The organism is Psychrobacillus sp. AK 1817 (assembly GCF_008807035.1).
Taxonomy (GTDB): domain Bacteria; phylum Bacillota; class Bacilli; order Bacillales_A; family Planococcaceae; genus Psychrobacillus; species Psychrobacillus faecigallinarum.
In genome coordinates, this window is the sequence record NZ_CP031739.1 from 576,713 (window position 1) to 807,398 (window position 230,686).

The 230,686-nt window shown below is 36.2% G+C and carries 244 protein-coding genes, 1 other RNA gene, 3 pseudogenes and 2 riboswitches; of the genes and pseudogenes, 56 read left to right on the forward strand and 192 right to left on the reverse strand.

Annotated elements, in window-relative coordinates; all coding sequences use genetic code 11:
• Nucleotides 1–560: 560 nt before the first annotated feature.
• The gene (locus D0S48_RS02955; protein WP_151109999.1) at nt 561–1,106 is read left to right on the forward strand and encodes a GNAT family N-acetyltransferase; all 546 of its coding nucleotides are present in this window, start codon (nt 561–563) and stop codon (nt 1,104–1,106) included.
• Nucleotides 1,107–1,144: 38 nt separating this feature from the next.
• Here D0S48_RS02955 and D0S48_RS02960 read toward each other — a convergent pair whose 3' ends face one another.
• A complete protein-coding gene (locus tag D0S48_RS02960) occupies nt 1,145–2,221 on the reverse strand; it encodes an undecaprenyldiphospho-muramoylpentapeptide beta-N-acetylglucosaminyltransferase (protein ID WP_151110001.1) in 1,077 nt (358 codons plus the stop codon).
• Between the two features lie 40 nt (nt 2,222–2,261).
• Between D0S48_RS02960 and D0S48_RS02965 the strand changes: the two genes are divergently transcribed.
• Complete coding sequence (locus D0S48_RS02965) at nt 2,262–3,614, forward strand: MATE family efflux transporter (protein ID WP_151110003.1); 1,353 nt, start codon at nt 2,262–2,264, stop codon at nt 3,612–3,614.
• A 66-nt stretch (nt 3,615–3,680) separates the two neighbouring features.
• Here D0S48_RS02965 and D0S48_RS02970 read toward each other — a convergent pair whose 3' ends face one another.
• The 6 genes from D0S48_RS02970 to D0S48_RS02995 all read right to left on the reverse strand — a co-directional run bounded on the left by D0S48_RS02970 (nt 3,681) and on the right by D0S48_RS02995 (nt 8,693).
• Complete coding sequence (locus D0S48_RS02970) at nt 3,681–4,688, reverse strand: CAP domain-containing protein (protein ID WP_225321674.1); 1,008 nt, start codon at nt 4,686–4,688, stop codon at nt 3,681–3,683.
• Nucleotides 4,689–4,848: 160 nt separating this feature from the next.
• Nucleotides 4,849–5,109 carry a hypothetical protein gene (locus D0S48_RS02975; RefSeq protein ID WP_151110004.1) on the reverse strand — a complete coding sequence of 87 codons (261 nt, stop codon included), beginning with the start codon at nt 5,107–5,109 and terminating at the stop codon, nt 4,849–4,851.
• Nucleotides 5,102–6,007 carry a CobW family GTP-binding protein gene (locus D0S48_RS02980; protein ID WP_151110006.1) on the reverse strand — a complete coding sequence of 302 codons (906 nt, stop codon included), beginning with the start codon at nt 6,005–6,007 and terminating at the stop codon, nt 5,102–5,104. Before D0S48_RS02980 ends, D0S48_RS02975 begins: the two co-directional genes overlap by 8 nt.
• Nucleotides 6,008–6,110: 103 nt before the next feature.
• Entirely contained in the window at nt 6,111–7,625 is a 1,515-nt protein-coding gene (locus D0S48_RS02985) for a S41 family peptidase (RefSeq protein WP_151110008.1), read from the reverse strand.
• Between the two features lie 73 nt (nt 7,626–7,698).
• On the reverse strand, nt 7,699–8,400 hold the full coding sequence (deoD, locus tag D0S48_RS02990) for a purine-nucleoside phosphorylase (protein ID WP_144536644.1): 702 nt from the start codon (nt 8,398–8,400) through the stop codon (nt 7,699–7,701).
• A gap of 71 nt (nt 8,401–8,471) precedes the next feature.
• A complete protein-coding gene (locus D0S48_RS02995) occupies nt 8,472–8,693 on the reverse strand; it encodes a YozE family protein (protein WP_144536646.1) in 222 nt (73 codons plus the stop codon).
• 120 nt (nt 8,694–8,813) lie between these two features.
• Here D0S48_RS02995 and D0S48_RS03000 point away from each other — a divergent pair, with 120 nt between their 5' ends.
• A complete protein-coding gene (locus D0S48_RS03000) occupies nt 8,814–10,655 on the forward strand; it encodes a methyl-accepting chemotaxis protein (RefSeq protein ID WP_225321675.1) in 1,842 nt (613 codons plus the stop codon).
• A 120-nt stretch (nt 10,656–10,775) separates the two neighbouring features.
• Here the strand turns inward: D0S48_RS03000 and D0S48_RS21270 are convergent, their stop codons facing one another.
• The 14 genes from D0S48_RS21270 to D0S48_RS03070 all read right to left on the reverse strand — a co-directional run bounded on the left by D0S48_RS21270 (nt 10,776) and on the right by D0S48_RS03070 (nt 21,024).
• A complete protein-coding gene (locus tag D0S48_RS21270) occupies nt 10,776–11,063 on the reverse strand; it encodes a TIGR04104 family putative zinc finger protein (RefSeq protein WP_151110010.1) in 288 nt (95 codons plus the stop codon).
• 174 nt (nt 11,064–11,237) lie between these two features.
• Entirely contained in the window at nt 11,238–11,666 is a 429-nt protein-coding gene (locus D0S48_RS03010; protein WP_151110012.1) for a YhfM domain-containing protein, read from the reverse strand.
• A gap of 358 nt (nt 11,667–12,024) precedes the next feature.
• Nucleotides 12,025–12,681 (reverse strand): Type 1 glutamine amidotransferase-like domain-containing protein, encoded by a 657-nt coding sequence (locus tag D0S48_RS03015; protein WP_151110014.1) that lies wholly within the window; start codon nt 12,679–12,681, stop codon nt 12,025–12,027.
• A gap of 648 nt (nt 12,682–13,329) precedes the next feature.
• Nucleotides 13,330–13,740 (reverse strand): peptide-methionine (R)-S-oxide reductase MsrB, encoded by a 411-nt coding sequence (msrB, locus tag D0S48_RS03020; RefSeq protein WP_144536655.1) that lies wholly within the window; start codon nt 13,738–13,740, stop codon nt 13,330–13,332.
• Complete coding sequence (gene msrA / locus D0S48_RS03025) at nt 13,730–14,260, reverse strand: peptide-methionine (S)-S-oxide reductase MsrA (RefSeq protein ID WP_144536657.1); 531 nt, start codon at nt 14,258–14,260, stop codon at nt 13,730–13,732. Before msrA ends, msrB begins: the two co-directional genes overlap by 11 nt.
• Nucleotides 14,261–14,270: 10 nt before the next feature.
• Complete coding sequence (locus tag D0S48_RS03030; protein WP_151110016.1) at nt 14,271–14,846, reverse strand: YpmS family protein; 576 nt, start codon at nt 14,844–14,846, stop codon at nt 14,271–14,273.
• Nucleotides 14,847–14,858: 12 nt separating this feature from the next.
• Nucleotides 14,859–15,671 carry a GDSL-type esterase/lipase family protein gene (locus D0S48_RS03035; RefSeq protein ID WP_151110018.1) on the reverse strand — a complete coding sequence of 271 codons (813 nt, stop codon included), beginning with the start codon at nt 15,669–15,671 and terminating at the stop codon, nt 14,859–14,861.
• A gap of 167 nt (nt 15,672–15,838) precedes the next feature.
• Nucleotides 15,839–16,678 (reverse strand): DegV family protein, encoded by an 840-nt coding sequence (locus tag D0S48_RS03040; RefSeq protein WP_151110020.1) that lies wholly within the window; start codon nt 16,676–16,678, stop codon nt 15,839–15,841.
• A 59-nt stretch (nt 16,679–16,737) separates the two neighbouring features.
• Nucleotides 16,738–17,511 (reverse strand): lysophospholipid acyltransferase family protein, encoded by a 774-nt coding sequence (locus D0S48_RS03045; protein WP_225321676.1) that lies wholly within the window; start codon nt 17,509–17,511, stop codon nt 16,738–16,740.
• Entirely contained in the window at nt 17,474–17,965 is a 492-nt protein-coding gene (locus D0S48_RS03050; RefSeq protein ID WP_151110022.1) for a dihydrofolate reductase, read from the reverse strand. Before D0S48_RS03050 ends, D0S48_RS03045 begins: the two co-directional genes overlap by 38 nt.
• Before the next feature lie 14 nt (nt 17,966–17,979).
• Complete coding sequence (locus tag D0S48_RS03055; RefSeq protein WP_151110024.1) at nt 17,980–18,924, reverse strand: thymidylate synthase; 945 nt, start codon at nt 18,922–18,924, stop codon at nt 17,980–17,982.
• A 37-nt stretch (nt 18,925–18,961) separates the two neighbouring features.
• On the reverse strand, nt 18,962–19,537 hold the full coding sequence (locus D0S48_RS03060; RefSeq protein ID WP_151110026.1) for a YpjP family protein: 576 nt from the start codon (nt 19,535–19,537) through the stop codon (nt 18,962–18,964).
• 279 nt (nt 19,538–19,816) lie between these two features.
• Nucleotides 19,817–20,596: a class I SAM-dependent methyltransferase gene (locus D0S48_RS03065; protein WP_151110028.1), complete on the reverse strand. Its 780-nt coding sequence runs from the start codon at nt 20,594–20,596 to the stop codon at nt 19,817–19,819.
• Nucleotides 20,596–21,024 (reverse strand): BrxA/BrxB family bacilliredoxin, encoded by a 429-nt coding sequence (locus D0S48_RS03070; protein ID WP_144536676.1) that lies wholly within the window; start codon nt 21,022–21,024, stop codon nt 20,596–20,598. Before D0S48_RS03070 ends, D0S48_RS03065 begins: the two co-directional genes overlap by 1 nt.
• A 211-nt stretch (nt 21,025–21,235) precedes the next feature.
• Here D0S48_RS03070 and D0S48_RS03075 point away from each other — a divergent pair, with 211 nt between their 5' ends.
• From D0S48_RS03075 to D0S48_RS03090, 4 genes are all read left to right on the forward strand, one after another.
• Nucleotides 21,236–21,583 carry an avidin-fold protein gene (locus tag D0S48_RS03075; RefSeq protein ID WP_191963859.1) on the forward strand — a complete coding sequence of 116 codons (348 nt, stop codon included), beginning with the start codon at nt 21,236–21,238 and terminating at the stop codon, nt 21,581–21,583.
• A gap of 47 nt (nt 21,584–21,630) precedes the next feature.
• Nucleotides 21,631–22,035 carry a VOC family protein gene (locus tag D0S48_RS03080; protein WP_151110030.1) on the forward strand — a complete coding sequence of 135 codons (405 nt, stop codon included), beginning with the start codon at nt 21,631–21,633 and terminating at the stop codon, nt 22,033–22,035.
• 441 nt (nt 22,036–22,476) lie between these two features.
• The gene (locus D0S48_RS03085; RefSeq protein WP_151110032.1) at nt 22,477–23,934 is read left to right on the forward strand and encodes a UDP-N-acetylmuramoyl-L-alanyl-D-glutamate--2,6-diaminopimelate ligase; all 1,458 of its coding nucleotides are present in this window, start codon (nt 22,477–22,479) and stop codon (nt 23,932–23,934) included.
• A gap of 114 nt (nt 23,935–24,048) precedes the next feature.
• Nucleotides 24,049–24,906: a manganese catalase family protein gene (locus D0S48_RS03090; RefSeq protein WP_151110034.1), complete on the forward strand. Its 858-nt coding sequence runs from the start codon at nt 24,049–24,051 to the stop codon at nt 24,904–24,906.
• Between the two features lie 68 nt (nt 24,907–24,974).
• Here D0S48_RS03090 and D0S48_RS03095 read toward each other — a convergent pair whose 3' ends face one another.
• From D0S48_RS03095 to D0S48_RS03120, 7 genes are all read right to left on the reverse strand, one after another.
• Nucleotides 24,975–25,280 carry a hypothetical protein gene (locus tag D0S48_RS03095; protein WP_151110036.1) on the reverse strand — a complete coding sequence of 102 codons (306 nt, stop codon included), beginning with the start codon at nt 25,278–25,280 and terminating at the stop codon, nt 24,975–24,977.
• A gap of 118 nt (nt 25,281–25,398) precedes the next feature.
• Nucleotides 25,399–25,482 (reverse strand): lipoprotein, encoded by an 84-nt coding sequence (locus D0S48_RS21275; RefSeq protein WP_191963909.1) that lies wholly within the window; start codon nt 25,480–25,482, stop codon nt 25,399–25,401.
• A 211-nt stretch (nt 25,483–25,693) separates the two neighbouring features.
• Nucleotides 25,694–25,975 (reverse strand): hypothetical protein, encoded by a 282-nt coding sequence (locus D0S48_RS03100; protein WP_144536686.1) that lies wholly within the window; start codon nt 25,973–25,975, stop codon nt 25,694–25,696.
• 242 nt (nt 25,976–26,217) lie between these two features.
• Nucleotides 26,218–27,330, reverse strand: coding sequence for a conserved virulence factor C family protein (locus D0S48_RS03105; RefSeq protein WP_151110038.1), 1,113 nt, complete (start codon nt 27,328–27,330; stop codon nt 26,218–26,220).
• Nucleotides 27,331–27,354: 24 nt separating this feature from the next.
• A complete protein-coding gene (locus D0S48_RS03110; RefSeq protein WP_151110040.1) occupies nt 27,355–29,235 on the reverse strand; it encodes an ABC-F family ATP-binding cassette domain-containing protein in 1,881 nt (626 codons plus the stop codon).
• A complete protein-coding gene (locus tag D0S48_RS03115) occupies nt 29,232–29,867 on the reverse strand; it encodes an HD domain-containing protein (RefSeq protein WP_144536692.1) in 636 nt (211 codons plus the stop codon). The genes D0S48_RS03110 and D0S48_RS03115 overlap by 4 nt, the downstream gene beginning before the upstream one ends.
• A 100-nt stretch (nt 29,868–29,967) precedes the next feature.
• Nucleotides 29,968–31,647, reverse strand: coding sequence for a formate--tetrahydrofolate ligase (locus tag D0S48_RS03120; RefSeq protein WP_225321677.1), 1,680 nt, complete (start codon nt 31,645–31,647; stop codon nt 29,968–29,970).
• A gap of 152 nt (nt 31,648–31,799) precedes the next feature.
• Between D0S48_RS03120 and D0S48_RS03125 the strand changes: the two genes are divergently transcribed.
• Entirely contained in the window at nt 31,800–32,003 is a 204-nt protein-coding gene (locus tag D0S48_RS03125) for a cold-shock protein (RefSeq protein WP_144536694.1), read from the forward strand.
• Nucleotides 32,004–32,041: 38 nt separating this feature from the next.
• Here D0S48_RS03125 and D0S48_RS03130 read toward each other — a convergent pair whose 3' ends face one another.
• The gene (locus D0S48_RS03130) at nt 32,042–32,224 is read right to left on the reverse strand and encodes a zinc-finger domain-containing protein (protein ID WP_144536696.1); all 183 of its coding nucleotides are present in this window, start codon (nt 32,222–32,224) and stop codon (nt 32,042–32,044) included.
• A 249-nt stretch (nt 32,225–32,473) separates the two neighbouring features.
• Here D0S48_RS03130 and D0S48_RS03135 point away from each other — a divergent pair, with 249 nt between their 5' ends.
• On the forward strand, nt 32,474–32,866 hold the full coding sequence (locus D0S48_RS03135; protein ID WP_144536698.1) for a reverse transcriptase-like protein: 393 nt from the start codon (nt 32,474–32,476) through the stop codon (nt 32,864–32,866).
• A gap of 65 nt (nt 32,867–32,931) precedes the next feature.
• On the opposite strand, the gene D0S48_RS03140 is transcribed toward D0S48_RS03135, so the two are convergent.
• The 6 genes from D0S48_RS03140 to D0S48_RS03165 form a co-directional block, all read right to left on the reverse strand.
• Nucleotides 32,932–33,447 carry an SRPBCC family protein gene (locus tag D0S48_RS03140; protein WP_151110042.1) on the reverse strand — a complete coding sequence of 172 codons (516 nt, stop codon included), beginning with the start codon at nt 33,445–33,447 and terminating at the stop codon, nt 32,932–32,934.
• Nucleotides 33,448–33,549: 102 nt separating this feature from the next.
• Nucleotides 33,550–33,750: a cold-shock protein gene (locus D0S48_RS03145; protein ID WP_053589685.1), complete on the reverse strand. Its 201-nt coding sequence runs from the start codon at nt 33,748–33,750 to the stop codon at nt 33,550–33,552.
• A gap of 165 nt (nt 33,751–33,915) precedes the next feature.
• Nucleotides 33,916–34,737: a type II pantothenate kinase gene (gene coaW, locus D0S48_RS03150; RefSeq protein WP_151110044.1), complete on the reverse strand. Its 822-nt coding sequence runs from the start codon at nt 34,735–34,737 to the stop codon at nt 33,916–33,918.
• A 27-nt stretch (nt 34,738–34,764) separates the two neighbouring features.
• Nucleotides 34,765–35,073, reverse strand: coding sequence for a magnetosome magnetite crystal formation protein family (locus D0S48_RS03155; protein ID WP_144536704.1), 309 nt, complete (start codon nt 35,071–35,073; stop codon nt 34,765–34,767).
• Between the two features lie 53 nt (nt 35,074–35,126).
• Complete coding sequence (locus D0S48_RS03160; protein ID WP_151110046.1) at nt 35,127–36,644, reverse strand: amidohydrolase; 1,518 nt, start codon at nt 36,642–36,644, stop codon at nt 35,127–35,129.
• Nucleotides 36,644–37,210 carry a DUF1836 domain-containing protein gene (locus D0S48_RS03165; protein ID WP_144536708.1) on the reverse strand — a complete coding sequence of 189 codons (567 nt, stop codon included), beginning with the start codon at nt 37,208–37,210 and terminating at the stop codon, nt 36,644–36,646. Before D0S48_RS03165 ends, D0S48_RS03160 begins: the two co-directional genes overlap by 1 nt.
• Before the next feature lie 137 nt (nt 37,211–37,347).
• Between D0S48_RS03165 and D0S48_RS03170 the strand changes: the two genes are divergently transcribed.
• On the forward strand, nt 37,348–37,998 hold the full coding sequence (locus tag D0S48_RS03170) for a PAQR family membrane homeostasis protein TrhA (protein WP_144536710.1): 651 nt from the start codon (nt 37,348–37,350) through the stop codon (nt 37,996–37,998).
• A gap of 92 nt (nt 37,999–38,090) precedes the next feature.
• Here the strand turns inward: D0S48_RS03170 and aac(6') are convergent, their stop codons facing one another.
• The 3 genes from aac(6') to D0S48_RS03185 form a co-directional block, all read right to left on the reverse strand.
• Complete coding sequence (aac(6'), locus tag D0S48_RS03175; RefSeq protein ID WP_151110048.1) at nt 38,091–38,531, reverse strand: aminoglycoside 6'-N-acetyltransferase; 441 nt, start codon at nt 38,529–38,531, stop codon at nt 38,091–38,093.
• Between the two features lie 23 nt (nt 38,532–38,554).
• Entirely contained in the window at nt 38,555–38,797 is a 243-nt protein-coding gene (locus D0S48_RS03180; protein WP_191963860.1) for a hypothetical protein, read from the reverse strand.
• Nucleotides 38,798–38,862: 65 nt separating this feature from the next.
• A complete protein-coding gene (locus D0S48_RS03185; RefSeq protein ID WP_151110052.1) occupies nt 38,863–39,303 on the reverse strand; it encodes an OsmC family protein in 441 nt (146 codons plus the stop codon).
• 82 nt (nt 39,304–39,385) lie between these two features.
• Here D0S48_RS03185 and D0S48_RS03190 point away from each other — a divergent pair, with 82 nt between their 5' ends.
• A complete protein-coding gene (locus D0S48_RS03190; protein ID WP_144536716.1) occupies nt 39,386–39,760 on the forward strand; it encodes a hypothetical protein in 375 nt (124 codons plus the stop codon).
• Between the two features lie 249 nt (nt 39,761–40,009).
• On the opposite strand, the gene D0S48_RS03195 is transcribed toward D0S48_RS03190, so the two are convergent.
• From D0S48_RS03195 to D0S48_RS03220, 6 genes are all read right to left on the reverse strand, one after another.
• Nucleotides 40,010–41,545 (reverse strand): sensor domain-containing diguanylate cyclase, encoded by a 1,536-nt coding sequence (locus D0S48_RS03195; protein WP_151110054.1) that lies wholly within the window; start codon nt 41,543–41,545, stop codon nt 40,010–40,012.
• Between the two features lie 256 nt (nt 41,546–41,801).
• Nucleotides 41,802–42,506 carry an ABC transporter ATP-binding protein gene (locus D0S48_RS03200; RefSeq protein ID WP_151110056.1) on the reverse strand — a complete coding sequence of 235 codons (705 nt, stop codon included), beginning with the start codon at nt 42,504–42,506 and terminating at the stop codon, nt 41,802–41,804.
• A complete protein-coding gene (locus tag D0S48_RS03205) occupies nt 42,499–43,287 on the reverse strand; it encodes an ABC transporter ATP-binding protein (protein ID WP_151110058.1) in 789 nt (262 codons plus the stop codon). Before D0S48_RS03205 ends, D0S48_RS03200 begins: the two co-directional genes overlap by 8 nt.
• Nucleotides 43,277–44,230: a branched-chain amino acid ABC transporter permease gene (locus D0S48_RS03210; RefSeq protein WP_151110060.1), complete on the reverse strand. Its 954-nt coding sequence runs from the start codon at nt 44,228–44,230 to the stop codon at nt 43,277–43,279. The genes D0S48_RS03205 and D0S48_RS03210 overlap by 11 nt, the downstream gene beginning before the upstream one ends.
• 9 nt (nt 44,231–44,239) lie before the next feature.
• A complete protein-coding gene (locus D0S48_RS03215) occupies nt 44,240–45,112 on the reverse strand; it encodes a branched-chain amino acid ABC transporter permease (protein WP_144536727.1) in 873 nt (290 codons plus the stop codon).
• A 104-nt stretch (nt 45,113–45,216) separates the two neighbouring features.
• Nucleotides 45,217–46,389, reverse strand: a complete 1,173-nt coding sequence (locus tag D0S48_RS03220) for an ABC transporter substrate-binding protein (protein WP_151110062.1) — start codon at nt 46,387–46,389, stop codon at nt 45,217–45,219.
• A gap of 516 nt (nt 46,390–46,905) precedes the next feature.
• Between D0S48_RS03220 and pepF the strand changes: the two genes are divergently transcribed.
• The 3 genes from pepF to D0S48_RS03235 all read left to right on the forward strand — a co-directional run bounded on the left by pepF (nt 46,906) and on the right by D0S48_RS03235 (nt 50,699).
• Nucleotides 46,906–48,717 carry an oligoendopeptidase F gene (gene pepF / locus D0S48_RS03225; RefSeq protein WP_191963861.1) on the forward strand — a complete coding sequence of 604 codons (1,812 nt, stop codon included), beginning with the start codon at nt 46,906–46,908 and terminating at the stop codon, nt 48,715–48,717.
• Between the two features lie 235 nt (nt 48,718–48,952).
• Entirely contained in the window at nt 48,953–49,228 is a 276-nt protein-coding gene (locus D0S48_RS03230; RefSeq protein WP_151110064.1) for a hypothetical protein, read from the forward strand.
• 193 nt (nt 49,229–49,421) lie between these two features.
• Nucleotides 49,422–50,699 (forward strand): MFS transporter, encoded by a 1,278-nt coding sequence (locus tag D0S48_RS03235; protein WP_144536733.1) that lies wholly within the window; start codon nt 49,422–49,424, stop codon nt 50,697–50,699.
• Nucleotides 50,700–50,943: 244 nt separating this feature from the next.
• Here the strand turns inward: D0S48_RS03235 and D0S48_RS03240 are convergent, their stop codons facing one another.
• The 4 genes from D0S48_RS03240 to D0S48_RS03255 all read right to left on the reverse strand — a co-directional run bounded on the left by D0S48_RS03240 (nt 50,944) and on the right by D0S48_RS03255 (nt 53,793).
• Entirely contained in the window at nt 50,944–51,504 is a 561-nt protein-coding gene (locus D0S48_RS03240; protein WP_144536735.1) for a sugar O-acetyltransferase, read from the reverse strand.
• 184 nt (nt 51,505–51,688) lie between these two features.
• Nucleotides 51,689–52,357 (reverse strand): phospholipid phosphatase, encoded by a 669-nt coding sequence (locus D0S48_RS03245; protein WP_151110066.1) that lies wholly within the window; start codon nt 52,355–52,357, stop codon nt 51,689–51,691.
• A gap of 94 nt (nt 52,358–52,451) precedes the next feature.
• The gene (locus D0S48_RS03250; RefSeq protein WP_144536740.1) at nt 52,452–52,931 is read right to left on the reverse strand and encodes a PaaI family thioesterase; all 480 of its coding nucleotides are present in this window, start codon (nt 52,929–52,931) and stop codon (nt 52,452–52,454) included.
• Nucleotides 52,932–53,013: 82 nt separating this feature from the next.
• Complete coding sequence (locus D0S48_RS03255) at nt 53,014–53,793, reverse strand: carbon-nitrogen family hydrolase (protein ID WP_151110068.1); 780 nt, start codon at nt 53,791–53,793, stop codon at nt 53,014–53,016.
• Nucleotides 53,794–53,878: 85 nt separating this feature from the next.
• On the opposite strand from D0S48_RS03255, the gene D0S48_RS03260 reads away from it, so the two are divergent.
• Nucleotides 53,879–55,042 (forward strand): pyridoxal phosphate-dependent aminotransferase, encoded by a 1,164-nt coding sequence (locus D0S48_RS03260; protein ID WP_151110070.1) that lies wholly within the window; start codon nt 53,879–53,881, stop codon nt 55,040–55,042.
• 416 nt (nt 55,043–55,458) lie between these two features.
• On the opposite strand, the gene D0S48_RS03265 is transcribed toward D0S48_RS03260, so the two are convergent.
• The gene (locus D0S48_RS03265; RefSeq protein ID WP_151110072.1) at nt 55,459–55,962 is read right to left on the reverse strand and encodes a PPC domain-containing DNA-binding protein; all 504 of its coding nucleotides are present in this window, start codon (nt 55,960–55,962) and stop codon (nt 55,459–55,461) included.
• 151 nt (nt 55,963–56,113) lie between these two features.
• Nucleotides 56,114–56,226, forward strand: a riboswitch (SAM riboswitch).
• 94 nt (nt 56,227–56,320) lie between these two features.
• Between D0S48_RS03265 and D0S48_RS03270 the strand changes: the two genes are divergently transcribed.
• From D0S48_RS03270 to D0S48_RS03295, 6 genes are read left to right on the forward strand one after another with little or no spacing between them, the layout of a single operon-like run.
• Nucleotides 56,321–57,139, forward strand: coding sequence for a MetQ/NlpA family ABC transporter substrate-binding protein (locus D0S48_RS03270; RefSeq protein WP_151110074.1), 819 nt, complete (start codon nt 56,321–56,323; stop codon nt 57,137–57,139).
• Nucleotides 57,140–57,196: 57 nt separating this feature from the next.
• Nucleotides 57,197–58,216 (forward strand): methionine ABC transporter ATP-binding protein, encoded by a 1,020-nt coding sequence (locus D0S48_RS03275; RefSeq protein ID WP_144536749.1) that lies wholly within the window; start codon nt 57,197–57,199, stop codon nt 58,214–58,216.
• Nucleotides 58,213–58,884 carry a methionine ABC transporter permease gene (locus tag D0S48_RS03280; protein WP_144536751.1) on the forward strand — a complete coding sequence of 224 codons (672 nt, stop codon included), beginning with the start codon at nt 58,213–58,215 and terminating at the stop codon, nt 58,882–58,884. The genes D0S48_RS03275 and D0S48_RS03280 overlap by 4 nt, the downstream gene beginning before the upstream one ends.
• A gap of 15 nt (nt 58,885–58,899) precedes the next feature.
• A complete protein-coding gene (locus tag D0S48_RS03285) occupies nt 58,900–59,676 on the forward strand; it encodes an enoyl-CoA hydratase/isomerase family protein (protein WP_151110076.1) in 777 nt (258 codons plus the stop codon).
• Between the two features lie 12 nt (nt 59,677–59,688).
• Nucleotides 59,689–60,831 (forward strand): alpha-hydroxy-acid oxidizing protein, encoded by a 1,143-nt coding sequence (locus D0S48_RS03290; protein WP_151110078.1) that lies wholly within the window; start codon nt 59,689–59,691, stop codon nt 60,829–60,831.
• Between the two features lie 17 nt (nt 60,832–60,848).
• Nucleotides 60,849–62,045 carry a CaiB/BaiF CoA transferase family protein gene (locus tag D0S48_RS03295; RefSeq protein WP_225321678.1) on the forward strand — a complete coding sequence of 399 codons (1,197 nt, stop codon included), beginning with the start codon at nt 60,849–60,851 and terminating at the stop codon, nt 62,043–62,045.
• Between the two features lie 204 nt (nt 62,046–62,249).
• On the opposite strand, the gene D0S48_RS03300 is transcribed toward D0S48_RS03295, so the two are convergent.
• Both D0S48_RS03300 and D0S48_RS03305 read right to left on the reverse strand, forming a co-directional pair.
• A complete protein-coding gene (locus D0S48_RS03300) occupies nt 62,250–63,143 on the reverse strand; it encodes a manganese catalase family protein (RefSeq protein ID WP_144536757.1) in 894 nt (297 codons plus the stop codon).
• A 12-nt stretch (nt 63,144–63,155) separates the two neighbouring features.
• The gene (locus tag D0S48_RS03305) at nt 63,156–63,383 is read right to left on the reverse strand and encodes a DUF2642 domain-containing protein (RefSeq protein ID WP_151110080.1); all 228 of its coding nucleotides are present in this window, start codon (nt 63,381–63,383) and stop codon (nt 63,156–63,158) included.
• A gap of 92 nt (nt 63,384–63,475) precedes the next feature.
• Here D0S48_RS03305 and D0S48_RS03310 point away from each other — a divergent pair, with 92 nt between their 5' ends.
• The 4 genes from D0S48_RS03310 (at nt 63,476) to D0S48_RS03325 (ending at nt 66,298) form a co-directional block, all read left to right on the forward strand.
• A complete protein-coding gene (locus D0S48_RS03310; RefSeq protein ID WP_151110082.1) occupies nt 63,476–64,030 on the forward strand; it encodes an SLOG family protein in 555 nt (184 codons plus the stop codon).
• Complete coding sequence (locus tag D0S48_RS03315; protein WP_151110084.1) at nt 64,027–64,611, forward strand: branched-chain amino acid aminotransferase; 585 nt, start codon at nt 64,027–64,029, stop codon at nt 64,609–64,611. The genes D0S48_RS03310 and D0S48_RS03315 overlap by 4 nt, the downstream gene beginning before the upstream one ends.
• 179 nt (nt 64,612–64,790) lie before the next feature.
• Nucleotides 64,791–65,420: a spore coat protein gene (locus D0S48_RS03320; RefSeq protein ID WP_370455722.1), complete on the forward strand. Its 630-nt coding sequence runs from the start codon at nt 64,791–64,793 to the stop codon at nt 65,418–65,420.
• A gap of 215 nt (nt 65,421–65,635) precedes the next feature.
• Entirely contained in the window at nt 65,636–66,298 is a 663-nt protein-coding gene (locus D0S48_RS03325; RefSeq protein WP_151110086.1) for an HAD family hydrolase, read from the forward strand.
• A 213-nt stretch (nt 66,299–66,511) separates the two neighbouring features.
• Here the strand turns inward: D0S48_RS03325 and hisF are convergent, their stop codons facing one another.
• From hisF to gltB, 4 genes are all read right to left on the reverse strand, one after another.
• Nucleotides 66,512–67,285 carry an imidazole glycerol phosphate synthase subunit HisF gene (hisF, locus tag D0S48_RS03330; protein WP_144536769.1) on the reverse strand — a complete coding sequence of 258 codons (774 nt, stop codon included), beginning with the start codon at nt 67,283–67,285 and terminating at the stop codon, nt 66,512–66,514.
• A complete protein-coding gene (gene hisH / locus D0S48_RS03335) occupies nt 67,278–67,898 on the reverse strand; it encodes an imidazole glycerol phosphate synthase subunit HisH (RefSeq protein WP_151110088.1) in 621 nt (206 codons plus the stop codon). Before hisH ends, hisF begins: the two co-directional genes overlap by 8 nt.
• 146 nt (nt 67,899–68,044) lie before the next feature.
• Nucleotides 68,045–69,526 (reverse strand): glutamate synthase small subunit, encoded by a 1,482-nt coding sequence (gltD, locus tag D0S48_RS03340; RefSeq protein WP_151110090.1) that lies wholly within the window; start codon nt 69,524–69,526, stop codon nt 68,045–68,047.
• Between the two features lie 184 nt (nt 69,527–69,710).
• Nucleotides 69,711–74,243 (reverse strand): glutamate synthase large subunit, encoded by a 4,533-nt coding sequence (gene gltB, locus D0S48_RS03345; RefSeq protein WP_151110092.1) that lies wholly within the window; start codon nt 74,241–74,243, stop codon nt 69,711–69,713.
• A 120-nt stretch (nt 74,244–74,363) separates the two neighbouring features.
• Here gltB and D0S48_RS03350 point away from each other — a divergent pair, with 120 nt between their 5' ends.
• Together D0S48_RS03350 and lepB are read left to right on the forward strand one after the other, a co-directional pair.
• Nucleotides 74,364–75,266, forward strand: coding sequence for a glutamate biosynthesis transcriptional regulator GltC (locus D0S48_RS03350; RefSeq protein ID WP_151110094.1), 903 nt, complete (start codon nt 74,364–74,366; stop codon nt 75,264–75,266).
• A gap of 95 nt (nt 75,267–75,361) precedes the next feature.
• Nucleotides 75,362–75,919 (forward strand): signal peptidase I, encoded by a 558-nt coding sequence (gene lepB, locus D0S48_RS03355; RefSeq protein ID WP_151113690.1) that lies wholly within the window; start codon nt 75,362–75,364, stop codon nt 75,917–75,919.
• Nucleotides 75,920–76,104: 185 nt separating this feature from the next.
• Here the strand turns inward: lepB and D0S48_RS03360 are convergent, their stop codons facing one another.
• The 5 genes from D0S48_RS03360 to D0S48_RS03380 form a co-directional block, all read right to left on the reverse strand.
• A complete protein-coding gene (locus tag D0S48_RS03360) occupies nt 76,105–76,653 on the reverse strand; it encodes an NADPH-dependent FMN reductase (protein ID WP_191963862.1) in 549 nt (182 codons plus the stop codon).
• A gap of 379 nt (nt 76,654–77,032) precedes the next feature.
• Nucleotides 77,033–78,409 carry a GntP family permease gene (locus tag D0S48_RS03365; protein ID WP_144536779.1) on the reverse strand — a complete coding sequence of 459 codons (1,377 nt, stop codon included), beginning with the start codon at nt 78,407–78,409 and terminating at the stop codon, nt 77,033–77,035.
• A 70-nt stretch (nt 78,410–78,479) separates the two neighbouring features.
• Complete coding sequence (pdxA, locus tag D0S48_RS03370; RefSeq protein WP_151110096.1) at nt 78,480–79,490, reverse strand: 4-hydroxythreonine-4-phosphate dehydrogenase PdxA; 1,011 nt, start codon at nt 79,488–79,490, stop codon at nt 78,480–78,482.
• A complete protein-coding gene (locus D0S48_RS03375) occupies nt 79,487–80,794 on the reverse strand; it encodes a four-carbon acid sugar kinase family protein (protein ID WP_151110098.1) in 1,308 nt (435 codons plus the stop codon). Before D0S48_RS03375 ends, pdxA begins: the two co-directional genes overlap by 4 nt.
• The gene (locus D0S48_RS03380) at nt 80,791–81,555 is read right to left on the reverse strand and encodes a DeoR/GlpR family DNA-binding transcription regulator (protein ID WP_151110100.1); all 765 of its coding nucleotides are present in this window, start codon (nt 81,553–81,555) and stop codon (nt 80,791–80,793) included. The genes D0S48_RS03375 and D0S48_RS03380 overlap by 4 nt, the downstream gene beginning before the upstream one ends.
• Nucleotides 81,556–81,769: 214 nt before the next feature.
• Here D0S48_RS03380 and ilvA point away from each other — a divergent pair, with 214 nt between their 5' ends.
• The 3 genes from ilvA (at nt 81,770) to ytzI (ending at nt 84,954) form a co-directional block, all read left to right on the forward strand.
• The gene (ilvA, locus tag D0S48_RS03385; protein ID WP_151110102.1) at nt 81,770–83,032 is read left to right on the forward strand and encodes a threonine ammonia-lyase IlvA; all 1,263 of its coding nucleotides are present in this window, start codon (nt 81,770–81,772) and stop codon (nt 83,030–83,032) included.
• Between the two features lie 165 nt (nt 83,033–83,197).
• Entirely contained in the window at nt 83,198–84,688 is a 1,491-nt protein-coding gene (locus D0S48_RS03390) for a catalase (RefSeq protein WP_144536790.1), read from the forward strand.
• A gap of 113 nt (nt 84,689–84,801) precedes the next feature.
• A complete protein-coding gene (gene ytzI, locus D0S48_RS03395; RefSeq protein ID WP_144537223.1) occupies nt 84,802–84,954 on the forward strand; it encodes a YtzI protein in 153 nt (50 codons plus the stop codon).
• 28 nt (nt 84,955–84,982) lie between these two features.
• Here ytzI and rlmN read toward each other — a convergent pair whose 3' ends face one another.
• Complete coding sequence (gene rlmN, locus D0S48_RS03400; RefSeq protein WP_144536791.1) at nt 84,983–86,053, reverse strand: dual-specificity RNA methyltransferase RlmN; 1,071 nt, start codon at nt 86,051–86,053, stop codon at nt 84,983–84,985.
• A gap of 441 nt (nt 86,054–86,494) precedes the next feature.
• Nucleotides 86,495–86,890 carry a YhfM domain-containing protein gene (locus D0S48_RS03405; RefSeq protein WP_151110104.1) on the reverse strand — a complete coding sequence of 132 codons (396 nt, stop codon included), beginning with the start codon at nt 86,888–86,890 and terminating at the stop codon, nt 86,495–86,497.
• 280 nt (nt 86,891–87,170) lie between these two features.
• On the opposite strand from D0S48_RS03405, the gene D0S48_RS03410 reads away from it, so the two are divergent.
• On the forward strand, nt 87,171–87,530 hold the full coding sequence (locus D0S48_RS03410; RefSeq protein WP_144536795.1) for a hypothetical protein: 360 nt from the start codon (nt 87,171–87,173) through the stop codon (nt 87,528–87,530).
• A gap of 117 nt (nt 87,531–87,647) precedes the next feature.
• Here the strand turns inward: D0S48_RS03410 and D0S48_RS03415 are convergent, their stop codons facing one another.
• Nucleotides 87,648–88,463: a sulfurtransferase gene (locus D0S48_RS03415; RefSeq protein ID WP_151110106.1), complete on the reverse strand. Its 816-nt coding sequence runs from the start codon at nt 88,461–88,463 to the stop codon at nt 87,648–87,650.
• Nucleotides 88,460–92,071, reverse strand: coding sequence for a dynamin family protein (locus D0S48_RS03420; protein WP_151110108.1), 3,612 nt, complete (start codon nt 92,069–92,071; stop codon nt 88,460–88,462). Before D0S48_RS03420 ends, D0S48_RS03415 begins: the two co-directional genes overlap by 4 nt.
• A gap of 337 nt (nt 92,072–92,408) precedes the next feature.
• On the opposite strand from D0S48_RS03420, the gene D0S48_RS03425 reads away from it, so the two are divergent.
• The 4 genes from D0S48_RS03425 to D0S48_RS03440 all read left to right on the forward strand — a co-directional run bounded on the left by D0S48_RS03425 (nt 92,409) and on the right by D0S48_RS03440 (nt 95,459).
• Nucleotides 92,409–92,864 carry a chemotaxis protein CheX gene (locus D0S48_RS03425; protein WP_144536801.1) on the forward strand — a complete coding sequence of 152 codons (456 nt, stop codon included), beginning with the start codon at nt 92,409–92,411 and terminating at the stop codon, nt 92,862–92,864.
• A 306-nt stretch (nt 92,865–93,170) separates the two neighbouring features.
• Nucleotides 93,171–93,293, forward strand: coding sequence for a cytochrome c oxidase subunit 2A (locus D0S48_RS03430; protein WP_144536803.1), 123 nt, complete (start codon nt 93,171–93,173; stop codon nt 93,291–93,293).
• A gap of 20 nt (nt 93,294–93,313) precedes the next feature.
• Nucleotides 93,314–93,790 carry a cytochrome c oxidase subunit II gene (locus D0S48_RS03435; protein ID WP_144536805.1) on the forward strand — a complete coding sequence of 159 codons (477 nt, stop codon included), beginning with the start codon at nt 93,314–93,316 and terminating at the stop codon, nt 93,788–93,790.
• A gap of 1 nt (nt 93,791) precedes the next feature.
• The gene (locus tag D0S48_RS03440; RefSeq protein ID WP_151110110.1) at nt 93,792–95,459 is read left to right on the forward strand and encodes a b(o/a)3-type cytochrome-c oxidase subunit 1; all 1,668 of its coding nucleotides are present in this window, start codon (nt 93,792–93,794) and stop codon (nt 95,457–95,459) included.
• A 726-nt stretch (nt 95,460–96,185) separates the two neighbouring features.
• Here D0S48_RS03440 and D0S48_RS03445 read toward each other — a convergent pair.
• The 10 genes from D0S48_RS03445 to D0S48_RS20520 all read right to left on the reverse strand — a co-directional run bounded on the left by D0S48_RS03445 (nt 96,186) and on the right by D0S48_RS20520 (nt 107,057).
• Nucleotides 96,186–96,806 (reverse strand): hypothetical protein, encoded by a 621-nt coding sequence (locus D0S48_RS03445; RefSeq protein ID WP_191963863.1) that lies wholly within the window; start codon nt 96,804–96,806, stop codon nt 96,186–96,188.
• Nucleotides 96,807–96,959: 153 nt separating this feature from the next.
• Nucleotides 96,960–98,858, reverse strand: coding sequence for an ATP-dependent DNA helicase (locus D0S48_RS03450; protein WP_151110114.1), 1,899 nt, complete (start codon nt 98,856–98,858; stop codon nt 96,960–96,962).
• 57 nt (nt 98,859–98,915) lie between these two features.
• The gene (locus D0S48_RS03455) at nt 98,916–100,043 is read right to left on the reverse strand and encodes a THUMP domain-containing class I SAM-dependent RNA methyltransferase (protein WP_151110116.1); all 1,128 of its coding nucleotides are present in this window, start codon (nt 100,041–100,043) and stop codon (nt 98,916–98,918) included.
• The gene (locus D0S48_RS03460) at nt 100,043–101,767 is read right to left on the reverse strand and encodes a putative bifunctional diguanylate cyclase/phosphodiesterase (protein ID WP_225321679.1); all 1,725 of its coding nucleotides are present in this window, start codon (nt 101,765–101,767) and stop codon (nt 100,043–100,045) included. The genes D0S48_RS03455 and D0S48_RS03460 overlap by 1 nt, the downstream gene beginning before the upstream one ends.
• Before the next feature lie 326 nt (nt 101,768–102,093).
• An RNA gene (gene rnpB, locus D0S48_RS03465) (RNase P RNA component class B) lies at nt 102,094–102,477 on the reverse strand.
• Nucleotides 102,478–102,542: 65 nt separating this feature from the next.
• Nucleotides 102,543–102,839, reverse strand: coding sequence for a cell division regulator GpsB (gene gpsB, locus D0S48_RS03470; protein WP_144536817.1), 297 nt, complete (start codon nt 102,837–102,839; stop codon nt 102,543–102,545).
• Between the two features lie 79 nt (nt 102,840–102,918).
• A complete protein-coding gene (locus D0S48_RS03475) occupies nt 102,919–104,196 on the reverse strand; it encodes a ribonuclease H-like domain-containing protein (RefSeq protein ID WP_151110120.1) in 1,278 nt (425 codons plus the stop codon).
• Entirely contained in the window at nt 104,186–106,465 is a 2,280-nt protein-coding gene (locus tag D0S48_RS03480; RefSeq protein ID WP_151110122.1) for a DEAD/DEAH box helicase, read from the reverse strand. Before D0S48_RS03480 ends, D0S48_RS03475 begins: the two co-directional genes overlap by 11 nt.
• A 1-nt stretch (nt 106,466) precedes the next feature.
• Nucleotides 106,467–106,826, reverse strand: coding sequence for a YppE family protein (locus tag D0S48_RS03485; protein ID WP_144536823.1), 360 nt, complete (start codon nt 106,824–106,826; stop codon nt 106,467–106,469).
• A 75-nt stretch (nt 106,827–106,901) separates the two neighbouring features.
• Nucleotides 106,902–107,057: a hypothetical protein gene (locus D0S48_RS20520; RefSeq protein WP_154310921.1), complete on the reverse strand. Its 156-nt coding sequence runs from the start codon at nt 107,055–107,057 to the stop codon at nt 106,902–106,904.
• A gap of 184 nt (nt 107,058–107,241) precedes the next feature.
• Here D0S48_RS20520 and recU point away from each other — a divergent pair, with 184 nt between their 5' ends.
• Nucleotides 107,242–107,841, forward strand: a complete 600-nt coding sequence (gene recU, locus D0S48_RS03490; protein WP_151110126.1) for a Holliday junction resolvase RecU — start codon at nt 107,242–107,244, stop codon at nt 107,839–107,841.
• A 21-nt stretch (nt 107,842–107,862) separates the two neighbouring features.
• Nucleotides 107,863–110,487: a PBP1A family penicillin-binding protein gene (locus tag D0S48_RS03495; RefSeq protein ID WP_151110128.1), complete on the forward strand. Its 2,625-nt coding sequence runs from the start codon at nt 107,863–107,865 to the stop codon at nt 110,485–110,487.
• Between the two features lie 209 nt (nt 110,488–110,696).
• On the opposite strand, the pseudogene D0S48_RS03500 reads toward D0S48_RS03495, so the two are convergent.
• The 18 genes and pseudogenes from D0S48_RS03500 to D0S48_RS03585 all read right to left on the reverse strand — a co-directional run bounded on the left by D0S48_RS03500 (nt 110,697) and on the right by D0S48_RS03585 (nt 126,452).
• Nucleotides 110,697–111,565: pseudogene (locus tag D0S48_RS03500) on the reverse strand (SDR family oxidoreductase).
• Nucleotides 111,566–111,668: 103 nt separating this feature from the next.
• Nucleotides 111,669–112,235, reverse strand: coding sequence for a histidine phosphatase family protein (locus tag D0S48_RS03505; RefSeq protein WP_151110130.1), 567 nt, complete (start codon nt 112,233–112,235; stop codon nt 111,669–111,671).
• Between the two features lie 202 nt (nt 112,236–112,437).
• Nucleotides 112,438–112,746 (reverse strand): YpoC family protein, encoded by a 309-nt coding sequence (locus D0S48_RS03510; protein ID WP_151110132.1) that lies wholly within the window; start codon nt 112,744–112,746, stop codon nt 112,438–112,440.
• Nucleotides 112,733–113,389 carry an endonuclease III gene (gene nth / locus D0S48_RS03515; protein ID WP_144536835.1) on the reverse strand — a complete coding sequence of 219 codons (657 nt, stop codon included), beginning with the start codon at nt 113,387–113,389 and terminating at the stop codon, nt 112,733–112,735. The genes D0S48_RS03510 and nth overlap by 14 nt, the downstream gene beginning before the upstream one ends.
• A 10-nt stretch (nt 113,390–113,399) precedes the next feature.
• A complete protein-coding gene (locus D0S48_RS03520; protein ID WP_151110134.1) occupies nt 113,400–114,110 on the reverse strand; it encodes a DnaD domain-containing protein in 711 nt (236 codons plus the stop codon).
• 62 nt (nt 114,111–114,172) lie between these two features.
• Nucleotides 114,173–115,468: an asparagine--tRNA ligase gene (asnS, locus tag D0S48_RS03525; RefSeq protein ID WP_151110136.1), complete on the reverse strand. Its 1,296-nt coding sequence runs from the start codon at nt 115,466–115,468 to the stop codon at nt 114,173–114,175.
• 28 nt (nt 115,469–115,496) lie between these two features.
• Nucleotides 115,497–115,985, reverse strand: a complete 489-nt coding sequence (locus D0S48_RS03530; protein ID WP_144536841.1) for a cell wall elongation regulator TseB-like domain-containing protein — start codon at nt 115,983–115,985, stop codon at nt 115,497–115,499.
• 3 nt (nt 115,986–115,988) lie between these two features.
• Nucleotides 115,989–116,159 carry a YpmA family protein gene (locus tag D0S48_RS03535; protein WP_144536843.1) on the reverse strand — a complete coding sequence of 57 codons (171 nt, stop codon included), beginning with the start codon at nt 116,157–116,159 and terminating at the stop codon, nt 115,989–115,991.
• A gap of 22 nt (nt 116,160–116,181) precedes the next feature.
• Nucleotides 116,182–118,941: an ATP-dependent DNA helicase DinG gene (gene dinG / locus D0S48_RS03540; protein WP_151110138.1), complete on the reverse strand. Its 2,760-nt coding sequence runs from the start codon at nt 118,939–118,941 to the stop codon at nt 116,182–116,184.
• Nucleotides 118,942–119,289: 348 nt separating this feature from the next.
• On the reverse strand, nt 119,290–119,673 hold the full coding sequence (gene panD / locus D0S48_RS03545; protein WP_144536847.1) for an aspartate 1-decarboxylase: 384 nt from the start codon (nt 119,671–119,673) through the stop codon (nt 119,290–119,292).
• Nucleotides 119,673–120,521 (reverse strand): pantoate--beta-alanine ligase, encoded by an 849-nt coding sequence (gene panC / locus D0S48_RS03550; RefSeq protein ID WP_151110140.1) that lies wholly within the window; start codon nt 120,519–120,521, stop codon nt 119,673–119,675. The genes panD and panC overlap by 1 nt, the downstream gene beginning before the upstream one ends.
• Nucleotides 120,496–121,353, reverse strand: a complete 858-nt coding sequence (panB, locus tag D0S48_RS03555; RefSeq protein WP_151110142.1) for a 3-methyl-2-oxobutanoate hydroxymethyltransferase — start codon at nt 121,351–121,353, stop codon at nt 120,496–120,498. Before panB ends, panC begins: the two co-directional genes overlap by 26 nt.
• 267 nt (nt 121,354–121,620) lie before the next feature.
• A complete protein-coding gene (locus D0S48_RS03560) occupies nt 121,621–122,601 on the reverse strand; it encodes a biotin--[acetyl-CoA-carboxylase] ligase (RefSeq protein WP_370455752.1) in 981 nt (326 codons plus the stop codon).
• On the reverse strand, nt 122,591–123,772 hold the full coding sequence (locus D0S48_RS03565) for a CCA tRNA nucleotidyltransferase (protein WP_151110146.1): 1,182 nt from the start codon (nt 123,770–123,772) through the stop codon (nt 122,591–122,593). The genes D0S48_RS03560 and D0S48_RS03565 overlap by 11 nt, the downstream gene beginning before the upstream one ends.
• Nucleotides 123,772–124,902, reverse strand: coding sequence for an N-acetyl-alpha-D-glucosaminyl L-malate synthase BshA (gene bshA / locus D0S48_RS03570; protein ID WP_144536857.1), 1,131 nt, complete (start codon nt 124,900–124,902; stop codon nt 123,772–123,774). Before bshA ends, D0S48_RS03565 begins: the two co-directional genes overlap by 1 nt.
• Before the next feature lie 19 nt (nt 124,903–124,921).
• A complete protein-coding gene (gene mgsA, locus D0S48_RS03575; protein WP_144536859.1) occupies nt 124,922–125,329 on the reverse strand; it encodes a methylglyoxal synthase in 408 nt (135 codons plus the stop codon).
• Nucleotides 125,330–125,340: 11 nt separating this feature from the next.
• Nucleotides 125,341–126,117 carry a 4-hydroxy-tetrahydrodipicolinate reductase gene (gene dapB, locus D0S48_RS03580; RefSeq protein ID WP_144536861.1) on the reverse strand — a complete coding sequence of 259 codons (777 nt, stop codon included), beginning with the start codon at nt 126,115–126,117 and terminating at the stop codon, nt 125,341–125,343.
• Complete coding sequence (locus D0S48_RS03585; protein WP_151110148.1) at nt 126,117–126,452, reverse strand: nucleotide pyrophosphohydrolase; 336 nt, start codon at nt 126,450–126,452, stop codon at nt 126,117–126,119. The genes dapB and D0S48_RS03585 overlap by 1 nt, the downstream gene beginning before the upstream one ends.
• 101 nt (nt 126,453–126,553) lie before the next feature.
• Between D0S48_RS03585 and D0S48_RS03590 the strand changes: the two genes are divergently transcribed.
• On the forward strand, nt 126,554–127,423 hold the full coding sequence (locus D0S48_RS03590; RefSeq protein WP_151110150.1) for a YitT family protein: 870 nt from the start codon (nt 126,554–126,556) through the stop codon (nt 127,421–127,423).
• A 133-nt stretch (nt 127,424–127,556) separates the two neighbouring features.
• Here the strand turns inward: D0S48_RS03590 and D0S48_RS03595 are convergent, their stop codons facing one another.
• From D0S48_RS03595 to prsW, 34 genes are all read right to left on the reverse strand, one after another.
• A complete protein-coding gene (locus D0S48_RS03595) occupies nt 127,557–128,231 on the reverse strand; it encodes a zinc metallopeptidase (RefSeq protein ID WP_144537226.1) in 675 nt (224 codons plus the stop codon).
• Between the two features lie 63 nt (nt 128,232–128,294).
• The gene (locus tag D0S48_RS03600; RefSeq protein ID WP_151110152.1) at nt 128,295–128,882 is read right to left on the reverse strand and encodes a lipoprotein heptaprenylglyceryl N-acetyltransferase LhaT; all 588 of its coding nucleotides are present in this window, start codon (nt 128,880–128,882) and stop codon (nt 128,295–128,297) included.
• Between the two features lie 118 nt (nt 128,883–129,000).
• Nucleotides 129,001–129,780, reverse strand: coding sequence for a menaquinol-cytochrome c reductase cytochrome b/c subunit (locus D0S48_RS03605; protein ID WP_151110154.1), 780 nt, complete (start codon nt 129,778–129,780; stop codon nt 129,001–129,003).
• A gap of 41 nt (nt 129,781–129,821) precedes the next feature.
• Nucleotides 129,822–130,496, reverse strand: coding sequence for a menaquinol-cytochrome c reductase cytochrome b subunit (gene qcrB / locus D0S48_RS03610; protein WP_144536871.1), 675 nt, complete (start codon nt 130,494–130,496; stop codon nt 129,822–129,824).
• A gap of 20 nt (nt 130,497–130,516) precedes the next feature.
• Complete coding sequence (locus D0S48_RS03615) at nt 130,517–131,020, reverse strand: Rieske (2Fe-2S) protein (RefSeq protein WP_144536873.1); 504 nt, start codon at nt 131,018–131,020, stop codon at nt 130,517–130,519.
• Nucleotides 131,021–131,174: 154 nt separating this feature from the next.
• Complete coding sequence (locus tag D0S48_RS03620) at nt 131,175–131,624, reverse strand: YpiF family protein (RefSeq protein WP_151110156.1); 450 nt, start codon at nt 131,622–131,624, stop codon at nt 131,175–131,177.
• Nucleotides 131,625–131,640: 16 nt separating this feature from the next.
• Nucleotides 131,641–132,192 carry a ReoY family proteolytic degradation factor gene (locus tag D0S48_RS03625; protein WP_144536877.1) on the reverse strand — a complete coding sequence of 184 codons (552 nt, stop codon included), beginning with the start codon at nt 132,190–132,192 and terminating at the stop codon, nt 131,641–131,643.
• Between the two features lie 20 nt (nt 132,193–132,212).
• Nucleotides 132,213–133,457 carry a tetratricopeptide repeat protein gene (locus D0S48_RS03630; RefSeq protein WP_225216082.1) on the reverse strand — a complete coding sequence of 415 codons (1,245 nt, stop codon included), beginning with the start codon at nt 133,455–133,457 and terminating at the stop codon, nt 132,213–132,215.
• Nucleotides 133,458–133,551: 94 nt separating this feature from the next.
• Nucleotides 133,552–134,844 (reverse strand): 3-phosphoshikimate 1-carboxyvinyltransferase, encoded by a 1,293-nt coding sequence (aroA, locus tag D0S48_RS03635; protein ID WP_151110158.1) that lies wholly within the window; start codon nt 134,842–134,844, stop codon nt 133,552–133,554.
• Between the two features lie 13 nt (nt 134,845–134,857).
• The gene (locus D0S48_RS03640; RefSeq protein WP_144536881.1) at nt 134,858–135,955 is read right to left on the reverse strand and encodes a prephenate dehydrogenase; all 1,098 of its coding nucleotides are present in this window, start codon (nt 135,953–135,955) and stop codon (nt 134,858–134,860) included.
• On the reverse strand, nt 135,955–137,055 hold the full coding sequence (hisC, locus tag D0S48_RS03645) for a histidinol-phosphate transaminase (RefSeq protein ID WP_151110160.1): 1,101 nt from the start codon (nt 137,053–137,055) through the stop codon (nt 135,955–135,957). Before hisC ends, D0S48_RS03640 begins: the two co-directional genes overlap by 1 nt.
• 22 nt (nt 137,056–137,077) lie before the next feature.
• Nucleotides 137,078–137,443 carry a chorismate mutase gene (gene aroH, locus D0S48_RS03650; RefSeq protein ID WP_151110162.1) on the reverse strand — a complete coding sequence of 122 codons (366 nt, stop codon included), beginning with the start codon at nt 137,441–137,443 and terminating at the stop codon, nt 137,078–137,080.
• A complete protein-coding gene (gene aroB / locus D0S48_RS03655) occupies nt 137,444–138,532 on the reverse strand; it encodes a 3-dehydroquinate synthase (RefSeq protein ID WP_151110164.1) in 1,089 nt (362 codons plus the stop codon).
• 2 nt (nt 138,533–138,534) lie between these two features.
• Nucleotides 138,535–139,716 (reverse strand): chorismate synthase, encoded by a 1,182-nt coding sequence (gene aroC, locus D0S48_RS03660; RefSeq protein WP_151110166.1) that lies wholly within the window; start codon nt 139,714–139,716, stop codon nt 138,535–138,537.
• 150 nt (nt 139,717–139,866) lie between these two features.
• Nucleotides 139,867–140,637, reverse strand: coding sequence for a CheR family methyltransferase (locus tag D0S48_RS03665; RefSeq protein ID WP_151110167.1), 771 nt, complete (start codon nt 140,635–140,637; stop codon nt 139,867–139,869).
• 613 nt (nt 140,638–141,250) lie between these two features.
• Nucleotides 141,251–141,697 carry a nucleoside-diphosphate kinase gene (gene ndk / locus D0S48_RS03670; RefSeq protein ID WP_151110169.1) on the reverse strand — a complete coding sequence of 149 codons (447 nt, stop codon included), beginning with the start codon at nt 141,695–141,697 and terminating at the stop codon, nt 141,251–141,253.
• A gap of 80 nt (nt 141,698–141,777) precedes the next feature.
• Nucleotides 141,778–142,752 (reverse strand): heptaprenyl diphosphate synthase component II, encoded by a 975-nt coding sequence (gene hepT, locus D0S48_RS03675; RefSeq protein WP_191963864.1) that lies wholly within the window; start codon nt 142,750–142,752, stop codon nt 141,778–141,780.
• A gap of 20 nt (nt 142,753–142,772) precedes the next feature.
• Nucleotides 142,773–143,477, reverse strand: a complete 705-nt coding sequence (locus tag D0S48_RS03680; protein WP_151110171.1) for a demethylmenaquinone methyltransferase — start codon at nt 143,475–143,477, stop codon at nt 142,773–142,775.
• Nucleotides 143,478–143,492: 15 nt separating this feature from the next.
• Nucleotides 143,493–144,242 carry a heptaprenyl diphosphate synthase component 1 gene (locus D0S48_RS03685; protein ID WP_144536899.1) on the reverse strand — a complete coding sequence of 250 codons (750 nt, stop codon included), beginning with the start codon at nt 144,240–144,242 and terminating at the stop codon, nt 143,493–143,495.
• 89 nt (nt 144,243–144,331) lie between these two features.
• A complete protein-coding gene (gene mtrB / locus D0S48_RS03690; RefSeq protein WP_144536901.1) occupies nt 144,332–144,553 on the reverse strand; it encodes a trp RNA-binding attenuation protein MtrB in 222 nt (73 codons plus the stop codon).
• A gap of 67 nt (nt 144,554–144,620) precedes the next feature.
• On the reverse strand, nt 144,621–145,190 hold the full coding sequence (gene folE, locus D0S48_RS03695; RefSeq protein WP_144536903.1) for a GTP cyclohydrolase I FolE: 570 nt from the start codon (nt 145,188–145,190) through the stop codon (nt 144,621–144,623).
• Nucleotides 145,191–145,368: 178 nt separating this feature from the next.
• Nucleotides 145,369–145,641, reverse strand: a complete 273-nt coding sequence (locus D0S48_RS03700; RefSeq protein WP_144536905.1) for an HU family DNA-binding protein — start codon at nt 145,639–145,641, stop codon at nt 145,369–145,371.
• 173 nt (nt 145,642–145,814) lie between these two features.
• Nucleotides 145,815–147,293, reverse strand: a complete 1,479-nt coding sequence (spoIVA, locus tag D0S48_RS03705; RefSeq protein WP_144536907.1) for a stage IV sporulation protein A — start codon at nt 147,291–147,293, stop codon at nt 145,815–145,817.
• A gap of 81 nt (nt 147,294–147,374) precedes the next feature.
• Nucleotides 147,375–148,082, reverse strand: coding sequence for an LptM family lipoprotein (locus D0S48_RS03710; protein WP_151110173.1), 708 nt, complete (start codon nt 148,080–148,082; stop codon nt 147,375–147,377).
• A 13-nt stretch (nt 148,083–148,095) separates the two neighbouring features.
• Nucleotides 148,096–148,302: a DUF2768 domain-containing protein gene (locus D0S48_RS03715; protein WP_225321680.1), complete on the reverse strand. Its 207-nt coding sequence runs from the start codon at nt 148,300–148,302 to the stop codon at nt 148,096–148,098.
• Between the two features lie 82 nt (nt 148,303–148,384).
• Nucleotides 148,385–149,404, reverse strand: coding sequence for an NAD(P)H-dependent glycerol-3-phosphate dehydrogenase (locus D0S48_RS03720; RefSeq protein WP_151110175.1), 1,020 nt, complete (start codon nt 149,402–149,404; stop codon nt 148,385–148,387).
• Nucleotides 149,405–149,427: 23 nt separating this feature from the next.
• On the reverse strand, nt 149,428–150,738 hold the full coding sequence (gene der / locus D0S48_RS03725; RefSeq protein ID WP_144536913.1) for a ribosome biogenesis GTPase Der: 1,311 nt from the start codon (nt 150,736–150,738) through the stop codon (nt 149,428–149,430).
• A gap of 122 nt (nt 150,739–150,860) precedes the next feature.
• Nucleotides 150,861–152,003 (reverse strand): 30S ribosomal protein S1, encoded by a 1,143-nt coding sequence (gene rpsA, locus D0S48_RS03730; RefSeq protein ID WP_151110177.1) that lies wholly within the window; start codon nt 152,001–152,003, stop codon nt 150,861–150,863.
• 93 nt (nt 152,004–152,096) lie between these two features.
• Nucleotides 152,097–152,684, reverse strand: coding sequence for a lysophospholipid acyltransferase family protein (locus tag D0S48_RS03735; protein ID WP_151110179.1), 588 nt, complete (start codon nt 152,682–152,684; stop codon nt 152,097–152,099).
• A complete protein-coding gene (gene cmk, locus D0S48_RS03740; protein WP_144536918.1) occupies nt 152,685–153,356 on the reverse strand; it encodes a (d)CMP kinase in 672 nt (223 codons plus the stop codon).
• 77 nt (nt 153,357–153,433) lie between these two features.
• Nucleotides 153,434–154,081, reverse strand: a complete 648-nt coding sequence (locus D0S48_RS03745) for a flagellar brake protein (protein ID WP_144536920.1) — start codon at nt 154,079–154,081, stop codon at nt 153,434–153,436.
• Between the two features lie 72 nt (nt 154,082–154,153).
• Nucleotides 154,154–155,437 carry a PepSY1/2 domain-containing protein gene (locus D0S48_RS03750; RefSeq protein WP_151110181.1) on the reverse strand — a complete coding sequence of 428 codons (1,284 nt, stop codon included), beginning with the start codon at nt 155,435–155,437 and terminating at the stop codon, nt 154,154–154,156.
• A gap of 9 nt (nt 155,438–155,446) precedes the next feature.
• On the reverse strand, nt 155,447–156,181 hold the full coding sequence (gene sleB / locus D0S48_RS03755; RefSeq protein WP_225216089.1) for a spore cortex-lytic enzyme: 735 nt from the start codon (nt 156,179–156,181) through the stop codon (nt 155,447–155,449).
• 535 nt (nt 156,182–156,716) lie between these two features.
• Nucleotides 156,717–157,412: a glutamic-type intramembrane protease PrsW gene (gene prsW / locus D0S48_RS03760; protein ID WP_144536926.1), complete on the reverse strand. Its 696-nt coding sequence runs from the start codon at nt 157,410–157,412 to the stop codon at nt 156,717–156,719.
• Nucleotides 157,413–157,491: 79 nt separating this feature from the next.
• Between prsW and D0S48_RS03765 the strand changes: the two genes are divergently transcribed.
• Nucleotides 157,492–158,472, forward strand: a complete 981-nt coding sequence (locus D0S48_RS03765; protein WP_144536928.1) for an asparaginase — start codon at nt 157,492–157,494, stop codon at nt 158,470–158,472.
• Nucleotides 158,473–158,542: 70 nt separating this feature from the next.
• Here D0S48_RS03765 and D0S48_RS03770 read toward each other — a convergent pair whose 3' ends face one another.
• The 7 genes from D0S48_RS03770 to D0S48_RS03800 form a co-directional block, all read right to left on the reverse strand.
• A complete protein-coding gene (locus D0S48_RS03770; RefSeq protein ID WP_144536930.1) occupies nt 158,543–158,974 on the reverse strand; it encodes a hypothetical protein in 432 nt (143 codons plus the stop codon).
• A 62-nt stretch (nt 158,975–159,036) separates the two neighbouring features.
• On the reverse strand, nt 159,037–160,005 hold the full coding sequence (locus tag D0S48_RS03775; protein ID WP_144536932.1) for a YpdA family putative bacillithiol disulfide reductase: 969 nt from the start codon (nt 160,003–160,005) through the stop codon (nt 159,037–159,039).
• 31 nt (nt 160,006–160,036) lie between these two features.
• Nucleotides 160,037–160,801 (reverse strand): metallophosphoesterase, encoded by a 765-nt coding sequence (locus tag D0S48_RS03780; protein WP_191963865.1) that lies wholly within the window; start codon nt 160,799–160,801, stop codon nt 160,037–160,039.
• A 171-nt stretch (nt 160,802–160,972) separates the two neighbouring features.
• Nucleotides 160,973–161,605, reverse strand: a complete 633-nt coding sequence (locus tag D0S48_RS03785; RefSeq protein WP_144536936.1) for a CBS domain-containing protein — start codon at nt 161,603–161,605, stop codon at nt 160,973–160,975.
• 73 nt (nt 161,606–161,678) lie between these two features.
• Nucleotides 161,679–162,311, reverse strand: a complete 633-nt coding sequence (locus D0S48_RS03790; RefSeq protein ID WP_151110185.1) for a LysM peptidoglycan-binding domain-containing protein — start codon at nt 162,309–162,311, stop codon at nt 161,679–161,681.
• Nucleotides 162,312–162,388: 77 nt separating this feature from the next.
• Entirely contained in the window at nt 162,389–163,798 is a 1,410-nt protein-coding gene (locus D0S48_RS03795; RefSeq protein ID WP_151110187.1) for a RecQ family ATP-dependent DNA helicase, read from the reverse strand.
• Nucleotides 163,791–164,825: a YpbB family protein gene (locus tag D0S48_RS03800; RefSeq protein WP_151110189.1), complete on the reverse strand. Its 1,035-nt coding sequence runs from the start codon at nt 164,823–164,825 to the stop codon at nt 163,791–163,793. Before D0S48_RS03800 ends, D0S48_RS03795 begins: the two co-directional genes overlap by 8 nt.
• Before the next feature lie 111 nt (nt 164,826–164,936).
• Here D0S48_RS03800 and D0S48_RS03805 point away from each other — a divergent pair, with 111 nt between their 5' ends.
• On the forward strand, nt 164,937–165,185 hold the full coding sequence (locus tag D0S48_RS03805) for a ferredoxin (RefSeq protein ID WP_144536944.1): 249 nt from the start codon (nt 164,937–164,939) through the stop codon (nt 165,183–165,185).
• Nucleotides 165,186–165,336: 151 nt separating this feature from the next.
• Here D0S48_RS03805 and D0S48_RS03810 read toward each other — a convergent pair whose 3' ends face one another.
• From D0S48_RS03810 to D0S48_RS03865, 12 genes and pseudogenes are all read right to left on the reverse strand, one after another.
• A complete protein-coding gene (locus D0S48_RS03810) occupies nt 165,337–165,930 on the reverse strand; it encodes an ECF transporter S component (RefSeq protein WP_144536946.1) in 594 nt (197 codons plus the stop codon).
• Between the two features lie 154 nt (nt 165,931–166,084).
• Nucleotides 166,085–166,219: riboswitch (FMN riboswitch) on the reverse strand.
• Between the two features lie 664 nt (nt 166,220–166,883).
• Nucleotides 166,884–168,137, reverse strand: a complete 1,254-nt coding sequence (locus D0S48_RS03815) for a hypothetical protein (protein ID WP_151110191.1) — start codon at nt 168,135–168,137, stop codon at nt 166,884–166,886.
• Nucleotides 168,130–168,672, reverse strand: a pseudogene (sigX, locus tag D0S48_RS03820) (RNA polymerase sigma factor SigX); the annotation flags it as partial. The gene D0S48_RS03815 and the pseudogene sigX, both read right to left, overlap by 8 nt.
• A gap of 45 nt (nt 168,673–168,717) precedes the next feature.
• Entirely contained in the window at nt 168,718–170,499 is a 1,782-nt protein-coding gene (locus tag D0S48_RS03825; protein ID WP_151110193.1) for an ATP-binding protein, read from the reverse strand.
• Entirely contained in the window at nt 170,492–171,208 is a 717-nt protein-coding gene (locus tag D0S48_RS03830; protein WP_144536954.1) for a response regulator transcription factor, read from the reverse strand. The genes D0S48_RS03825 and D0S48_RS03830 overlap by 8 nt, the downstream gene beginning before the upstream one ends.
• A gap of 120 nt (nt 171,209–171,328) precedes the next feature.
• Complete coding sequence (gene ccsB, locus D0S48_RS03835) at nt 171,329–172,513, reverse strand: c-type cytochrome biogenesis protein CcsB (protein WP_151110195.1); 1,185 nt, start codon at nt 172,511–172,513, stop codon at nt 171,329–171,331.
• Between the two features lies 1 nt (nt 172,514).
• Complete coding sequence (locus tag D0S48_RS03840; RefSeq protein ID WP_151110197.1) at nt 172,515–174,176, reverse strand: cytochrome c biogenesis protein ResB; 1,662 nt, start codon at nt 174,174–174,176, stop codon at nt 172,515–172,517.
• Between the two features lie 13 nt (nt 174,177–174,189).
• On the reverse strand, nt 174,190–174,726 hold the full coding sequence (gene resA, locus D0S48_RS03845; protein ID WP_305076191.1) for a thiol-disulfide oxidoreductase ResA: 537 nt from the start codon (nt 174,724–174,726) through the stop codon (nt 174,190–174,192).
• Nucleotides 174,727–174,823: 97 nt separating this feature from the next.
• Nucleotides 174,824–175,558, reverse strand: a complete 735-nt coding sequence (locus D0S48_RS03850) for a pseudouridine synthase (protein ID WP_144536961.1) — start codon at nt 175,556–175,558, stop codon at nt 174,824–174,826.
• Nucleotides 175,559–175,659: 101 nt separating this feature from the next.
• Nucleotides 175,660–176,622: a D-alanyl-D-alanine carboxypeptidase family protein gene (locus tag D0S48_RS03855; RefSeq protein ID WP_191963866.1), complete on the reverse strand. Its 963-nt coding sequence runs from the start codon at nt 176,620–176,622 to the stop codon at nt 175,660–175,662.
• A gap of 53 nt (nt 176,623–176,675) precedes the next feature.
• Nucleotides 176,676–177,254 carry an SMC-Scp complex subunit ScpB gene (gene scpB / locus D0S48_RS03860; protein WP_144536965.1) on the reverse strand — a complete coding sequence of 193 codons (579 nt, stop codon included), beginning with the start codon at nt 177,252–177,254 and terminating at the stop codon, nt 176,676–176,678.
• On the reverse strand, nt 177,235–178,005 hold the full coding sequence (locus tag D0S48_RS03865; protein ID WP_144536967.1) for a segregation/condensation protein A: 771 nt from the start codon (nt 178,003–178,005) through the stop codon (nt 177,235–177,237). Before D0S48_RS03865 ends, scpB begins: the two co-directional genes overlap by 20 nt.
• A gap of 54 nt (nt 178,006–178,059) precedes the next feature.
• On the opposite strand from D0S48_RS03865, the gene D0S48_RS03870 reads away from it, so the two are divergent.
• Nucleotides 178,060–178,563 (forward strand): DUF309 domain-containing protein, encoded by a 504-nt coding sequence (locus D0S48_RS03870; RefSeq protein ID WP_151110199.1) that lies wholly within the window; start codon nt 178,060–178,062, stop codon nt 178,561–178,563.
• 2 nt (nt 178,564–178,565) lie between these two features.
• On the opposite strand, the gene D0S48_RS03875 is transcribed toward D0S48_RS03870, so the two are convergent.
• From D0S48_RS03875 to D0S48_RS03930, 12 genes are all read right to left on the reverse strand, one after another.
• On the reverse strand, nt 178,566–178,925 hold the full coding sequence (locus tag D0S48_RS03875; RefSeq protein ID WP_144536969.1) for a GNAT family N-acetyltransferase: 360 nt from the start codon (nt 178,923–178,925) through the stop codon (nt 178,566–178,568).
• A gap of 164 nt (nt 178,926–179,089) precedes the next feature.
• Nucleotides 179,090–180,412 carry a diaminopimelate decarboxylase gene (gene lysA / locus D0S48_RS03880; protein WP_144536971.1) on the reverse strand — a complete coding sequence of 441 codons (1,323 nt, stop codon included), beginning with the start codon at nt 180,410–180,412 and terminating at the stop codon, nt 179,090–179,092.
• A gap of 65 nt (nt 180,413–180,477) precedes the next feature.
• Entirely contained in the window at nt 180,478–181,923 is a 1,446-nt protein-coding gene (locus D0S48_RS03885) for a spore germination protein (protein ID WP_151113699.1), read from the reverse strand.
• A 2-nt stretch (nt 181,924–181,925) separates the two neighbouring features.
• Nucleotides 181,926–182,711, reverse strand: coding sequence for a SigF/SigG family RNA polymerase sporulation sigma factor (locus D0S48_RS03890; RefSeq protein ID WP_144536972.1), 786 nt, complete (start codon nt 182,709–182,711; stop codon nt 181,926–181,928).
• Nucleotides 182,711–183,157 (reverse strand): anti-sigma F factor, encoded by a 447-nt coding sequence (gene spoIIAB / locus D0S48_RS03895; RefSeq protein WP_144536974.1) that lies wholly within the window; start codon nt 183,155–183,157, stop codon nt 182,711–182,713. The genes D0S48_RS03890 and spoIIAB overlap by 1 nt, the downstream gene beginning before the upstream one ends.
• A complete protein-coding gene (locus D0S48_RS03900) occupies nt 183,147–183,503 on the reverse strand; it encodes an STAS domain-containing protein (RefSeq protein ID WP_144536977.1) in 357 nt (118 codons plus the stop codon). Before D0S48_RS03900 ends, spoIIAB begins: the two co-directional genes overlap by 11 nt.
• Before the next feature lie 359 nt (nt 183,504–183,862).
• A complete protein-coding gene (locus D0S48_RS03905) occupies nt 183,863–185,167 on the reverse strand; it encodes a pyrimidine-nucleoside phosphorylase (RefSeq protein WP_151110200.1) in 1,305 nt (434 codons plus the stop codon).
• Between the two features lie 15 nt (nt 185,168–185,182).
• The gene (deoB, locus tag D0S48_RS03910) at nt 185,183–186,361 is read right to left on the reverse strand and encodes a phosphopentomutase (RefSeq protein WP_151110201.1); all 1,179 of its coding nucleotides are present in this window, start codon (nt 186,359–186,361) and stop codon (nt 185,183–185,185) included.
• 72 nt (nt 186,362–186,433) lie between these two features.
• Complete coding sequence (gene xerD, locus D0S48_RS03915) at nt 186,434–187,333, reverse strand: site-specific tyrosine recombinase XerD (protein WP_151110202.1); 900 nt, start codon at nt 187,331–187,333, stop codon at nt 186,434–186,436.
• Nucleotides 187,334–187,521: 188 nt separating this feature from the next.
• Nucleotides 187,522–187,962 carry a ferric iron uptake transcriptional regulator gene (locus D0S48_RS03920; RefSeq protein ID WP_144536985.1) on the reverse strand — a complete coding sequence of 147 codons (441 nt, stop codon included), beginning with the start codon at nt 187,960–187,962 and terminating at the stop codon, nt 187,522–187,524.
• Nucleotides 187,963–188,047: 85 nt separating this feature from the next.
• Nucleotides 188,048–188,515: a hypothetical protein gene (locus D0S48_RS03925; RefSeq protein ID WP_151110203.1), complete on the reverse strand. Its 468-nt coding sequence runs from the start codon at nt 188,513–188,515 to the stop codon at nt 188,048–188,050.
• 56 nt (nt 188,516–188,571) lie between these two features.
• Complete coding sequence (locus D0S48_RS03930; protein ID WP_151110205.1) at nt 188,572–189,114, reverse strand: NUDIX hydrolase; 543 nt, start codon at nt 189,112–189,114, stop codon at nt 188,572–188,574.
• A gap of 68 nt (nt 189,115–189,182) precedes the next feature.
• Between D0S48_RS03930 and D0S48_RS03935 the strand changes: the two are divergent.
• Nucleotides 189,183–190,078 (forward strand): annotated as a pseudogene (locus D0S48_RS03935) (aldo/keto reductase).
• A gap of 238 nt (nt 190,079–190,316) precedes the next feature.
• Here D0S48_RS03935 and D0S48_RS03940 read toward each other — a convergent pair.
• Nucleotides 190,317–190,856, reverse strand: coding sequence for a P-loop NTPase family protein (locus D0S48_RS03940; protein ID WP_151110208.1), 540 nt, complete (start codon nt 190,854–190,856; stop codon nt 190,317–190,319).
• Between the two features lie 199 nt (nt 190,857–191,055).
• Here D0S48_RS03940 and D0S48_RS03945 point away from each other — a divergent pair, with 199 nt between their 5' ends.
• Both D0S48_RS03945 and D0S48_RS03950 read left to right on the forward strand, forming a co-directional pair.
• Nucleotides 191,056–191,643: an ArsR/SmtB family transcription factor gene (locus D0S48_RS03945; RefSeq protein WP_151110210.1), complete on the forward strand. Its 588-nt coding sequence runs from the start codon at nt 191,056–191,058 to the stop codon at nt 191,641–191,643.
• A 19-nt stretch (nt 191,644–191,662) separates the two neighbouring features.
• Nucleotides 191,663–192,916, forward strand: a complete 1,254-nt coding sequence (locus D0S48_RS03950) for an MFS transporter (protein WP_151110212.1) — start codon at nt 191,663–191,665, stop codon at nt 192,914–192,916.
• Between the two features lie 90 nt (nt 192,917–193,006).
• Here D0S48_RS03950 and D0S48_RS03955 read toward each other — a convergent pair whose 3' ends face one another.
• From D0S48_RS03955 to D0S48_RS04010, 12 genes are all read right to left on the reverse strand, one after another.
• The gene (locus tag D0S48_RS03955; RefSeq protein ID WP_151110214.1) at nt 193,007–194,632 is read right to left on the reverse strand and encodes an extracellular solute-binding protein; all 1,626 of its coding nucleotides are present in this window, start codon (nt 194,630–194,632) and stop codon (nt 193,007–193,009) included.
• A 67-nt stretch (nt 194,633–194,699) separates the two neighbouring features.
• A complete protein-coding gene (locus D0S48_RS03960; RefSeq protein WP_151110216.1) occupies nt 194,700–195,572 on the reverse strand; it encodes a carbohydrate ABC transporter permease in 873 nt (290 codons plus the stop codon).
• Nucleotides 195,573–195,635: 63 nt separating this feature from the next.
• Nucleotides 195,636–196,568 carry an ABC transporter permease gene (locus D0S48_RS03965; protein WP_225216080.1) on the reverse strand — a complete coding sequence of 311 codons (933 nt, stop codon included), beginning with the start codon at nt 196,566–196,568 and terminating at the stop codon, nt 195,636–195,638.
• A gap of 163 nt (nt 196,569–196,731) precedes the next feature.
• Complete coding sequence (locus D0S48_RS03970) at nt 196,732–197,376, reverse strand: YesL family protein (RefSeq protein ID WP_151110218.1); 645 nt, start codon at nt 197,374–197,376, stop codon at nt 196,732–196,734.
• A gap of 67 nt (nt 197,377–197,443) precedes the next feature.
• The gene (locus D0S48_RS03975) at nt 197,444–197,959 is read right to left on the reverse strand and encodes a hypothetical protein (protein WP_151110219.1); all 516 of its coding nucleotides are present in this window, start codon (nt 197,957–197,959) and stop codon (nt 197,444–197,446) included.
• A 131-nt stretch (nt 197,960–198,090) separates the two neighbouring features.
• Entirely contained in the window at nt 198,091–199,524 is a 1,434-nt protein-coding gene (locus D0S48_RS03980; protein ID WP_151110221.1) for an extracellular solute-binding protein, read from the reverse strand.
• Between the two features lie 75 nt (nt 199,525–199,599).
• A complete protein-coding gene (locus tag D0S48_RS03985) occupies nt 199,600–200,664 on the reverse strand; it encodes an alpha/beta hydrolase family protein (RefSeq protein WP_151110223.1) in 1,065 nt (354 codons plus the stop codon).
• Nucleotides 200,665–200,676: 12 nt separating this feature from the next.
• The gene (locus D0S48_RS03990; protein WP_151110225.1) at nt 200,677–202,350 is read right to left on the reverse strand and encodes a ligand-binding sensor domain-containing protein; all 1,674 of its coding nucleotides are present in this window, start codon (nt 202,348–202,350) and stop codon (nt 200,677–200,679) included.
• 147 nt (nt 202,351–202,497) lie between these two features.
• Nucleotides 202,498–203,733, reverse strand: coding sequence for a DegT/DnrJ/EryC1/StrS family aminotransferase (locus D0S48_RS03995; RefSeq protein ID WP_151110227.1), 1,236 nt, complete (start codon nt 203,731–203,733; stop codon nt 202,498–202,500).
• 17 nt (nt 203,734–203,750) lie between these two features.
• A complete protein-coding gene (locus D0S48_RS04000; protein ID WP_151110229.1) occupies nt 203,751–205,421 on the reverse strand; it encodes a polysaccharide deacetylase family protein in 1,671 nt (556 codons plus the stop codon).
• 485 nt (nt 205,422–205,906) lie between these two features.
• A complete protein-coding gene (locus D0S48_RS04005) occupies nt 205,907–206,170 on the reverse strand; it encodes a DUF3886 domain-containing protein (protein ID WP_144537015.1) in 264 nt (87 codons plus the stop codon).
• A gap of 13 nt (nt 206,171–206,183) precedes the next feature.
• The gene (locus D0S48_RS04010) at nt 206,184–207,368 is read right to left on the reverse strand and encodes an acetyl-CoA C-acetyltransferase (RefSeq protein WP_151110231.1); all 1,185 of its coding nucleotides are present in this window, start codon (nt 207,366–207,368) and stop codon (nt 206,184–206,186) included.
• A 108-nt stretch (nt 207,369–207,476) separates the two neighbouring features.
• Between D0S48_RS04010 and D0S48_RS04015 the strand changes: the two genes are divergently transcribed.
• Nucleotides 207,477–208,373, forward strand: coding sequence for a hydroxymethylglutaryl-CoA lyase (locus D0S48_RS04015; RefSeq protein ID WP_144537019.1), 897 nt, complete (start codon nt 207,477–207,479; stop codon nt 208,371–208,373).
• Nucleotides 208,374–208,384: 11 nt separating this feature from the next.
• The gene (locus D0S48_RS04020) at nt 208,385–209,317 is read left to right on the forward strand and encodes an alpha/beta hydrolase (protein WP_144537021.1); all 933 of its coding nucleotides are present in this window, start codon (nt 208,385–208,387) and stop codon (nt 209,315–209,317) included.
• 356 nt (nt 209,318–209,673) lie between these two features.
• On the opposite strand, the gene D0S48_RS04025 is transcribed toward D0S48_RS04020, so the two are convergent.
• The 5 genes from D0S48_RS04025 to D0S48_RS04045 all read right to left on the reverse strand — a co-directional run bounded on the left by D0S48_RS04025 (nt 209,674) and on the right by D0S48_RS04045 (nt 213,385).
• Complete coding sequence (locus D0S48_RS04025) at nt 209,674–209,895, reverse strand: YneF family protein (protein WP_144537029.1); 222 nt, start codon at nt 209,893–209,895, stop codon at nt 209,674–209,676.
• 148 nt (nt 209,896–210,043) lie between these two features.
• Nucleotides 210,044–212,044, reverse strand: a complete 2,001-nt coding sequence (gene tkt / locus D0S48_RS04030; protein ID WP_151110233.1) for a transketolase — start codon at nt 212,042–212,044, stop codon at nt 210,044–210,046.
• Nucleotides 212,045–212,131: 87 nt separating this feature from the next.
• Nucleotides 212,132–212,365 carry a DUF896 domain-containing protein gene (locus tag D0S48_RS04035; protein WP_144537032.1) on the reverse strand — a complete coding sequence of 78 codons (234 nt, stop codon included), beginning with the start codon at nt 212,363–212,365 and terminating at the stop codon, nt 212,132–212,134.
• Nucleotides 212,366–212,429: 64 nt separating this feature from the next.
• Nucleotides 212,430–213,077, reverse strand: a complete 648-nt coding sequence (locus tag D0S48_RS04040) for a YneB family resolvase-like protein (protein WP_144537034.1) — start codon at nt 213,075–213,077, stop codon at nt 212,430–212,432.
• The gene (locus tag D0S48_RS04045; RefSeq protein ID WP_144537036.1) at nt 213,074–213,385 is read right to left on the reverse strand and encodes a cell division suppressor protein YneA; all 312 of its coding nucleotides are present in this window, start codon (nt 213,383–213,385) and stop codon (nt 213,074–213,076) included. Before D0S48_RS04045 ends, D0S48_RS04040 begins: the two co-directional genes overlap by 4 nt.
• A gap of 175 nt (nt 213,386–213,560) precedes the next feature.
• Here D0S48_RS04045 and lexA point away from each other — a divergent pair, with 175 nt between their 5' ends.
• Complete coding sequence (lexA, locus tag D0S48_RS04050; RefSeq protein WP_151110235.1) at nt 213,561–214,181, forward strand: transcriptional repressor LexA; 621 nt, start codon at nt 213,561–213,563, stop codon at nt 214,179–214,181.
• Nucleotides 214,182–214,311: 130 nt separating this feature from the next.
• Here lexA and D0S48_RS04055 read toward each other — a convergent pair whose 3' ends face one another.
• The gene (locus D0S48_RS04055) at nt 214,312–214,698 is read right to left on the reverse strand and encodes a hypothetical protein (RefSeq protein ID WP_151110238.1); all 387 of its coding nucleotides are present in this window, start codon (nt 214,696–214,698) and stop codon (nt 214,312–214,314) included.
• Between the two features lie 196 nt (nt 214,699–214,894).
• On the opposite strand from D0S48_RS04055, the gene D0S48_RS04060 reads away from it, so the two are divergent.
• The 3 genes from D0S48_RS04060 to D0S48_RS04070 all read left to right on the forward strand — a co-directional run bounded on the left by D0S48_RS04060 (nt 214,895) and on the right by D0S48_RS04070 (nt 217,634).
• Nucleotides 214,895–215,344, forward strand: coding sequence for a DinB family protein (locus D0S48_RS04060; RefSeq protein ID WP_144537042.1), 450 nt, complete (start codon nt 214,895–214,897; stop codon nt 215,342–215,344).
• Between the two features lie 634 nt (nt 215,345–215,978).
• A complete protein-coding gene (locus tag D0S48_RS04065; RefSeq protein ID WP_151110240.1) occupies nt 215,979–216,581 on the forward strand; it encodes a hypothetical protein in 603 nt (200 codons plus the stop codon).
• A gap of 366 nt (nt 216,582–216,947) precedes the next feature.
• Nucleotides 216,948–217,634 (forward strand): Rv1352/Rv1906c domain-containing protein, encoded by a 687-nt coding sequence (locus D0S48_RS04070; protein WP_151110242.1) that lies wholly within the window; start codon nt 216,948–216,950, stop codon nt 217,632–217,634.
• Nucleotides 217,635–217,733: 99 nt separating this feature from the next.
• Here the strand turns inward: D0S48_RS04070 and D0S48_RS04075 are convergent, their stop codons facing one another.
• From D0S48_RS04075 to D0S48_RS04100, 7 genes are all read right to left on the reverse strand, one after another.
• On the reverse strand, nt 217,734–218,423 hold the full coding sequence (locus D0S48_RS04075) for an N-acetylmuramoyl-L-alanine amidase family protein (RefSeq protein WP_144537048.1): 690 nt from the start codon (nt 218,421–218,423) through the stop codon (nt 217,734–217,736).
• Nucleotides 218,424–218,539: 116 nt separating this feature from the next.
• The gene (locus tag D0S48_RS04080; RefSeq protein WP_144537050.1) at nt 218,540–218,809 is read right to left on the reverse strand and encodes a phage holin; all 270 of its coding nucleotides are present in this window, start codon (nt 218,807–218,809) and stop codon (nt 218,540–218,542) included.
• Entirely contained in the window at nt 218,806–219,099 is a 294-nt protein-coding gene (locus D0S48_RS04085) for a hypothetical protein (RefSeq protein ID WP_144537052.1), read from the reverse strand. The genes D0S48_RS04080 and D0S48_RS04085 overlap by 4 nt, the downstream gene beginning before the upstream one ends.
• A 277-nt stretch (nt 219,100–219,376) precedes the next feature.
• Complete coding sequence (locus tag D0S48_RS04090) at nt 219,377–219,856, reverse strand: ArpU family phage packaging/lysis transcriptional regulator (RefSeq protein ID WP_144537054.1); 480 nt, start codon at nt 219,854–219,856, stop codon at nt 219,377–219,379.
• A gap of 166 nt (nt 219,857–220,022) precedes the next feature.
• Nucleotides 220,023–220,184 (reverse strand): DUF3954 domain-containing protein, encoded by a 162-nt coding sequence (locus D0S48_RS04095; RefSeq protein ID WP_144537056.1) that lies wholly within the window; start codon nt 220,182–220,184, stop codon nt 220,023–220,025.
• Nucleotides 220,174–220,299, reverse strand: coding sequence for a hypothetical protein (locus tag D0S48_RS21080; RefSeq protein WP_255475381.1), 126 nt, complete (start codon nt 220,297–220,299; stop codon nt 220,174–220,176). Before D0S48_RS21080 ends, D0S48_RS04095 begins: the two co-directional genes overlap by 11 nt.
• Before the next feature lie 30 nt (nt 220,300–220,329).
• Nucleotides 220,330–220,524, reverse strand: coding sequence for a hypothetical protein (locus D0S48_RS04100; RefSeq protein ID WP_144537058.1), 195 nt, complete (start codon nt 220,522–220,524; stop codon nt 220,330–220,332).
• 222 nt (nt 220,525–220,746) lie between these two features.
• Here D0S48_RS04100 and D0S48_RS04105 point away from each other — a divergent pair, with 222 nt between their 5' ends.
• Both D0S48_RS04105 and D0S48_RS04110 read left to right on the forward strand, forming a co-directional pair.
• On the forward strand, nt 220,747–221,073 hold the full coding sequence (locus tag D0S48_RS04105; protein ID WP_144537060.1) for a helix-turn-helix domain-containing protein: 327 nt from the start codon (nt 220,747–220,749) through the stop codon (nt 221,071–221,073).
• A gap of 31 nt (nt 221,074–221,104) precedes the next feature.
• Complete coding sequence (locus D0S48_RS04110; RefSeq protein ID WP_151110244.1) at nt 221,105–221,551, forward strand: ImmA/IrrE family metallo-endopeptidase; 447 nt, start codon at nt 221,105–221,107, stop codon at nt 221,549–221,551.
• 431 nt (nt 221,552–221,982) lie between these two features.
• On the opposite strand, the gene D0S48_RS04115 is transcribed toward D0S48_RS04110, so the two are convergent.
• From D0S48_RS04115 to D0S48_RS04150, 8 genes are all read right to left on the reverse strand, one after another.
• Nucleotides 221,983–222,375: a group-specific protein gene (locus tag D0S48_RS04115; RefSeq protein WP_144537064.1), complete on the reverse strand. Its 393-nt coding sequence runs from the start codon at nt 222,373–222,375 to the stop codon at nt 221,983–221,985.
• Nucleotides 222,376–222,389: 14 nt separating this feature from the next.
• Nucleotides 222,390–222,674, reverse strand: a complete 285-nt coding sequence (locus D0S48_RS04120) for a hypothetical protein (protein WP_144537066.1) — start codon at nt 222,672–222,674, stop codon at nt 222,390–222,392.
• Nucleotides 222,675–222,732: 58 nt separating this feature from the next.
• Nucleotides 222,733–223,263 carry a D-glycero-alpha-D-manno-heptose-1,7-bisphosphate 7-phosphatase gene (locus tag D0S48_RS04125; protein WP_144537068.1) on the reverse strand — a complete coding sequence of 177 codons (531 nt, stop codon included), beginning with the start codon at nt 223,261–223,263 and terminating at the stop codon, nt 222,733–222,735.
• Nucleotides 223,264–223,456: 193 nt separating this feature from the next.
• Complete coding sequence (locus D0S48_RS04130) at nt 223,457–223,903, reverse strand: DUF2262 domain-containing protein (protein ID WP_144537070.1); 447 nt, start codon at nt 223,901–223,903, stop codon at nt 223,457–223,459.
• Nucleotides 223,904–224,132: 229 nt separating this feature from the next.
• Entirely contained in the window at nt 224,133–224,564 is a 432-nt protein-coding gene (locus D0S48_RS04135) for a hypothetical protein (RefSeq protein WP_225321682.1), read from the reverse strand.
• Between the two features lie 192 nt (nt 224,565–224,756).
• A complete protein-coding gene (locus tag D0S48_RS04140) occupies nt 224,757–225,083 on the reverse strand; it encodes a DUF3139 domain-containing protein (RefSeq protein ID WP_225321683.1) in 327 nt (108 codons plus the stop codon).
• 191 nt (nt 225,084–225,274) lie between these two features.
• Nucleotides 225,275–226,126 (reverse strand): hypothetical protein, encoded by an 852-nt coding sequence (locus tag D0S48_RS04145; protein ID WP_144537072.1) that lies wholly within the window; start codon nt 226,124–226,126, stop codon nt 225,275–225,277.
• The gene (locus D0S48_RS04150) at nt 226,110–227,030 is read right to left on the reverse strand and encodes a WD40/YVTN/BNR-like repeat-containing protein (RefSeq protein WP_151110246.1); all 921 of its coding nucleotides are present in this window, start codon (nt 227,028–227,030) and stop codon (nt 226,110–226,112) included. The genes D0S48_RS04145 and D0S48_RS04150 overlap by 17 nt, the downstream gene beginning before the upstream one ends.
• Nucleotides 227,031–227,232: 202 nt before the next feature.
• Here D0S48_RS04150 and D0S48_RS04155 point away from each other — a divergent pair, with 202 nt between their 5' ends.
• Complete coding sequence (locus tag D0S48_RS04155) at nt 227,233–227,424, forward strand: hypothetical protein (protein ID WP_151110248.1); 192 nt, start codon at nt 227,233–227,235, stop codon at nt 227,422–227,424.
• Between the two features lie 31 nt (nt 227,425–227,455).
• The gene (locus D0S48_RS04160; protein WP_144537078.1) at nt 227,456–227,875 is read left to right on the forward strand and encodes a hypothetical protein; all 420 of its coding nucleotides are present in this window, start codon (nt 227,456–227,458) and stop codon (nt 227,873–227,875) included.
• A 141-nt stretch (nt 227,876–228,016) separates the two neighbouring features.
• Here the strand turns inward: D0S48_RS04160 and D0S48_RS04165 are convergent, their stop codons facing one another.
• Complete coding sequence (locus D0S48_RS04165; protein ID WP_151110250.1) at nt 228,017–228,244, reverse strand: lactate dehydrogenase; 228 nt, start codon at nt 228,242–228,244, stop codon at nt 228,017–228,019.
• Between the two features lie 268 nt (nt 228,245–228,512).
• On the opposite strand from D0S48_RS04165, the gene D0S48_RS04170 reads away from it, so the two are divergent.
• Both D0S48_RS04170 and D0S48_RS20525 read left to right on the forward strand, forming a co-directional pair.
• Nucleotides 228,513–229,427: an iron-hydroxamate ABC transporter substrate-binding protein gene (locus D0S48_RS04170; RefSeq protein ID WP_144537082.1), complete on the forward strand. Its 915-nt coding sequence runs from the start codon at nt 228,513–228,515 to the stop codon at nt 229,425–229,427.
• Between the two features lie 544 nt (nt 229,428–229,971).
• Nucleotides 229,972–230,121: a hypothetical protein gene (locus D0S48_RS20525; RefSeq protein ID WP_154310977.1), complete on the forward strand. Its 150-nt coding sequence runs from the start codon at nt 229,972–229,974 to the stop codon at nt 230,119–230,121.
• Nucleotides 230,122–230,686 lie beyond the last annotated feature (565 nt).

Genomic DNA, 230,686 nt, shown 5'->3' on the forward strand with positions numbered 1-230,686 from the left:
GTATATGATTGTTTTTATTGATGTTATATTAATATACAATATTTGTTCTATAGAAGCGTTAACTGTATAGCAGTTCTATGACATACTTGCTTTCGATACATTCTAATTTTTTTAACATAGTACTCATTAATCAGTGCCTTAATTTGAGAGAAAAGATATATGACAAAGCAGTTGTGAGATTATATAATAGTAAAAACTGCTATTTAGTAATAACAAGGAGACTAAGAATTTTCAAGCGAAAAACATTTTCCTAAATACATATAATTTAATCATATGTATTTATTGTGAAACATACAAGTGTGTAACATTATTATTTTTTAAAAATGTAAAATTTAACACTATGCAAAACGACAAACATCAAGTATATTATTCTATGCAAATAATTTTATAAGGCAAAGATTACTTTGCCGAGGGAAGGCAAATGGTGCGCCACCAGTAATTAAACTGGTTCTAGTAGGTTCGATTCCTACCCCGAAATTTTTTATGCAATTCGAAATGAAAAATTTCAGGGGAACTAGAATGACTATGTTCATTGTTAGTTCTGGAGGAGGCGTTTTTTTGTGTTGAAAAAAAGAGATTTATATGAGTGTACTATTCTATTTGAACTCATGTCTGACCCTACTATTATGCCATTTGTTCGTCATAAAGCTTATTCTGCAGACGAATACTGGTTCCTAACAAAACAATTAATGGAGGAAGAGCTTGCTGGAACAGCAATTTCTCGCACAATTATGAGTGACTATGGGCAACCTATTGGCACAATAAACCTTTTTGATATTAAACACGGGACAGGCTTCTTAGGCACTTGGATTGGATCACAATTTCAAGGTCAAGGCTACAATAAAAAAGCTAAAGAACAGTTTTTAGAAGAATTGTTCTTTGACCTAGATATTCACACCGTATTTTTACGCATAAGAAAAAATAATGTTAAGAGCATTCGCGCAACGGAAAAACTGGGATACGCTCTAAAAGCAAATGAATCCCATACAGTGATTTATGATGAGATCAATCAAGGTACTGACCAATTCGATTTGTACTATATACCAAAGGACCTCTTCCACATGAAAAAGCTACATCAAAACAGAGAAGAAGAACAAGCGATGTAACCAAAAAACTCCCGTCAAATATTTTGACGGGAGTTTCATTAGTTTTTGTAGGTTAGTAATAACTCTGTAAACTGCTCTGGCGTCTTTGAAGAATTAGCCATGCACTGAGCATCTATTATTTTCTCTTTGTTCAAAGCAAGAGCAGAAATTGAGCTCATAAAAGTCTCGGATGTTAGATTCTCCTCTTCTAGTACGATAGCGTATCCTTGCTTCTCAAAGAAATTTGCATTTAAAACTTGATCCCCTCTACTTGCGTTCTTAGAAAGAGGAATTAACAACATAGGTTTTTTTAGCTCTAAAAATTCAAAAATGGAGTTAGAGCCCGCTCTACTAATAACATAGTTAGTGATTTTCAGTAAATGGGGCAATTCGTTTGTTACATATTCAAAAGCTACATAATTAGGGTTATTCTTTAAAGTAGGATCTAAGTTTCCTTTACCGCAAAGATGAATAATTTGAAATCTTTTTGTTAAAGATTCAATATTGTCCTTGATTGCAGTATTAATATTTTTTGAACCTTGGCTCCCTCCCATAATAATAATCGTTTCTTTAAGAGGACTAAAGCCTGTTAGCTCTCTGGCAATTTTTTCGTCTCCTTGAAATAAATCAGGGCGTATTATTGCACCGATAGAAGAGGATTTATCCTTAGGAAGATACTTTAAGGTTTCTTCGAATACAGAAAAAATATGTTCTGCAAAAGGGGTAGCAATTTTATTTGCTAGACCTGGAGTAATATCGGATTCGTGTATAACTACAGGTATATTCGAAAGTTTAGCTGCAACCACGACTGGTACAGAAACAAAACCCCCCTTAGAAAATACAATAGAAGGTTTTACCTTTCTTAAAATTCTAAGAGCTTGCATAGTTCCATACAAAACTTTGAAGGGATCTGAAAAATTTTTTACAGAAAAATATCTCCGAAGCTTTCCATTTGAAATGGAGTAATATGGTAAGGTAGGAAAGCCTTTTTCAATGATAGTTTTTTCAATACCATCGGATGATCCGATATAATGGACCTCGTAGCCCTTTTTTAACAATTCGGGAATAATCGCTTCATTTAAAGATACGTGACCAGCAGTTCCCCCACCAGTCAGCACTATTGTGTTATTATTCATTTTAATCTCCTAACTATTTATCTAAAGGATGTATGCCAAAATGCAAGAAACGAAAACCTTAAAAGAAAAGACTAAGTATATGATTAAAATAGTGCTTCCTATCTTAATCACACAGGTCGCACTCTATTTAATGACTTTTTTTGATATTTTAATGACAAGTAAATATAGTATCGAACATTTAGCAGGCGTTTCTATAGGTTCGTCTTTATGGGTGCCAGTATATACTGGATTAACCGGAATCCTACTAGGCATCACGCCAATTGTAGCACAATTAATCGGTGCAAAAAAGCATGAAGATGTAAGATCCTTTGTCCAGCAGGGTTTCTATATTGCAATTCTACTAGCCTTTTTTATATTCATAGGTATTATAGTACTCATTGATCCCATTTTGAATATTATTCCCCTTGAAGCTAATGTACGCGAAGTGGCGAGAAAATATTTATTGATGATGTGTATAGGTCTGATTCCTTTATTTCTTTATAGTGTACTACGTTCTTTTATTGATGCTTTAGGAAAAACTCGTGTATCGATGTTTGTCACACTTCTTTCCGCACCTATTAATATAGCGTTAAATTACGTACTGATATACGGAAAATTCGGTTTACCAGCCTTAGGTGGCGTGGGGGCGGGATTAGCTTCTTCATTAACCTATTGGCTTATTTTATTTATTACTATTTTGATTGTAAAAAACAATAAACCATTTGCAGACTTACATATATTTCAGGGCTGGACTATGCCTTCTCTTTCAAAATCCAAAGTGTTAACAAAAATAGGTTTGCCTATTGGGCTATCCCTTTTTGCTGAGACTACTATTTTTTCTGCGGTTACTATTATGATGAGTGTGTATTCTACTGCAGTAATTTCAGCTCACCAAGTAGCGATGAATTTTACTTCGTTGTTATATATGATTCCTTTGAGTATTGCAATGGGGGTAACTATATTAGTTGGACACGAGGTAGGAGCAAAAAAATATCAAGATGCCAAGGTATACAGCTGGCTTGGAGTATGTACGGCAGTAGTATTCAGTTTCGTCTCGGTTTCTATTTTAATCATTTTCAGAGAAGCAATAGCAGGTATTTATACAAATGATTCTGAAGTAATTAATTTGGCCGTTCAATTTTTCTTTTTTGCAGCACTCTTCCAATTGTCTGATGCCATACAAGCACCGGTTCAAGGTGCATTGAGAGGATATAAAGATGTGACAATCACTTTTATAATGGCAATTATATCTTATTGGGTTATCGGGCTGCCAACTGGCTACTTACTAGGAACCTACACCTCCTACGGACCATTTGGTTATTGGATTGGATTAATTGTTGGTTTAACAATAGGAGCAATTACGTTAGGAACTCGACTTGTATATTTACAGAAAAAATTTTCGATAGTCAGTTAAGCATATATAGAGCTGTTTATCATTAAAAAAGGTGTAAGTGAAATCAATCACTTACACCTTTTAATATTATTTACTAATAAATTGTTGTGTCCAGTAATATCCGCTATCTGACAAACCTACTCCGATATGAGTGTAGCTTCCGTTCATAATATTAGCTCTGTGTCCAGCAGAATTCATCCATCCTTGGACTACTTCTTCTGCACTTCTTTGACCCATTGCGATATTCTCAGCTGCTGATTTGTAGTTAATTCCTAATGATTTCATTTGATCAAAAGGAGAACCATACGTAGGACTTGTATGTGAAAAATAATTATTATCTTTCATATCCTGTGATTTAAGCTGCGCTGATTTAGTTAAAGCAGAATCGATTTGTAGTGGTGCTAGACCTTCTTTTGCACGCTCTGCATTTGTTAAGTCAACCACTTGTTGAATAACAGAAGAAACCTGAGCTTTTTCTGAATTAGTATTAGTTTCAGTTTTTTCAGTAGCTTGAGCTTGCTGAGTAGGTTGAGGAGTTGTTGCTGCCTCTTCTTTCGCTTCAGCTTTTGGTGCTGTTACTTCTTCTTTTGCTTCAGCCTTTGGTGCTGCTACTTCTTCTTTTGCTTCAGCCTTTGGTGCTGCTACTTCTTCTTTTGCTTCAGCCTTTGGTGCTGCTACTTCTTCTTTTGCTTCAGCTTTTGGTGCTGCTACTTCTTCTTTTGCTTCAGCTTTTGGTGTTGCTACTTCTTCTTTTTTCACATCTTTAGGTTGAGTAACTTCTTTTGTTGTTTCTTTTGAATCTTTCTCTACCTGTTGTGTTGCTTCATGTTTCTTCTCAGCTTCTGCTTTGAAGATTTTTGCTAGGTTAGCAACGATTAAATCTTTATTTATATTAACCTCTTGAAGTAATTTATCACTTGCTTTGTCACTCCAAGCCAATTCTTTAGAGTTTATCTTTAGAGACTTCCATTGGATGGATGTTTTTGCCTCAGAAGTAGTTTTTGAATTGCTAGCATTTGTTTCTGCAGATGCTGTAGTAACAGTAAATAATAATCCTCCTGCTAGGACACCCGCCATGATTTGCTTTTTGTTCATTTTCATTTCCTCCTTCTTTTGTGCTCTCTCATTTTAAACACAAAATCAGTAGAAAAAATTTTATAATATATTCCAATTTGACCAACTCTATATAAAAATACCGAAGTAATAAAGGATTCTCTTTCAATGAAATGGAAACACTATCCAAACAATTAAAATATTAGTTTTTCAAACCTATTGACAGTTTCACATATTCCTCATTTATCACAGATAATATCATCTCTTTTTGTATTTGTGATAGATTACTATTATTCACACGTGCCAATGCCATCGATAGCTTCCTTTCTATAGAAAGCTTTGCACGTGGATGAGTGTATTCATCTAATAGTTCTGACTTTATAATACTTCGCACGTCTTCTTCAGTTATATCTCTTACTAAAGAAATACGATTCTTATATATCATTTTAAATGCCTCAATCATTCCCCGTGTCTCCAACTATCTGTAATTTATCTATTTGCTCACCGATAATTACAATCTGAGGAACCATTTTCATGTATTCTGGCAGCCATTGAATCATTCCGTAAGCATATTGAAAGAGAAAAGGATTCTTATGTCCCTCAAGCGGCACGTATCCTTTCATTCGATAAACTGTATCTGGGAGATTTCTTATCCATTCCTCAAAGGTTTCCTGATTAATAGGTTCCTTGAATGTGTGTAATCTAGATGATAAGAATAGTTGCTTACCTATTGATACTTCTTGAACTTCTTTTTGATGAAATGTAGCTTCAAGATTTTGAATAGCATTTATAGAGATTTTGCTATTAGATGTCTGAATAATGGGCGCACTACTATTAATAGCTTGTAGCTGCATAGAGACATTAAATACCTCTTCCTCAGTTAACAGGTCCACTTTGTTTGCTACTATTAAATGAGCGTGTCTAATTTGCTCAAGGAATAACATGCGCGTCTGAGGACTAAGCTTCTCACGTTCTAGCCATCTTTTGCAATCTGCTACCGTGATAATACCTTTAATGTTTAATTCATTTGCAAACAAAGGTGAAAAAACAGCATCTAAAGCTTCTACTGGATGTGCAGCTCCAGTAGTCTCTATTAGTAACACGTCAAAATCTTCTCCTGCCAACAAGGTTTGGAGCTGTGCTTCCATTTTTTCAGAACCGGTACAGCAAATACATCCCTCTAACATTTCCTTAAGAGGTATATCTTCGTCTACTGCCCTGCTGTCAAATGCTAATTTGCCGAGCTCATTCATAATAACTGCAGGTTTAATCCCTTCTGCCTTAAATTGAGCAATAAGATTAGATAGAAGAGAGGTTTTGCCACTTCCTAAAAAACCACTCAATAAATATACATCCTTCACTTGCTCATACACCTCTTTCTATATATTAGAAGAAAAAGCTGACCATAATAGGTCAGCTCTTTTCCTCACTAAATTAAATATTATAGTTGGTAAAGATAATAATTTACTTTTTGATCAAATCTTTCGCTACTTCTTCAGCTTTTGACAATTGTGGATCTTCGTTTAAAAGCTTCTCGCGAAGTTTATCCATTAATAGATATGCTGTTTCACCAGTAATTTCACCAGTAGTTTCAAGCTTATTATCTGATTGGAATTTTTTAACCGCCGAAACCATTTGATCATTGAAGCTACTGTCTATTTTCCCAACCTCGTAGCCTACAGCCTTCAGCATTTCCTTGGCATTTTGAACTGCTTCTGAAGTCATCCCTGACTTTAAGACCTCAGCACTATTTAAAGGAGAAAGCATAGCATAGGATGGATAAGCTACTTCATAATCTGGTGCGATACCTTTATCATGAATCCAGTTACCTTCAGGTGTTAGCCATTTAGCAGTTGTAATTTTAATATTGGATCCATCAGGTAGGTTATTCACAGATTGAACAGTACCCTTACCAAATGAGTTTACACCCACTATAGGTACATTTGAAGATTCACTTAGCGCTCCAGCTAGTATTTCTGAAGCCGAAGCACTACCCTCATCAATTAAAATTGTTACAGGAATATTTACACGAAGCCCTGGAGAAGCAGCGATTGGTTCTTTTACAAGTTTATTTTTATCTGTTTTAGTTTCAATTTGAACAATATTTTTACCTTCTTCGATGAAGAGGTTAGAAATGTCCACCGCTGATTCGAGCAAGCCACCTGGATTTTGTCTCACATCCAATACAAGTGCCTCCATACCTTCTTTTTCCATTTCTTCTATTGCTGTAACAAGTTCATCATACGTATCATCTGAAAAACTAGAAATAATAATATGGGCAACATTGTCATTTAGCATTTCAGCGTAAACTGTTTCTATAGGAATATCATCGCGAACTATCTTCATTTCCATCAATGCACTATCTCCACGTTGGATAGAAAGAGTAACCTCTGTCCCCTTTTTACCACGTATTAATAATACTGCTTCGGAAACACTGTAGCCTTGAATATCCTTACCGTCGACCTTTAATACTTTGTCATTTGGTAGTAACCCAGCTTTTTCAGCAGGTGAATTTTTTATAGGAGAAACAACTGTAATAGTGCCATCTTGCTCTTGAATCTCTGCACCAATTCCCTGAAAGCTTGAGTGTATACTATCGTCAAACATCGAAGCTTCATCTTGATTCATATATTCTGAATAAGGATCTTCTAGAGCATCTATCATTCCATTGATTGCTCCGTTAATAACATCATCCTGATCAATTTCTTTATAATATTCTTTTACTAATTTATCATAGGCCAAATATAATTTCGTAAATTCAGCTCTTTCACCCACATATTCTGTCTGTGAATTTTCTGTATTGACTTTACTTCCCTCATCCTTGTTATTCAAAAGAAAAAGGGTTGTAATTCCAGATGATACTATAACGAGGGTAAAAATCATTATCCATAACACAAAAGGCTTCATTTTTATATACTTAGAAGCATCAGTTGAAATTTGTTCTTGTTCCTCATTGTTTCGTTGCTCTTGTTCGTCCAAAATCTTCACCCTTTTCACACAGTTCATCTTTTAAAAATAGACTGCCAAGAATGACAGTCTATGTTTAAAGATTTTATTTAAGCGCTGCCTCTAAAGCTACAATAATCATATCATTAAATGTTGTTTGTCTTTCCTCTGATGAAGTAACTTCACCTGTAATGATATGGTCACTCACTGTTAATACAGACAAAGCTTGACGTCCAAATTTAGCAGCTAAAGTGTAAAGTGCTGCTGATTCCATTTCTACTGCAAGAACACCGTAGCTTGCCCATTTTTCATTTTGTGCATTTTCATTGTAGAATAAGTCTGCTGTGAAGACATTACCTACACGAAGATTTAACCCAGCTTCTTTACCAGCGTTATATGCATTATATAATAGGTCAAAATCTGCTGTAGGAGCGAAACTAATATCATCTAAAAGTACTTTGTTCATAGAAGAATCAGAAGATGCTGCCTGAGCTAAAATAACATCTCGAACTTTTACATCTTTTTGAATTGCTCCACAAGTTCCAACACGAATTAACTTTTGTACATCATAATCATTCATTAACTCAGTTGCATAAATAGAGATTGATGGAACACCCATCCCCGTACCTTGTACAGAAACTCTTTTTCCCTTATATGTACCTGTGTAGCCAAACATATTACGTACTTCATTATACTGCACAACATCCTCTAAGAATGTTTCTGCGATATACTTTGCACGAAGTGGATCCCCTGGTAATAAAATTGTGTCTGCAATTTCACCTTTTTTTGCGTTAATATGAATACTCATTATAATAACCTCATTTCTAAACTTATCGAGTTAATAATACCTTTTTTTACTAGGAAATGCAATGCTGAAGCCTATCTAATGTGATCTTCGTATAACCCCCATATTTCATCAAAAACGATTGCCGTCATTTCAGGATGAGCCAGTTCTTCGATGTATTCAGATATTTCCTGAAAAGACGTTTCTGCCTTAGGAAAATCATGCTGTAAAAACATATGTTCCGCAAACTGGGCTTTAGCATCGTTCTTTTGTCCTCCCCGGAACTTTAAAGCAAATAAGTAAAACGATTGATGCATACTTTTCTTCCTCCTTTAGTCATGAAGTAGCACTATAATAAAAAAATTTGTAGATAATTCCAACTAAAACAATTAAACTAAAAATTATGAAGATAAAACCTATAGAAAGGATTGGTTCGTTTGACCTCTTTTATTAAAAAGAAGAAAGCTCCTAAATCACCTAAATTACCAAAACCAAAGAAACAGAAAAAACCATTTGTTTTTTCACTTTCCCGTTTTACAAAAGATACAAACAAGAGAAAGAGCTTTCAAAAGACAAATCTGTTAAATTCAATCCGTGGAAGAGTACTAATTATTTTTTCCGTCCTAATTATTATTCTATTTTCCATGCTTCTTCTTACTTCAGGCAACATGCAGTCGTCTCAGAAGGAATTAGAAACTTTTATGAACGTGGATATTAAAGAGCAGCTTATGGTCAACCAATTGTCAGCAGATATAGCGAAACTTTCAAACGCGGAGCAAAGTTATATCATAACAGGTAAATCAAATTATATGACAAGTTATAGAAGTTATAAAGATGCAATCATTACTCGTTTTAAAGAATTAGAGGCGATCTATAAGAACAGACCAGAAGAACTAAAAAAAGTGACAACAATTAATGAGCATTTTAATACATATCTTCAATACTCGGAACGTGCCCTTAGCTTGAGAGATAAAAATGGCTTCGAAGCTGCGCAAAAGCTAGTTAATGCAGGAAATGGACGTACAGCTATGAGTCATGTTGATGTCCAAATAGAAGCAATGAATGAAGTGTTAGCCAAAAAGAATGCTAATCAAATTACACTACTTGAAGAAAAGAATCAAAACTCCTTGTACTTGTTTATAGGATTAACAATTTTCTCTGTATTGTTAACTTTAATATTTGGAATTTTGTTATTTAATTCGATTAAACGTAGCACTTATTCTATTAACCGTTCTATTTTAGATATTGCTCAAGCAGGTGGCGATCTGACAAGAAGAGTAAAAGTTAGAACAAAGGATGAATTCGCTGAGATTGCTTCTAATACAAATGTTTTAATAGCATCTATTGCAGATTTGGTTAAACGAGTTAGTTTGTTAACTGAAAACGTATCAGCAAGTGGACAGCAGCTCATGGCTTCTTCTGATGATACATCAATCACGATTCAATCCATAGCCGACTCTACAAACGAAATTGCATCCGGAAGTGAACAGACCTTGAAAAGTATGACACTGGCTATTCAAAAAATGAATTCACTAGAGGAAGCAACTAGATATTTGAACGATGACGCTCAAGCTGTAAAATCAGCAACAGATAATATGACCTCTGCTGCTAGATTAGGTGTAAAATCAGTACAGCACTCGTCTAATGTCATGCTAGATATCGAAGAAACGATGGCTAACACATCTCAAACAGTACAAGCTCTAGGGGTAAAGTCATATGAAATCACTTCTATTATTAAAACGATTACCGCTATAGCCGAGCAAACTAATCTGCTTGCATTGAATGCAGCAATTGAGGCTGCTCGTGCGGGTGAGCACGGACGAGGCTTCGCAGTAGTCGCCGATGAGGTAAGAAAACTTGCCGAACAATCTCAAAATGCTGCAAAAGAAGTGACAGGAATTGTAACTTCTATTCAATCTGAGGTCACTTCTATCGTTAAGCAAAATCATGAAGGGGTAGAGAGCGTTATCAAAGGTGTAGAAGTTGCCAATGAGACAAATGCTTCCCTGGAACAAATAATGAAAAATACAGAGGAAACAATCAGTATTATTGATAAAATGGTAAATCAAATCGGACAAACACTTGAATTTAGCCAGGAAGTAGCTGCCTCCTTTATAGAGGTTACTCATATTGCTGAGAATACTGCGTCCAACACAGAAAGCTCTGCTGCAGCTGCTGAGCAAGGCAGCGCAGCGATGCAAGAAATCAATGCATCTGCTGTTGAATTGTCTCATCAAGCGGACGAACTACGAAAAGTAGTCAATGAATTTAAGCTTTAAGATTTGGCTATGTTAAAGGTTGATTTAAGACACAAAAAATGAGCTTAGGTATTTTTCCTAAGCTCATTTTATTTTGATTTCCTTTTTTACTAAAGCACCTGTTAGTTTAAGTACATTATTTCACAAAGACCCTTTATATGTAACAAGAAAAGGTGCCAACAAAGAACCAATTATTAAAATAAAAATAGCTATGCCAAGTGTCAAAAGACCATTGCTAAAAGGAGACAGAAAATAACCGAAGGTGAGCATTGGAAGAATAGTTAAAGAAACAAAAATTAACCTGCTTGGTGTTGTTATCTTATGTGTTGTATCGCATTCGTTACAATTAATAGGTTTATAATTTAGCCAGAAGGATTCATAGATTTTACTCCAACTAAAATGTGTATTGCATTTCTCGCATTTTTGCAAAGCTAATAACCTCCATTATATTTTTTGAATTTTCTGTTGTTTTATTATCCTACCGCGTTAGTCCAATAAGAAAAAAGGCTTTACCCCTTCTTGAAGTAAAGCACGACGTTTATTGAAGAAGGATTAAAGTTTAAAATTTTCTTCAAGTTCTTTTTAAATCTCTGAATTATCCAATCACAAATCAAAAAGTCTTTCTCCTGTTAATATTTCAAATAAAACAGTAGAATTTTCTTCGTTTAGTTGAACATACTCATTATCACCTTTTACAACTTCCACTTTATCTATATTTGGACTTATCCAAATTTCATATAACACTGCTTTTGCCTCTATTTCAGGATTTTTAAATTGAAATCCAAACCTGTAATCAGCAGGACGCACCATATCCACTTTGGCGTTTTCCCAATCAGCTTTATCTAATATACCTTTTACCTTTTGAACTTTCTTATTATCAGTAATTTCTTTGAAGTCTTCATATTTATTTTCATCACCAATACGCTTTTGAACTTCTATACTTTGTCCTTCGTTTTCTATTCCACTAGAACACCCTGTAATAACAAATAAAATCATTGTTAATGAAACAAATAAATTCTTTGTAAATCTCATCTGAACCCCCCTTCATTTAATAAGTCGAATTTCGTGTTAAAAAGTTCCATTTAATGTGTCAACGGTATATGTCTGACAAAAGCGTTGATACGTGAGCTAACAAATTCCTTGTTCAAATAAAATGCACCGTTAGTTTAACGTGTAACATTTCACATTGCATATCTGGGATCAACTTAATGTTTTGGACATAAAAATAGACCATCGAAAAGATGGCCATATTTTGCTAACGCACCTGTTAGTTTAAGTAGAAAAAATAAACGCATATTCAACAATCGCGCCAGTTCTCCTTCACTTAATTTAAATTAGAGACGGTGCATAAAGAAATTCTTTCAATTAAGCCATTAGCGATTCGCTACAACTAGAGCGTCTCATCCAATTTCTGAATCTTTGAGTTGGAAATTAAATAAACATTGCCAAAAACGTCGATTTTGTCTCCTTTTACACGTATAGCGCAATCTTTGTTCGACGCATAAATATTTATTTCTTCCGATAGGGGAGATAGTTCTCTTTGAACCAGTGCCATGTTATTTTCAAGATCAAAATGAGACAGGACGGAAAAATTGTCAAGACCGATTCCGTCGTAAACAGAGCTCATTTCAACTTCATCTCCAAAGTTTTTCGAGCATAACCATTTAGCGGACATGTTGATTGCTCCAGCGCTGGCTCCCATCACAACGGCGCTGCTTTTTTTAATCGAATCCGATAATTCATATTCCATCAAAAAACCATTTTGATTAAGAATATTGCCACCCAACAAGAAAATGACGGAAGCATTTTGAATTATCGTTTGGGCTTCTTCCTTCTGTACGCGGAAATTAATTAAATGATACTCATCAAACATAATGCCAGCCTGATCGAGCCACGAGCGTTCACTAGCACCATCATCTTCATAAATAGATGGATTCGAGCTAATCATAGCTAGCGATTTTCTATCAGTTATATCCTCCTGTAACACCCTACCCAGATTCTCTGGAAAAAAATTGTCAAACCAACCTAAATAATAGTGAATTTTCATAAGTACCCCCTCAGCAAAGTGTAAATAACATTTATTCCTTGCGTCACTCATTCTGTTTTCTTGTCAATCTCAAAATGCCCGATTGTTAAACACAATTTAAACAACACGCTTCAACTATCCTGCCGCTATAGTTTAAGTGTAACATTTCACAATGCATTTCTGGGATCAATTTAATGTTTTGGACATAAAAATAGATCATCGAAATAATGATCAAATTTTACTAAGCACCTGTTAGCCATCCATGCAGACCCAAAAAGCTGCACCACAGAGGATGAAATTGTTGCAGAGTGGGTATAGATTAGTATGGCAGGCGAAGAAGTCGATGAACTATGGGCCATAGAGCCCGTCCGTTAGTCTGACTCCATCGACTACTGTGCATCACAGACTGTCGCACTCTATACGAGTAGCACTCATGGGAGATTAATCCTACTCTGGTTACTGCACCAGCCTTGCCTTCCACTCTAAAGGCTCAGCGTTTTTAATTTTGTGGCCTTTTAATGTACTCCCAAACTTTCATTTGGGAATTCACACTCGTTTCCCCATACTTTACTTAATCTCAGAAACCTATCTACAATTAGTGAATTCAGTATATAATTTCTTAAAGCATAATAAAAAAGCATGGAAAATTAATTCCATGCTTTTGTGTTCTTAAAATAATTTTAAAAATTCTCCATAGCCTTCTTCTTCTAGCTTGGCTTTTGGAACAAAACGCATAGCAGCGGAATTTATACAGTATCGTAAACCTGTTTCTTCCTTAGGACCATCAGGAAAAACATGTCCTAAATGAGAGTTAGCTGTTTTACTTCTTACTTCTACCCTTCTCATGCCATGAGAATCATCAAAGTGCTCTATCACTTCATGTGCTTCTATGGGTCTAGTAAAGCTTGGCCATCCACATCCCGCATCATATTTATCCTTAGAATGGAATAATGGTTTTCCAGAAACAACATCTACATAGATTCCCTCTTCAAAATGCTTATCATATTCTCCTTGAAAGGGTGGCTCTGTTCCATTTTGTTGTGTAACATAATATTGCATTTCAGTTAGTTTATCCTTCATTTTGTAGCCTCCTATTGTTCTCTACGAACGCCGCTCTTCCTGATCCAACAAAGTAACGGTTATAATGTGTCGGATTCTTTTTATAGTAATCCTGATGATATTCCTCTGCTTCATAAAATTCTGAGGCAGGCAAAATTTTTGTAGCTATTTTCTTTGGGAACCTTCCAGAAGCATCAAGTGCTTCTTTCGACTGCTCTGCTTTCTCTCGTTGCTCCTCAGTATGGTAAAAAATAGCCGTTTGATAGGACGACCCTTTATCAAAAAATTGTCCTTCTTCGTCTGTCGGGTCGATATTTAACCAAAATATTTCAAGTAATTGATCATAAGAGAACTTGCTTGGTTCAAATGTTATTTGAATAGCTTCATAGTGTCCTGTAGCATTTGAGCAGACCTGTTCATAAGTTGGATTTGGTACAGTCCCACCCGTGTATCCAGAAACTACTTTTTCAATGCCGTCATACGAATCAAACGGTTTTACCATGCACCAAAAGCATCCTCCTGCAAATGTTGCTTTTTCCATTATATATCCCTCATTTCGATGGAACTATTATTTCTAAAACAATTTTATCTTCCTGAAGATTTAATTCTTTAGCTCGGACATTGACTCCGGAAGCCATTGGAATGCTAGCTAATTGAATTAATACTTCCTCCTCGTCAGGCTTAACTACCATCCAGCGTGGAAGATCAATGGAATCTCTTAATAACTTTAACACAGTTTCTGGTGGTAATTGAAGCTGACCGACTTCTACAGAAGATTGCTCGAGACGAATATTGCCATTCTCCTCTACAAAAGGTTCGAAATACATTTTAACTGGGAGAGTTAGTGAAAATATAGTTAACTCCGAGCTTAAAATAATTTGATCATCTACACTCAATTGAAGGGGTATAGGTTTATTATCCATTGCTTTCGCTATAAATGTGTTTGCAATGCCCTGAAAATCCTCCTTAGAGGCATTTACAGTTAATACATGCCCAGAGGGATTAGCCTCCTCAGCGCTTTTTACCTCTACAGATTCTGCTGGAGCTGTTATCCAATATAATAACGTACCAATACTTCCTACAATAACTAATAACAATAAAAAAAAGGCAATCTTCCACTTATTCATCTAACCAACTCCTCAAAAGAACAATTCCCTACTTTGCTCATCTATCAAACCACAATTTTCTAAAGAATTTACTACATTCTCGACTATTAACTCATATCCCTTGCTATTAGGATGGAAGAAGTCGGTATGATAAACTAAGTTTGCATTAGAATCAAACAAAGTATCAATCGGTGCAAAACATGCATTCGTATTACTATATGAGAGTGATTCAATGGTGTCATTCCAATCAGTGATAATTTGGTCTACCTCACTCGTTTCATCTGTAACAATGGTAATAGGGTTATAAATTCCTATCATAAGTATTGGAGCACTGCTATTAACCTCTCGAATTTCTTCAAGGATATCATCATAATTTCTTTCGAAACGTTGAAGTTCCTTTTCAAAAGCCTCAATTTGAAGATTAAAAAGGTCCTTTTTAAATACCTTCATAACATCGTTACCACCAATGGTAATTGTTATTAAATCTGCTTTTCGAATTTGATGGTCGATTTCACCATCTCTTAACAATTTTAAGAGTTGGTCACTACGTCTTCCTCTTTTAGCAGTATTGGTTAAGACAACATCTTCTATTCCTTTGTATTCTAATATTTGATTTTTTAGCCTTCCTACATAACCATTTCTTTTTAATTCGTCTCCCACCCCTTGAGTTAGAGAATCTCCAAGCCCAACCAACTCTAGAGTTCTTGGAAAGAATTCAGGTGGAATTATATATTCTTCAAATAAGATTGTCTCCTTTTCAGAAAAGCTTACTTCTTGTATTTTTTCTGGAGCACAACTTGATAAAAGAAAAACAAAAACAAGAATTATTAAATACTTATATTTCATATCTAACCCCTTTTTTATACCCATTAATAATCTGGATAAAAAATACCTTTATTATTTTTTGAAGTACGCCCTTGCTATTTAACTGTACGAAAACTTAATGTCCTAGGCAAACTTCACAAAATCTATAAATAAAAGCAGGGAAATATTGAGCCTCCCTGCTTTTAGCATTATTCTGTCATATACATAAAACCAATAGCACCGGGACCAGTATGTGTACTAATCACTGGAGAAGTAAAGGAAACTTGAATATCTTTAAAACCAGAGTCTTTAATTAATTCCATTAAAGGTGTGGCCATAGATAACCCATGGGCATGAGATATTCCAACTGCTTTTACGATTTTACCTTTAGTGTCTTCCAAATACTGTTTAAACAAATAGTTGACTACTTGCTTATGACTTCTAGCTTTTGCTACAGGAGTATAAACCCCGTCTGCAAGGCTAGCAATTGGCTTAATAGAAAGTAATGATCCAATCATTGCTTTCCCTTTGCCAATACGTCCACCTTTAACTAAATTATCCAAAGTATCTACAACCACATATAAATCGGTTTTAGATCGAATATCAAAAACCTTTTCAATAATAGCCTCTTTTGTTGAACCGTTTGCCGCCATCTTTGCTGCTTCTTCTACTTGGAAGTATAGGGCAAAAGAAATAAACTTTGAATCAATAACTGTAACATCAGAATCCGTTAAATCAGCTGCATTCTGTGCCGATTTAACCGTACCACTCATGCCTCCGGTCATATGAATAGAAATAACTTGATCTCCATTTTTACCAAGCCTGTCATAAAGTTCTTTAAAAACACCTACTGCTGGTTGGGAGGACTTTGGAAGATCTTTTGAAGAGCTCATTTTATGTAAAAATTCTTCTGGCTGTAAGTTAACACCGTCAATGTATGACTCTCCATCAATCTGGATTGTTAAAGGTACAACATGTATATTATATTTTTCAATTATCTCTTTTGTTAGGTCTGCTGTCGAGTCTGTAACTATATGAACCTTAGGCACTGTGTATCCCTTCCTTCCTCTATAGTACTATTATAAGAAGAAAGACGCCAATCTGTAAACTATTTGTGTCTACTTTGGAGCTCAATAATTTTATTTGAGATAACTGTATGTAGGTCTTCCATAGTTTGTTTTGAATCATTTTCTTGAATCATCTCTTTACTATATGAAGGAAGTATACTAATTTGAACGTGAGCTGGGCAAATTTTGTTATTATTTTTCTCCATAATATTTGAGGTTCCGTGTATGGCTATTGGAACAATCGGCACGTTTGCCTCTTTGGCAATACGCATGAATCCTGATTTGAATGTACCAATGCCTTGTCCTTTGCTTCGTGTACCCTCTGGAAACATCAAAATAGAATGTCCTTGTTGCAATTGTGACACAGTATCTTGTATCGAACGATAACTGCTTTTTCTATTAGACCGATCCAAAAATACACAATTCATTTCCTCCATCCATTTAGAAATCAAGGGAATTTTTTTTACCTCTATTTTTGAGATAAATCCAAATGGTTTAGGTATATGAGTTAACAGGGTCGGTATATCAAAGTTTCCTTCATGGTTGCTTATAAACAACACAGCTCCCTGGGGGAGGTTTTCTAATCCCTCTACAATAAATTCACTTTTTGTTCTTTTAAGAATACCGCCTGCCCATTTTTGAGGCACCTCATGAATTAATTGATCGTATTCCTCTACTGAAATCTCATTTTTTAGAGATTTAATCTTGTTTAATTTTGGAAGACTAAATGGTAAATAACCAAATAAAAATCCAAATGTCCTTAAAGAAGAAAACAACTTATTCACTAACCTTTCTATCATAAACCAAATATACATAGGTTATTCCATCAGGAGTCGTCATTTCTTCTGACTTTTCCGTAAGAACCCACTCATCATAACTATAAGGCGGAAAAAAAGTATCTCCTGTAAACGTTTGTTGAATAAATGTAATATATAATCTATCTGCTTTTGGCAAGATTGCTCTAAATATTTGTTCTCCCCCGATAACCATTACTTCGTGATGATGAGCTTTCGCTAATTCAACAGCATCAGTCAAATTACCTACTACATCTGCTCCCTCGACTCTGTATGAAGGATTTCTAGTAACAATGATACTCTTTCTCCCTGGTAATACTCTTCCAATCGACTCGTATGTGTTTCTACCCATAACCATTGCTTTATTCATTGTTTTCTCTTTGAAATAAGCCAAATCACCTGGTATATGCCATGGTAAATCTTTGTTATAGCCAATTACACGATTTGGATCATGTGCTACGATAAGTGATATCATTATTCTTCTCTCCTCTAAACAGCAATTGGTGCCTTGATTTTTGGATGTGGGTCATAGCCTTCTATAGTAATATCTTCGATTTCAAAGTCAAAAATAGACGATTTTTCTTCATTTAATAATAATGTCGGTAAAGGACGAGGCGATCTTGCTAACTGAGTTTCAACCTGTTCAAAATGATTCGAATAAATATGAGCATCACCAAGAGTATGAACGAATTCACCTACTTCTAACTTACATTCCCTAGCTATTAGATGAACAAGTAAAGCGTAGGATGCAATATTAAAAGGAACGCCTAGGAAAACGTCCGCGCTTCGCTGATACAACTGACAGGATAGCTTTCCATTAGCTACATAAAATTGCATAAAACTATGGCATGGTGGCAATGCCATATCATCCACCTCTGCAGGGTTCCATGCAGTAATAATATGTCTTCTAGAATCAGGATTGTTTTGAATGCCCTCTATTAGGTTTTCTAATTGGTCAATTGTTTCACCATTTTGAGATGGCCATGAACGCCATTGTCTACCATAAACTGGGCCAAGGTCGCCAAACTCTTTCGCAAAAGATTCGTCTGAGAGAATTTTATCACAGAAGAGTTTCATTTGCTCTTTCAACACTACCTTGAATTCAGGATCCTTTGAAGCCCTTACGCCAAAATTGCTCATGTCTGGACCAGTGTACTTATCACTATTCACCCATTTTTCAAAAGCCCATTCATCCCATATATGATTATTAGCCTCTATCAACGTTTTAACGTTCGTATCTCCTTTTAAGAACCATAAGAGCTCACTAACTATAAGTCGAAAGGCAGTTTTTTTAGTAGTCATTAAAGGGAAACCTTCAGATAAGTCAAAGCGCATTTGATAACCAAAAACGCTCTTCGTGCCTGTTCCAGTTCGATCCCCTTTTTCTACTCCATATTCAAGAATGTGTTTACATAAATCTAAGTATTGCTTCATTTTATTACTTCCTTTCATCCGTAAAAAAAGCTCTCATCTAAGAGAGCCATTTAGGTGGTGTATTCTTGGACCAAAAAATCTCACCTAGAGCATAATGCTTAGTATATTTATCTTCTGCCAGGTGATAATGAAAATTAAAGTAGTAACCATCAAGCGGTTTTTTATCTGTTCTAACGTGGAAACGCATTATGTCTTTTTTAGTAATGTCATCATAAATATTAAATATTTTTTCATGATATTCCCCAGATGGTCTCTCTGATATAGCTAGTTGAGATGCTTTATCACTGTCTAGAGTAATAATTGTAGCATCAATAGCTTCTTGAATCCTCGGGAATATAATGTCATCAAATTCATTTTGTATAACTGGCCCTATTCTTGTCCCAAATTTTATGTATGCTTGCTCTTTAGCTGCTATGGTAATACTTTCACTGTAATCAATAGGTTCTTGAAGACTGACATGGTCATACTCCCGGGTATTGCTTTCAGAAGTGACCGATTTCAACGGAGCTTTATTGTCTAATAATTGCTCCCAAATGACATGGTTTGGCGATATTAATCCAAAGGTAAGCAAAGCAACAGTAATTATAATCGACTTTTGGAACCATTTTTTCATCTTTTTCACCTTCAATTATGTACAAATTTGGTATAACCGGATATTAAGATATACGAAATCGAGAACAAAAGGTTTCATCTTCCTTGTATTCATTGTACAATAAATAGGGTAAACAATCAGTAGGTTTTTTAAACTAAGGAGGAAATTCTTATGAGCACAGATATAATCATTGGAATTGGATTTTTATTTTTATTAGGTTATTTAACTTCATTAAACTTCACGCACTGATTTTTAAACTGTTAAAAAAGAGGGAAGCGACATTAGTCACTTCCCCTCTTTTTATTTTTCAATCACTCCGTAGTGAAATTTAGAGGTGGGTCTGGTTATTTGCTTAAAACCAAAGCTTTCGAACATTGGCGATCGGAAATGAGCTTTTAAAACTACTCGTTTTCGAGCAACTCTTGTTGCTTGTTCCACCCACTCATTACTCAAGCCTCCATGTACCCCTATATCTCTCAACGATTGAAAGTTGGTGGATTCAATAATTTCCTCTTCAAACATTGGATCCATATAAACTACATCATATGAATTATCTTCAGCTCTTTTTAAAAAATTTAAAGCGTCGTCATGACAGATGCTTATTTGACGCATTGTATGTTGTAGAATAGAAAAATCAGTATTATATTTTTTTAAACCTTGTTGCACCATGTAAGCAATAATTTTATCTTTTTCTAATGCATTCACTATTCCAGTATCTCCTATTGCATAAGCTGCAATTAGACTATCTGAACACAATCCCGCAGTAGTATCTAGAAATTTATCTCCTTTAGATAGCTCTGTTGCGAGTAAAAAAGGATCTTTATCTCCCTTGATCAATCTTTTCATTCGGAATGCAGCGGAATTTGGGTGAAAGAAAAAAGGGGTTAAGGAACCATAAGGAAAATACTCTAACCGCTCCTTCCCCACAACCATTACATTTGCCTGATGCTCTTGTTGTATTTTTTTAACAGATTTTTTGTTTCTTTCTACATATGAAATTTTTAAAAGAGATGCTATTTCTTTTGCGGTTTGAATCATACTTATATTTGTTCTACCAGCAGTGGTAATAATACTTTCCATTAGATAATATCTGCAAGAACACCAGCTAAATGATCTTTAATAGTATCCATAGAATTACTTTCAATTTGTTCTCTAGGAATGAAATAAGCCAATTCCCCATCTTTCCAAATAGCAATAGAAGGCGAGCTTGGAGGAACATCGCTAAAATAATCTCGCATAGTTGCAGTTGCCTCTTGATCTTGACCAGCAAAAACAGTTACTAAATGCTCAGGTTTTTTGTCTAGCTCCGCAACGGCTGCTGTTACTGCGGGTCTAGCAAGCCCAGCTGCACATCCACAAACTGAGTTAACTACAATTAAAGAAACCCCAGTCTCCTTCATATGGCTATGTACTTCATCAGGAGTAGTCAATTCTTTAAAACCAGCGTCTGTTAACTCACTTCTCATTGGTTTAACTACTTGCTTCATATATTCATCGTACGCATTCATGGTTTCGCCCACTTTCATTTATGTTCATATTCCCATTATTTAAAGGGTTTTATATTTCCTATTCTACTTCTCTTTTTAAATTTTTTCACTTCATTTAACTTTTAATATTAATTTTTATCCTTATTATTACGAATCATCGAATAATCAATAGTTCCGTTCAATAAAAAATAGTATGATTATTAAGCATCATAAGGCAAAGGGGAAGAGAAAAGTGATAGATTACAATGGTCGTTGCTTTGTTTCAATTGAAAATACAGATAACGGTGAAGTTTCTTCAAAAACTATTTTTGAATACAAACAAGAGGGACATATTATCTCAGCAGCATATAGTGGTGGGGAAATTGTAAAAGGCACATTGATTGGAGTTATAAAGGGCGACGGTTGCTTAGAGTTTCGATATAACCACGTTAACAACAAAAATGAAATTAGAGGTGGCCAATGCACTTCTACTCCTAAAATTTTACCTGATGGGCGAATTAGATTATATGAAAAATGGAAATGGCTTGATTCTGAAGCTACTGAGGGAAATTCAATCATTGAGGAAGTTAGAAACTTTTAAATAGAAATAATAATTAGGATATCAATTTACTGAAATGAGGTAATTATGTGGGAGAAAGCTTTGTACATCATTTATGCATTCAAACAAATACATATTATGAATCGTTAAATTTTTACACCGAAGGGCTAGGTTTTAAATTAGTAAAAGAATCATCCGGTTTTCATGACAGAAATTTTAACACATGGATACAATTAAATAACTTTTATATCGAATTACAAACCGGAAAACTAAATGAAATACTTAGTAATGGAGACTCAAATTCACAAGGGTTAGTTCATTTCTGTATATGGGTTGATGATTTAAATTCAGAAGTGGCTCGTCTACGTGAAATAGGAGTTAAATTTCTGATGAAAAACAATGAATTCATTTATCAAGTTGAGAACGGTAACTTATGCAAATTACAAGCTCCTGAAGGAACAATTATAGAACTTCGAGACAATAAAGGAATTTAGTTAAAGAAAATACTGAATAACGCAAAATAAGTCCTTCTGAAAATCAGAAGGACTTATTTTGTTATTTCTAAAGTATTAATCTCCAGCTAATTTCTCACTGATAACTTGCCAATTGAACTATATTTTTTCTCATTAGAAACAACAATTGTCAAATTGACCCCTTTCTATTAAAAATTTAAGGGAAAATGGTATCATTTTTGCATTAAACTACTCTTATTTTTAGAGATAGAAATTTAACTATGATAATATTAGAAATATCATAAAAATCGACTTTTTCAGACAAATTTCAACAAAAATAAAACAAGGTAACAAAAAGCATAAACGTCTAATATCTGTTAAAGCTATTTACAAAAAGATACCTTCATGTATTGAAACTAAATCTTACGATGGATTAGCTCCCTCGTAATACACACAAGTTAATTTGATGGGGAGCGAAATAAAATGATGATGTTAAATGAATTGTTAACAGCAATAAACGTAAAAGCTACTCAAATGACACAAAATATTTTGGTAAGTGGTCTCGCCTTCAACTCTAAGAAAGTTGAAAAGGGTTTTTTGTTTGTGGCTATTTCTGGCAACCATATGGACGGTCATTCATTTATTGAAGATGCCATCCAAAATGGTGCAGTCGCAATCATCGGGGAAAAGTGTTTGGAAGTAAGAAATGTTCCTTACTTTCAAGTAAATGATTCTAGGACAGCCTTGGCATATTTGGCTAAAAAATATTTTCAAAACCCTACTAAAGATAAAATCCTTATTGGCATAACTGGAACTAATGGTAAAACGACTACCTCTTACATGATTAAGCATATTTTAGAAAACCAAGGCTTTTCTTGTGCCCTGTTTGGAAGTATTTCCGTTATCCTAAACAATGAAGAACAAGCTTCCACTCACACTACATTGGATCCTTTAACATTTCATGAACTCGTTGCAACTAGTAATGATCAGGTCATTATAATGGAAGTGTCCTCACACGGGCTTATTCAACAAAGAGTCGAAGGTCTTGAATTTGATTTTTGTATTTTCACAAATATAGAACAAGAGCACTTAGATTATCATAAGAATATGGAGTCTTACTATTTAGCAAAACAATCATTGTTTGCGCTTTTAAAAAATAGCGGTACTGCAATTATTTACTCAGGCAATGACTGGAGCGAAAGATTAAATACATACGTAGAGTCTATTGGTAGAAAGGTAATTAAAATTAATGGCCTGTTCCCCACCTATTCAGTACTGGATTCAAGTCTTATAGATGAAACCACTCAAGTTAAAGAGACATTTTCTCTTGCGACTACAATGCAAGGTAAACATAATATTGAGAATGCCTCTGTCGCTTTCGCAACTTCTGTACAACTAGGTATTGATGCAAGAGCTGTCGAGGAAGCACTGAATGACTTCAAAGGTCTACCTGGTCGATTTCAATTATTTTCCCATCCTACAGGAGCAACAATTGTTATTGATTACGCCCATACTGCAAACGCGTTTCAACATATTTTGGAAACAGTCAAATCTCAAAATGCTAAAAATATATATCATGTTTTTGGTTTCCGGGGGAATCGAGACGTAAATAAAAGAGCAAAAATGATTGAGATTTCTTTAAGGCACTCTAATCAATGCATTTTGACATTTGATGACTTGAATAATGTATCACCAGAGCAAATGATTAATGAGCTCCAACTTTTAGGAACACATGAAAAGTGTATTATTATCCCTGATCGTACGGAGGCAATCAAGCATGCATGGAAAATGGCTCAAGCAAATGACTGGATTGTGATAACAGGGAAAGGGTGTGAAAGTTATAAACAAAGTTATACGCTCTCCACTACCTCTGATATGCAAACCTTAGATTATCTATTAAAACAATCATCACAATTCAAGCAAGAGGCAGAAAGTTGTTGACTAGACTTAGTTTTAAAGCTAAGTCTTTTTATGTAGAAATAATTAAATGCATAATTCCACTATTAAGGCTCACGCTATCTATAGCATTAGAATTTAGAGAAGTGAGGGAAATAGATGTATTACTATAAAGAAGAGTTAATAAATATTATTAAACCAGACAAGCCAGACCCAGCGGCTGCTCGTGTCCTACAAGAAATATTAGGCGGTCACTACGGGGAAATGAGAACAATGATGCAGTACTTTTTTCAAAGCTCCAATTTTAGAGGTAATGAAAAACAGTACCGTGATTTATTAAGAGGTGTATTTTTAGAAGAAATCGCACATGTCGAGCTTGTACAAAACACCATAAATGCACTTCTCGATGGCTCTGGAGATACTAATTTGGCTGGAAACAGCGGACCTGATCATGCACCATTACATGACCCTGTACAACATGGGAACCCACATCATTATATTATTGGTGCTCAGGCATCGCTACCAGTAGACGCTTCAGGTAACCCTTGGAATGGTTCTTGGGTATATTCCCATGGAAATCTGATTGCTGACTTGCTTAATAATGTGGTACTAGAGTCTACTGGTGTACTTCAAAAAACACGTATTTATGAGATGAGTTCAAACCAAACTTTCCGTGAAACGCTGGCATTTTTAATCGTTCGAGATAATGCACACCAAAATGCTTTTGCAAAAGCATTAGAAACTTTAGGAGTAGAATGGGGAAAAATCTTCCCAATTCCGAATTATGATATTAATAAATATCCTGAGTGTAAAAAGTTTGTGGATTTGGGCTATCATAATGCTCAATTTAACTTTAGACTGGACCCAACAAGAATAGGAGAAATATTTAAAGGTGCAAGTCCAAGTAGAAACAAAGGTGATTTAAAAGTAACCCCACCACCAACAGGTTTCCCAGTACCTGTACTACCACCAATGCCAAACGAACATAGTCCAGGCTTGAATGACATGAACATGTAGAACTGTATAACAACTAAGAAAGGAGACTGTGGTAAATTCACAGCTCCTTTTTATTGATATTGTTCTGTTTAATTTGTTAGGGGAAATGCTAATCTACTCTTTCCAACAGATTTCTCATTCTCCTCCCAAATAAAAATTAGCTCATATATTTTATTGTAAGAAGTGTCCGTAACTTCTATGTAAAAACCATTCTGCTCATCGGCAATAATTTGTGTATCGACAATTTGATGAAACTCGTTCGTATATTCTTTAATTTCCACCTTGTTCGGAGCCGGATTCATATTATCCCATTTAACTCTTATTACATCCCCAATTTGTGCTTGTCCTTGGTTATTAAACTGATGATTTAATCTATCTTCTGCAGAACAATCCAACCAACAAATTTCTTCATAAATAGAATCAAACCCTATTTGATTATTTAGCGAAAGAATTGGCTTTTCAATTGAATCAAATGAAGGTAACTGTATTTTTTCTTCTACTAAAACAATCTCTTTAGGTTTTTTCTTTGATTTCTATTTCATTAGAACATCCTGCCAAAACAATTATTAAAAATAATGGTACAAATATTTTCTGCATATTATACTCCCCCCTTAGTAGGACAACTACTGATTATCTTAAAAAGTCCCTCTACCCTCGTCTTCATACTTCTCCAATAGATATATGTATAAAGAACTTTTATCACAAGTTCGGGTGCATCTTTATTTTATTATACATTTTTATTTCTACAAATATTTCCAAAACCCTTATTGTGTTCTCGAAATCGATAAAAGCAGATCCACATTAATAATTAATGTTCAGGTCTGCTTTCTTTTACTGTTGAATTACGCTTGTATTTAACTTTTGTTAGCGAGAGTTTGTAATCGATAAAGGCTCCTATAAATCCCATTGGTAGTCCACCAGCTAAAATAGATAAAACTACAATGAAAAGGTTAATGTCTTCTACTTTAAATGTCAGTAAATATAAGGTTATAAGAGTACCTACGATTAGAAAAATAATAGTAAAATAATACGTAACATGACTATTTCCCTTAGAGTTGGCTCCTTTTTGCTTAACTTGATCCTTACTCATTTTGATCCCTCTCTTCGGCTTTAAATTATATTTATATTATTCACCCATTTTCCTGAATTTACACATCTCATAGTGGAATATTTTTTTTATTTTTACAGGACGAGGCTATTATATTGATTACTTAAAAATTACCCGAATCTGTACAAATAAAACATTTCTATACAGCAGGTATCAAACTTTTCAGTTTATTATCACAAAAAAGGAAGCACAGGATATCTCCAATGCTCCCTAAAATTGTCCGATTATTTTCTTGCTTCACTCATTTGTTTCCAGACGGAACCTTTCGCCTCTTCCCCACCTTCAATTCGGGCAATCGCCATACGAATTTGAAGCTTGACCTCGTACTCTTTATCGTCTTTTGCTTCTTTCAGAGCTGGTAACGCATCCACATCTCCTACTTCATAAAAATACATTGCTGCTCTCCAACGAACTAATTTGTTTTTGTCAAAAAGAGCTTCCTTCATAGCGCCAGCAAATTGTTCAAAACCTAAATCACTCATTGCATCCCCAGCAGTACGCCGCACTGAGGAACTTTTATCCTTTAACGCCATCTCTAGATAAGGTACAACGGATTCATCTTCTATAAGGCCAAGGTAAACTGTTGCAAGTCGTCTAATGGAAACTTGCTCATCCTGAATAGCTCGTGCAAGCACAGGGATATCTTCAAGTTCCGGGTTGATAAGATTATTAAGAAGCTGGAATCTCTTTTCCCAATCACTTACCTCGAACTCTTCTATAGTAAAAGGAACCCGAATTGGTTTTTTATCTTCTTCAGCTTTATCCTTATCAGCTATTAATTGCTGCAGTTTACTTTCTGGAAAGCTGGCTTCCAGTTCTTTTACTAACTGTTCCCCAATTTCCTTTTGTTCTCCATAGCGAACACCATAATCTACCCATTTACGAAGCATGATATAGTTTTCTTTGTCACCTTCCATTGCTTCATCTAATGCTTTAGTAAAACGTTCAGATAAACCAAATCTAGATTCTGATTCACCATCAAATACCTTTACCTGCAGAGGAATTCCCTTGAAGGATTGTACATGGACATACACTTCACCGTAATGATCTAATGGTTTATCTCCTGTTTCTGCTTCGTTTTCTCCACCAAATACATTTTCAACTGATGCTAAAATGGATTCCCAGCTAAATTTAGCGATTCGTTCAATCGCTAAAAAGTCGGCAACATGATATACCCCTTTTACTCCTTCAATTTCAAAGAGACTTTGAATCTCTTTTGGGGCATCTGTTATGTTGTCCTTCTTATAGTTATGACTTTTACCAAAGGGTAACTCCTGGTCGATGACTATCTTCATTGTATTCGGGCTTGGTGTTGGTTCAATCGTTAATATTTTCAAAGTTCATACCTCCAGTATTATAAATCATGAAGAAGCAATTTCTTCTAAATAGGACCATCTTTCAATTAGCTTCTCATAAGCTACGTTCGCTTGGTCTAATTGTTCAGTTAGTTGCTGTAACAATGTAAAATCAGAACCAGTAGTTAAAAGTTTTTGCTCGAGCTCTTCTATTAACTGCTCGGTTTTTTCAATCTCGCCACCTATCCCTTCCCATTCTCGTTGTTCTTTATAGGATAGCTTTTTCTTTTCCTTTATACTTTTTACTGGTGTTTCTTCCTTTTTTATTTCCACCGCTACTTTAGATACATCTTTAAGATCATCCAAATAATCTGAATAAATCCCTAACCACTCTTGAACTAAACCATCTCCATTAAGGATCCAAAGCTTTTTGGCAATCCGATCTAAGAAGAAACGATCATGAGAAATCGTAATAATAACGCCTGGGAAGGATTCCATAAAATCCTCTAATACAGATAATGTTTGAATATCCAGGTCATTTGTAGGCTCATCCAGGAATAGAACATTTGGCTGCTCCATTAACATTTTTAAAAGGACAAGTCGCTTTTTCTCTCCTCCAGACAGTTTGCCTATCTGAGTACCGTGTGTATTTAGTGGAAATAGAAACCGTTCAAGCATTTGAGCTGCCGAAAATTTCTCTCCAGAACCTGTTTCTATCAGGTTGGAAGATTCACGTACATATTCAATCATTCTCGTTTGTTCATTTAGTTTTGGAAGCTGTTGCGAAAAATGCATTAATTTTACGGTAGACCCAACGACAATTTCTCCAGAGTCCATTGGAACCTCTCCTGCAAGCATTTTTAGCAATGTACTTTTCCCGACCCCATTAGGGCCTACAATACCAACTCGATCTCCTGCCTGTAGGATAAAAGAAAAATCGTCTACAATTACTTTAGAATCAAAGCGTTTAGAAATATTTTTGCCTTCTAACACTTGTTTACCTAACCTTGTAGTAGCCATTTCAAGCTCAAGATTAAGTGCAGAATTGTCGCGATCCAGCTTTGCATCGATTTCTTCAAAGCGATCCTTTCTCGCCTTTTGCTTTGTGGATCTAGCCTTTGCCCCCCTGCGAATCCATTTTAGCTCGTTTCGATATAAATTTTGTAGCTTTTGCTGAGAAGCAGCATTCATTTCTTCACGAATCGCTTTGGATTCAAGGTAATTAGCATAGTTTCCAGTATGAGTATAAAGAGTTTTATCAGCAAGCTCATAAATATGAGTCGCTACTGCATCTAAAAAGTAACGATCATGTGTAACAAAGATAATGGCTCCCTCAACTCTTTGCAGCATATCCTGCAACCAGTCTGTGGATTCTTTATCCAAATGGTTAGTAGGCTCATCTAATAACAATAAATCTGCTGGTTCTATTAATACTTTTGCTAGTGCCACTCTTTTTTGTTGGCCACCAGACAAATGTAAAATTGAATCTTCAAACTGAGTAATACCGAGTTTAGTTAATGCTGTCTTAGCCAAAGCATTGACATCCCAAGCCTGAAGTTCATCCATTTTCTGTTGCAAATCCATCAATCTATTTTGTAAATCAGTTGAATCGGAGTTAGCCATTAATGCTAGCAGTGCTTCCTCATATTCTCTGTTAATCTTAAGAATAGGCGAGTCTCCGCTAAATACAGTTTGAAGAACTGTTTCATCTTTTTCAAATACTGGTTGCTGCTCCAAATAGGCGATTCTAAATTTGTTTGGATGATCTCGATCAATTGCATCTGCCTCTAGCTCTCCTGCAATAATCGATAAAAAAGTAGATTTTCCCGTTCCATTGATGCCGATTAACCCTGCTCGATTTTGATTGTTAATCGTAAATGAAATATTTTCAAACAGCGTCTTCTCTCCCACTGTTTTCGTTAGATTGGAAATGATTAAATGGCTCATATAGATTCCCCTGTTTCTTGTCTTAAGTTTTCTAGAAATAATTCCATAAAGGCATGTCTTTCTTTGGCAAGTTCTTTACCTGTTCTAGTTTGCATACCGTCCGCCAATTTAAGTAGCTTTTCATAGAAATGAGTAACGGAGGCTGTTTGTTTAGAGCGATAATCTTCTGCAGACATATTGTCTCTTGGCGTTTCAGTCACATCGTATAATTTTCTGCCCTTTGCTCCACCGTAAGCAAACGTTCTTGCAATTCCGACTGCTCCTATGGCATCTAGACGATCTGCATCACGAACAATTTTAGCTTCGATAGTATCTGCAGTTATTTCATGCCCACCGTTGAAAGAGACAGCTTGTATAATGTTTTTGACTTGTTCTGTTGTTTCTTTTGAAAGGTCAAGCTGCTGAATGATATGTTCCTCCATATATTTTCCTTCTGTCGTAACATATTTTGGATCGCTCACATCATGTAGCAACACTGCTAACTCTATAATTTCATTGTCTACATCAACCTCAGTAGATGCTATATATAAAGCATTTTTTCGTACTCTTTCGATATGCAAAAAATCATGACTTGCATCAAACTTGTTATAGACTTCTTTTACTAATTTCTCGCATAGTTGTATTGTTTTCATATATATTTACTCCTTAAACTATTCGTCCACTTCATTATAACGAAAAAAAGAAAAAAAGACTGCTATAGTGCAGTCTTTTCAAAGGAAAGAAGTGAACAGCTTAAAATAACCCAATAGCTTGCCCATCAGTATCCACATCCATATTTAATGCAGCAGGTTTTTTGGGTAATCCGGGCATTGTCATTATATCGCCTGTGAGACAGACAAGAAATCCAGCACCAAGCTTAGGAATTATTTCTCTCACTGTAATAGTAAAGTCAGTAGGCCTACCAATTAGTTTTGGCTGATCAGAAAGTGAGTATTGGGTTTTTGCCATACATATAGGAAGTGAATCCCATCCATAATCCTCTATTTGACGGATTTGTTTCAAAGCATTCTCTGCAAATACTACTTCTTTTCCTCCATAGACCTTCTGAACGATTGTTCTAACCTTTTGTTCAATCGAATCCGCTAATTCATATAGCGGTGAAAAGTTAGAAGGTTTATCTAGCTCGCTCAAAACTAACTTTGCTAAATCTTCTCCTCCAGCGCCTCCCTTCGCCCAAACGTCTGTCAAAGCAATGGAAATGTTATTTTCTTTACACCAATTGAGTAGTGTATGTATTTCCTGCTCAGAATCTGTTATAAACTTGTTCAAGGCAACAACTGGTTCTACTCCAAATGCACGAATAGTCTCTACATGCTTCATAAGATTTTTGGTCCCCTCTAACAGAGCCTCCACATCTTCATCCTTCAAGTCATTTTTATGTTTTCCACCCTGTAACTTTAAAGCTCGAACGGTTGCTACAATAACTACAGAGCTAGGAATAATATTTGCTTGTCTAGATTTAATATGCATAAACTTCTCGGCACCTAAATCAGCCCCAAATCCTGCCTCTGTTACGACAATATCAGCTAAATTCATTGCTGTTTTAGTAGCAATGATTGAATTACAACCATGAGCTATATTCGCAAAGGGACCGCCATGTATAATACTGGGTGTTCCTTCGATTGTTTGCACGAGATTTGGCTTAATCGCTTCTTTTAATAAAAGTGTTAGAGCTCCCTCTACTCCCAAAGAACGAACATTTACTGGTTCGTTTTCATATGTATAACCAATAACTATCCTCGATAGTCTTTCTTTTAAATCTTCTAAGTTCTTTGCCAAGCACAAAACAGCCATTATTTCTGATGCCACTGTGATGTCAAATCCATCTTCTCTTGTTATACCATGAGAAGGTCCACCAAGTCCGACGATTATATTGCGCAAAGATCGGTCGTTCATATCAAGCACACGCTTCCAAGTAATCCTTCTTGGATCTATATTAAGTTCATTGCCTTGGTGAAGATGATTATCAATAAACGCAGAAAGAGCATTATTTGCAGTTGTTATAGCGTGAAGATCACCATTAAAATGTAGATTTATCTCTTCCATCGGGAGTACTTGAGAATAACCTCCACCAGTTGCTCCTCCCTTTACTCCCATGACTGGTCCTAAAGAAGGTTCTCGTAGTGCCACTACAACGGATTGTCCCATTCGCTTTAAAGCATCTGATAGTCCTACCGTTACAGTAGATTTACCTTCACCTGCAGATGTTGGACTAATAGCGGTCACTAAAACTACCTTTCCAGGTGATGTTCTCTCAGGGATTTTAGTAAAATCAATTTTCGCTTTAAATTTACCATACAACTCCAATGCTTCATCCGAAAGACCTAAACTTTCTGCTATCCTGACGATAGGTTGCATTTCCGCATTTTTGGCAATACTCAAGTCAGTTAGTGGTTCTACATGTAGATTCAACTAAATCACAGCCTTTTTATTTTTATTTTACATCATATAATTGATAGAAAGTTAGCTATAATTCGACATTTTATTGACGATAGCAAGCATTTCATGTATAGTTTATTTTATCCATTTAACTGAATTTTTAGTGGATTGAGGGAGGAACAGTTATGCAACAGGGGAAAGTAAAATGGTTTAACAACGAAAAAGGTTATGGTTTTATCGAGTACAATGACGGGGAAGATGTGTTCGTCCATTTTACTGGTATTCAAGGCGAAGGTTTCAAGGCTTTAGAAGAAGGTCAGGAAGTCACTTTTGAAATCGTTGAAGGAAACCGTGGACCTCAGGCTGCAAACGTTATAAAATCGAAGTAAAACGGTTCTTCCCGCGGCAACTGGTCGTGGGACTTTTTTTATTTTCCGTATAACTTATTCCCAGCCTCTTTGATCTCTTCTCCTACCGTACACTCATTTATACAAAACTGGTGGGCCTTCGACTTGCCCTTTTCTTTTCTGAGCTGATTTTTTACAAAACACCCTTCACAATAGTTCTCTAATAGCTGATCAATTTCATTTATAATTTGCGAATTTTTCATACATTTAACTCCTTGCGGTATGTCATATGGAACTGTACAATTATTTTACTCCTATACAAATTAATTATCATAATTAATATACGTAAAAAATGATTTACCGCTTTAGCGACTTTTACAATCACTTAATTACTTGTGTAACATTATATTACATTGCTCTATAAAGTGTTTGTTTTATTAATCAAGCACTATTTATGAATATAGCTCACGTAAAAAAGAAAAGTACTTACAATTATTAAAAGGATGGTAGCAATGATTGAATTATATATCGATGGCTCTACAACTGGCAATCCTGGACCTAGTGGAATTGGAATTTTTATAAAGGGAGAAGGCCATCAAATTAAAATGAGTGAATACATAGGTATCTATTCGAACCATATAACTGAATTTAAAGCTTTGTTGAGAGGGCTGGAAGAAGTTCAGAAGCTTTCACCTACTATCGTATCCATTCGAACAGATTCTCAAATAGTGTATGCTGCGGTTGAAAAACGTTATGCAAAAAATGCAGAATTTGCTGCCTTATTAGAGAAAATACTAGTCATTACAGATACCTTCGATCTATTCTTTATAAAATGGATCCCGGATGATCAAAACAAAGCAGCCCATGCTTTAGCTAGAGAAGCTGTAAGGAAGAACCTACCTTAAAAAATTACACCTCCAGCAGCTAAATCGGTTGGAGGTGTGGTTAACTTAAAACTTTTGTTAGTGCCTTATTCTGTTTTCTCTGCATAGCCCTCAACAGTATCAATCTCGTCTTGTGCTTCCTCTTTATCCAAGTTATAGTCATTTTCAATACTATTTTTAGTACGATCCATGAATCGAACAATAACGTCATCTTTACCAAAAAGTTGAAACAAGCTTAACAAAGGATTTCTTGGGCGATTAACGGATAAATAAGTAAACTTCGTATTCTGTTCATCCACCTGATGTAGTTCATAATCTACCTTCATTTTAAAAAGATTGTTTAAAATAAATGTTTCCTGGACCAGCTTATGATTAGGCTCATTTATATATTTTTTTAAGGTGAGATTATAATATTCGTCAAGTGATCCATTTTTATACGACTGTCTTATTACTGTTCCAACAACTTCCTCAGTTTCTTTTATTATCTCTTCATCAATTATCTTTGGAAAAATTACTTTCTTTTTCTCTAAGTCCCCGTAAAAATAAGGCCATACAAATTCGATTGGTGCATTAATAACTATCTCTTTTTTCCATTTTTTCATCTAAACTACTCCCCTGCATATCAATATGTTAACCTTTCTATATATGATAACACAAAAAAACAGACCCTCGAAATGAGAGCCTGTTAAAGTTTAGGTTTAAAATTAAGCTTTAACTACGTTAGTAGCTTGAAGACCACGTTGGCCTTGCTCGATTTCAAAAGTTACTTCTTGACCTTCGTCAAGAGATTTGAAACCTTCGCTTTGGATAGCTGAGAAATGTACGAATACATCGTCTCCGCCTTCGCGTTCGATAAATCCGAATCCTTTTTCTGAGTTAAACCATTTTACTTTACCTTGTTCCATGTGTGTATCCTCCTCGTATGCAAATTGTGCATACATTGTGTTACTATCCTTGCTCAACACTGTTAAGTAAAAGTGTTGCCACCTACTAACTAACCGAACAAAAATAATCCTCTTTAAATATAACATGGCATTTTTAATAATGCAACAAATATACATAATCTTTTTTTAATTGTTTTCCAATAATGCACCAATTGCTCCACTATAACCATGTTTTTCTAAAAAGATTGGATTTTTATTTTTTAAAATTGTATAAGACTCTATTATTTCTTGAAGTAAACTATTTTCTTCTAATGTTGAGCCTATATATATTATATCTTTCACTCCGTGGGCTTCTGCTGCTTGTATGCATAATGTAGCGACAACTTCGCCAATTATGCCTTGAATACCTGCTAGTAAATCGGCACAAGACCGAGCTTGCTCTGGCTTTAATGTAACGCCACCAAAGTTACTAGCTGTAAGTGAACCAGTTATCGGAAGTTTGTTATCCTTATAAATGTCACTTACTAATACATCTATCGTAGATCTCTTCCCGTCTTTGGAAAGCGCAATCATTTCTTTATAATTTGTTAGGCCTGTTAATGCCATTCCAAGGCCTAATAATGTACCTCCACCAATTCCAGAACCTGCTATACGTGAATGTGTTTTGTCATGCATAATATGTATTGAAGTACCTGTACCAATATTTGCTATGATTGCCGAGCTACTGCTAATAACTTCCTGTTTCATCTGATACATCACGCCATTCATTGTCGCATCAAACTCAACCATATAAGGAAGGTCCTGTTTAGATAATAGGAATTTTTTTAATTGCTCTGCTCGACCACCAGTGAGGCAGATAGCACTTGACGAATGCTTGTTTTCTATCCACTCTCTTACTCCTTGAAAATCTGAAGAAAGAAAGCTTTTAAAGGACATCTTATTTTCTCTATCCCAATAAGCTATTTTCGTTAAAGTTCCACCTGCATCAATACCAATTCTAGTAGTCATACTTAGTCCCCTTTTACATTACAACCCTTATTTAATCCATGATCCCACTATAGGGTAATTAAATGCTTCACCATTGATTGCTTTAATTATACCTATAATTGGGACAACAAAAGCCATTATAGCAAAAATTATTACTAATGGGATACCTATTATGATAAATATTAAAAGAAACGATATAAAAAGCAGAACTGACATCACTAACTGAAAAAGAACTGCCTGCACAGAGAGCTTCTTCACTTCATGGTCATCTACAACTAAATATAATACGAATGGTACTAAAAATGGAGCGAACCAAGTGCTCGCATGCAATAATACCTTAAGTCCTTTATTATCCATTAAATATAACCTCCTTTATCTTATTATATATACGAATACTTAGGGTTTTAGTTTCATCTTTTTCTTTCGTAAACAATCTTTCCATTCACTACTGTTTTGCTAACAAACACCTGTTGGATATTATCTACGTTAAGTGGTTCATTTAGGATAGTAAAATCAGCATCAAACCCTTGAGCAATTTTCCCTCTCTGAAATTCTTTCCCAATCGCTTTTGCACTACCAGTAGTATATAGGGATAAAGCTTGAAATATGGATATTGACTGACTAGGATTCCATCTATTATTAACAGCTGCATCTATCGCCACAAATGGATCTGCACTCTCTACTGGTGAATCTGATCCTCCTGAGCATTCAAAACCAGCTCTCAACAATGACTTCCAAGCGTAGGCCCATTCCATTCTTTCCTCTCCAAGTCGTTCTTTTACCCAAGGAAAATCAGATGGAACAAATATTGGCTGAATATCTAAAACAATAGGTAGCTTGTGCATTCTTTCTATTAAATCAGCTCGAAGAACATTTACGTGAATGAGCCTATCTTTTTTTCCCTTAGGAGCAGGGTATTTTTCAATTTTATCTAATATCAGCTCAGTCGCCTTATCTCCTATTACATGAACAGCAATACATTCATTATGAACTCGCGCCATTTGGACTAACTGTCCAAGTTTTTCTTCTGTATGAACTGCAACTCCACTTGTGCCACTTTTATCCGAGTAATCCTCAGATAATAATGCAGTACGACCACCTAATGAACCATCTACAAAAATTTTCATCGCACCAAATTCTAGAAATTCATTGGACATCTCTTCTTGCATTTGTTCGAATACTAAATGATGTCTTAATAGATGAACTTTAAATTGATCTTCCACTACCTCGCGATATGCTTTTAAGGGTATTTCGTATGGACCGTAATATGCCATATCTTCCGTGTGGACACCTGTAAACCCTTTCTTATGTAAGTCCTTAATACTTAAACGAATTACTTTTGCTAAATATTCTGAGGTGACTGGGGGTATGTGGGACGTTATCAGCTGCTGAGCTTCATCAAAAAAAAGCCCGTTTAATCTACCATCTTCATCCTTCCCTATCCTCCCACCTATTGGACTAGGTGTATCTTCCGTTATTCCTGCTATCTCCATGGCCCTAGAATTCGCCACAAGGACATGGCGGCATATTCTCTTTAAAACGATCGGACTTTCTTGAATTACATCTAAATCATTCTTACTGATGAATCTTCCATCTATTAACTGATTATCGTTCCATCCCTCTGTTATGTACCATTGACCAGGAGTGACTTTTTTACATACTTCAGCCATTATTTTCTCTATAGATGTAAAGGAAGAAAGGTCGAGATAAGACAGCTTCTCCCCATGTCCAATTAAATGAATATGACTATCCACAAAACCAGGATACATGGCTGCACCTTCAAGGGAAATAATCTTGTCCGCATGAGGAAGAAGCTCTTCTTTACTTCCTATTTGAATAATTTTACCTTTCTCGATTAATACCGCTTCTACCATAGAATCTTCTGATTGCATTGTAAAAATACTTCCATTTGTCCAAAGAGTTTTCATTATTTTTTCTCCTTTTCTTTTGGAATAAGCTCATCAACGAGCAATTCTGCTGCCCTTCTATAGAGATTGCTCATGTTCGCTAAAGAGGAGATTAACAATAGCTTTTGCATTTCTTCCTCACCCTCTATTTTTTTTGTTTCCTTATCCAATACTTGAATTTCTTCTTTAAAAACAAGTTTATTATTTTGCTGAAGGGAAATAAAGTTATCATAAAAATCATTTAAAGTGAAGTCCCTTGAGCTCATTATTTCTTTTAAAGGGGATAACGTTTCTTTCACATCATTTATAGATAGGGATCCTTTTAAATGATAAATGAGATTAATCAACATAATATGCTGCTTAGAGTATTTTTTATTTTTAATTGGAACGAAAAGCTTGCCCTTCGCGTAATTGTTTATCATTGTTTTTGTTAATACCTTATCTTCAGCATTTCTAATGGTGGACCCATATTTTGCATCAAAAAGCTGTATAACCTGGTCCATATATAAGTCTATTTCTGGTATGTCATCTTCTTTAATCGCGGTATCCAACGCCAAACGTTCGATCAAGCTATTTATATCATTCATAAATAAACCCCCTCGTAATACTTTAAAAATATAGTAACTTAAAACTCATTAAAGGTAAACCTTGACTACTAATAATTATAGTTATATCATTATATGTAGTTATTAAAACTACTTAATGAGATGGAGGTATTTACTTCGTGCTAAAAAATTATATAAGAGAGCCATTCAATTCATTATCACACCTATTGGGAGCTGTTTTAGGTTTAATAGGGCTCACTCTCATGATTATGAAGGGAATCTCACAAAATACTACTAATCTTACATTAACGGCACTTTCTATTTTTGGTGTTAGTATGATTTTACTGTATATGGCTTCTGCTACTTACCACGCAGTTTTAGCTAAAGATCGTGTTATCCAGTATTTACGTCGGTTAGACCATTCTATGATTTATCTACTGATTGCTGGTACATATGCTCCATTTTGTCTTATAACATTAAAAGGTTCTACAGGTTATGTATTGTTTAGTTTGATAACTCTTTTAGCTATCTCAGGAATATTATTTAAGATGGTTTGGTTTGAATGTCCAAGATGGGTTTCTACGGCACTTTACATAGGAATGGGATGGATAATTATTTTCCTTGCTCCTGCCCTTTCAGAAAGTCTAGGTACTCAGGGTCTACTATATTTAATTGCAGGAGGCATATTCTACACTATAGGTGGTATAATTTATGGGCTAAAGCCTAATCTTCCTTTTATTAAAAAGCTAGGTTTCCACGAAATATTTCACATTTTTATATTGCTAGGCACTTTTTCCCACTTCATATGCGTGTATGTATACGTATTATAAAAAGTTTTAGAATAATAATGAGGGCGTCCAATTACTTAATGGACACCCTTTTATTATTTAATGTAAACTCACTTTGCGTTGGAGCAAGTGTGTTACTTCAGCTTTTTAGCAAAAGCAATAATACGATTAACCTCATTAAACCCTAATTTTAAATGAACTGCTAAGCTTTCTTCATTGTCCAGTTCGCAGTCACTAGCAAATTCTTCACAGCCTTTTGTAATCGACCACTGTTCGCATTTTTCGACCAGCTGCCTTGCAATACCTGTATTCCTGAATTCCTCCAGTACAAAAAGTCCTTCTAAATAGCCTACAGGTGTTGTACTTGTCCCCTCCACATAGTCTTTTCGTATTTGGCACTGTGCAAATCCAATTGGACCTCCTGATGGTTCATAGGCAAGAAAAACAACGGCGTCACCGCTCGTAATTAGTTGTTCCATTTCTTCTAGAAATTCTTCTTTATTATGCCCTGGCCATAATAGTGAAGCTAGAGTTGCCACATCGAGAGCATCTTTTGTTTCAGCTCGTTTAATCATAAAAAAGCACCTTTCCTAGAAAGCTAGAATTCTTTTTTAGTTAAAGTAAAATCTATATTTGATGGTGGAGACTGTAATCTCATTGTTTCAAGTTCGATTCTCATCTTTTCTGTTTCCATAATAAAATTTTCTTGTCTAAGCTTTTCTAACTCTAAGGCATCTTTAACTGCCCCAGCTTTTATGCGTGCTTTTTCTTCTAAATGTTCAGTTACAGACTTAATAACTGGAACTAAAAAAATAAGCGCCGGTATTATAATCCATTCCACTGCATTCACCCTTCCCTAGTATTACCTGATTAGAATATACATTAAAGCAATTAGGAAATAAATAACTAATTAACAATATTTACGGAAAATTCTAATTCTATATCTACATTTCCTCGCAAAGCCTTACTAATCATACAGTTTTCCTCTGCCTTGATGGCTAGCTTTTCTGTCTTAGCTATGTCTTTTGCATTTTTAAGTAAGATACTTGGTCGATGAATAATTTTTTTATATGTGAATACACCTTTCGTAACATCAACAATCGCAGTGGACTGCATTTCTAAACTTTCTTTTTCTATTTTACTCCGTTCCATCATCGCTGCTAGTGTGATGATATAGCAGGTAGCAGCAGCTCCCAGGAGCATTTCATCTGGATTAGTTCCTACACCAGGTCCATCCATCTCTTTTGGTATAGAAATATTAGTTTGTAAATTTCCAGAACTAATATCTCCAACGTCATTTCTATTCCCTGGCCAATTTGCTTTCAAGTGAAAAATGTGTTCAGTCATAATTTTCATCAAACCTTTCAAATGGATGTATTGGAAATTTCATTGATTTCCTATATTATTGAAGAGAAGGTAGGCGTTTAGATTGCTTAAAAATTACGGAAAAATTGCTGGTTTTATCATCGTTGCTTCTCTTTTTCTACTCATTCTTGGAGTAAGATACGTGTTAGGTCAAGATCTAGTTGTTATGAACTTTATTGCATTTGCAGCTTTTTCAATTGTAACTGGAGTCATAGCAGGAGCTATGCTTTTTTACAATCTTCATAAAGCATTTTATTTATTTACGTTTGGGTTAGCAATAGGTTTCATTGATCTTTTCCGCTCTTTTATCATTAATACCGGAGGTAATGGAGACCTACTCGGAATTCTTTCTCTCTTTATCTTCACTGCATTTGGATTAGTATTAGGAATGATTGTTGAGGCAATATTTTACCTCATTAAAAAAACAAACAATCAATAAAAGAGGCTAGAACAAAATCCATCTTAGAATTTAAAAAAACCTAGAAATTTTACCATTCGTAAAATTTTCAGGTTTTTTTATCTACTTTATAGCAGTTGTTCTCCGCTAGCAGTCACAACAGAAGTAGGTACAGGAGTAGCCATCCCTGCATTTTCAAAATAAAATAAAAAAGTGAAATGGAAGTCTCAATTTCACTTTTGTATGGCATGAGACTACTTAAATTCTCATGATTCTTTATTTTTCTATTTATCAGTTTGATTTCATAGTATTATTTCGCCCATTTGACTTCGCTTTATAAAGCGCGCGATCAATTCGTTCTATAAATGAAGTAATTGGCTCATTGAAATCTACGTATTCTCCTACACCTGCAGAAATTGTGATGAGCTTTCTTGTAGGTGGCAAAGTTGTTTCGATGTCTTTTCTCAGTATTTCTGCGAGTCTGTAGGCCTCATCTAAATGAGTATTTGGGAAAACGATTGCAAATTCCTCTCCACCTAAACGGATGCAAAAGTCATTATCACTGGCAACGAGATTCATTCGAGAAGCTAAAAACTGAAGGACTTCATCACCCGAGTTATGCCCAAATTCGTCATTAACTTTTTTAAAGAAATCAATATCTACCATTAACATGGAAAAATATTGTTTTTCCTCTTTTAGATTACCATATAAATATTCAGCGAACCTTCTATTCTTTAGACCTGTCAAGGGATCTGTTAAGGATTGCATTTTAAAGTCTGCTACTGTTTCCTCCTGATGCCTGCGATATTCTTCCACCGTTTCGGTCAGCTGTTTCGCTTCAAAATACCATGTAGGAATTCTTAACTCTTTCTTATTAAATTCCTTATTCATAGTATACATAGCCAGCTTCTGCAAAGGAAATGCGAGCTTATTAGAAATAATAAAAGCTACTACTAAAAACAAAGCAACAAAAGGAAGTGCATATAAAAATATCTTCAAGATAATCCCAATTAGAGGCTCCAAGCTAGACTGATATGGAGTCTGTGAAACAACTCCCCAGTTACTTGCTTCTATAAAAGAGTAACCAGCTAAGTAAAGATCACCTTTCGTGTTCTCAGTTAAGCTAGAACCACTATTACCCTTTATAAGTTTCTCCACTACTTCATTACTTTTTACAACTTCGCCTATTCGTTCTTCATCAGGATGATAAATAAGTGTACCTGAATGGTCTACTACATAAACATAGGATCCATCCTTGGAGTAATGCTCGGCCAATATATTTCTTATAAAATTATCCTCTTCCAAATATATCGTTCCGTTAAGCATGCCTAAGTATTCAGTTTGTTCATTAAAAAGCGGAGTAGATACAAGGATTAATAATCTCCCAGTCGACGCCATATATGGTTTTGTAATAATATTCTCTTTTTTATCTAACGCTTCCCTAACACCTTCTGATTCAATAATATTACCGGCAATCCCAACGTTAGGTGAAGTCGCTATCGCTAGACCATTTTTGTCTATAACAGAAACTGAATTAAAATTTCTGCTTGTGACAATTAGCTGGTCAAGAACTACTGTTAACTCCTCTGGCTGATCCAGTAACTTTATTATATCTGCTTTTCTTCCCTCTAAATTCAATTGCATAGAGGCAAATAGCTCCTCAGACATTTGAGCAAGCTTTTTTGAATAGACTTGATTTTGCTCTAATGAGTTCTCAATTAGGCTGTTTTTAGTCACTAAATAGCTCGAAAAAAGAGAACTAGTAAGTATGCCAATTATAGTAAACGAAATTAATGTTAAAATCCAAAAACGTAACGTTTTTATCATACTTCCTCCAAAATTATACAATATTAATATCACATTTTCTGATTATAGCACTATTAGTATAGTAAAAACTATAGTAAATTGGTAGTTTTGCTAAAAAATTATAATATAAGAGAAAGATTCATTAAAAAAAACAAAAAGAGGACACCAAATGACAATTGTCATTCATATCCTCTTAATCGATTGTAATTATTTCTGTTTAATAAACATTTTGTTTTAATGCAATTCTTAATTTTAATAAATAAAATTCATTACTCAATTATCCACCTAAATATGCAAGCTTAACTTCTTCACTAGATTGAAGCTCAGCTGATGGACCAGAAAGTACTACTTTCCCTGTTTCAATTACATAGCCTCTGTTAGCTACAGAAAGTGCCATATGGGCATTTTGTTCAACTAGCAGGACAGTTGCTCCATCATTATTTATTTCTTCTATAACTTTGAATATTGTTTGCACCATAAGCGGCGCTAAACCCATGGAAGGTTCATCTAATAAGACAAGTTTAGGCTTTGCCATGATTGCTCGACCGATTGCAAGCATTTGCTGCTCACCACCAGACAACGTACCAGAAAGTTGTTTTTTCCTTTCTAATAGCCTAGGGAACGTTTCGTAAACTTTGTTTAAATCCGAAGAAATTCCAGCTTTGTCTTTACGTAGAAATGCTCCTAGCTCTAGATTCTCCTCCACAGTAAGATTGGAAAAAACTCTTCGACCCTCAGGTACATGAGAAATACCAGATTTCACTATAGTTTGAGCTGCTTTCCCGGAAATTGATTTACCTAAAAACTCTATTTTCCCTTTTTTTGGCTTTAACAATCCTGATAAGGTTTTAAGCAAGGTGCTTTTCCCCGCTCCATTTGCCCCTATTAACGTAACTATTTCGCCTTCATTCACTTCAATCGTTACATTATGTAGCGCCTGTATATTTCCATAAAATACATCTATATTTTCTACTTTAAGCATGGATGCCCGGAACCTCCTCTCCTAAATATGCTTCAATAACTTTAGGATGGTTTCTTATTTCCTGTGGAGTTCCTTCTGCTAAAAGCTGTCCATGATCTAACACATATATCCTCTCACAGACACCCATCACCAAATTCATATCATGTTCAATCAATAAAATGGTCAGGTCAAATTTCTCTCGGATAAATCCTATTAAGTCCATTAAATCCTTAGTTTCTTGAGGATTCATACCTGCTGCTGGCTCATCTAATAAAAGCAGCTTTGGACCTGCCGCCAATGCTCTAGCAACCTCAAGTCTTCTCTGTTGACCATAAGGAAGGTTTTTTGCAAGCTCATCTTTATACTTATCTAATTTAAAAATCTCCAGAAATTCGATTGATTTCTCTTCCATCTCTTGCTCACCTTTAAAATGAGAAGGAAGCCTTAAAATTGAGCTAATCATCGAATGTGTTGCTAAAGAATGATATGCAACTTTAACATTTTCTAAGACAGTCAATTCATTAAACAGACGAATATTTTGAAAGGTTCTGCTAATTCCTTTTCTAGTTACCTTGAACGGTGGCAATCCATTGATACGCTCTCCATTAAACACAATATCACCTGTTGTAGGTGCATAAACGCCAGTCAACAGATTAAAGCTCGTTGTCTTACCAGCTCCGTTAGGTCCGATTAATCCTACAAGTTCACCTTGTTTTAAAACTATATTTAAATTTTGGACAGCTTTTAGACCGCCAAACTGTATCCCTACGTTTAGAACCTCTAGTAAAGGCTTATTTACCATATTGACTGCCCCCTTTCGGTGCTCTCCAGCTTTTAAAGTAATCCGTAATTTCCATAGTTCCCATTAAACCTTTAGGTCTATATAACATTACGATTATCAATACAAGACTATATATAATCATTCGCGTTTCAGGATAACCTTGCAAGTAAGTTGATACAACCGTCAAAAGAATAGCTGATAAAACAGCTCCTGATAGGCTGCCCAGCCCTCCTAAAACAACAAGGATTAATATATCAAATGATTTTAAAAATCCAAATTGACTTGGTTGTATAATATAAAAATTATGAGAGTATAGCGCCCCTGCCACCCCCGCAAAAAAGGAGCCAATGGCAAATGCCGCTACCTTGTAATACGTAGTATTAATCCCCATTGCATCAGCTGCAACTTCATTCTCTCTTACAGAGATAGAAGCTATACCATGGCGTGAATTGGTGAAGTTGACTATAACTATAATTGTTATGGCTAAACAAATAAATGTATAGGTCCATGTTGTCATATGCTCAACCTGCATGCCTGAAGCCCCACCGACATAATCGATATTCAAAAAAATTATACGAATGATTTCAGCAAAGCCAAGAGTGGCTATCGCTAAATAATCTCCCTTTAGCCGTAGACTAGGAATACCTACCACTAAACCGGCTAATGCTGCAACAATTCCCCCTACAATAATCGCTAAAAAGAATGGTAGTCCCAACTTCATCGTTACAATAGCAGAAATATAGGCACCAACAGCCAAGAATCCAGCATGACCTATAGAAAACTGCCCTGTAATACCAATAATCAGATGGAGGCTTACAGCTAAAATAATATTAATTGATATGAGAATAATCGTATTGCTATAGTATTGATCTAACATTCCATTCATAATAAGAAACTGTATAACGGCAAATACAACTATTCCCAAAGCAATAAATAGCCAAAATTGTTTAGAAGTTTTCTTCATTTAATACACCTACACTTTCTCTCGTGCATTTTTGCCGAAAATACCTGATGGTCTAAAGATGAGTATTAATATTAGAATGACAAATGCTGCAGCATCTCTCCACAAAGAAAATCCTACTGCACTGACAACAGATTCAATCACTCCTAAAAGAAGTCCCCCTACCATTGCTCCTGGAATGATTCCAATACCTCCTAGAACCGCTGCAATAAATGCTTTTACTCCTGGAATAACTCCCATTAGTGGATCAATCTTTGTATAATACACTCCGAAAATAACTCCAGCAGCACCTGCTAAAGCTGAACCAATAGCAAAAGTTGCAGAGATTGTGTTGTCTACGTTGATGCCCATTAATTTTGCTGCCTCTGTATCATGAGAAACAGCTCTCATTGCCTTCCCTGTTTTAGTTTTATGTACAATAAATTGTAGAATAATCATTAACACAACAGAAACAGAGAGGATTAAAATTGATTGCATGCTTATTTGAACACCATAAAGTTCAAAGGTTTTCTTAAAGAAGTCTGGATACGCTTCAGATTGAGCGCCCCTAATATAAATCACTCCATACTCGATTAATAAGGAAACCCCTATAGCAGTAATAAGCGCAGCTATACGCGTAGCGTTTCTTAGTCGTTTGTAGGCTATTCTTTCTATAATCACACCAAATAGTGCACAAGCTGTCATTGAAATAATAAGTGCTGGGAAAAAACCTAATCCAAATACTGTAATAGAATAAAAACCAATAAAAGAACCTACCATGAACACGTCACCATGCGCAAAATTTATTAACTTGATAATTCCATATACCATCGTATATCCAAGGGCGATTAAGGCATATATACTTCCGAGTGAAATACCATTAATCAACTGCTGAATCCATTCCATGTAGTTCCACTCCCTTATATGTTAGTACTGTACAAGTCTAAACCCACTTTCATAAAGTAACAGAAAAGGAGGGAATGAATCCCTCCATTATTAGTAACAATATTTTAAGGATTTACCTTTGTATTAAAGACTTGTTTTCCATCTACAAACTCAATAATTGTTGCTGATTTCACTGGGTGATGATTTTCATCCATGGAGTATAGTCCCGTTACTAAATCCAGATTATCAGTTGCTTCTAATGCTTCTTTAATTTTTTCACCATCGGTTGAGTCTGCTCTTTCAATTGCATCCTTTAATAAGTAAACAGTGTCATAGCCTAGAGCATGGAACGAGTTAGGAGCTTCACCGTACTTTTCATTAAACTTATCTGAGAATGATTTTGCTTTTCCATCTGGGTCTTCTGAAGAGTAAGCAGTAATGATAAACGTGTTATTTAAAGCATCAGCCCCAGCTAAATCAACGATTGTTGGTGAATCCCATCCGTCAGCACCCATTAACGGAACCGTAATTCCCATTTCACGAGCTTGCTTAACGATTAGACCAACTTCTTCATAATATCCAGGAATAAAAATGAAATCTGGGTTACTAGATTTGATACTGGTTAAGGTAGATCGGTAGTCAGAATCTTTTGCTGCGTAAAATTCCTCCGCTACAATTTTACCGCCAGCCGCTTCAAAATCCTTTTTAAAGGATGCTGCTAAGCCTTTTGCATAATCACTTCCGTTGTCCGCGTAAATTGCAACATTTTTAACCTTTAATTCATTGGCAGCAAAGTTTGCTGCGACAGTTCCTTGGAAAGGATCAATGAATGCTGTTCGGAAAGCATATTCATTAACTTCCCCATCATCATTTACTGTTACAGTAGTGCTAGTTCCTGATGGTGAGATTAGCGGCACCTTGTTTTTCCCGGCAACTTCTACTTGTGCTACAGAGTTACCACTAGTTGCTGCACCTATGATTGCTACTACCTTATCTTTGGTAATTAGCTTAATAGCTCCATTGGTTGCTTCACCTGCATCTGATTTATTGTCGACTTTTACAAGTTCAATTTTCTTACCATCAATTCCACCGTCTTCATTAATTTCATCCACAGCCAAGTCAATAGCCTTGTCTTCTGATTGGCCATAAGATGCTGTGCCACCAGAAAGTTCCAAGTTAATACCAATTTTTACCGTATCCCCACCGTCACCCTGACTACCTTCACTAGAGCATCCTGTCAAAACCCCTATTAAAAGGGATGAGGCAAGGAACAATGAAGCAAATTTTGATTTTTTCATAAAAAATATACCCCCTTATAATGTTTGAAAATTTTGAAATTTTAAAGCGTGCTACCCTCTCTTTTTAATAGCAACTTATTCCAAAATTAACATTTCTTTAATACAATTACATTGTAAAACAAAGTAATGATTCAGTCTATAGAAATTTGACTAATTAGAATTTTTATAATTTTTGATATACTATTGTTATTGCATTAATAATATTATGTATAAAAATTTACCGAATCTAGAGATGATGACAGACATCCCTGCCTGCTTAAACACTGCATGTATAAGAATAACGAAATTATTTCTGTACTGCGTCCGTAAGTTCCAACAAGAGGAGAACAAAGTTACAAACAACTTCTGAACTGAGTTGATGCTTATCGCTCGCCTCCTTAAAAATACAGTCCATTAAACTTGATTGTTATATTAATCAATTAAATTAATTGAAAATAATAAAAATAATTACTTTTCTACCTTTCTCCGCTATAATTATTTATAGTTCGAAAACCGTAATATTAAGGAGAGATGAAAATGGTGCAAAGCTTACCAAAAAGATCAGACGTGAAAGTAGAAGAAACATGGAATTTAAAAGATTTATATGCTACGGAAGAGGATTACAATAATACTTTAGAGGAAATAGAAAAAAGCGTCCCTATGTTTGCCGAGAAATTTAAAGGCAAAATAGATAGCGCTAAAGCAATCGTGGACGCTTTAAGCGAATACAAGACTCTTTTTGAGAAGTTCAATTTATTAGGAAGTTACGCAAGACTAGCTATAACCGTAGATCAAACAAATACTGAATCACAAATGAGAGCTGGTAAATTTGGTTCTTTAGCAGGAAAAGTTGCAAGCCAAACTTCATTTGTTGATAGTGAACTTTTAGAATTACCAAAAGAAATTATAGAAGAAGCTATACAACTAAATTCCGAGTACGAGAATTATTTAGTTAAATTACTTGAAAAGAAAAAATATACTCTACATCCTGAGGTTGAAAAGGTTTTAGCTGCCTACTCCCCTACCTTTGATGCACCTTATAACTTATACGAAACTACTAAGCTATTAGATATTGCCTTTCCAAATTTCGTAGTAAACGGGAAACAATATCCATTAAGCTACGTTTCCTTTGAAAATGATTGGGAAGCTGAAACTGATACGGTTCTTCGTAGAACAGCATTTGAAGCTTTCTCTTCAAAGCTTAAGGAATATCAGCACACAACTGCAAAAACATATGATATTCAACTACAACAAGAAAAAACGACAGCAGACATACGAGGATATGACTCAGTATTTGAATACTTACTTTCTGACCAAGACGTAGATATTTCTCTATATAACCGTCAAATTGATTTGATCACAAAAGAGCTAGCACCACATATGAGAAAATACGCGAAATTGCTTCAAAAGATACATGGACTTGATAAGATGACGTTCGCTGATTTAAAGATTGCTCTTGATCCAAACTATGAACCAACAATTACAATAGAAGAATCAAAAAAATATATCAAAGATTCTCTATCTGTTATGGGTGACGAGTATCTTGAAATGGTTGATCGTTCTTACAAAGAACGCTGGGTAGACTTCGCTCAAAATGAAGGAAAATCAACTGGGGCCTTCTGTTCTAGTCCTTATGGTAGCCATCCATATATTTTAATATCCTGGTCAAGTCGCATGAATGAGGTTTTTGTATTAGCACATGAGCTTGGTCATGCTGGTCATTTCTATTTTGCACACCAAGAACAAAATCTATTTAATTCTCGTCCATCTTTATATTTTATAGAAGCACCTTCTACCATGAACGAAATGTTAGTTGCTAACCACCTTTTAAAAAATTCAGATGACCCTAAATTTAAACGCTGGGTAATTTCATCTATAGTGGCTAGAACTTATTATCATAATTTTGTTACTCATTTATTGGAAGCAGCTTACCAACGTAAAGTTTATGAGCGAGTGGATCAAGGTCAAAATGTAAATGCTGAAATATTAAATGCTTATAAGCGCGAAGTATTAGAAGATTTCTGGGGAGATGCAGTGGAAATAACAGATGGTGCAGAGCTTACATGGATGCGTCAGCCTCATTATTATATGGGCTTATACCCATATACGTATAGTGCAGGATTAACTATCTCTACACAGGTAGCTAAGCGTATATTAAATGAAGGCCAAACAGCCGTAGATGAATGGGTAGAAGTTTTAAAAGCTGGTGGCACTAAAACGCCAGTAGAATTAGCAAAAATGGCTGGTGTTGATATCACTACAGATGAGCCACTTAAAGACACTATTGCATACATTGGTTCACTGATTGATGAACTTGAAATCTTAACAGAGACAATTGAAAACAAATAAAGAAAGAAGCTATCATAATGTATATTATGATAGCTTCTTTTACTTCGAGCTTTTATATTAGACTGAATACAACTTGTGCAAAGAGGGACTAACTCGTGACTTTCTTCAAATCTATAAAGACTCCAATGGGAAAAAGTAATATACTTAGAGTACGACTTAAAACTAGTGAACTAGTTGCTATATAAAGAATATAAAATTAGAATGCGATAAATTGCCTTCTTACAAAGGAGTTAATATGAAAAACAATGTGATAGAGCAGTACGAACAGGATGAAAATATAATGATTCAATTGTATGCCCAATGGTGTATCAATCATGACTTAGACCCTTTTGCATTATATCAAACAGCATATCCAGATCAAAAAACAAACGACGCTTTAGCAAGTGCAATAGAAGAAACGGAAAAAAATGCATTAGAAGTAGATACCGAGACTGTTATTCAAGTATTGCAGCTTTTTGGAAATGACCACCTAGCTTTTGTTGTATCTGAAATTGCTTCAAAACTAAAATAAACCTCCTTCTATAGGGCATCTCAAGCCCCTTCCTCTTTTTTCCCGTAAATATTCACAACTCTTTCTCTAATCTCTTAAGCTTCTTATTACTATCTAATAGAACGTAAAAGATATGTAATATTTCAGTTTTTTTTACATAGTTTGTTATAAATCATGTACAATATTATCAGACAGAAAGGGGGAATCATTATATATGAAAAAGTTTACAAAGGAAGAAAATAGTTGGGCTCTTTATGATTGGGGAAGCTCTGCATATTCTATAATAATTACAACTGCTATTTTTCCTATTTTTTACAAAGGATCGGCAACAGCTGCCGGCGTAGATACGAATGATTCTACAGTTTATCTCAGTTACACTATTGCCATTTTTACATTTATATTAGCAATGATAGGGCCAATCCTTGGAACCATCGCCGATTATAAAGGATATAAAAAGAAATTTTTCTTTTTCTTTTTCTTTTTAGGAGTAGCTGCTACTGCTTTACTAGCTTTCATCCCTTATGATAAATGGTATCTATTTTTGATATGCTATACTTTTGCAGCTCTTGGTGCAACTGGTGCGAATGTTTTCTATGATGGCTTTATTATTGACGTTACAACAAATGAACGAATGTCTCGTGTTTCCTCGAGAGGATACGGACTAGGGTATATTGGTAGTGCGATTCCTTTTTTAATTAGTATGGTTATTATTTTGTTGGCTGGGGCAGAAAAAATCCCTCTATCTGAAATAAACGCAAGCCGCATTGCATTTCTGATTACAGCCGCTTGGTGGATTATTTTTGCTATTCCGATGTTTAGAAATGTAAAACAAATTCATTATATTGAGCGTGAAAAAAATCCTGTCGCTCAAAGCTTTAAAAGACTTGGAAAAACTATAAAAGAAATACGTCAGTATCGAGCTTTATTTCTATTTTTAATAGCCTATTTCTTCTATATTGATGGTGTAGGAACTATTATCGCAATGTCTACTGCCTATGGCACTGACTTGGGCTTACAGGCTACGGATTTAATCATCGTCTTATTTGTTACACAGGTTGTAGCTGCCCCTTTTGCAATTTTATATGGTAAACTAGCTGCAAGATTTTCAGAAAAGAAAATGCTATATGTCGGAATTTTTGTTTATATAATTGTATGTACTTATGCATTTTTCTTAGAAACTATTGCAGATTTCTGGATTTTAGCAATGCTCGTAGCAACTTCTCAGGGTGGAATACAAGCATTAAGTAGATCGTACTTCGGCAAACTTATACCGAAGGAAAATTCAAATGAGTTTTTCGGTTTCTATAATATTTTTGGTAAATTTGCTTCCATAATGGGCCCACTTTTAATTGGTCTAACTACACAAATTACAGGCAATTCATCGTATGGTGTGTTTAGTTTAATCATCTTGTTTATTATTGGAATAATAGTGTTGATTAGAGTACCTGAACCAGATAAAGCACCAAAGCCAGTGCCAGTTGATGCTGTCTAATTTTTAATTAGTGGTGATTATTCGCTAAGGACTATGGAGGGAAAAGGGAACTATCTCTATGACAAAGCTTTCTCAGCAAAAAAAGGCTCGTCTGTGAGGGTAACTATTTAGCTACATGCAAGAAAGTCGATCGGACAACATTCTTGCATGTAGCTATTTTCTTGCCTCAGGATAGTTTATAATTTTTAAACAGTTAAATGTAAGTATCATAAGTGAGATTTAAACTTACACCTGACCTATTCCTCTACACTTCAATTTCTTTAATTATTTTTGCTGGATTTCCACCTACAACCACATTTGCGGGCACATTTTTTATCACGACTGCTCCTGAAGCAATGATAGCATTATCTCCTATACAAACACCTGGATTTATAACTGCGTTACCACCAATCCACACATTGTTCCCAATTATTATAGGCTTTGCGTATTCCTTTCCTGAGTTACGCTCCATGGGGGTAATTGGGTGTGTAGCTGTGTAAATTTGCACGCTAGGTCCAAGCATGCAGTTATCTCCAAAGCGAACTTCACAAACATCTAAAATGGTACAGTCAAAATTTGCAAAAAAGTTTTCACCAACATATGTATTATAGCCATAATCAAACCTGATATTTGGTTCCATATAGACTAATTCTCCAGTTGAACCTAATAAATCTTTTAATAATTCGACGCGTTTTTGTCCCTCACTTTCCAATGTCTGATTGTAAATCCTTACTTTTCGTCTAGCATTTTCTCGTTCCAATACTAATTCAGGGTCAGCGGGATTATACATTTCACCGCACAGCATTTTTTCTTTTTCAGTTTTCATTTTTTATCCTCTTTTCTGCTCTGAGTTAAAACTTATTTTACTTTATTTTACTAATAGATTTATTATTACATGAAAAGTATAACTCCCAAAGGAATACTCACTTATCACTTATTAATATTTAAATTTACACGTAAAAAAGGATGTTAAAGATATCTTATTTCCTTGTTTTATGCTTTAGCATTTTTTAATAAACACGTAGTTTATCTTCGACTAGCCTTCTTTTTGTCCAAACAAGTGTAAATAACAAGAACAATTCAAAAGCATTTGTCACCGCTCCGCTATCTACATTTATTGGTACTGCGCTTCCTATGGTCATCACGATTGCACCTATAAAAAATACTGCCCACTTTGTTTTCTTCCAAAGAATAGCACTAGCCACAATCAATACTAGTGTTACAAGGAGAATCATAACTGGGGGCCCAGAAGCTTCCTTGGTGGAAACATATCTTAGAACCCCATATTCCTCAGCAGCTTTTAATGTAAGTTGAGAGGCTTCCAACCACACTTCTATACCTATTAAAATTACCGTATAAATAATACCTACTATGGACACCCATTTTTTCTGAGCCCATAATACCCCACTTTCCTTCAATGTACCAGTAGCAAATAAAACTAGTAAAGGTGTTAAAAAAGCATGTGTCCAAAACCTTAACAGATTCAATGTCTCTAGCAACTCTCCCTCACCAATCCATTTACCAAAAGCGATAATTCCATTGTCAAAAATGAGAGCTAATATTATAAGATAAATAAAACTAGTCCACTGTGGTAAATCCTGCTTCCTTATTCCGATTAAGCCCCAAATAAGCAATGCTATATAGGAGCCTGTGAAAAATAAATATAGAAAAGTATCCATTCCATTTCCCTCCTTTATTTCTTCTTTCCCATAAAAGAAAGGGTATAATCTTATAAAATAAAAACACAGGAAAAAGTCTCCTGTGTTAAAGTTATTATTTATTTGTAAATGTTGCAGGCATAACTACAGCGATGACTTCCCCTTTAGCGCAAAGCGTATCTCCTGCGTAGACTTCTGAAGTTACCTTCCATTTTTTCGGATGAATCTCTTCCACCGTACCTATCGCTTTTAGTTCGACCTTTTGAGGCGTAGGCTTAAGAAAATCGACATGGAGGGACCCTGTGACAAATCGTGGCGGTGTTTCTCCACTGCCAGGCTCAAAACCATTTTTTCGGTGAAGTGCAAGAGCTGCCGAACCAGTTCCATGACAATCCACTATTGCTCCAATTAATCCACCGTATACAAAGCCAGGAATTGCAATATGCTCTTCTCTTGGATGATAAACAGTTTCTGTTTTGTCTCCATTCCAATAAGTCTTTAAATGATACCCCTCTTCATTTAAACGACCGCATCCATAGCACCAAGCAAAGTCATCTGGATATTCATCCTGTATTGCCAGTTTATGTTCTGTCATTTTTTCTCCCCCTTTACAAAACCATACAAAAAAGCCAATTAAACGTCAACTGAATTAAATAGTTTTCTAGAAAGAAATATTATTATTTATATAATGATTCTCTTCTATCTTGAAATACAGGAATTCTACCTCTTACTTCTTCTACTAGATTTAAATCAATATCTACTAATCCAATAGTTTCTTCCTCGTTTCCTAACCAAACTATATCTCCCCATGGAGCAATTACCATCGAGTTTCCATTGAACTGATTGTTCGGATCTTCTCCTACTCGATTAACTGCAACTATATAGCATTGATTTTCAATAGCTCTTGCCTGTAAAAGTATTTTCCAATGGTCTATACGTGCTGAGGGCCATTGAGCAGGAACAAAAATTATTTTGGCACCATTCAATGAGTGAGCACGAAACCATTCCGGAAAGCGTAAATCATAACAAATAACGCCTCCCATCGTCACTTCATCCAACATAAAAATATTCTTACTGTCTCCAGCTTTTAAATATAAATGCTCATCCATTAGCTTAAATAAATGGGCCTTGTCGTACTCAGCGATTAGCTCTCCCGAATTGTTTACGATATACATGGTATTGTAAAAGGAGTTCTTTTTTTTCGTCGAAACCGAGCCACCCACTATATGTATATGTAATTCTTTCGCAAGTTTAACTAGAAATTCCTTCGTCTTTACCCCTTTATCATCTGCTATATCTTCTAATCTCGTTAAATCATATCCCGTGTTCCACATCTCCGGCAAAACTATAAGATTTGCTCCTTGTATAGCTGCTTCTCTAATTTTCTTTTCTACTCTTTTAAAATTTTCTTTTGGATTACCAAACGCTATATCTAACTGAACACAAGCTATTTTCATTTCACCACCACCTATAGACATAATACTAAAAAGATTATAAGATTTGACTAATATATGCAACTATTTAGAAAAAGAGGTATTGTCCATGGAATTTTCTGATCGTTTAAAAAATCTCCCTCCCCAATTTTTTGCAACATTAGTACAAAAAGTAGCGAAGGCCGTGGCAGAAGGTAGGGATGTTATCAATCTCGGACAAGGAAACCCTGACCAGCCGACACCTGACCATATTGTACAAGCGCTATCGTCAGCAGCACAAAGTCCGCTTTCTCATAAATATTCTCCCTTTAGAGGTATAAACGAGCTAAAGCAAGCGGCCGTAGATTTTTATTCTCGAGAGTATGACGTTAATATAGATCCTAATAAAGAGGTAGCCGTACTTTTTGGTACTAAAATAGGTTTAGTAGAGCTACCTTTAGCTATGATGAATGAGAAGGAATTAATGCTCCTTCCTGACCCTGGTTATCCAGATTATCTCTCTGGAGTAGGACTAGCAAATGTGCAATTTGATACTATGCCACTGTTAGAAGAAAATGCGTTTCTACCCGATTACAAGCAGCTTACCCCGGACCAAAAAGAGGCAGCGAGACTAATGTATTTGAATTATCCTAATAATCCTACGGGAGCCTCTGCTACTTTAGAGTTTTTCCAAGAAACTGTTGAGTTAGCAAAGGAAAATGATATAGCCATTGTCCATGATTTTGCTTACGGAGGCATCGGCTTTGATGGGAAAAAACCTATTAGTTTCTTACAAGCAAAAGGTGCTAAAGAAGTCGGAATTGAAATGTATACGCTATCCAAAACCTATAATATGGCAGGCTGGCGCGTAGGGTTTGCCGTAGGTAATTCTAAAATGATTGAGGCTATCAATATTATACAAGACCATCTTTTTGTCAGCCTCTTTCCTGCTATTCAATCTGCAGCAGCAGAAGCACTAAATGGGTCTCAGGAATGTGTGGAAGAATTAGTGGCACTCTATGAAAAAAGAAGAAATACTTTCATAGAGGCTTGTCGCAAAATTGGTTGGAATGTGAAAGCTCCTGAAGGCTCATTCTTTGCATGGCTTCCTGTACCAAATGGCTATACTAGTGAACAATTTGCTGACATACTTCTAGAAAAAGCAGATGTTGCTGTCGCTGCTGGCAATGGATTTGGTAAACACGGGGAAGGTTATGTACGCATCGGACTTTTAGTTGATGAGGATCGCCTGATTGAGGCTGTTGACCGTATAGAAAAGCTAGAACTTTTTTAAGAATTAGTTACTGTTATCATCTAAAAGATGTTTAAGTGAAGTTAAAAGACACTAATTTCTATGAAAATAATTGATAAATTGTCTTTATAACCGCATAAAAATTTTTATGACCGGATAGCGCGATTTTATGACCGGATAAAAATTTTTATGACCGGATAGCAACGTTTTATGACCGGATAATTTTTTTTATGACCGTTCAATAAAAAACAAGCTTAATCCTCTGGAGGTATCTTACATGAAAAAATTTATAGGACTATTTATACTTGGTATTTTAGTTTATTTTCTCATCACAATATTAATTAGTGTGTTTAAGTGAAATAGCCAACAAAATAAAAAAAGACTACAAAAGTAGTCTTTTTTTATGTCATATTCTATTGTTTATTTGAATTCTTTTATATGTTAACCTACTACACTTTCTATTCCTCTATTGTCCTGGGGAACTTGCTCCCTTGCTCAATCGGATAAAACTGAATTGCACCAGTCTCTTCATCATGTTTCCGATGGAATTCCATCCCTTTTACTTCGGCTAAGACTAGGTCAACCGTAATTACAGGATTCTCACCTTTGATGAAGTGACCTCCAAAAACAGCACCATATTGATCACACATTGATCCGTGAAAATGTGTGGCATATTTTCCTTCTTGCTGACATATAACTCCTGTACCATGTAAAAATTCTATAGGTCCTTCTTTTACGATCATTTCATTATAGGCTACACCTATTTTCGAGGAATCAGCTGGAATTAAATAGACAAAGCCACATTTTTGAAAGCTTCCAAAGCAGCTAACGACAGTGGCAGAAGTAATTTGATTGGCTTCACATATTGCTTCTATCCCTTCTATCAAATCTGTTCCATATTTTAATCTAGCACCAACTATTCTCTCAAAATCACCTACTGCAAAATTTGCTCTTATTGTCATGTCGATTCCTCCAATTGCATAATTATTTATTATCTTATAATTTTAATCTTTTCTAAAAAATTTTACTATTAAAAAATAGCTCTTGACTTTGTTAGTTTAGTATAGTAAATTTTCATTTATAGAATAAACGAAAAACTTAATAGCTTATTATCTCTTATCAAGAGTAGCTGAGGGACTGGCCCGTTGAAGCTCGGCAACCATCTATACCAAAAGTATAGAAAGGTGCTAAATCCTGCAAAACATTTTTGTTTTGGAAGATAAGAGAGGACAATGCATTTTTGTGTGCCTCTCTTTCTTTTTGAAAGAGAGGCTTTTATATTTATTCGAATTCTTTAATAATTATTAAGGAGGAATTTTAATGAAAAAGGTTGGTTTAGTATTATCAGGAGTTCTATTAACGGGGTTGCTTGCGGCTTGTGGTGATGAATCTAAAGGTGACAAAGCCTTAGATGAAAATAAATTAGTCATAGGTGTAACTGCTGGTCCTCACGAACAAATAGCTGAGGTTGCAGCAGAAGTTGCAGCAAAAGATGGACTAGAAATAGAAATTAAAGCTTTTTCTGATTACATACTTCCAAACACAGCACTTTCTGAAGGTAACCTAGACGCAAATAGCTATCAACATGAGCCTTTTCTTGATGCTTTCAACGAAGACCATGGTACTGAGCTAGTACCAGTTGGTAAAACTATTTTAAACCCAATGGGTATTTACTCTGAAAAATTTAAATCGTTCGAAGATTTACCAGAAGGTGCCACATTTGGATTACCAAACGACCCAACTAACGGTTCACGCGCATTATATATACTAGAGGAAAATGGCTTTATTAAAATTAAAGAAGATAAAAAAGAAAATGCTTCTATTTATGATATCGAAGAAAACCCTAAGAATATTGAATTTATCGAATTAGAGGCTGCTCAAATACCGAAACAGCTTAGCGAGGTAGATGCTGCAGCAATCAATACAAATTTTGCTTTGGCTGCTGGCATTAACCCGAAGGAAGACTCAATTCTTTTAGAGTCATCTAACTCTCCATATGTGAACTATATCGTTGTACGCGCGGAAAACGAAGATGATCCAACCGTTCAAAAGTTTGTAAAAGCTTATCAATCAGAGGAAGTCAGAACATTTATCGAAGAAGAGTTTCAAGGTTCTGTGTTAGCAAGCTGGGATGAGTAGAAATAACAAAAACGTTGCCGCAACCGGTAACGTTTTCTTTAGAAAGGAAGATTTAACATGATAGTTTTAGAGAATATTACAAAGGAATTCATCAGCAAAAGCAACACAGTAAAGGCTGTCAGTAACGTAAGTCTTCATGTAAGAAAAGGTGAAATTCACGGAGTTATCGGCTATAGCGGAGCAGGGAAAAGCACACTTATCAGATGTGTTAACCTGCTCGAAAAGCCAACAAAAGGCAAAGTATACATTAATGGCGAAGAAATAACCCCCCTTCCCCTTCCTCAACTTCGAAAAGTCAGAAACAAAATAGGCATGATTTTTCAAGGATTTAACCTTTTAAAAACTGCCACTGTTTACGACAATATCGCTATACCTTTAAAGCTGCTTGGCTACGACAAGAACGAAGTTAAAAAAAGAGTGGAAAAATATTTAGAAATAGTAGGCTTAACCGATAAGCATAAAAGCTATCCAAACCAGCTTTCTGGCGGCCAAAAGCAACGTGTAGCTATTGCAAGAGCTCTCTCCCAGGAACCAGAAGTATTATTAAGTGATGAAGCAACAAGTGCTCTGGATCCAGAAACGACTGACTCAATATTAGAGCTCTTATTAAAGATCAATAAGGAGTTAGGTATAACTATTCTTTTAATAACTCATGAAATGAATGTTATTCAAAAGATTTGTGATCATGTGTATGTGATGGAAAACGGAGAAGTTGTAGAAGAGAACACAGCTATTAATCTTTTCACGAAGCCTAGTCATCCGACAACTAAAAAGTTCTTAAACACAATTAGTCAACGTAACTTATCCCCTTCCCTTATTTCTCAGCTCCATGTGACGGGTGCAGTCACTCGCTTGACTTTCGTTGGGGAAAGTACTGGAAAACCATTATTAGCAGAGGTTAGTCAGAAGTTTGATGTACAACCAAATATCTTAACGGCCAATATTATTGAATTGAAAAACGGAATTGTCGGTAATATCGTGATTCATTTAGTAGGAGAAAAAAATCAAGTACAATCAGCTATTCGCTTCTTAGAAGAACAAGGAGTTGGAACTGAGAGCTTGGAGGTGCACTCATGAGTAGATTCGAACAATTCACTAATCAATGGTTGCCAATCATCGGAGAATCTGTAATTGAAACATTTCAGATGGTAGGCATATCTTTATTCTTTTCCATAATCATTGGTATCCCACTTGGAATACTTATCGTTCTAACTAGACCAGGTCAAGCGTTACAAAATGCGGTTATATACCAAGTTAGTAACCTTCTGATTAATATAATTCGTTCTATTCCATTTATTATTCTACTATTTTTTATCCTTCCTTTTACTAAATTTATTGTTGGAACTACGATCGGTGTTAAGGGTGTTATCGTTCCATTAGTAATTTATACTGCTCCATATATTGCACGATTGATGGAATCCGCACTTTTAGAGGTACAGAATGGTGTCATTGAAGCTTATACAGCGATGGGAATTAAAACTCCTTCTATCATTTGGCATGTGCTACTGCGTGAGGCACGTCCTTCAATTATTTTAGGCTTAACTATTTCGACAGTAGGTTTAATCGGAGCTACGGCAATGGCAGGTATGGTCGGTGCAGGTGGTCTTGGTGACCTAGCATATCGTTTTGGGCATTTACGATATGAAGAGGATATCATGTATGCCACGGTGCTTATATTGATCATTCTAGTTCAAGGTATTCAGTCTATCGGTAACAGATTAGCTGCAAGGATAAAAAAAGATTAAACGGAGGCATTTCTAATGACAAACCAATTGCACATAGAACGTAATGGGCCTATTGCTACACTTGTATTTAATAGAGCTGAAAAGAAAAACTCATTTTCTCTCGCTATGTTTAAACAGCTGGGTCAAATCTTAGAAAAGTTAGAAAAGGATACTTCTATTAAATTGCTTATTTTAAAAGGAGTGGATGAAACCTCCTTTTCTTCTGGAGCAGATATAACCGAGTTTTTAGAAAATCGTTTTTCTGCTGAGAAAGCGAAGGCTTATAATGACTTAACGCTTGAATCGGTTGAAAAACTATACCGCTTTCCTAAGCCGACTATCGCACTTATTAAAACATTAGCTATTGGTGGTGGTTTAGAGCTAGCTAACTCTTGTGACTTTAGATTTGCTTCGGCTGGAAGTAAGCTTGGTATCACTGCAGCAAATATAGGAATTATATATAATCTAACAAGCACTAAGCGATTGGTAAATTTGATTGGTCCTTCTAAAGCTAAAGAGTTACTTTACACAGCTAAGCTTATTTCTGCTGAAGAAGGACAGGAAATTGGTTTAATTGATTATGTTTTTCCAATGGAAGAAGTGGAAGAGGAATGCTTGATTTTTGCTAACAAAATTGTGAGCAAATCCTCCACTGCAAACAATGGAATCAAGCAAGTTATCCAGTCTATTTTAGATGGAGAAAATGAAGAAACGCTTGAGATAGAGCAGTTGATATTAGATTCCTTCAGCTCTAAGGATTATACAGAAGGTATTCAAGCATTTTTAGAAAAAAGAAAGCCCAATTTTACATAAGAGGTGTAGATCATGAGCAATGCTAAAAATAATGACTTACTATTAGGAAATATAGACAATCACACAAAATATCCAATTGACTTTAAGGAATTAGAACAGGAAGCGAGAGAAGCATTAGAACCTGGTCCCTTTGGTTATATCCGTTCATCGGCAGGTGGAGAAGAAACCTACAATAAAAATATAAGTAGCTTTTCCAAATACTCGATAGTTCCAAGATTCTTAACAGATGTCTCTTCTTTGAATACAGAAGTAACAATATTAGGTCATACATATCCGCACCCTCTTTTCATCGCTCCCGTCGGTGTAAATAAAATTGCCCATGAAGATGGAGAAATTGCTGTTGCGAAGGCGGCAGCAAAATTTAATTTTCCTTATATACAAAGTACTGTGTCGAGCTATTCTATTGAAGAGATTGCCGCAGCAACTCCAGGCAGCTCAAAGTGGTTTCAGCTTTACTGGTCCTCCAATAAAGAAATTGCTTTTAGTATGGCAAGAAGAGCGGAAGTTGCTGGCTACGAGGCAATCGTGTTAACAGTGGATACGGTTATGCTTGGATGGCGCGAGGAAGATATTCGCAATCAGTTCTCCCCTCTTAAACGCGGCTATGGTCAAGGTAATTACGCAACAGACCCTGTTTTTATGGCTGATTTAACGGAGCAATCTCAGGAAGCCATTGTGGATAGCATCCTAGAAAACATTTATCATCCTACATTAAACTGGAATGATATTACAGAGTTAAGGAATCACACATCCATTCCTATTTTGATTAAAGGTATACTTCACCCGGATGATGCCAAGCTGGCAATTGAAAAAGGAATTGATGGTATCATCGTATCCAATCACGGAGGTCGTCAGTTGGACGGTGTTATTGCAAGCATAGATGCTCTTTCAGGTATTGTGGAAGCTGTAAATGGAAGCATTCCAGTTCTATTTGATAGCGGAGTGAGAAGAGGATCTGATGCTGTTAAAGCACTTGCTCTTGGTGCAACTGCTGTTTGTATTGGGCGACCATTCGTATGGGGACTTGCTGCCGGTGGCCAGAAAGGTGTAGAAAGAGTATTAGAAAATTTCCTGCAGGAGACTAAGGTTTCAATCTCCTTGGCGGGTGTTCGCAATATGGAAGAACTTAGAAATATGCTGGTCATTAAAGGTTAAAGATAAGGTGGTTTATCATGATAGCACAAGCTTTGACAGGTATGAAAATAGTTGATCTTTCTCAGGTCCTCGCGGGTCCCTATTGCTCTATGGTTCTAGCAGATATGGGAGCTGAAGTTATAAAAGTTGAGAAATACCCAAATGGGGATGATACTCGCCAAATGGGACCTTATGTTAAAGAAGAAAGTTATATGTATATGATGGTGAATCGAAACAAGAGAGGTATATGCCTTAATCTAAAAAAAGAGGAAGGCATTCAGATATTGAAGGAATTAGTCAAGGATGCGGATGTTATTATTGAGAATTACAGACCGGGTGTAACTAACAAGCTTGGAATAGACTATGAAACTTTAAAAGCTATTAATCCATCGCTAATATATTGTTCTATTTCTGGATATGGACAGACCGGACCCTATAAAAACAAGGGCGGCTATGATATTATGGCGCAAGGTCTCTCTGGAATAATGGATATGACTGGAGAACGTGAAGGTAAGCCTGTAAAAGTCGGCATTGCTATACATGATATAGCAGCAGCACAAACAGCCATACAGTCAATTCTCTCTGCTTATATTTATCGGTTAAAATCAGGAGTTGGTCAATACATAGACGTATCCTTAGTAGACGCAGGTCTCGCTTGGACGGTTTGGGAGGCAGCTGCATATTTTGGTAAAGGCGAGATTCCTAAGAGAAATAGTACAGCTCATCGTGTCTCTTCTCCCTACCAAGGGTTTCAAACTAAGGATGGTTCTATTTTAATTGGTGCTGGCAATCAAAAACTTTGGGAAAAGTTTTGTTTATATGTAATAAATAAACCAGAGTGGATTAATGACAAACGATTCCTAACCAATTCTATACGAACACAAAATGTAAACCAACTTGAGTTGGAAATTGAAACTGTCCTTCAAGAGAAATGCTCATCCGAATGGCTATCATTGCTTGATGAACATGGAATTCCATGCAGCCCAATATATTCATACGACCAAGCGCTTGAAGATGAGCATATTCTTTCTCGAGATATGGTGTTAAATTACGAGCATCCGATAGCTGGCCCTATGAAAACACTTGGCTTCCCAGCCAAATTTTCTGAAACCCCAGGGCAGCTGCGTTCCCCTGCCCCCCTGCTTGGCCAACATAATCAGGAGGTATTAGATGAGATTGGATTTTCGGAAGAAAAAATACGTGAACTTGTATCAAAAGGTGTATTAAATAATTGATAATGATATGTAATAGCCCAGTTCAGCTAGAACGGGGCTTTTTTAATGGAAAGATACGAAAGTGTTAAAGAAATGAAATCAGGTTCATTTAATTCTAGAGCCTTATCATTCAAGGTTAAATGAATATTTGGGATAGCTAGAGCGCTGCCTATTCGCTATACTCATATAATTTCAAGACAGATGTAAGATCTAGGTTTTCTTAGTTTAAATTTTTGACATCAGTCTTTTTGCGATTGCTTGGAATTCTTCTGGTCCGATACCAGGAGCAAATTCCTCCGGAAGCGATTCTAATTCAGGAATTTTATAGCCCTTAGGACTGCCTTCTTTCACGAACAACCGGTCTCCACTTGTTGGATTTTGTCCCTTCCAAATTTTATCGATGTCCTTGTAATCGCCAACATTATTCCATGTGAATAGAACATTTCCGTATCCAAGATCCTCGTATTTGCGAGCGTGATCAAACGCACGATTATCCAAGTTAGGGATTGGTAGCATTTTGGTCACATCTACACCTGTCGCCATTTCAAGAGCTTTTGCGTACGCAATAATATGTGTTCCTCCACGTACTAATAAGTATCCAATCATTTCTCTAGCAGTTGGGTGTTCAGTCATTTCATATACTCTCATTTTATGAGTTCTAGCTCCACATTCCAAAAAGAAATTATGCAAAAGATCTAGTACTAGGTTGCCACTCGAGAATACGTAATCTCCTCTCCATGGATTACCCATAGAATCTCCAGCTAAAGAGGTTTGAGCATTGGCAATAAAAGCATAAGTGTTTCGCATATTCTTGGCATCTTGAAGTGGTGCTAAATCTGGATCTCCACTAAAGCTAGTTCCTTTATATAACAGATTAATCGTATTAGATACGAGCTCTACATGACCAAATTCCTCTGCAGTGATACTAGCAACCAAATCATAGAATGGTTTTAGCTTAGTTTTTCCACGAAAGTTAAAGGATTGATACATATAGTTGTTGAGAGTAGACATCTCACCAAATTTCCCTCCTAATAGTTCTTGAACTACTGAAGCGGCATTTGCGTCACCATATTCTAAATTAGGTAATTCAATTAACAACTTATCTACTCTATTAAACAATTAACCATCCTTTCATTCAGATATGTTCGGAGTAATCCACACTATAGCTTGAATACGTACGTAAAAAGGAACTCCACCTACACTCACTACAATATGATCCGGAGCTACCATCGTCAGTTTACCTTGAAGAATATTTTTAGTTGTTTGTACTGCTATGTTTGTACCCATTAAACTTTGTGCCGCTTGGAAAACGTGTCCTTCAAATGGACTTACATACTCTACGCTTACCGTTTCATCCAACTTTCATCATCCCTTCTTTGCATTCATACTAGTTTATGAGAAGATGTAGTATATGGACACATTACTCAAAAAGTTAAAAGAAGGTAGAGAAAATGATTAAAAGACTTTTAATAACTGGGTATAAAGCCCATGAATTAGGTATATTCAATGACAACCATCCTGGTGTGCCTATCATAAAAAAAGCAGTTGAGAATCAGATGCGCGCACTTCTCGACGAGGGTCTTGAATGGGTAATAACAAGTGGACAGCTTGGTGTAGAAACTTGGTCTGCAGAATTGGTAGTGGAGTTAAAAAAGGAATTTCCACATTTAAAATATTCTATTATTACTCCCTTTTTAGAACAGGAAAAAAATTGGAATGATCAAAAGAAGGAAAATTATCAAAGACTTATATCACTAGCTGATTTTCATACTAGTGTGACAAAGAAGCCTTATGAGGCTCCATGGCAATTTATCGAAAAGAATAAATTTCTCATAAGAAATACAGATGCTATGTTAATCATTTATGATGAGGAGAATGAAGGGTCACCAAAATTCATAAAAAAACTAGCGCAAAATTATGCAGAAAAAAATAACTACCCTATAATTAGTATTGACGCATATGACTTACAAGTAATTGCTGATGAAGAAAGGAACGATTATATATGATAAAAAAGAAACTTATACAAAAAATCACCGATGCTACAGGTGTAACCCTTGAGCTAACTAAAGAAGAACAAGATTACGCTTTAGCGAAAGAACTTTTGTCAGAATCTACAAGTATATCCTTGATAGAAAACGACAACCTATTTAATAGCGCAATCATTGAACGGTTTGACAAAGAAACAGAAGAATTAGTTTCAAAAGAATCTAGCGCATTTTTAAAAACGCCAATAACTCATTTTAAAGAAAAAGTAAACGAATTCATGTACTTAGAGACTGCTCACTTCGACGTGATTAGTGTAGATGCTATTGCCTTTGAATATGATGAAGTATTTGATGTGTATACAGCTATGTTTGGTCTTGCCATACAAAAAAAATATGGTGAAGCATTAAAAGCTTACTTGAACAATCACTTCGATGGAAAAGCAATGAATTACAGCGTCATGTTCTCTAACGGCGATGGTCTTTGGGAAGTAAACCTTCCTTTAAATTATATTGACGGTTTTAACGATAACTATACTATAGAAGAAACATACCATTTTTTGTATCGCTTCCTCTTTTCTTTAGGTACATCAATCGAAAACTAAATTGCCCTAGCACAATCGTGAATTTCCCTAAAAAATTCACGATTGTTTTATTTCAAATGTGTTACAGGTGCCTGGCACCTGTAACACATTTTAGCTATAAGTATCTATACATATTTTTGGTTGTTCTGTTCACACTAATTGAGATGTTTTAATACATCTTTATGGAGGAGGAGAATAGATTGGATAACACATACAGTCAAAATCACAGTGAAACGATGAACGGGCAAACAGTTGTACCTCATTTTAATCATGGCGCTCACGAGCTAATGGATGTACATGAGGTATTGTCAGCAGCAATTGGTGCATTAAACTTGAAAACCATTCTTCGTCCTCATGTGAAGGATCAGGAATTACTGAATATCCTGGATCGCCAATATTCATTCGCTTTGGATGAGTATAATATGTTAGTGGAATGCTTTAAAACCGGAAAAGATCCTTCACACCGCACGTCATCTTATAAGATGGCAACGGAAAATGATTTCACTTATGGTTTAAAGCCGTCTTCACAGCCTAAGAAACCTATGCAAAGCATTTCTGAAATTAATGATGAAATGATTTCAGGTTATTTGCTAGGGTCTGCTAAAGCTGGTGCCGCTGGAAAAGTACCTGCTGCGTTAGAGTCTACCAACCCAGTTGTACGAAGAGTACTTCAAGACTCAATCCCGAACTGTATTGAGATGGCGTATGAGCTTTCCATTTATCAAAACAAGCATGGTTATTATCAAGTACCACGCTTCGATGATCAAACAATGGAACAGATCTTCAACAACTACGGTACTGCAGAAGGTCCAATGTACAAAATGCAATAATTCGAAGCAGCATCCTGGCGCTTTCTGTTCAACTTTGGAGCAGAAAGCGCCATATTTTTTTGTAAAAGCTAAGAATAATCTGCAACTTTGTATACATTTTTATAAGTAGAAACTCATATAGATTTCTACAAAATTCACTTAAGGACAAGTATTTTTTCTTTCCTTCGTATTTTCCAGTATAATAAAACAAAGTCCTATAAAGAAAAGGTGAAGACATGCGAGTTGCAATTTTTGACTTTGACGGAACTTTATACGAAGAAGAAACGTTCAAGCTGTTAATGAACCATTTAAAGGAACACCCAACTTATCATCCCCAATATAAACGATTCTATCGATCGATCGTACCTCCTTATATTGCAAATAAGCTTAAGCTTTATCCAACTACAAATATGAAGAAGCGGTCCATGCAACTATATTTGGAAGCTTTTGAAGGTAGATCAAGAGATGAGATGTATCAGTATTTTGATGAATTAAAGGAACAAATGCAAAAAAACTTCAATAAAAAAGTACTGGAAAAGCTAAATGCTCACCAACAAGAAAATGTACATATTTATCTAGTATCGGGTGCATATACTCAATTTTTAGAGCGAGTAACCGAAGGGATTTCATTCAAACAAATAATAGGCACTGAAATAATCTATAAAGAGAATTCAGTATATACGAAATCACCGCTAGAACATGTGAATGGCGCTATGAAGACTCAGAAACTTTTGGAACAGTTAGAAGGCCAAGAAATAGACTGGGAAAACAGCTATGCATACGGTGATAGCTATTCGGATTTACCTGTTCTTGAATTAGTCGGAAATCCAATTGCAGTTAAACCAGAAGAAAAGCTTCGAAATCTTGCCCAAGAACGCGGTTGGGAAATAATTAGATAGATTTAGAATGTCTTAAAAAACCTTTAATAAATCTTTGCTACTCTTACTATTTTTGTGGCTAGCGCAGTGCTAAATAAATGCATAAACTTCCTTTACCCAAGCTATCCATTTGGATGGCTGGATAGCTTTTTTTAATTCCGTCCGATTATCAAATAAATACTGCAAAAAGACCTGCTGTGAACAAGATCGTTCAACAGACAGGTCATTTTAACTTTACATTCTCATATTAATACCCTTCACCTGCAGGTAATCCTTAATCTCTGAAATAGTATAATCTCCGTAATGAATCATTGAAGCTACTAGTGCCGCGTCCGCTTTTCCTGCAGCAAACACTTCTTCTATATGCTCTAATTTACCCGCACCACCAGAAGCAATAATTGGTACATTTACTTTTTCCGAGAGTAACTTGATCAGCTCCACATCATAACCATTTTTCATGCCATCCTTATGAATACTTGTGCAAATAATCTCACCAGCTCCAAGATCGGTTGCTTGTTGCGCCCACTCCACTACATCCATTCCCGTTTTCTCGTGTCCAGAATGTGTATATACTTCCCATCTCACAATTTCCTTATCGTCATTATAAATTGGCATGGCATCAAGTCCCAACACTACACATTGTTTACCAAATATATCCGCTGCTTCTCTTAAAAGCTCTGGTCTTTGTACGGCAGCTGAGTTGACCCCTACCTTATCAGCGCCAGCGCGAAGAAGCCTCTTGAAATCATCTATTGTTCTAACACCGCCTATTACAGAAAAAGGTATATACACCTGCTCTGCAACTCGACGTATCCAATCTATTTTCAAATCTTGGTTTTTTAATGAAGCGGTGGTATCTAAATAGATTAACTCATCCGCGCCGTCTTCTGAATATTTCTTCCCTAGCTCTGCTGGATCACCAATTATTGTAGGGTTTCTAAATTGTACATACTTTACCGCTTTGTCACCTAAAACATCTATTGCAGGAACAATTCTTTTTCTAAGCATGCTGTCTAACTCCTTGCTTGCAGTAATTGTCTAGTAATTGAATGCCATACTTACCGCTTTTTTCTGGATGAAACTGTACACCCATCACTTGCTTATTTCCTATTGCACACGCAAAGTCGGGTCCATAATTAGTCACACCTATGACGTGTTGCTCCATCCTAGGCTCTGCGTAATACGAATGAACAAAATAGAAATCTGTGCTTTCTGGAATATCCTGAAACAAGAAATGATTTTGAACATCCTTCACTTGATTCCATCCCATATGAGGAACCTTTTCAGCCTCTTCACCAAACAATGGAACTGTTCCGGGTAGAAATCCTAAACATGGTACATCTCCCTCTTCACTAGTTTCTAAAAGAAGTTGCATTCCTAAGCAAATTCCCAAAAGCGGTGTCCCCTTGGCAACCTCTGTTCGTAAATAATCACTTAAGCCTGTCTCATTTAAAACATTCATAGCTACCTTTGCATTTCCTACCCCTGGCAGAATTAGCTTATCTATTAGATCGTCATGGTCACTAGGTTTAGTAATAAGCTTAATCTGATAACCAAGCTGAGTAATTGCCTTTACTACACTATGTAAATTTCCTGCTCCATAATCTATAATACCAATCATGCTGTTACTACCCCCAGTTCTAGTATTACTTTATTATGCCATCAGTTGACAGAAAATAAAAGAAAAACTTTAGTATGCTAATATGATAACACGATGAAATGTAGTACAAAAAAATCGAGAGACCCATCCCAAGGTCTCTCACATGATTATCTAACAACTGCTTTATTCGTTACATAGTCATTCACTCTTTTTGCTACCTCTTGACCTTCTTTAATTGCCCAAACGATTAAACTTTGGCCCTTTCTCGCATCACCTGCTGCAAATACACCTTCTACATTTGTAGTATAATCTTTAGCTGAAGCAGCAATCCTTTTGTTCAAAACCTTTACTCCAAATTGTTCAGTTAAAGAAGTCTCTGGTCCTTCAAATCCTATTGCTACAAAAACAAATTGCGCAGGCCAAATCTTTTCCGAACCTGGAACTTCTTTAAAGAAATAAAATCCGTCCTCACCAAGGATTTTTTCCATTTGGATTGTATGAAGCTCCTTTAGCCTACCATCCTTGTCTTTAATCATTTTTTTCGTTTGAATTAAATATTCTCTAGGGTCTTTTCCATATTTTGCATTAGCTTCCTCGTACGCATATTCCAGTTTAAAAATATTCGGATCTGTAGGCCATTGGTTATCCTCTGCACGGGATGCTGGAAGCTGTGGATGTTTTCCAAACTGAACTACACTACGACAGTTTTGACGGATAGCTGTAGCTACACAGTCTGCACCTGTATCTCCTCCACCAATTACAATAACATCCTTCCCCTTCGTGTTAATAAATTGACCGTCAGCGAAATTTGAATCTAACAAGCTCTTTGTTGTAGAAGTTAAATAGTCCATTGCTAAATAAACTCCCTCTGCATTACTACCCTCCATATGAAGTGCACGTTGTTTTTGTGCCCCGATGCAAAGGATAACTGCATCATATTGAAGTTTTAGCTCCTCAGCAGTAATATCCCTTCCAACCTCTGTATTTAAAATGAAATCAATACCTTCCTGCTGAAGCAGGTGGACTCTTCTTTCTACTATTTCTTTTTCTAGTTTCATATTCGGAATACCATACATCAACAGCCCGCCTGCACGGTCCGCACGTTCATAAACCGTAACAGAGTGGCCTACTTGGTTTAAATTGTCTGCACTAGCTAAACCAGCAGGACCAGAACCAATAACGGCTATTTTTTTTCCAGTTCTAATCGTAGGAATTCTTGGAGTAATCCACCCATTTTCAAATCCTTTGTCTATGATCGTTCTTTCGATATTCTTAATAGAAACTGCAGGATCTGTTATAGCTAATGTGCATGAGCCCTCACAAGGTGCCGGGCATACTCGACCTGTAAACTCTGGGAAATTATTTGTCATCATTAATCGATTTAATGCTTCCTGCCATTTCCCTCGGTAAACTAAATCGTTCCATTCTGGTATTAAGTTATTTATTGGACAGCCCGTAGTTGCACCTCTGATCTCGATTCCCATATGGCAAAATGGAGTACCACAATCCATACAACGTGCTCCTTGCTTGCGAAGAGACTCATCAGAAAGTTTATAAGCGTATTCCCCCCAGTTTTTTATACGTTTTAGAGGTGCGACTTCCTTTCCTTTTTCTCGTTGATATTCCATAAAACCAGTTGGTTTACCCATATAAAAATTCCTCCTTTCCTTAGTACCGCACTGTTTGCCTTCTCCACTCGATAATTAGACATCTTTAGATGTCACAGTGAGCATTGTAAAACTATTACTTACTCTGATCAGCTCTACCAAAAGTGCCTTACGTAGTGCTATCCTATTTGAGCCCGAATCTCTTCCATAAAGGAGTCAAATTACTTTATTTTTTGATAAGTGTAGCTTTCTTTTCTACTTGTTTTGTAGAGGTTGAAAGGAAGGCTTTCATCGCTGCATCATCTTCTGTTAATCCATCTTTTTTAAATGCAGCAATTTTTTCTAGCATCATTTTATAATCATTAGGTACAACCTTGACTACTTTTTGCACCATTTCATTCCAATTGTCTAAAATATTCATTGCTTTTGTGCTTCTTGTATAATAGTAATGATCCATGATTAGCTGTCTTACACTATGAGTCTCTTCTTTAGATTGAAGTTTCTCAAATCCAATCATTTCTTTATTACACTTAAATTTGAACTGCTCTATATCTTCAACCAATACATAAGCGATACCACCGGACATACCTGCTCCAAAATTTTTGCCTACGTCCCCAAGGATAACTGCACGACCGCCCGTCATATACTCACAACCATGGTCACCTATCCCTTCAACAACCACGTCTGCACCACTATTCCTTACAGCAAAACGTTCACCAGCTCGGCCGTTAATGAACACTGCTCCATCAGTAGCTCCATATAGCGCCACATTTCCAGCGATAACATTTTGTTCTGAAGTTCCTGATAATGGAGAAGTAACAACTAGCTTTCCTCCAGAAATTCCTTTGCCAAAGTAGTCGTTTACATCTCCCTCTACAAACATTGTCATTCCTTGTGGAATATATGCACCAAAGCTCTGACCGGCAGCACCATTGAATCTTAAAGTAATTGAATCATCTGGCAGACCTCTTGCCCCGTATTTTTTGGAGATTTCACTTCCAATAATGGTACCGACAACTCGATCAGTATTAGCAATCTTATATTGTAGATCAACCTTTGTTCTATTTATAATAGCTTTTTCCACTTGAGGCATAAGCTCCCTCATGTCAAATGACTTTTCGAGCTGATGATCTTGTTTTTGTTTACATGTTCTGTCTCCACTCACTTGGTATAGTAGGACAGAGAGATCTAGTTGCTGAGCTTTCCAATGAGATTTTGCTCGATCACTAACTTCAAGTAGGTCAGTTCTTCCTACCATTTCATCAACTGTTCTAAATCCAAGCAATGCCATATACTCTCTTACTTCCTCTGCCACAAACCTCATAAAGTTAACGACAAAATCAGCAGAACCACTAAATTTGTCTCTTAGCTCAGGATTTTGCGTTGCTATCCCTACTGGACAAGTGTCCATATGACAGGCACGCATCATGACACAGCCTAATACGATTAGAGGCGCTGTAGCAAAGCCAAATTCTTCTGCTCCTAACAAAGCAGCCATTACTACATCCTTTCCAGTCATCAGTTTGCCGTCGGTTTCCAAAACCACTTTATTTCGTAAGCCATTTAGCATTAACGTTTGATGTGCTTCAGCAAGTCCTAGCTCCCAAGGTAATCCTGTATGCTTAATGCTTGTTTTTGGAGAAGCTCCCGTTCCACCGTCGTATCCACTAATTACAATTACGTCTGCAGAGCCTTTTGCAACACCCGCAGCAATTGTTCCTACTCCCGATTTGGCAACGAGCTTCACACTAATTCTCGCAGATCTATTTGCATTTTTTAAATCATGAATGAGTTGGGCCATATCCTCGATGGAATAAATATCATGATGTGGAGGTGGGGATATCAATCCCACTCCAGTTGTGGATCCTCTGACATCTGCTACCCATGGATATACTTTATTGCCTGGAAGTTGACCGCCTTCACCTGGTTTAGCGCCTTGAGCCATTTTTATCTGAAGCTCATCTGCCTCTACTAAATAGTGACTATTTACACCAAAACGACCTGAAGCAATCTGCTTGATAGAACTACGTCGGTTATCCCCATTAGCATCTATTACATAACGATTAGGATGTTCTCCACCCTCTCCGCTGTTACTCTTGCCTCCAAGACGATTCATTGCAATTGCTAAAGTTTCATGCGCTTCCTGACTTAGTGAACCAAAGGACATAGCCCCTGTCTTAAACCTCTTCACAATGGAATCTACAGATTCAACTTCATCTAATGTGATTTTCTTTGTTCCCTTCTTAAATGTCAGTAGGTTTCGTAAAAAGCCTATTCGCTCTTCATTTGCCATTTCTGCATACTGACGATAAAGTCCGTAGTCTCCTCTTCGCGTTGCCCATTGAAGTGTGTGAATTGTCTTTGGATTAAAGGCATGATGCTCGCCAGTGCTTCTCCATTGAAAATCACTCCCTGAATCTAAAGCATCCACAGTAGATTCGACCGCTAGTATATGTCTACGAATTGCCTCTTCTCTAATCGTTTCTATGTCAATCCCACCAAGCTGAGACACAGTGCCTGTGAAATAATTCTCAATTACATCTTTGCTAATACCTACCGCTTCGAATATCTGTGCCCCTCTGTAGCTTTGTACAGTGGAAATACCCATTTTAGACATGACTTTTACGACACCTTCTGCTATCCCCTTACTATACTTAGTTATAGCATCGTGATAGTTGCATTCTAAGTGTCCATTTTGTATAGCTTCTGCAATGGTCGCATATGCAAGATATGGATTAATCGCATCTACCCCATATCCAATAAGTGCAGCAAACTGATGAACCTCTCTTGACTCCCCAGATTCCACTAAAATGCTAACTTTCGTTCGATTACCTGTTCGAAGCAAGTGTTGGTGTAAATGACTAGCTGCCAATAAAATCGGAATAGTTGGTTGAGACTGATTTAGAGATTTATCAGACAAAATGATTAAAGAGATTCGCTGTTCTATCAGTTCGTCTGCTTTTTTAGAGATTCTTCGGAAATCTTTTTCCAAATCTTCAGACATATTAATGTAAATAATACCACTTTGAAAGCTTTCATCCTTCAAATCCTTTATTTCTTGAAGTTGCCCATTAGTTAAAACTGGTGTATCCAAATATATTCGCTTCGCATTAACTTCTCCAGGGGTAAGCAGATCGCCTTCTGCACCAAGCAATGTCATGGTGGATGTAACAATATGCTCCCGTATTGAATCTATTGGTGGATTGGTAACTTGAGCAAACAACTGCTTAAAATAATTGAAAAGGGATTGCGGTCTATCTGACAATACAGCTAACGGGGTATCATTCCCCATAGAACCAATAGGATCTTTTCCCTCTATTGCAATTGGCAGCATATATTTGTGAATGTCTTCATACGTATAGCCAAAAGCCTTTTGACGAAATAACAGGCCATCAAGATTTTCTATGTTTTCTTCATTTACTAATATCTTTTGTTGATAGTCTTCTAACCATTGCTGATAAGGCTGAGCCATCGCCATTTCTGACTTAATTTCTTCATCGGATATAATTCTTCCCTGCTCCAAATCTATTAAAAGCATTCTTCCAGGACTTAGACGCTCCTTATAAAGAATATTATCTTCTTCGATATCTACTACTCCGACTTCTGAAGAAAATATAATGTAGTCATCTTTTGTCACGTAATAACGAGCTGGTCTCAACCCATTACGATCTAGAATAGCACCTATCTGCTTGCCATTTGTAAACGAGATAGCTGTTGGTCCATCCCAAGGCTCCATTAAAGAGCTGTGATAAGCATAAAATGCTTTTTTCTCTTGAGAAATATGAGGATTCTCAGTCCACGGTTCCGGAATAAGCATCATAGCTGTATGTGCCGGAGATCTCCCAGCTAATACAAAAAATTCAAATGCATTATCGAGCATAGATGAATCACTTCCAGAAGGATCAATAATAGGAAGGATTTTTCCTAAATCATCACCAAAGGCATCTGAAACAAACTGTTGCTCACGAGCTTTCATCCAATTGACATTACCGCGTAGTGTGTTTATTTCACCATTGTGAACAATATAGCGATTTGGGTGTGCACGCTCCCAGCTAGGGAATGTATTAGTGCTGTATCGAGAATGCACTAGTGAAAAAGCAGAAGTAAAAAGCTCGTCTTGTAAATCCACATAAAACTGATCTACTTCTTTAGGAGTCAGCATTCCTTTAAAAACTATTGTTTGACTTGAAAGACTTGCACAGTAGAATTTTTTAGCTTCTTGTTGTGCCCAATGCTCTATCTGTTTCCTAATAACATATAACTTCCGTTCAAAGGATAAAGAGTCAGGAAGACTTTTAGCTTTAATAAATACTTGCCGCACTACAGGTGCAGTATTTCTAGCTGAATCACTCAACATACTTTTATCTGTCGGGACTGTCCTCCACCCTATAAGTTCCTGACCTTCGGCGAAAATGGTATCATTTATTCTTTGTTCTATCGCTTGTCTTTCTTCATCCGCCTCTGTAAAAAACAACATACCTACCCCATACTGTCCTTTTTCCGGGATTTCCCATTGGCTACAAACTACCCGAAAAAAAACATCTGGGATTTGTACCATGAGACCTGCTCCATCTCCCGTTTGACCATCACTACCTTTTCCAGCACGATGATCCAAACGACATAACATTTCTAAACCTTTTTTCACTATATCATGTGTTGGTGTTCCTTTTATATTTGCATATAAACCTATCCCACAGGCGTCATGTTCTAATTCTGGATTATACATGCCCTGTGCTTTCGGTAGCTGGTGAAATGTCATGTAATCGACCTCCATTTTCCAAAAAAGTGTGTTAGGAACATTGTATGTTTTCAAAATAATATAAACAATATATAATTTGGATATAAACAATCTACTTTTGAGATAGGTTAGGAGAAAACTATGGAAATAAGGCAATTAAGATACTTTAAAGAAGTCGCAGAACGAGAACATATTTCGGAAGCGGCGATACATTTACATGTTGCTCAGTCTGCGGTTAGCAGACAAATAGCTAATTTAGAGAATGAGTTGGGAGTAGAATTATTTGAGCGAATAGGTCGCAATGTTAAATTGACACCAATAGGGAAGATCTTTTTAGAGCATAGCCTTTCAGCTCTTCAAGCTATAGACTATGCAAAAAAACAAATTGACGAATATTTGGATCCTGAAAAAGGGACTATTAAAATCGGTTTCCCCACTAGTTTAGCCGGCCATTTATTACCGACCGTTATTTCTGCCTTTAAAAAAGAGCATCCGAATGTGGCTTTCCAATTAAGACAAGGCTCTTATGATTATTTAATAGATGCAGTAAAAAATCGAGAAATTAATATAGCATTTTTAGGACCGCTCCCTCCGAAAGATTATTCTATTAATACCACCATATTGTTTACGGAAAACTTTTCCGTGCTAGTTCCTGTAAATCACCCTTTAGCAAAGAAGGAGAAGGTTCCCTTGATTGATTTGCGAAATGAGGACTTTGTTTTATTCCCTAAGGGATTTGTATTACATAAGATTATAATAGACGCATGTAATTCACTTGGATTTACACCTAAAAGTTCCTCAGAGGGTGAGGACATGGATGCTATTAAGGGATTGGTTGCCGCTGGGATCGGTATAACACTTTTGCCTGATAGCACCTTTTATGACTCTATTCCTAGGTTTACGGTTAAAATCCCACTGTATTCTCCTCCCCTTCAAAGAACAGTTGGCATGATTAGCCCGGTCACGAGGGATTTATCCCCATCTGAGAAGGTATTTCATGATTTTACTGTGAAGTTTTTCAAATTGCTTAACCAATATCAATAATGTACTCAAACAGGTTATTTTTTCTATAATTTATATTTTCATGGTAAAATAAAGCTAATAATAATGGAAGAATGTGAGGGAATAATTTGAAAGAGATGAATGGTAAAAGTGAGTTTTGGGAGTGGTTTAGAGCGATTGGAATTGCTGTTATATTTGCTTTTGGAATTCGATATTTTTTGTTTACACCTATCGAAGTAGAAGGTGCCTCTATGCTCCCCACTTTTGAAAGTGGTGACAAAGTCATGGTCAATAAAATAGGGCCGAAATTAAGTGACTACGAGCGATTTGATGTAATTGTTTTTAAAGTGGATGCGGACACTAATTATATTAAGCGAGTTATAGGCATTCCTGGAGACCATATTTCTTATAAAAACGATGAGCTTTTAATAAACGGGACTAAGTTCGATGAGCCATATTTAGATGAATTTAAAAAAGAGTTATTAGATAATGGCACGCTCACGGAGGACTTTACACTTGAAGAATATTTGGGAGAAGTAGTCGTACCAGAGGGTTCCTTGTTCGTCCTAGGGGACAATCGGCGTTTCAGCAACGATAGCAGAAATCCCAGTGTCGGATTTGTACCTATTGATATCGTTTTAGGAAAGGTGAACATGACAATTTATCCTTTAGAAAATTTTAGCTATATTAAATAATAGACCTAGAGCTGAGTATACAAGATTTTTGCATTGCAAGGCTTCCAAAATGAGAAAGACTAAGCTCCTAAGCACCCTGGCAAGCAATTGCGTAAAAAGCTAAATAAAAATTATAACAGAGACCAAAATATGCTTTATATATTAAAAGGGAGAAAATCATTGATGATTTTCTCCCCTTTTTACTCTTATTTAACTTTGTTATAAAATTCGCTGAAATTATTTACTACTTTATCTAGAAAATCGACTGTTGCTTGATCAGTCACTTCATTATCTTCATTCAATTTTGTATGAATTGCCCCTACATACACTTCGTTTCCTGGAAGTAGCTGTGGTTGGAGATTCGGATTAGATAATATCTCACGAAGATGCATTTGAGCTCGAACGCTACCTAGAACACCCATAGAAGAACCGATGATGAAAGTTGGTTTACCAACTAAATCATTTCCACTACGTGATAACCAATCTATTGCATTTTTTAAAGCACCCGGAATAGAGAAATTATATTCTGGTACCGCAAAAAGCACCGCATCCGCATTACGAACGTTCTTTTTGAATTCAATCGCACCTTGCGGAGGATCATTCTCAATATCAGCATTAAACATTTCTATTTCATTAATAGAAACAAGCTCAATAACTAACTTATCTTCATAACGCTTCTTCATATACTCCACTAATTTACGATTGTAAGACTCTTTTCTGTTACTACCAATAATAGCTGCCACCTTGATTGACATATCCATTCCTCCTAAAACTATTAAAAATCATGCAAAAATTTCAAACCCAAATCATTTTGTTAGTATATCACGCACCCACTAAAATATGCTGAAAATTTGCTCATAAAAATAGTGTTACAGGTGCCAGGCACCTGTAACACTATTGAAATAAAAGTTTCTATTTTTTTCTACTCTATTTGCAACTAACTTCCTCTATTAAAGAAAAAATCCTTTTTTAAGCGTATTTATTACGAGAATTGCAACTATATTATATTAGAATATTAGCGTTTGTATATTAAAATAATTTGTTTATATTACAGGTGCCAGGCACCTGTAATATACCAAACACTTGAATTATACCAGACACATAAAATATAAGAAGCGATGTTCTAGTATTCTATTAGCCTACTATGGCATTGGCGATGATTAGCATGATTAAAGAGGTACCCCAAGCAATGGTTGTAGGTACGGACCATACTAGAATTTGTTCTTTTAGTTTAGTGATTCCTAACATACGGTTAACAACCCAGAACAGTGAATCATTGAAGTAAGAAAATAACATTGCACCTAGTGCCGCCGCTTGAGCCGCTAAGGCTAGATTAACGTCAAGATTGGCTAAAATTGGAGCAGAGATTGAAGCTGCTGTAATCATAGCAACAGTCCCACTACCTTGTATTAATCGTACAATAGACGCTATAAAGAAAGGCACTAATATAGCAGGCAAAGGCAATCCAGCAATTATTTCAGCTAAATAGTCCCCTGTGCCACTGTCACGCAATACTGTTCCTAATGCACCACCAGCACCTGTAACTAAAAGGATGATACCCGCCGTAGTCATTCCTTCTTCCATTCTCTCTAAAGCCTCTTCTTTTTTCATTTGATTAGCCAATCCATAAATTGCGGCAACTAACCCAAGTGCTAAAGCGATAATTGGTTGTCCTAAGAATAGTACATAATCCCAGAACCCACCTGTTACTTCTAAAGCTGTTAATGTAGTATTTAAGAATATTAATATGATTGGCAATAATATCGGTAAAAAAGATTTGAAAAACGATGGTAGCTCTTTTTCTCTGTCAGCAGAAGCTGCTAAAAAATCATTGTATACCATTTCAGATGAATCTTTACGAATAAATCCTTCTCCATCTTCTTCTGGAACTTGATATATTCTTTTTCCAATCCATTTTGCATAAAGAACACCTATTATAATTATCGGAATAGCAAATATTAATCCCCAGAAGATCATTTCACCTATATCTACTCCAAAAATACCCGCTACTCCTAAAGGACCTGGAGTAGGTGGAACCGCATGGTGAGTTGCTGCTAACCCTATCGCTAATGCAATCCCCAATGTAACTACAGATTTCCCTGTTTTACGTGATAATGACTTTACTAAAGGATTTAAAATGACGAAGGCCGAATCTACAAAAATAGGAATAGATACGAAATAACCAGCAATGGCCATTGCCCATTCTTCCTTCTTCTTTCCAACTACTCGAATTAACGTGTAAGCTAGCTTTTCAGCGGCTCCCGTTACTTCTAAAATCCTCCCCATCATTACCCCTAGCCCTACAACGATCCCTATAGAAGCTAGCGTGTTACCAAAACCAGAAGTTATAGAGTTAACTACCTTTAAAGGCTCCATTCCTCCAATAAGCCCAGTTACAGAAGCTGCAATTAGCAACGCTAAAAAAGCATGAATTTTAGTTTTTAACACAAGCAAAATTAAAACCGTTACACCAATAACTAACCCCAACAACATTTGCATTTCTAAACCCATTCTTGAAACCCCTTTCAATTATGTATATTTAAATAGAAAAGGGGAATCCCCTTTTCTAGAATTACAAAACTTACAAAGACTCACGAGTAAATTTAGGCGCATATTCTGCAGCAAGCTTGATACACTCAAACATACTCACTTCTGATGCAATGTTTTTCCATGCAATATCAAACGCGGTCCCGTGGTCTACAGAAGTGCGCAAGAATGGTAGACCGTTCGTAATAGAAATAGTACGATGGAAATCGGTCATTTTCGCTGCAATATGGCCTTGATCGTGATATAAGGAAAGAACCGCATCATATTTTCCATTAAGTGCTTGGAAGAATACGGAGTCAGCAGGAACTGGTCCATATGCATCAATTCCGTCTGCTTTAGCAAGCTCGACGCCTGGTTTAATCTCTTCTACTTCTTCCATCCCAAACAAACCACCCTCACCTGCGTGGGGATTTAACCCAGCAACAGCTAATTTACGAGCTTCCACACCTAAACGCTGTAAAGCTTGGTCACATCTGTTCAAATAATCGCGTACACGCTCTTTAGTCATTTGTTTAATAGCGTCAGCAACAGATAAGTGGCGAGTTAAGAAGAAAATACGCATACCATTTACTTGGAACATTGTTAATGGATCCGGAGAGCCACCAAGGTCTTCTAGCATTTCCGTATGGCCAATGTAAGGAACATTAGCTGCTTTTAAAGATTCTTTGTTGATAGGAGTTGTTGCCAATGCTTTAACTTCCCCAGCCATAGCTAATTCCACTGATCGTTTGATAAATTCGAATGCCGCTTGTCCATTTTGAGCAGAAACGCTTCCAGGTTCAAAAGATTCTAAATCAATATTATTCAAATCAATAATATCAATTGTTCCAAATTTATAAGAACCATCTATTGGAGAGGCAACCACGTTTACATTTAAGTCCACCCCAGTAACTTCAATTGCTTTACGAATAATTTTAGCGTCACCTACAACTAGTGGTTTACACATAGAATAAATCTCTTCTTTAGCTAAAGATTTCACTGTAATTTCTGGTCCGATCCCTGCTGCATCTCCCATAGGTATTGCAATAATTTCTCGTGTTGTCATATTAGAACACTTCCTTCTTCTTTTTTGTTTGTTAAAAATCTTACACATTTGTAGATAGAATATTTATCTCCTACCATCCCGCCCTTAGTAATCACGGGAATACCATCAAATGTACCCCCTATAAAATGGCCATAAGCAGCTAAGGGAATCACTTCATCCTGCAAGCCTATCGCTGCAGCATCACTCACAGCACAAATAGCTGCCGTTACATCTCCTCCACTGGAGAAAGTACCATCTATTTGATGTTTTGTTTGCTGAACCACATTGTTAGTTACTCTAGCAAGCCCCTCTGTTAAACGCTTAGCCAGTTTTTCTTCCGTAACGCCCTCTTTCAATGCTATATCGGCTAGGTTCAGCTTTTCTGTTCCAGGCGCATAGGTAGTAATGATTAATACTTCTTGCACCTCTAGTTTATTCAATGCTTCTTCCGTTGCACGATCAATTTCTTTCTCCCAGGAACTACTTACCGATGCTAAAGCGCTAGCACGCACATATACTGGATCTGCATTTTTCTTATCAATTAAATAATTCAGCTGTCTACCAGTTAATGGAGTAATACTACCAACAGTCACGATGAATTTATTTGTTTGAACATGTTGATGGGCTTTCATTCTTCCAAAAGAGGCAGAGAGTGGACCTGGGTCTACGGGGATAAAATGAATTCCATCTATGGAAGCCATCGCCTCGGCAATATTATCAATTTCTTCATTTGTCACTGCATCTACTACTATAATGCGATTCATCGCTTCAATTTGCTTCATTAACTGTAATTGTATTGCCTCTTTACCCTTTAAAACTGTGCCAAGCCCCACATGACAAACAGGAAGTCGGCTTTGGTTTTCCATAATAGTAGGGACATGAGAGATACTTATTGGATTCATAGGATCTTTAGCGACATCAGTTGCTTCCACAGGTACCCCATCCACTAAAAGATAGCCACCTGAAACTACTCGACCTGAATCTGGGTAAGAAGCAACAACAACCGCTACGGAGTTTCCACCGATGGCATTCAGTAAAACATCGGTCTCTACTCCGAGATTACCTCTCACAGTACTATCAATTCGTTTACCAATAACACTTGCTCCCCAAATTGTTAGTTGCTCATATGCCTTCAAAACACGTTCTTCTGCATTAGAAGGAGAACAATATCTACTATCTGTATCTATGCTAATAGAGGTAAAATCACTATTTAATGGCACCTCTCCACCAAAAACAACTGTAGCACTCGTGAAACCATTTTTTGCCAGGAGGACTCCAGTAGCATTTGCTCCTGTTAAATCATCTGCAATAATGCCTATCTTCACTTTGTCACTCCCTTTATAAAAGTAGATTTCTCCTTATAAATCTCTTCTACTTCCTTAGAAATAGTGCTATCCGTTATAATTCCTGTTACCGAATCCACACCAGCTATTTTAGCAAATGCTTTTTTCCCAAATTTATGTGCATCTACAGTTAGGTAAACCGCCTCGCTTACGTTTATCATCTCTTTTTTGATAGATGCTTTCTCGAAAGTTGCAGAAGATATACCGAGAGAAGCATGCACAGCATGTGCTCCAAGGAACAGAATATCTACATGTATGTTTTTTAGCATTTGCTCAGCGTAGGATCCAAGTATTGCACCGACACCATTCTGGATCTTTCCACCAAGTAAAATAACTTCTAAATTAGAATCTGTTAATTCAGCAGCAATCTTAATATCATTTGTAACTACTGTGATATTCGTCCGTGATTTCAATAGCCTTGCAATTTCTAATGTAGTTGTTCCTGAATCCAACAAAATCCTCATACCGTCTTTTACTAAGCCAACGGCAATTTGTGCAATCTCTTTCTTTTGTATATGAGCTTCTGAAAGCTTTTGTTCATATGATTGTTCCCCTATTATCGCTTGAGGTAGCGCAGCACCACCATGTGTTCTTATCAATTTTTTCTGCTTTTCTAATTCGTCTAAATCTCTTCGTATAGTCATTGCAGAAACTCCTAAAAGCTCTACAAGTTCTAAGATTTCAACCTTCCCCTTAATAGAAAGCTCATCGATAATTTTCTTTTTTCTGTTAATTGGAAGCATGAATTCATCCCCTAAATACAAATAAAATGTTAACTATGAACATATTATGTTCTAATCGAACATTTTTGTCAATAAAATATGTTTGAAATTATCAAAAATAGGTAATGTAAAACACCCTTAGTGTTTTATTATTTAGAATTATCAAAAATAAATCGTGGGTTTATCACTGTAGTGTGTTAAAATATACTGATAATTAGATTTAGGAGGTCATATCATGCAAATGGCAGATATCAAAACACTTCAAATTGAAGATGTGCTAAAAGCGCACCAATTTCTTAAAGAGGTAGTTATACATACACCTCTTCAAAAAAACGACTATCTATCTGAAAAATATGAAGCAAATATTTACTTTAAACGCGAAGATTTACAACATGTTCGTTCGTTTAAACTCCGCGGTGCTTATTATAAAATTAAAACCATTGAAGAGATCGCTCGAAAGCAAGGAATAGTCTGTGCTAGTGCAGGTAATCACGCCCAAGGAGTCGCTTATGCCTGTGCTCACTTAGGTATTTCCGCTAAAATATTTATGCCTCTAACCACTCCTAGTCAAAAAATTGAGCAGGTAAAAATGTTTGGCCGGCAATACGCAGAAATTATCCTAGCTGGGGATACATTTGATGACTCCGCTAGTACTGCAACTACTTATGCAGAACAAGAAGGCCGTTTGTTTATTCATCCATTTGATGATCTAGATATCATTGCTGGTCAAGGTACAGTGGCTGTGGAGATTATGAATGATATTGAAGAGGAGCTTGATTATGTTTTTTCTAGTATTGGTGGTGGTGGTCTCATCTCTGGAGTTTCTTCTTATATAAAGAACCTATCCCCCAACACTAAAATTATCGGTGTCGAGCCTTCAGGAGCTGCAAGTATGAAAGCTGCCATAGCTAACAAAGGCCCAATTGTTCTTGATGCAATTGATAAATTCGTTGATGGGGCAGCTGTTAAGTGTGTAGGAAAGCTAAACTACGAGATTGTTTCTAAATATGTGGATGACATCACCCTTGTCCCAGAAGGGAAGGTATGCACAACTATTTTGAGCTTATACAATAAACACGCTATTATCGCAGAGCCTGCAGGGGCATTATCAATTGCAGCACTTGATTCTCATAAGGAACAAATAAAAGGTAAGTCCGTCGTATGTATTATTAGTGGAGGAAATAATGACATAGGTAGGATGCAAGAGATTAAGGAAAAATCGTTAATACATGAAGGGCTCTTATATTACTTTATCGTCAGCTTTCCACAAAGAGCTGGTGCATTAAGACAATTTCTTGATAAAGTACTGGGTCCAGACGATGATATCACCACCTTTGAATATACCAAAAAGAACAACAAAGAAAGTGGACCGGCGTTAGTCGGCATTGAATTAAAAAGAAGAGAGGATTATTTAGAGCTTCTCTCACGTATGAATGAGAATGGCTTTTTCTTTAAGGAAGTTAATAAAGATAGCACACTTTTTGACCTATTAATTTAAGTGAGAATCCAACTATATCAGCGTTTTAGAAAGTTTTCTATTGCCTAATAATGCTCACATTCCTATAAGAATAATAAAAAGTTACATTCAAATTCTAGCATTCTCCCCCACCCTTTGATATAATAATTCTTGTATTATAAAGATTCTAATCTAGGGGGAAAAAGAATGACTGAAAAACAAAACAATAAGCTGACAACTGCAGCTGGCGCACCAGTAGTAGATAACCAAAACTCACAATCTGCTGGTAGAAGAGGTCCTCTTTTACTACAAGACGTATGGTTATTAGAAAAACTAGCACACTTTGATAGAGAAGTAATTCCAGAGCGTCGTATGCACGCAAAAGGTTCAGGTGCTTACGGTAAATTTACTGTGACTAATGATATTACTCAATATACTAGCGCTAGTATATTCTCCGAAATTGGTAAAGAAACAGATATGTTCGTACGTTTCTCAACTGTAGCTGGTGAACGCGGAGCTGCAGATGCGGAACGAGATATCCGTGGATTCTCTATGCGTTTCTATACAGAGCAAGGTAACTGGGATTTAGTTGGTAACAACACTCCAGTATTCTTCTTCCGTGATCCACTTAATTTCCCAGATTTAAATCATGCTATTAAACGTGATCCACGTACTGGTATGCGTAGTGCTAATAGTAACTGGGATTTCTGGACATCATTACCGGAAGCACTTCACCAAGTTACAATCGTAATGAGTGACAGAGGACTTCCAAAATCTTACCGTACCATGCACGGATTTGGTAGCCATACATTCAGTATGATTAATGCTAACAATGAACGTGTCTGGGTTAAATTCCATATGCGTTCTCAACAAGGTATTGAAAACTTAACTGATCAAGAAGCAGTTGAAGTGGTTGGTGTTGACCGTGAAAGTCATCAGCGTGACCTATACGACAATATCGAAGCTGGTAATTTCCCTAAATGGAAAATGTATATTCAGGTAATGACGGAAGAACAAGCTAATAATATGCCTTATAATCCTTTTGATCTAACAAAAGTTTGGTATAAAAAAGACTTCCCACTTATCGAAGTTGGTGAATGGGAACTAAACCGTAACCCTGAAAATTATTTTGCAGAAGTAGAGCAAGCTGCTTTTACACCAGCTAACGTAGTACCTGGTATTAGCTTCTCCCCTGATAGAATGTTACAAGGTCGTTTATTCTCTTATGGCGATGCTCAACGTTACCGCCTAGGTGTTAACCATCACCAAATTCCTGTTAACAAACCTAAATGTCCTGTACACTCTTTCCATAGAGATGGTGCTATGCGTGTAGATGGTAACTTAGGTAGTACATTACCTTATGAGCCTAACAGCTATGGTCAATGGAAGGAACAACCTCAATTCAAAGAGCCTAGTCTAGCACTTCAAGGAGATGCTGGTATTTGGGAATTCCGTGAAGATGATGACAATTATTTCGAACAACCAGGTAAATTGTTCAATCTAATGACCCCAGAAAAACAACAAGTATTATTTGAAAACACTGCACGTAATATGAATGGTGTAGAAGATTTCATTAAAATCCGCCACATCATCCATTGCTATAAAGCAGACCCAGCTTATGGTAAAGGCGTTGCTGCGGCAATGGAACTTCCATGGGAAAAAATTGAAGAAGTTATGAATGTAACTGCTACAGTATAAAGAAAAAAGCTATCCCTCGGGATAGCTTTTTTCTTGTAATTGCCCCCTCTCCCTCCATCATCTTTATTGTGCTATGATATGGGTGTATACTTTATTTTTTGGAGGTTATTCCCATAGTTACAGTTATTGTTATTGGAATCATCATCTTTATCATTGTCCTTGCCTTAACTATTTTCACTATCAACAAGGGCTATGCCTATAAACATACAATAGACGAGCGTCCAACAGAATTAGAGAAAAAGAAAAAAACGCATCCTCCTGAATAAGGAAGATGCGTTTTTTATTGGAAGTGTATTATTTTGCTCCAGCTTTTTCTTTTTTAATTTGTTTACTACGTAATTGGCCACAAGCAGCATCAATATCAGTTCCCTGTTCCATTCTCACTCCACAGTTAATACCGCTATTTTTTAAAGTTTGGAAGAATGAACTAATAGACTTTTCTGTGCTACGTTGGTATTGGCCATGCTCGTCAACTGGATTGTATGGAATCAAGTTAACATAAGAAAGATGTCGTTTATTTTCCAGTAGCTTAGCCAATTGCTGTGCTTCTTCAACATGATCGTTTACATCTTTAAGAAGAATATATTCAAATGTAATACGACGGTTTGTTTTTTCTAAATAATAGTCAACAGCAGCCATAACTTTCTCAATTGGAAACGCCTTATTGATAACCATAATTTTAGAACGAAGCTCGTCATTTGGAGCGTGTAAGGAAACTGCAAGGTTAACTTGAATATTTTCGTTTGCAAAGTCCATAATCTTCTTAGCTAACCCACTTGTAGAAACTGTTATATGGCGCGCACCGATAGCAAGACCTTTTTGATCATTCACTGTTCTTAAGAAATTCATAAGGTTTTTATAATTATCAAATGGTTCACCAATACCCATTACTACGATGTGGCTAACGCGCTCATCCTTCTGTAATTCGTCTAAATGCTCCTGTACCTTCATAATTTGCCCAACAATCTCTCCAGCATCTAGATCGCGGCTTTTCTTTAACAGACCACTTGCACAGAAACTACAGCCAATATTACAGCCTACTTGTGTTGTTACACATACAGACAAGCCATATTTAAATCGCATTAAAACTGTTTCGATTAAATTTCCATCCTGCATTTCAAAAAGGAATTTAATCGTTCCATCAGCAGACTCTTGTTTTACATTTTCCTTCAAGGTTTGGATTACAAAGTTATCTTCTAGTAGCTTAAGACAATCTTTATTAACATTCGTCATTTCCTCAAAGGTCTGTACTCGTTTAATATATAACCAATCCCATACCTGTTCAGCACGGAATTTCTTTTGTCCATGTTCCATTAACCACTCTATTAATTGATCTCTTGTTAGACCATAAATTGATTTTTTCATTATTTAGCCCCTCTTTTCTTACACATACAATTCGCCTATTATACACCAAATTCTTTTATACGACAATTTATTATATATGAAATACCCTTAAAAAGATATTATTTAGTTTCTCCAAAAACAAGCGAACTACTCTGTTAACTTAAATAATATTAGACGAACTTAAGCAAAAATATTCTTAACAATGAGTATAGTTTACTTGATTTCCACTTTAGGCGGACCACGAGATGAGTGATAAGCCATAACCGTGGCATTCGCCCCGTTTGTGCTGTCTTATCTGTTTCACTCATCCCGCTGGAGTCGCCGCCTGTCGTTCCAATCCACGGAGTGACAAATGTTCGTGTTTAATTGGTAAAAAGCTAATTGTCCCCTTAACTAAAATATATTTTAGTTAAGGGGATAATAGTAAAGAGATAAAGCTTATTGCCGCTAAAAGAGTATCTTTTAGACCTGTTCTATTAAATCCAATATCTTATTGGTAGATTCAACAGGAAGAATATAAATAGTGTGAGTATCATTTGTAATCATTAAGGTACTTTCTTCAAATGCTCCACCTAACCAAAGATGTAAAACCTGTTTGTCTTTATTTTCATTAATTATATCTACAGAATAATCTGGATTGGCTATATTTACGATTCCATTTTCTTTTACCGCGCTTGAGATTATGCTTTTAAATTGCTCAAGTGCATTGTAATCATCAAAAACAATTGATGTACCCTCTTTTATTATTGTAAGGGTAACCACAGAAAATTCTACATCTATTTCCAATTTTTCATTTTCTTCTAAATACTGCTGACTGCTAGTTTTTTTTAACAGTGCTTTCTTCGAATTGACAGCCAAAAAGAACGACTGAAGTAAAAACCATTGATAAATAAAGGGCCATTTTCTTCCTCAAAGATCAACCATTCCCTTCCAATTTTCTTAATTAGTCAAGTTAGACGTAGCTAATCCCTTATTGTTTCATTTTCTTACGATTTTGAATGAATTTACCTAAACTCCTCCTTATTTTATATCGTTTATAATTTAACCAATGGGTCTCTGAACTAAATTTATTCATGTTTACAGGACAATTCGAATAAGTTGCTATAGCGTTTAAAAACAAGTATTGGAGTTGTTTAATATGAGGTACCGTAAACGAAGAAGGATAAATTATAGTTCAGGCAAAGCATTTTTAAAGTTAATATCTTTTATTTTTTGTCTCATTGCTTTTTTACCAACCAGTTTTCTTTATACAAACGTACATAATGATTCTGAGTGGAATGATTTTAACTTAGGTACATTTAATAATATTTTTCAAAATTCATTTGATCAGCTATTAGTAGTTTCATATGAGATTGATAGTAATAAGATCGATGAAGAGGAACAACTACCGTATATTATTCTAAACACTTATACTGTATTTGGAATACCATATGCAGAAGTAATCGTTACCAGTGAAGGAGCATATATAAACAAAAAATACCTGTTTAAAAAAGAGTGATCTCAAGAGAAGTCGTAAATAGCTATAAAATTATCTAAATACAAATCTTAAGCTTTTCAAAAAATTAAACCTAATAATAAAGAGACCAATCCCCTAGAAGATATGGTCTCTTTATTATTAGTTAGATTTCTCTACATCATTTTCTCGGATCCAGTCACTGTAACTACCTACATACAATTTTACATCCTTATAACCAGCTTCTTTTAAGCTTGCGTATAATGGAGCTGCCGTTACTCCGCTCCCACAGTATGCAATGACCGGCTTATCCTTATTAGAAAGGTTGCTTAGCTGAGATTCCATTAGTTCTTGCTCCAAAAATGCACCATCTCGCTTTAGTTGCTCCCAGTCGTAATTTATTGCTGTTGGAATATGACCTGCTATATGATCAATAGGCTCTATTTCTCCCCGATACCTAGGCGATGAACGAGCATCAATTAACTGTCCGTCCCTTTTTCCATTGGCAATATCTCGCACTTCATCCATAGTTAAATAAATTTCGTCATTCCAAAGTGGAGTCATATTCGACTTGGTATATTGAGTCACTTCATCAGTTATTGGAAGTTGCTGTTTTATCATTTCGAAGCTTTGGCGTATAACTCTTACATTTTTAAATCCTGCCCATTCCAGCAAGAAATAAGCTCTTAATGCAAAAGGAGCTTCCCCTTGATCATAAATAATAATTTTATCATCTATATTTAAACCTGAGTTTTGTACAAGCTCAATCATTTTTTCCTTAGAAATCATCGGATGTCTACCTTTAAAATCGTCCATATCAGAGAGGTCTTTTTCAAGATCCCAATAAACTGCTCCACTCACATGGCATTCTTTAAATGCTTCATAGCCTGCGGAAGGTTCCCCCAAGATAAAGCGCGTATCAATAAATCTTGAAGACTTTATATCTATTTCTGAAAGCTCTATAAATACCTTTGTCATTTTTCGTTACCTCCAGTCTCTAATTTCTTATAGATATCCTTCCACTTAGCTAGTGTTTCTTCCTGCTCCAGTAATCTTCTTTCTGCCTCCAACTGAGTTAAGGATTCATTTAACCATTTTAAGCGAGCATTTTCTACTTCCTTCTCTGCATAGATAGTTAGCCATTTTACTAAACGTTTTTTTTCATCATCTAAATAAGCAGCTGCCTCAACTTTTGTTTGCTCGGATAGAGCATCTCTTAGTTTTTCTTTTTCATTTTTTTCAAAAAATGACTTAGCACTTTTAAAATATGATTTTACATGAGTATATTTGTCTTTGTCTTTAAAGGGGCCAACAAACTCTAGTAATTCGTAGTCTTCACTTTCATGAGGGCTATAAGTTAAGCTCCCATTCCATTCCTTTAATACTCGCATTTCTTCTTTATCTATTTGAGTCATTTGTTTTTGAATATATTGTAGCAGTCGGAAATTCGTTACACGGACTTCCTGCTCCAGATCAAAACGAATCATTTGAAGAATATCCCTCAATGCTAAGTCCAAAGCCGTGGATGCATTATAATTAGAGAAAAGCGAAGGATTATACGCTTCCTTAAAAAATTCGTTGAATCGATAATACACACGTTGTAATACGTAAAAAAGAAGGGATTCCAATTCCTGAACCGCATCCTTAGTTAAAGATACAGACTTGTATTCAGTATAACGATTCCTTATTTTTAGTTCCTGATCGCTAAGCTCAGAAAGTCGTTCATCTTTTCTAGCTAAGTTAGCCTCCGTTTGTTCTATTAAAGAAAGCAATTTATTTTTTTGTCGATTAGATTCCTCTTCTAATGAAGTTATAGCAATTTGTTTAAGATCTTTTTCCAAAAAATGATGGAATGCTTCTTCAAAATGTTCCATGCCTTGATGAAGTCTTTCTTTGTTTTGCTTTTCTTTTAAAGCTTGAAGACTAGAGACTCCATACACCCTAGGAAATCGAATTCCAAATCGCTGCAGTTCGTCTTTTACGTACTGTTTAACTAAGTTAGCCTCTTCCTCGTTGCTTGCAAGATCAATGGCGTTTACAATGAAAAACATTTTATCTAGTTCAAAGGAATCTTTAACACGACCAAGCTGAATAAGAAATTCTCTATCAGCCTTTGCAAAAGCATGATTAAAGTATGTGACAAAAAGAACGGCATCTGCATTTCGTATATAATCGAACGCAACACCAGTATGTCTAGCATTGATGGAATCTGCACCTGGTGTATCTACTAAAGTGACGCCTAATCTAGTTAACTCACAATCATAATAAAAGTCAATGTAATCAACAAAACAGCTTTTCGATTCCTCAGCCACATAAAGAGAAAATTCTTGATTATCCACATTTAGTATCTCACCTAGATGATTCCGTACATCAGGATATCCTTTGTAGAAAGCATTCACAAATGACTTATGCACTTCTTCTGCAGCTGATTCACTTAAGGCAGAAGGAGCCTTTTCGTATGCATCCTCTAATGAAATAACGTTTTTACCCAATTGTAAAAAGGCAAACTTTACATCATCGAGTAACTGTTCTTTAGATTTTAAAGTAACATCAGCGGTATTGTGCAGATGTTCTTTAGAAACTGGATGTATTTTATTGATGGCAGCGGTTGTAGGGTTTGGAGAAACCGGCAGAACATCCGCTCCCATTAAGGCATTAGAAAAGCTTGATTTTCCTGCACTAAAAGCACCAAATAGAGCAATTGTAAATTGTTGGTTTTGAACACGCATTGCCTTTTTCTTAATAACAGACGCGGAGTCCTTAAAATCAGGAAGCTCCGATAAAATCTCTCCAATTTTGTTTGCCCTTTGCACTACTTCATCTAAAGGTAATGTAGCACTTTCCTCTAATATCTCTTCCTCTATTAATACAGGGGAAATTACTTCTGTTTCTTCACTAGTTTTATCAACGTACTCTACTATAGAGCGCTCGAAGGACAAGCGTTCTTTCTCCCATTCATCAAGAAGATAATCTCTATCTTTCCTATACTGGATCGAAGGTGTCGATAATTGCTTATCCAAATTTTCTATTTTTTCTTCTATATCAGACACTTTTAATATAGCTTCTTGCTTTTCCTTTAAAACATTCGTTTTATCCTCTAACCGCACATCTAGATTGGATGAATTTAGTTCGATATAATTTGAATTTTCGTCCTTCCATCGGTCAGTTTCCTTCACATAATATCTAATAACTGCATCATTTACTCTATTAGCATAGTTCAGTATTGCATCACCCGTAACACTTGCCCCACTATGCATAGTGTCTGCGATGATTTCCTCAGGTAAAGAAAAGGACATATTATTTATTTCGTTTGCCTTTTCTTCATTTAACAAGCTAACATCCTTTAAAAGACCCTTCATTAAATCTTTTATATGTGTAGTAATATTAGTAGCTACAATTTTATCCAGCATCTGAATTGCTTCAGCTAACCTTCTTTTTCTTTCTTCTTCTGTTTTTTTCTTGCTTCCGATGAAACCAACCTTAAATGACTCCTGCCTACTTTCTGCATATTGTTTTAAAAGGTCACGCATTTCATAAGTCATAATTGAGGCGTTTTCCAATATAGCCTTCCTGCTCGTTTCAAATGTCTTTTTCCACGCACCGCTCTCTTGGAGCTGTATTTGCTTCTCTGAAGTTTCCAGCTGATCTAATATTTCTTCAACATTGCTCCAATCTTCTTCTGTGAGTAAATAACTTAGTTCCTGCTGTAAGTCTTTTTTTTCCTCTTCTAAAAATTTTATATGTTCATCCTTTAGCTTTTTTAGAGTAGCTGATGCTGACCGTAGGAAAAGTTCTTCTTTATGTAGTATAGATTCTTTTACGATCTGCCTAACTTGTTGAAAATCATTATGTACTATTTCTTTGTTTTTTAATGAAGTATAAAAGATATCCTTTGGCTCGACATTCCAAGCATTGAAAGCTGTAGAAACAGATTGTTTATACTCAGTGAAAGATAATTCCTCTTCTCTGTGTTTATCAATCTGATTTACGATTAAATAAATATTTTCATTGTAGTGAAGCAACTGTTTAGTAAATTGAAAATTCAGCTCGGATTGCACATGATTATAATCCATTACATAAAACACGATATCTGCTAGATGTAATGCAGACTCTGTTGATACACGATGTGCATCATCCGTTGAATCCACTCCCGGTGTGTCCATAACTATAATCCCTTTAGGAAGCTCCGAGGTTTGATGTCCAATTTCTATTTGAGAAACTTTACTCCCGTCCTTGGAATATTTTTTTACTTGTCCAATATCATATTCCCCAGAGAATTTGACCGGAGCATCATTTACAAAGTGGACAATAGCAAAATTCTTGTCCGCTTTGCTCACCGTAACTATATTCGCAGAGGTTGGTATAGGACTTGTTGGTAATAGCTGTTCATCTACAAGGGCATTAATCATACTTGATTTACCTGCTGAAAAATGACCTGCAAAAGCAATTGTAAATGTTCCCTTTTCTATTTTTTCTGCAAAAAGTTTTGATTTTGCATATCTCTCTTCATCATTGTTTTGTTTAAAAATTGTCGCTAGTAAAGCATTCGATTCTTTGATTTTCTGTAATTCCTCTAATTGATTCATGTGAAATTTATTTCCCCTTTTTATTCTTTAAACAATATGTATATCATATCAGAAAATATAAAAAAAGATGACTTTATTGTTCACAAAGTCATCACTGTACTACTATTATTTTGTTTGCGGTGTAATAGAATTTAAAATGTGTTTTGTTATTACGCTGTATATAACTACAGTCGATCCAATTAATATAAATACCATGACAATCTCCCTCTCAACTGAACTTGATATTCATTCTCATTTAGATGTTATCACATTTTTCAACAATTGACTACAAAATATATTCTTTTTAACTAGACAATATGATAAAATTGATTCATCTTTACTATTAGGAGGGGATAAAATGGGTAATTCCAAGCATATTAAAACACTTTTAAATGGTACCATTCAATCATTAAAGTCTGTTATTCCTCTTAACCTTAGTTTTAAGTCTCCCACACTAATGATTCAACCATTTGATCAGGAAGAGATGGGCGTTCTCATTGGAATTGTTGGAGACATTAAGGGAAGAATTATTGTTGATGCATCCTCCCAATTCTTCTCCTCCGTTGGCGCCTCTATGTTCGGCATGCCTCTCGAGGGCGAAATGCTCGAATCTTTTACTGGTGAACTCGGGAATATGATTGCAGGCAACTTGTGTACTACTGTTGCCCAAGAAGGTTTAGAGATTGATATTACACCGCCAACTGTCATTGTTGGCAAGAGTAAACTATTTGGTTTTCATCATGCCTTTCGCTTGCCTGTAGAAACCGAAGACATAGGCCTTATGACTATTATTCTTACAATAGACGAGGACTAACTATCAATAAGAATACATATAAAACTTAGAATCCTTTTAAATAAAGGATTCTTTTTTATTTGGCAATCCCTAAGGACCTTGAGCTAATTTAAAGGATAAGATCTTTAGCTAGCACTCTATTTCTCAAGAGTCTGAACTGCAACTATCTTCACTAATCTCCCTTCCACTTCTATGACTTTTAATTTATTTCACATTATCTTCACATAATACCTTTGTATGTGTGAGAAATATCACATCACACATAATTATTTAAATTTATGATGTAGCTATAGATAAAAAGAAGAATATTTTGGAGGTGTACGACTGATGTCCAAAAAACACAATAAAGAACCAGAACTTAAGGGCACGTTAATATCTGTTAGCGTAGTGGGGATCTTTATATTAGTAACTTGGTTTCTGGCATTCTATTTATTTATTGACAGATTTTAAATCATTGGAGGTTAAAGGTTATGCATATTCACAAGTATGAAAAATGGTGGATAACATTCGGGGTAGGGTCTTTGGTTTTATTCTTAATTATAGTTGGCTTTAGCGCATTTCATTACGGTTCTCATCCACCTAGTGCAAAAGTATATATTGATCCTGAGCGAGTAGATGAAATTGCTCCTTTTAATAATCCTGGAGTTCACAAGGTCGAAGGTAAGGAATGGGATTACGAGGTAGTAGTCGTTGCTTCTGCTTTCTTCTATAATCCACAGGAATTTGAAGTACCACTCGGATCGACTGTTAAATTTATCGCAACAACAAAGGACGTAATTCATGGCTTTCAAATAGTGGGTACGAATATTAATATGATGCTAGAACCTGGCTACGTTTCAGAATACGTAACAACAGTAGATAAAGCTGGAGAGTATTTAATATTATGTAACGAATATTGTGGCATAGGACACACTTCTATGACATCGAAGTTAAAGGTGGTTGAGTAACATGGCAACAATAACTGAGAAAGCACAAAGCTTTGTGAAGGTAGATCGTCGTGATGGCAAGCTCGCAATGGCTCACATCCATGTAGCATTCATTGCACTTTTAATCGGAGGACTTTGTGGACTATTACAAACACTAGTACGTTCTGGACAATTTACTCTTCCTTGGGGAATCGGATACTATCAATTATTAACGGTTCATGGGGTTTTATTAGCACTTATCTTAACAACTTATTTTATCTTTGGTTTCCAAATTGCTGCTGTAAGTCGCACTGCCGGCACATTGACAGATAAGCAAAGAATGCTTGGCTGGATTGGGTTCTGGACAATGACAATCGGAACAACTGCTGCTGCAGTAATGGTTTTATTAAATGAAGCATCTGTTCTGTACACTTTCTATGCACCCCTACAAGCACATTGGATCTTCTATGTGGGATTGGCACTGGTAGTCGTAGGCTCTTGGATTGGTGGAGCTGGCCTTATAATGAAATATAGAGAATGGCGCAAAGCTAATCCAGGAGAACCAAGCCCATTATTAACTTTTATGGTAATCGTAAACTTAACTATGTGGATCATTTGTTCACTTGGTGTTGCAGTTGAGGTAGTTTTCCAATTGATTCCTTGGTCATTAGGCTGGGTAGATAAGATTGATATTCTTCTTTCTCGTACACTTTTCTGGTATTTTGGTCACCCATTAGTATATTTCTGGCTATTACCTGCTTATATGGTTTGGTACGTAATCATTCCTAAAATTATTGGCGGGAAAATTTATTCGGATGCACTTGCAAGACTTTCCTTTATGCTTTTCTTGATTTTCTCTATTCCTGTTGGATTCCATCACCAATTGACAGAGCCTGGTATTGATTCTTTCTGGAAATACTTGCAAGTAATTTTGACAATGATGGTTGTTATACCTTCCCTTCTAACTGCTTTCTCCATGTTCGCTACATTTGAAATCCGCGGAAGACAGCTTGGAGGAAAAGGGTTATTTGGATGGTTTAAAAAGCTTCCATGGAAGGATGCTCGATTCGTTGTACCATTCATCGGTATGGCAGCCTTCATCCCTGCTGGAGCTGGAGGTATTATTAATGCATCTAACCAAATGAACCAAGTAGTACATAATACTATCTGGGTTACTGGTCACTTTCATCTCACTTTAGCAACAACAGTTGTTTTAACATTCTTTGGTGCCGCTTATTGGTTAATTCCTCATCTTACTGGTAGAGTGTTGACTAAACAAATGAATAAGCTAGCAATTATACAAGCTATTGTATGGGCAGTAGGTATGTCCATCATGTCTGGAGCTATGCATATAGCTGGTTTAATGGGTGCTCCTCGCCGTTCAGATTTCTCTACCTATGGTGATTCTGCACAAGCAACTGATTGGATTGGCTATCAGATAGCTCAGGCAGTTGGTGGTACGATTTTATTCATCGGTATCATCTTGGTATTGTATATCATCGTCCACCTAGTATGGTTTGCTCCTAAAGGAGAAACAGAATTCCCAATTGGCGAGGTTTCTGAAAATGCAGAAAAAACTCCAATGGTTTTGGAAAACTGGAAGATCTGGTTGACTATTTGTATCTTCTTAATCTTGTTTGCTTATACAGTTCCAGTGTTCGATATGCTTCAGAATGCTCCTCCAGGTTCAAAAGGGTATAAATTCTGGTAACTTCAAAATCTTAATATTACGAAGCTGGGATAAAACCCACCTTAAAAATTCAAGAGTCCGGGAAATTTACCGTTTAGTAAATTTCCGGGGCTTTTTCTACTTACAGTTGGTGTTCTCTGCTACAGCGGACGATTTCCTGGGGGCACTGCTCGAGCCTGTAGTCTCTACCACACGCTTGTCCCCTAGGAGTCGCCGTCTCCGATCCAAACACCCCGAATTATCTTCGATATCAAGTGAAAACTGCACATACCTTCACATATAAAAGAAGATATCTTCAGTTAAATAAATGTCTATCAAAACGCATTCACTCAGAATGAAGTATTCTTTTCTTTATAGATTGTAATAAGAATCAACTCACAGCATTTTTATGTAGCATGAATCTACTTATGTCCCAGCCTCTTTTGAAGAATGCTACAAATATACCAAGCAGTCCCCCCTCTCTTCACCAAGCATATCTGGATAAAGCTAATTAAGTCTCTTCAACCCAATTTACTATATATTTATATATTTAAAAATGAGCTTAGTTTCTATGAACCAAGCCCAGACATCAAATTAGGAGGAGTTGAAACTCCAGCATCCTCTATTTCTACGGTGCCATAGATAAAACTTCGATATTACTTTTAACAGGTTCCACGGATGGTTATTTGCCTTTTTTTCTCTGTATAATTACACTTACAGTATTTATTTAAGATACATATGCCAACAAATTGTAATATTCAGGATAGATCATAAATGTTGGTCTAATAACACAGATGAATCTTGCAGTAATAAATGTGGTTTTCTTTCCCAGTCTGTTTGATTATCTTCATATTCCATGTAAGCCATCAATTCTAATTCGTAGTTATAATCATCTAATTCCATTGTTTGTGAAGAGGTGTATAGATGAGCTCTTTTATATTTTTCTTTAGGTTTGCTAGAGATATTGCTATTGTTTAAAAGGTTATAATAAGGCTTTAGTGTGCTTCTGGCTACTTTCAAACAGTTTAGCATTTTGCTATCCTTCTTGCTCTTCTTAGCGTCCATTAATTTAAATTTGTAATCAGCGGAAGATGTCAATATTGATCTACCACATTTTCTTCTTATAATCGTAGGTCGCTTTATTTTTACTATCTCATTTAATTCTTCCGATGACTCTTTTGATGTGTCTTTATTAGCAACTTCATTTTGTTGATGTATATTTTTTGGATGGTTCATTTGTAAAAAAGTTAAATTGTCAAACCATGGACCAGTCATTTTCTTTTCTGTATTAGCATAATGAAAATCACTAGTAATATCGTCCTTGTTTAAATAAACTGTATCATCCATATTTTGTATACTCAATCCCACCTTTTTAAATTCTTGAGACATACGCCCTGTTATTTATATTATTCAATTTAAAGGGATTCGTTAAAAAACCTTTTCCTTTTATATTCGTCCAATGTATAACAAACAAATTCCTTAAAATTCATAAGGAATGAGTGGTTTACATCCACAAACTTAAAAGAAAAAGGCTATTTAAAATTAATTTGAAATTGGTGTTGGCAAAATCCCTACAAAACGCCCCTCTAATGGCGCTTCTTCTTCGTTCAACAATAGGTGAATTTCACCGTAGTCTTCAGAGGTACGAATTAGTCGACCTATTCCTTGCTGAAGTCTAAGCAGCATGAACGGCAGCTCCACTTCTTCAAATGGATTATTAGAAAATGAACGTTTGGCATCAAATAACGGATCTACCGGTGGGAAAGGCAAATCATAAATAATTACTCTAGTTAATGCTTCTTTAGGCAAATCTAAGCCTTCCCAAAGATGATAAGAGCAAAGTGTAGAAAACTCTCCATTTTGAAATTCTTTGACGATTGTGGAAAGCTCACGATCCCCTTCATATGCAATATCATCAGTACTTGTGGAGGACCTAAAATTATCCATCGCAGCTTTTGATTTAAACAAAATGAGTGTTTGTTGTTTTGCTTTCAATAAATGATCGACTTCACTAACCTTCTCTTCCTGGCTTATATGATGCGTTCTAACTTTCATCACTTCATCGTAGTCAAAAGGAGATGGCACTGAGAATGATTGGAACTTTTCTATTCCTAACGAATCTGCCAAATACGTAAAATCTTTTTCAATCGATAATGTAGCAGATGAAAAGATGATCGGAAGCTTGGTAGAAAATAGCTTTTCATTTAAAATGTCTGTGACTAATCTAGGCATGATAATAAGCGTTTCGTAGCCATCGATTATTTCTAACCACTCAACCCCATCGCCCTTCTCTGTAAATAATCGCAATGAAAATGAATATTGCTCTAAAAATTCCTCTACCATTCGAAGTTCATATTCTGGAATTGTAAAAAGCTCGGATTCAAACACGAACTCCTCTAGTAAATCATCTGTAATTTTAATGGCATGCTTACATAACTGCATTAGCTCAGAAGACTTGTTAATCTTCATACGTTCTGTTTCTTCCGCAAAGCTGCCGATTCGTAAAACGCTAAAAATTTTCTCATGCGTATCTTGGAGAACTTCCATTAAGTTTAAAGTCTTTTCACGAACACCATCGACCATTACTCTTTCAAGTAATCGAATTAATGTTTCACTTTGTACTTCATAGGTTAACGCTTTTTGAGCTGCGAATTCTAGCAAATGTCCTTCGTCTAATACAATCATCGACACTTCTGGTAAAAATGGCAATTGTCCTTCTCGAACACGTGAATCCTTAGTCCATAAGTGTTCCATTAAAAAGTCATGGGAACAGATGATTAAATCAGATGATTCTCTGTAATGCTGACGGTGAATTGTTTGCCCACATCTATTGCGTAAATCACAGACAGTACATTGTTGAGTAGGATGAAAGTTAACCTTTTGCCAGTCTACATCACTTACTCCTGAGAATTGGCTACGCTCACCAAATGGAAAGATACTTTGAAGAGAAGACGAGCCATAAACGAAATCAGGTACTCCATCTTCAATTTCTTCTATAAAGAAGTCGTTATCGCTATCCTTTTGCGCTTCTTCCAATCGTTTTAGGCATAGGTACTGGCTACGTGATTTAGCTAGCCTAACATCAATTTTTATATCTAAATAATTTTGAAGCTTAAAGATGTCTCCGGCCTCTTTTACCAATTGCTCTATTAGCGTTTCATCCGCGCATGCAATCAAGGCTGGTTTTCCAGTATATCTTGCATAAGAAATAGCAGGAAGTAAGTAAGCGATTGTTTTACCTGTACCCACGCCTGCTTCTGCAAATAATACATTTTTTTCTTTTAATGCTTTTTCGATTTGATATGCCATGAAAATTTGTTCATCACGACATTCAAACCCTTTCTCTGGCAATTCATCGTATAATACGTCTCCCATCCAATCTCCTAATGATTCAAAGAAAGAACGGTCTTTTGATAATTTAAATGGCAAAGCCTGCTTCATTTTCTAACTCCCTTGAATAATAATATAACAGCATGGGAGAGCTAGTCTCCCCTACTGTTATGAACGTTTACCCCAGAACTGATAGTAGTCTGTTCTTATAAATCCATTAAATAATTTACGTTTCTTAGTTGCTTTACGTCCGTACAGATTTTCAAAATTCTCCATAGAAGAAAGCATATATACCGACCATGATGGATATGTTTCCATTGTATGACCAAGGTCGCTGATAACTTTTTCAATTTCTTCGATTTCTCCTATACGTTCGCCGTAAGGAGGATTACCAATCATGACACCATCCGTCAGATTGGTGGAAAAGTCACTTGCCTGCATTTGTTTAAAGCTGATTATATCTGCAAATCCTGACTCAAATGCATTTTGTTCTGCGATTTGAATCATCTTATGATCAATATCAGAGCCGATAATCTCTAATTTTTGATCATAATCAGCTAAATCCTCTGCTTCGTTTCTTACATCATCCCAAATTGTTTTAGACATCCAAGACCAATCTTCGCTGTGAAAATCTCTATTAAAGCCTGGAGCGATATTTTGGCCAATCATAGCTGCCTCTATTGGAATTGTCCCAGAACCACAGAATGGATCGACAAATGGACGATTTGGGCTCCATTTAGAGACTTTTACCAAAGCGGCTGCTAACGTTTCCTTTAATGGAGCTTCCCCTTGGCCATGTCGGTAGCCACGTTTATGCAATCCAGCACCACTCGTGTCTAAAGTGATTGTTGCCACATCTTTAAGTATACTTATTTCAATCTTATATGTTGCACCTGATTCATCCAGAAATCCAATTCGTTTATATGCAAGCTTTAATCTTTCTACAATCGCTTTTTTGACAATAGCCTGACAATCTGGAACACTGAATAAAGTAGATTTGACGGATTTACCTTGAACTGGAAATGCAGCATCCACAGGAAGAAACTTTTCCCATTGAATAGCCTTCGTACGTTCAAAAAGTTCATCAAAAGTTCTTACTGGAAACTGAGCTGCGACGATTTTCACTCGATCTGCTACTCTTAACCAAACATTGGCTCTTGCAATTGCCCGCTCGTCTCCTTCAAAATATACTTTTCCATTTTCAGTCGTTGTTTCGTATCCTAGTGCTTTCACTTCTTCAGCAACGATGGCTTCTAAGCCCATTGCTGCTGTTGCTACTAATTTAAATGTTGTCATTATTGCTTCCCTTCTTGCTTAAGGATCTCCCAAAGCTCGAGAAAATCCATTAGCCCTTTACTTGGAACTGGCTTGCTGTAATAATATCCTTGTATAATATCGCAGTTCATTTCTTTTAAGATTTTTACTTGTTCTTTGGATTCTACTCCTTCAGCTATTACTTTTAATTGCAAGCGATGAGACATTAATATAATTGATTCTACGATCGCTTGTTTATCCTTTAATGAAGTAATATGCTGTATAAAGCTTCTATCAATTTTTAAATAGTTTAAAGGAAATCGGTTTAAATAGCTTAGTGAAGAGTAACCTGTACCAAAATCATCAATGGAAATTTTAAACCCCATATTTTTTAGCTTTATTAGCTTGGTTATAATACTCTCGGAGTCCTTCATAATCGTACGCTCTGTTAATTCTAATTCAAGCTGCTGTGGACTACAATTATATTGCATCAATATTTCATTTATTCTCTCGATAAAATTATCCTGTTGAAAATGGAGTGAAGCAATATTTATTGATACATTAAGGTTATTTAAACCAAGTGTTCTCCATTCAAGAATATCTAAACATACTTTTTCAACTATTAGCTCACTCAAAGGAATGATAAGGCCCGTGTCCTCTGCTAAAGGTATAAATTCTCCAGGGGATACGACTCCAATTTGATCATTTTGCCATCTGACTAAAGCTTCTACTCCAACGATTTCATTTGTATCTAGCGAAATTTTCGGTTGATAGTAGATGTTAAAATCTTTAGCCTGAATACCCTTTCTCAACTCAGCTTCTAGGAACAATTGCCTCTTTGAATCTCTCTTTAATTCCTCGAAGTAAAAAGCATATTGGTTTCTACCATTTTGTTTAGCGAAGTACATTGCCTTGTCAGCCTTGTGTAAAAGCTTGTCAACATCCTCGCTGTCTTGAGGGTATAATCCAATTCCAATACTAGAAGTGATATAAATTTCCATATCATCTAAATAGAATGGCTTGCTAAGCGATTTAATAATTTCTGAAGCATATTGGGCGGCTTCTTTTTGATTTTTAATATCCTGTATAGCAAGCAAAAATTCGTCTCCACCATATCTTGCAAAAATATCGTCTTTATTAATAATTTGCTTTATGCGTTTAGCAAATTCAACTAGGATGATATCCCCTACTTCATTGCCAAGTGAGGCGTTTACTTGCTTAAAGCGATCTAAATCTATAAACAAGATTGCATGCTTTGCCTGAGAACCAGATTCAGTAATTATTTGCGAAAATAATTCGTTAAAGGAAGATCTATTAGGTAAACTTGTTAGGCGATCACTGAAAGTTAACGTTTCCATTTCTTTCTCTACCACTTTTTTTATGGAAATATCGGAAAAGACACCAAAGTAATTAGTAGTTTCCCCTTGCTCGTTTTGTATGCTATTAATAGTTAGATATTCTGGGTAAAGTTCTCCGTTTTTTCTTTTATTCCATATTTCGCCTTGCCAGGTACCTTTAAGCTTCAACTCATTCCACATAGTTGCGTAAAATGTTTTTTCTTGCCTACCTGACTTCAGTATACGTGGAGTTTCGCCTCGCACTTCGTTCAAAACATAGCCCGTAACCTTTTCAAACGCAGCATTTACTAACGTAATCCGCATTTTTTCATCCGTAATCATAATACCCTCAGTAGTCGAATTAAATACTTTCTCCACTAAATTTTTTGGATATGAAGAAAAGCTTTCAGGTTGTTGCTCTTTGTTCAACTTTAATGACCCGCTTTCATCCTGCATCTCCTGTTCGGGATATGCCTATTCTCTTATAATCGGTGATGACCATCTTATGATCGACTCTATGTAAACATCTCGTAGTAAGCAATTTTAGAAAAAATTTGTGAGGATAGTGAAGATTTTGCATTATATTATAAAGAATCAAAAGTACGATAGTATTTCACTTACATGCCATAATCGTACAACACTCCCATAGCTATATAAATACTATAAATAAGCATATACTTTTTTATCTATTAAGAAAAGAAAAGCTCTCCGTGATTGGAGAGCTTTCCGTATTATTAATTATAGCCACTCATACACTCAATAAGCCATGTTTTGTTTCCACGGTACTCAAACGGTGCATTACCTCGTACGTATGTGGATGGCAATCATCTATCTACAGATTATTGTCTGTTTTTCTATCCGTTCAATTCCTTCAAGAAAATGCCCCTACCATAATTTGGGTTTCTCACTCGTGGGGTTTACCTCGTTCCACCTGTATAGTTTCCTATACAGCTCCGTCACTGTGGCACTTTCAGAGATTGTCAGCCATATCCGAAGACTTAGGCCTTCATCCCGCCGTCAGCCAAAATGGCTGCCTTAGTTTATTTTTTCACTAAGCACGAACACTACATTCATCTCAGAATTGTGTGAGCATGGACTTTCCTCTACAATGTCTAGCATTGCAGCGATTGCCCGAATATATAAGTGGTAAACCAATTATACACGATGTTAGCTGAATATACAATAATTCTTTACTAATATAATATTACTCGTACAATTTTGCGCCAAACACATGTTTTTCTAAATGAGATAATCTTTTTAGAATATCAAAATTAGTAGCGCCAGCTGCTGGTTGGACAGGAGCTGTTCGCTTTGGTGCCTCAGCTAACTCTTCTCTTAGTTGCTTATTTTCTAATTGCAGCTGTGATACTTTCTTTTCGAACGCTTCATAATCTTGGATGATATCATCTAAAAACATATCTACTTCTTCTTGATTATAGCCTCTTAAGCCTGTTTTAAATTCTTTTTCTAATATATCAGAAGCCTTTAACTTAAATTCCATGCAGCATCTTCCTTCCGTCTACAATTCGCTACTCGTATTATAGCATAGTGGTGTCGAATAATGGAGTATTTTTGGGCGATTAAGTGCGTTTTTTGTTAGGTTGTGCGCTTTCCCGGGAAATATTTATTTTCTTTTTTATTCTTATTTCCCGCCTACGGAGCTGACTACTAAAATCTTTATGTGAATCTATTTCAGAATCTCTCCAATATTCAAGGCATTCAAGGGTCATTTCTAATGCTTTTTCATAATCTTTTTTTTGATGTTCATAGAGCTTTGCTAGTTCTACCAGAACTTCTAAACGATATTTCCCTTTTATTTCTTTTAATGCTTCCTTAAAGGCTTCGATACTTTCATCCATCAGTTTTTGCCTTTTTAAATGCAAACCCATATAGTAGTAGGCCATGCTTGTTTCTCTTTTTGGAAATTGATCCAATACAAATTGGAACCATTCCTTACTTGCATCCTTAGACTTTAAATCTTTAAACCATTTTCCAATATTCGTATATGTGTTTGCAGTTTCCTGAACCTCGGTTTCTTTTAGTAGATCCACCGATAAAGTATATAGCGTTGCTAGTGATAGGATATCCCATTCGTTATGCTTTAAAATTCTCATAAGGTTAGTTGGGTTACCATGCTTAACCGCATCAAAATAAATAATTGGAGCTAAATGACCAGGTATATCATTTTTGCGACTAAAACCTAATTTACTTTCTTCTAATTGCTTTAATTTAAAACGCTCTAAATCACCTTTCCAAATTCTTTTAGATGAGTGCATTAAGTCAATTTGTCCATGAGATTTCATGGGTGGTAAAGTGTTACGATTCATTGTCCACCTTGTCGTTAATTGGGGCAAATCAAAGCTTTTACCGTTATAAGTAATAATAGTTTGAGTGTTTTTCCAAAACTCAGTGGCCAGTAGAAAGGCAGCTTCCTGTCCTGGGTCTGCTAGCACGTATTGAGACAATAAATAACCTCCAGGAGCCTTTTTTAAAATACCATTCAAAAAAATTAAGACACCTGCCCCTTTTAGACCGGTCGTTTCCGTGTCATAAAAGCAATAAGGGCTGTTTGGAGAAATAGTAAGCGGATGAGTTGGATATCTTTCCTGCATAAAAGAAATAGCAGCTTCAAGCTTATCCAAGCCAATAGTTCCATGTATATGCTTGTTACGATAAAATGTTTCTTTTAAAAAGAAGAAACCTTTTTCATTTTTTATTAGCTTTAATCCAGCCTTTTCCCATTGCTCTGTATAAAAAGGAAGTGCAATATCTAGCACTTCCTTTTTGGGTTGCTGTTTTTCAGGAGTATTTTTCTTTAATAGGCTCTTCATTTCTAATAGTTTTTTTTCATACGACATTTTGATTCACCTGCAATAAGTGAAGGAGTTTAATAACTTCTTTTTTCAAGTTTTGTTCGGCGTCCTGAGCGCCAATGCAAGCGGGACAACCACCAGTACATGGACAGCTTTCTATCTGCTCCGTCACCTTAGGCACTAAATTATTCCATAGATCAAACATTCTCTCGGATAAACCTATTCCCCCTGGATAGCTGTCATAAATATAAAAAGTAGGCTTTTCTACATTAATCGATTTTACTTGAGGTACTACATGAATATCCTTAGCATCACAATGTATGAATAAAGGGATAAACGAGTGTAGCGCATAGGCCACTCCTGTCATTGCGTCTGAAAGCAACGTTTCTGACCAATTGTTTGGTTTATCGAAGCTAAACCAAGTGGACGAGGTATGAAGCTCTAGGGGCGGTAGATGTATTTTTCCTGAACCAATATTATCATGGGTATCGAACTTAATCTTTTTGAAGATAGTAGGCTGAGCAAGAACAATGATATCACCAAATCTAAGCGTACCAATATCCGCTTCCCTTTCCTTATCCTCGCTTAATACCTTTAGTTCGATTGCGATATTAGCATCAGTAAAGTAATCCACGTCCACTTCCTTCACAAAGGCCTTTTTCTCCTCCCAATCTAGTTTTTCTACTTGAAACTGAGTACCCTGATGGAGATAGATCGCTTCTTCATGGAGTAATGTCATCGCACTATAAAGGTCCATTTCTCCAATCACTCTAGTTTTTGTTGGAATAGATTGATCAATAATTATGACATTGTCCTGAGAAGCAGACCTAAGACTTACATTACTAGCTGGAAAGCTTTCGGACATCCAATGCCACTTGTCCGATGTCTTTAGAAGAACTCCTTCGCTCTCAAGAAATTCTAACAGCTCTTGAATAGAGAATTCTCCATATGTATCACTAGTACTAAATGGAAGCTCGAAGGCTGCACATTTAAGGTGGTCCATCAAAATTATCATATTGTCTGGATGGATCCGGACCTCTTCAGGTGATTGTCCAAGAAAATAGTCAGGGTGCTTTACTACGTATTGATCTAGAGCTGTCGATTGAGCCACATAAATAATAAGGGCCTCGTCCTGTCGACGGCCTGCTCGACCTGCTTGCTGCCAAGCACTTGCAATATTTCCTGGATACCCAGTCATAATACAAGCCTGAAGCTGGCCAATATCTACTCCTAACTCAAGTGCATTTGTGCTAACTACTGTTCGAATGACTCCTTCTCTCAACCCTTTTTCGATAACTCTTCGCTCAGAAGGTAAATATCCTCCTCGGTAGCCACGAATAGATTGATCATTTATCTTTTTACTCACCAAAGCCTTTAAATAAGTTACTAGCATTTCCACTCTTACTCTACTTTTAGCAAATACAATAGTTTGAATTCCGTTTACATACAACTCTTGCGCAAGATCCCTAACCTCTAAAACCGCACTTCTTCTAACATTAAATACTGGATGTATAATAGGAGGATTATAAAATACAAAGTGCTTTCTGCCAGCAGGAGCGCCGTTTTGATCAATTAATTGATGTGTTTCATTTGTTAAATTTTCTGCAAGCTCTTTAGGATTTTTAATAGTAGCTGACGTACAAATAAATTGCGGCTTACTACCGTAAAATTCGCAGATCCTTTTCAATCTGCGAATAACATGTGCAACATGACTACCAAATACACCTTTATATGTATGAATTTCGTCAATGACAATATATTTCAGATTTTCAAAAAGGGAAACCCATTTCGTATGGTGAGGTAGTATGCCAGAGTGAAGCATATCTGGATTAGTCAACACAATATGTCCAGATTTTCTAATTTTTTGTCTAATCCCCGGCTCGGTATCACCATCGTACGTAAAACTTAATATCTCTTCTCCACTCTCTCGAATCAATTCATTTAAATCGCTTTTTTGGTCCTGCGCTAATGCTTTCGTCGGAAATAAATAAATGGCACGAGAGGTTGGATCTTCCATTATCGATTGTAAGACAGGAAGATGATAACAAAGAGATTTACCAGAGGCAGTTGGAGTAATAGCAGTAAATGACTTCCCTAAAGAAGCAGCATCAAAAGCTTGTCTTTGATGAATATAGAGTTGACTCACCCCACGACCTTTCAAAGCATTTTTAATAGAGGGATGCATTTTTTCTGGGAAAGGTGCATAAATTGCATCTTTTTCCTCTACTGTATGGATATGCTCAATTTGCGGGTGGCGATTGCTATCAATTCTCCAATTATCTAATAGCTCTGCAATACTTTTATTCTTTTGCATGTTACTCTCCAACCTCCTTCAATGCCTGAAGAATTGTTTCTAATGTGTATTTGGAAGAATGTACAGACTTTAAGAAACGTTTTTTACTCGTTGCTTTATAAAATGACTGCACAACAAATTGCCTCATAGATTCTAGTAGTGAATCAATTTGACTTGGATGGACATATTTCGGTCGTTTGGTCTGTATCCAAGGTCGAACAAGCTGCTCCCATTCGTTTAATAATTCATCTATATTATATGCATATGGCTTCACTTCTCTAAAAAAGTCAGGCTCTCGGTCCTCTTCTCTGAAACGGTGAAAACGTTCTATACAAATATCACACTCGTTTAAAAGCTGATTATTTACACTTGTTAATGACAATGTAATCCCTCTCATTCTAGTAATAGTTTATCAAAAAGCATATCATATTACCAGTTTCAGACGAACATACATTCCTTACATATTATTCTCCAATTTTTCCATTTTACCTAGTAAACGAAAGGATGATTTACTAAAATCTTCTTCGAACTGATCCTGTTCTTCATTCAGACGGTTTTCTAATAGATATTCCAATAGCTCAAGTTGGTCGATAAGGCGTTCAATTTTGTTCATAATGTCCACTCTCCTTTAACTGTTAAGTTCCTTCCTACATCATAAATACCTTCCTGCTCGACAAAGGTTCTTTACATCAGACAAAACTAGTGGTCCATCGACAGTTACAAAAATGAAACTAAATTGATTACTCGTTCGTCTAACTAACTTGTGATAAACTAATACCATAAAAGAGGTGATTGTCTTGGCTATTCAATACCCTAATGGGAAAGTATATACACCTACCAAGAAAACAAATATTCCAAAGAAAAAAGATTATTCTTTTAGTAATAGGGGTAGGACGTTAGAAGATGAGATAAATGATGCCAACGAGTACTATCTGGCTCATGAAATTGCAGTCATCTATAAAAAGCCAATACCTATTCAGGTCGTCAAGGTGGATTATCCAAGTAGAAGCTCCGCAGTTATAAAAGAAGCATATTATCGAACCCCATCAACTACTGACTTTAACGGAGTCTACAAAGGAAAATATATTGACTTTGAAGCAAAAGAAACGGAAAATAAAACTTCCTTTCCTCTGAAAAATGTTCACTTACATCAAGTAGAGCATATGGGTAAAGTAGTTAAACAACTTGGGATCAGCTTCTTGTTAGTTCGATTTTCTAGTATGGATAGATATTTTTATTTGTCTTACGAGCATTTAAAATTATTTTGGGATAGAATGCTATCGGGGGGAAGGAAATCAATAACCCTCGAAGAATTTGAAGAATATGGGATTGAAATAAACCCAAAATATGCACCAAGGGTCAATTATTTAAAGATAGTTAATGACTTGTATGTATAAAGCGAAAGTGAGGAGACGTTTATGAGTGAGCAAAAAACAACTCGTGAACAAAGAAGAAAGCAACAAATGGCTCAAAAGAAAAAACAAAAGAAACCTGCCAAAACATGGATTAAGCGAGTTTTATTAGCTATTGTGGCGGTTGGATTAGTAGGATTGATAGCTGGTGGATCTGTATTTGCATTTTACGCAAGCAGCGCTCCAGATTTAGACGAGGACTTGTTAAAGGACCCAATTAGTCCTAAATTATTAGATGCTAATGGGGAAGTGTTTGCAACTGTCGGAAGCGAAAGTCGCGAATATGTTTCCTATGAAGATATCCCTCAACAAATGGAAGATGCCATATTAGCAACAGAGGATGTACGTTTTTACGACCATATGGGAGTCGATGTTCTACGATTAGGTAAAGCCGTTTTGGCCAATCTGAAAGATGGGTTTGGTGCACAGGGGGCAAGTACAATCACTCAACAAGTTGTTAAAAACTCATTCTTTACAAATGAAAAAACAATAAAACGTAAGGCTCAAGAAGCCCATTTGGCTCTTCAGTTAGAGCGTGAATATAAAAAAGAAGAAATTTTCGAAATGTATTTTAACAAAGTTCTTATGTCAGGACGTATTTATGGATTTGGAACTGCCTCTAAATATTTTTATGGTAAAGAGTTAAAGGATTTAGAGCTACATGAAATGGCAGTGTTAGCGGGCATGCCCCAAAGTCCAAATAACTATAATCCTTTTAAAAACCCAGAACTAGCTGAAAAAAGAAGAAATACTGTCCTATATCTAATGAATCTTCATGGGAAAATAACTGACGAGGAAATGAAGGCTGCTCAAGCGGTTCCAGTTACCGACTCCCTTCTTCCAGAAGAAGAAAGAGTTGCAAACCAAGATTCAAAATATGATGCGTTTATCGACATAGTATTAGATGAGCTTGAGGAAAACGGTGATGCAGATGCCATTTCCGAAGGAATAACAATCCATACGACTCTTCAACCAAAAGCTCAGGAGCAAGTAGAAAAGACCTTGAACTCAGATATATTCCCAACAGAGGATATACAATCTGGTGTTGCAGTGGTTGATACTAAGACAGGGGCAGTTGTTGCTGCTGGTGGAGGAAGAAATTACGGAGAAGATAGAGGATATAATCATGCTCAAGATATGGTCAATCGTTCACCAGGTTCGACTATCAAACCGTTGATAGATTATGGTCCAGCTGTAGAATTTTTAGGTTGGTCCCCTGCTCAGACACTTGTGGACGAAGAAATTAAGTATACAGGGACCGATCAGGTAATACGTAATGCTGATAACAAATATTTAGGATCTATGACTATGCGTGAAGCATTATATAAATCACGTAATACTACTGCCGTCAAAACTTTAAAAGAAGTAGGTACTAAAAAATCAAGAGAATTTATTAGTCGATTTGGAGTAGACATCGGTACAGTCAACGAAGCTTATGCAATCGGTGGTATCTCAAAATTCATGTCCCCTATCCAACTAGCAGGAGCATATGCTGCATTTGGTAATGAAGGGATTCATACAGAGCCATATGCGATTAATAAAATTGTATATAGAGATGGCAAAACAGAAAAAAACTATAAGCCAGAATCTAAAGCAGTTATGAAGGATTCAACAGCTTACATCATTACTGATGTTCTAAGAGATGTTTTAACAAAAGGTACTGGTAAGGCCGCAGCAGTTAGTGGATTGGATGTTGCAGGTAAATCTGGTACTTCCAACTTCGGAGGAGACAAAAAAGGAGTTCCGGATGTTTGGTTTGCTGGATACACAACCAATTATTCAGTAACCGTATGGTCTGGTTATGATGATAACTCAGCCATCACTACATCTGAAGAGCGTAGCCTCCCCCAACGTATCTTTAAAGAGGTAATGGGGAATATTTCTGAAGGACAGAAAACGGAAAGATTTAAAAAGCCTAATTCTGTTGTAGAAGTAACAATTGAAAAAGGATCTAATCCTTTAAAATTAGCTAGTGAATATACTCCTGATGATAAAAAGTTAACGGAGTTATTCGTTAAAGGAACAGAGCCTACACAAGTATCTGAGGAATATGATCAGCTTGAGCTCAACGCTCCAACTAATTTATCAGTTCAATATGACGAAACAACATCATCTGCAACATTAAATTGGGAATTTGAACAGCCAGACGAGGAAGATATAGATGTTCAATTTGAAGTTGCGGTCTCAATAGACAATGGTCCAAATAAGATCTTGCAAACGACAAACAAAACAGGGTTAATCGTCCAAAATCTTATTCCTGGTAGTAAGTATGTATTTACAGTTACAGCTTTAGCTGAAGATGTTCGAAGCGCTCCAGCTAGCGCAGAATTAGTTTTAGAAGGTACTGAGGAAGAAAATCTTGAGGATCCAGAGCCTGAGGAAGAAAACCCTGAGGAAAATCCTGAGGATGAGAATGAGAACCAAGGCGGAAATAATGGTAACAACGGTAACAATGGTAATAACGGAAATAATGGCAACAACAACGGTAATAATGGTAACGGGAATGGAAACAACACTGGTAACAATGATGGAGGCGCTAATGAGGGTGGTCAAGGAAACGAAGGTGGAACTGATGGAGAAAGTCCAGTAGAAAATCCAGAAGGTAACACTGAAAGCGGTACTACACCTTAACCAAGCATTCTTTAACATGGTTAGATGATAATTTTATAAGCTAAAACGAGGAAAGTTTATATAAACTTTCCTCGTTTTTTTGGTTTCTTTTATTTTTGGTATAAAATATGAATCAATCTTACGGTAAATAAAGAGTCTCTTGCAATTCTAATAAACAATTTGACTTTGAAAATGAATCTGCTCAAGAAGAGACTGAAAGATATTACCTTTTAAACTTTCACATTTTTTATAAAATAATTTCCCCAATGTGGTTGTGAACCATCTGCATCCTTAAATGCATATTCCTCTGAAAGTTCCCAGGTGCTATATACCCCACCTGTCTTTTTAGCTATATGAGGATCACTTGCAAGACAGCGTATAGCCTCTCCAATATAAAATGGTGTTTCAGACGCAATAAAATGAGGATCTATCTTTGTTGCCTCTCTCCAATTTTCTTCGGTAACACCAAACGATTCAAGCATTGCTTCCGAACGTAAAAAACCAGGGGTAACTGCAATGACAACAATATTATATTCTTTTAGATCCATGGCCATCGCCTGTGCCATGTGGATTGTGGAGATTTTTGCTAGACTATAATAGAAATTACCTCGAGGTTCGTAATCAATGCCGTCAGTAATTTCGATGATCAGGCCACCATTATTCTCTTTAAATAAAGGGATGCTATAATGGGAAGTAATTATATGTGAGTGGACTGCTTGTTTTTGCATCTGAAGTCCTTTATGAAGACTATGCTCTCCTATTGGCTTTCCCCATTCCGTAAGAGGATCTCCTCCCCAAATATCATTAACTAATATATCTAACCTTCCCTGTTCCTTTTTGATACGGTCAAATAGGTGAACAACTTCCGTTTCAATAGTATGATCGACCTTTACAGGTATTCCTTTTCCCCGGCTTTTGTTACCAATTCTGCTGTTTCCTCAATTGTTTCCATACGGCCCATGGGTGACTGACTATGAATTGTACTTCTCCCTGTCACATATACTATTGCTCCAGCTTCTCCCAACTTAACAGCAATTCCTCTACCAGCACCACGTGTTCCACCAGCAACAACTGCAATTTTCCCCTTTAACGAATTCAAAAGAGCATCTTCCTTTCAAAATTAATAATAAATGAGTAGCATTCTTGGATAAGCTGATGCTCTTTTAAAGCTTTACTGACATTATGAACTTAACAAATAGACATTACTTCCATATTTTAGTTACATCTATTAATTCCAATTCATTGAACTCCATTCTATAAATATCAGGCTTTGAAGTGCTTAAAAGAAAATCCAAGCCATAACTATTGTCAAAATATCCCATCATTAACGTCATTACTGCCCCATGAGTACCTACTACTATTTTCTGACCTTTAAAAGTATGTAATATTGATTTAAGTGCATCTATTCCCCGTCTTTGACACTCATTATTCGACTCTCCTCCCTTAAGAGAAAAATCCGGTTCCTCAAAAGATTTTTCTAACAAACATTGAAGCTCATTATCAGATAAACGTTTTTTCCCTGGACTAAAAACTCTTTCTTTAAGATTTTCAATAATTACCACATTTTGTCCAATGTGTTCAGCTAATGGTTGAACTGTTAATACAGAGCGGGTATATGGGCTGGATATTACTGTATTAATATTTTCTTCTTGTAAAATTTTTATTAGTCGTTGAGCATCAGTTACTCCTTTTTCAGTTAATCCTCTATCTTTTTCATTTCCGGTTTTAAGTGAATCACAGTGTCTTAACATATATATGAAAGTTTTCATATAACCTCCAGAAAATTTAATATTATTCTGTTAAATATAACCTATATAATTAAGTTTTTCTCTTAGATGCACTTTATAAAGCTCACCATGCAAGATGAAAAATAAAAACATTCTCATAAAAAAGCCCCATAGAAACTGCCTCTGTATGTTAGTTTAGTATCTAACTTCTATAGGCAGTTCTTATGGGGTAGTGTTAAAAATATTAAGGCATTCTTGATTCCATGATGAATCGACGAGCAAGTTTTTTTTCTGTTTCCTTGAACAATTCATCTAGTTGTCGAAAGGCTGCATAAGACTTATAATTCTTTTGAACAAAGATAAAACGCTCTTCATAATTTAAAGGGGAAGTACCTTCAGCCAATACGAATAATTCACTCAATAATTCGATGCCCCTCTCCATTAAATCATGGGTGTCTTTCTCTCTTTCCTTATAAAGAATCTCCAATTGATTCCGAATAACTGACCATCTTGCAAAAATCGGTTTAAAATCATCTTTTCTAAGCTTGGACAACTTTACTCATCCTCTTTTTACCCTCTCGACAAACCGGCAACAAAGGACATTGCGGGCAATTGGGATTTTGGGCCTTACAATGATACCGCCCAAAAAATATCAGTTGATGATGCGCCTTAGACCACGATTCAATTGGTGTCTTTTTCATCAACGTTTCTTCTACCTGCAGAACAGAATCTTTCCATCTGCATAGTCCCAGTCGCTTTGAAACACGCTCTACATGAGTGTCTACAGCTATTGCTGGTATATCAAAGGCTACCGAAACAACTACATTAGCTGTTTTTCGACCAACACCTGGAAATGTCGTAAGTAAATCACGATTAGCAGGAACCTCGCCGTTATAGAGCTCAATTAGTTGCTTGCTAAGTGCTTGAATATTTTTTGCTTTATTACGATATAAACCTATTGAGCGAATATCATTTTGTAATTCCTCTATGGATACATCCAAGTAATCTTCAGGTTTTTTATATTTTTGAAAAAGGTCCTTTGTTACTTTGTTTACAAGGACATCAGTACATTGTGCTGAAAGTAATGTAGCTACCAATAATTCAAAAGGATTGTCGTGGACTAACTCGCAATGAGCATCCGGAAACATCCTTTCCATTTCCTCTAAACAAAAATGCCATTGGGCTTTTGTAAGCAACTTTCTCCACCTACTCTCTTTCTTCTAACCAATTGTAGAAAGGAACCTTCGCTGTGTTTGCAGGTTGCTCCTTTGGTCTTTGTATTGGTATATGCTGTCGAAACTGTACCGATTGATTTTCTGCAGCTTCAACCGTTTTAATATTTTTCTTTTTCCATTCGAATAATATCCGATCTATATAACGCAGGCTAAGCTTTTGAGACAAAACCGCCTCTTTTAACGCTAATCGTATTAAGGAGGCTGAGTGGTTGTCCTGGTCAAACCACATGCCTATCGTTTCATATTCCATTGGAGATAATAATCTACCGAACTCCTGCTCAAATAACTTGTAAATTTCGCCTTCTTCGCCCTTTACTTCTTCGTCTTCTTTAGTTAGGTTTTGTTGCTCTACGCAATCGACCAAGAGCTCCCATAAATGATTAAAATCGTAGTACTCATAATGGACTCCGTCGTCGTCCATATGCTGTTCTATTTGAATTAAACCTTTTTGGACAAGACGCTGTAAAATCGTCACTACTTTATGTTCACTAAAATGTGTACGTTCCACTAAGTTTTGAGGGGTTGGAAAGTGGTTTCCCGCTTCTCCAAAAGCGATAAGATGTAATAGCAGAATAGCTTCCTCATCCTTCATATTAATGGCCTTATAATGGCTAAAAAAAAGCTGGGAAATGGTTACATTTCCCTGCTCTGTCCAGATTCGGAGCCGATTTCGCTTATGCATACTCGCACTCCCTTTCTTATCTATTGCATGATGATAATATATATTGTTCCTTTGGCTTAAGATTATGGATACAAACGATTTAATAGTCTTGGGAATGGTATAGATTCACGAACGTGCTCTGCTCCACTTAACCAAGCTACAGTACGTTCTAATCCAAGACCAAATCCTGAGTGAGGAACAGACCCTTGTTTACGAAGCTCTAAATACCAAGCATAGGCTGATTCATCTAATTTATGTTCCGCAAGACGTTGCTTTAATAGGTCATAGTCATGAATACGTTCAGAACCACCGATAATTTCACCATATCCTTCTGGAGCAATTAAATCGGCACATAATACAACATCTTCTCTGTCTGGATGTGGTTGCATATAAAATGGCTTAATGCCTACTGGATAATGAGTGATGAAAACTGGCATATCATAGCTTTCTGCGATAGCTGTTTCATGAGGTGATCCGAAATCGTCCCCCCACTTGATATCATCAAAGCCTTTCTCATGTAAGAACTTGATTGCATCGTCATAAGTAATACGAGGGAAAGGTGCTTGAATTTTTTCCAGTTTAGATGTATCGCGACCTAAGCGCTCTAATTCTAATTGACAGTTTTTAAGAACGGCCTGAACAATAAAGGAAACGTATTGCTCTTGTACTTCTAAGTTCTCATCAAATTCTGTAAATGCCATTTCAGGCTCAATCATCCAAAATTCAATTAAGTGTCTGCGTGTTTTGGATTTTTCTGCACGGAATGTTGGTCCAAAAGAGAATACTTTTCCTAAGGCCATAGCAGCTGCTTCCATATATAGCTGACCAGACTGAGACAAATAAGCATCCTCATCGAAATACTTAGTTTGGAAAAGCTCAGAAGTTCCTTCTGGAGCTGAGCCAGTTAAAATTGGGGGATCCATTTTTACAAAGCCGTTATTATTAAAGAATTCGTATGTAGCGCGGATAATTTCGTTACGAATTTTCATGATCGCGTGTTGTTTTCTTGAACGTAACCATAGGTGACGGTTGTCCATTAGGAACTCAGTACCGTGTTCTTTCGGTGTGATTGGATAATCTACCGCTGCATGAATTACTTCTATTTCTTTTACTTGAAGCTCGTAACCAAATGAAGAACGCTCATCTTTTGTTACTTCTCCAGTAATATACATAGAAGTTTCTTGAGTTAAACCTTTTGCTGTTTGGAAAATCTCTTCTCCCACAACTTCCTTCACTACTACTCCTTGTACAAATCCAGAACCATCGCGAAGCTGTAAAAAGGCAATCTTACCACTAGAGCGTTTGTTTGCAAGCCACGCACCAAGTTTTACTGTCTCTCCAACATGGCTAGACATATCTTTAATCATAATTTTTTTCATGTTGTCCTCCAAAAGTTAAAAATATATTTTACAAATTGGATATTCTCTTCCACCAATCGCCATTATCAAATAACAGATATACGTAGTTGAGGTTATCCTTAGAATTCACAAAGGTAATCTCCCATACTGGCCCGACCTCTTCCACACCTAATTTCGCGTGAAGCAGCTTACTACCTTTTTCCCCTTCCAAAGCTATCGAAACAGCTTTCTCTTCAGATATACCTTCATCAAGGCTTACCTCCATAATTTGCTCTTCGTTATCCTTTGTTGGGATAAAAAAAGCTTTTTTAGAGCCGTCCTTATTGGTACCAATAATTGTCTGATATGAGTCGGTATTATTATACACATACGAATCATCTATTGTCTTCAATAAATTATTTTGAAGCGTATAAGACTCTGCCTTCGTCAGGTTATCATTGAAAGGTTCTCTTGCTTCCTTATAAATAAGTAGGCTTAGGATTATGGTGAGACTGATAGCAAAAACAACGATAAATATTAGCCATCTCTTTAATGCCATAGTTTAGGTCCTATAAATTGTGAAGACTGCTTTTTCTTGATCTTCTTTATCTAATGCTAATCCAAACATCAGATCCTTTTCCTTCAACGAACGGTTCAATGCATCCACTATTTTATATAGATCTGATTGGTATTGTACGGTGACGGTTGATATCACTTCAATTTTGTTTTCCATATTTCTACCCGCTTTCTAATACTCATCCTTCATTAGTATACCAATTTTCTAGCTCTAAGACTATATTTTCTAATGATACTTTCTTAACAGGAATATTTGGGATTGCCTGTAGAAAATCACTACCATAAGACTTCGTATCAATCCTTCTGTCTAATACGATAAATACTCCTTTATCGGCAGAGGAACGAATTAATCTTCCAAATCCTTGTCTAAATCTTAAAATTGCCTCTGGTAAGGAATAAGAAGAAAAAGGATTTTGTCCATTTTTAGTTAACAGCTCTGCACGCTTTTTAAATAAGGGATCATCGGGAGAAGAAAAAGGTAAGCGAACCATAATCACTACTGAAAGAGCTTCACCTGGAACGTCTACTCCCTCCCAAAAGCTATTAGTTCCGAATAATACAGACTTAGAAAATCGCTGGAATGACTTTAACAAACGCATCCTGCTCCCAGTCGTGATTCCTTGTGCAAATAGCATGAAATCTTCAAGCAGATTAGTATCCTGTATCAATTCCACAGTCTTACGCAACATATCCTGTGAAGTAAATAACACAAAGCACCTTCCTCCAGTGACCAAAACCGTCTGGACAATTGCTTCCGCAACTGATTCAATATAATCCGATTGAGATACTTGCTGAATGTCTGGCATATCCTCGATGATTAAAAGCTCTGCACCCTTGTAGAAGTTAGATTCTACTTTAAACTGATGGATAGGTATATTTGAGCTCAATCCAAGCTGAGAAGTAATAAAGTATTTATTGGAGGGCACTGTCAATGTTCCAGAAGTCCAGATAATTCCTCCCTGCTCTCTTAAAGGAGCCATGGCATCCTTTATATCCTCTTGATAATTTAATGGTCTTTTGATGATAGTGAGACTTCCAGGGACGCTTCTATTATCTAACTCGAGCCATTTCGCCTCTACTTCCTTATCCTGCAAGAAGATTTCATCCCATTCACTTACTTTAATCTCCAGTTCACGTAACCAATATTCCCACTCATTTACTAATACTAATAATTGTTCATCAATAATATTTTTCTTTGCAGAGCCCACGTAGGGCTTAGTTGAATAGATAAATGTTTGTAGATTCTTAGCAACTTTTATAAAAAAAGCTTTATCTAAATTTAAATCCTCCATAGCATAAGTTCGTTTGGTACTCTTCGATTTATGTGGATAGCTTTGAATAGTAGAGATAACATATCCCATTGCATGATCAAATGATTCAACTATGTCAACAAACAGCTTCTCTATACGAATGCGGACAGACAAGGAAACATTTAGAAGAGACAGCTTGTAAAGTAGATGATCTGTATCTAGAGTGCCAAATTGACCTAAAATATATTTCCAATTAGTATATGAAAAAATTCTTTCTTTTCGGGATATACTAGCATGAATCATTTGATGTGCCTCATCAATAATTGTGGCACAACCATGGCCCAATAGCTTTGTTTCTCGTTCCGTATCCATAATAATCATGGAATGATTCGTTACAAGGATATCACAGTGCTCACTTCGACGAAGAGCACGCTCATAAAAATCTATCCCTTTTACATCATTAATCTTTTTTTCTGAGGTCCTTCTTATTTTATCTATAAATAGCTGACCACCACCCGAAACATTCAATTCCGAGAGGTCACCCTCTTCTGTTATAGTAAGCCAAACTAAAACTTGCATAATCGTAAAGGTCTCGTCGTAAGACTCATCCTCTTGCTGAAGGTGCTCCCAAAAACGATAAACATCAATATAGTGATTGATACCTTTTAGCTTCGCCACTCTAAGTCTAATGTTAAGAATGTCATAAAGTTTTGGAATTTCCTCTGTTATAAGCTGATCAATGAGATGTGTTGTATAAGTACTAACTATAATAGGCTTTCCTTGACCTATTCCATATAAAACAGATGGAATAAGATAGGCTAATGTTTTTCCTATTCCGGTTTCCGCCTCGCACACAATCTCTTTGGATTCTATTAGTGCATGGTGAATCTCATCCATTAGCTTATATTGCCCTGGTCTTTCCTCTAGCTTCAGGCTACCGTGTTGGAATAATCGGTTCTTTTCATCATTAGAAATCGGATAAGCAAGTTTACTCCATTCTGGTGCAGGCTCTTTTTTCACATCTTTTAGTGGTATTCCGCGATATTCTAAATAATCTTGGGTCATATAAGTCTTTCTTTTTATCATTATAACTTCAAAAAAGATGAGTGCTAGATTGGATTTCAGTTGGAAGGATCTTTTATGTAATAGCTCCACCGTTTTTAATGGCAATGCTTGCAGCTGATCAAAGCATTTTAAAAGCAAATGTGCAGTAGCCAATGCATCATCATCCGCACGGTGAGCAGACTCTAATTCTATATGGAGCTCAGTCGCAATGTCCTGAAGCTTATAGCTATAAATATTAGGGAACATCAACTTAGCGAATTCTACTGTATCAATAGATTTGCAAACTAATTTAGGCAACCCTACCCGTTTTAGCTCCTGTTGAAGAAACGTCAGATCAAAATTTGTATTGTGCGCAACAAAAATATGGTCCTGAAGAATTTCCAAAACTTTAGGAGCAATTTCTTCGAATAACGGAGCGTCCTTTACATCCTCGTCCTTTATATTCGTTAAATCCTGAATAAACAAAGGAATCGCTTTTTTGGGGTTTACGAACGTAGTAAATGAATTACTAATCCGATTGTTCTCAATAAAAACAATTGCAAGTTGAATAATTCGGTCACCATTGGCAGATGAATGGCCTGTTGTTTCAATATCTACAACTGCATATTTATGATTTTCCAACATTCTTCATCTCACCATCATTTAAATTAAAAGCATCTATTTTTCCTAAAAACTTTCTTGTGTTGCTTTTTAAAAATTGTACCACATTCCATAAATAGAAACGAAATATATGTAGAATGAAATAATAATTACTGCTTGGATTTGCAATAAGCTCTGATTCCGGTCATAATCGCTGCAACTCTGCGAAGATGTGCTTTCCTGCAACTTTTGTTGTTAAACTCGCAACACTTTAGCGCGAACGCGCAACCCTTCTCTCAATTTCTGCAACACTTTTCCGGTTTACCCATGTAAATTGAACGGCTATAAATCCAAAAAGAAAGCTAGACTTTGGCTAAGTCTAGCTTTCAAATCTTACATAACAGTCGCTTCTGGTTCATAGTGGATAATTTGATTGATTGTGTTATCCGTATTCATGATTGCCACTGTAGGCTGATGTGATTTTGCTTCTTCATTCATCACATAAGCATAGGACAGGATGATTACTACGTCTCCACGCTGTACAAGACGTGCTGCGGCTCCATTTACACAAATTACACCGCTACCACGTTCTCCAGCGATTATATATGTTTCAAAGCGGGCACCATTATTATTGTTAACGATATGAACTTTTTCATTTGGAAGCATGCCAACTGCATCTAATATATTTTGGTCAATCGTAATACTACCTACATAGTTTAAATCTGCTTCTGTAACTATTGCCCGGTGAATCTTACTATTTAACATCATTCTTAACATCATTGCACTTCCTTTATATTAACTATCATATTATCAATTAATCTTGCTTTTTCGAAAAAAACAGCTGTTGCGAAGAGAACTTCTTCTGTATACTCGTTAACCGGCTGTAAAGTAGGATAGGCCAATGCCTCCAGGTAATCTATTTTACCAGAAGTATTTTCATTAATATATTGTTTTGCTTTGGCAATAGCCCCTTCTATATCCTTCGTTCTCAACCATGTATCCTTTGCTAAATTTAACGCCTTGTATATATGAGGTGCCTCATCTCGTTCTTTTTCGCTTAGAAAGACATTCCTTGAGCTTTTCGCTAGGCCATCCTCCTCACGGACAGTTGGAACGCCAACTATTTCAAGTGGAAAGTTGTATGCTTCTACAAATAATTTAATTATAGCTAACTGCTGTGCATCCTTTTGGCCAAAGTATGCCTTAGTAGGTTGGATTAAATGAAATAGCTTGGAAACTACTTTTAAAACTCCATCGAAATGTCCTGGACGAGTTGCACCACAAAGCTTGGTTGAAATCTCTCCAGCGTTGATAGTAATACCACTTTCAAAAGGATACATCTCGTCTGGCGTTGGAACAAACAATAAGTCTACCCCTGCCTCTGTGGCAATTTTTGTATCTCTTTCAATATCTCGTGGATATCTATCTAAATCCTCATTAGGACCGAATTGTGCAGGATTTACAAAAATACTTGCAACTACGAATTCATTTTCAGCTCTTGCTTTTGTCAGAAGTGTTTTATGCCCTTCATGCAAATAACCCATTGTAGCCACAAATCCAATGGTTTGTTGTTTATGATTTGAGATAATAGCTTTTAATTCATCTATCGTTTGAACTGTTCGCATGATTGCCTCCATATAACTGATTTAATTGTTCGTCCTTCATCGTAAAAGAATGCTCCAAAGAAGGAAATATTCCACTCTTAACTTCTTCTACATACTGCCTAATGCCTTGAAGAATTGGTTCACCCACATTCGCGTATTCCTTTACGAATTTAGGGATATGGTGTGAGCCATATTTCACTAAATCATGGAAAACTAACACTTGGCCGTCAGCAGTGGAGCCAGCTCCAATACCGATAGTTGGAATAGTTAAATTGCTTGAGATTTCTGCGGTAAGCTGATAAGGAATACATTCTAAAACAACGGCACAAGCACCTGCCTGTTCACATTTTTTTGCATCCTCTATTAGCTTTTGTGCTGCTTCTGCAGTTTTCCCTTGTACTTTATAGCCACCTATAACTCCAGCGGATTGTGGCAATAGACCTAAATGCGCTACTACTGGAATACCAGCAAAAGTCAATTTTTCAATGACAGGTATTACATCATCTGCCCCTTCAATTTTCACCGCTTGTGCCCCAGTCTTTTGCATTAGTTGGACAGCGTTCGCAAGTGATTGATCAATATTCCCATGATACGTACCAAAGGGCATATCAACTACTAAAAACGTATTTGTTGCTCCTCTTCTCGCTGCCTTGCCGTGATGAATCATATCTTCCATGGTTACTAATACTGTTGAATCATAGCCTAATACAACCATCCCAACAGAATCACCAACTAAAATCATGTCGACTCCAGCCTCTTCTGCAAACTTAGCAGTCGGATAATCGTAAGCTGTCATCATCGTAATCTTGTCTTCTTTACTTTTCATCTTCAAAAAGTCACTCGTCGTCTTCAATCATTTCCCTCCTCATAATATCCATACGTCCAGCTCAGCCTTAATACTGATGCATTCTGCAAGATGAAGAGAAAACCAAATATAAAGCCCTTCAATCCGAAAGTGGACAGAAGGGCAGAAAATTTAAATTCATCGGTTTTCTCCGTCCCTGTCAATCTAAGATCAAGGCAGACTATTAAATTTTTTTAACAATAATATAGGTGTAGTTCTCACTAAAGATACTACCCTTCGCATAAAGAATAACAGAATTCGACTCAAACGTCCAAACTAAGTTTTTAATAAATCGATATCTGCGGAATATATATTTTTTATCTCCCCATTATCAAGCCGAAGCTGTAACGCCCCATCATTTGTCATTCCTATTGCCTGACCTTCGACAGTCTCTCTTAAGGTAGTAGCTCTAATGCGATTATTTAATGTGCAATTGTAGCTTTCCCAAATAAGTTTAATAGGTTCAAATCCTAGCTTTATATACATATCACTATATCTCTCTAAATGAAAAAGTACTTTAGAGACCAATAAAGACCGGTCTACAGCTGTGCCCGACTCCATTTTTAGAGAGGTTGCAATAGGCTCCAATACTCCCTTAAAAGAATCAGCGGTTTGATTGACATTGATGCCTATCCCAACAATAATTGCTTGAACTCTATCCATATCTGCTTGCAGCTCAGTTAGAATACCTGTTACTTTTTTCCCATTAATCAGAAGGTCATTTGGCCATTTAATATTAGGAACACATCTTGTAACCTCTTCAATAGCTCGTGCAATCGATACAGCAGCTACTAAAGTAAATTGGGCCGCAAATTGTGGAGTTATTTTCGGACGCAAAATGACGCTCATCCATATTCCCTCACCAGATGAAGATTCCCATGAACGATCCATTCTTCCACGCCCGGCTGTTTGCTCCTCTGCAATGACAACTGTACCATGCGGAGCGCCATCTCTAGCTTTATTTGCAGCAATTGTTTGCGTAGATTCACAAACAGGATGATAAATAATTTCCCGTCCAAGATGCTCTGTTTGAAGATGAAGAGAAACACGCTCAGCAGCCACTGTATCAGGCAATCTATTTAGGATGTAACCTTTTTTCTTAATAGCTACTATTTCATAGCCTTCTTCCTCTAGCCCCTTTAAATACTTCCATACCATTGTTCTAGATATTTCTAGTTCATCTGCTAGTATTTGTCCTGAGATTGGTTCACCGCTTGCCTCTTTTAATCTGGAAATAATTTTTTCTTTAATTGACATATTCACGAATAAACCATTCCTTTATATGTTGTCTGTCATTTTCTATTTCCTCATTTAATATCATTGTAGTTAATCTATCTAATACTTCCCGAATCCATGGCCCACGCTTTTCCTTCTTCCATTCCATCAGATCATGTCCGCTTACAACAATCTCACGTACAGATGAAATAGCCAGTTTGGCTTTTAAATCAGCTAATATGTCAGGAGTATAGGGATGTTCAATATGCTGTATAATTTGACTATAGCTGGCGGCAGCAATTAAAACCTCTACTGTAAACTGGAATAATTCATATGAAGTCCAAAAACCCTTCTTCAAAAACTTAACCGCAAGCAACACGTTTTTGACATAGCTCTTCTCATCATTTGAACATTTGAAAGTTGACAATATCTCGCCTATATTCAGTCCCTCGTTCATCAATACAAAAAAAGCCCAGCCATTGGCTCTATTGCCAAAGTGATTAAATTGCTTCCATAATGAAACGTTGGTACACCAATCTCCCAAAAAGTGCTCGGAGAGACCAGTTGCAGCAAAAAGTTCCATGCCTCTATACGGATAATTACTTATCCAAATCTTTTCAAGCTCTACTTTGACTCTTTCCATAGAGATGTGAGTTATTAGAGGATGGAGCTCTTGTATAGCATCCAAAGTAGACTTCTCTAAGGAAAAATTTAGTTGAGAGGAAAAACGAATTGCCCTTAGCATACGAAGAGCATCCTCAGAAAATCGTTCCTTTGGATTTCCAACCGCTTTAATAATTTTAAGTTTTAAATCCTGTTTACCACCAAAAAAGTCGATTAGCTCGTCTTCCTTCGTCAAGGCCATTGCATTGATGGTAAAATCTCTACGCTGGAGATCTTCTCTCAATGTTCGGACAAACCGGACCTCATCTGGCCTTCTAAAGTCACTATAAGACGTTTCAGATCTATAGGTCGTTACTTCGATAGGATCTTCTAGTACGACAAGAACTGTTCCATGCTCTATTCCTACATCGATGGTATGTTCAAAAAGAGTTTTTACCTCATGTGGTAAGGCATTTGTAGTAATGTCAACATCATTCGCTTGTACTCCTCGCACGAAGTCTCGCACTGCTCCACCAACTACATATGCTTCGAAGCCAGCATCCTCCAGTTTAGAAATCACCTTAAATGCATCTGGCCATCGATCTTTCATCAGTTTTTCGCCACTCTTTCGTACATCTTTTCATATTGTTCGACTATTTGTGCAGAGCTAAAACGAGTTCGTACTATCTCTAATGCTGTTTCTTTTAATTGATTATGTAAAATAGGGTCCTTTAAAATCTTCAATCCATATTCAGCTACTTTTTCTATATCGCCAAGAGGAACAAGATACCCATTTTCTCCTGGAACTATTACTTCTGGGATCCCTCCTACTGCTGTACCAATACATGGAACCTCACACGCCATTGCTTCTAATAGCACTAATCCAAAGGACTCCTTTTCAGATAATAGTAACATCAAGTCAGAAATTGCATATAATTCCGAAACATTTTCCTGCTTACCTAAAAATAGGACGTCCTTTTCAATCGGCTTGCCTTTTACATATTCCATGACCGGGTGCTTTTCTGGTCCATCCCCAACTAGTAAAAGCTTAGCCGGAATTTCTTTATGTATGAGCTCAAAGCTTTTTACTACATCTGGTACATGCTTGACCTTCCTGAAATTAGAAACATGAATAATAACTTTTTCATTTTCTTTTATACCTAAGAGTTCCTTAAGATTGCCACCGTCTTTTTTATGATATTCTCTTTCATCGACAAAATTATAAATTGTCTCTATATCCTTTTTCGTTGTTATAAGTTCTCTCGTTTGCTTTACTAAGGATTTAGAGACAGCAGTTACCACGTCAGACTTCTCAATTCCGTATTGAATAGCTCCTGTAAGCGAGGAATCATAGCCTAGCACTGTAATATCAGTTCCATGTAATGTAGTAACTATTCCAATGTCTGAGTTTGCCATATCCTTTGCCAATATTGCACAAACCGCGTGAGGTATAGCATAATGCACGTGCAGAACGTCTAAACCTTCGTCCTGAATTACCTCAGCCATTTTGTTTGCCAGAGCAATATCGTATGGAGCGTATTGAAATACCGAATAGCTATTAACCTCTACCTGATGAAAGGTAATGGTTGGGTAAATTTTGTTTAAACGGAAAGGCACGCTAGAAGTGATGAAATGTATTTCATGACCTCTTTCTGCCAGCATTTTCCCAAGTTCTGTTGCAATAACACCGGAACCCCCGACTGAAGGATAGCAAGTGATACCTATTTTTAATTTACGCATATATTATATCCTCATTTCCTTAACGTCCGCGGCGTTCTTCTAGCAGTCGCCAATCTAAAAATCCTTCTTCGATTCCTTTTAAGAGTACTTCTGCCGTCCCCATATTTGTAGCCAATGGAATTTGATAAACATCACATAGACGTATTAAAGCAGTTACATCAGGCTCATGGGGCTGAGCTGTAAGTGGATCTCTAAAAAAGATAACCATATCCATTTCATTGTTGGCTATTGCTGATCCGATCTGTTGGTCTCCTCCTAGGGGGCCAGATTTGTATCGATTGACTGACAAACCTACTTCATCAATAATCTTTTTACCAGTCGTCCCAGTAGCAAATAATTCATGCTCCTCTAAGATGGTTTTATAAGCTGTTACAAATTGGATCATATCTTCTTTTTTCTTATCATGGGCAACTAATGCGATTCTCATGTTGCTTCCTCCTATAGGATAATTTCTTCTAAACCATACACTAATTTGCTTTGATTCATCACTTCTTTAATAGAAATAACCACACCTGACATAAACGAACTTCTATTGAAGGAGTCGTGTCTTAAAGTTAATAGCTGACCATCTCCACCTAAAAGCACTTGTTGATGTGCGATTAAACCGGGCAAACGAACGCTATGAATGCGCATTCCATCAAAATTAGCGCCTCTTGCACCTTTAAGAATTTCTTCTTCTTCTGGATGACCTTGAACTGAAGCTTCTCTAGTATTTTGTATCATTTGTGCAGTTTTAATCGCAGTCCCTGAAGGCGCATCTACCTTCTCATCATGATGCAGTTCAATTATCTCAACATCCGGTAAATATTTTGCAGCAGTTTGGGCAAACTTCATCATTAATACGGCTCCAATAGAAAAGTTCGGAGCAATAATACAGCCGACTTGTTTTTCTTCTACCAAGTTTCTAATATTATCTAATTGTACTTCTGAAAAGCCTGTAGTGCCAACAACAGGTCTTACCCCATACTCCAATGCTGTAATAATATGCTCGTAAACAGCAGAAGGTACGGTCAAATCAACTAAAACGTCCGGTGCCGTTTCTTCGATTAACTCTGTTAAAGAAGTATAAATCGGTATATTATCTCCTAAGGTAGCTTCTGTTTTTTTTGAATCTAATAATCCTACTAATAGAAAATCCTCGTTTTTTATAATGGTTCCAACTGCTTCCCTTCCCATTTTGCCTCTGGGCCCTGCTACCGCTACTTTTATTACCATTATGAGTCCTCCTTTTTAGTCCATCGATCTTTATCACGTGTATTATATTTATAAAGTACTTTTTGTAAAGCATCTTCTAGGTCAATACCCTCTGAGTTAGCCAAACAAATTAATACAAAAAAGAAATCACCCATTTCATCAGCAAGTTCCTTCTGTACCTCTGTATTCTTTTTTTTCTTAGTACCATACTTATGTTGAACCTCTCTAGAAAGCTCTCCTAGTTCTTCTGTGAGTCTTGCTAGGAGCTCCATTGGAGGAAAGTATCCTTCCTTAAATTGGCTTATGTATGTATCTACTTCCTGTTGAAGCATTTTCATGTTTTTATGTTCTTTCATAAACTCACTCTCCCACATTTATCGTAATAAATATACACTACTGTTGTCAAAAGCTATAAAATATTATAGATTTAGTATGGACTATTAAATGAGGTGGTACAATGGGAATAGGCTTAAAATTTAAGAATATATTGATGATTATACTGGGATCTGCAATTTTTAGTTTTGGATTTGTACATTTTAATATGCAAAATGCCCTTGGAGAAGGCGGATTTTCAGGGATTACGCTAATTCTTTATTTTGTATTTGGGTTAGATGTTTCTGTTATGAATCTTGTGCTGAATATACCTATGTTCTTTTTAGGTTGGAAGCTTTTAGGTAGAAGAGTATTTTATTATACCCTTATAGGAACCTTTTCAGTTTCTGTCTTCTTAAAAATCTTCGATATATATGAGATTCAACTCGGGATTAGCGATGATTTATTTTTAGCCTCACTTTTTGCTGGTGTCTTTATAGGTACAGGGCTTGGTATCATCTTCCGAGCTGGTGGTACTACTGGTGGAGTTGACATTATTGCTAGATTAGCCCAAAAATATTTGGGCTGGAGCATGGGTAAAACAATGTTTATGTTTGATGCATTAGTTATTTTAGTTTCTTGGCTAACATTCTTGGATATTCGCTCAATGATGTACACGCTTGTTGCAGTATTTGTAGGTGCTCGAGTTATAGATTTCGTCCAGGAGGGTGCATACGCAGCTCGTGGAGCATTCATCATATCTGAACATCAGGATGCCATTGCTAATCGTATAACAACCGAAATGGACCGGGGAGTAACCGTCCTAAAAGGCTATGGGCATTACACAAAAAAAGATAGGGAAGTTTTATATTGTGTTATTTCTAAAAATGAAATTATGCGATTAAAAACTATCATCTCAGCTGTTGACCCCCATGCATTTGTTTCAGTTACAGAAACAAATGATGTAATGGGTGAGGGCTTTACATTAGACGAACAAAAAAGACCACTCCTTTAAACTAAAGGATATAAAAAGAGCATGCTTGCATTTTCACTCTGCAAAACATGCTCTTTTGTTATTTATTTATAGTTAAATCATTTTAAAACAAAGAGACTATCCTAGCAGAAGCTAAGATAGTCTTCATTTTTAACTATTCGTCTCTAGACATACCTGTATAGATTAAGACTAGACGTAATAGCTCAAGCACTGCTACCGCTGCGGCTGCTACATACGTTAAGGCAGCTGCACTCAATACTTTTTTAGCGTGTCTCTCTTCTTCGTTACGAATAACACCTAACGAAACCATCTGATTCATAGCTCGACTAGAGGCATTAAACTCAACAGGAAGAGTAACGATTTGGAATACAACCCCCATGGCTAATAGAATAATACCTAATAACAGCATGTTAGTTGAAGTTGCAAAAATACCAATCATGATAAAGATCCAAGATGCGTTAGAAGATATATTAGCTACCGGAACTAATTTATGTCTTAATGTTAAAAAAGAGTAAGCTTCCTTATGCTGAATAGCATGGCCTACCTCATGAGCAGCTATTGCAGCACCAGCTACAGAAGCTTCATGGAAGTTATGACTAGATAGCGCGACAATTTTGGTCATCGGATTATAATGATCACTTAAGAAACCGCTGCTTTCTACTACTTTAACATCATATAAACCATTTTCATCTAAAATTCGTCTAGCTACTTCTGCACCCGTCATACCGGATGTAGAACGTACCTTAGAATACTTTTTATAGGTGCTTTTAACTTTCATCTGTGCATATATCGGCAATAATAAAATTATTGCAAAATAAATGATATACATTCCCAACAGACTTTTCCCCCTCTCAATATCTAACACTAATTTTAATAGGAAACTGATCTACAATCAACTAATATGATTTGACCTTCTTTGATAAATGGATATTGCAAGCAGAATACATGCAATTGATAGCCAGAAAGTAAAGTAACCAATGTTATTGGCATAATCACTTAAGCTTCTATAGGTTGGCATTTGTCCAAAAACGTAATCAATGACGTCATTATGTAAGGTCCATATTGCCGCGATTAAAATATGGCCAAGTTTAAAACGATAGAAAGGAATATATAAAACAGCCTGTAAAGCCATAGCAAAATGAGATGCAACTAGCATCCATCCCATCCATCCAATACCTCCAGTTTCCAGATATGTCCATATATTCATAACTACAGCCCATAAACCGTATTTAACTAATGTAATTAGCGCTAATGCTTCTATTAGCTTCCAATTCTTTTTAAGCAGCCAGCCAAGAAGAGCTATCGTAAAGAAAAGACTCGCGGTCGGGCTGTCTGGTACAAATATTAAAAACTTAGCTTCAGTAACAGATAATTGCCCTTCATACCAAATGTAACCATAAATCGTGCCCAGAAGATTTACAAAAAACAATAACCACATAAAGGATTTGTTGTAAAGCAACATCTTTAAATGCATTAACATATATATTACCCAATCTCCTCTTTTTTATAATTAAGTTATTTTGTAACATAGTAGTACCATTAAAAAATTTATAGCTAAAAAAAGAGAGCCAGTTACCTGACTCCCTTAATAGTAAAGATTATTCTACTGGCTGTAAAGTTGTTATAAACTCAGCAAGCTGTTGTAATTCCTCTTCTGTTCCTTGGAAAGAGCCAGGTGGCATAGTTCCAATCCCTTCATGAGCAATATTAACAATTTCTTCAGCTGTATATTCTAAACCAATAAGTGGCTTACCTATACCGCCTTCAAATGCATTACCATGACAACCTATACAGGAAGATCCCTGATAAATTTCATAGCCTGGTGCTGTTTCATCAATTTCCACAGCGACTTCTTCTCTAATTTCACCTTGTGCTTTAGCAGCTTCCCAGTCATGGTTTGCTACAGATTCCCAAGTTAAGAAAATGATGGATGCGATTGCTAGAAGCATGAAACCAGTTGGTAAAGGACGTTTCCATGGGCTTCTTTCCTTGCTTGTATCTAAGAATGGTACTAGTAAAAGTGCTCCGAAAGCAAGACCTGGCATGACGATTGCACCAATAATATTATATGGTCCAGAAGCAAATTCGTATTTTAATAATTGATATAAAAATAGGAAATACCAGTCAGGTAAAGGAATATAAGCTGTGTCCGTTGGATCAGCTGGTCGCTCTAACGGCGATGGATGTGCAACTGTCAATACTAAATAACCGACTAAAAATACTGCTCCAACTAACCATTCTTTTAACAAGAAATCAGGCCAGAAAGCTTCTGTTTTACCTGGATACTCAGAATAGTCTTTAGGAGTTTTCTTTTTACGGCTAGAAGGATCCGTTACACGAGAATCTCCAACAAATTTCAAACCTTTTCCGCGATGCATATTGTCCCCTCCTTTTAAGAATTATCTGTTCCACTTACCCATTATAGTGGCCCAGAAATACCTTGACGACGAATCATGATAAAGTGAGCTGCAAGTAAAGCAAAAAGAGCAGCTGGCAAGAAGAATACATGAATCGCGAAGAATCTTGTTAATGTTTGTGCACCGATGATTGTTTCATCACCAGCTAATAACGTTTTGATCATGCCACCAATAACTGGAACAGATGCGGCAATTTCAATACCTACTTTTGTAGCGAACAATGCTTTCATGTCCCAAGGAAGTAGGTAACCTGTAAATCCTAAACCTAACATAACAGCGAATATTAATACTCCGACCATCCAGTTTAGTTCACGAGGTTTTTTGTAAGAACCAGTAAAGAATACACGCAAAGTATGTAAGAACATCATAACAATTACAAGTGATGCTCCCCAGTGATGCATCCCACGCACGATTTCACCGAATGCTACTTCGTTTTGAAGGTAGTAAACAGATTCCCATGCATTCTCGATATCAGGTACGTAATACATTGTTAAAAACATACCAGAAAGAATTTGAATAACTGTGATGAAGAAAGTTAATCCTCCGAAACAATAAACAAATGCTGAGAAATGATGTGCAGGGTTTACGTGTTCTGGTACTTCATGGTCTGCGATATCACGCCATATAGGTGTAATATCAAGACGTTCATCCACCCAATCATAGATTTTATTAAGCACTGATGTCGTACCCCCTTACATTAAACTAATGTGTTAGTTATAGCTTTTCCAATTTCTAAGAAACCGTCATTTTCACGTACTTCAAATTGATCCAACGGACCTAGAGGTGGTGTTTTTGCAACATTCTGTCCGTTTTTCTCATAACGACCTGCGTGACATGGACAGAAAAATTGGTTTTTGTGCGCTGGGTCACCTTCCCAGTTGACTGTGCATCCTAAGTGCTTACAGATTGGAGATAATGCGATTACGCTGTCTCCTTCTTTGTAAACCCATGCAGAACTAGTTACATCAGACTTGTACCAGCCGTCTACCTGTTCAAAAGTAAAGTCTACTCGTTCAGGCACATCTGTAAGATCTGCAATTTTCTTCTCAGTCAGTACGAAGTCTCCACCTTCTGATTTTTGCAATACAGGATCAACTGCAAAACGTACCATTGGCATTAGCATACCTGCAGCCATAAATCCGCCAACACCCGTTAATGTATAACTTAAAAATTGACGTCTTGATACTTTATTGTTACTCATCCTTTTCCCCCCTCTAACTTAAAGGTCAGTCCAATGGACATACTTGCTTGAATTAATAATACTAGGACATTTCAATGATATATCAATAAAAATAGAAGGTCAATAATTCCTGCCACGAATTATGAACTTTGTGAACAATTAATGAAAGATATTGTCACGAATTTGCCCATTTTTTTGCAAAAAGCGGGATTAATTGTCTTAATTGATCTTCCAATACGGATATTTTCATTTTTTGATCCATGGAATCAAGTGGTATTGATGGGAACCATATTACATTTTGATCCTCCCCCATTGTACTCCACTCTCTATCAGAAGTAACGTAAAATGTGTGTTTAAACCCAGCTTTTTTTAATTCCTCATTCCAAGCATCTAGTAATGATAGCTTGTCCTGATTATTCGTGTAAGAGAAGGAAGGAAATAATACAATCCTTCCTTTAAACTGATTTTCAATTGTGTTGGCTAACGATAAGGTAAAATCAGCTGCAGAAGCAGCAAATGGGAAGCCATGCTCTGAACCGTCTATTAATATTAGTGGAATTATTGCTGTGTCTATATATTCTTTTTGTGCTTGAAAAACTGCGCTATCTTTTCCGTTCCAATGCATGATAATCTCATCTCTCCTATTTTTCTCTATACGGAAGATTTTTCCACAATGCGGAAAGCTCGAGAAATTTTTCTTTATTGTTTTCGTCAATTGCTTGATCAATCTGTTTTTTCAACTGCTCAGCCTGAAAAGATTGCAAGCTTTCTGTCAATATATCTTCTGCTATCATCTTATCTTTTTCACTAATATGCAAGTATTTCGGCATATAAGGGTTCTCTTCTAAAACTGCTAAGTACTCCGGACTAGGAGGAAGTGTTTGAAAGTTCAACTGAATATACATTTCTTCCTCTGGGTGCAATCGAAGATCATGAAATGATTTTTCTGCATCCGCGGTCATGATACTACCTTTATAGAATCTAAAAGGTATTCCGGAGGAAGTAGTTACAGACATAATCATAGCACGAGGGCAATAATGAGCTTCCTCCACAAAATGTACATTGTTCAACATTGTTTCATGGCTTATTAAGTAATTTAAAATCCACACGCACTCTCTTCTTTTCATTTGATACTTTTTCAAAAACCAACGGACAAACTCTTTTTTCTCGCCAACTGAAACAGAAGCAGTCACATAACCTCTCCTTCCTATCTTTATTCCATCATGTCAAACCATTCACTGTTTTCAGGCTGAAGCTTCTGCAATTTGGAAATGATTTCTTTAGCTTCTTCACGTTTACCTTCTTCTAAAAGGAAGTATAAGTATTTTTCTAAAAATGCTACATCCTCTTTATGTTCAGTATATGCAAGTTTATAAAATTCGTATGCTTTTTCATACATTTCTAAACGTTCATATGCCTCTGCTAGAAGTGGATACATAGATGACCATTCAAATTGCTCTTGTTTTAAGGCCTCGTATAGTTCAATCAGTTCTTCATCCATCTCTTCCTGTGAAAATAAAGAAGAAAGTATGTAGATAGCATCCATATATTCCGGATCTAATGCTATAGCTTGCTGAAGAAAACTTTCTGCTTCCTTCACTCTACCCAATTTCAATGAAATTTTACCTGCAAATAAATAATATTCTTTTTCAAATTCATCTCGAGCTATTCCGTTTGTAATAGCCTCTAATGCTTCCTCGTTCTTTTCCAGCATTGCATAAGTTTCTGCCAGGAGCATATACCCTGAGAAGAAATCTGGATCAATTTCTAAAAGATGATTTAAATGTTTTGCTGCAGTTTCATATTGTCTAGCTTGGAAAAAAGCATAAGCAGCTTGGAATAGAACTTCAGGGGCCGCTTCCTTCTTTAATGCATCTGTGTAATAAGGAATCGCCTCTTCATAAGCAGCACCAGCACTATAAATTTCAGCTACTTTTAAAGGCAAATTCACTCCTTGTAGCTCATTTTGAGAAGCTAACAGCTCCTCCATTAATCGCGCAGCCTCTAAATATCTCCCCGTTTCAAACAATAGCTCGCCTTTTGCATATTGCAGTAATGGCTCTTTTGGTAAAATAGCAATTGCTTCATTTATTTTATGTTCAGCAACCTCATATAAACCAATCATTTGATAATAATCAGCTAAAGTAAGCAAAGCCTGTGGATAGGACTCACTTTTCTTTTCTATATTGCTTAGCATTTCCAAAGCATCGTCTTCTTTATTCAATTCTAAATATAATTGTGCCTGATCTATTTTGAGCTGATCCTCTTCTGGGAATATAAAGTTTAAATGCTCTAAAAGCTTTAATGCCTCTTGGACAAATCCATACTCTGTCAACATATCAGCTAACTCATACTGCTCATCCGGATCTCCTTCTAGCAAGAAAGCGTCCAGCATTACTCCTAACTTTTCTATATCTCCATTCTCCATTACTCGAATAAAGGGCATCATTCTTTCCATATCATCACCATTCCTTCTCATTTATTAATCGTACAAGAACTTTTAAAGTAGAACAAGAAAAAGACTCTCCTTATTAGGGAGAGTTATGGAAAAGTTATTGTTTCGTGACTTTTTCTATATGTTCAAAGAAATTTGGATAAGAAACAGCAATACATTCATGATTGTCGATTGATACCGATCCCTCTGTAATTAGTGCCGCAATAGCAGCCATCATCCCAATACGATGGTCTCCGTAAGTCAATAATTCTCCGCCATGCAATGGAGTTGGCCCTTCTATGATCATCCCGTCTTCTGTAGGAGTAATATTAGCTCCAAGTTTTCGTAGTTCATTAACAACTGCGTCTATGCGATTTGTTTCTTTTACTTTTAATTCTTCTGCATTTTTGATAATTGTTTTTCCCTTAGCTTGAGTTGCTAGAAGAGCTATTACTGGTATCTCATCTATTAATCTAGGAATTAGATCGCCTCCTATAGTTGTACCTTTTAAATCTGACGTTTCAATAGTCAAAGCACCGATTAGCTCGTGACTTGTATTTTCTGATATATCGATTGTTAAAGATGCACCCATAGATTGTAATACGTCAATGATCCCTGTCCGAGTTTTATTTAACCCTACATTGGTCAGCTCCAACCTACTCTTTGGAGAAATAGCCCCCGCAACCAAGAAAAAGGCAGCAGATGATATATCCCCAGGCACTATTACATGAGTACCTGTTAGCTTTTGCCCACCGTGAAGACGAATCATTCTGTCCTCAACTTGAATATTTACTCCAAAATGACTAAGCATTTTTTCTGTATGGTCACGAGTAGTCTCTATTTCTTCTACTATTGTTTCACCTTCAGCATTCAAAGCAGCTAATAATATAGCAGATTTAACTTGAGCACTTGCTACAGGCATTTTATAATGGATGGCCTGCAAATTTGACCCCTCCACTGATATTGGGGTGTACTGTCCATTTGCTCGACCAATCAGTTTTGCGCCCATTTGCTTTAATGGCTCAGTAACTCTTTTCATAGGCCTTTTTTGAATTGACTCATCCCCTATTAGTACAGAGGAGATATTAGATCCTGCTAATATTCCAAGCATTAAACGAGTTGTAGTTCCAGAGTTACCAGTATATAAAATCTCATCAGGTTCTTTCCATGTAGAAATCCCGTTGCTTTTTATTTCTACACGGTCCTCTTCTACCTTTATATCAACCCCGAGCTTTGAGAAGCAATCAATTGTACTTAAGCAATCATCACTCTGTAGGAAGCCTTCTACTGTTGTAGTTCCTTCTGCGATAGCCCCAAACATAATAGAACGATGAGAAACTGATTTATCCCCTGGTATTTTAATACTTCCTTGTAAGGAAGGCTTATCAAAATTTAATAGTTTATCTGACATCGTAGATCCCTCCCTAAGCAATATATGTATCAAATGAGGTATGAGTAGCAATACATTTAACAGCCTTCGCACGGTCTTCCATCGACTGAAAGCTAATGACCAAAATACCAAATATGTCTTCTCTTGTTTCCACAATACGCAAATTTGTTATACTTATATCCTCTTTTGCTAAATAACCAATAACTTCGGAGATAACACCGGCATAATCCGGAACATCCACATACAGGTCATATACACTATATAATGCTCCTTGAGCAATTGGTAGATCATCTCGAATTTGTTTTGCCTGTGCAAAGTATTCCTCGATATCTTTTTGGTCTGCCTTTTCTATAAGATGCTTTAATCGTAACATCTCCTCCGTCCAAAGCTGAAGCTGATTACTAATTTCCTGGCGGTTTTGCATCGTTATGTCTCTCCACATAATCGGGTTGGAAGAAGCAATACGAGTTATATCTCGAAAACCACCTGCTGCTAGCTGCTTTGTAAAAGGAAAGCTCTTATTTTCCTCTGACAGTTGATGTACAAGTGAGGCTGCTATTAAATGAGGGAAGTGGCTAACAGTTGCTGTCATATGGTCATGCTCCTGTGCACTAATCTCAACGAGCTTTGCTTTAGTAACTAGCAAAATATCCTTAAGTCTCTTTAAATTTTCCTCCGCTTCGTCTACAAAGGGAGTAAGCATATAATATGCATTTTCAAACAAATAGGCACGAGCTGCTCCTATACCACTTTTATGGGAACCAGCCATCGGATGCCCCCCAATAAAAGTAATTCCAAAATGCTTAAGTACTTCAGCAGCATTCATTATTTCATTCTTCGTGCTACCCGTATCCGTAATGATCACATTTTCTTTTAGTTTCCATGTTGGAAGCAGCTTCATAAGGTCGATTGTTATACTGACTGGAGTTGCAAATACGATAATATCTGCTTGCTGTGCAGCATCTTCCATATTAGAAGCAATTTCATCAATTACCCCTAGCTTTTTAGCAGTAACAAGAGAATTTTCATTGCTATCATAGCCTACAATAGTCAGACCGTCTTTCCTCTTTAGCCCTAAAGCTAGAGAGCCTCCTATGAGACCAAGTCCAATAATGAAGATGGTTTGTTTCATTAAATTACCCCTACCTCTGTCAATACTTCATCTAGTTTTTGAAGTAATTCTTCATTTTGTTCTTTTGTTCCAATAGTAATTCTAAGATACCCTGGTTTTCCTAAAGCATTACCACTGCGAACGATATATCCACGCTGCATAAGCCCTTGGAAAACTACGTCACTATCAGCTTTTACTTCCATCAAAATAAAATTTGTGTGAGAAGGATAGAAGTGCAGCTTTCGCTCTTTACAATATGCTTCGAATTGAGATTTCCCAGCATTATTTTTTTCTTTGCAATCAGCGATGAATTGCTGATCGCTCAGTCCTAATATGGCTACTTCCTGAGAGATGACGGTATTGTTAAATGGCTCTCTCGTCGGCTCTAGCTGACTAATTACTTCCTCAGAACCTACTGCGTAACCTACACGGAAGCTTGCTAACCCATAAGCTTTTGAGAAGGTACGCATCACTAAAACATTGGGATGTTTTTCTATTAACTGAATAGAATCTTCATAACTACTATCCGTAATGTACTCTGTATAAGCTTCATCTAATACGATTAATACATCACTTGGTGCTTGCTCTACAAAAGCCTTTATTTTATCGCTTGGAGTTAGAGTCCCTGTAGGATTATTAGGATTACAAATCCAAACAATTGCTGTGTTTTCATCGATGGCCGCAAGCATTTTTTCTAAATCATGCTCTCCCTCTGCTGTAAGAGGAACAGTACGTGCTTCTGCGCCCTCCACCACGGCATTATGCTTGTATTGACCAAAAGTTAAATCTGCCATAATAGTATTTAAACCAGGCTCTAGAATCGCTCTGGAAACGATTAATATATTCTCGTCAGAGCCGTTACCAAATAACAATTGCTTTTCGGAAATATTCAAACGGTTAGCAACCGCCGTGCGAAGCTTAGAGGCATATCCATCTGGATATAATGCAAAATCTATATTAGCATTTGCCAAAAATTCCTTTACTTTTGGTGAAGCACCATATGGATTTTCGTTAGATGCAAGCTTTGTAACCTTTTCAAGATTAAAGGCCTTCTTAACTTCATCCATTGTTTTTCCTGGTTGGTATGCTTGTAATCCAGCAATTTGTTTTTTGAATTTCATTCTATTTACCCCAATTCTATTATTATCTTTTTAATAAATCTGGTCTCAATTGAATTGCCTTGTTTAAATATATGTGTTGTATATCCTTTTGTGATTTCTCTGTATTGACATGCATCATTAAACGTATGCATTTCTCTAGCGCACCCGGGACATTCATTTCGTGCGTACACATTACCGGGACATGCGACCATCCTTCTATACCTCTCACAGCCCTCGCAGGAAATGCTGAAGTAATATCCGTAGTGGTGCTAATAATGACAGAAGCGATTGACTCAGGATCAATGTCGTTCGCCTTGACCATTTCTAAAGCAAGACGGGACGTTTCTTGCAATACTTGCTCATTAGAATCTGCATCCACTGTTGTTGCTCCTCTAACGCCTCTAATCAATTATTTCCCCTCCATTATCCATTTTCGTAATTGTTCGTCACACTGTTTTATGTCTTCCATTGGAACAACCTTTATAAAAGGCACTCCAATGGTGTCAAGTAATGCAAAATGCAGTTGCTTTTTCATTGTCTTTTTATCCTTCAGCATGAAATCCGCCAATTTCTCAAAGGGACATGCTAAAACCTGCTTTATATCATATCCAAGTCTCATAGCCAACGAGTAAAATGATTTTGCAAAGCCATTAGGCAGATTGCCGAACTTTTCACTAAGCATTAGTGCGGGAATCATTCCAATCATTACTGCTTCCCCATGTGAAATCTTTCCGTATCCGATGGAGGCTTCTACTGCGTGACCATATGTATGCCCAAAGTTGAGATATTTTCGGAAGCTGTTCTCTTTTTCATCCATTTCAACAATTTTGGCTTTGACACGAATCCCCTTATCCAGCCATTGTAACAATTGATGTTTATCTAAATTACTTAATGAAGTAAGCTGGTAAAATTCCTCCACCCACTTATTATCGCTAATAAGTGAATGCTTAATAACCTCAGCCATGCCGGACTTAACCTCTCTTAGAGGAAGTGTCTTTAAAAAGTGAAAATCATAAATCACTTCTTTCGGCTGATAAAAAGCACCTATCATATTCTTTCCAATCGGATGATTAATCGCTGTTTTCCCACCAACAGAGCTGTCATGTGCAAGGATAGTAGTAGGGATTTGATAGAATGCAATGCCTCGCATAAAGGTAGCTGCAACAAACCCTGTTAAATCTCCTACAGCCCCTCCCCCAAAAGCAAATAGAGCGGAGTTCCGTGTAGCTCCCTCCTGTAAAAGAAAGGTTTGTACATTTAAATAGGATTCAAAGGTTTTACAGGACTCGCCAGTTGGAACAATACATATTTTAAACGGAGCGGTAAAATTTTCTCTTACATAGTCCTCATGTAAACTCCAAACAATTTCATCGCTTACGATAATTAACTGATCATAGTCTTCTAGCTTTTTTTTATTTCTGAAGGAAAAATCCTCAAGGATGCCTTCTCCAAGATGCACCTCGTAAACAGAGGCATTTGTTTTAACTGGGATAATCATGTTCAAAACCCCTTTGTATACGCTCTATGTCTTTCAATATCTGCTTTTAAAATATCCATTTGATCGCCTTTAAAAGTATCTAATACAGCTGAAGCAACTTCCCAGGCAATAACGTTTTCTGCTACTACAGATGCTGCTGGTACTGCACAGCTATCAGATCGTTCAATGCTTGCTTTAAACTGCTCCTTTGTATCGATATCAACACTTTGTAAAGGTTTATATAATGTTGGTATAGGCTTCATCACACCTCTTACAACAATCGGCATTCCTGTTGACATACCACCCTCGATACCACCAAGTCTGTTTGTATCACGAACGTATCCCACTTCTTTGTCCCAAGAGATTTGATCGTGCACTTGACTACCAAACAAGTTAGCCATCTCAAATCCTAAGCCAACCTCGACTCCCTTAAATGCATTGATACTCATCATTGCCATAGCGAGTTTACCGTCAAGCTTTCGATCATAATGAACATAGCTTCCAACACCTGCAGGCATACCTGTAATTATTACCTCAACGACTCCTCCAATAGTGTCTCCAGCTTTTTTAGCTTGGTCAATTGCCTCTACCATCTTCCCAGAAGCTTCAGAATCTAAACAATAGACAGGGTCTGCCTCCACTTTCTCACGAATTTCATCAATCGACATTCCTTCTGCTAAATTTAAATCTGCTTCAATACCGCCTATTTTGGTTACATGTGCAACAATGGAAATACCAAGCTCATTTAATAATTGTTTTGCTACTGCTCCAACTGCCACTCGGACGGTTGTTTCTCTAGCAGAAGAACGCTCTAAAACATTTCTTAGATCACGATGGCCATATTTCATACCACCGACAAGATCTGCGTGACCTGGACGAGGTCTTGTAATCTTTCTTTTAATCTCGTCCGGATCCACGTCTTCTCCAAGCGGTTCAATGCCCATAATATGAGTCCAATGTTTCCAATCATCATTATTAACTACTAGGCAGACTGGAGATCCTAGTGATTTACCGTGACGCACTCCTGCTGTGATGGCAACTGTATCTTTTTCTATTTGCATACGTCTTCCTCGGCCATGTCCACCTTGACGTCGTTTTAATTCCTTGTTTATCTTTTCACCTGTAATCTCTAATTGGGCTGGTAAACCCTCTATAATGGCTGTTAGTTGTGGTCCATGTGACTCACCTGCTGTTAAATAACGCAAAACGCTTTCCCCCTTCAACTCGCTAAAGTATTTGTTTTCAACTATAACATATAAACTTAAAGTATAGAAGAAAAACTGTCCGTTTTTTATCGGACAGTTCCTCATTAAATGCCACTAATTCTTTGCTTAGCCAAACTTAATGCAATCTTACTACTTTTTTCTATAGAAAAAAGTATCCTCCGGTTCAAATCCGTATTTAGTAGGATTAAAAATTTGTTCTGTACTGCCGACAAAAAGTATCCCACCAGGACGTAATGAGTTGCTAAAACTTTGGTAAATTTGGTCTTTAGCTTCTTCAGTAAAATAAATCATGACATTGCGACAAATAATCAGATCGAGATTTTTCTCGTATGTATCCATTAAAAGATTATGCTTTTTAAAGGTAACTGTTCGTTTAATAATATCATCTATTTTATAAAATGAAGTTTGCTTCTCAAAATACTTATTCTTCATTTCAACTGGTACCTCGGCCAATGACCTTTCAGGATAGATACCTACCTTCGCTCTTTGGATTGCATTTTCATCTATATCAGTCGCTATAATTGATATCTGAGACAATGGTAGATGGTTTGAAAGCACCATGGCTGTAGTATAGGGCTCTTCTCCTGTTGAGCACGCAGCACTCCATATTTTTAATCGCTTATTTTCGGCTAACAGCTTTGGAAAAATTTTTTGTTGTAATACTTCCCATCTCTTACTGTTTCGATAAAATTCTGATACATTAATAGTCATCCTGTCTAAAAACTCATTCAGAAGATCTCGGTCTTTGTCTATCGCCTCAAAGAAAGAAATAAAATTCTTATAACCTTTTTTTTCATATAATGACGTTAAGCGACGTTTCATTTGGGCTTCCTTATATAAAGCTAAATCAATACCAGTTTTTCTTTTAATAGATTCGACAAATTTTATGTAATCTTGCAAATAATATCGTTCCCTTCCACTAGCCTATCTATAAAGTATAGCGCAATCTATTCGTTTAGAATATAGTTAAAAAACAGAGAAATATGAACATTTACTTTAAATTCTTTTTTGTTAGATAAAATATAAAACATAGGATTAGAAGGAATTTAGCAAAGATAAGCAAACACATAGATAGGAGGTGGTGGTCTCTTAGTAGTTGAGTAAAGAAGTTCTACCAATGGATAAATGAAAAGGTAAAAGGAATCAATCATTGCATTTAATTTACGGACAACTGGTGCTTTGGCCAAGTGGCTTAAACATTAGCATTTCAAGTTGTTCACATTCATTGATTAGACTTTTAGTCATCAGGATACTCAGCACTATTTAAATATGCCGACAATGGTCGATTGAAATGGAAGGCGCGAAGACTCTTAAGCTAACAGCACAAGGCGAAGCACCGGGTCTGAGCGTAGAGAGGAAGAAGGCTGAGGCCGTGCCCGAAATGGAATTCGACAATTTCTTATATGTATTGTAAATAAAAAAAGACTATAAACAATTTCAAATTTCTTTGAGTTTGTCTACAGTCTGAAACCAACTCTCCATTAAGAGAATTGGTTTTATTCATACATTTTAATTAGTTAATCCATTTGTTAGCATCTTTAGAGTAAGATACTAGCTCTTCTTGCTTGAAGAATAATCCAATTTCACGCTCAGCGCTTTCAGGTGCATCAGAACCGTGGATAATGTTTTTTCCAACAGTTACTGCGAAGTCACCACGAATAGTTCCTGGAGCAGATTCTTTTGGGTTAGTAGCACCCATCATTAAACGAGCTGTAGAAATAACATTTTCACCTTCCCAAACCATTGCAAAAACTGGTCCAGAAGTGATGAAGTCAACTAGTTCTCCGAAGAATGGACGTTCTTTGTGCTCACCGTAGTGTTGTTCTGCTAATTCAGTAGGAATTTGCATTAATTTTGCTCCAACTAATTGGAATCCTTTTTTCTCGAAACGACTAACGATTTCTCCAATTAAGTTACGTTGTACGCCGTCAGGTTTTACCATTAAAAATGTTTTTTCCATCATGAACACTCCTTCAAATATAAAATGGATTTTATTTCTCCACCGTTAAAAATACTAACATTACAGTCAATTAATTTCAATTAAAAGTTGCGTTTGCTCATAAATAATGCAACATTTTGCAAAGATTTCTTGGCAGAGTTTGTTGGAAGTTGTTTTACTTCATACAGTGCCTTTTGTAAATACATATTACTTATTTGTTTAGCGCGTTTTATACCATCCGATTGACGAATCTCGTCAAGTAATACTTGCATCTCTCGCTCTTCAATTTCACCATCAAAGACTTTTTGCAATAGCGGATGGATAGTTGGATCGTTCTTTGCGTAAATAACAGGTAAAGTAATATTTCCCTGCAACAGATCACCACCAGCTGGTTTACCTAGCTCTTCCTCAGTGGATGTAAAATCTAAGATGTCATCAATAATCTGAAAAGACATTCCCACATAATAACCAAATCTCTTTAAATGCCTAACAGTCTTTTCATCTGCTCCGGATGAAATAGCACCTAATTCGCAGCTAGCCGAGATGAGAATTGCAGTCTTTCTTTTTATTCTTCTTAAATAATCTCTAACTGTCTGATCAACAAAACCCTTGTCCTCAATTTGAATAATCTCCCCGATACAAAGCTCAACCATCGTGTGCGAGAGAACTTCGTGGGCGTATGTATTTTTTACTGCTGTTATGTATTCAATAGCCTTAGCAAAAAGAAAGTCACCTGTATACATAGCTACTCGGTTGTTCCACTGGGACTTCACCGTTTCTCGGCCTCTTCTAGTTTCAGCATCATCTATTACATCATCATGGACTAAAGATGCCATATGAATCAATTCGACAGAAACAGCAACTTGCTTAATAGACTCTATAGAATAGTTTCCAAATTTAGCGGAAAGCAGTACAAACACGGGGCGAATTCGTTTTCCCCCTGCTAGCAACAAATGAAGCGAGGCCTCATTCAATAAGTGGGAGGAAGAATTCACAGCTGCTGCTAATTCATTTTCAATGACTTCCAAATCCGATTTAAGATCGGAATAAAGCAGTTTTAATCTCATCTTATCCACAGAAACAAACCTTCCCCCACTTAAAAATCTTTCTTAAAGCCAATATGTCTGGCTGCTGCCCCACCGCTGTATGGTTTACTATTAACGTTAACCATTCCTACCGTTTCAAATAATTTGGCCAGTTCCGCTCTATTAGGAAATTCCTTTGCAGACTCTTGTAACCAAGAATACTCTTTGTAGCTCTTAGCAAAAAGCTTTCCAAAAACTGGCATGATATATCTAAAGTAAAAGCGGAATCCAGCATTAAAGAGCTTCGAATCCGGCTGAGAGGTTTCTAAACAAACAATCATACCGCCTGGTTTAGCTACTCGATTCATTTCTTGCAACACTTGTTTATAATCCGGAACATTTCGTAAACCAAATCCAATAGTTACATAGTCGAATGTATTGTCTTCAAAGGGCAACTCCATAGCATTTCCATGAATCAATTCTATTTGTGGAATTTCCTTTACTTTTTCTTTTCCTACATTCAGCATATTTTGACTAAAATCTAGCCCTTTAACTGTTCCTGTAGGACCTGCCTCTTTCGCTATTGCAATTGTCCAGTCCGCCGTACCACAGCAAACGTCTAAGGCGCTGCTTCCTTCTTTAACCTGCATTGCTTTCATCGTATCGCTGCGCCAAATTTTGTGCTGTTGAAAGCTTATGACAGAATTCATAGAATCGTAGTTCTCAGAGATTTTCTCAAAAACTTCATGGACATGCTGTTCTTTTGTTTTTCCCATGTGTTAAACCTTCTCTCAACTGCTTTTTAAAGCTTGTTCGGTCACTCGCTCTAAAATCGCATGCTTTACATTTTCTTTTAATATATTCGAGTATCTTACATCGCGCACCAAATTTTTTTCAACCGCTTCCATTTCAGCGCGAAGAGTTTCTATCTTAGTCTGTAGTAGGAATGAGTTTCGGATATAAAATGTTTCTTCCCTATTTTCATAAGCAGTTAACTCTCTTCTTAGAGCTAGGAGAAGTAAAGCTTCTTTCATGATAAATACATACTCATTGTAGGAAAAGTGCTCCATAAATTGTTCAATTGGCTTACTTTCGATCAATTGAATAGATTGCATAAGTTCTCCATATGAGTAATCTAAGTGATCATAAAATCTTGTTTTATGCTCCGTGATAGATGAGACTCCTGAGGAAAAGATTTGAATTAACTCAATTTGCTTCCCCTTAGCTAATAGCTGATAATATTTCCCACTATAATAATCTCCAGCTAATACTTGTAATTGCTGCTCTTTTGTCGTTGCGTTTTGTTCCTTCACCAAATCATGAGCGGCAAGTGCTGCAAAAATAAGGGATACGGCAATGGTTGATTGTTTGTTTGCTTCAGCCCATTCTTCCCCATTGAGTAGCGGTAAAAGTGTAAAAAACAAACGATCTTCATCAATAACAGGTATTCCTGCATATTTTAACAGAGTATTATGCTGTATTTGCATGAGAATATCTTTTTTATATTGTTCTATATGATGTTTAATCAAAGATTCATTCATACACTTTACTCCATTTCCCAATCGCAGTTAGCTTTAATCTGTCATGATCAAATATATTATAACTAGCGATTATTGGCCATTTAGGTTAATTATTTCTTAGAATCACTTTGGATAATTCCATTGTCTGTATGAATGGAAGCTTTACCTCTAATTTTCATTGCAGATGTATGCTCTGTAAACTGAGCGATCATTACTTCACCTGTATCAAGTTTTTCTGAATGGTGAAATTTAGTATCTGAGCCACGAGTCAAGCCTATCACTTGTACTCCATCTTCCTCTGCCTTTATAACGATAAAATCTGAACTAGACATTACAATAGTCTCCTTTGTTCATAATCTAAATTCATCATACCATATTATTTACTATCCTCAAAAGTAGTTATTTCATTCGGATAAACGATAAAACCTCTGAACGTTTAATCTCGTCTGTTTCGTATATACCTCTTGCTACAGCAGTTACTGTCTTAGCGCCTGGTTTTTTTATCCCGCGCATCGTCATACACATATGCTCAGCCTCAATGACAACATAAACGCCATGTGGGTTAATCATTTCCATAATGTCGTCCGCAATTGTAGAAGTAATTCTTTCTTGAAGCTGAGGTCTTCTTGCTGTAACTTCTACCGCTCTAGCAAGCTTACTAAGCCCTGTCACTTTTCCATCTCTAGGTATGTATGCTACATGTGCCTTACCATAAAAAGGTACTAAATGATGTTCACACATAGAGAAAAAAGGTATATCTTTTACTAAAACTAGTTCCTCATGCTCCTCATTAAAAACTGTTTTGAAATGTTCTTTTGGATCTTGATGAAGCCCTTCAAACATTTCTGCATACATTTTAGAAACTCTTTTTGGAGTATCCAGTAATCCTTCTCTTGTAGGATCCTCCCCAATAGCTTCTAAAATCATCGTCACTGCATCTTCTATTTTTTTCAGATTGACCTTCGTCATCTGCTGACCCCCTAGATAAAACTGCATAATATGTCGTATGTATCTTAGCATATGAAACGCAGATAAGAAATAATTTTCACTTCACAGACAACACAAATTAATATTATATAATAAAAAGAAAAGAACGGCTACCATGAAGCAAGCTTCACAGTAACCGTTCTATGTACTACATCATCCATTATTTTACTGCATCTTTAAGTGCTTTACCTGGTTTAAAAGCAGGCACCTTGCTAGCAGCGATGTCGATTTCTTTACCTGTTTGAGGGTTACGTCCTTTACGTGCAGCACGTTCACGAACCTCGAAGTTACCAAAACCGATTAATTGAACTTTTTCACCATCTGCAAGAGCAGTTTGAATTGATTCAAATACAGCTTCAACCGCTTTAGATGCATCTTTTTTAGATAAATCAGCAGCCTCTGCGACAGAGTTCACTAATTCTGTTTTATTCATACTATTCACCTCCTCTCAAAGGAAGATAAGCTTCAATCCTGTAAAAAGAGTATCACAACCGAAAACCCTTCGCAACACTATTTATCTGTGTTTGAGCAACTTTCCTAAAAAAAAAGGTAATTTAACAAAATAACGGGACTTTTTGCATAGTCGCAAAAAGCCCCAAATCATATTTATAAAATAAAGGTAACCATTCCTCGGTCTCCCTCATTTACCATTCTTTCAATTGTTTGACGCATTCTCTTCTTCGCAACCTGACTAACACTTTCTGTTTTATATCGAATGCTTTCTTTCATAACCTCTACAAGAGAAGTTCCAAAAACTTGTGTTTCCCATAATGCATCTCGGTCATGTAAGAACCCATGTTTTAAATCCTTTAGAAGCTGCTGACTATGAAATTCTGAGCCCAAAAGTGGGGCAAATTCCGCTTCCATATCTACACGAATAATATGGAGAGAGGATGCCTTAGCCTTTAAACTAACCCCGAAGAAATTATTTTGCTTAATAATTTCAGGTGCAGAAGGCTGGAAGTCTTGTATTGACGGCAAAGATACTCCATAACCAGTAGTTTTTGCTGCTTCAAGAGCATCGGCAAATCGATGATATGCTTTTTTAGCAGTTGAAGCCTCCTTCACAAACAAGAGCCAATCTTTTTTAGACGTAATCGGTTCATCTAGCCATTCATCGCAAACTTCTTGAAATACCTCTGGTTTAAGATCTATTTGAATACAAGCAGAGCCCCTACCTGGATCTGCTTCTATCACCTCTGCTGTTTTAATAAATGGTACTTCTTTAAATTTCGAAGCCAACTCCTTGACATCTCTCATTTTAGAAACAATTTGCAACCACTCCTGTAAAGAAGTCGTAATTTGATTGTTCACAAAATGATCTGGTTCCAATACATCTGTCCAATCAGGTTTTACCAGTTCAATATCCGTAATTGGAAATTCATAAAGCGCCTGTTGGAGTATGTACTGAATTTCATCCGCGGTCATTCTATCGACAGCGACTGGAATTACAGGCACCTCATGGTATTTTTGAAGCTCTTCACATAATTGTAGTGTTTCTAAATGGCCAGGCGTTTTACTATTTACAACAATAACAAAAGGCTTTCCTATTTCCTTTAGTTGAGTGATAATTTCATTTTCCGCTGATTCAGCTGCTCTTCTTGGAATATTATTCACAGTGCCATCGGTCGTCACTACAATTCCGATTGTGGAGTGATCGCGTATGACTTTGTCAGTCCCAATTCTCGCTGCTTCTTCAAACGGAATAGCGTCATTGTGCCATGGTGTATGGACAAGTTTTTGCCCCTCTTCACCTGAGTGGGTTTTAATACCATCAATCATATAACCTACACAATCTACTAATCTAATTTGCAGCCGCAGTTGTTCTTCTCCCAAGTATATATTAGTGCCATGGGCTGGAACGAACTTAGGTTCTGCAGTCATGATGACGTTTCCAGGAGAGCTTTGTGGAAGTTCGTCTTGTGCTCGTAATCTTTCTGATTCCTCAACAATATTCGGTATTACAACTAGCTCCATTACTCTTTTGACAAACGTAGATTTACCTACCCTAACCGGACCTACTACACCAAGATACACATCGCCATTTGTTCTTTCTGCTATTTGTTCATACAGTTTACTAGACATCGGTATTCTCCTTTCTTCGCAATTTAATATATGCACTAAAAAAACGTTTCATGCATAACACATGAAACGTTTCCTATGTTGTTATTTATTGAGCATAAAAACTGGTTCGTTATTTTCATCGACTGTATATGGCAATGAATATGCAGGAACAATTGCGAAGTTGTCTGTTAGCAGAAAACGTATATCATCACCTGGCTTCACATTGACTTCTGTGTCTTGTAGCATTCGATTTAGCTCAATCGAATAGTCTACATACACTTTTCCGTCTCCAGTAGCCACTAAAGGGAGCATTGTGTCGGAATAAGGGCTTTGAACAGATAATTCATTCTTGTAACCCATTTTTTTATAATCTAGCTTATAGACCCCTTCCGTGATTGTCTCAGCGATAGGGCCATAGCCATTAATACCTTTTCGATAGTTAATATCACGCAATGTATCTGCAATTCGCAAATCTACCAATTTAACAGTTGGATTTTCCTCCACGTCCATTAAAACATACTGATAAATTCCACCTGCTTCGAATGAATTAGCCGGAGTTTTTCCTAAGTACGCGGGAACAACTTTCTTAAAATCTATTGGATATTTTATATATTGATCTGTTTCCTGCTCACGTGTTTTAATAGGCAACAAACCACCTGAAGCTTCTCTAAAGCTCTCTACTGCAGTTTGAACGGAATTTAGCTGGTCTTCATAAGGTAATAGGTTTTCTGGCTCGTAACCACCTTTAAAACCACATCCACTTAATACTAGTACAACCATCGCCATAACTGTTAATAATAGTTTTTTCATCCGAATCTCCTTACTAAGCTTTTGTTGGATTGAAAATGATATAAACCATCGTGATAAATCCTATGAATAGTAATATGTATGCTATTAGACCAAAGATGAATTTTAGGATTCGGTTAGAAAATTTATTTTTAACAAAAAACATTAATAACATGGCCATAAACATACATCCCATGGAGCCAAAGGATATCCACATTTTGTCCATTGAAGAGACTAGTAACAAGAGTTTCCCCACCTTTCATGAAAATATTATATCACATGAAAAAAGAGTTGCTTTTGCATACAACTCTTTTTTATGTCAATTTTTAAAACGTCTTATAATCTTCCAATTCATTTTTTTTCGTACGGTGCATTAGTGAATCCACCGCTTCTTTCGGGTGTACATTTTCAAAAAGAACAGAGTGGAGTGCTGCTGTTATAGGCATATCGACTTCTTGTTTTACCGCCAGCTGATGAGCTGCTTTTGTCGTACGAACGCCTTCTACAATCATTCCTACTTCTTCTAGCACTTCCTCTAGACTTGCACCCTTACCAAGTAGATTACCTGCTCTCCAGTTACGAGAATGAACGCTCGTACACGTTGCTATTAAATCTCCCATACCTGTTAAACCTGAAAAAGTATAAGGCTTGGCTCCTAAACTAATACCAAGTCTTGAAATTTCAGCTAATCCTCTAGTAATAAGAGCAGCCTTTGCATTGTCACCGTAACCAAGTCCATCAACGATTCCAGCCGCTAATGCAATGACGTTCTTTAAGGCAGCCCCTATCTCTACGCCGATAACGTCATCATTGGTATAAACTCTAAAATAATTATTCATGAATAAATCCTGCACTTTTTCAGCAGCTACCATGTTGTCACTAGCCACTGTAATAGTAGTAGGATGCTGCAGCACTACTTCCTCAGCATGGCTTGGACCAGACAAGACAACAATACCTTCAACTAAAGATACTGGTATTTCTTCAGCTATCATCTCAGAAATTCGTTTCAAGGAATCTGGTTCAATTCCTTTAGAGACATGGATGAAAAGTTTTTTATCATTCATTAGCTTTACAAAGTCCTGACATACCTCTCTGATTGCTTTGGTAGGTACCGCAATTACAATCGTTGAAGCGTGCTCTATTGCTACTTTCAAATCACTTGTAGCTCTAAGATTTTCGGGTAATTTGGTATCAGGCAAGTACTGCTTATTGGTATGGTCTTTGAGTATTTCCTCTGCTTGCTTCTCTCTGTGTGACCATAGAAGACAATCATGGTTATTATGCGCAAGAACCATTCCAAGAGCCGTTCCCCAGCTACCAGATCCAAGCACTGTAATATTCGCCATTTTTAATCCCCCTTTATGCTATTTTAAGTTCTAGCTCGAGTAATAATTTTAATAGGCGTACCTTCAAAATCAAATGATTCACGAATACGGTTTTCTAAAAATCTTTCATAAGAGAAATGCATTAACTCAGGTTCATTTACAAATACAACAAATGTAGGTGGTTTAATAGCCACTTGGGTCGCATAATAAATACGTAATCTTTTACCCTTATCTGTAGGAGCAGGGTTTCTAGCAACTGAATCTTCGATCACTTCATTTAAGATAGAAGATTGTACACGCATCGCATGATTTTCGCTTACTTGATTGATGACAGGGAAAAGTGCATGAACACGTTGTTTTGTTTTAGCAGAAACAAATACTATTGGGGCATAATCTAAAAATTGGAAATGCTCACGAATCGATTTTGTCATTTCATTCATCGTTTTATCATTTTTTTCAATAGCATCCCATTTATTCATAACAATTATTACAGCTTTACCACCTTCATGAGCATAGCCTGCAATCTTCTTGTCTTGTTCCTGAATACCTTCTTCTGCATTTAGAACAACTAAGACGACATCCGAACGTTCGATTGCTTTTAATGCCCTTAGAACGGAATATTTCTCAGTAGTTTCATACACTTTCCCTTTTTTTCGCATACCCGCAGTATCGATCATCACATAATCTTGTCCATCAAAAGAGTACTCTGTATCAATTGCATCTCTTGTTGTACCCGCTATATCACTAACAATAACGCGCTCATGACCTAAAAACGCATTGATTAAAGATGATTTCCCTACATTTGGGCGACCAATTAGGGAGAACTTAATAACTTCCTCACCATATTCCTGCTCTTCTATATCAGGAAAGTTTTTCGCTACCTCATCCAATAAATCTCCTAGACCCAAGCCATGAGAACCGGAAATCGGAAATGGTTCGCCTAATCCTAAAGTATAAAAGTCATAAAGCATTTCACGCATATCTGGATTGTCGATTTTGTTTACTGCTAGCACAACAGGTTTCTTCGTTTTGTAAAGTATTTTAGCAACGTATTCATCAGCTGCCGTGACTCCTTCTCTACCATTTGTTAAGAAGATAATCACATCCGCTTCTTCCATTGCAATTTCAGCCTGTTGTTTAATTTGTTCTAAAAATGGTTCATCGCTTAATTCGATACCACCTGTATCGATTATATTGAATTCATGGGTAAGCCAATCAGCCGAGCTATATATACGATCTCGTGTTACTCCTGGAATGTCCTCCACGATAGATACACGTTCTCCTACAATGCGATTAAATATAGTCGATTTACCTACATTAGGCCTACCAACGATTGCTACTACTGGTTTTGTCATTACTATTACATCCTTCCAAACTTCGTCTAAGTTGTATTATACAACAAAATAATAAAAGCAGGCGACTTTATTGAAGTCACCTGCTTGAATAAGTTACATATTATGACGAAAAAAAGCTATTCTTACTTGTTAGTGAAGTCCTTTAAGCGGTCGCCTAGAACATCGCTAATAGAGAAGCCCTTGGATTCCTCTGGCATTTGATAATCAGCTAAGTTGAAACTATCTTCGTTCTCCACTAGCTCTTTAATGCTTAGTGACAAACGTTTTTCTTTGCTGTTTACATCTAACACCTTCACCTGTACTTCTTGTCCTTCTTTAAGTACTTCTTGAGGTGTACCAATGTGCTGGTGAGCAATTTGTGAAATGTGAACCAATCCCTCAACCCCAGGGAAAACTTCGACAAAAGCTCCGTAAGAAACTAAACGTCTAACCTTTCCTGTTAAAACAGAACCTTTTGAGGCCTTTTCTTCTAAATCAGACCATGGGCCAGGTAAAGTATCTTTAATAGACAATGAAATTCTTTCTGAATCACGATCTATAGATAAAACTTTTACTTTAACTTCTTGTCCTTCAGTTAACACGTCCGACACATTGTCTAAGTGCTCATGAGATATTTGAGAGATATGAACAAGTCCATCTACTCCTCCGATATCTACAAATGCACCAAAGGATGCTAATCTTTGTACTGTTCCTGGAACAACGTCACCGGGATTTAAAGCATCAAGTGTTTTATTTTTATTTACCGACTTTTCGTCCTCTACTACCGCTTTATGAGAAAGGATTAATCGGTTTTTGTCTTTTTCAAGTTCTACAATTTTAAAGGTTAAAACTCGTCCTTTATAGTCTTCAAAGGATTCAACAAAGTAATCTTCAATTAGGGAAGCAGGTATGAATCCACGCACTCCTAAATCTACTACTAGTCCACCTTTTACAACCTCTTTAACTTCTGTTTCAATAATTTCTCCGGTTTGGAACTGTTTTTCTAAAGTTTCCCATGCTTTTTCAGCATCAACTTTTCTTTTAGAAAGAACATAGTTTGATTCTTCTACTTTTGTAATCATAAGTTCTAGTTCATCACCGATGGAAACGGAGTCGGATGCTTTTTCAATATGCAGGCTAGATAGCTCGCTAATTGGAACTATACCATCGAAAGGTGCACCTTCAATTGATACGATCACAGATTTTTCATCTACCTGTGCAACCGTCGCTTTTACCAGATCTCCTTCTTTAAACTCTTGCGTGTTTAAGTTCATTTCTTCTGACATATGATATTCCTCCTTCACAACGTCTCTTCTCTATTTTATGCGAACTTTCACAGAAATACAAAAAGAAGCACTTTTATAATAGAAATTTATATTTCAGTTAGTTTTATATTGCTCTATTAGCTTAGCAATATGTTCCATTATTACTTCAGTTACTTCTTCAGCAGAGGCTCTTCTCTCTCTATATGGTTCCATATCAATTACTTCACCAAACACTATTTTTAAACGTTTAAAAGGTTTATAGGGTCCTATTATGGCACATGGCACTACATTTGCGTTTCCTCTCAACGCAAAAAACCCTGCACCAGCAAAGCCTTTTCCAAGTTTTCCGTCTTTACTTCTTGTCCCTTCAGGAAATAGTCCAACAACCTCTCCCTCTTTTAAAAGCTTTAACGCTTTACGTAAGGCATCACGATCGCTCATCCCTCTTTTTACCGGGAAAGCTCTTACTCCAGGTAGTATGCTTTTTAGTATAGGTATTTTAAAAAGCTCCTCTTTCGCCATAAAATTGACTGGCCGTGGAGCATTGATTCCAACAACAGGAGGATCTAGATTTTCTATATGGTTAGAACAAAGCAAGATTCCGCCCTCTTTAGGAAAATTTTCAGACCCTATCACTTCAAATCGATAAATCGGTTTTAAGACTGCAAAAACGACTGTTTTTGCAAAGGAATATAGCTCCAATCATACCATCCTTTCTTGTGCTAGCTGCATAATCTTATTAGAGACTTCCTTAATAGTAAGAGATGTTGTATCAATGAAAATAGCATCTTTCGCTTTTACTAAAGGAGATGCTTCCCTTTCGCTGTCTAATTTATCTCTTAAAGCTATGTCATGCATTAATTCTTCTAGGTTTGTATGAATTCCTCTTTTTTGATTTTCTAAAAATCTTCTGTTTGCTCGTTCCTCCACACTTGCAGACATGAAAATTTTAAGTTCTGCGTTAGTCAGTACGTGAGTTCCTATATCACGGCCATCCATAACAACTCCGCCATGCTTGCCCATCTCTATCTGTCTCTTTACCATTTCTTCCCGTAGATTTGCATGAGCAGCTACGACGGAAACGTTGGCAGTTACCTCTTTAGAACGTATTTCTTCGGTTACTTCTACTTGATCTAGGAATACTAGTTGTCCCTTTGGAGAAGGCTTAAGTTCAATAGAGGTTTCTTTCAGTAGCTCTGTTAGTTTAGTCCCATCTTGCAAATCTATGTTAAGTCCAAGCGCTTTATACGTAATAGCGCGATACATTGCTCCAGTATCTACATATGTATACCCTAATAATTCAGCTGTTTGTTTTGCTATTGTACTTTTACCAGCAGCTGCTGGGCCGTCTATTGCAATTTGAATTTGTTTCATTAATTTATCCTCCACTCTATACGCATATATTTTATCATATAACGATTCAAAAAAAAAAAGCCTGTAAATACAGACTTTTAATTTAGTCCTTTTTTTCGCAATAACAGCTGTCTTTCAAAGCAAAACCGTACGATTTGTTGCTTGTCTAAATCATCTGTATTGGTAAATTGAAGGGATGCAATCTTTACAGATTCTTTTTCCCAAATACGTACAACTAAAGCAGTTGTAAAAACGTATCTCATTTCTCCATTATTAAAAGGTAGGGGAATAATAAGAGAAACTTCATCATTTGCATTAAATTTCACATCAAAGGGAATGATAATAGCCACACCACCAGCACTAATATCATCAGTTACAAATTGGTATTTTTCATCTCCAAATTCAACTGCGATATCTATGGGAGAAACAACCCTAACAAAATTTCGACGTTGAATTTTCATGAAATCAGAGGATTCAGGATAAGGAAGTCTTATCATCGGAATTTGCCCCAACTTTCTACCTAGCACCTCTGTAGGGAAGGCATATACTGATTTAGCCTCCTCTATAAATGTAGCTCTTAGTTGAGTACCCTCTATCAATACGATTGTCTTATTCGTAACTGTATCTATAGGATAATCGATATATATAAACTGATCATCCATATCTACTACTTTACACCGATATTTTTCGGATTTGTCTGTGAATGTTGGCTCAAGTGTTAAATTAGTACCTAGTTTAATTTGCATAATTTTTACCCTCTTTAATTGTAATAATGACTTAATTATGACACTTAAAGAGGGATTTTTCTATATATTATTTTAAGGCAGTTTCTCCGATTGAAGAATCTCGTGAGTTTCCGCGTCGATATAGACTTTATAAGTTCCTATCTTATCGCTTCTAGTCAATAATTCGTAAGCAAGTCTTTGCTGTAATTCATCATTTTCTACATATGCCATCTTCTCTTCTTCAATTTTTAAATCATCAGCAAAAATTTCTTTATAGTCTAATGGCACCATTTTTTGACTAGCTATTTTTTCCTCTTGAATATATTCCATTGCATTTAAACCTAATAGCTCCCCATTATCTTTAGCTATTTTGAGATGAACACCATCCGCATAAACAATAGCATTATTTTCGGCATCCTTACGAGCAAATGCTAAATGCCAAGCAATTGTATTTTCTCTAAATTCTATCAACTCAGTATCCGCGAATCCAAGCCTCTTCATTTGGGCTAAAGCTTTTTCCTTCATACTCTCCGTATCGATTGAATTTTTATCGAAAGGTCTTTCCATTAAGAAAGATAAAAGATGGCCTCCTTTTTTAGTGAAATCCGCATAACCTATACGAATGCCTTTATGAAATTCAATATGATAAAAAGGATAAGGAGCATCCTTTCCGCTTTCTGTAACATGTATTTTTGCATCGGCTAACTCTGGGAAGAGTTTAGCGAATTTTTCTTTTACATCTTCAACGCTTACTGGCTCGTCCGAAATATGCTGTAAATCCTTTTTCTTTTGTTGATCGGTTTCACTCGCTGTCATCGGAAAATCACTTTCTGTATAGGCTTTAACCGAAGCACCAAGCGATTTCCAATTTTTTTGACTTTCCTTACTTAATTTATTTTGGACAAATGAAGTTACTATATAGTCCTTATTTCCATCATCTCGATTGGTAAATGCCCACTGATCTGATAAACTTCTCAAATTCCCACGGGCGTCTACCATGTTGGTTTGCCACTCTTCAATCGGTACTTTACCAGCTCGTACTTGAGCTGCTCCATTACCAATTCGAGTTAAATAGTTCATCCATCCAGATGAAGTCTCTTGGTCTATAGGCAATGCCGAGATGGAAGCTCTGATATCGGAAGAAAGTCTCCAAACGTCCTGTAGCGGACGATCTAATGATGCTTCATCCTTGAATATTAATGTCTCATCGATTGAATCGCTTAACTCTGTGAGCTTTTCTGAAGCAGAGTTTAACTGATTAGAATATTGACTTGCTAGAGCATTTTTAAGGTTTGTATTTTGCTCCTGCACATTAAAATGGTAAACAACAAATATGGCTAAAGCAGCTATAACTATTACCCATCCAAATTTTTTCATATGGTCTCCTTATGAGCAAAAAATATGCTGTCCGATTTTTTTGATATGCGGTCTTGACCAAATCCATTGACTAGTTGCTGTGTCTGGGTTGAAATAATAGATGGCATTTTCAGATGGATCCCATCCATTTAATGCGTCTAACACTGCCTCTTTAGCACGTTCATTTGGTTCTAACCAAATTTGCCCATCTGCAACTGCTGTGAAAGCTAATGGTTGGAAAATAACTTCACTAACAGTATTAGGGAAGTCGGGGTGCTCTATCCTGTTGAGAATTACTGCAGCTACTGCAACTTGCCCTTCATAAGGCTCCCCTCGTGCTTCTCCATAAACTGCGTTAGCGATTAGCTTTAAATCCCTTTCACTATATTCAGGTGGTAACTGCATATTAGTACTATCTGGTTTTTCATTTTTGACTTGATTATCTAGACTCTCGTTACCATAATAAGTAAAGCTTTTGCCTTTGTTAATTTGTTCATGTACATATGCTTTGTCAAATTTTGACGCTTTCACTAATTTCGATTTAGTACTCTCCCCAAGCATTCCATCGACCGGTAATCCATACTTCTCTTGAAAGTTTCGAAGCGCCCAGTAAGTTCCATAACCAAACTTGCCGTCAATTTCACCGGTATAGTAGCCTATATACTGTAATCTGGCTTGTAATTCGATTACATCGTCCCCATATGCTCCCCGCTGAACTATTTGTTCGGAGAATGCTTGAGTTGTTTGTTCTTTAGTTAACAACATATAACTGGCTGTACAAAATATTAAGCCAATTAGGATGTATTTAATCTGTTTCATATGACATCTCTCCTTTTTAACTAGCTTGGATAAACTGGATTAGTTTATACATATTAACTTTTAAAAAGGAGTCTTTCAGTAAGAGATAAATTAACTTATATTCGGAGTTCTTAGTTTTATTATGCAAGATTTATTCTTTAGCTATTAAGTACGCTTGTATTTGCTTACTTTTTTAATAGTTGATTTTCACCTGAAGCGGGAGCTTTTTATGAATTCTTGAGTAACTAAAAAAGTCCAATTTCAAAATTTAAAATTAAGAAATTGGTCTTTTTTTATATTAAAATTAATTTCCAATTTTAGTAGTAATGATATTGATGATGGATAACTGATTAAAAATTCTATCAGCTTCTCAAAAATCCTCACATTCACACAACGCTAATATCCCTAAAATAAAAATGGATCATGACTAATAGTCAAGATCCATCTTGTTGATATAAATTTATTCCACCAAAGTTTTGTTAGTGAATCATTGTGATATGAACTAATTTGTATCTTCCCTTATAAAATATTCGTGCTTTTCAAATCTTGTTCTACGTGATAAGATATGTGCCTGCTTTACTTTCGACAGGCCAAAAATCCATAAAAACAGCATAAACGGTACCATTAACAATATTTCTAACCCTGTGAAGGTTAGTATGCTATTATAAATTATGTGTAGAAACAATGGGGCAGCTAATGCATAAAAAACCTCATATTTTATTTTTTTGGTAGAAGTAAATTTAGCTCTTCCAATATAAAATCCCATGACAACCCCAAATAATGCATGACTCGAAACGGGAAGTAATGCTCTTAAAAAAGCTTCGTCCATTCCGAAGTTTAAGAGGTAAAGGATATTCTCTACCGTGGCAAATCCAAGAGAAACACTTGCTCCGTATAGAATTCCGTCATATGGATCATCAAAGTCAATGTGGTTGTATAAGGCTACCATTAAAATCAACCATTTAAAAAATTCCTCTAAAGCGCTTGTCACTAAAACATTGCGTAAAAATAGAGTATCAAACAAATGCTCCTCAGTTAGAACGTGCTGAATAAACATAATTGGAAATGTTAATATAGCACCATAAATAAAAGTATGTAACAAAAGTCTTGAAGGTTCTTTCGAAATTTCTTTTCGAAGATAGAAATAACTTAAAAGCGCAAGAGCCGGTGCTATTGCACAGGAAAGTAGTACGAACATTTTCTTACTCCTTCCACATTACTAATAATAGTATACAATAATTTCTAATCATTTTGTAAAAAAATTGGAGGTTATATAATTGAAAACAATTTTACTCATCCATACAGGCGGTACTATTTCTATGCAAGTAAATGTAGATACAGGTGCTGTGATGCCGTCCGAAAAAAATCCACTTATGGTGGAGGCAGAAAAACTAAAGGGCTTTGCAAATATTATAGAAACTGAAATCTTTAATCTCCCATCACCACATATTACCCCTTTTGAAATGTTACGACTTAAACAATTAATTGATCAATACATTCAAGAAGGAAATATTGATGGAGTAGTTATTACACACGGAACCGATACATTAGAGGAAACGGCCTATTTTTTAGATTTGACCATTGGAACCACTATTCCCATCGTACTTACTGGAGCTATGAGATCGGCAAACGAAATAGGATCGGATGGTTTATACAATTTAGTAGCTGCTATACAAGTAGCTTCATCAGATGATGCACAAGGTAAAGGCGTATTAGTAGTATTAAATGACGAAATACATACAGCCGAGAACGTAACGAAAACACATGCTAGCAATGTAAGTACATTTCAGAGTCCTCAGTATGGACCTATAGGATTTATCTCTAAGTCTATTGTGTATTTTCATCATTCACCTAATCATCAACCAATATTTCCGATTCAACAAATTAACAAAAGGGTTGCTCTGTTTAAGGTATATGCAGGAATGGAGCCTGATCTTCTTGAGGCATCGGTTAACTTAGGGTTTGATGGTATTGTTCTAGAGGGATTGGGTCAAGGTAATGTTCCACCAAGCTTAGTACCCGTTATCCATGATATTTTAGAAAAGAATATACCCATTGTTTTAGTGTCAAGATGCTTTAATGGCATTGCGCAGGACGTATATGGATATGTAGGTGGAGGAAAAGGATTGAAGGAGCGTGGGGTGATTTTCGCTCAAGGTCTAAACGGGCAAAAAGCTCGACTAGCTCTCCTGATCGCCTTAAACCATCTGAACCCTGAGCAAGCTCTACATAGTATATTTAGTAGACAAGAGAAATAGCTATAGTTTTTAACAAAAAGAAGAAAGCTATTTTGCTTTCTTCTTTTTGTTAAATAATATGTTCTTTTATTTATATACCTAAAACAGAGATAAAACTTGTTACTAAACTTTTTTTCTGTATCCATAATTGAAATTGAGTAATCATTGTAATAAGTTGCGCACTATTTGTATCATAGTTTTCCATAAATTCTTTTTCGGAATAAACAAATGGAAAACCCAATACTTCTTTCAAGCTAATTTTAATAGGTTTTTCAGTTAAAAATATTTTTAGTTGTTCTAATTCGAAAGAAATCACTTTCCACGTATCTATATCAATTTCATTGAATGCGTAATAATCAAATTCTTTACAGCACTTCTCGAAGACGGGCAGCATATAGCTAAAGTTCTCTTCTGTGAAATAAATAGAAGAAGTATTCCAGCATTCCCCTTTATATATATCAGGTAATATCTCTATATAACAAGTACCTTCCAGATTATGTACATCGGTAATAATTTCAATCATTTAGAAACTCCTTTATAGAAGACAGTTTTAACAGATGTTTGTTTATTCACATGCGCACTTTCTTACAAAGCTTTTCTCTTTATTTCTGTAGCAATTTGTTCTCCATGAAACCGACCGTTTTCTATAAAAATTTCATTTGCATTATTGCCCGCAGCGATTACTCCAGCTATAAAAATCCCCTCTACATTAGTCTCCATCGTATCCGGGTTGTGAAAGGGTTTACCGGAAGTGGCATCTATTGCTACACCCATCTTTTCTATAAATGAATGATCTGGATGATAACCTGTCATAGCGAAAACAAAGTCGTTTTCAATCGTAAATTCACCGTCGGGACCCTTTAAAGTTACACTATCATCATTTATAGCCATAACTTCCGTATTGAAGTGCATATTTACTTCATTATTACGTACACAGCCTTCAAATTCTGGTAGAACCCAAGGCTTAATACTTTGTGAATATTGCCCTTGACGGTACACTACTGTCACATGCGCGCCCGCCTTATTGAGTTCAAGTGCAGCATCGATAGCTGAGTTTTTGCCCCCTATCACCAAAACATTTTGGGCAAAGTAAGGGTGCCCTTCCTTAAAATAATGGAATACTTTTGGCAGTTTTTCTCCAGGAATACCCATATAATTTGGATGATCATAATATCCCGTAGCGATAATAACATTTTTCGCTTTATAAGAGCCCTTAGAAGTTGTAATGACAAAATGATTCGAAGCTTTTTCCACATTTTTTACATGCTCATATTTATTAACTTGAATATTTTTACGTTTTACTACTTCGCGATAATAAACCAAGGCTTGATTTCTTTTTGGTTTTCTTTCCTCTACGATAAACGGTACATTTCCAATGGCAAGCTTTTCACTGGTACTAAAGAAAGTTTGATGGGTTGGATAATTATATATCGCATTTACAATGTTACCCTTTTCTATAATGAGCGTTTTTAATCCTAACTCTTGTGTGGAAATTGCTGCAGAAATTCCACAAGGTCCTCCTCCAACTACTACTACATCAATAATTTGTTCCAAGTACAAAACTTCCTTTCTTACTTTTTACTAATCATTTACAACCTTTAAGAGTAATGATATGGCATTCTGGTTTAGCACCAAGGCGCAGCGGTACGCCTGTAGTACCAAACCCATTGCTTATTAACTCTGCTTTATTTTCCTTCAATCTAAAACTACCCTTTTCATATATCCCTAAAGGACCAATACGAATTTGACCGCCATGTAAATGTCCAGCCAACATTAATCGTGGGTTACTTATTTTTTGAGCCGCATGAAAGAATGCTGGTGCATGTGTTACAAAAATTAAGATATCCTCTTCTTTTACATCCTCGAAGGCTTCTGCTATATTTACTTTTCCGACAAAGCCATCATTAATACCTACTAATCGCAAGGAAGGATTTAGATTAGAAAGAACTACAGAACTATTGTTCAAAATATGAATATCAAGGGATTCGAACAAAGTTAATAAGTTACTTTCTCCGACTTCTCGGTCGTTATTACCATAAACATAAAAAACAGGGCCAAGCTTTTTTAATTGCTTTAAATTGAATTCTGTCCGATTCAATGGTACTCCTTTTTCCGTGAGGTCTCCACCAATAACTACTACATCCACCTTTCCGATAATACTGTGGATGAGTTCATCTTTAATTTTCCGACGGTGAATGTCAGATATAAAAAATATATGGAATTGCTCTCCTTTAGGTATTTCTTTTACACAGAGACTATGTTCTTTGACATTCGTTTGAAATGCTAAAAAGAGCATATATGTGAAAAGAAGCAAGCAAAATACCAAAACTGTTATTACTATATACAACATTAAATCCCCCCTAACCATTATAAAAAAGCACAAGCGCCTATATCTACCCCGAAAAGCAAATGGGGAAACACGAGAGGTATCAGCTATAGCTTCAGCATGACTATATTATCTTTCAAGCAAAAAGACAGGGATTTTATCCCTGTCCTTAAACCATTCGTTATATTGATTATATTACTCATCTTTATCAATATGTAACACTCGAAAACCTGACTTTTCTAAGTCTTGAATAATTCGATCTAATTTTTGCTCATTGTCAATTTTAAGAACTATTCGGCGCACTAGCTTGTCAGTTTCATCAAATGTTACTAGCGAAATTACAGAAGTGTGATACTTATGCAAAATGTCGGACATTTTCAGAATTCTTCCTTCAGATTCTACAGAAGTAAAGGCAATTCGAGTGCCCTTTGTATTCATACCAAATGCACTTTTAAACTGATGAATTGTGTCATAGCGTGTGACTATGCCTAAGAACTTCTCATCTTCTACTACTGCTAAAATTGGAAAATCATATAGCTTCATAAAAGCCTGTTCAAACACATCACTAGTTTGAACAAATGTATCTTCCCTTGTTACAACATCAGATACCTTTGTTTGTTTCAAAAAAGTATCTTTATCTGTGTTGCTATAAAAGAACGCCTTGTATAAAAGGTACTTGTTAAACATCCCCTTATACTTTCCATCCTCAATAATTGGTAATGCATCAATATCCTTTGCCTCTAGTTCATTTAAAGCGTCCAAAACTGAAGCATTGCCTTTAATAGTTAAGCATTTTTCCTTTGGTATCATTACACTTTTTACAAACATACAAACACCTCTTTCCAAAACGGTCTATACCTATATATTCTATAAAAAGTGAATTTATCCTTCCAACTTGTGATTATGGCAGAATTAATTTTTGTCCTTCATAAATTTCATTGGAAGCTAGTCCATTTGCAGCTTTTATCTTTTCGACTGCTTCTGGATTATTGTAGTAGTTCATCGCGATTCGATATAATGTTTCATTACCCTTAACTATATGAGTTTTCGCGTCTTTTTTTGGTTCTTGTACAGTTTCTTTTTTAGGCTGAGTTGGTGCTGGTGTTGCTGCCTCCTCCTTTTCTTTAGGTTCAACTGCCGGAGGGGCTGGAGTTGATTGAGGCACTTCTGTTGTATCTTCTGGCTTCTCTGCTTCTGAAGTTTGATTTTCTTCCGTTTCGTTTGCCTCTTCTTTTTCTTCCTCTTCTTCACTGCTGCTGTTCAAATTCGAAATTGGCTTAGTAACAACCTGTATGATTCCTTCGTCTTCAGTTGAGGCTTCGCTTTCTGGTTGATAAAAAAATTGTACATAAATCAAAACACTTGCAGGCAATAAGATAAATATAAAAAACAAGGATGGGATGAGTATATTCTTTTTCTTTTTCTTTTTACCTGGTGGATTTCTTCTACTTCTTCTCAATTCAGTTGCTTCACTCTCTACACCAATGGACTGTCTATGTTCGTCAATCTTTTTTTGATAATCATCTTTACTCATATTAGTCAAACTCCATTCTTCCACTTATCTACTACTATTATGACGAATTTTGTTGAAAATGTAAATGTTGTTAAGTATTATAGGATACTGCCTAATCTACTTTTCCAATCTAATACTGTAGCATGGATAAGGGGTTTATCGTGTAAATGAAATAACTCTTGAAGATTTAAAGAACATTTTGAACAGCAATTTAAAGGCTTGTCTATCAGCTTTTGATCGAAATAGGCAATTACCTGTTCCCTAATACAATTCTCATTTTGTAATAGCGTGTACAAGCTTTGAATTTCTATCCATTTTTTTTGTCGAATATTCTTAAACAGTTCTATAGTTTCCTCTGTTGACAATACCATTTTCCAATAATCTAAAATTCTTTCCGTTGTTTCAGATAACTGCACCTGATTTTCATTGGTCTGATATGCAAGGATAATATCCTGTTCGTCGGGAAAATCCTGCATCGCAACAAAATAAGCTTGTTCTACATCGGATAACATATAAAGAATGGAGGCAATGGACTGTTTTCCGTCTCTACCTGCCCGTCCAACCTCTTGCATATAATTGGCAACGGAGGTTGGTATATGATCATGTATAATTTGTCTAATATTATCCTTATGTATACCCATTCCAAAAGCATTCGTAGCACAAATCCAATCTAAATGGCCTTGTTGGAACTGTTGCTGAATGAGAATACGGTCATCTTGATCCATTTTAGAATGATAATAAGCGACTCTGATGCCCTTTTTTTGTAACTCTTCTGTATAAAATTCAGTTTTTTTCCTCGACTGACTATATAATATACCAGGTCCAGTAGTGCTAGTAATCCTATTTAATATCCATTCTACCTTTTCTTTTTGGCTCTCCACCTCATGTGCTTCGTAAGCAATATAAGGACGATCCAAGGAATGAATATATTCAAATGGCTGTTCCATTAACAAGGTAGTTTTTATATCTTTTACAACTTCCTTTGTGGCTGTAGCAGTTAAGGCTAGCACATTTGCCTTTCTTAACGATTTAAGCGACTCAGAGATCCTTAAATAATCAGGTCGGAAATCAAATCCCCACTGGGAAATACAATGCGCTTCATCAGCAACTATAAAAGCTAAATTTAAACTAGCTAACCTTCTTTGAAAACGCTCATTCTGTAACATTTCAGGTGATGTAAAAATAAATTTATAATTTTGTAAACCAGATAACGCCTTTTCTCTTTGCTCGAAGGATAAAAATGAATTGATGGCCACTACTCTTTTTTCTCCCATCATTTTTAACTGCTCTACCTGGTCCTGCATTAAAGAAAGCAAAGGGGATACTATTAGCACCGCTCCATTCTTTAAATATGCTGGTAGCTGGAACAGCAACGATTTACCCATCCCAGTGGGCAAAATAGCTACTACATCCTCTCCAGCTAGGACTTTTTCGATTATTTCCTTCTGTCCTTCTCTAAAATCTTTATATCCAAACCTTGTTTGAAGAATGTGTTGAAGTTCATCCATTTTCTTTCTCCCCTTTAGCTAAAGCCAGTCTAATTTGAAAATAGCTTAACTCAGGTATGTTCTCGCGAATTAACCTCAATTTTTTGGTTTGATGTTTATTGGAGAATTCTAGCACTTTTTTTATTTGGTCGTTCAATATAAATGATGTCAATGATAAACTTCGATCAGCTGCTGCTATTTCTATTAAGTGATCTTCGATTGTATTTGCTTTTAAAGATCTTAGGGCAGCGATATCTTGGATAGAGTAACCTTCCTTTAAAAGCTGTTCGGTCTTTAAAGCGGATTGTGTTAAAGGACTATGTACAAAAATCTCTTTTGTTAAACCTATTAAATCTGGATGACTTTCTTGATTGATGTTATCTAAGACAATATGCAACGCTTCTACAAATTGAAGCTTCATATCTATAATAGATTCTCCACACTCCAGTGCTAATTGCTCCCATGTGAGCCCACTAATGTGATAACCGCTCATTCGATAGACTAATAGTATACGATGTATTTCCTGTAACTCAGCAATTTGAAGTAAATGCTCTAACTGATTTTTAAAGTCCTTTTGAAATGTTGATGATTTATAGTCTCTCCCTCGTAAGTAATCTTTCACAAACTGGTGAACCGAATAATCTTTTTGATTGGGAATAAATCTAGTTTCATTTTTATTAAAATAAGATAGTGTTTGGACTACTAATTCTAATCTTGACCAGAACAATTTTTCGTTTCCCCTTAGCTCCCAGCCATTAAACAAAGGTTCTGTATATCCAGTTAACTGTTTTAAACCTTTATGACTAATCCTTAGTAGAGAATCTTCCTCTTCAATCCAGTTGTTTTGTTGGAGTTTAAACAACTGCTGCTTATATTCTTCTTGTGTTAACTTCGGATAAATAGAGAAAAAACGATGTAGATTAAAATAAGTGACATCTTGAATGGTTTGTCCAGATTTTTTCCCTTTTAATAAGTAAAAGGAAGCCATTGCTGACCGTTCCCCATTAAATTTTTGAATAATATTTAGTAATAGTTGGCTAAAATACAATTTAAATACCTCACAGTTTGAAAGTATTTTTGTTGAAAAGAAACGTAAACAGCTTTAGAATGAATAAGATAGCTAATTCTTATAAGTAGAATTAAAGGAGAGAATATACTAATGGCAAAATATACTATAGTAGATAAAGATACGTGTATCGCATGCGGAGCTTGCGGAGCAGCTGCTCCAGACATATATGACTATGACGATGAAGGTATTGCCTTTGTTATTTTAGATGATAACACGGGAACAACGGAAGTTCCAGAGGAACTGATGGAAGACATGGAGGATGCATTTGAAGGCTGCCCTACCGATTCCATTAAAGTTGCTGAAGAATCATTTGAAGGCGACGCTCTAAAATTTGAATAGTATATTAATGCCAAGAAGGATGACTAGCTCATTTTTCTTGGCTTTTTATATTTCTATAAACTTAAGTGGCAGGTTAATGCTATACCTACAAAAAAATAAAAACCGCAGACAAACTAGAAATTGTCTAGTTTGCCAGCAGTCATACATATCTTTAATTTATATTTGGAACTTTAAACGACTCGCTCACCTTGTCTAGTATAGGCTTCAATCGTTTAAATAGAACAACCATAACAATTGTAACTATAATACCTTTTATCAGATTAAACGGTAAAATACCGTAAATGATAGAATTAAATAAAGCTGTTCCTGTTTCCGCTGGGAAGTTTAAAAAGTACGAATACATTGGTAAGAAAACATAATAATTTAACAGGCTCATACCAAGAGCCATACAAACTGTCCCGACGCCTAAGCCGTAAGCAATCCCTTTAGAGGAAGAAACTTTACGATAAATGACATAAACAGGTGTCAAAAACAAAATACTAGTTGCGAAGTTAGCCATATGACCGACTGGAACGCCTGTGGGACTTCCTGAAAAGAACCAATCTAGTACGTTTTTCATGAAAGCTACAATGATTCCTGCAACTGGCCCCATTGTGATAGCAGCAATTAATGCTGGGATATCACTGAAGTCAATTTTCAAATAAGCTGGTAAAACTGGTAACGGAAATGCAAGCAGCATTAAAACGAAAGAAATACTACTTAGCATTGCGATTGCAATAAGCATTCGCGTCTTACTTTTTGCCATAAATCCTCTCTCCTTTTGCGATTCACTCCACAAGAAGAAAGGTTCAGTTCGTTATCAATACTCAAAAAATCCCTTAAGCAAATAAAGCTTAAAGGAGAAAAAGGTACACTTAAATAAGCGTATCCGTATAAGAGCATACGAAAAACGACTGCACCTTCACCTTCTCCCATCCAGACTATACTGTCGGCTTTGGAATTTAACCAAATCCTGCCTTTTACGGCTCGCGGGCTCAAGAAAAAACTCTTCTAATACCGCCGATCGGGAATTTCACCCTGCCCCGAAGATGAATCAATATTTTATTGTCATTCAAGACTATCTCGAATTACAATCATTTTATCAAACTATATTAATATATGCAATACAACTGTTTCGATTTAAGTATATTAACAGATGAACCTTTTTTATGAAATTAAAGTACAGTGTTTTTTTGTTCACCTTATATAATTGTAATAACTAACTCTTTCCGACTATAAAACTTGCCTGAACGGTCATAAATTTTTCTATCCGGTCATAAAACTCGTCCGAACGGTCATAAATTTTTCTATCCGGTTATAACTCTCGTCCGAACGGTCATAAATTTTTCTTTCCGGTCATAACTCTCGTCTGAACGGTCATAAATTTTTCTATCCGGTCATAAATCTCGTCCGAACGGTCGTAAATTTTTCTTTCCGGTCATAACTCTCGTCCGAACGGTCATAAATTTTTCTATCCGGTCATAAATCTCGTCCGAACGGTCATAAATTTTTCTATCCGGTTATAAAACTCGTCCGCACAGTCATAAATTTTTCTATCCGGTCATAACTCTCGTCCGAACGGTCATAAATTTTTCTATCCGGTCATAAAACTCGTCCGAACGGTCATAAATTTTTCTATCCGGTTATAAAACACTTTTTTCGAATAAAAAACCCAATAAAAAAATCGACCGACTAATTAGTAGGTCGATTCTTTATTATTCAGTGGTTCATCATGTACCCATTAGGGCCAATTGGGATTGGTAAAGTAGCTGTCAAATCAAATCGATCCCATTGCTTCTGTACAACATTTTCTAGACGAACTGTTTTATCGAAGCTTGCAGCTGTTAATGTAAAGGCTTCAATCATAAGAATAGAATCTTCATATTCCAATGTTGCCAAATCTAATGCTTCGTCAAATGTTATTACAACCGTGTTGCCTTCCTCTGATACCTCATAACTAACATCTTTCGGTACAACAGTCGTATAAAGATCATTTGCTGATTTTGGCATATCTTTAAAAGCATTCTCAAACTTAGCATCCTTTGGAACAAGGAATGTCAGTCCGCTATTCATTGTGTGTTTAAAATACATTCGTTCTTTGTTTCCGCTTGCCAATTCCTTTTTCCCTATTACTCCTACTTGGTCCCAATTGATAGCTGTGCCATCCTCACTTAATCGTTCTAGGAAGGAAAAGTCCTTAAAAATATGACGAATTGTATCAGTATACACTCCGGAAGTAGCTGAAGCAGCATCATAACCATGCCCTTTAGGTAAATAGTGTTGAAGCGTATCGCCATCTGAAACCAAATTACCTTGCAAGGGCAAATATTCCTCGAACCCTAGAGCAGATTCATCTATAGTGCTTGCATATTTTTCATATAACTGAAGACTATTTGGCAATCCGTCAGTAAAATCTTCGTTTATTTTATCCTTAGGTATAATTATTGTGATTGGGTAAGCTTCTGCCCCTTCTGTTACAGAAAAATGAAATGGAATTCCATCATTTAAATCATCTTCATATACAGTTCTAGCGTTGTTAAAGGCTTGAACGGGCACTAATTCACTTTCGACAGCTAAAGAATTGACTACATCATTTGAATTTTCTATAGCCGCATCTTCCTTGGCTTCCATTCCGCCCTCTGTTGTTTCTACCTCAGAGGCAGGAGCAACGTCCAACGTTCTCAACATGTCCGATTTGTCTGTAGCCTGTTGCTGGATTGCAGATTTTTCACTACTTGTGCCCAAGTATGAAGAAATTAAGAACGTTAACAACAAAACAGAAGCAACAGACACTAAAAGTGGCATCCATTTAGAAAACCATTTATTATTTCGTATGACTTTATTTAAATCGGAAGAATCCATTTCTAACTTCACTCGATTGTATACTTCATCCTTCGAACGATTATCTGTGAACTTGGGCATGTTGTGTAAGAGCTCATCTAACGCTTTATTCTTTTCTTCTTGATTACTCATGTAAAACATTACCCTCCTTTTGTTTATCAGATAATTTTTCTCGAAGTGATTTAATAGCTCTATGCTGAGTAGTCTTTACCTTACCTTCTGTCCAATTTAATACTTGTGCGGTTTCAGCAATGGACAGCTCTTGAAAATATCTCATAATGACTACCATTTTCTGATCTCCAGTACATGTATCTAAAGCTAGTAGCAAGGCTTTCATTTCATCATTTAAAACAGTAAAATCCTCCGGCAACATGTCTTTTGATGCAAGCTGTGTAGATTCCCAGTCAAAAGCATCAAACATTCTTTTCTTTCTAACGGAATGCTTTCGAAAATGATCAATAGCTACATTTTTTGCAATTGAAAATAACCATGTTTTCTCGGAGCTTTTTCCCTCAAATTTACTGTAAGCTCTTAGAACACGAACATAAACCTCCTGGACCAAGTCTTCCGCAGTTTGTCTATCTTTAACTAGATAGATCAAAAACTGAAAAACGTCTTGATGATAGGTATCATACAAGCGGTGGAAAACGGAGTCATTCATAATGCTCCCCCCGTTCTTTCAATTAGTCGTTTCATCTCCCGATTTGTTACATTAGCTTAATGGCAATTGAATAATAAATGTTGTGCCTACCCCGACTGTGCTTTCTGCTGATAGGTGACCTTCGTGTCTTTCGACTATATTTTTCGCAATAGCAAGGCCGAGGCCAGTGCCAGCTTTCCCTCTAGTTCTAGCTTTATCGGCTTTATAAAACCGCTCAAAAATATAAGGTAAATCCTCCGCAGGTATACCAAATCCAGTATCTGATACCTTTATAATGATTTGGTTTTTGGATTTCTCTAACAGTACGGAAACAGAGCCTTCTTCCGGAGTATGCCTTAAAGCATTATCAATTAAGTTCGTTAAAACCTGTTCCATACGATCTTCGTCTATCTCAATTTCGATTAATTCCTCAGAAGGTATATTGTGATCAAACTTTAAGCTAACATTACTTTCTTTCGCAGCTTGGTCAAATTTTTGGGTAATCCTTTCGATTACCGAAACAATTTCTGCTTTTTCTTTGTGTATGCTCAAATAACCTGATTCAAGTCTCGCTAAATCTAATAACTCTGTTACAAGTCTACCCATACGTTTAGATTCATCATAAATAACCCGAATCATTTCATTTTTGTCTTCTTCTGTCGTGACTATTTCATCGATAATGGCTTCACTGTATCCTTGCAGCATAGAAATAGGTGTTCTTAGCTCATGAGAAACATTAGCGATGAAATCTGAACGCATTTTGTCTAATCTATGTTGCTCAGTCATGTCGCGCAATACGACCACTGCCCCACGAACAGATTCATTGCTATAAAGAAGGCTGATCGACACAGAGAAGTATGATCCTCTTATTTCTAATTCCTCATCTAATTCTTCTTCTAAATGCAATACATGCTCTAGAAGATGCTGAAGTTCATCAGGTAAATCTGATTTGTTAGCAATGTCATTTTCTTCATGCCATTTATTTAACAGTTGGTCAGCCTGTGGATTACTTACCTGTACTTGAAATTCTTTGTTGAAAGTAATTACGGCATCTGTCATAGAAGTAAGAATACTTGAAAGCTGTTCCTTTTCCTGATTGATTACCTCCACATGATGCTTTAATTGCTTACCCATTCTGTTAAATGCAGAGCCAAGCTCCCCTATCTCGTCTCTTTGCGTATAAGGTACCTTCGTTTCAAAGTTTCCTTTAGCTAGCTCTAAAGCCGCCTCTCGCATCGATCGAAGGGGAGATGTGATTTTAGAAGAAAGGAAGAAAGTAAGCAAGGTTGTAAGTAACAGAGCTATAAATCCAGACAGAAATACAATTTTTGTCGTATTATTAGAGGTTTTATTTACAACTTCTAAGCTTTGATAAATAAAAACTGCTCCATGAACCTGTTCGTCAGCTTCTAGAGGAGATGCCAAAATTATATAGTTTTCCATTCGATTTTCTTCTGTCATGGATGGCATTAGCATTTTCTTAATAATTGTTTTATCCGAAGTATAAATCTTGGAAAGCTGCTCGTCTTCTAATATTTTATCATTGATAACTTCTTTATTGAGACCCTCTTGAACGGAGAGGAATACAGAATCTGCATTTCTTACAATTAATGTATTTGTTTCCGAGCCTAAAATATCACTAATAATGGAGAGGGAATTCTCTAGATTTTCATGCTGTTCTACAATTTTCCCTATAGTAGCAGCTTCTTGTCTAAGAATTTCTTCCGCTTGTTCTGTATGAAAGTCTTCTAAAAATTCTAGCATTAGGACTGTAACGATAAACAACACAAATAAGACGAGAAGCAATATGGTTCCCCATAGCTTCCCGACCACACTATTCCAAATCCTATTCATTTCCTACCTCGAATTTATAGCCAACTCCCCAAACAGTTACAATCATTTTCGCAGCTTTTTCAGAAACTCTATTTAATTTTTCACGTAATCTTTTTACGTGTGTATCTACTGTACGTAAATCTCCAAAGAAATCGTAATGCCAAACTTCTTTTAACAGCTGTTCCCGATCAAAAACTTTATCTGGCGCTTTAGCAAGGAAGTAAAGCAATTCATATTCTTTTGGAGTTAAGCTAACTTCTTCACCATCTGCAGTGACTCTATGTGCATCATGGTCAATGGTTAAATGAGGAAATACAACAATATCCTTAGAAATGGAAACTGTCTGTGATGGAGAAAATGCTGCTGATCTTTTCAGAAGTGCCTTTACTCTAAGAACAACCTCTCTTGGACTAAAAGGTTTTACAATATAATCGTCCGCTCCCAATTCAAAGCCTTCTACACGATTAGCTTCTTCGCCCTTAGCTGTTAAAAGAATAACTGGTGTGTCTTTATGTTCTCGAAGCTCTGTAATAACCTCTATACCATCTTTTTCAGGCATCATAATATCTAGGAGAATACAATTATATTCATTTTCTAAAGCGAGTAAAAGAGCAGCTTCTCCGTTTTCAGCTTCCTCTACCATATACCCTTCTCTTTCTAAATACATTTTCAACAAACGACGGATACGTTCTTCATCATCTACTACTAAAAGTTTTATCATTTCTGACATTTAAATATCATACCCTTCTATCTACATCTATTCTATATTGTACAATTACTTAACATAAAAGAAAAGAAAAGCTCTACATTCTGCTGAATGTAGAGCTTTTTGACACTACTTTTGACTTACTTATGCGTATGAGTGAAGACCCGCAATGATTAAGTTTACAGCAATAAGGTTAAACATAATGATGATAAAACCTATTAATGCCAACCATGCAGATTTTTCACCTTGCCATCCTTTTGTCAATCTTAAATGTAAGAATACCGCATAGAATAACCATGTGATAAGAGCCCAAACTTCTTTTGGATCCCAGCCCCAGAAACGAGACCAAGCTTCATGAGCCCATATCATTGCAAATATTAGAGCCCCTAATGTGAATACAGGAAAGCCAATTAATACAGAGCGATACCCGATTTCATCCATTAGTTGAGAATTAGCTTTTTTAGCTAATGGCTGTAAAACTGTAGCAATACGTTTACGTAAGATTAATCGAAGTAATCCATAAAGTACTGTACCGAATAGGACTGCCCATACAACAGTCGTTAACTTCTTACCATTAATTAAAGGTGGAACTTCAATTAGCGGTTCCATAGCCCCATCAGTAATAACCTCTGATTCATTCATACCAAATAGTGCTGGTAGGTTATATTCTATATCATGTGGATTTCCTTCTTTGTCTATATAAGAATATTCTGCTGAATAATCTACTGCAGAAAATGAAACAGTTGAAATAACGAAACCTAAAACTAAAACTAAAAGGTACATGGTTGCTTCTATCCAAAAACGTTGCTTAGACGGTTTTGTTAGGTCGATATTTTTTAGTAACCATATTAAACCCGCTACTGCACTGATTGCTAATATAGCTTCACCAAGTGCTGCTGTAATAACATGAATAGTTAACCAGTGACTTTTTAGAGCTGGGATTAATGGAGTGATATCCTTTGGGAACATGCTTGCATAGGCAATGATTAGCACTGCTATAGGCAATGCAAAAAGACCAAGAGCAGGAGTTTTATAGATAAAGTGAATAAGTATAAAAGCTCCTACTACGAGCATTCCGAATGCTGTAGTAAATTCAAATAAGTTACTTACTGGTGCATGTCCAGCAGCAATCCAACGGGTAATAAAATAACCCAAGTTAGCTACAAAACCAATAATCGTCACTATAATTGCTAAATTTCCCCATCGTTTATATGAATTTGTAGCTGCTGCACTTGAAGATTTGACTGCTCCACCAAATAAAAACGTAGCAACCAAATAAGCGACAAACGCTACAAACAATAAAGTCTCACTTACAGAAACCATTGTCATTTTATTTTACACCTTCCTCTGTTTCCTCTTTTTCTTGTTTTGCATCTAAATCTTGCTGATCTTCGTATGGTGGTATATTGGTTATCTTCGAAACCTCATCGATATCCTTCTTAACGCTCATCCAGTTTTTGTTCGTATGAGCAGCTACTACCATCTGTCCATCCTCTAAATATTGAAGCCAAATACGTCTATGGTTCCAATAAGACCCTTGTGCAACACCAATCATAAAGATAAGTCCACCAAGCATTAGAATAGGAAGTGTTAAATCTTTGCGAATTGTAAGACCTGACATATCTCTAGTTTCTACACTTTCAAATTTAACTTTATATTCTGTTTCCCCTAAAGGTTCTAATGTATTTTGAATCATGACAAAACTAGTTTCACCTTTTGGATATTCCGGGCTGTACATTTTCACTAAAAATGCAGGATTCTTAGGCTCAGGAGTCTCTGATTGAGGTTCACCATCTACAAAACCAGAAAAATTAGCGTAGTAGTCTACGATTTCTACCTTATAACCATCATTTAACTCGTACATACTTTGTGGATTTGATAACTCCACCGTAAACTGACCATGATCAGTACCAGTAGCTTTGTCCTCCAAATGGAAAGTCATAGACTTTAATTCATTAAGACGGAAATCCATCTGGAACACAGAGAAATTATCAAATTTCAAAGGTTCATTAACCTGGATGGACTCTTCCTTCACTAACTTTAAGTCTTCGGGATGACCAGCGACTGCATCATCTGGCCCTTTATATAAAGCTACATCCGTTTGATAATTTTTAGCAATCGATCCCACTCTATCAAGTGCTTCACCAAAAACTTCTTCTGACTCTTCTTTTGTATATGTTTCATAGATGAAATCCTTACTCTCTAAGAAATAACCATCTGTTTGTGGTATGTAAAGAGTTTCTCCTTCTCTTATCCACATAGTTTCATCTACATAAAACCCTGGGATTGCACGTAGCATAACACCAAACAGGAAAAGTATTAAACCTAAATGGTTTACGTAAGGCCCCCATCTGGAAAAACGACCTTTTTCTGCAAGAATTGCATTTCCTTCTCGTTTAACCTTATACTTCATTGACTTAAGCTTTTCTTCCGCCTTCTCAAGAGATTCGACAGGAGCTTCTACTTCTGCTGCGCCGAATACACGCTGACGTTTCAAAAAGCTAATATGTCTTTTTGTTTTTTGTTTTTTAAGAGATTTGTAAAGTGGTATTACTCTATCCAAACTTGCAATGACTAAAGAAATACCTAGCATTCCCACTAGCGTTTGGAACCACCAGGAGCTATAAAGATCAGAAAGTCCTAATTCATAATATAATGTTCCAAACCATCCATACACTCTCTCATAATACGCTGCAATATCTTCTTCTCTCGTTGCAGGAACATAAAAAACCTGTGGCAGAATAGTTCCTATAGCGGCAGCTATTAGGATAGCAACGATAATCCACATTCCGACTTTTACACTAGAGAAGAAATTCCAGATTTTATCAATTATTGTTTTGTTATAGGTTTGAGAACGTCTTGCAGACCCTTCATATCTCATATCAACAATCTTTTGTTCTCTCGATTGTTGACTTAAAGGGCGTCCACAGCTTTCACAAAGCTCTGTACCTGCAGGGTTGACGTGCCCACATTTACAAACTATCTTGTCCATCTAAAAGACTCCTTTAGGAAGGTTTGATTTGTTCCATGAAATTTGCAATATCTTGCTCGGTCATCTCACCTTTAATAATCTTTTCTATCTTACCTTCCGGGCTAATCAAAAAGGTTGTTGGTAGCGGATCAATATTATAGGAATCCAACAAGCTTTTGTTTTGATCGATTGCAATAGGAAATGTTAAGCCATAACGGTTAGCAAAACGATTTACCTTTAAATCCGATTCTCCAACATTAATAGCTAGAGTCTGAACACCTTGATCTTTGTAGACATTGTACTGATTGTCCATTGCAGGCATTTCCTTTGCACAAGGTTTACACCAAGTTCCCCAGAAATTTAAAAAGATGCCTTGTCCTTTGTAATCGGAAAGCTTATGCTGTTCTCCATTCGTGTCTACCACATGGAAATCCGGTGCTTTATCGCCGACTTGTAAAACTGCATTTTTTTCTTTAGTCACGTTAGAGAAAATTGTAAATACAATTGCTAGTGTAAGTACTACTAAAATAACTGCTCTTATGTAAAAACGTTTTTGTTTGGATTGAGCCAAATTTATTTCCTCCATTCCATGCATTGCCGACAATATTATATCAAAATTAATGTCCAAATTGAGAAGGACATATGAAGGCTTTGTGAACTTTTCATTGTTATTTACCTATTTTACCTGTTTCAGCAAGAACTCTGAGCTGTTTTACCTCATGAGTTGTTAGTTCTCTCCACTCCCCTGCATTTAAGCCATGCAAAGTTAGAAAGCCAAATCGTTCTCTTTTTAGTTTTTGCACAGGAAAACCAATTGCATCGAACATGCGTCGTACTTGACGATTTTTTCCTTCATGGATAGTGATTTCTACAATCGACTTATTCGTTTTCTTTTCAGAAGACAAAAGCTTTACCCTTGCCGGTGCGGTCTTGCCGTCTTCTAAGACAACTCCACGCTCAAGAGGTCTTAATTGTTCCTTAAGTGGTATTCCTTTAAGTCTCGCCACATAGGTTTTGTCCACTTTAAATTTAGGGTGGGTCAACGCATACGAGAAATCTCCGTCATTTGTTAAAAGTAGTACTCCTGACGTTTCGTAATCTAATCTTCCTACTGGATATAGGCGTTCTGTAACATGAGGCAATAAATCCGTCACGGTTTTCCTACCTTTGTCATCCGTTACTGCAGAAATAACTCCTCTTGGCTTATAAAGTAAGTAGTATTTTTTTTGTTCCTTCTCTAACTTTACTCCTTCAACCTCCACCGTATCAGAGTCAGAAACTTTTGTACCTAATTCCTTCACTACTTTACCGTTTACTTTTACTTTTCCTTCCAAAATTAACTCTTCAGCTTTTCTTCTAGAAGCAACACCTGCGTGTGCTAATACTTTTTGTAATCTTTCCAAGTAATTCACCTCGTCCATTCTTTCCATACATGAGTGAATTATGTCACACTTTTACATAAAATAAAAGAAGACAGTCTTTTGGAAAAACTGTCTTCTCAAAATTATTTGACTTTCTTCACATTAAATTCTAGTGCAACATCTTTATCAATCATTACTTTCCACAAATAAGGCTTTTTCTCGTTGTTATTACGAGGAATAATTAGAACATTATTCAACTGATCCTGTTCCTCTTTATTCAACAATAAATAATAGTCTTTTTTTACTTCTATCACGTCTTTTTGAAATAGCTGATATTTCCCTTTTTCCACTACCTTAACATTCTCATAGTTTTGAAAGACTTGCTCAGCCAAGGAGACATGAGTATTCCAATCATTCGAGTGGTTCAATGTCACTACTATAACTTCCTTATCCTTATCTTTTAAATAAGTGACAAGGGTTCTTCCTGCTCTCTTCGTATAGCCAGTTTTTCCGGCAACGGTGTACTCGTTGAAGTGTATTAGTTTGTGCTTATTTCTCCATTTGATCGAACGTTCCTCTGGCACAAAATTTTTGGCGGAGGAGATTTTTTTAAAGTCTTCATTTTGGAGTGCTAAACGGAACATATTAGCCATGTCATGTGCAGAAGCGTAATGATCGTCATTGTGTAAACCTGACGGATTCGTAAAGTGAGAATGATCTAACCCTGCTAATTCAAACTTCTCGTTCATCAGCTTAACGAAACCTTCTAATGACCCTCCTGTATGCTCTGCTAAAGCGTATGCAGCATCATTTCCTGATTGAAGCATAAGACCATGCAGTAAGGAGTTAACTGTCCAGACCTCACCAGGCTGTAAATAGAGCGAGGAACCCTCCTGGGCAGCAGCAACAGAAGAAATTGTGATCTCTTCATCAAGTGTGGCATTATCCAACACAGTCAAAGCCGTCCAAACCTTTGTAAGACTTGCAATAGGCAACTCTACATCCGCATTACTTCCAAGCAATAGTCTTCCTGTCTTAGCATCAATAACAGCATAGGAGGATGAGGTTGCATGGGCATTACTAATATTTATTAAAAGAAAAAACAAAACTAGTATAAACGCTTTTTTGTAAATGGAAAATACTCCTTTTTCATTTATTTCTATCCTTCAAATGCCTCTTGAAACTTGGTCATAAACAAATCGGTGTCTCCCATATCGTCTACTTCCACATCTTCTGGTAAAGGAGGCAATGCACTTATATCTTTTAAACCGAAGTACTGTAGGAATTCCTGTGTGGTGCCGTACAAGATAGCTCTACCCGTTCCTTCTGCACGTCCAACTTCTTGAACTAGTCCTTTAGCAGATAAAGTATGTATCGGTCTTTCTGATTTCACTCCTCTTATATCCTCTATTTCTACCCTTGTAATAGGCTGCTTATATGCGATGATAGCCAAAACCTCCAAAGATGCCTGAGATAGAGATTGAGTAGTAGGATTTTCAACTAGCTTTTGAATACAATCCACGTTTTCTTCCTTCGTTACTAATTGATACGTGCCAGCAAGTTGTTTAAGTTGAATTCCTCTTTCCTCAGAATCTTCATATTCCATCATAAGCGAGTCTAAAGCTTCTCTTACATTTTCTTCATCTTCCTCCGTTAAAAATGCAAGCTGTTTCTTTGTTAAGCCATCTTCTCCACTAACAAATAAGAGGCTTTCTATTTTACTCTTCAATTTCTTCATATATTTCTATTTCCTTTCCTAGTTGAACAAATAAATCTTCAAAATTTTTCTTCTGCTCAACCTTGACCGCCTGTCGTTTCATAAGCTCTAATATTGCCAAGAAAGTAGTAACAATTGTTGTTTTATCTCTAGTAGGGAAAAGCTCATAAAATGACAGTCTTCCATTATGCTCTTTTAATGTAGAGATTACATTATTCATCGACTCTCGAATGGAGACCTCTTGTTTACTTACGCGAGTATGGAGAGGAGCATTTAGCTGTTTTCTCCGAAGCATCTTCTGGAAAGCACCAAGCATATCGTAAACATTTACTTCAAGATCAAACAAGGCCAATTGCTGATTGCTTTGATAGCCACTCAAATCCGTTGGAGGCTTAGTGTAAAATAGATTTCGAGTTTCTTCTAACTCTTGCAAATTACTAGCAGCTTCTTTGTATTTCTTGTACTCTATTAATTTAAGAACTAACTCGTCCCTAGGATCGTCAAGATTAATATCAAAATCATCTTCCAGTTGATCATCCTGATGAATCGGAAGAAGCATTTTACTTTTAATAGAGAGCAAGGTAGCGGCCATCACTAAGTATTCACTTGCTTCATTTAACTCCAGCACACGCATCGCATGTATGTGTTCCATATATTGCGTGGTGATTTCGGCCATTTTAATATCATATATATCTATTTCCAAACGATTTATTAAATGTAATAATAAATCGAGTGGACCTTCAAATGCTTCTGTTTTTACTTCGTAAGACATAAAACTCCACCTAATATTAATTTTAATCATAATTATAGAGGAAAGGTGATTGTAATGCACCCTACATTCCATCCTAATTTTGTTCAATTTTTAAAAGAATTTAATGACATCAACGATTATTTCGAATGCCACGAGCTGTTAGAAGACTATTGGAAGGAAGTTGCACCTCGCCAAAAAGTACATTCTTTGGCTGCACTTATCCTACTTTCCACTTCTATGTACCATTGGCGTAGAGGGAATTTTTCAGGAGCACTAAAAACAATGGGTGGCAGTATTAAGCGAATGAAAGAAACAAGTCACTCTCCCTTCTTTGAAACTATTAATTTTCATCGATTATACCAAGATGCTACAAATGCCTATAATTCTATCCAAAGGCAGGAACCATTTTTAGGATTTCAAATTGACATCCAAAACAAGGAGCTTCTTTCCCGGGTTGAGGAGATACCATTCGTAAAGGAAGAAGATCGAAATTTTCTTATTCATAAACATATGCTTAGAGATCGCTCTGAAATACTTGAAGAACGAGAAAAACAGAAAAAAAGAAGAGAAGGCCACTAAGGTCAGTTCTCTTCTTTATCTGCATTGCATTTTTCAAAGAAAGGTTTTATTTCTTCCGTTGGTTTTACAGTGGTGGTTTGTAAAATATTCGACAGTGTTTGAACCATATTTTTGCCAATACCTTCACCTCGATGAGAAGGATTCACAGAAATATGCTGAATGACACCTTCAGTGCCTTCCATACGAACCCCTACAATTCCTACTACATCTTCATCCTTTTTCCAAACAAATAAATGCCAATCTGGATTAGATTCATATTGATGAATTGTTTCTAGCAATTTTTTTAAATCTTTTTCATTGGGCATGAAAGACAACAGCCCCATAGAAATTTTTTCATATGCTTTTTTATAACGACATAACATGTTTTAGACCCTCTTTTAATTTCTTTAAAAGAACTTTACTACCTTTTATGATAATTGTCCAACTATAGTTTAACATTTGGTGCTATAAGGAACCAATACAATGCTCCCCATACTATACCAACTATAAATATAATTAGAAACAAAATAACATTCTTGTTTTTCACTTAGCCTCTTCCTTTCTCTAACGTGAAGGGAAGGTCAAGACGAACAAGGTCTTCCAGAGTTTCTCGTTTCACTGCCAACTGGTGACGACCGTTTTCAACAAAAACAACGGCGGGTTTTGCTATGCGATTATAATTGCTTGCCATTGCATAACCATATGCACCTGTACAAAAAACAGCCAAAATATCCCCTGGTGAAGCTTTTGGTAGTGTAATATGTTCAATTAGCTTGTCACCAGATTCACAGCATTTACCAGCAATGGTATACTCCACTTCCTTGAGTTCTCCCATTTTGTTAGCAATAGCTGCACTGTACTCCGCTCCATATAAAGCTGGGCGAATATTATCAGACATACCGCCATCAACCGCTAAATAGTTTCGTATTTCTGGCACTTCTTTTTCCGAGCCGATCGTGTAAAGTGACGTTCCCGCGTCCCCTACTAACGAACGACCAGGTTCAATCCATATTTCAGGCATATCTAGGTTCGCTTTGGAAACTAAATCTTTTACTGCAATCACCATTTCCTTCACATAAATAGACGGTTCTAATGGTGTGTCTTGCTCCGTATATTTAATCCCAAACCCTCCACCTAAATTTAGCACTGTACAAGCGTAATTAAAGGTGTTTTCCCACTCAATCATTTTAGTAATAAGCTTCTCTGCTGCCACTTTAAATCCGATTGTTTCAAAAATTTGGGACCCGATATGGCAGTGCAATCCCAGTAATTCAATAAATTCATCTTTATAAACCTGTTGGAAAGCTTTATCTGCTTGTCCATTCATCAAATCGAATCCGAATTTTGAGTCTTGTTGTCCAGTCGTAATATAATCATGGGTATGTGCTTCAACCCCTGGAGTCACTCTCAGAAGAACTTTCACTTTTTGGTTGAGTTTAACAGTTAGTTGTTTTAAAAGCTCAATTTCATAAAAATTATCCACCACTATACAACCAATTTTATGCTCCATAGCTAATATTAATTCTTCAACACTTTTATTGTTACCATGAAAATGAATACGCTCTGCAGGATACCCTGCTTTAATAGCTGTATATAGTTCTCCAGCGGAGACAACGTCTAAGGATAAGCCTTCTTGCTCAATCACTTGGTACATCGCAACGCTAGAGAAGGCTTTACTTGCATAGGCAACCTGTGCAACTACATTTTCTTGCTTGAATGTGTCTAAAAAGGCTCTAGCTCTAGCTCTAATAAGAGACAGATCATATACAAACAGAGGAGTCTCATATGTTTTTGCAAGTTCTAAGGAGTCAATACCACCTATTAATAGGTGCCCTTTTTCGTTCACAGCATGCTCTGATACCATTACCATGTATCCTCGCCTCTTTTCCTCATTTCTATATGAACTTTACCATATCGAATAAGGGAAATGCAATGCTATTTGGAGCGATCTCGAACAGGTGATCGTGTTATATAAGGTCGCTTTGCGTTGGTTGGCATCGGAAAACGAATGAGTATACGAGCAAATGCTCTTGGATAAAAAGGAATTAACGGCCATAAATAGGGTACATTTAACGGTTTAAGACTACATATGTACCAAATCAAACATACGGTTGCTATAAAAAATCCATTTACTCCTAAAATGGCTGTCCCAATTAAAATAAACATTCTGAATATTTTAGTCGCTATACTTAGCTCATAGGAAGGGATAGCAAATGTAAATATAGCTGTGATTGCTGTGTATAAAATGACTTCAGAAACAAATAATCCAACATCTACAGCCATCTGGCCAATAACTAATGCCGCAATGATACCCATCGCAGTGGATAACGGAGTAGGAGTATGAATAGCTGCTAGCCTTAAAAATTCTATCCCAATATCCGCAAAGATTATTTGTAGTAAAAGCGGAATGGCACTTTTCTCATTGGGACCTAAGAAGTCCAAGGCATTCGGAAGAAGTTCTGGATGCTTAGACATTAAATACCAAAATGGCAAGAGAAATAAACTGAAGAAAACACCAAAAAAACGAATCGATCTTACTAAAGTTCCTATTGCCGGTGCCTGTCTATACTCCTCTGCATGTTGTAAATGGTGGAAAAGAGTCGTAGGGACTATAATAACCGATGGAGAGGTATCTACTACGAGTAAAATATGTCCTTCAAGCAAATGTGCAGCAGCTATATCCGGTCGTTCTGTAAAGCGAACAAAAGGCATAGGATGAAAGCCTTGAACAAATAACCATTCCTCTAATGCCTTATCGCTCATTGTAAAACCGTCATGTTTAATATTTTTAAGACGCTTCCGAATAAGTTTTAAGTTTTCTTCATTTGCCACTCCTTTAATATAGGAAATTGCAATGTCCATTTTACTCATGGAGGATATTTGGTGTAGTTCAAATCGGAGATTGGTGTCTCTTATTCGTCTACGAATGAGAGCAGTGTTTAATACAATATTTTCGGTAAAGCCATCCCTGGAGCCTCGTACAACCTTTTCGTTGTCAGGCTCCTCAGGTGTTCTACCGGGATAGCTACGTACATCAATCGTGTAAACAGATCCATTTTCTAAAATGAATGTTACCTGACCACTTAGTAGCGCGGCAATCCATTTTTCTCTAGAATCATATTCCGTTATAGAGTAATAAGGAAAATAATGACTCATAATTTCATTTTGATCTAGGTCCTCTTCTGGAGGACATTTTAAAGTGCCGGTCATCAATTCAGTTAACGTTGGACCATCGATAAGACCGTTAATATAAACAAGTAACACTGGAAATTTAAACAAATGGGTATGAAGAATCCCGAAATCATAAGACTCATTCACCCCAAACTTCTCTTTTAAATATGCTTCGGCCTCGGCCACATCCTTAAATAACGGTTTCGTAATAATCACCTATCTCTAGCTTTTGTATTAGCGGTACTACCAACAGGCACTAGCCAGCTCTTTAACTGTGTCAATATCTTCTTTTCTAGCCTTGACACCTGAACCTGGGATATACCTAACCTTTCAGCAATATCACTTTGAGTACAGTCTAGGTAATAACGCAGATAAATAATCATCTGTTCTCGTTTTTCTAGTTTTTCTACCAATTCTCTCAGAGGAATATGATCAAATGACTTTTCAGAACGCTCATCTCTCATTTGGTCCATCAAGGTTAAAGCATCACCACTATCGTTTTCATAGAGTTGCTCCTGCAAGGAAGCGGGATCTCTTAAAGCGTCCGTGGCCATGACTATATCTTCTCTTGAAACCTCTAATATACTTGCTAGCTCTAAAATGGTTGGCTGCCGTTCATGAGTCTTAAGAAAATCGTCTGTAGCATGACGAATTTTAAAATTTAGTTCGCGTATTGATCGGCTTATCTTCACCATTCCATCATCTCTAAGAAATCTCTGTATTTCTCCAATAATCATAGGAACTGCATACGTAGAAAACTTTACCTCATAGGACAAGTCGAATTTATCAACCGACTTCATAAGACCAATACATCCAATTTGAAATAAATCCTCTAGGTCTGCCCCCCTAGAAGCAAAGCGCTGAACAATAGACCAAACCAATCTTGTATTTCCTTCTATCATTTGCTGTCTGGCAAACTTATCCCCTTCCTGCGACAAGGCAATAAGTTCTCTCATTTTCTCTTGGGTCAGTAAAATAGTTGGCTTGTTGTTCATCATTAGACGATCCTACATGATTCTTGAATTGGTACAAATTTCTTCGTGATAGTAACGGTTGTCCCCCTATCAGGAATGGAGTAAATATCCACGTCGTCACTGAAGCTTTCCATTATCGTAAAGCCCATTCCAGAGCGTTCCTGCTCAGGCTTGGTAGTATATAAAGGCTCTCTCGCCTGTGTCACATCTTGTATTCCACGCCCATAATCAACGATGGAGACCACAATCTCTCTTCCGCTTCTTTCGGCATGAATTTCAATCTTGCCTACGCCATCCTCTTCATAACCGTGCACAATAGCATTGGTTACAGCTTCTGAGATAACTGTTTTAAATTCAGATAGCTCCTCAATTGTCGGATCAATTGCTGAGATAAAACTAGACATCACCATTCTCGCTAATGCTTCATTCTCACTTTTGGCAATAAAAGATAATGTGATTTCATTGTCCATAAACTATTCCCCCTAACTTTGAAATTATTTCAATTTCTGACTCACTGTAGATGTACGGGCTTAAACCTGCAAACTGAAAAATTTTACGCATCGTTGGTGACGGGTTAACTATAATTGTTTGACCATCAATTGGCGCTAGCTCTCGCATTCTACCTAGAATTAGTCCTATACCTGAACTATCCATAAAATTTAAATCTTTCAAATTCCAAACTAGTACTTTAATAGAGCCATTTTTAATCATTGGTACTATCTCATTCCTTATTTCAGAAGTGCTATGATGGTCTAGCTCACCTTTCAATCGAATAATTACAATTTCGTCTCCTACTTTTTCAACATCATGTTTCATAAAATCGCCTCCTCATAAAGCGCAATTCCACATAGAATTCTATAATCCTTTGCGCCTGACAAAAGTAGAAGAAATCATCGAAATTTAGAAGATTTTCGACAAATGGGCTATACACATTTAGTATGGGAATATTCAACAATTTCTAATCAAAAAATAGACATCTCGTAAAAGTTTTTATAAACTTTTACGAGATGTCTATGGAAGGGCAAATTAAAGCCTATACTCTTTAAAATCTTTTACTCAATGAATATATGGTTAAAATACTAGGTGGTCTAAAAGATAATTTGAAAACAACCATTTCCAACAACTTTAAAATAGCTAACAAAAAAAGAGCGACCAAGGTCGCTCTATTACAAATATTATTCTGTAATTATTTCATAAACTAATGGTGGTGCTTCTTTTCGTTCTGCTTCGATATGAATGTTTTCGTGTAATTTATTCATAACCTCTTGAACATTTTCAGAGTTCGCGTAAATAGTAGCAAGTGATTCGCCTTCATCTACTTGGTCTCCTACTTTTTTGTTTAGCATTATACCTACTGCTAAATCGATTTCAGACTCTTTTGTAGCTCTCCCAGCACCTAATAGCATGGCAGCAGTACCAATTTCATCTGCCTCCATATAAGTTACGAAGCCTGCGTTTTTAGCAGACACTTCAAAGATGAAATTTGCCTTTGGTAATAGAGCAGTATCGTCTACTACTTTTTCATTGCCACCCTGCCATTTGATGAATTGCTTGAAGATTTCTAGTGCAGAACCATCGTCGATTGCTTTTTGTAGCATTATACGGGCTTCTTCTAGAGTATCAGCTTTTTCTCCTACAACTACCATTTGGCTACCTAAAGTTAAGCATAGCTCAGTTAAATCATCCGGACCTTTGCCTTTTAGTGTGTCAATTGCTTCTTGTACTTCTAGGGCATTTCCAATCGCTCTTCCGAGTGGTTGGCTCATATCAGAAATAATTGCCATTGTTTGACGTCCTACACTATTACCGATTTGAACCATTGCTTTTGCAAGCTTTCGAGCATCTTCAGTTGTTTTCATGAAGGCACCGTCACCAGTTTTAACGTCTAAAACAATTGCACCTGCTCCTGCTGCAATTTTCTTACTCATAATTGAACTAGCAATCAGTGGAATGCTATTTACAGTAGAGGTAACATCTCGCAATGCATAGAGCTTTTTGTCAGCAGGTGTCAAGTTACCACTTTGCCCGATTACTGCTACTTTGATTTCATTAACCTGTTTAACAAACTGCTCGGAAGATAACTCCACATGGAAACCATCAATCGCCTCTAGTTTGTCGATTGTTCCACCTGTATGTCCAAGGCCACGTCCGCTCATTTTAGCTACTGGAACGCCACAAGCGGCAACTAGTGGACCCAAGACTAATGTAGTTGTGTCACCAACTCCACCGGTAGAGTGCTTATCAACCTTAACTCCTTCAATAGCAGAGAGGTCTATTTGCTCACCAGAATTGACCATAGCCATTGTTAGGTTAGCACGTTCTTCATCGTTCATATCCTGAAAATAAATGGCCATTAGTAAAGCACTAGCTTGATAATCTGGGATTGAATTGTTTGTATAGCCTTCAATAAAGAAATTGATTTCTTCTTTTGTTAAAGCTTGGCCGTCTCTTTTCTTTTCGATAATATCATTCATTCTCATTGTCATACACGTCCTTTATTTTAATAAGGATAGGAAGCTTTCACCAAAAGCTGTTGGTTTAACACCAAAGTTTTCAGTAATGGTTGCTCCGATATCTGCAAATGTCATGCGTAAAGGCAATTCTTTTACCTCTGTGAATCTAGGCGAATAAACTGTTAAAGGAACATATTCACGCGTGTGGTCTGTTCCAGGCATCGTTGGATCATTACCGTGATCGGCAGTGATAATCAATAAGTCATCTTCTGTGAGATTAGGAAGCGCTTCCTTCAAGCGAGCATCAAACTCTTCAAGTGCTTTACCATAACCAATTGGATCTCTTCTATGACCATATAAAGCATCAAAATCTACTAAATTTAAGAAGCTGATACCTGTAAAGTCTATTGCCAATGTCTCGATAAATTTATCCATGCCATCCATGTTATCTTTCGTTCTAACTGTTGAAGTAATACCTTCTCCATTAAAAATATCATTAATCTTACCAATTGCCATAACTTCTAAACCAGCGTCTTGTAATTCATTCATTGCAGTGCGACCAAATGGCTTCAATGCATAGTCATGACGATTAGAAGTTCTCACAAAGCTTCCTGGCTCTCCGATGAATGGACGTGCGATAATACGTCCCACTAAAAATTCAGGCGACAGAGTAAGCTCTCTAGCGATTTCACAAATTCGATATAATTCTTCTAGCGGTATGATTTCTTCATGAGCAGCTATTTGCAAAACAGGGTCTGCAGAAGTATATACAATGATTGCCCCTGTTTTCATATGCTCTTCCCCAAGCTCATCTAAAATCTCCGTACCACTTGCCGGTTTGTTCCCAATTACTTTACGACCAGTTTTTTCTTCTAAAGCAGCGATCAATTCCGCTGGGAAGCCGTTAGGATACACTTTAAAAGGTTTGTCGATGTTTAAGCCCATGATTTCCCAGTGACCTGTCATCGTGTCTTTTCCAACAGAAGCTTCTTGCATTTTACCAAAATAAGCTGCTGGTTTTTCTGCTGGAGCAATTCCTTTGATTGGTTCAATATTACCCAATCCTAGCTTTTGCATTTCTGGCATGTTTAAGCCATTCATCTTTTCTGCGATATGACCCAGCGTGTGTGAGCCTACGTCACCAAATGCTGCTGCATCAGGTGCTTCTCCAATTCCTACCGAATCCATAACAATAACATGTATACGCTTAAATTTTTCCATGAATAGTACCTCCTACTTGTTCTATATTAGTGTACCAAAAATTCCTCAAAAATAAATGTCAGACCTCTGACATTATGCACGAGGATGATATTGTTTGTAAACTTCTTTTAATCTTTTCTTGCTTACATGAGTGTAAATCTGTGTTGTAGAAATATCTGCATGCCCTAACATTTCCTGCACTGCCCTTAAATCAGCACCATTTTCAATTAGGTGAGTAGCAAAGGAATGCCTTAGTACATGAGGCGTAATTTCTTTTTTAATACCAGCCATAAGGGCATGTTTGTTTAGTAGTTTCCAAATACCCTGTCTTGTTAAACGTTTGCCACGCTGATTGATAAATATTGCGTCGGTACGTTCCTGTTTAAGTAACTGCGGCCTAGCATTTTCAATATAATTACTACATGCTCGCAACGCAGCTCCTCCAAGTGGAATAATACGTTCCTTCCCGCCTTTTCCAAATACACGAACAAAGCCCATTGACAAATGTAAATCCTCGAGATTTAGATTTAGACATTCACTTATACGCATACCACTTGCATACATCAGTTCAAACATAGCCAAATCTCGAACACCCTGTGGCTTGGACACACTGATACTTCCAAGAAGACTGTTGAGTTCTTCTACTGACAAGAAGTTTGGGAGTTTCTGCTCCAACTGGGGCAGCTCTAAATGAATAGTCGGATCATTCGCTGCCACTTTCTCTCTCAATAGAAATTGATGAAAGGATCGAATAGATGATATATGACGAGAAATTGTTCTTGCAGACTTACCATTCTCCTTTAAATCTCTTAAATGGATGATAATATGCTGTCTTTCTACATCACTTAAACTCTGCAAATGCTGTTTTTCATAAACAGACTTTAAATAGTCCGTTAAATCTTTTTTATACGAAATTAAAGTGTTTTCCGCTAACTGTCTTTCAATACGCAGGAAATGTAAATAGTCTTCTAAATGAAGTAGGCCTTCTTTCAAATTTAAAATCTCCTTTTAAAAAATCTATGCTGATAGCTGCAAAAAAGGGAAGGGTAATTTCCCTAATCATTGGAGCTTTTTCATTTAACCTCGCGCTATAACGCTGAACCTAGATAAGTAATTTAGTAACAGCATATCCTTTTTTAACTATTAAAAAAAGGATAGCATATAATAGCTATCCTTTCTGGTTATTTATCTTGGCAACGATGACAAATCCCATGGAAAGTCAGTCGATGATCCTTTATGATAAAGTTCCATTTCTTTTCGACGATTTCCTCTACATCCTCGAGTAAATCCTCTTGAATTTCATCCACAGCTCCACATTCAATGCAAACAAGGTGATGGTGGAAATGAGCAGCGCCCTCTTGTCTCAAATCATAGCGTGATACGCCGTCTCCAAATTGAATCTTATCTACAACATTCAATTCGTTCAATAACTCTAATGTACGATAAACTGTCGCAAGCCCTATATCAGGAGATTTTTCTCTAACTAGTAGGAAAACATCTTCCGCACTCAAATGATCTTCTTCATTCTCAAGCAATACTCGAACTGTGGCTTCACGCTGTGGCGTCAGTTTATAGCCCGCACCAGATAATTGTTTTTTAATACGATCAATACGGCTTTCCATATGACGCCTCCTTAACTACCACTATTATACCAAGAAGTGTTTTCTCATTACAAGCCATTCACATAATAATAATTATTATTTAATACTAAATATTATATACTATAAATGGTAAAAGAATAAACTCTATTATAATAGTAATTATATAGAAGGCAAGTGTAAAGAGATTTACCCGATTTGCCAAAGCCAAAAGTAGAATGCAGTAAACTAGTTGAAAAGGAAACCACCAGAAAACATACGGGAATGTAGTTTCTTGTGTCTGTAGTAAATAACTTGAACAAAAGCCATAAAAGGTTATTTTGAAGGCACAAATAACTAATGTAAACTTTTGCAAATACCGATGCTGATAAAACAGAAAAAACACGACTGCAATCATCAAATGAGGAAAGATAGTCTCTAAAAAACTAGGTGGCCCTTCAAGTAAGACTCTTGCATCCAAAAGGTTGATGATCCATTGCTGCTGTTCTGGTGAACTTCTTTCGAATAATATTAATCCACCAACAAAACTCAAAACTAGTACGCATAGTGAAATGAAAATAGTATAAGACTGGTTCAACTTGGAATCCCCCCTATCTATTTTCATCTTATGCTTGTACTAGGTTCAAACATGCTTCATTTTAAGTAATCTTTTAACCAAATATATGCAAATGCTGTTTTAGCATCAAATATTTGCTGAGAGATTACCATTTGTTCCATTTCCTCAAGTGATACGTGCAATAGTTCCACAAACTCATCCTCATCTAAGGCAGATGCTTGTTCCATTTTTACAATATCCTCTGCCATATAAAGGTGAATAATCTCGTCAGCGAAGCCTGGTGATGTGGCAAATGATTGGATAAATTTCATATTAGCACAGGTGTAACCTGTCTCCTCTTCTAGCTCTCGCAATGCAGTTAGCTCAGGTGCCTCATTAGGTTCAATTTTGCCAGCTGGTATTTCAATAATAGAGCGTTCCAAAGCTTTTCTATACTGTTCTACCAAGATAATCTTTTTATCGTCTGTCACAGCTATTACTGCCACTGCTCCAGGGTGCTTAACAATCTCCCTTTTAGCTGTTTTACCATTAGGCAATAGTACTTCATCCACTTGTAAGGTTATGATTCGTCCAGAAAATTCAAGATTGGTCTGCACTGTTTTTTCTTCAAATTTTTTCATTGTTTCGCTCCCTCTTATTTGAATCTACCTAGTTCTCATTGTAACATGTAAGAAAGGAAGTGATAATCTTGGAAAAAAGACAATTAGGAAAAAGTGATGTTTCGATTTCAGAAATTGGACTTGGATGTATGTCACTGCCATCAAATCTTGAAGAAGCAGAAAAGATTATTCAAACCGCATTAGAACATGGCATTACTTATTATGATACTGCAGATTTATATGATCAGGGCGAAAATGAAAAAATGCTAGGGAGCCTTCTTAAATCTCATAGACAAGAGGTAATCATTGCAACAAAGGTTGGTAATCGACCAAATGAAAATGGTGATGGCTGGCATTGGGACGCCTCTAAAGGATGGATTCAAAAAGCTATTCATGACTCCTTAAAACGTCTCCAAACAGATTATATCGATGTATACCAGCTCCATGGGGGAACAATGGAAGACAACGTGGATGAGGTTATCGACACAATGGAATCTCTCAAAAAAGATGGCCTAATTAGGGAATACGGCATCTCTTCTATTCGACCAAATGTTATCAATCGATTTTTGAATAAAAGCTCTGCAGTTTCAGTTATGATGCAATATAGTTTACTAGATAGAAGACCGGAGGAATGGCTTTCCTTACTGGAGCAAAGCGATACTACACTACTCAGCAGGGGCTCACTTGCAAAGGGCTTGTTGACGGAAGATGAAGGTCTAATTCGAGCGAAAAAGGCTGGAGATTACCTCTCCTACTCCAACAAAGAACTATTAGACACATTAGTTAAGCTTAAAGCATTAGACATACCTCTAAATGCGATTGCCCTTCGTTATGTGCTTCAAAATGGTGCTGCAATCGTTGGAGCAAGCTCTAAAGAGCAACTAATGGAAACTATAGAAGCGTATAAATCCAAGGTTTCAATAGAAATACTAGAAAAAGCAGCTGAAATTACAAAAAAAATAAATATACTGAGCATCGAATATAAAAACAAAGATTTTAGCCCCTGAAGGAACTTTACTTAGGGGCTTTTTATGTCTTACCGAGCATGATATTGTATTATCGTAAAATTTGAGCTGATTGTAGTAAATTAACTAAGGATTGTAGTAATTCAGCTAATGATTGTAGTAAATAAGCTATACTTTGTCGTAATTCACATAGTGTTGAAGCAATTTAGTTGGTTATTATAGAAATCTATGAGCTATTTTAAAATACGGGACGTTGAACTAGAAACTACCGTTATCGCGCAAGAAGTCCATTGTAAGATGTACTCGTTCTTCCACTGAATAATCTCCTTCAATTCTCAATATCGGGCAGTTTAACGAATCCATCCATTGTTCGTGTAAAGCTTTACTCCTCACTTCTAAACCTGCGTAATCATATAAGGACGCCCATTCAATAAACTTCTTATATTGATCATGCTTAGGCCCACCTACATATATTTCATCCCCGTATCTTTCAAACTCTCTTTTCTCTAATCTTTTTAATCTAATATTTGGTGGAATCGACAAAAAAATGACCAAATCGAAATAAGATTTGAAGTTATCTCCCCAACCACATAATGCCCCTGATAAAAAAGAGCTCTCATACTTATTTAGGTCTTCCTTTAGTAGATATCTTCTTTCTCCTACTTCCCTTATTTCCGTATATTTTGTTAACCAGAAATAATCATCCGTATCCAAATGTGTATTGTGAAGAACAGCTGATAATGCTTGAGCCAAAGTAGTAGTGCCTGAGCCTGACGCACCTAAAATATGTATTTTCATTATTATTTCACCCCATTTTCCATTTTCACCCTATCCATTCTAACCCAATAATTTCTCTTAATATAGTATCGTCTATATTCTTACCGTCAAAATTTCAAAATATTTTTATTTTTACATAAAAACACGTTACATCTATTTACATTTATTACATAATGGATTACAGTTAATAAATATTAACCGGTTAAAAAGGAGAATTTAAATGCAGCAAAAATCCATTTTTATAATTGAAAGCTACGAACAGTTAAAGGTTATTAGTGATCCGTTACGTACTAAAATGCTGATGCTACTAGTCGAACAACCCCACACAGGACATATGCTTGCCCAGGAACTCAACTTATCTAGAGCAAAAATTCTTTATCATCTTCGAGAACTGGAGAAGCACCAAATCATTAAGCTTGTAAGAAAGGAAGAACGCGGAGGAAATATTCTAAAATATTACCAAGCTGTAGCAAAGGGGTTCATCCCTGCCGATAACCTATTAAGTTACGTGGAAGCAAAAGAGGCTACTAGACAGTCATATTTGGAGGTAATTGATCGTGCTAAGACCAGAGTTTTAACTGCACCTGATAAATCCTTTGAATTAAATTCGTCAAATGTTGAAGAATGGCCTAAACTCTCTATTCAAAAAGAAGTAAAAGTAAGTAAAGACAAATTCCTCGAATTTACTCAGAAGTATAGAGAGCTACTAGATGAGCTTGAAAAAGATACAGACCTTGAACAGCAAAACTATTATATTATGACCACAGCATTTCAGATTGAAGAACCTATCTTTAAAAACAAACCATAAGGTAAAAGGAGTATATCTATTGAGTAGAGAGCAAGTGTTAAGGAAAAACAAGAATGAATTCCTTTCTTCAAATTTGTTAAGAAATCGAGCATTTGTTTTTTTATGGTTATCAAGTACAACCTCTTTTTTAGCACTATCTACTTATTTATTTGCGGAGCAATGGTATATCATCAAGGTTCTAAATAAAGAAAGTGCCCTTGGGATTGTGATGATGGTAACTATGCTACCACGTATCATCTTTATGACAATTGGTGGAGTATGGGCAGACCGCTATAAAAGATCTCAAATTATGCTTGTTTCAAGTTTAGTAAGATGTGTTTTGGTTATAATTATGGTATTTTTTCTACGAATGGATATTCTTGAATTCTGGCCACTAATTTGCTTTGCATTATTATTTGGAGTATTAGATGCATTCTTTTCTCCAGCAAATACATCATTACTTCCTAACCTAGTTTCCAAAGATCTTCTTACAAGATCAAATTCATTTATTCAAAGCTCAAACCAAATTGCTATGTTTTCTGGGCCAATGATTGGTGGATGGGTACTTACTGTAGGATCTTTTAGTATTTTATTTTCGTTAATCGCATTCTTTTTGTCTTTGACTTTTGTTTTTTCCGCATTCATAAAGGAAGAAAATCGTAAACAAAACTCCTCGAAAATGGATAGTACGAAAGAGAAATTAAAAGAAGGATTTTCCTATGTTTGGAAGATGCCCTTCCTTAAAAATATGTTGTTTGTTCTAGTTGTCATTAACTTTTTCTTTTTCGGTCCGCTTCTCATGGGCATACCACTTCTAGTAGACAAAGTGATCCATGGAGTACCGTTAGATTTAAGCTTTTTACAAGGTTCTTACCAAGGTGGAATGTTAGTCGGTGCCATAATTGTAGGATTACTAAACTTAAGAAAGAAAAGAGGACTAATAGTATTACTAATCATTTCTATCCTGGGGCTTCTCTTATCTTTACTTGGTCAAATCGAAGCAGTTTGGCAAGGTATTATCTTACTTTTGATGATGGGCGTCCTTTCCTCGATAATTAATGTTTCACTCATCTCCCTTATTCAAGAGCAATGTGATGAAGAAAAAATGGGAAGAGTAATGAGCCTTATTAATGCCTCATCTAATGGTCTTGTCCCACTTTCCTATGGGTTTGTTTCATTAGCACTAATGTTGAATATAACAATTTCGAACATTATGCTTTTATGTGGCATTTTAATAGTAATTATTTCTATAATATTTACGTTGAATTCAAGAGTAATAAAAGAAGTAAATTAGTGTTTGAAGATAAATAGTCCTTATGGAAAGCTATAAAAAAGAGCTGCCCCAAAAGTCTGGTAAACTTTTGAGACAGCCCTTACTTTGAGATTATTTCCATTCTCTTTCTGTGTAGCCTTTTGCTTTAATACCTTCGTTTGTTTCCTTGATGATTGCTTCTCCACCTCGTTTCATGTACTCATCTACTAGGCTATCCCAATCAGAAATCGGTCTTTGGCCAGCAATCATTTTGGATTGCTCGTTCATAATGAACTGAGTTAGATCTGTACCTTTTTCTTGGTTAGTTGGAGACATAACCCCATATGATGGATCCACATATAATTTATTGGCTTCAAACATTTCTTGTAAAGATTGAACCATTTCCTTCATCTCTGGCATTTTGTAGTCATCAGCATATGTGATATTTGCATCTGTTGGTACTTGCTCACGATTGTCTAAGAAATAAGTTGAAGGAGAAAGCCCATCTGATGAGAAGTTTGGCAATTGAACAGCCTGCCCGTCTTCCATGTTATATCCTTTACCTTCTCCACCTAAATAGAAATCGAAATCCGCATTGTCTGGATTTTTCGTGTCTCTTGGATAGAATTTCTTCCCGAAGTCTACCATTTCTAATGCACGGAAAATCTTACCTTCATCACCAGCCATTTTTGCATTAAGTGCTAGAATTCCTGAATAGCCAGATCCGATTGTAAAGCCTTTTGATTTATCAGGTGCTTCAAAAGGAGGAATTGCTACTAAGTGAGCGTCTGGATTTGCTGCTAATAATCCCTCAAAGTAAGCCTCTGACATACCTGAAACGCCACCAACAAATATTCCAGCCTTACCAGAATAAAACTCAGTGTTTGTACTAGCCCAATCAAGTACTGCGAAATCCTTTGTCATCGCACCTTCTTTATAAAGGTTAGCGAAGAATTGAATCAAATCTTTTCTTCCTTCAGAAATGATACCTGGGATATAATTGCCTTCCTCGTCTTGGTGGTACCATGCATTAAAATCCCAGTATGTTCCCATGTTAAAGTTCGGGTTAATATTTTCTCCAATTGCAACCCCATAAGTATCATTTTTACCATTACCATCCGGATCTTCCTTCGTAAAGGCAATTGCAACCTTCTCTAATTCTTCATAGTTTGTTGGGATTTCTAAGCCAAGCTTATCTAACCAATCCTTACGAATAACTGGCGTTACAGGATATGGTTGAGAGTAACGAGGAATACCATATATTTTGCCATTCACCTTAAAAGAGTTATAGACATAGTCTGGTATGTTTCCTAGCGTGTCATAGTGCTTAAGATAATCATCTAGTGGCAAGAACGCTCCCTGTTCAGCCCATTGATAAAAGCGTGTATCTGTGCCTGGAAAACCGATTAAATCTGGCATAGAGCCGGATGCTACTATAGCAGAAGACTTTTCAATGTAATCTCCCTGAGGTATAATTTCTGGCTTGTAGTCTACATTGAAGCGCTCTTTGATCATATCAAGTCCTGGACTTTTTAGTGGTGGCGGATCTCCAAAACGGAATGTCATCCCTGTAATTGTATACTTCTCTGTATGATCAAAAGGATCTACTTTAGGTTCCTCTTTATTTCCTTCTTCAGTCTTTGTTTCATCTGCAGGCTCTTTCGTTGGTTCAGTTTGGGCATTTTCATCGGTACAAGCTACTAAAACAAGACCAATAATAAGAATTATAAAACCATAAAACCACTGCTTACTTCTCACATTAACCCCTCCGTTACTATTTTTGTTGGCTGGTGAAAAAAATCTGCGATGTCATTACAATAGAAAGTTATCCTTTGACAGACCCAAGCATCACTCCTTTAGCAAAGTGTTTTTGTAAGAAAGGATAGACTATCAAAATTGGTAAGGTGGCTAACAAAATAGCTGCCATCTGTACCGTTTCTGGAGGTGGTAAATTTTCAAGCATGGCTGCATGCCCACCGAGTGCAGCATTAGGTTCGTTGACAATAACGATTTGCCTTAAAATTACTTGAATCGGCCATTTTGCAGGATCATTTAAATAGAGAACTCCCGAAAAATAGCTATTCCAATGACCTACCGCGTAAAATAAACCAAACGCCGCCAATGCCGGCTTAGATAAAGGTAAGATAATACGAGTAAATATTTGAATATCATTTGCACCATCTATTAGCGCTGCCTCAGTTAGTTCCTCAGGAATGCCCTTAAAAAACTGAGTAATAATAATCAAATTAAAAGGACTGATTGCAACAGGGATTATAAGTGCCCATAGGGAATTTAATAATCCTGTTTCCTTTACAACGATATAAGTTGGAATCATCCCCGCTGAAAAAAGCATTGTAAATAAAACTAGAAAAAGAATTGTACGCTGACCCAAAATGTTTCTAGTTAATGAGTAAGCCATAGTGGTTGTAAACAATAGGTTAACAAAAGTTCCTATTACAGTAATATAAACTGTCACAAATAAGGACCTTACAAATTGATCAGAACCTAGTATATACGTATAGGCATCAGTCACCCATTCCTTTGGCCATATGAGGAAATCGCTATTTAATACATCACTGACGCTGGAAAAAGAAACTGAGAAAATATATAAAAATGGAAATAGCATTGCAGCAGCAATAACTAAAAGAACCGTTCCATTAAAAAAATCCATTACTTTTTCTCCTGAAGATCTGAACATTAACATACCCCCTATCAAATGAGACCTTTCTTCATAGTCTCATCATCCTAAATTATCAATCTATCAATATAAACCTTCCTCCCCAAAGCGTTTTGCTAGCCTATTTGCGAGTACTACTAATATTAATCCAATAATCCCTTTGAATAAGCCAACGGCAGTAGCAAAGCTGAAATTAGCCTGTTGTATTCCCTTGAAGTATACATATGTGTCGAGCACGTTCCCAGATTCCATGTTGAAGGGATTTAACATCAGAAAGATTTGCTCGAAACCGCTATCCATTACATTTCCTAGGCGAAGAATTAGCAGAATGACAATTGTACTTTTCAATGCAGGTAGAGTAATATGCCAAATCTGTCTCATTCGACTTGCACCATCCATTACTGCAGCCTCGTATAGATGAGGGCTGATTCCTGATAAGGCGGCCAAGAACAATATTGTTCCCCACCCAGATTCCTTCCATATTACTTGAAGGATAACAATGGGCTTAAACATAGCTGGATCTGTTAAAAAAGGAATAGGATTTATATCTAGAAAGGTTCCTAGAAAGTTATTCACCAAACCTTCACTCCGAAGAAAAATAACTGTAATACCAACAACTACTACCCATGAAAGAAAGTGGGGCATATAAACAATTGATTGAAGAAACCTTTTATAAAGTTGGTTCCTTAACTCATTTAGCATGAGGGCCAGAATAATTGAGATTGGGAAAGCAAAAACAATTTGTAGTAGAGAAATTTGTAGTGTATTCCATATAACTTGCACCACTTCAGCATCCTCAAATATTAATCGAAAGTATTTTAACCCTACCCAAGGACTATCAATAAACCCTATAAAGGGACTATAATCCTTAAATGCAAGAAGTATACCGACCATAGGAATATATCGATAGATTAAAAAATATAATGCCCCCGGCAAAAGAAGTAACAATAAATAGCGATCTCTCCATAATTTTTGTTTAATGGAATTTTTCTTGGACGGCTTGGGGTTTTTCTTCAATTCAGTTACTGGAGGTACAACTGTCTCTAAGTTCTTATTTTTAGTAACAATAACCTATTTCCCCTTTCCTTTGTACTGATTCGCTAAAATGATTACCTGTATAATACCTGTATTTATAATAATATTAGTTTAAATTTTACAATTATTCAATATTTTTCTAAAATTATTTGTAGGCCGTATTAATATTGTGCCTCTGCTTAGATTCTAAGATTTGAAACATCTTATTAGAGATAAAAATCAAAGCAACACCTATTAAACTTCCACCGTAAAAAGGGATTAGTCCAGGTATCTTCATCATTAAATAATAAGGAAAATAAAACCCTAAAACCATGAAAATTGCAAATAATGGGTTGGAAAGTACAATATAAATACAATCTTTAAAGTATTGTATTAGCTTCATCTGATAACCAACATAGAGTGGAAACGCATATAATAGAGCAATCAAATAAATGACCCCTAATATAAAAAAGAAAAAGGAAGCTATTAAAGCAGCTATGTTAGGCAATCTACGGAAAAATTGTAAATCTACAAAAAGAATGATGCCAATAATAACCCATATGTAACCAAATAGATTAGATTTGAGGAATTCTTTTTTATAGATTTCTCTAAAGAGTGTAAAGGACTTTATATCTTCTTCCCCATTGCTCCATTTACGAATAATGGTAAGCATTGCAACAGTAGCTGGAAAAAACCCAAGAATCCCCAGCCCTATGACCATTCCAACTAACCAAAGGATATTTACATAAGCAAGTTTCATCCCCCAGTCCATATATCGATATAATGTACCTCTCCATCCTGTCAGTTCCATACCAAACACCTCTTAGATTTATAATATTCACGAAATATTCCATTTATTTATAATAGAAAAGACTTATTTATAGCGTAACCGCCACGCTATATTGGCCTTTTTCGAGGTTTAACTTAAGCATTCCATTTTGGAAGCCACAAATTCCTTGTCCCTTTATAGTCTCTTTGCCATTTATCAAAATTTGAATTGGCCTCGGTATTTTTAGTGAAACTGTAGTATCTTCTTTTACCTCTAACATGATCAATACGGAAGCTTCGTAAAAATATACTGAAATATTGGCATCGTTGCTCACATGACAAAAATGATTCCCTTCTATTTCAAGCGAACTTGCGCCTTTAATAGAAAACTTGGATGGATACATTTCATTGTTCAGGAAAGTTATCCAAGCCTGTTTACCTAAAAATGTCATCTTGTCATGGATTAAAGCTCTTCTACTAATCTGTTCCTCTTTAGGAAAAAATAAATAGTCTACCTTTTCTTCTATTGCTCGGTCTATCTTAAACACTAAGTGAGATTCTGTTTTAGTTAAGTTATAATAAAAACCGACTTGAGGGGCATGAGGACTAAGCAAGGCTAATTTCATGCTTTTTCTCCTCCTTTCGTAGAAATATCTCAATTTAATTGCTGCCCCAACAAACTTTTTAGCTTACAATTACTTTCGGAGGCATAGATAAAAAAGAAATCAATTCACGCACCTGCCGTTTCATAAAAAAGCTAACTATTTTTTACTAAGGAATTTTTTCCTTCTAGTAGGTTTTGAATTCTTTGACACGTATCCTGTGATTTTTCCATATTCGCCCATAGAAATTGCATCTCTCTTTCAACTAATTCAAATTCTTCAACAGTCAGGTTTAAATCTTTTATAGTTACAGCATTTGGCATCGTTTCTATAAATGCATTATAGTGTTCCGGATGAATCTCAGTCTGTAAAAGACTATTATCTTCTGCTACAGTCCGAAGCATTGGAATCGTACAGCCATTTTTCTTTATAAGCTTCTGCGCTTCCTCACCAACCATAAAATCAATAAGTGCATGTGCAGACTCCTTCATCGCACTGTCCACATTGACACCCAAAGCACCACCTAGTAACAGGGTGGCAGACTTTTTGTTTTTGGGAGGGGGAATTACATCCCACTGTATCTTATGGTCCCTAAATTCATTCATGAAATAATAGGTGGTTAGAATCATTGCAGCTCCTTCACGCATAAACAAGTTTTCTGCGAGGTCATTGCTACCATGAGAAAATATTGGAGAAACTTGATGCTTATACATCAAATCTACACAAAACTCAAGCGCCTCTATATTCTCTCGACTGTTCATCACTGGCTGAGAACCATCGGAACCGATAAAACGTCCATTATTTTGCAGAAGAAACACTGGCCAACGGTTTGTAGAAGAGGAAAAACAAAAACCATACTCATTAATAAGATTATCCTCGCTAACTTCATTAGTAGCCTGCTGAGAAATATGCAATAAATCCTCCCAATCCTTGATTAAAAATTCTTCAGTTATCCCCGCTTTTTTAAAAATGTCCTTATTATAGCAAATCATTACTGGCGAGAAGACGAATGGCGTCAAATGAATTTTACCTTTCGTAGTAAACATATCAAAAATCTGATGATAGCTATCCTTCTCCGAATCAAGATGTGCTGGTAAATAAGGCTCTAGCAGGTCTAAACGATTTGAATCCATCAATTGTCTAAAATGATAATCCGAAACGATAAAAACATCTGGACCATTTCCATGCTTAAATGCTTGTGAAAGGTTATAGACATACTGATTATTCGGCAAAACTTCAAGATTTACCTTTATATATGGGTTAAGCTCTTCAAATCGACTAATAATCTGACGGATTGTCTCTATTTCGTAAGAGTTGGAAAACCATCCAAGTGTAATCGTTTGCTTCTGTGTTTCACTGGGCAATGTAACTCGGTTGCCCTTTCCAGCTATTTTTTCTATTAGGCCTTCTTCCACTAGTTCTGCTAATGCTTTTCGTATGGATACCCGGCTAAGCTCATACTCTTTACTCAAAGTGTTTTCTGGAAGGATAAATTCTCCAGGCTTAATCTTTCCTGTAATTATTTCTTGCTTTACCTCATGGATAAACTTGTTATAACGACTTTCAAAGTCACTTTTTCTTTTTAGCAATGCATACAACTCCCCTGCCTCAAATCGGCCCAAATTAACTATAAATACATAATATCATGTGGAAGGTTGATAGTATCACTTTTCCTTTAACCACCTATCTAAAAATAGGTAAGCCATTTGTCTAATTTCTTTTGGAAAATCATGATCAGAGTTTCCAATAAGCGTTTGAATTCGCTCCCCTTTCTCTAACCATCGATATAAGGAGTTTAAATCATTCAGGCCTTGTGCAGCCGGCTTCCAATGTGGGAATATATAGTCATTTTGCCCCATCCACACAAAAAAAGGGGTTGGTGCGACCAATGCCGCTATCTCTGTAAACTCAAAAGGAACTTTACCCTCATTTATATATTCACTTAACTTTGGTATATGACTGAACCATTCTCGTTTACCCCATCGATGCAGTTCTGGATCCTCAGCAATTGTAGAAAACCCACAGCTACAAACCACTGTCTTTATTCTTCGATCAACTCCAGCTAAGAAGTAGCTATTATAGCCTCCTAAAGAGTGACCAATAGCACCTATTCTATTGCTATCAACGCATTTAATATTCTCTAACAGACTAACTCCCTGCTTGTGATCAATAATCATCTTCGCCACTGCCGACCAATTAGGATGTTGCGTATCAAAGGTTGCTGTTTGAAAAGGTTTTTCGATATCTAGAACCCGTTCTCCTGCTGTAATAGTATCAGGTGCAAGAACTACATATCCCCTCTTGGCAAGTTCAAGTCCATATTGTCTATTTTCTCTACCTTCTGGCGTACTTACATCGTCTTTCCCTACTTCACTCGTAGGATGTAGGGCGATCACTGCTGGATACTGTAATTGTTTCGAATATAAGATTTCCAGAGCATCGTTCTTACTAGTCAGATTTTTTGAGTTAACCTCTCTTGGCAGTAGCAGGTTTGCCGGCACAGTATCTCCAAAAACCGTAGCATACTTTACTTTTAGAAAATAGTATTCAGGAAATGTCTCCCATGAGAATAATTCAAACTGCGTTTTTACTAATGGCGGGATTTCTCCAATACATTCAAGCCATGTATTTTCTATTTGGCTTCTCTTTTTCTCCCAGTCTTCTTTACTTCCTATTTCTTGTAAAAGGGATGAAGCCCCTTGTTGATTTAAAGTCGTTAATGTATACATTCCTGCCCTCCATCAATCTAGACTTACGCTATACAAATGACTGCCGCTCCCATAGTAAATTCTTTTTTGATAGAGAGCAATTCCACTACTCGCCTTTGTGGGCAATTCTTCAACTAACAGAATTTCATCGCCAGGATATTGCAAATTCTTCACGAAGAGTCCTTTACTCATCAGGCAGTAAAGAGATTGGGTGAGCTCATCAAACACGAAACAAGAGCGAATAGGCTCCCCATAATGAGAGAGATTTTTTTCAGTAATAATTGTGTTCGTTGACGGCATCCAAACAAAATATAAACCTTTCTCCGTCACTCCATGAACGTAATCATAACTATCCGTATAAAGAGAGATGATTTCCCGTGTTCCTTTATAGGGAGCAAATTTATACTTCAATTGTTTTGTTTTTTTATCTAACACATACAAATTGGCGTCTTGCGCTTTAACCTCGGCTCCTCCTGGGGCTTCTACACTAGTTCCACCAACGATATCCCCGTTTCTTAGCTCGCTAAGACAGATCGTACTGTGATAAGGTAAAATATTATTATTAGAAATTACAGTATGTTTTTCTGTCTCGATATGAAAGAATGCTAAAGCACCACCAACTACCCCATAACCCGGAAATCCACCCCATACGACTTCTTTTTTATCGCTCGTGGCAAGAGCACACCGTGGACGATGAATATGCTCCTCCTCTAAAATTAAGCGAGGGCTAGTAGGTTTTTCTGATTTCTGATTCATATTATGAACATAAAGCTTGCCACCTGCATAAGCTACTCCCACAAGTAAATCGCCCTGGGAGGCATAGGCACAAATATTTCCACCGCCGCCTTTTTCTAGTGCTCCAAAATTTTTAAAGCAGTTATTAGATATATCAAATTGAAAAAATTGTAGAGGATGCATGGATGTTCCATAAATGTATCCGGATATATCGAGATAAATAGTAGAGAGTTCAGCTCCATCCGACTGATAATTTAGCTGAATGGTTGTATGAACTCCAGTTTTCTTTTCTACAATTTCTACATATCTTTCCGATAGACTGTAGCTTAATATTTCATAGGATGCTTCTTCATAATGGTGTATTTTTTGAAATCCAGCTCCTCCATAATAAGATGGTGCAACATAATTAGCAGTCTGAAATTCACCCTCTGTGAACTTTAACCACTGTGAAGCTGTTAATACATCCCTCATATCTGATGCCTCCATATGCCCATAGACAAAACCATCTGTGCCAAGGTAAACATAACCTGACCCCTTTTGCCTAAGGGAAGAGGGAATTAGATTCTTTTTCTTGCCTGTTTTTAAATGAAAGGCTATTATGTCCTTGAATTCTGTACCTACTCCAATATATACCCAGCCATATTCGTCAACTGCAAGACTACTTGGATATTTTTCTTGTGAATGCATGGAGCCGTAATCCATGACACTCTTCGTTTCTGGATTATAGGATAGTAAAAAACATCGTGGATAGGTGGTGAAATAAATGTTACCTGTTAAATCCTCCGCAAAACTAAATCCAACAATTTCTTCTTCATTTTCAATCATTTGATAATCTATGAAGCGTTCCAAGAACGGGTCCAACACCAGCAGCATATTTCCTGCACCTGTATAAAATAGCCCATTACTACTAAAGGAAGCAAAAGGATATTCTTTATTTCCCTCTGGGAAAAAAACCTGTTTGGAACTACCCATGTCTATGTCAACTATTAATACAAACCCCTTTGAAGCAATAACAAATCTAGTGCCCCCTCCTTCGTACATAAGGCAGCAGTTCGCTCTTCCTCCGCGTCAATAGGAGTCCCATGATCTATAAATTTATGATACATAAAGACCTCTCCCTTACACACGATAATGGGCTGCTACTTTATTTAACGCCGTAATCATATCCTCTATATCTTTGTTCTCAAAAAACTCATTGATATCTAGTCGAATTGCATTCTGCAAAATTCTTTCCGCGTTCGGACAACTTCCAATAGCATAATCATAGTTACCTTGGTCAAAAGGATAATGGCTATTTAAGTAAGCCTGCTTTTGTTGAAATAAACTTTGAGCGTACAGAACCTGTGGTATGTACCCAGGTGAGTTTGGTATACCCTCTGCTAATAGTGCCGTCGAGAATTCTTCACGTGTACATTTCAAAGATTCCGAGTCCAGAGTGAACATATAAAACCAGTAGCTACACCATCCACCTTTAGTAATTTTCATTGGATGAATGCCCTTCGTATTCTGTATTCCTACGGTCAATTGTTCTCCAAGCTCGTTTCGTCTCGTACAAATCCATTCCAGCTTCTTTAATTGAGCTATACCAACTGCACCTTGTAGCTCTGTCATTCGATAATTTGGTGCCAAGTATTCGATATCCCTTATAACTGACTTTTCCTGTCTTTTATAATTTTTGTCCGCAAAAGCATGTGTTGTGTAGTAATCTTCCTCTTTACCAGAATTAATAGTAACAATTCCGCCATCTCCAGTAGATATATGCTTAAAATCATTTGTACTGAAGCACCCATAATCTCCAATTGTTCCCGTCAAACTTCCTTTGTACGTGGTTAGATAGCTTTGGGCGCAATCCTCAATCACCTTTATCTTATGTTTTTTAGCAAGCTCCATGATTGGTTCCATGTCACAGGGGTTGCCAGCAAGATGAACGACGATAATTGCTTTGGTTTTCGGTGTTATTACTCTTTCGATAGATTCAGCTGTTAGGTTATAGCTATGTGGCTCCAAATCTGCAAACACCGGGACAGCGTTTTGATACAGAATTCCGATAACGGTACCTTGGTCTGTTATCGGACTTGTTATTACTTCATCACCTACTGTAACGCCAGCAGCTCCTAAGGCTACATGAAGCGCAGCAGTACCCGAGGAGGTTGCAACACTATACTTTACCCCATACATTTCATTAAAATCGGATAAAAATTGCTTGACCTTGTTGCCAAAATGATAAAAAAGAGTATTCTGCTCTAATGCTTCAAGCAGCTCCGTCGCTTCATCTAAGCCAAAGCGCTTTCCAGTACCAAAGGGAGTCGTTTTTACTTGTTGGCCACCAAATATTGCTAAAGTATTGTTTTTCATCATAAGCCCCTCCAACATTAAGCTTCTTTTAAGATGTGATTGGCAATCGAAGCAATTTTACAGTTCAATCCAAAACGTTTGACCGTTTGTGAAGTTTCAGCCGAAACAGGCAAAAGAACGACTAACTTATCCTCATATATATTCCCTTTAAGCTCGATCTCACCTAAATCGGAAATACCTATGATTTCTACTTTTCGTCTTCCTCTTACCCAATTGTTAATTTGCTTACTGGTCCAGAACGAAAAGCCTTGCTGCTTTGCAGTATGGATTAATTGGACTATAGCTTCACGAACAGGTTGTTGCTGATAAATATGAATTTGATGAAATAGAAAATGGGCCACTCCATTCACTCTTTTTACTCCTTCAAGAAAAGGTTCAATGACCGTTGCATCAGCTAATGTATGATGATTTAAATCCTGCGTCAGGAAGCCAATCTCCAACACGTCATATAGTCGATTTTTTTCATCCGCCCAAGCCATTGGAAAATAAGGTTGGCATGTTCCAAATAGGAATCCTATATTTCCTCTTTTACTTGGCCCTCTCGACTGATCTGCTTCAATCCCATATTTCTCGCACCATACAAAAAATTCTCCCCACCCTTCGAATCTCGTATAATGATTTTTATTTGAAATTATATTTTCAACTTTTGTAGATTGTTGTAGCCATGTAAGCTGTGCTTCAAAGGCTTCCTGCGACCAAATGCCATCATCCTGCTCAAGCGCATTATAATGGAGTGCTATTTCATGACCATCTTTTTTTATCTGCTCATAAATAGAAGCATTATAACCAGGCGCAATCATACACCAAGTGGATTGCACATTCTCTGATTTTAGTGTATCTAGTGTTATTTGTGCTGATTCATCAACATTAAGGTCACTATCATGAGAGATCATAGCCATATGCTTCACGTCAGTTGGCCAATAATCAATAAGAGGAATAGTAAGTTGTTTATCCATTGCACATTTAACAAGATGCTCTAGAATAACCTCTCTCCATAAGTCTGCGTAAGGATGAGGAAAATACGGCATTCCTGTTTGGGTAAAGATTCTATCTAAATCCCAATCTAGCTCGAAGCCATCATCTGCCTTTAAAATATCCTCATCAATATTTGCACTCCCATCTGGTGCTGGAATGCCGTCTAAAGTTACTGGAGCAGTTCCTTGCTGCATAGCAACGATCGTTTGTGGTATAGGAACCGCCCAACGCTCAATCGAGCCCTTTCCGTGCTGAATTCGCTGTAGTGCATACGCATCCTCATTTAGCAATGTCCCTAACTGGCTGTGCGATAACTCTGTCCCTTCATAGGTCCAAGGTTCCGCTTGAAGATATCGAAGAGGGGTCTGTTGATTGAGAAAAGTCGAAAGCTCTGCATATCCTGCAGTGGAAATATGTTGACTTTTAAATCCTAGCTTATCCTTCAGATTATTTAGTCCACCATATGCAATCACAATTCCCCCAGACTCTACATAGTTTAGTATTTTTGCTTGAGTAGCTTCAGTATCCGAGCATTGAGCGACTATCAATAAATCAAAGGAATTAAGTTGTTCCAAACTATCTATTTTTTGATAAGGGAGTCTAAAATGGTCGAGAATTTCATAAACATAACATTCAAAAACATTGTTTCCCCTCCCCCATTGCTTCTCTGCTTCCTCTCTATCAAAAAGAACCCCCAGCCTTGCCATTTTCATCGAATGGTCACTCCTCTATAGGAACAGACAGGTATATTACATGTCTATTATATTGTTATGATAATCATAGTATAATTGGATATTTTTATCAATAAATTGTTTGAAAATTTTATATATTTTTTTAAATCGAGTTTTTGTTTCTTGAAATTGGGTTTTCAAATGAGGCTAAGATTGCTGTAAAACAAGGCTTCATTGTAGTAATCTACACATTTATTGTCGTAAACTGATTCTTCTAGCCGTTTGCACCTGATTTAAAGGATAAATTTTAGATGAACGGACCGATTTCGGAGGTAAACCAACCGGTTTCAGCATATAACACATCAAGATGAGTTATTAATAAATTCTTTTACTTATTGAGAGGATTGTGTGCTCTAAAGATGAAGGAAAAATAATATTCTACTTATCAAATAGCCCTATGCTAATTTTTAAAAATTCCTTATCTAATAAAAAAACCTATTCACCTTTGCGGGTGAATAGGTCTTCAATTAGAACTTAGAACCACCAAAGCCATACTCATCGAGTAGCTCTTCAAAGGTTTTGTTCTTTTCTTTTTGTTTTTTTTCAAAAGCAAGCTGTGCCTGTCTTTCCTCTTCTCTTTCTTGTTCAGCTGTCACTAACTGTTTCTTCGTTTCTTTTAACTTAGCAAGAACATCCATAGAAAGCTGATCTGAAAGAGCATTACCTTCTTCTTTTACAGAAGAGGATTTAGCTTGCGGCTGTTGATGTCTTTTTTGCTTTTTTTTAGCCATTTTTTCACCTACTTTATGAGCGTTTCACAATAGTAGCTACCCCTTGACCTCCACCAATGCAAAGTGTCGCAAGTCCTGTTTTAGCATTTCTCTTCTCCATTTCATGAAGTAAAGTAACGAAAATACGAGCACCACTAGCACCGATTGGGTGGCCTAAAGCAATAGCTCCACCATTTACATTTAGTATATCATGATTGAAGGATAGCTCTCTATCAACTGCTATAGATTGAGCTGCAAAAGCTTCGTTTGCTTCAATAAGCTCAATATCACTTAGAGATAACTGGGATTTATTCAAAGCTTTTTTCACTGCCTCTACCGGACCAATACCCATTACGCTTGGATCTACTCCAGCAGATGCGTTAGCCACAATCGTAGCCAAAGGTTTTAGGCCCAATTGATCTGCCTTTTGCTTAGACATTACAACTACAGCAGCTGCCCCATCGTTAATACCAGAAGCATTTCCAGCGGTAACAGACCCATCTTTTTTAAATGCCGGACGCAATCCAGCTAGTTTTCCCTCAGTAGACCCTTTTTTCGGATACTCATCTTTATCAAAGATAACGGGATTTCCTTTTCTTTGTGGAATTTCCACAGGAACTATTTCTTCATCAAACTTTCCATTTTCTACAGCTTCTGCAGCTCTTGCTTGTGATCGCGCAGAGAATTTGTCCTGCTCTTCTCGAGAGATTTCATAACGGTCACAAAGATTTTCTGCCGTTATGCCCATGTGATAATCGTTGAATGCGCACCATAGTCCATCGGAAATCATGCTATCCACTACTTTTTGGTCTCCCATCCGGAAGCCGTCTCTAGCATTCTTTAATAGATAAGGAGCTTGGCTCATATTTTCCATACCGCCAGCTACAATTATTTCTGCATCCCCAGCAATAATTGCTTGAGTAGCAAGATGAATTGCTTTAAGTCCTGAACCACATACTTTATTTATAGTCAGAGCTGAAACCGATTGTGGAAGTCCAGCTTGAATGGATGCCTGTCTGGCAGGGTTTTGTCCTAGACCTGCTTGAAGCACGTTCCCCATGATTACTTCATCTACTGATTCCTTTTCTACCCCTGCTTTTTCTAATGCCTTATGAATAACGATAGCCCCAAGTTTAGTTGCTGGTATATCCTTTAATCCACCCTGGAAAGAACCAATCGCTGTTCTAACAGCACTTACGATCACAACTTCATTTGTCACGTGAATTTCCTCCTTAATATTCCCTTTTTCAATAAAATCTAATAAATCAAATTAAAAGTTTGCTTGTTCAACCATCCATTCATTACAATAAAAGAGGGAGGGATGAATATGTATAGTTTACCAAATAAAGTGACAATAATCGAGGTAGGACCAAGAGATGGCCTACAAAATGAAAAAAATGAGGTTCCAACAGAAATAAAATTAGCTTTTATTGAACAGCTTCAACAGGCTGGTATAGAAGAAATGGAACTAAGTTCTTTTGTATCACCAAAATGGGTTCCACAAATGAAAGACTCAAAAGAGATCGTTACGAAAGTTAAAAAAGTGGGTAGACAATTTGTACTAACACCAAATAAAAAAGGTGTAGAGCTAGCAATGGAAAATGGAGCTACTAGCTTCGCAGTTTTCGTAGGTGTATCAGATAGCTTCAACCAAAAAAATATTAACAAAACTACAAGAGAAAGTATGGATGAATTAAAGCCTATTGTGGAAAAACTAATGGAAGATGGACATTTTGTCCGAGCATGTATTTCTACTGCGTTCTATTGTCCTTTTGAGGGTGCGGTCGATCCACAAAAGACAATCGACCTATGCAAGGAATTCGTGTCATGGGGTGTAAACGAACTTAGTGTAGCAGATACCATTGGAATGGCGAATCCAAAAGAAAGCTATAATTTATTCCATGCTATAAAAAATGAATTTACGAATACATTAATTACTGCACATTTTCATGATACTCGCAAAATGGGGATTGCCAATATATTTGCAGCCCTACAGGCCGGTATTTCAAGATTCGACACATCTGCAGGTGGCTTAGGAGGATGTCCTTTTGCACCCGGTGCCACAGGAAATGTAGCAACTGAGGATGTTGTGAATATGCTACATAAAATGGATATTTCCACCAATATCAATATGGACGAATTATTAAAAGCAGTCAATATCGTTGCTCCATATGTTTCCAGACCAATTGAGACAGGGATGTATAGATTATATAAGAGCAAGTAGGAGCTGAGCTTATGAAAAAAAGAGTTATCGTTTGGACGAGTATTTTCACAAGTATTCTTACAGCAGTAGCCACTGTGTTTGGTTTTTTTCTCACGAATAAACTCATGTACATGAAGAAAAAAGAAGATGACTTTATATACAATAGAGAAATTACTTCCAAACGTTTAGATGAGGTCTGGTTTAATGCTGTAAACAAATTAGAACGGTGGATACCCTCGAAGAATGGTTACTCTCTGAAAGCGATTTTCATTGAACCTCTCCAAACGAAGAATTACGTCATCATTTGTCATGGTGTTACTGAGAATAAGATTAATTCGCTACGTTTTGTAAGAATGTTCGAAAGACTTGGCTTTAACTGCGTCGTCTATGATCATCGTAGACATGGTGATTCTGGAGGTAAAACGACAAGCTTTGGTTATTACGAAAAAATGGATTTACAGGCAATAGTGGAAGCAGTTCGGGAACGTGCAGGCGAAAAAGCGGTAATTGGGATACACGGGGAGTCAATGGGAGCAGCCACCACCCTGCTATATGCCGGTTCTATTATTGACGATGCAGACTTCTATATCTCAGATTGCGCATTCTCTGATTTTGAAGACCAGGTTTATCATTTACTTACCCAAACCACCCCACTTCGCTCTAGCTTAGCCATCCGATTTGCTAATCTCTTCTTAAAATGGCGAGATGGTTACACCTTGAATTTGGTATCTCCGATTGATGTAGTAGATAAAATAGAAAAACCTGTTTTATTTATTCATAGTATGGAGGATGATTTCATCTTGCCAAAGATGACAGAAGATTTATATGAAAAGAAAAAAGGACCTAAAATGCTCAAATTATTCGATGTAGGAGCACACGCTAAATCGTTTAATGAAAATAGCAAGGAATATGAAGAAGTTGTATCAGATTTTTTAAAGCAATATAGCTTGCTAGGGGAAAAATAGGCATTTCTAATTTGATTTTAAACGATTAATATTCCATTAATTAAGCATATTGAATAATAAAATTTTAAGATTAGGATTCCATTATAGAATTGGAATCCTCTTTTTATTTTTATTGATAACAAATCATTCCTAATTGAAATCTTTACATAATAAATTCAGAGTGAAAATCTCCTTAAAGAGAATCTATATTCTTTGGGAGTCTACTTTAATAAAATTCAACAAATATTTTTGAAGTAATCCTTTTTCATACTAGAAATAATCCTAAAATAAAATGAGTGTATATAAAAAACTGCAAACAGCTCAATTAGTTTGAGATGTTTACAGTCAGAAAGCACCCAATTAATGAGTGCCTTTAATTATTTGTTTTGCATTTTATTCATTTGGTTCATCATTTGTTTCACTTGTTTTTCGGATGGCTTACGACCCATCTGTGCCATCATCATACGTAGCATTTGTTCATTGATTGGTGGATTTTCTTTCAAATATTTCATCATATATTGTCGTGCTGCAAAAAATCCGATTACAACACCACCGATTAAAGCGACAATTACTATAACAACCCATATCCAAGTATCCAATTTTTCTCCTCCTTTACCAACTTCTCTACGTGTACAAGACACCAATTGAAATTATACTATAAATTTCATAGGCATTCTATATAAATTCTTTGATAAATAGCAATTCGAATACTTTTAAGAGAAAGTATTCGAATTGCAAAGAAGAATATTATTTTTGTAGTAGATTTTTCATCTTAGAAACAACATTTCCTACACTAAAGCCATATTCCTTCATTACGATCTCTCCAGGTGCACTTGCACCGAATTGGTCTATTGCAATAACGTCACCTTCGAATCCAACATAACGATGCCATCCAAGAGAAGATCCCATTTCAATAGCAAGGCGTTTTGTTAAGTTAGAAGGCAATACAGCATTTTTATATGCAGTATCTTGTTTTTCAAATCTATCCCATGATGGCATAGATACTACAGAAACTTGAATTCCTTCTTCTGCTAAAGCTTTTTGAGCCTCTACTGCTAGTCCAACCTCTGAACCTGTTGCAAGTAAGATACCCTCTGCATTTTCAACTGGTGAAACGATATAAGCTCCCTTTTCCACACCTTCACTAGCTTGGTCTACAGAACCTTTAAGTGTAGGTAAGTTTTGACGAGAAAGCACTAACACAGTTGGTTGATCCTTAGAGGATACAGCTAATTTCCATGCTTCCGCTGTTTCATTTGAATCAGCTGGACGGATTACTGATAAGCCTGGCATAGCTCTTAGTGAAGCTAAATGCTCAACTGGTTCATGAGTTGGTCCATCTTCCCCTACTGCAATACTATCATGAGTGAACACATATGTTACTGGCAATCCCATTAATGCGGATAGACGAATTGCAGGGCGTACATAATCACTGAATACGAAGAATGTCCCACCGAACACATGTAGACCGCCATGAAGGGCCATACCATTAAGAGCAGTTCCCATTGCAAACTCACGAACACCAAACCAGATGTTTTTGCCCGCATAGTTATCTGCAGAGAAATCTCCAGCATTTTTAATAGTCGTTTTGTTAGAACCAGCTAAGTCAGCACTTCCTCCGAAAAATGAAGGCAGATTTTGAGCGATAGCATTAATAGCTTCACCTGAAGCTGCTCTACTTGCTTGTGAAGTTCCTTCTTCATAAGTTTTAAGTGCATCTGCAAAGTTTGCAGGCATCTCTCCATTAATCGCTTGTTTTAGAGTTTGAGCTAGCTCTGGGAACTCTTTTTCATAAGTAGCTAATCTTTCGTTCCATGTAGCTTCTTCTTGAACACCTTGACGCTCAGCAGCTTCCTTGAAAGTTTCATAAACTTCCTCTGGTACATAGAAATCTTCTTCGAATAACCATTTATATTCTGCTTTAGCTAATAGAGATTCTTCTTTGCCAAGCGGCATACCATGAGCATCTGCTTTTCCGGAGCGGTTGGGAGAACCAAATCCAATAACTGTTTTCACTTCGATAATTGTTGGTTTATCGTTTTGTGATTTAGCTTTGTCGATTGCAGCTGAAATTGCTTCAATATCATTACCATCTTCTACATAAATATGGTTCCATCCGTATGATTCAAAACGTTTTTCAATGTTCTCAGAGAAAGATTTATGTAAATCTCCATCTAACGAAATATCATTACTATCATACAATACGATTAGTTTATCTAATTTTAAGTGTCCCGCTAGAGAAATAGCTTCAGCAGCTACACCTTCCATCAAATCTCCATCTCCGCATAATGCATACGTATAATGATCAACAATAGAATGTCCTTCTTGATTGTAAGTAGCAGCTAAATGCGCCTCTGCCATGGCCATACCTACAGCCATACCTATACCTTGTCCTAAAGGACCAGTTGTTGCTTCTACCCCTGCTGTGTGACGAAATTCTGGATGTCCGGGAGTTTTAGAGTTCCACTGTCTGAAGTTTTTAATCTCTTCCATAGGTAGATCATAACCACCAAGGTGTAGCAAGCTGTATAACAGCATTGAGCCATGACCTGCTGATAAAACAAAGCGGTCGCGGTTAAACCAATTAGGATTGCTTGGGTTGTGGCGTAAATGTTTTGTCCATAATGTGTACGCCATTGGTGCAGCTCCCATAGGAAGACCTGGATGACCAGAGTTTGCTTTATCGATTGCATCGATAGATAGAGTACGAATAGTCGTAATTGCTAATAGATCTGATTGTAATGACATGAATGACATCCTCTCGAACAAAATTTTTTCTATAATAATAGTTTAGACAACAATTCGCGTATTATCAATGGTTTCTGAAATGATTAGTTAATTCAGAAATTTACCCTTTTTCGCTTGTTGTACCTTTTCTGGTGTAACATCGTTTCCAGAAGGGTCGATAACTTTTACACTTTCTATTGTATCTCTCATTGTTGCTCTAAATGTTTCCAAATATTCTTTGCGCAAAGCACTTTGTTCCTTTGCTTCCTCAATAGATAATCCACTGGACTTAGACTTTTTTGCCAGCTCATTAATACGTGCTAGTTTTTCTTTACTTAACATATTTTTCATCCTTTCAACTAACTCTTATATAAAGGTATGAAAAAAACACACGAAGTGCAAGTCTTTACCCTTCGTGAGTCTCTTTAAATTCCATATATCTTCTATGTACAGTTGCTTTACTTATATTAAAACCTAATCCCTTTAATGTAGAGGTGATTTCCTCGTATGTGAGCCCTGCGTTCCGTAATCGGACAATTTCATCAACAGGTATATCTATTCGCTCTCTTCCCTCAGGGTTTCCTCGAGTTTTTAAATTCTTTTCTGGACGATAGCCTTTTGATATCGCGCGCTTCATTCCTCTTTTAATCTTGGCATTATGAATTTTACGTTGATATTCCTCCACCAAGGCAAGGATTTCTAAAAGCATAGAATCCATTTCATTTAAGTTTAATATACCTTTATCCTGTAACGTATAGACCGATGTGTTTGTTTTCTGAAGTAAATGAAGGACAGCCATTCTACCATTACCTCTACCTATTCTAGTTTCATCTTGCACAAACACCGCTTTGATATCATTTTCTTTTACATAATTGAGCATCTCTAATAGCCCATCTCTCTCAACATCATATCCACTATGCTGATCTGCAAAAACCTGAGAAACCTCACTGCCCTGTTTTTTAGCAAAATCTATCAACTCTTCCTCTTGTCTCTCTAAAGAAGTTTCTTGTGTGGATTTGTCTGTACTTACTCGACAATAAATAACTGATTTCATTCTCCCGCTACCTCTGTTCCATAATTTAAGTGAAGGTTCTCACTTACTTTAGGAACAACTATAACATCCCCAGCTTTAATAGAGGTATCGTATAAATTATTCATTTCTATTACCTGACTAACCCATTCTTCCCTTGAATCTTCTATGCCATATTTTGTTGCAAGAGCCCATAAGGAATCCCCTTGTTCTATTTTGATGTGTGAGTCTTCCTCGTTTGTTATTGTATGTGAGATTACCATAGTTGTCATAAATATAAGATTTAGTCCTAAAAATAATGCTAAAAAATAATTGTTTTTTACCCAATTCATAAAAAAACCCCCAAAATTAGAATGTTTGTTCGGAATGTATGTTCTAATATTAATACGAACATTTGTTTTTGTCAACAAATATTAGAACCTATGTTTGCATAATTTTCAGGACACTGGTATACTATTAATAAGTATTAATCTAGTAGGGAATTTATTACTAAAAGAGGTGAACTCATTGAAGAAAGCGTCTAAAAGACAGGAAGATATTCTAGCTTTTATAAAGGAAGAAGTTCGTAAAAAAGGCTATCCACCATCCGTACGTGAAATTGGTGAGGCAGTAGGTCTTGCTTCAAGTTCTACTGTACATGGACACTTAGCAAGATTGGAAAGTAAAGGTTTAATTCGTAGAGACCCTACAAAACCACGTGCAATAGAAATATTAGATGGTTTAGAGGCTACTGTCGAAAGGCAGGGAGTTGTGCATGTTCCTTTAGTTGGGAAGGTTACAGCTGGTATGCCTATTACTGCAATTGAAAACGTTGAAGAATTCTTCCCGCTTCCTGAAACGTTTGGTACTTCAGATGATCACCTATTTATGTTAGAAATTATGGGTGATAGTATGATTGAAGCTGGAATCTTGAATGGAGATTATGTCATTGTTAAACAACAGCAATCTGCTAACAATGGGGACATCGTTGTAGCAATGACAGAAGAGGATGAAGCAACAGTAAAACGATTCTTTAAAGAAAAAACGTATTTCCGCCTACAGCCGGAGAACTCTGCGATGGATCCGATTATTGTTAATCAAGTCTCTATTTTAGGAAAAGTAGTAGGAGTTTACCGACATATTCACTAATGATTGCTTGACTTCTACAATTTTCATAGTATGATTACTTTGAGCCGATATCATATCTAACAAGAAAGTGGACATTTTTGTTTAGATCATCGAAAAACCCCTTCATGTTCGAGACATGAAGGGGTTTTGTTTATATTATTGCTTGTTTTGATTGTTTTGGTATTACATTCATTCCCTCTAAGAGAGTCTTTGCATCTTCATTAAAATAATGTTTGATGTCTTGTCTTATTAGCAAGGACGGGTTATCTCTTATTATCATTCTCAAAGCTCTAACGTCAAATTTCGTAGCATGCTTATTAATCGTGTAAATCAAGGAAACTTCTTGGCGAGTTAAAGGCTGGGCTCCTGATTCTAGGGTGTCGTTTATGTAAACTAACACACTTCTCGCATTGTCAATAAGTAAATGTTTATTTATATTAACTAGATTTAGATTTTCCTCTATATATTTTCTTGCTGAAGCATAATCTAACTTTTCTATACTATGATTAATCACATTAATTAATTCATTTGCATCCACATTCTATCCCTCCACTATTTCCGGAATTACAGATATATATATAAGTAGCATTGTACTATATTAACATCAGATTTGTAAGCTCTTTATCCTATTTTAATTCATCGGAACAATAAAAAATATTTAGAAATTCATAAATGAATACATTTGTTTATTAAAATTTATATTTAATTTTTGTTAATAGAAAGGATTGATTTATTTGGCTTTTCCATATCGGAATGATTACAGAAAAACGTTATTACCTTATTTAAATAGTTTACAAGAAGAAAGCTGGTTTAAAACCTCACCAACCTATCCAAATAATTTGGCATGGGTTATTTCACATATTGCTACTAGTGAGGATTTCTGGATTAATGAAGTGGCACTCCAACAAAAGTTAGTTTTGACTTTAGACAAAAACTCCTCTCCGTTCGAAATACTTAAAGCTTATCAAGATATTCGCATACATACAGACGGAATATTAAATAACTTAACTGATCAACAGTTTAATCAACTGATTGAAGTCCCTAAATTTTCTGATGGTTGGATTCCTCCTTCTCCCCCAACCTATAACTGGGTATTCCATCATATATATAGTCACGAAGCATACCACATAGGACAAATTGGCATCATAGCTCATTTCAATGGTTTTCCTAAACCTCTTTTTTAAATTAGCTTCATTGTCCAACTGAGAATATTGTTCAAAAATTATTTAATGGGGGTGAAACAATTGATCCCATTATTTCGCTACATTAATTTGGCTCTTCTATCCTCAAATCTTTAGATTCAACAAAAAAGGAAGGACTAGAATAAAAATTCTTGTCTTCCTTTTTTTGTTTCCGCTGTTGTTGATTGAAAAGTAATATCTATATGCGTCCCTCCAATTCCACATCTGATTATTTAAGAGCTACATAGTAGGACTTTTCTTCTCCATGCCACTTCATGCCTCAATATTTATTTTCCATAAAAATGTTATTTAAATACATTTTCTAATCCTACTGTTCTCGTAACCTGTCGTATATATCCACGCTAACAAAAACCCGTTTTCCTTCCTTATAGCAGTGACTTCATTTTAAGAGATGAATATAGTAAATAAGTGCATATTTTAAAGCCGACTGAAATCCCCTTTCTTATCGTGAGAAATAATAAATCAAGTACAGGAACTAACGCCAGACCTTACATTTGCTCAACTAAATCCTTGTAAAAGCAACAATTTTTTTATCATCTTAAACCAAGTTATACAATATGTTCTTAGCTTTTTTTAATAAGCACAGGATTAAAAGCCAAAAGGAGTTTTTTTCATAATGCGAAAATGGTTATTTTTAATAATGGTTTCTTGTATGTTGGGCCTTACTGCTTGCTCCGTAGCAAAGGAGGAAGAAAAACCTGAAAAAGAGATAGAGAAAGTAGTAACAAAAGAAGAGAATGCGGCTGAGGAAAACAAATCAGATTCAAAAGAAGAGGCAACAGTACCTGAGGAGGAAATGGTATCTACAGATAAGGAACTGGTGCAATACTATCTGGACGATGTGAGAGTAGCTTATATGGAGGTAACAGATTTAGCAGTACGCTGGGATGAACTAAGATTTGGATCATCCAATGGTCAATTGGACAGCTATACATTTGCCACTGCTATTTACGAGGAAATTCTTCCACAAAATATGTTTGTTTTAGAAAACATTGAAGCTATTATTCCTCCAAATGATGATATTGCAGCCACGCATGAAATATTAATAGATGCTATTAGCAAGCAACATATCGCATTCAGTGAAATTGCTGCTGGTCTAGATGCGAATGATCCAGACAAGATAACTAAAGCAAATGAAATTCTAAATGAGGTTAGGAAATTGGATCGCGAGTTTTCAAGAAAAATGGAGGCTCTTATTAAAGAATACGGAATCCAATAACATTGCAATTCTATTAACCTTTTTTTGATGACTGATCGCCCTTGTTTAGCGACCAGTCTTATACATACAATAATTTTCATTTTTATATTGTGATAAAAAAACAATGTTCTTCTTTCAAAATGCCTATTAAGTAATGGCCTCCCTAAGCTCTTCCAGCCTATGACCTATACACAAAAAGACGTAATCTAAAAGAGTCTCCCCTAAATAATCGACTAACACGTTAAAGAATTTACTTTTTCTCTCATCTCTTTTTTTACTGTTTGATTGTAACAACAAAATATCTCTTTGCTCTCATAAAAAACAGTATTAATGGGCATTCTGTTAATGTTTAAATGTAATTCTACATATGACAGGTGGAGAAGAATAATGGGAAATTCAAAAGAACCTTTTTATAAGAAGTGGTGGTTCTGGGTAATCGTCGTAATTTTTGTTATTGCACTTGCATCAATCGGCGGAGATGATGAGCCAGTCAACGATATAGCTACCGAGAAAACCACAGAAGACAATAAAAACGAAGCTTCAACGACTAATGATTCAAAAACAGACGAGGATAAACAAGAAAAGAAAAATGAAGGAAAGATTAAATCAGGGACATACAAGGTTGGTACTGATATATCCGCAGGAGAATATATAGTGTTTGCTAATGGCTACACATATATAGAAAGTTCAAAAGACAGCTCAGGTAAATTGGAAGGTATTATTTTCAACGATAATTTAAGTAAGGATTCCCATTCCTATGTGACGCTTCACGATGGAGAATATTTTAAGTTTCAGGATGGTGATATGTATTCTATTGAGCAAGCTCCTTCTATAGTTCCTATTGATGGTATTTATAAAGACGGTATGTACAAAGTAGGAAAAGATATCCCGGCTGGAGAATATAAAATTATTTATAATGCTGATACAGGATTAGGATATTACGAAGTCTCTAAGAGTAGTTCGCATCAGTTAGAGGATATTGTGACAAATGAAAACGTTGAAGCAGATACATATATTACAGTCTCTGATGGACAATATATAAAACTGCAAGGCGTAACAATCGAAGCTAAATAGAAAAAAGCGTTGAGATAGAAATCTCAACGCTTTTTCAATATAAATTATTTAATATTTTACATTGAAGGACTCCCTAATACTCACTGCATCATTGGCCTATTATTTTACTCTTAAAACCTGACCAACATAAATTGTATAATTGGAGTCTAGGCCATTCCAATCTTTAATCTGTTGAACTGTGCTTCCGTAAGTTTGACTTAAACCGTAAACTGTATCTCCACTTACTACTGTATGATACACAGCGGTACTCTTTTTAGGAAGCCCAAAGGACTTAACAATACCATTTACATGGCCTCTTGCTAGAGATTCAATGAAAGAGGATGTATTAAGTTTAGCTGCGTCATTGGCATTATCGATGAAGCCATTTTCTGTAAGCAACGAAGGCATATTTGATTCACGCAAAACATGAAAATTAGCCGTTTTCTTTCCTCGATCTGAAAAATTAACAAGCTTTAAGATCTCTGAATGAATATTTGTTTGATACGTTGTAGTAGGAGTTCCGCTACCTGGATAGACATAATCCTCATAGCCTGTCCCCCCTCCTGCATTAATATGAATAGAAAGGAAGAAATCTGCTCCCCAGGCATTCGCTTGATTCGTACGATCCTGCAAAGTTGGAAATGTATCTCCTGTACGGCTCATTAATACAGTTACATTGTTGTATTCAGCTAAAAGAATATTTTTCACACGTGTTGCAATTTGCAAAGTTAAATTTTTCTCCTGTAATCCATTACCTACAGCTCCTGGATCAGTTCCCCCATGACCTGGATCAATAAAAATTTTTACCATAATCAATCACCTCTTCTAATTTTTTGTTTTTATTTTTTTAAAGAAAACTTGTACAACCGTTGTCTACACCAATGGAATCACCCCTTTCAATAGAAAGAGCCACCCATAAGGGCAGCTCAATTTGGTTTTTTATATGTCATTGCTCTTTTACTATCAGAGAGATCTTGTGTAGTAGGATCTTGAATCAATCCTAATGTCGCTAACAGGCCAAAAACTACATTTACCATGGCTAATAGCCATTTCTCTATGTTCTCTGAAAAGGAATACTCAGTAATTCCTAGACTATTGAAAGCAATAAGCATTAGCTCTGCTAGGATAAATAATTGGGACAGGAAACTCATCACCCAAATCTTGTTTTGTAAACGCACATTCCAGTTGATATTCATACACTCGTCACCTCCTGAATAAGTGCTACTTCGTCTAATCGACGGTGAGCTTGCTTAGTACTTTCCTCCACTCTTATAAGTCTTTCTGACAAAATTTCTCGATGCTTTTCCGATGCTTTCATTTCTTGTTGAATTATCTCCACCCCTCTACTGATGTTATCGAGCTTGGTTTCAATTACCGCTGTTCTAGCTGCCTCTGCCTTCATATCCTTGTCCCTATTGCGACTATAAGTAAGCAACCCAACAAGAAACCCTAAAACTGTGCAACTCATGCCGATGAATAATTCCATTCCCTCACTCCTTTTTAGGGAACAAAAAAAGAACGACCCTATTGGGAACGTTCTCTTCTGTCCACTCATATTTTTTATTCTTCTTAGTTTATATTAAAACATATCCAAAACGAAAATGTGTGCCAGCAATGTGCCTTCTTTTTAGGAGCTCACTTTCTATTCCAAACAACAAAGTAACAATGGTTGTGTTTTAATTGCAAAGCACTAATTGGGAAATTGATTTTTAAAACTATTCTATAGGTTATATTAAAACACATCTAAAACAAAAAAGTGTGCCTTAAAAGTGCCACTCGATTATTTCCCTATCTTGCAGATCTATGTCCTTAATCAAGTTCTCTTGTTCTTTCCATACAACTAAATTCAATACTATAGCAAGCTTTCGAAAGGCCACAGCTTTAATACGATAATACTGCCGATGAGAAAGGTGAAGGTCAGTGTAAACTTCATAATCGTATACCTCCTCCTCACCAAAATATTTCATCGTAATTATAGATCTTTCCTTATAGGATAGTTTGTTAACAGCATGTATAATTTTCTCCATTACTAGCTTTCTTTTTCGCTCATAATCTATATTTTTCACTGCTGAATTTTCAGTAGACGAGCCACTAAAGCTTCCAGATGGCGGTACCAAGGAATACTGAGCTGTAATAGTTGGCATTTTATCTAAAGAAGATTGAAGTAGATATCTTCTAAATTCTGCAAAAGCACGTTCCACTGCTTTTTTGGTTTTACGAGAATCTATTTGCTGTATATTCATTTAAAGTCCTCCTTAATATGGAATGCACAAGTTTGTATATTTGGACATTAACGGCAAGATTACAAGAGGCATCTTTTTCCTTTGGCCTTAAACTACAACGGGTGCAAAGCAAAAAAAAGACACAAGACTTGTCTTCAAGTCTGTGTCCTGGTTATTCCAGTAACGGTTATATTCTTTTAGTCGATTGAATCTCTATATGTGTAGGCTTTCCATTTTGCCAAGTAATAATTTGTTTTCCGTAGCCATATTGAGGTTTTTCCACTAGCTCCATTTCTCCATCTTTAATCAAACATACAGCTTGCTCGATTTTTAGTTTTTCATTTTTCATACAGATCAACTCCCTTTCTTACTTTCTCTAGACGAGCTAAGCGCTTGTCCACTTCGATCAAGCAAAAGCTAAAGCTTAGAGTAACAGTAGTCAGAAGTACGTATAAAACAGACAATTAGAACTCACCCCTTTCAAACGCTTCATGCTACCAGTTCCTAAACATACTAGACAAAAGACTTTCAGAGTATGGGTTAAAGCGTATTTCACTTGATTGTTCCTTCACTTTTAAATATTCCTCATAGCCTCTGGTTTTCGTAACTACAAACCAAATTTCAAATGGCTCTTTTAGAGTACCATCATTGAAATACCATACATCCAACAAATACGTTTCCTGCTTCATCTAATTTTCTCCTCCCTCTCAAAGTAACCATTTCGGTGACTTTGCGATAAAAATTTTTATTCCTCCATTATCTTAGAAGTTCAATCCTGATTGTGAAAACAATATATCACCATATTGGTTACTTGTAAATGGTTAAATAGCATTATACCTTAATATTACTTCCGTTATGGTGACTTTTATTATATAATTAGATAAATACTATTGCAGGAGGAAAAAAGTGACATGGAGCTGACTAATTACGTAGGAAAACAGATAAAAAAATGGCGGATTATGAGAAATATGAACCAAGAAGAATTGGCTGAAAAGTTACATACTACTAAACAAACTATTTCTCGTTATGAAAAAGGAGAAAGGAAGGCCAATCAAGAAATATTATATGAGCTTGCTAAAATCTTAAATGTTTCTATCAATGAATTTTTCCCTCCATTAGAATCTAAAAAGGGTAAAAATATCGAAACAATTGCCGCCCATATAGATGAGGATGTTACCGAGGAAGAAATGGAGGACATCAAAAAGTATATTGAGTTTATCAAATCACAAAGAAAATAATTTTCATTAAAGATTAAGGGGGTGTAATTACATGAGTTTCGAGAAACTACTGATGGAATATCCGCAAATATGTATTATGGAAAAGGACTTGCCAAAGGGGCTTTCCGGTCTATACTATGACAATAATATAGAAATCAATAAATCCAAGTCCTCTTACGAAAAACACTGTATTTTGGCTGAAGAGCTAGGACATTACGAGACGTCCACCGGGAATATAACCGATTTAGGCAATATAAACAATCAAAAGCTAGAACTGATTGCAAGAAGGTGGGGCTACGAAAAAATTGTCTCACTCGATCATTTAATCGAGTGTTATCTACACGGGTATACGACTGTCGAGGAAATTTGCTTGCACCTTGAAATTACAGCTAACTACTTAAAAGAAGCTCTTAATGTCTACAAGCAACGACATGGAATTTCCATACAATATAAGGAGTATGAGTTGTTTTTTGATCCATTAAATATATCCAAAAAATAAATCTAATAGACTTAACTAAATTTCAACGACTTGTGGGGGCTTCTATATGCGATTGATAAACATAATTAGGATATGTGTGTGCGTCATTGTATTAATAAATTTATTTATTTCTTAGAAAAATAATCATGCTTGCGGATATACCGTCAACTATAAAATGCATGAATTGAACTTCTTTTATTGTCTAGTCTCACTAACTTCTTTTGTACTGATTTTACTCCTAGTATTCTCGGGGAAATTTCTCAAATTCACTATAAGCATTTACGTATTATTAACGGCAGGACGAGCTTTTTTTACTACATCGACAATAAAAACTTTAATAATAACATGGTCAATGTTTTAAATGAAAATTTAATCTGGATATTTTTATTCCCATTAATAATCGGTCTTGTTATATTTAGTAACAAAAAAACTGCCTAACTTATCCCTTAATCTTAATGGTGATGTTTACCTATTAAATAGTGAGCGAAGGACTGTAGATCTCCAGTAAAACGTTCTACCCCATCCACATGATAAAAAGTGCTGGTTTGGTCAAAATCAAAACTTGAATTCGTAGTAGAATATAAAAAAACTCTTTTCTCTAACCCCAGGGCTATTCCCATCTCGATATGGCTACCCTTACCAGCTGGAAGAAGAACAACAAAAAAATCACTCTCAACTACTGCTTGTTTTTCTATTTTGCCAATCTCAGAGAGCAAGTTATACGAATCTACTCTTTCATTTTTAGTCCAATCATATGTGTGGTTCCAGCCTTCAAGTTTTAAAATTCTAGCAAGTTCTCTTACTTCATGGATATTCTTAAAACTTGAGGCAATGTAAAAATTCATATTAACTCCCCCTTTTAAATATTTAAAGTCCAAATTCTATAAAGATATTTATTGTTTACGTTAATTTTATCTTTTTGCACAACAACCATTATATTTATATAATTGGCCCATTTTGGTATGAGTTTATCGAGAGATTTAATCACTTTTTCATCTGGAGTTGTATACCCAACATTCTCTTTACTAACTAAGTAGCCTAAAAAATCGCCATACAATGAATTAGACCATTCATACACTTCATTCTCAGTATCAAAAATCCTATTATCTTCTGAATATTGGCCATTTACCCAATGTATCTTCATACACAAGCTCCTTTCTGCTTCGAGTAGCAATTAAGTTTAGGGAAATAATATTCCCGATTTACTTAATTTGACTATCCTGAATAATCCATTCAGCGGCGCCTGCTAAATCAGAAAATATCGCATCAGCTAGAGGGTCACTTTTTCCAAGGAAAACACATTTTGTACCAGCTTTCTTACCCGCAATAATATCCGTATCTGTGTCTCCAACCATATAAGAAGAGGCCAAATTTATTTCATACTTCTTGGCAAGATCTTCAATTAATTTACTATTAGGCTTTCTACAGGAACAGCCTGACTTTGGCTTATGGGGACAATAGACAACATCATTCACAATCGCTCCTTTCTTCCTTAAAGCTTCCTTCATATGCTCATGTATATGAATTAACTGCTGTTCCTTCATATATCCAAGACCTACTCCACCTTGATTGGTAACCACAAACACATAATTAAAGATAGTATTTAATTTTTTTATAGCCTCTGGTACGCCTGGCAGGAAATATAAGTCCTGCGGTTTATTCAGGAATTTAACTCGATTAGTTAGTACTTCGTTAATAACACCATCTCGATCTAAAAATACAGCTTTTTTCATCTCTTACACACCTTTATAATTTTCTCCTATTGTTCCCCGGAAGAAAATAATTATCAGTCTAAAAAAAACCTAAAATGTTTTCGTTTTAGGCTAGGGTGTGTACGAATGTTTTTTATTATCTCTTAAAGAAAATATTTAAAACGATAATTAATATAATAATTCCTACAACCACAATATCTATCTATTTTCTCAACTAAATACTAGCCTCTAGTAGGTCTAAACAATGATCAAAGCTTGCGTGTATTCTATGCCCTCCAAATAAATTGCCATCATGGAATTCACAATATATTTCATTTCTACTTATTTTTACATCATATAATGAAATAGACTTAGCAAACTTTTCTTTTGTTATATCATATTCCCCAGCATCCACTTCATCCCAATTTAATGTCGGATCATTTTCATCGTATTCTGGCCAAAAATCATTTTTATAATGAATCATACTTGTTGCCACAGATACTCTTGCCTTCTCATCTATAGATATAAAGAACTTTTCGGCGATTATCAACAGCCTCTTGGCATCGTCTAAATTTCTAGTATTTAAGCTCCAATGAATTTTACTTTCATGATTTTCATAGTTATTGGTTATTTCATTGAAAGTAAACAACCCCAATTCGTTACTGTAAATAGATGAGTTCACCTAATCATCCCCTTTGAATAGATCTTCAGAAAAAAATTTACATAATAGAACTTTCGATAGTTCACATTCACCTATGAATTGATTTTATTCATTAATTAAATTTTGCCGACGATTACATAGAAAAGCAATATATACCACAGCTAATGGAATGGAAAGTATCGAAGCATATTTTGCGAATACCTTTTCTTTCTTAGAAAGCCAAGATTGTATGGAGTAAAAATCAGATATGCTACTTTAAATTATGCAGATCAAATGATTCTTCTAAATCTCCCCATTTAACATTTACTTTAATGACAGCATCTTCGGTTAATTTTGAGCCACCTTTTGAGGCCCCTGAAGAAGAAAATGTAACGGACGATGGAGGTTCTGTGAACTCTTGAACTCTTTTCCCGCTACTATTATCAGTTTGATAAGAGTATTCAAGCTTTTGTAGTGACGACAACTCTTCTAATGAACCTTTGTATTTTAAAACGAACTCATAGCTGGCATCGTTCGAATACGTTTTTGTTCCATTAGTTTCTCCCCATTTTTCGATTCCTTTATACAAATATTCAGCTTCCCATTGATCACTTTCTCCAATAAATTTATAATCGTTTTTCGTGGTCTCAGAACAAGCAGTCAAAAATAATATTGTAAAAAACAAAGCGAGTATTTTTTTCAATTTCAATTCCCCCAAAATTTTAAAATTGAGCTCCACTTTATAACTTTTTGGATTTAATACAATTACCTCTGTTTAATTTTTAGCAATACATTACGATTAAATATGATGTTTACTTGTTCTTCAAGCCCATTAGACAAATGTCTACATCATTTGCATTTTGTGGGTTAACTCGTAGAGAATGTTGCATTATTATTAATCATTTATAGGTTCATATTTCATACCTTCATCTATTGATTTTCCATCATCATAGACAACTAGAACTATTTTTTTACTATTACTATTATAAAAATATTCATAACTATAAGCAGAATCATCTTCAAAAGTGACTATAAATCCATACCCACCATTCTTATAGTCTTTAATTATCTTTTTTGATGATATCTTATTATCATCTACACCTTGTTTATTCAGATATTCAGCAAATTTTACTTCAGCATCATCTTGACTGCCAGGATAGATAGCAACTATAGCTAAAATTGCTAATCCAACCAAAACAACTAAACTTATTATTATTTTCAATTAATACACCCCTTTGGATAACTTGAAAAGCAATATAAAATTCAGTTTAGAAACTTTCAATCATCATTTTGAGGAGGTGGTTTGTAACCTCTTTAGCAAATGTTGCTGGTTTGATTGGACATGCAGTTATAGTTGTTAGTGGATAAATTAATCCATACATATAGATAGATTTTCTTGCACTCACATATAATTTATTCAACAGATAGATACTTCAGAGTTATCGGATCGTTGTTATTCATAGTTGCTTCATATAACACGATTTCTCCTGAGGGTGGTATTAGTTCATTCGAGTTACTATTAAAGTTCTCTGATAAACCTATCATCCAAGTTGCTTCGTTATTTTGGACCAAAACAACGGCTAATGTACCAAATTGAACAACACTGTCCCATTTAAACTTTTCCGTTTTTCCGTTATGGACAACAGTAATTCCATCCGGTGAACTGATAACCATTGCATTATCCCCTTGCCATTGTCCAGCGATAGATGGACCAACGTAAGAATAGGAACCCTCGTCACGACCCCCATAGGTACCGATATATTGGTGTATCTTACTATCAGCAGATTTATAAGTAACCGCGGCAATGTCTTTTTCTACCCACTTCACTTTAAACTCGCTTTTAGTTTTATAGGGCAAAATTTCTTTTTCCCGAGCAAATATCCAATAATATGATCTATAGTATTTTGCCTGTTTGGCTTTCCTATCTTCCTTAATGACTACCACATTTTTAAAGTCTGGTGAAATTCTTAGAATATGTTTAGTTTGATAGCTATGGATAGTAATAAAAACCCCTTGTATAAATAGAATTACGACTGTAATGCTCACGATTATCATTTTCCACTTTTTATTGACAGCGAGCAGAAGAAACAAGGAGAGGAAAATGGCTAATACTATTAATATGTTTATCACGTAAAAAAATCGATTATCCACGTACTCTATTACATATCTTGATTTTATAAAGAAATATCCCATTTGAACACTAAACAATCCAATGGCCATTAGAAAGAATAACCAGCCTCCTATTTTTTTATATTTTCGGTTCATTTGGTGTTACCTCCTTTAAAAATTCCCATGTCTTGCCGTTATCATTAGAAATGAATTTCCCTTTAACTTTCCCACCTTGGTAATCCCCATTAGGTCCTTGATTAATGTAGACGGCTAAGTAGTCATCTTCTTTAAAAGGTACCTCCGCCAGAACAAATATTTTGTTATATTTCTCTGGAATATTGATATGGGCTTCACGCCAAGAGGCCCCTCCATCTTGCGTGACATGAAGATCAGGTTCTTCAGGGTTAAGTATCCCAAATGACAAGAAGCCTATTTCTTCACTAACAAATCCCCCATCTGAAATTAACCTGGTGATATTCGAATGAGTCGCTTCTTTCCATTGCATCCCGCCATCCTTCGTAATATAAACATTAGTCCATTCCTGTGACATTGTACGATCACCTGAAATTATGACGTAACCAAAGGAATCATTTAAAAACTCAACTTTACGAAAACGAATGGGAGGATAGCGATCTACGACAACTATATTCCCCCATGTCTTACCTTCATTTTTTGTATAAAGCAATTCGATACTGGTTTCGTTTGAATCATTTTCATTAGAATATAAAAAATAAGCATGCCCCTGTGAAAGTATATAGCTATCATCTATCAGTTCTGTCTTACTTCCGGAATATTCCCCTTCAAATAACGTTTCTTTTTCAATAGGAACTTCAATCCATTCATTGCCACTATTAAAAGTAATTTGTACTTGATCATACTCTAAAGAATATCCAGTTAAATCGTCTACATAGAATGGCTGTAGTGGCTTTGTTTGTTCTAATGTTGTTATATTATTCTGCTTGGAATCCGTTGGAATCGCATCTAAATTTTCGTAAAATAAAGTACCTACGAATATACCAACTATCATAATGCAAGCAGTACCAATTATTATTTTTTTCATTAAAAATACTCCTGTCGTTACCTTGTTATATCTCTATTATTTTAAATTAGTTGAAGTTTCAACTGTTATTAGCCCTATTCCATTTTTTTAATTCTCTTCTATTATAGCTGTTTCTACAAGGTTTTTGGAAATATTTGTAGAATATAGATAGTAGAGTAAAATGACAGTCATTGTTAACAGTACTTTAGAGGAGGATTATAGAATGAAACGTTTCTTTTGGTCTTTATTTGCCGGGATATGTGGTCTCCTTATAGGTATATCACTTGATCAAATAATAAACGTAAATTCCTATGACTATATTTTATCGCTATTGATAGGTGTGACTATCATGTCATTTGGTATATGGGGTTATCGTAAGTATGTCGGCAAAAGCTTACTATTCAAATCAAAGTGAGATAGAACAACAAATGATAAGGAGCATTAAGATGAGGAAGGCTTACTTATTCTTATTCACTCTTTTTGTGTTAATAACTGCTTGCCAAGCGCAAGATCCTAAAGTTATTACCTTAAAGGACGTAATTGGCTCCCTTGAAAATCAGCACCTTACTCTAGAAGAGCCAAAGGAGAGGAACGGTAATATTTTTGGCAATAAGCTAAACGGCGTAAAACCAAATATATATTTGCTAGATAACAAAACATTCTTAATCTATATCTACCCTTCTGAGGAGGATCGGAAAAAAGGGCTTAAAGAATTTAAAAAAGAGACGGAAAGCATGAATGTTGTGTCCTATAATCTATACGAATTCCATAATGGCTTAATCTTTTATGTATACCAAACAGATTTAAATGAAAGCATCGAGGAAGGCTTGCAAAAAGCCTTAAGTGATTTAGAAAAGTATAGATAATAAATTTCCAGTCCAATAGTTTTTGTGAAGCCGATTATTAATCGGTACATTTTAAGCTTCCTCTTCCTTGCAATCTATTAGACAGTAGCTGTATATGTTGAAAGGGACCTCTATCTTATACAAAGAGGTCCCTTTCTATTTTTAGTTAAGTGGCCTAGATATAATAAATTCATATTTTTCTACGTTCTCATCTGCTTCCATTGAAACTCCAAAAATCGTTGTGGCATCGTTACATATTTTAACATTAGGAAGTTCGTCTTGCGTCAAAGAATCAAAAATGTCAGGGTTCATTTTTATTAAGTTAATTTGTTTACCTTGTGAATTAAGATATTCAATTCCTTCATGAATCCTATTCAATAATATTTCCATCTTTATCCCTCCTTCGTTACCTCTTTTAGTAGTTTGTCCAGAAATACTAAAAATATTTGAGAAGCTTGTTATCCTCCTCTATTAGGACCAGTAAATTATTTTTCTACTTGTGATATTACACATGTATTTCCAACCATGAAAATAAAATATTATTGACAATTTTTAATAATAGAATTAATATTTATGAGAGTTAATTGAAAATGATTATCATTACTAATTAATATCAACTTTTCTTAAAATACAAATGACAAAAAAGGAGTTTTACATGATGAAAAAGCTATTTATAACATCCTTATTTTTCTTAGTGCTTTTACTTGCAGCATGTGGGAACAATGACACGAACAAGGAAGAAACTGAAGGAGAGACAAAGTCGGATACTTTTACATATGAATCTGAAACTGGACCTATTGAGGTTCCTACAGATCCCCAAAGAGTAATAACTCTTACAAATGGCCCAAACGCACTGGCTTTAGATGCTAATATCGTTGGAATTGACGACTGGACGAAGATGAACCCTCTTTTTCAAGAAAGACTTGATGGAGTAGAAGTTGTAACAGAGGAAAACCTAGAGAAAATAATTGAATTAGATCCAGACCTGATTATAGCAGGCTCGCATATGAATAATATTGATAAATTAAATGAAATCGCACCGACTGTTGTTTTTACATGGGGAAAACTGGACTATTTAGATCAGCAGTTGGAAATTGGAAAGCTGCTGAACAAAGAAAAAGAAGCTAAAGAATGGATTGAGGATTTTAAATCACGCGCGGCATCCACTGGAGAGGCTATTAAAGCGAAAATTGGTGAAGATGCTACTGTTTCTGTTATTGAAAGTGGTAATAAGGAGTTTTATGTTTTCGGAAATAATTATGCACGTGGCACTGAAATTTTATATCAAGCCATGGGTCTAAAAATGCCGGAAAAAGTGGAGGAATTGGCTCTTGAATCTGGTATATATACATTTTCCACAGAATTACTTCCTGAATTCGCTGGAGACTATGTAATTTTTAGCAAAAATCCTGATGTAGATAACTCTTTTTTAGAAACAGATTTATGGAAGAACATCCCTGCCGTCAAAAACGGTCAAGTATATGAAATAAACACAAAAGCTTCTACTTACAGTGATCCAATTACTCTAGATACTTTGCTTGATTTCTTTGAAAGCTCCTTTTTACAGAAATAATACTAGAGAAAGCTCACATCTTTAATGTAAGTACGATTGCATATTTTTAGATATGAAGAATACTATTTAAACAATCAGTTGATGGTAATTTACCTGAAGCTGATTGTTTTTTACAATTGATTCTATTTCTAAAGAATTAGTAACTTTACAAAGAACAAAGTATAAATGAATTCCACTTTCCGCGGGGGATAAGCCATCACCGTCGCTCAAGTGTCATTTTTGATGGCTTATCTATCTCCCTTCCCCCGATGGAGTAGCCTCCTGCCCCTATAATATGTTGTCTATCTTATTAGAGTTTAATACTCTGTATTTTGCACCACATAAAATTGCTTGTTAACTCCAATTAGTGTATCTACATTCTTCTTTTCTTTGATGTATCTACTGAAATAAATTCTATCGATACAATAATATTTACCTATTAGAAAGTCAATTCTACTAATTAGTAAGCACTACTAAATTCACTGAAAATTCACTCAAAATGACCGATGAATAAATTGGTACAGTTGTCTATAATTTACTTATATTTGAAAGGATGGTGAAAATAATGAAAAAGAGAATAACTAAGTTACTACTCGCTTTTGGCTTTGTGTTTGCTTTATCATCTACAACAATTGCTTCAGCAGCAACTGTACAAGCACCTCCAATTTGTAAGCCTGATTATAGTAACGCCCCATGTGTACCTAAGGACTTGTGATTATTGTAAAAGTGATTACACTCTAATATTAAGTGGGTAAGACGAAAAACATTAAACTTTTTATCTCTGTTTTATGCCTAACAGCATTTTTAATCGGCCAAAGTCCGGCATCAGCTTTTAATTGTGGCACTGGTGCATCTGCGCCATGTTTAGACAGGCCTTAATCATTTAATACAATAGCGCTTGTTTCAATCTCTGGCGCTATTGTATTGTTAAGAGATGTTATTAAAAGAAGTCGACTTCTTTGATTATGAAAGAAATTTTGTATTTGTACAGTAGTCATGCCAGTACAAAAAATTGTTACTTACATAAGCTAAATAACAACTGAGAAATTTATTTTACTCTCATCTCAGTTTACATGAGGACCTTAGATAAAGGTCCTTTTTTATTTTCTTAATTTTTAATGCATGTATTTCACTACCAATTGAATAAAATTATAGATAATGGTTCATGCTTCTAAAAAAGAAGAAGGAGAACAATATTGATAAAATTTGAATTACATTTAAATGACTTTTATGTAGACACCCTTAATGACTTGGTTAGACAATTCAATGAGCTTATTCCT

Excerpts from the sequence above, each read along its gene's own strand:
- D0S48_RS02960 (WP_151110001.1), bottom strand. The coding sequence starts at position 2,221 with ATGAATAATAACACAATAGTGCTGACTGGTGGGGGAACTGCTGGTCAC.
- D0S48_RS02965 (WP_151110003.1), top strand. The coding sequence starts at position 2,262 with ATGCAAGAAACGAAAACCTTAAAAGAAAAGACTAAGTATATGATTAAA.
- D0S48_RS02970 (WP_225321674.1), bottom strand. The coding sequence starts at position 4,688 with ATGAACAAAAAGCAAATCATGGCGGGTGTCCTAGCAGGAGGATTATTA.
- D0S48_RS02975 (WP_151110004.1), bottom strand. The coding sequence starts at position 5,109 with ATGATTGAGGCATTTAAAATGATATATAAGAATCGTATTTCTTTAGTA.
- deoD (WP_144536644.1), bottom strand. The coding sequence starts at position 8,400 with ATGAGTATTCATATTAACGCAAAAAAAGGTGAAATTGCAGACACAATT.
- D0S48_RS02995 (WP_144536646.1), bottom strand. The coding sequence starts at position 8,693 with ATGCATCAATCGTTTTACTTATTTGCTTTAAAGTTCCGGGGAGGACAA.
- D0S48_RS03010 (WP_151110012.1), bottom strand. The coding sequence starts at position 11,666 with ATGAGATTTACAAAGAATTTATTTGTTTCATTAACAATGATTTTATTT.
- D0S48_RS03015 (WP_151110014.1), bottom strand. The coding sequence starts at position 12,681 with ATGAAAATTCACTATTATTTAGGTTGGTTTGACAATTTTTTTCCAGAG.
- msrB (WP_144536655.1), bottom strand. The coding sequence starts at position 13,740 with ATGAAGGATAAACTAACTGAAATGCAATATTATGTTACACAACAAAAT.
- msrA (WP_144536657.1), bottom strand. The coding sequence starts at position 14,260 with ATGGAAAAAGCAACATTTGCAGGAGGATGCTTTTGGTGCATGGTAAAA.
- D0S48_RS03030 (WP_151110016.1), bottom strand. The coding sequence starts at position 14,846 with ATGAATAAGTGGAAGATTGCCTTTTTTTTATTGTTATTAGTTATTGTA.
- D0S48_RS03035 (WP_151110018.1), bottom strand. The coding sequence starts at position 15,671 with ATGAAATATAAGTATTTAATAATTCTTGTTTTTGTTTTTCTTTTATCA.
- D0S48_RS03045 (WP_225321676.1), bottom strand. The coding sequence starts at position 17,511 with ATGTATATTTGGTTTATGATAGAAAGGTTAGTGAATAAGTTGTTTTCT.
- D0S48_RS03050 (WP_151110022.1), bottom strand. The coding sequence starts at position 17,965 with ATGATATCACTTATCGTAGCACATGATCCAAATCGTGTAATTGGCTAT.
- D0S48_RS03055 (WP_151110024.1), bottom strand. The coding sequence starts at position 18,924 with ATGAAGCAATACTTAGATTTATGTAAACACATTCTTGAATATGGAGTA.
- D0S48_RS03060 (WP_151110026.1), bottom strand. The coding sequence starts at position 19,537 with ATGAAAAAATGGTTCCAAAAGTCGATTATAATTACTGTTGCTTTGCTT.
- D0S48_RS03065 (WP_151110028.1), bottom strand. The coding sequence starts at position 20,596 with ATGGAAAGTATTATTACCACTGCTGGTAGAACAAATATAAGTATGATT.
- D0S48_RS03070 (WP_144536676.1), bottom strand. The coding sequence starts at position 21,024 with ATGAATGCGTACGATGAATATATGAAGCAAGTAGTTAAACCAATGAGA.
- D0S48_RS03085 (WP_151110032.1), top strand. The coding sequence starts at position 22,477 with ATGATGATGTTAAATGAATTGTTAACAGCAATAAACGTAAAAGCTACT.
- D0S48_RS03090 (WP_151110034.1), top strand. The coding sequence starts at position 24,049 with ATGTATTACTATAAAGAAGAGTTAATAAATATTATTAAACCAGACAAG.
- D0S48_RS21275 (WP_191963909.1), bottom strand. The coding sequence starts at position 25,482 with ATGCAGAAAATATTTGTACCATTATTTTTAATAATTGTTTTGGCAGGA.
- D0S48_RS03100 (WP_144536686.1), bottom strand. The coding sequence starts at position 25,975 with ATGAGTAAGGATCAAGTTAAGCAAAAAGGAGCCAACTCTAAGGGAAAT.
- D0S48_RS03110 (WP_151110040.1), bottom strand. The coding sequence starts at position 29,235 with ATGAGCCATTTAATCATTTCCAATCTAACGAAAACAGTGGGAGAGAAG.
- D0S48_RS03115 (WP_144536692.1), bottom strand. The coding sequence starts at position 29,867 with ATGAAAACAATACAACTATGCGAGAAATTAGTAAAAGAAGTCTATAAC.
- D0S48_RS03125 (WP_144536694.1), top strand. The coding sequence starts at position 31,800 with ATGCAACAGGGGAAAGTAAAATGGTTTAACAACGAAAAAGGTTATGGT.
- D0S48_RS03130 (WP_144536696.1), bottom strand. The coding sequence starts at position 32,224 with ATGAAAAATTCGCAAATTATAAATGAAATTGATCAGCTATTAGAGAAC.
- D0S48_RS03135 (WP_144536698.1), top strand. The coding sequence starts at position 32,474 with ATGATTGAATTATATATCGATGGCTCTACAACTGGCAATCCTGGACCT.
- D0S48_RS03140 (WP_151110042.1), bottom strand. The coding sequence starts at position 33,447 with ATGAAAAAATGGAAAAAAGAGATAGTTATTAATGCACCAATCGAATTT.
- D0S48_RS03145 (WP_053589685.1), bottom strand. The coding sequence starts at position 33,750 with ATGGAACAAGGTAAAGTAAAATGGTTTAACTCAGAAAAAGGATTCGGA.
- coaW (WP_151110044.1), bottom strand. The coding sequence starts at position 34,737 with ATGACTACTAGAATTGGTATTGATGCAGGTGGAACTTTAACGAAAATA.
- D0S48_RS03155 (WP_144536704.1), bottom strand. The coding sequence starts at position 35,073 with ATGGATAATAAAGGACTTAAGGTATTATTGCATGCGAGCACTTGGTTC.
- D0S48_RS03160 (WP_151110046.1), bottom strand. The coding sequence starts at position 36,644 with ATGAAAACTCTTTGGACAAATGGAAGTATTTTTACAATGCAATCAGAA.
- D0S48_RS03165 (WP_144536708.1), bottom strand. The coding sequence starts at position 37,210 with ATGAATGATATAAATAGCTTGATCGAACGTTTGGCGTTGGATACCGCG.
- D0S48_RS03185 (WP_151110052.1), bottom strand. The coding sequence starts at position 39,303 with ATGACTGAACACATTTTTCACTTGAAAGCAAATTGGCCAGGGAATAGA.
- D0S48_RS03195 (WP_151110054.1), bottom strand. The coding sequence starts at position 41,545 with ATGATAAAAACGTTACGTTTTTGGATTTTAACATTAATTTCGTTTACT.
- D0S48_RS03200 (WP_151110056.1), bottom strand. The coding sequence starts at position 42,506 with ATGCTTAAAGTAGAAAATATAGATGTATTTTATGGAAATATACAGGCG.
- D0S48_RS03205 (WP_151110058.1), bottom strand. The coding sequence starts at position 43,287 with ATGGTAAATAAGCCTTTACTAGAGGTTCTAAACGTAGGGATACAGTTT.
- D0S48_RS03210 (WP_151110060.1), bottom strand. The coding sequence starts at position 44,230 with ATGAAGAAAACTTCTAAACAATTTTGGCTATTTATTGCTTTGGGAATA.
- D0S48_RS03215 (WP_144536727.1), bottom strand. The coding sequence starts at position 45,112 with ATGGAATGGATTCAGCAGTTGATTAATGGTATTTCACTCGGAAGTATA.
- D0S48_RS03220 (WP_151110062.1), bottom strand. The coding sequence starts at position 46,389 with ATGAAAAAATCAAAATTTGCTTCATTGTTCCTTGCCTCATCCCTTTTA.
- pepF (WP_191963861.1), top strand. The coding sequence starts at position 46,906 with ATGGTGCAAAGCTTACCAAAAAGATCAGACGTGAAAGTAGAAGAAACA.
- D0S48_RS03230 (WP_151110064.1), top strand. The coding sequence starts at position 48,953 with ATGAAAAACAATGTGATAGAGCAGTACGAACAGGATGAAAATATAATG.
- D0S48_RS03235 (WP_144536733.1), top strand. The coding sequence starts at position 49,422 with ATGAAAAAGTTTACAAAGGAAGAAAATAGTTGGGCTCTTTATGATTGG.
- D0S48_RS03240 (WP_144536735.1), bottom strand. The coding sequence starts at position 51,504 with ATGAAAACTGAAAAAGAAAAAATGCTGTGCGGTGAAATGTATAATCCC.
- D0S48_RS03245 (WP_151110066.1), bottom strand. The coding sequence starts at position 52,357 with ATGGATACTTTTCTATATTTATTTTTCACAGGCTCCTATATAGCATTG.
- D0S48_RS03250 (WP_144536740.1), bottom strand. The coding sequence starts at position 52,931 with ATGACAGAACATAAACTGGCAATACAGGATGAATATCCAGATGACTTT.
- D0S48_RS03255 (WP_151110068.1), bottom strand. The coding sequence starts at position 53,793 with ATGAAAATAGCTTGTGTTCAGTTAGATATAGCGTTTGGTAATCCAAAA.
- D0S48_RS03260 (WP_151110070.1), top strand. The coding sequence starts at position 53,879 with ATGGAATTTTCTGATCGTTTAAAAAATCTCCCTCCCCAATTTTTTGCA.
- D0S48_RS03265 (WP_151110072.1), bottom strand. The coding sequence starts at position 55,962 with ATGACAATAAGAGCAAATTTTGCAGTAGGTGATTTTGAGAGAATAGTT.
- D0S48_RS03270 (WP_151110074.1), top strand. The coding sequence starts at position 56,321 with ATGAAAAAGGTTGGTTTAGTATTATCAGGAGTTCTATTAACGGGGTTG.
- D0S48_RS03275 (WP_144536749.1), top strand. The coding sequence starts at position 57,197 with ATGATAGTTTTAGAGAATATTACAAAGGAATTCATCAGCAAAAGCAAC.
- D0S48_RS03280 (WP_144536751.1), top strand. The coding sequence starts at position 58,213 with ATGAGTAGATTCGAACAATTCACTAATCAATGGTTGCCAATCATCGGA.
- D0S48_RS03285 (WP_151110076.1), top strand. The coding sequence starts at position 58,900 with ATGACAAACCAATTGCACATAGAACGTAATGGGCCTATTGCTACACTT.
- D0S48_RS03290 (WP_151110078.1), top strand. The coding sequence starts at position 59,689 with ATGAGCAATGCTAAAAATAATGACTTACTATTAGGAAATATAGACAAT.
- D0S48_RS03295 (WP_225321678.1), top strand. The coding sequence starts at position 60,849 with ATGATAGCACAAGCTTTGACAGGTATGAAAATAGTTGATCTTTCTCAG.
- D0S48_RS03310 (WP_151110082.1), top strand. The coding sequence starts at position 63,476 with ATGATTAAAAGACTTTTAATAACTGGGTATAAAGCCCATGAATTAGGT.
- D0S48_RS03315 (WP_151110084.1), top strand. The coding sequence starts at position 64,027 with ATGATAAAAAAGAAACTTATACAAAAAATCACCGATGCTACAGGTGTA.
- D0S48_RS03325 (WP_151110086.1), top strand. The coding sequence starts at position 65,636 with ATGCGAGTTGCAATTTTTGACTTTGACGGAACTTTATACGAAGAAGAA.
- hisF (WP_144536769.1), bottom strand. The coding sequence starts at position 67,285 with ATGCTTAGAAAAAGAATTGTTCCTGCAATAGATGTTTTAGGTGACAAA.
- hisH (WP_151110088.1), bottom strand. The coding sequence starts at position 67,898 with ATGATTGGTATTATAGATTATGGAGCAGGAAATTTACATAGTGTAGTA.
- gltD (WP_151110090.1), bottom strand. The coding sequence starts at position 69,526 with ATGGGTAAACCAACTGGTTTTATGGAATATCAACGAGAAAAAGGAAAG.
- gltB (WP_151110092.1), bottom strand. The coding sequence starts at position 74,243 with ATGACATTTCACCAGCTACCGAAAGCACAGGGCATGTATAATCCAGAA.
- D0S48_RS03350 (WP_151110094.1), top strand. The coding sequence starts at position 74,364 with ATGGAAATAAGGCAATTAAGATACTTTAAAGAAGTCGCAGAACGAGAA.
- lepB (WP_151113690.1), top strand. The coding sequence starts at position 75,362 with ATGAATGGTAAAAGTGAGTTTTGGGAGTGGTTTAGAGCGATTGGAATT.
- D0S48_RS03360 (WP_191963862.1), bottom strand. The coding sequence starts at position 76,653 with ATGTCAATCAAGGTGGCAGCTATTATTGGTAGTAACAGAAAAGAGTCT.
- D0S48_RS03365 (WP_144536779.1), bottom strand. The coding sequence starts at position 78,409 with ATGGGTTTAGAAATGCAAATGTTGTTGGGGTTAGTTATTGGTGTAACG.
- pdxA (WP_151110096.1), bottom strand. The coding sequence starts at position 79,490 with ATGACAACACGAGAAATTATTGCAATACCTATGGGAGATGCAGCAGGG.
- D0S48_RS03380 (WP_151110100.1), bottom strand. The coding sequence starts at position 81,555 with ATGCTTCCAATTAACAGAAAAAAGAAAATTATCGATGAGCTTTCTATT.
- ilvA (WP_151110102.1), top strand. The coding sequence starts at position 81,770 with ATGCAAATGGCAGATATCAAAACACTTCAAATTGAAGATGTGCTAAAA.
- D0S48_RS03390 (WP_144536790.1), top strand. The coding sequence starts at position 83,198 with ATGACTGAAAAACAAAACAATAAGCTGACAACTGCAGCTGGCGCACCA.
- rlmN (WP_144536791.1), bottom strand. The coding sequence starts at position 86,053 with ATGAAAAAATCAATTTATGGTCTAACAAGAGATCAATTAATAGAGTGG.
- D0S48_RS03410 (WP_144536795.1), top strand. The coding sequence starts at position 87,171 with ATGAGGTACCGTAAACGAAGAAGGATAAATTATAGTTCAGGCAAAGCA.
- D0S48_RS03415 (WP_151110106.1), bottom strand. The coding sequence starts at position 88,463 with ATGACAAAGGTATTTATAGAGCTTTCAGAAATAGATATAAAGTCTTCA.
- D0S48_RS03420 (WP_151110108.1), bottom strand. The coding sequence starts at position 92,071 with ATGAATCAATTAGAGGAATTACAGAAAATCAAAGAATCGAATGCTTTA.
- D0S48_RS03425 (WP_144536801.1), top strand. The coding sequence starts at position 92,409 with ATGGGTAATTCCAAGCATATTAAAACACTTTTAAATGGTACCATTCAA.
- D0S48_RS03430 (WP_144536803.1), top strand. The coding sequence starts at position 93,171 with ATGTCCAAAAAACACAATAAAGAACCAGAACTTAAGGGCACGTTAATA.
- D0S48_RS03435 (WP_144536805.1), top strand. The coding sequence starts at position 93,314 with ATGCATATTCACAAGTATGAAAAATGGTGGATAACATTCGGGGTAGGG.
- D0S48_RS03440 (WP_151110110.1), top strand. The coding sequence starts at position 93,792 with ATGGCAACAATAACTGAGAAAGCACAAAGCTTTGTGAAGGTAGATCGT.
- D0S48_RS03445 (WP_191963863.1), bottom strand. The coding sequence starts at position 96,806 with ATGTCTCAAGAATTTAAAAAGGTGGGATTGAGTATACAAAATATGGAT.
- D0S48_RS03450 (WP_151110114.1), bottom strand. The coding sequence starts at position 98,858 with ATGAAGCAGGCTTTGCCATTTAAATTATCAAAAGACCGTTCTTTCTTT.
- D0S48_RS03455 (WP_151110116.1), bottom strand. The coding sequence starts at position 100,043 with ATGACAACATTTAAATTAGTAGCAACAGCAGCAATGGGCTTAGAAGCC.
- gpsB (WP_144536817.1), bottom strand. The coding sequence starts at position 102,839 with ATGGAATTTAAGTTAAAGGCTTCTGATATATTAGAAAAAGAATTTAAA.
- D0S48_RS03475 (WP_151110120.1), bottom strand. The coding sequence starts at position 104,196 with ATGTCGTATGAAAAAAAACTATTAGAAATGAAGAGCCTATTAAAGAAA.
- D0S48_RS03480 (WP_151110122.1), bottom strand. The coding sequence starts at position 106,465 with ATGCAAAAGAATAAAAGTATTGCAGAGCTATTAGATAATTGGAGAATT.
- D0S48_RS20520 (WP_154310921.1), bottom strand. The coding sequence starts at position 107,057 with ATGAACAAAATTGAACGCCTTATCGACCAACTTGAGCTATTGGAATAT.
- D0S48_RS03495 (WP_151110128.1), top strand. The coding sequence starts at position 107,863 with ATGAGTGAGCAAAAAACAACTCGTGAACAAAGAAGAAAGCAACAAATG.
- D0S48_RS03505 (WP_151110130.1), bottom strand. The coding sequence starts at position 112,235 with ATGAAAACTTTCATATATATGTTAAGACACTGTGATTCACTTAAAACC.
- D0S48_RS03520 (WP_151110134.1), bottom strand. The coding sequence starts at position 114,110 with ATGCATAAGCGAAATCGGCTCCGAATCTGGACAGAGCAGGGAAATGTA.
- asnS (WP_151110136.1), bottom strand. The coding sequence starts at position 115,468 with ATGAAAAAAATTATGATTAAAGATATGTCTAGCCATGTTGGAGAGACA.
- D0S48_RS03530 (WP_144536841.1), bottom strand. The coding sequence starts at position 115,985 with ATGGCATTAAAGAGATGGCTAATATTTATCGTTGTTTTTGCTATCAGT.
- D0S48_RS03535 (WP_144536843.1), bottom strand. The coding sequence starts at position 116,159 with ATGGAAAACAAAATTGAAGTGATATCAACCGTCACCGTACAATACCAA.
- dinG (WP_151110138.1), bottom strand. The coding sequence starts at position 118,941 with ATGTTGGAAAATCATAAATATGCAGTTGTAGATATTGAAACAACAGGC.
- panD (WP_144536847.1), bottom strand. The coding sequence starts at position 119,673 with ATGTTAAGAATGATGTTAAATAGTAAGATTCACCGGGCAATAGTTACA.
- panC (WP_151110140.1), bottom strand. The coding sequence starts at position 120,521 with ATGCGAACAGTTCAAACGATAGATGAATTAAAAGCTATTATCTCAAAT.
- D0S48_RS03560 (WP_370455752.1), bottom strand. The coding sequence starts at position 122,601 with ATGTCAATTAAAGAAAAAATTATTTCCAGATTAAAAGAGGCAAGCGGT.
- D0S48_RS03565 (WP_151110146.1), bottom strand. The coding sequence starts at position 123,772 with ATGAAAGATCGATGGCCAGATGCATTTAAGGTGATTTCTAAACTGGAG.
- bshA (WP_144536857.1), bottom strand. The coding sequence starts at position 124,902 with ATGCGTAAATTAAAAATAGGTATCACTTGCTATCCTTCAGTCGGGGGT.
- mgsA (WP_144536859.1), bottom strand. The coding sequence starts at position 125,329 with ATGAGAATCGCATTAGTTGCCCATGATAAGAAAAAAGAAGATATGATC.
- dapB (WP_144536861.1), bottom strand. The coding sequence starts at position 126,117 with ATGGTAATAAAAGTAGCGGTAGCAGGGCCCAGAGGCAAAATGGGAAGG.
- D0S48_RS03585 (WP_151110148.1), bottom strand. The coding sequence starts at position 126,452 with ATGAAAGAACATAAAAACATGAAAATGCTTCAACAGGAAGTAGATACA.
- D0S48_RS03590 (WP_151110150.1), top strand. The coding sequence starts at position 126,554 with ATGGGAATAGGCTTAAAATTTAAGAATATATTGATGATTATACTGGGA.
- D0S48_RS03595 (WP_144537226.1), bottom strand. The coding sequence starts at position 128,231 with ATGTATATCATTTATTTTGCAATAATTTTATTATTGCCGATATATGCA.
- D0S48_RS03600 (WP_151110152.1), bottom strand. The coding sequence starts at position 128,882 with ATGTTAATGCATTTAAAGATGTTGCTTTACAACAAATCCTTTATGTGG.
- D0S48_RS03605 (WP_151110154.1), bottom strand. The coding sequence starts at position 129,780 with ATGCATCGCGGAAAAGGTTTGAAATTTGTTGGAGATTCTCGTGTAACG.
- D0S48_RS03615 (WP_144536873.1), bottom strand. The coding sequence starts at position 131,020 with ATGAGTAACAATAAAGTATCAAGACGTCAATTTTTAAGTTATACATTA.
- D0S48_RS03620 (WP_151110156.1), bottom strand. The coding sequence starts at position 131,624 with ATGCATTGGAACGGAAAAGATAGCGCAGTTTTTCAAGCACAAAAAGAA.
- D0S48_RS03630 (WP_225216082.1), bottom strand. The coding sequence starts at position 133,457 with ATGGAAAGAATGATGCCCTTTATTCGAGTAATGGAGAATGGAGATATA.
- aroA (WP_151110158.1), bottom strand. The coding sequence starts at position 134,844 with ATGTCAGATAAACTATTAAATTTTGATAAGCCTTCCTTACAAGGAAGT.
- D0S48_RS03640 (WP_144536881.1), bottom strand. The coding sequence starts at position 135,955 with ATGAAACAAACCATCTTCATTATTGGACTTGGTCTCATAGGAGGCTCT.
- hisC (WP_151110160.1), bottom strand. The coding sequence starts at position 137,055 with ATGAAATTCAAAAAACAAATTGCTGGATTACAAGCATACCAACCAGGA.
- aroB (WP_151110164.1), bottom strand. The coding sequence starts at position 138,532 with ATGATTATCCCAGTTAAAACAAATGCCTCTGTTTACGAGGTGCATCTT.
- ndk (WP_151110169.1), bottom strand. The coding sequence starts at position 141,697 with ATGGAAAAAACATTTTTAATGGTAAAACCTGACGGCGTACAACGTAAC.
- D0S48_RS03680 (WP_151110171.1), bottom strand. The coding sequence starts at position 143,477 with ATGGGAAAAACAAAAGAACAGCATGTCCATGAAGTTTTTGAGAAAATC.
- D0S48_RS03685 (WP_144536899.1), bottom strand. The coding sequence starts at position 144,242 with ATGAATGAATCTTTGATTAAACATCATATAGAACAATATAAAAAAGAT.
- mtrB (WP_144536901.1), bottom strand. The coding sequence starts at position 144,553 with ATGTCTAGTTCAGATTTTATCGTTATAAAGGCAGAGGAAGATGGAGTA.
- folE (WP_144536903.1), bottom strand. The coding sequence starts at position 145,190 with ATGACGAAGGTCAATCTGAAAAAAATAGAAGATGCAGTGACGATGATT.
- D0S48_RS03700 (WP_144536905.1), bottom strand. The coding sequence starts at position 145,641 with ATGAATAAAACAGAATTAGTGAACTCTGTCGCAGAGGCTGCTGATTTA.
- spoIVA (WP_144536907.1), bottom strand. The coding sequence starts at position 147,293 with ATGTCTAGTAAACTGTATGAACAAATAGCAGAAAGAACAAATGGCGAT.
- D0S48_RS03710 (WP_151110173.1), bottom strand. The coding sequence starts at position 148,082 with ATGAAAAAACTATTATTAACAGTTATGGCGATGGTTGTACTAGTATTA.
- D0S48_RS03720 (WP_151110175.1), bottom strand. The coding sequence starts at position 149,404 with ATGGCGAATATTACAGTGCTTGGATCTGGTAGCTGGGGAACGGCTCTT.
- der (WP_144536913.1), bottom strand. The coding sequence starts at position 150,738 with ATGACAAAACCAGTAGTAGCAATCGTTGGTAGGCCTAATGTAGGTAAA.
- rpsA (WP_151110177.1), bottom strand. The coding sequence starts at position 152,003 with ATGTCAGAAGAAATGAACTTAAACACGCAAGAGTTTAAAGAAGGAGAT.
- cmk (WP_144536918.1), bottom strand. The coding sequence starts at position 153,356 with ATGAAACAAATTCAAATTGCAATAGACGGCCCAGCAGCTGCTGGTAAA.
- D0S48_RS03745 (WP_144536920.1), bottom strand. The coding sequence starts at position 154,081 with ATGCAAATTAAACTAGGTACTAATTTAACACTTGAGCCAACATTCACA.
- D0S48_RS03750 (WP_151110181.1), bottom strand. The coding sequence starts at position 155,437 with ATGAAAAAATTTGGATGGGTAATAGTTATAGCTGCTTTAGCCATATTT.
- sleB (WP_225216089.1), bottom strand. The coding sequence starts at position 156,181 with ATGTTGTTAACTAAAGAACAAACAACTCAAGCATTCTCCGAACAAATA.
- prsW (WP_144536926.1), bottom strand. The coding sequence starts at position 157,412 with ATGTTCGTACTACTTTCCTGTGCAATAGCACCGGCTCTTGCGCTTTTA.
- D0S48_RS03770 (WP_144536930.1), bottom strand. The coding sequence starts at position 158,974 with ATGATTGAAATTATTACCGATGTACATAATCTGGAAGGTACTTGTTAT.
- D0S48_RS03780 (WP_191963865.1), bottom strand. The coding sequence starts at position 160,801 with ATGTTGTATATAGTAATAACAGTTTTGGTATTTTGCTTGCTTCTTTTC.
- D0S48_RS03785 (WP_144536936.1), bottom strand. The coding sequence starts at position 161,605 with ATGTTTGTAAAAAGTGTAATGATACCAAAGGAAAAATGCTTAACTATT.
- D0S48_RS03790 (WP_151110185.1), bottom strand. The coding sequence starts at position 162,311 with ATGAGTAAAGATGATTATCAAAAAAAGATTGACGAACATAGACAGTCC.
- D0S48_RS03795 (WP_151110187.1), bottom strand. The coding sequence starts at position 163,798 with ATGGATGAACTTCAACACATTCTTCAAACAAGGTTTGGATATAAAGAT.
- D0S48_RS03805 (WP_144536944.1), top strand. The coding sequence starts at position 164,937 with ATGGCAAAATATACTATAGTAGATAAAGATACGTGTATCGCATGCGGA.
- D0S48_RS03810 (WP_144536946.1), bottom strand. The coding sequence starts at position 165,930 with ATGGCAAAAAGTAAGACGCGAATGCTTATTGCAATCGCAATGCTAAGT.
- D0S48_RS03815 (WP_151110191.1), bottom strand. The coding sequence starts at position 168,137 with ATGAGTAATCAAGAAGAAAAGAATAAAGCGTTAGATGAGCTCTTACAC.
- D0S48_RS03825 (WP_151110193.1), bottom strand. The coding sequence starts at position 170,499 with ATGAATAGGATTTGGAATAGTGTGGTCGGGAAGCTATGGGGAACCATA.
- D0S48_RS03830 (WP_144536954.1), bottom strand. The coding sequence starts at position 171,208 with ATGTCAGAAATGATAAAACTTTTAGTAGTAGATGATGAAGAACGTATC.
- ccsB (WP_151110195.1), bottom strand. The coding sequence starts at position 172,513 with ATGACAATGGTTTCTGTAAGTGAGACTTTATTGTTTGTAGCGTTTGTC.
- D0S48_RS03840 (WP_151110197.1), bottom strand. The coding sequence starts at position 174,176 with ATGGACAAGATAGTTTGTAAATGTGGGCACGTCAACCCTGCAGGTACA.
- scpB (WP_144536965.1), bottom strand. The coding sequence starts at position 177,254 with ATGAAGAAATTGAAGAGTAAAATAGAAAGCCTCTTATTTGTTAGTGGA.
- D0S48_RS03865 (WP_144536967.1), bottom strand. The coding sequence starts at position 178,005 with ATGTCTTACGAAGTAAAAACAGAAGCATTTGAAGGTCCACTCGATTTA.
- D0S48_RS03870 (WP_151110199.1), top strand. The coding sequence starts at position 178,060 with ATGCACCCTACATTCCATCCTAATTTTGTTCAATTTTTAAAAGAATTT.
- D0S48_RS03875 (WP_144536969.1), bottom strand. The coding sequence starts at position 178,925 with ATGTTATGTCGTTATAAAAAAGCATATGAAAAAATTTCTATGGGGCTG.
- lysA (WP_144536971.1), bottom strand. The coding sequence starts at position 180,412 with ATGGTAATGGTATCAGAGCATGCTGTGAACGAAAAAGGGCACCTATTA.
- D0S48_RS03890 (WP_144536972.1), bottom strand. The coding sequence starts at position 182,711 with ATGATGAACAACAAGCCAACTATTTTACTGACCCAAGAGAAAATGAGA.
- spoIIAB (WP_144536974.1), bottom strand. The coding sequence starts at position 183,157 with ATGGACAATGAAATCACATTATCTTTTATTGCCAAAAGTGAGAATGAA.
- D0S48_RS03900 (WP_144536977.1), bottom strand. The coding sequence starts at position 183,503 with ATGAAACATGATGTTGAAAAAGTAGGAGACGAAATTGTAATTATTCGA.
- D0S48_RS03905 (WP_151110200.1), bottom strand. The coding sequence starts at position 185,167 with ATGAGAATGAATGATATTATCGAAAAGAAAAGAGACGGCCAAGCTTTA.
- deoB (WP_151110201.1), bottom strand. The coding sequence starts at position 186,361 with ATGGAAAAATTTAAGCGTATACATGTTATTGTTATGGATTCGGTAGGA.
- D0S48_RS03920 (WP_144536985.1), bottom strand. The coding sequence starts at position 187,962 with ATGGAAAGCCGTATTGATCGTATTAAAAAACAATTATCTGGTGCGGGC.
- D0S48_RS03930 (WP_151110205.1), bottom strand. The coding sequence starts at position 189,114 with ATGAAAAAATTTGAAGAAAAAACAGTGCAGACCAATCTTGAATTTTCT.
- D0S48_RS03940 (WP_151110208.1), bottom strand. The coding sequence starts at position 190,856 with ATGAAAATACATATTTTAGGTGCGTCAGGCTCAGGCACTACTACTTTG.
- D0S48_RS03945 (WP_151110210.1), top strand. The coding sequence starts at position 191,056 with ATGCAGCAAAAATCCATTTTTATAATTGAAAGCTACGAACAGTTAAAG.
- D0S48_RS03960 (WP_151110216.1), bottom strand. The coding sequence starts at position 195,572 with ATGTTCAGATCTTCAGGAGAAAAAGTAATGGATTTTTTTAATGGAACG.
- D0S48_RS03970 (WP_151110218.1), bottom strand. The coding sequence starts at position 197,376 with ATGGAACTGACAGGATGGAGAGGTACATTATATCGATATATGGACTGG.
- D0S48_RS03975 (WP_151110219.1), bottom strand. The coding sequence starts at position 197,959 with ATGAAATTAGCCTTGCTTAGTCCTCATGCCCCTCAAGTCGGTTTTTAT.
- D0S48_RS03985 (WP_151110223.1), bottom strand. The coding sequence starts at position 200,664 with ATGTATACATTAACGACTTTAAATCAACAAGGGGCTTCATCCCTTTTA.
- D0S48_RS03990 (WP_151110225.1), bottom strand. The coding sequence starts at position 202,350 with ATGGGTAGTTCCAAACAGGTTTTTTTCCCAGAGGGAAATAAAGAATAT.
- D0S48_RS03995 (WP_151110227.1), bottom strand. The coding sequence starts at position 203,733 with ATGAAAAACAATACTTTAGCAATATTTGGTGGCCAACAAGTAAAAACG.
- D0S48_RS04000 (WP_151110229.1), bottom strand. The coding sequence starts at position 205,421 with ATGAAAATGGCAAGGCTGGGGGTTCTTTTTGATAGAGAGGAAGCAGAG.
- D0S48_RS04005 (WP_144537015.1), bottom strand. The coding sequence starts at position 206,170 with ATGGCTAAAAAAAAGCAAAAAAGACATCAACAGCCGCAAGCTAAATCC.
- D0S48_RS04015 (WP_144537019.1), top strand. The coding sequence starts at position 207,477 with ATGTATAGTTTACCAAATAAAGTGACAATAATCGAGGTAGGACCAAGA.
- D0S48_RS04020 (WP_144537021.1), top strand. The coding sequence starts at position 208,385 with ATGAAAAAAAGAGTTATCGTTTGGACGAGTATTTTCACAAGTATTCTT.
- tkt (WP_151110233.1), bottom strand. The coding sequence starts at position 212,044 with ATGTCATTACAATCAGATCTATTAGCAATTACGACTATTCGTACTCTA.
- D0S48_RS04035 (WP_144537032.1), bottom strand. The coding sequence starts at position 212,365 with ATGTTAAGTAAAGAAAAACTAGCACGTATTAATGAGCTGGCAAAAAAG.
- D0S48_RS04040 (WP_144537034.1), bottom strand. The coding sequence starts at position 213,077 with ATGAAATCAGTTATTTATTGTCGAGTAAGTACAGACAAATCCACACAA.
- D0S48_RS04045 (WP_144537036.1), bottom strand. The coding sequence starts at position 213,385 with ATGAATTGGGTAAAAAACAATTATTTTTTAGCATTATTTTTAGGACTA.
- D0S48_RS04065 (WP_151110240.1), top strand. The coding sequence starts at position 215,979 with ATGCGAAAATGGTTATTTTTAATAATGGTTTCTTGTATGTTGGGCCTT.
- D0S48_RS04070 (WP_151110242.1), top strand. The coding sequence starts at position 216,948 with ATGGGAAATTCAAAAGAACCTTTTTATAAGAAGTGGTGGTTCTGGGTA.
- D0S48_RS04075 (WP_144537048.1), bottom strand. The coding sequence starts at position 218,423 with ATGGTAAAAATTTTTATTGATCCAGGTCATGGGGGAACTGATCCAGGA.
- D0S48_RS04080 (WP_144537050.1), bottom strand. The coding sequence starts at position 218,809 with ATGAATATCAACTGGAATGTGCGTTTACAAAACAAGATTTGGGTGATG.
- D0S48_RS04085 (WP_144537052.1), bottom strand. The coding sequence starts at position 219,099 with ATGGAATTATTCATCGGCATGAGTTGCACAGTTTTAGGGTTTCTTGTT.
- D0S48_RS04090 (WP_144537054.1), bottom strand. The coding sequence starts at position 219,856 with ATGAATATACAGCAAATAGATTCTCGTAAAACCAAAAAAGCAGTGGAA.
- D0S48_RS04095 (WP_144537056.1), bottom strand. The coding sequence starts at position 220,184 with ATGAAAAATGAAAAACTAAAAATCGAGCAAGCTGTATGTTTGATTAAA.
- D0S48_RS04100 (WP_144537058.1), bottom strand. The coding sequence starts at position 220,524 with ATGAAGCAGGAAACGTATTTGTTGGATGTATGGTATTTCAATGATGGT.
- D0S48_RS04105 (WP_144537060.1), top strand. The coding sequence starts at position 220,747 with ATGGAGCTGACTAATTACGTAGGAAAACAGATAAAAAAATGGCGGATT.
- D0S48_RS04110 (WP_151110244.1), top strand. The coding sequence starts at position 221,105 with ATGAGTTTCGAGAAACTACTGATGGAATATCCGCAAATATGTATTATG.
- D0S48_RS04115 (WP_144537064.1), bottom strand. The coding sequence starts at position 222,375 with ATGAATTTTTACATTGCCTCAAGTTTTAAGAATATCCATGAAGTAAGA.
- D0S48_RS04120 (WP_144537066.1), bottom strand. The coding sequence starts at position 222,674 with ATGAAGATACATTGGGTAAATGGCCAATATTCAGAAGATAATAGGATT.
- D0S48_RS04125 (WP_144537068.1), bottom strand. The coding sequence starts at position 223,263 with ATGAAAAAAGCTGTATTTTTAGATCGAGATGGTGTTATTAACGAAGTA.
- D0S48_RS04145 (WP_144537072.1), bottom strand. The coding sequence starts at position 226,126 with ATGAACCGAAAATATAAAAAAATAGGAGGCTGGTTATTCTTTCTAATG.
- D0S48_RS04150 (WP_151110246.1), bottom strand. The coding sequence starts at position 227,030 with ATGAAAAAAATAATAATTGGTACTGCTTGCATTATGATAGTTGGTATA.
- D0S48_RS04155 (WP_151110248.1), top strand. The coding sequence starts at position 227,233 with ATGAAACGTTTCTTTTGGTCTTTATTTGCCGGGATATGTGGTCTCCTT.
- D0S48_RS04160 (WP_144537078.1), top strand. The coding sequence starts at position 227,456 with ATGAGGAAGGCTTACTTATTCTTATTCACTCTTTTTGTGTTAATAACT.
- D0S48_RS04165 (WP_151110250.1), bottom strand. The coding sequence starts at position 228,244 with ATGGAAATATTATTGAATAGGATTCATGAAGGAATTGAATATCTTAAT.
- D0S48_RS04170 (WP_144537082.1), top strand. The coding sequence starts at position 228,513 with ATGAAAAAGCTATTTATAACATCCTTATTTTTCTTAGTGCTTTTACTT.
- D0S48_RS20525 (WP_154310977.1), top strand. The coding sequence starts at position 229,972 with ATGAAAAAGAGAATAACTAAGTTACTACTCGCTTTTGGCTTTGTGTTT.